This window comes from Brevibacillus borstelensis (assembly GCF_037834415.1).
Classification (GTDB): Bacteria; Bacillota; Bacilli; order Brevibacillales; family Brevibacillaceae; genus Brevibacillus; species Brevibacillus borstelensis_A.
On sequence record NZ_JAUMSJ010000005.1, the window covers coordinates 1 to 230,686 of the forward strand.

At 50.5% G+C, this 230,686-nt stretch carries 192 protein-coding genes, 4 pseudogenes and 1 other annotated feature (2 of these 197 running past the window's edge); of the genes and pseudogenes, 49 read left to right on the forward strand and 147 right to left on the reverse strand.

Features of this window, described 5'->3' with window-relative positions; all coding sequences use genetic code 11:
- Positions 1 to 295 precede the first annotated feature (295 nt).
- From Q3F21_RS06695 to Q3F21_RS06770, 16 genes are all read right to left on the reverse strand, one after another.
- Positions 296 to 691 carry a hypothetical protein gene (locus tag Q3F21_RS06695; RefSeq protein ID WP_340250722.1) on the reverse strand — a complete coding sequence of 132 codons (396 nt, stop codon included), beginning with the start codon at positions 689 to 691 and terminating at the stop codon, positions 296 to 298.
- A gap of 171 nt (positions 692 to 862) precedes the next feature.
- On the reverse strand, positions 863 to 1,390 hold the full coding sequence (locus tag Q3F21_RS06700) for a hypothetical protein (protein ID WP_340250723.1): 528 nt from the start codon (positions 1,388 to 1,390) through the stop codon (positions 863 to 865).
- A 667-nt stretch (positions 1,391 to 2,057) separates the two neighbouring features.
- On the reverse strand, positions 2,058 to 3,692 hold the full coding sequence (locus Q3F21_RS06705; protein ID WP_340250725.1) for an ABC transporter substrate-binding protein: 1,635 nt from the start codon (positions 3,690 to 3,692) through the stop codon (positions 2,058 to 2,060).
- A 60-nt stretch (positions 3,693 to 3,752) separates the two neighbouring features.
- Positions 3,753 to 6,104, reverse strand: a complete 2,352-nt coding sequence (locus Q3F21_RS06710; RefSeq protein ID WP_340250727.1) for a S9 family peptidase — start codon at positions 6,102 to 6,104, stop codon at positions 3,753 to 3,755.
- A 161-nt stretch (positions 6,105 to 6,265) separates the two neighbouring features.
- Positions 6,266 to 7,477, reverse strand: coding sequence for a metal-dependent hydrolase family protein (locus Q3F21_RS06715; RefSeq protein WP_340250729.1), 1,212 nt, complete (start codon positions 7,475 to 7,477; stop codon positions 6,266 to 6,268).
- Positions 7,478 to 7,553: 76 nt separating this feature from the next.
- Positions 7,554 to 8,546, reverse strand: a complete 993-nt coding sequence (locus Q3F21_RS06720) for a MerR family transcriptional regulator (RefSeq protein WP_340250730.1) — start codon at positions 8,544 to 8,546, stop codon at positions 7,554 to 7,556.
- A 24-nt stretch (positions 8,547 to 8,570) separates the two neighbouring features.
- Positions 8,571 to 8,843, reverse strand: a complete 273-nt coding sequence (locus Q3F21_RS06725; protein WP_340250983.1) for a M55 family metallopeptidase — start codon at positions 8,841 to 8,843, stop codon at positions 8,571 to 8,573.
- A gap of 201 nt (positions 8,844 to 9,044) precedes the next feature.
- On the reverse strand, positions 9,045 to 9,911 hold the full coding sequence (locus Q3F21_RS06730) for a MurR/RpiR family transcriptional regulator (RefSeq protein ID WP_340250731.1): 867 nt from the start codon (positions 9,909 to 9,911) through the stop codon (positions 9,045 to 9,047).
- A gap of 373 nt (positions 9,912 to 10,284) precedes the next feature.
- Positions 10,285 to 12,477, reverse strand: a complete 2,193-nt coding sequence (locus tag Q3F21_RS06735; RefSeq protein ID WP_340250732.1) for a CocE/NonD family hydrolase — start codon at positions 12,475 to 12,477, stop codon at positions 10,285 to 10,287.
- Between the two features lie 38 nt (positions 12,478 to 12,515).
- Positions 12,516 to 13,517 carry a dipeptidase gene (locus Q3F21_RS06740; protein WP_340250733.1) on the reverse strand — a complete coding sequence of 334 codons (1,002 nt, stop codon included), beginning with the start codon at positions 13,515 to 13,517 and terminating at the stop codon, positions 12,516 to 12,518.
- Between the two features lie 120 nt (positions 13,518 to 13,637).
- Positions 13,638 to 15,668 (reverse strand): S9 family peptidase, encoded by a 2,031-nt coding sequence (locus Q3F21_RS06745; protein ID WP_340250734.1) that lies wholly within the window; start codon positions 15,666 to 15,668, stop codon positions 13,638 to 13,640.
- A 50-nt stretch (positions 15,669 to 15,718) separates the two neighbouring features.
- Entirely contained in the window at positions 15,719 to 16,678 is a 960-nt protein-coding gene (locus Q3F21_RS06750) for a dipeptide ABC transporter ATP-binding protein (RefSeq protein ID WP_340250736.1), read from the reverse strand.
- Positions 16,675 to 17,667 carry an oligopeptide/dipeptide ABC transporter ATP-binding protein gene (locus tag Q3F21_RS06755; RefSeq protein ID WP_340250737.1) on the reverse strand — a complete coding sequence of 331 codons (993 nt, stop codon included), beginning with the start codon at positions 17,665 to 17,667 and terminating at the stop codon, positions 16,675 to 16,677. The genes Q3F21_RS06750 and Q3F21_RS06755 overlap by 4 nt, the downstream gene beginning before the upstream one ends.
- A 29-nt stretch (positions 17,668 to 17,696) precedes the next feature.
- On the reverse strand, positions 17,697 to 18,521 hold the full coding sequence (locus Q3F21_RS06760) for an ABC transporter permease (protein ID WP_425341226.1): 825 nt from the start codon (positions 18,519 to 18,521) through the stop codon (positions 17,697 to 17,699).
- 73 nt (positions 18,522 to 18,594) lie between these two features.
- Positions 18,595 to 19,533: a nickel ABC transporter permease gene (gene nikB, locus Q3F21_RS06765; protein ID WP_340250738.1), complete on the reverse strand. Its 939-nt coding sequence runs from the start codon at positions 19,531 to 19,533 to the stop codon at positions 18,595 to 18,597.
- Positions 19,530 to 21,185: an ABC transporter substrate-binding protein gene (locus tag Q3F21_RS06770; RefSeq protein WP_340250739.1), complete on the reverse strand. Its 1,656-nt coding sequence runs from the start codon at positions 21,183 to 21,185 to the stop codon at positions 19,530 to 19,532. The genes nikB and Q3F21_RS06770 overlap by 4 nt, the downstream gene beginning before the upstream one ends.
- Positions 21,186 to 21,464: 279 nt before the next feature.
- On the opposite strand from Q3F21_RS06770, the gene Q3F21_RS27405 reads away from it, so the two are divergent.
- Positions 21,465 to 21,863: a hypothetical protein gene (locus Q3F21_RS27405; protein WP_425341220.1), complete on the forward strand. Its 399-nt coding sequence runs from the start codon at positions 21,465 to 21,467 to the stop codon at positions 21,861 to 21,863.
- 82 nt (positions 21,864 to 21,945) lie between these two features.
- Here the strand turns inward: Q3F21_RS27405 and Q3F21_RS06775 are convergent, their stop codons facing one another.
- From Q3F21_RS06775 to Q3F21_RS06785, 3 genes are read right to left on the reverse strand one after another with little or no spacing between them, the layout of a single operon-like run.
- Entirely contained in the window at positions 21,946 to 22,227 is a 282-nt protein-coding gene (locus Q3F21_RS06775; protein ID WP_340250740.1) for a hypothetical protein, read from the reverse strand.
- Positions 22,208 to 22,417 carry a hypothetical protein gene (locus Q3F21_RS06780; RefSeq protein ID WP_340250741.1) on the reverse strand — a complete coding sequence of 70 codons (210 nt, stop codon included), beginning with the start codon at positions 22,415 to 22,417 and terminating at the stop codon, positions 22,208 to 22,210. Before Q3F21_RS06780 ends, Q3F21_RS06775 begins: the two co-directional genes overlap by 20 nt.
- 53 nt (positions 22,418 to 22,470) lie before the next feature.
- Complete coding sequence (locus Q3F21_RS06785; RefSeq protein WP_340250742.1) at positions 22,471 to 22,896, reverse strand: hypothetical protein; 426 nt, start codon at positions 22,894 to 22,896, stop codon at positions 22,471 to 22,473.
- Positions 22,897 to 23,847: 951 nt separating this feature from the next.
- Here Q3F21_RS06785 and Q3F21_RS06790 point away from each other — a divergent pair.
- Positions 23,848 to 24,420 (forward strand): YkoP family protein, encoded by a 573-nt coding sequence (locus tag Q3F21_RS06790; RefSeq protein ID WP_340250743.1) that lies wholly within the window; start codon positions 23,848 to 23,850, stop codon positions 24,418 to 24,420.
- A 450-nt stretch (positions 24,421 to 24,870) separates the two neighbouring features.
- On the opposite strand, the gene Q3F21_RS06795 is transcribed toward Q3F21_RS06790, so the two are convergent.
- The gene (locus tag Q3F21_RS06795) at positions 24,871 to 25,050 is read right to left on the reverse strand and encodes a hypothetical protein (RefSeq protein WP_340250744.1); all 180 of its coding nucleotides are present in this window, start codon (positions 25,048 to 25,050) and stop codon (positions 24,871 to 24,873) included.
- Between the two features lie 214 nt (positions 25,051 to 25,264).
- Here Q3F21_RS06795 and Q3F21_RS06800 point away from each other — a divergent pair, with 214 nt between their 5' ends.
- From Q3F21_RS06800 to Q3F21_RS06810, 3 genes are all read left to right on the forward strand, one after another.
- Positions 25,265 to 26,152: a diacylglycerol/lipid kinase family protein gene (locus tag Q3F21_RS06800; protein ID WP_340250745.1), complete on the forward strand. Its 888-nt coding sequence runs from the start codon at positions 25,265 to 25,267 to the stop codon at positions 26,150 to 26,152.
- Positions 26,153 to 26,172: 20 nt separating this feature from the next.
- Entirely contained in the window at positions 26,173 to 27,288 is a 1,116-nt protein-coding gene (locus Q3F21_RS06805) for an MGDG synthase family glycosyltransferase (protein WP_340250746.1), read from the forward strand.
- Positions 27,289 to 27,384: 96 nt separating this feature from the next.
- Positions 27,385 to 28,224: an alpha/beta hydrolase gene (locus Q3F21_RS06810; RefSeq protein ID WP_340250747.1), complete on the forward strand. Its 840-nt coding sequence runs from the start codon at positions 27,385 to 27,387 to the stop codon at positions 28,222 to 28,224.
- A 48-nt stretch (positions 28,225 to 28,272) separates the two neighbouring features.
- Here the strand turns inward: Q3F21_RS06810 and Q3F21_RS06815 are convergent, their stop codons facing one another.
- From Q3F21_RS06815 to Q3F21_RS06830, 4 genes are all read right to left on the reverse strand, one after another.
- Entirely contained in the window at positions 28,273 to 29,358 is a 1,086-nt protein-coding gene (locus Q3F21_RS06815; RefSeq protein ID WP_340250748.1) for a class II aldolase/adducin family protein, read from the reverse strand.
- A 41-nt stretch (positions 29,359 to 29,399) separates the two neighbouring features.
- A complete protein-coding gene (locus tag Q3F21_RS06820; RefSeq protein ID WP_340250987.1) occupies positions 29,400 to 30,623 on the reverse strand; it encodes a zinc-dependent alcohol dehydrogenase in 1,224 nt (407 codons plus the stop codon).
- A 551-nt stretch (positions 30,624 to 31,174) separates the two neighbouring features.
- Positions 31,175 to 32,623, reverse strand: a complete 1,449-nt coding sequence (locus tag Q3F21_RS06825; RefSeq protein WP_340250749.1) for a DUF6179 domain-containing protein — start codon at positions 32,621 to 32,623, stop codon at positions 31,175 to 31,177.
- Positions 32,623 to 33,090, reverse strand: coding sequence for a DUF6323 family protein (locus Q3F21_RS06830; RefSeq protein WP_340250750.1), 468 nt, complete (start codon positions 33,088 to 33,090; stop codon positions 32,623 to 32,625). Before Q3F21_RS06830 ends, Q3F21_RS06825 begins: the two co-directional genes overlap by 1 nt.
- A 681-nt stretch (positions 33,091 to 33,771) precedes the next feature.
- Here Q3F21_RS06830 and Q3F21_RS06835 point away from each other — a divergent pair.
- Positions 33,772 to 34,422 (forward strand): annotated as a pseudogene (locus Q3F21_RS06835) (phosphotransferase); the annotation flags it as partial.
- Between the two features lie 53 nt (positions 34,423 to 34,475).
- On the opposite strand, the gene Q3F21_RS06840 reads toward Q3F21_RS06835, so the two are convergent.
- The 21 genes from Q3F21_RS06840 to Q3F21_RS06940 form a co-directional block, all read right to left on the reverse strand.
- Complete coding sequence (locus Q3F21_RS06840; protein WP_340250751.1) at positions 34,476 to 35,174, reverse strand: YqeB family protein; 699 nt, start codon at positions 35,172 to 35,174, stop codon at positions 34,476 to 34,478.
- 48 nt (positions 35,175 to 35,222) lie between these two features.
- On the reverse strand, positions 35,223 to 35,810 hold the full coding sequence (locus Q3F21_RS06845) for a TetR family transcriptional regulator (protein ID WP_340250752.1): 588 nt from the start codon (positions 35,808 to 35,810) through the stop codon (positions 35,223 to 35,225).
- A gap of 400 nt (positions 35,811 to 36,210) precedes the next feature.
- A complete protein-coding gene (locus Q3F21_RS06850; RefSeq protein WP_340250753.1) occupies positions 36,211 to 36,936 on the reverse strand; it encodes a thioesterase II family protein in 726 nt (241 codons plus the stop codon).
- A 15-nt stretch (positions 36,937 to 36,951) separates the two neighbouring features.
- Positions 36,952 to 38,736 (reverse strand): ABC transporter ATP-binding protein, encoded by a 1,785-nt coding sequence (locus Q3F21_RS06855; protein ID WP_340250754.1) that lies wholly within the window; start codon positions 38,734 to 38,736, stop codon positions 36,952 to 36,954.
- Positions 38,736 to 40,523 (reverse strand): ABC transporter ATP-binding protein, encoded by a 1,788-nt coding sequence (locus Q3F21_RS06860; RefSeq protein WP_340250755.1) that lies wholly within the window; start codon positions 40,521 to 40,523, stop codon positions 38,736 to 38,738. Before Q3F21_RS06860 ends, Q3F21_RS06855 begins: the two co-directional genes overlap by 1 nt.
- Positions 40,524 to 40,601: 78 nt before the next feature.
- Positions 40,602 to 56,984: a non-ribosomal peptide synthase/polyketide synthase gene (locus Q3F21_RS06865; protein ID WP_340250756.1), complete on the reverse strand. Its 16,383-nt coding sequence runs from the start codon at positions 56,982 to 56,984 to the stop codon at positions 40,602 to 40,604.
- Positions 56,985 to 57,081: 97 nt separating this feature from the next.
- On the reverse strand, positions 57,082 to 67,851 hold the full coding sequence (locus Q3F21_RS06870; protein ID WP_340250757.1) for an amino acid adenylation domain-containing protein: 10,770 nt from the start codon (positions 67,849 to 67,851) through the stop codon (positions 57,082 to 57,084).
- Between the two features lie 90 nt (positions 67,852 to 67,941).
- Positions 67,942 to 71,208, reverse strand: a complete 3,267-nt coding sequence (locus Q3F21_RS06875) for an amino acid adenylation domain-containing protein (protein WP_425341227.1) — start codon at positions 71,206 to 71,208, stop codon at positions 67,942 to 67,944.
- 669 nt (positions 71,209 to 71,877) lie between these two features.
- Positions 71,878 to 72,123: a hypothetical protein gene (locus tag Q3F21_RS06880; protein ID WP_340250759.1), complete on the reverse strand. Its 246-nt coding sequence runs from the start codon at positions 72,121 to 72,123 to the stop codon at positions 71,878 to 71,880.
- A 370-nt stretch (positions 72,124 to 72,493) separates the two neighbouring features.
- Positions 72,494 to 73,471 (reverse strand): hypothetical protein, encoded by a 978-nt coding sequence (locus Q3F21_RS06885; protein ID WP_340250760.1) that lies wholly within the window; start codon positions 73,469 to 73,471, stop codon positions 72,494 to 72,496.
- A 173-nt stretch (positions 73,472 to 73,644) separates the two neighbouring features.
- Positions 73,645 to 74,907: a hypothetical protein gene (locus Q3F21_RS06890; RefSeq protein WP_340250761.1), complete on the reverse strand. Its 1,263-nt coding sequence runs from the start codon at positions 74,905 to 74,907 to the stop codon at positions 73,645 to 73,647.
- Positions 74,908 to 74,912: 5 nt separating this feature from the next.
- Positions 74,913 to 75,788, reverse strand: a complete 876-nt coding sequence (locus Q3F21_RS06895) for an ABC transporter ATP-binding protein (protein ID WP_340250762.1) — start codon at positions 75,786 to 75,788, stop codon at positions 74,913 to 74,915.
- Between the two features lie 2 nt (positions 75,789 to 75,790).
- Complete coding sequence (locus Q3F21_RS06900; RefSeq protein ID WP_340250763.1) at positions 75,791 to 76,552, reverse strand: hypothetical protein; 762 nt, start codon at positions 76,550 to 76,552, stop codon at positions 75,791 to 75,793.
- Entirely contained in the window at positions 76,545 to 77,096 is a 552-nt protein-coding gene (locus Q3F21_RS06905) for an RNA polymerase sigma factor (RefSeq protein WP_340250764.1), read from the reverse strand. The genes Q3F21_RS06900 and Q3F21_RS06905 overlap by 8 nt, the downstream gene beginning before the upstream one ends.
- 300 nt (positions 77,097 to 77,396) lie before the next feature.
- Positions 77,397 to 77,711: a DMT family transporter gene (locus Q3F21_RS06910; RefSeq protein ID WP_340250765.1), complete on the reverse strand. Its 315-nt coding sequence runs from the start codon at positions 77,709 to 77,711 to the stop codon at positions 77,397 to 77,399.
- Positions 77,711 to 78,034 carry a DMT family transporter gene (locus Q3F21_RS06915; RefSeq protein WP_340250989.1) on the reverse strand — a complete coding sequence of 108 codons (324 nt, stop codon included), beginning with the start codon at positions 78,032 to 78,034 and terminating at the stop codon, positions 77,711 to 77,713. The genes Q3F21_RS06910 and Q3F21_RS06915 overlap by 1 nt, the downstream gene beginning before the upstream one ends.
- A 73-nt stretch (positions 78,035 to 78,107) precedes the next feature.
- On the reverse strand, positions 78,108 to 78,677 hold the full coding sequence (locus Q3F21_RS06920) for a TetR family transcriptional regulator (protein WP_340250766.1): 570 nt from the start codon (positions 78,675 to 78,677) through the stop codon (positions 78,108 to 78,110).
- 335 nt (positions 78,678 to 79,012) lie between these two features.
- A complete protein-coding gene (locus Q3F21_RS06925) occupies positions 79,013 to 80,422 on the reverse strand; it encodes an MBL fold metallo-hydrolase (RefSeq protein ID WP_340250767.1) in 1,410 nt (469 codons plus the stop codon).
- A 55-nt stretch (positions 80,423 to 80,477) separates the two neighbouring features.
- The gene (locus tag Q3F21_RS06930) at positions 80,478 to 81,677 is read right to left on the reverse strand and encodes an NAD(P)/FAD-dependent oxidoreductase (protein WP_340250769.1); all 1,200 of its coding nucleotides are present in this window, start codon (positions 81,675 to 81,677) and stop codon (positions 80,478 to 80,480) included.
- 190 nt (positions 81,678 to 81,867) lie between these two features.
- Positions 81,868 to 82,512: a response regulator gene (locus Q3F21_RS06935; RefSeq protein WP_340250771.1), complete on the reverse strand. Its 645-nt coding sequence runs from the start codon at positions 82,510 to 82,512 to the stop codon at positions 81,868 to 81,870.
- Positions 82,490 to 83,581 (reverse strand): ATP-binding protein, encoded by a 1,092-nt coding sequence (locus Q3F21_RS06940; RefSeq protein ID WP_340250772.1) that lies wholly within the window; start codon positions 83,579 to 83,581, stop codon positions 82,490 to 82,492. The genes Q3F21_RS06935 and Q3F21_RS06940 overlap by 23 nt, the downstream gene beginning before the upstream one ends.
- A gap of 251 nt (positions 83,582 to 83,832) precedes the next feature.
- On the opposite strand from Q3F21_RS06940, the pseudogene Q3F21_RS06945 reads away from it, so the two are divergent.
- Together Q3F21_RS06945 and Q3F21_RS06950 are read left to right on the forward strand one after the other, a co-directional pair.
- Positions 83,833 to 84,119 (forward strand): annotated as a pseudogene (locus Q3F21_RS06945) (SulP family inorganic anion transporter); the annotation flags it as partial.
- Between the two features lie 124 nt (positions 84,120 to 84,243).
- Positions 84,244 to 84,564 carry a metalloregulator ArsR/SmtB family transcription factor gene (locus tag Q3F21_RS06950; protein ID WP_340250773.1) on the forward strand — a complete coding sequence of 107 codons (321 nt, stop codon included), beginning with the start codon at positions 84,244 to 84,246 and terminating at the stop codon, positions 84,562 to 84,564.
- A gap of 199 nt (positions 84,565 to 84,763) precedes the next feature.
- On the opposite strand, the gene ileS is transcribed toward Q3F21_RS06950, so the two are convergent.
- Both ileS and Q3F21_RS06960 read right to left on the reverse strand, forming a co-directional pair.
- A complete protein-coding gene (gene ileS, locus Q3F21_RS06955; RefSeq protein WP_340250775.1) occupies positions 84,764 to 87,844 on the reverse strand; it encodes an isoleucine--tRNA ligase in 3,081 nt (1,026 codons plus the stop codon).
- Positions 87,845 to 87,912: 68 nt separating this feature from the next.
- Positions 87,913 to 88,170: a binding site (T-box leader), on the reverse strand.
- A 51-nt stretch (positions 88,171 to 88,221) separates the two neighbouring features.
- Positions 88,222 to 89,814 (reverse strand): serine hydrolase domain-containing protein, encoded by a 1,593-nt coding sequence (locus Q3F21_RS06960; RefSeq protein ID WP_340250776.1) that lies wholly within the window; start codon positions 89,812 to 89,814, stop codon positions 88,222 to 88,224.
- Positions 89,815 to 90,149: 335 nt separating this feature from the next.
- On the opposite strand from Q3F21_RS06960, the gene Q3F21_RS06965 reads away from it, so the two are divergent.
- The gene (locus tag Q3F21_RS06965; protein WP_340250777.1) at positions 90,150 to 90,920 is read left to right on the forward strand and encodes an ANT(4')-I family aminoglycoside nucleotidyltransferase; all 771 of its coding nucleotides are present in this window, start codon (positions 90,150 to 90,152) and stop codon (positions 90,918 to 90,920) included.
- Positions 90,921 to 91,185: 265 nt separating this feature from the next.
- Here Q3F21_RS06965 and Q3F21_RS06970 read toward each other — a convergent pair whose 3' ends face one another.
- Positions 91,186 to 92,784, reverse strand: a complete 1,599-nt coding sequence (locus Q3F21_RS06970) for a M4 family metallopeptidase (protein ID WP_340250778.1) — start codon at positions 92,782 to 92,784, stop codon at positions 91,186 to 91,188.
- Positions 92,785 to 92,937: 153 nt separating this feature from the next.
- Here Q3F21_RS06970 and Q3F21_RS06975 point away from each other — a divergent pair, with 153 nt between their 5' ends.
- Positions 92,938 to 93,240, forward strand: coding sequence for a hypothetical protein (locus Q3F21_RS06975; protein ID WP_340250779.1), 303 nt, complete (start codon positions 92,938 to 92,940; stop codon positions 93,238 to 93,240).
- A gap of 141 nt (positions 93,241 to 93,381) precedes the next feature.
- Here the strand turns inward: Q3F21_RS06975 and Q3F21_RS06980 are convergent, their stop codons facing one another.
- The 12 genes from Q3F21_RS06980 to Q3F21_RS07035 all read right to left on the reverse strand — a co-directional run bounded on the left by Q3F21_RS06980 (position 93,382) and on the right by Q3F21_RS07035 (position 108,184).
- Complete coding sequence (locus Q3F21_RS06980) at positions 93,382 to 95,220, reverse strand: polysaccharide deacetylase family protein (RefSeq protein WP_340250780.1); 1,839 nt, start codon at positions 95,218 to 95,220, stop codon at positions 93,382 to 93,384.
- A 273-nt stretch (positions 95,221 to 95,493) separates the two neighbouring features.
- Complete coding sequence (locus Q3F21_RS06985) at positions 95,494 to 96,741, reverse strand: DUF4179 domain-containing protein (RefSeq protein WP_340250781.1); 1,248 nt, start codon at positions 96,739 to 96,741, stop codon at positions 95,494 to 95,496.
- A complete protein-coding gene (locus Q3F21_RS06990) occupies positions 96,716 to 97,258 on the reverse strand; it encodes an RNA polymerase sigma factor (RefSeq protein WP_340250991.1) in 543 nt (180 codons plus the stop codon). Before Q3F21_RS06990 ends, Q3F21_RS06985 begins: the two co-directional genes overlap by 26 nt.
- Before the next feature lie 445 nt (positions 97,259 to 97,703).
- Positions 97,704 to 98,897 carry an MFS transporter gene (locus Q3F21_RS06995; protein WP_340250782.1) on the reverse strand — a complete coding sequence of 398 codons (1,194 nt, stop codon included), beginning with the start codon at positions 98,895 to 98,897 and terminating at the stop codon, positions 97,704 to 97,706.
- A gap of 80 nt (positions 98,898 to 98,977) precedes the next feature.
- On the reverse strand, positions 98,978 to 99,808 hold the full coding sequence (locus Q3F21_RS07000; protein WP_340250783.1) for a DUF4037 domain-containing protein: 831 nt from the start codon (positions 99,806 to 99,808) through the stop codon (positions 98,978 to 98,980).
- Between the two features lie 190 nt (positions 99,809 to 99,998).
- On the reverse strand, positions 99,999 to 100,517 hold the full coding sequence (locus Q3F21_RS07005) for a MarR family winged helix-turn-helix transcriptional regulator (protein ID WP_340250784.1): 519 nt from the start codon (positions 100,515 to 100,517) through the stop codon (positions 99,999 to 100,001).
- A 95-nt stretch (positions 100,518 to 100,612) separates the two neighbouring features.
- The gene (locus Q3F21_RS07010; protein WP_340250785.1) at positions 100,613 to 100,804 is read right to left on the reverse strand and encodes a hypothetical protein; all 192 of its coding nucleotides are present in this window, start codon (positions 100,802 to 100,804) and stop codon (positions 100,613 to 100,615) included.
- 61 nt (positions 100,805 to 100,865) lie between these two features.
- Entirely contained in the window at positions 100,866 to 102,503 is a 1,638-nt protein-coding gene (locus Q3F21_RS07015) for a 2-hydroxyglutaryl-CoA dehydratase (protein ID WP_340250786.1), read from the reverse strand.
- A gap of 35 nt (positions 102,504 to 102,538) precedes the next feature.
- Positions 102,539 to 106,036, reverse strand: coding sequence for a BadF/BadG/BcrA/BcrD ATPase family protein (locus Q3F21_RS07020; RefSeq protein ID WP_340250787.1), 3,498 nt, complete (start codon positions 106,034 to 106,036; stop codon positions 102,539 to 102,541).
- Between the two features lie 316 nt (positions 106,037 to 106,352).
- The gene (locus Q3F21_RS07025) at positions 106,353 to 106,520 is read right to left on the reverse strand and encodes a hypothetical protein (RefSeq protein WP_340250788.1); all 168 of its coding nucleotides are present in this window, start codon (positions 106,518 to 106,520) and stop codon (positions 106,353 to 106,355) included.
- 340 nt (positions 106,521 to 106,860) lie between these two features.
- Entirely contained in the window at positions 106,861 to 107,946 is a 1,086-nt protein-coding gene (locus tag Q3F21_RS07030; RefSeq protein WP_340250789.1) for a M42 family metallopeptidase, read from the reverse strand.
- Between the two features lie 76 nt (positions 107,947 to 108,022).
- Positions 108,023 to 108,184 carry a hypothetical protein gene (locus tag Q3F21_RS07035; RefSeq protein WP_340250790.1) on the reverse strand — a complete coding sequence of 54 codons (162 nt, stop codon included), beginning with the start codon at positions 108,182 to 108,184 and terminating at the stop codon, positions 108,023 to 108,025.
- A gap of 193 nt (positions 108,185 to 108,377) precedes the next feature.
- On the opposite strand from Q3F21_RS07035, the gene Q3F21_RS27410 reads away from it, so the two are divergent.
- The 3 genes and pseudogenes from Q3F21_RS27410 to Q3F21_RS07050 all read left to right on the forward strand — a co-directional run bounded on the left by Q3F21_RS27410 (position 108,378) and on the right by Q3F21_RS07050 (position 110,544).
- Complete coding sequence (locus tag Q3F21_RS27410; RefSeq protein ID WP_425341221.1) at positions 108,378 to 108,629, forward strand: YozQ family protein; 252 nt, start codon at positions 108,378 to 108,380, stop codon at positions 108,627 to 108,629.
- A 78-nt stretch (positions 108,630 to 108,707) separates the two neighbouring features.
- On the forward strand, positions 108,708 to 108,854 hold the full coding sequence (locus tag Q3F21_RS07045) for a hypothetical protein (protein ID WP_340250791.1): 147 nt from the start codon (positions 108,708 to 108,710) through the stop codon (positions 108,852 to 108,854).
- A 232-nt stretch (positions 108,855 to 109,086) separates the two neighbouring features.
- Positions 109,087 to 110,544: pseudogene (locus tag Q3F21_RS07050) on the forward strand (flavin monoamine oxidase family protein).
- Between the two features lie 75 nt (positions 110,545 to 110,619).
- On the opposite strand, the gene Q3F21_RS07055 reads toward Q3F21_RS07050, so the two are convergent.
- The 9 genes from Q3F21_RS07055 to Q3F21_RS07095 all read right to left on the reverse strand — a co-directional run bounded on the left by Q3F21_RS07055 (position 110,620) and on the right by Q3F21_RS07095 (position 116,830).
- Positions 110,620 to 110,775: a hypothetical protein gene (locus tag Q3F21_RS07055; protein ID WP_340250792.1), complete on the reverse strand. Its 156-nt coding sequence runs from the start codon at positions 110,773 to 110,775 to the stop codon at positions 110,620 to 110,622.
- A 195-nt stretch (positions 110,776 to 110,970) separates the two neighbouring features.
- The gene (locus Q3F21_RS07060) at positions 110,971 to 111,387 is read right to left on the reverse strand and encodes a hypothetical protein (protein WP_340250793.1); all 417 of its coding nucleotides are present in this window, start codon (positions 111,385 to 111,387) and stop codon (positions 110,971 to 110,973) included.
- A gap of 33 nt (positions 111,388 to 111,420) precedes the next feature.
- Complete coding sequence (locus Q3F21_RS07065; RefSeq protein ID WP_340250794.1) at positions 111,421 to 111,978, reverse strand: spore coat protein; 558 nt, start codon at positions 111,976 to 111,978, stop codon at positions 111,421 to 111,423.
- A 141-nt stretch (positions 111,979 to 112,119) separates the two neighbouring features.
- Entirely contained in the window at positions 112,120 to 113,544 is a 1,425-nt protein-coding gene (locus Q3F21_RS07070; RefSeq protein WP_340250795.1) for an FMN-binding glutamate synthase family protein, read from the reverse strand.
- A complete protein-coding gene (locus Q3F21_RS07075) occupies positions 113,528 to 113,821 on the reverse strand; it encodes a hypothetical protein (protein ID WP_340250796.1) in 294 nt (97 codons plus the stop codon). The genes Q3F21_RS07070 and Q3F21_RS07075 overlap by 17 nt, the downstream gene beginning before the upstream one ends.
- 200 nt (positions 113,822 to 114,021) lie before the next feature.
- The gene (locus tag Q3F21_RS07080) at positions 114,022 to 114,741 is read right to left on the reverse strand and encodes a YebC/PmpR family DNA-binding transcriptional regulator (RefSeq protein WP_340250797.1); all 720 of its coding nucleotides are present in this window, start codon (positions 114,739 to 114,741) and stop codon (positions 114,022 to 114,024) included.
- 683 nt (positions 114,742 to 115,424) lie between these two features.
- Positions 115,425 to 115,910 (reverse strand): nuclear transport factor 2 family protein, encoded by a 486-nt coding sequence (locus Q3F21_RS07085; protein WP_340250798.1) that lies wholly within the window; start codon positions 115,908 to 115,910, stop codon positions 115,425 to 115,427.
- A gap of 144 nt (positions 115,911 to 116,054) precedes the next feature.
- Positions 116,055 to 116,336 carry a helix-turn-helix domain-containing protein gene (locus Q3F21_RS07090; protein ID WP_340250799.1) on the reverse strand — a complete coding sequence of 94 codons (282 nt, stop codon included), beginning with the start codon at positions 116,334 to 116,336 and terminating at the stop codon, positions 116,055 to 116,057.
- Positions 116,337 to 116,416: 80 nt separating this feature from the next.
- Complete coding sequence (locus Q3F21_RS07095) at positions 116,417 to 116,830, reverse strand: hypothetical protein (RefSeq protein ID WP_340250800.1); 414 nt, start codon at positions 116,828 to 116,830, stop codon at positions 116,417 to 116,419.
- 86 nt (positions 116,831 to 116,916) lie between these two features.
- On the opposite strand from Q3F21_RS07095, the gene Q3F21_RS07100 reads away from it, so the two are divergent.
- The 6 genes from Q3F21_RS07100 to Q3F21_RS07125 all read left to right on the forward strand — a co-directional run bounded on the left by Q3F21_RS07100 (position 116,917) and on the right by Q3F21_RS07125 (position 121,752).
- Positions 116,917 to 117,693: an NUDIX hydrolase gene (locus Q3F21_RS07100; RefSeq protein WP_340250801.1), complete on the forward strand. Its 777-nt coding sequence runs from the start codon at positions 116,917 to 116,919 to the stop codon at positions 117,691 to 117,693.
- Between the two features lie 68 nt (positions 117,694 to 117,761).
- Positions 117,762 to 118,316 (forward strand): cysteine hydrolase family protein, encoded by a 555-nt coding sequence (locus Q3F21_RS07105; protein WP_340250802.1) that lies wholly within the window; start codon positions 117,762 to 117,764, stop codon positions 118,314 to 118,316.
- Positions 118,317 to 118,383: 67 nt separating this feature from the next.
- On the forward strand, positions 118,384 to 120,018 hold the full coding sequence (locus Q3F21_RS07110; RefSeq protein ID WP_340250803.1) for a nicotinate phosphoribosyltransferase: 1,635 nt from the start codon (positions 118,384 to 118,386) through the stop codon (positions 120,016 to 120,018).
- A 15-nt stretch (positions 120,019 to 120,033) separates the two neighbouring features.
- Positions 120,034 to 120,678, forward strand: a complete 645-nt coding sequence (nadD, locus tag Q3F21_RS07115; RefSeq protein WP_340250804.1) for a nicotinate (nicotinamide) nucleotide adenylyltransferase — start codon at positions 120,034 to 120,036, stop codon at positions 120,676 to 120,678.
- Positions 120,678 to 121,511, forward strand: a complete 834-nt coding sequence (nadE, locus tag Q3F21_RS07120; RefSeq protein WP_340250805.1) for an ammonia-dependent NAD(+) synthetase — start codon at positions 120,678 to 120,680, stop codon at positions 121,509 to 121,511. Before nadD ends, nadE begins: the two co-directional genes overlap by 1 nt.
- A gap of 73 nt (positions 121,512 to 121,584) precedes the next feature.
- Positions 121,585 to 121,752: a hypothetical protein gene (locus Q3F21_RS07125; protein ID WP_340250807.1), complete on the forward strand. Its 168-nt coding sequence runs from the start codon at positions 121,585 to 121,587 to the stop codon at positions 121,750 to 121,752.
- A 208-nt stretch (positions 121,753 to 121,960) separates the two neighbouring features.
- On the opposite strand, the gene Q3F21_RS07130 is transcribed toward Q3F21_RS07125, so the two are convergent.
- The 6 genes from Q3F21_RS07130 to Q3F21_RS07155 form a co-directional block, all read right to left on the reverse strand.
- Positions 121,961 to 122,221 carry a DUF2573 family protein gene (locus Q3F21_RS07130; protein WP_340250808.1) on the reverse strand — a complete coding sequence of 87 codons (261 nt, stop codon included), beginning with the start codon at positions 122,219 to 122,221 and terminating at the stop codon, positions 121,961 to 121,963.
- 138 nt (positions 122,222 to 122,359) lie between these two features.
- Positions 122,360 to 123,181, reverse strand: a complete 822-nt coding sequence (locus Q3F21_RS07135; protein ID WP_340250810.1) for an SPL family radical SAM protein — start codon at positions 123,179 to 123,181, stop codon at positions 122,360 to 122,362.
- Between the two features lie 57 nt (positions 123,182 to 123,238).
- A complete protein-coding gene (locus Q3F21_RS07140) occupies positions 123,239 to 123,952 on the reverse strand; it encodes a 2OG-Fe(II) oxygenase (RefSeq protein WP_340250811.1) in 714 nt (237 codons plus the stop codon).
- Entirely contained in the window at positions 123,945 to 124,481 is a 537-nt protein-coding gene (locus Q3F21_RS07145; RefSeq protein ID WP_340250812.1) for a methylated-DNA--[protein]-cysteine S-methyltransferase, read from the reverse strand. Before Q3F21_RS07145 ends, Q3F21_RS07140 begins: the two co-directional genes overlap by 8 nt.
- Positions 124,478 to 125,107 (reverse strand): bifunctional transcriptional activator/DNA repair enzyme AdaA, encoded by a 630-nt coding sequence (locus Q3F21_RS07150; protein WP_340250993.1) that lies wholly within the window; start codon positions 125,105 to 125,107, stop codon positions 124,478 to 124,480. The genes Q3F21_RS07145 and Q3F21_RS07150 overlap by 4 nt, the downstream gene beginning before the upstream one ends.
- Positions 125,108 to 125,312: 205 nt before the next feature.
- The gene (locus tag Q3F21_RS07155; protein ID WP_340250813.1) at positions 125,313 to 125,789 is read right to left on the reverse strand and encodes a hypothetical protein; all 477 of its coding nucleotides are present in this window, start codon (positions 125,787 to 125,789) and stop codon (positions 125,313 to 125,315) included.
- 121 nt (positions 125,790 to 125,910) lie between these two features.
- Here Q3F21_RS07155 and Q3F21_RS07160 point away from each other — a divergent pair, with 121 nt between their 5' ends.
- Entirely contained in the window at positions 125,911 to 127,047 is a 1,137-nt protein-coding gene (locus tag Q3F21_RS07160) for a zinc-dependent alcohol dehydrogenase (RefSeq protein WP_340250815.1), read from the forward strand.
- Between the two features lie 168 nt (positions 127,048 to 127,215).
- Here the strand turns inward: Q3F21_RS07160 and Q3F21_RS07165 are convergent, their stop codons facing one another.
- The 3 genes from Q3F21_RS07165 to Q3F21_RS07175 all read right to left on the reverse strand — a co-directional run bounded on the left by Q3F21_RS07165 (position 127,216) and on the right by Q3F21_RS07175 (position 130,570).
- Positions 127,216 to 128,010: a helix-turn-helix transcriptional regulator gene (locus Q3F21_RS07165; protein WP_340250816.1), complete on the reverse strand. Its 795-nt coding sequence runs from the start codon at positions 128,008 to 128,010 to the stop codon at positions 127,216 to 127,218.
- Positions 128,011 to 128,212: 202 nt separating this feature from the next.
- Positions 128,213 to 129,124 carry an NADP-dependent oxidoreductase gene (locus tag Q3F21_RS07170; protein WP_340250817.1) on the reverse strand — a complete coding sequence of 304 codons (912 nt, stop codon included), beginning with the start codon at positions 129,122 to 129,124 and terminating at the stop codon, positions 128,213 to 128,215.
- 18 nt (positions 129,125 to 129,142) lie between these two features.
- Entirely contained in the window at positions 129,143 to 130,570 is a 1,428-nt protein-coding gene (locus Q3F21_RS07175; protein WP_425341228.1) for an MFS transporter, read from the reverse strand.
- Positions 130,571 to 130,768: 198 nt separating this feature from the next.
- On the opposite strand from Q3F21_RS07175, the gene Q3F21_RS07180 reads away from it, so the two are divergent.
- On the forward strand, positions 130,769 to 131,719 hold the full coding sequence (locus tag Q3F21_RS07180; protein ID WP_340250818.1) for a LysR family transcriptional regulator: 951 nt from the start codon (positions 130,769 to 130,771) through the stop codon (positions 131,717 to 131,719).
- A gap of 166 nt (positions 131,720 to 131,885) precedes the next feature.
- On the opposite strand, the gene Q3F21_RS07185 is transcribed toward Q3F21_RS07180, so the two are convergent.
- From Q3F21_RS07185 to Q3F21_RS07210, 6 genes are all read right to left on the reverse strand, one after another.
- Positions 131,886 to 132,245 (reverse strand): Lin0512 family protein, encoded by a 360-nt coding sequence (locus Q3F21_RS07185; RefSeq protein WP_340250819.1) that lies wholly within the window; start codon positions 132,243 to 132,245, stop codon positions 131,886 to 131,888.
- A 74-nt stretch (positions 132,246 to 132,319) separates the two neighbouring features.
- Positions 132,320 to 133,699: an MATE family efflux transporter gene (locus Q3F21_RS07190; RefSeq protein ID WP_340250821.1), complete on the reverse strand. Its 1,380-nt coding sequence runs from the start codon at positions 133,697 to 133,699 to the stop codon at positions 132,320 to 132,322.
- 357 nt (positions 133,700 to 134,056) lie between these two features.
- Positions 134,057 to 134,893: a nucleotidyltransferase domain-containing protein gene (locus tag Q3F21_RS07195; RefSeq protein WP_340250823.1), complete on the reverse strand. Its 837-nt coding sequence runs from the start codon at positions 134,891 to 134,893 to the stop codon at positions 134,057 to 134,059.
- Between the two features lie 120 nt (positions 134,894 to 135,013).
- Positions 135,014 to 135,214, reverse strand: coding sequence for a hypothetical protein (locus Q3F21_RS07200; RefSeq protein ID WP_340250825.1), 201 nt, complete (start codon positions 135,212 to 135,214; stop codon positions 135,014 to 135,016).
- Positions 135,215 to 135,271: 57 nt separating this feature from the next.
- Positions 135,272 to 136,192, reverse strand: a complete 921-nt coding sequence (locus tag Q3F21_RS07205) for an aldo/keto reductase (RefSeq protein WP_340250827.1) — start codon at positions 136,190 to 136,192, stop codon at positions 135,272 to 135,274.
- 32 nt (positions 136,193 to 136,224) lie between these two features.
- Positions 136,225 to 136,497, reverse strand: a complete 273-nt coding sequence (locus Q3F21_RS07210) for a GerAB/ArcD/ProY family transporter (protein ID WP_340250829.1) — start codon at positions 136,495 to 136,497, stop codon at positions 136,225 to 136,227.
- A 354-nt stretch (positions 136,498 to 136,851) separates the two neighbouring features.
- On the opposite strand from Q3F21_RS07210, the gene Q3F21_RS07215 reads away from it, so the two are divergent.
- The 3 genes from Q3F21_RS07215 (at position 136,852) to Q3F21_RS07225 (ending at position 138,883) form a co-directional block, all read left to right on the forward strand.
- Complete coding sequence (locus Q3F21_RS07215) at positions 136,852 to 137,793, forward strand: MBL fold metallo-hydrolase (RefSeq protein WP_340250830.1); 942 nt, start codon at positions 136,852 to 136,854, stop codon at positions 137,791 to 137,793.
- A 120-nt stretch (positions 137,794 to 137,913) separates the two neighbouring features.
- Complete coding sequence (locus Q3F21_RS07220) at positions 137,914 to 138,537, forward strand: TetR/AcrR family transcriptional regulator (protein ID WP_425341222.1); 624 nt, start codon at positions 137,914 to 137,916, stop codon at positions 138,535 to 138,537.
- A gap of 4 nt (positions 138,538 to 138,541) precedes the next feature.
- Positions 138,542 to 138,883 carry a DoxX family protein gene (locus Q3F21_RS07225; RefSeq protein ID WP_340250831.1) on the forward strand — a complete coding sequence of 114 codons (342 nt, stop codon included), beginning with the start codon at positions 138,542 to 138,544 and terminating at the stop codon, positions 138,881 to 138,883.
- A 184-nt stretch (positions 138,884 to 139,067) separates the two neighbouring features.
- On the opposite strand, the gene Q3F21_RS07230 is transcribed toward Q3F21_RS07225, so the two are convergent.
- Together Q3F21_RS07230 and infC are read right to left on the reverse strand one after the other, a co-directional pair.
- The gene (locus tag Q3F21_RS07230; protein WP_340250833.1) at positions 139,068 to 141,368 is read right to left on the reverse strand and encodes an S-layer homology domain-containing protein; all 2,301 of its coding nucleotides are present in this window, start codon (positions 141,366 to 141,368) and stop codon (positions 139,068 to 139,070) included.
- Between the two features lie 287 nt (positions 141,369 to 141,655).
- Positions 141,656 to 142,153: a translation initiation factor IF-3 gene (gene infC / locus Q3F21_RS07235; protein WP_340250999.1), complete on the reverse strand. Its 498-nt coding sequence runs from the start codon at positions 142,151 to 142,153 to the stop codon at positions 141,656 to 141,658.
- 177 nt (positions 142,154 to 142,330) lie between these two features.
- On the opposite strand from infC, the gene Q3F21_RS07240 reads away from it, so the two are divergent.
- Genes Q3F21_RS07240 through Q3F21_RS07250 form a run of 3 tightly spaced genes read left to right on the forward strand, consistent with a single transcriptional unit; the run spans position 142,331 to position 147,100 of the window.
- Positions 142,331 to 143,932, forward strand: coding sequence for an SWIM zinc finger family protein (locus Q3F21_RS07240; RefSeq protein ID WP_340250835.1), 1,602 nt, complete (start codon positions 142,331 to 142,333; stop codon positions 143,930 to 143,932).
- The gene (locus tag Q3F21_RS07245; protein ID WP_340250837.1) at positions 143,929 to 146,835 is read left to right on the forward strand and encodes a DEAD/DEAH box helicase; all 2,907 of its coding nucleotides are present in this window, start codon (positions 143,929 to 143,931) and stop codon (positions 146,833 to 146,835) included. The genes Q3F21_RS07240 and Q3F21_RS07245 overlap by 4 nt, the downstream gene beginning before the upstream one ends.
- Positions 146,836 to 146,842: 7 nt before the next feature.
- Positions 146,843 to 147,100, forward strand: coding sequence for a hypothetical protein (locus Q3F21_RS07250; RefSeq protein WP_340250839.1), 258 nt, complete (start codon positions 146,843 to 146,845; stop codon positions 147,098 to 147,100).
- A gap of 641 nt (positions 147,101 to 147,741) precedes the next feature.
- On the opposite strand, the gene glyA is transcribed toward Q3F21_RS07250, so the two are convergent.
- The 3 genes from glyA to Q3F21_RS07265 all read right to left on the reverse strand — a co-directional run bounded on the left by glyA (position 147,742) and on the right by Q3F21_RS07265 (position 150,884).
- Positions 147,742 to 149,088: a serine hydroxymethyltransferase gene (gene glyA, locus Q3F21_RS07255; protein WP_340250841.1), complete on the reverse strand. Its 1,347-nt coding sequence runs from the start codon at positions 149,086 to 149,088 to the stop codon at positions 147,742 to 147,744.
- 171 nt (positions 149,089 to 149,259) lie between these two features.
- Positions 149,260 to 149,910: a GntR family transcriptional regulator gene (locus Q3F21_RS07260; protein WP_340251001.1), complete on the reverse strand. Its 651-nt coding sequence runs from the start codon at positions 149,908 to 149,910 to the stop codon at positions 149,260 to 149,262.
- A gap of 92 nt (positions 149,911 to 150,002) precedes the next feature.
- Positions 150,003 to 150,884: a YitT family protein gene (locus Q3F21_RS07265; RefSeq protein ID WP_340250843.1), complete on the reverse strand. Its 882-nt coding sequence runs from the start codon at positions 150,882 to 150,884 to the stop codon at positions 150,003 to 150,005.
- A gap of 315 nt (positions 150,885 to 151,199) precedes the next feature.
- On the opposite strand from Q3F21_RS07265, the gene mqnC reads away from it, so the two are divergent.
- From mqnC to Q3F21_RS07280, 3 genes are all read left to right on the forward strand, one after another.
- Complete coding sequence (mqnC, locus tag Q3F21_RS07270; protein WP_340250845.1) at positions 151,200 to 152,333, forward strand: cyclic dehypoxanthinyl futalosine synthase; 1,134 nt, start codon at positions 151,200 to 151,202, stop codon at positions 152,331 to 152,333.
- Positions 152,334 to 152,347: 14 nt separating this feature from the next.
- Positions 152,348 to 152,647, forward strand: coding sequence for a hypothetical protein (locus tag Q3F21_RS07275; RefSeq protein ID WP_340250847.1), 300 nt, complete (start codon positions 152,348 to 152,350; stop codon positions 152,645 to 152,647).
- A 205-nt stretch (positions 152,648 to 152,852) separates the two neighbouring features.
- Positions 152,853 to 153,935, forward strand: a complete 1,083-nt coding sequence (locus tag Q3F21_RS07280) for a nitric oxide synthase oxygenase (protein ID WP_340251002.1) — start codon at positions 152,853 to 152,855, stop codon at positions 153,933 to 153,935.
- A gap of 191 nt (positions 153,936 to 154,126) precedes the next feature.
- Here the strand turns inward: Q3F21_RS07280 and Q3F21_RS07285 are convergent, their stop codons facing one another.
- The 3 genes from Q3F21_RS07285 to Q3F21_RS07295 all read right to left on the reverse strand — a co-directional run bounded on the left by Q3F21_RS07285 (position 154,127) and on the right by Q3F21_RS07295 (position 158,010).
- Complete coding sequence (locus Q3F21_RS07285) at positions 154,127 to 155,632, reverse strand: aldehyde dehydrogenase family protein (protein ID WP_340250849.1); 1,506 nt, start codon at positions 155,630 to 155,632, stop codon at positions 154,127 to 154,129.
- 742 nt (positions 155,633 to 156,374) lie between these two features.
- A complete protein-coding gene (locus Q3F21_RS07290) occupies positions 156,375 to 157,445 on the reverse strand; it encodes a hypothetical protein (protein WP_340250851.1) in 1,071 nt (356 codons plus the stop codon).
- Positions 157,435 to 158,010 (reverse strand): sigma-70 family RNA polymerase sigma factor, encoded by a 576-nt coding sequence (locus Q3F21_RS07295; protein ID WP_340250853.1) that lies wholly within the window; start codon positions 158,008 to 158,010, stop codon positions 157,435 to 157,437. The genes Q3F21_RS07290 and Q3F21_RS07295 overlap by 11 nt, the downstream gene beginning before the upstream one ends.
- A gap of 282 nt (positions 158,011 to 158,292) precedes the next feature.
- Here Q3F21_RS07295 and Q3F21_RS07300 point away from each other — a divergent pair.
- A pseudogene (locus Q3F21_RS07300) lies at positions 158,293 to 158,550 on the forward strand (Tn3 family transposase); the annotation flags it as partial.
- A gap of 124 nt (positions 158,551 to 158,674) precedes the next feature.
- On the opposite strand, the gene Q3F21_RS07305 reads toward Q3F21_RS07300, so the two are convergent.
- The 11 genes from Q3F21_RS07305 to Q3F21_RS07350 all read right to left on the reverse strand — a co-directional run bounded on the left by Q3F21_RS07305 (position 158,675) and on the right by Q3F21_RS07350 (position 167,852).
- Positions 158,675 to 159,166 (reverse strand): DinB family protein, encoded by a 492-nt coding sequence (locus tag Q3F21_RS07305; protein WP_340250855.1) that lies wholly within the window; start codon positions 159,164 to 159,166, stop codon positions 158,675 to 158,677.
- A gap of 229 nt (positions 159,167 to 159,395) precedes the next feature.
- On the reverse strand, positions 159,396 to 160,772 hold the full coding sequence (locus tag Q3F21_RS07310; protein WP_340250857.1) for an NtaA/DmoA family FMN-dependent monooxygenase: 1,377 nt from the start codon (positions 160,770 to 160,772) through the stop codon (positions 159,396 to 159,398).
- 159 nt (positions 160,773 to 160,931) lie between these two features.
- Positions 160,932 to 162,164 (reverse strand): amidohydrolase, encoded by a 1,233-nt coding sequence (locus Q3F21_RS07315; RefSeq protein WP_425341223.1) that lies wholly within the window; start codon positions 162,162 to 162,164, stop codon positions 160,932 to 160,934.
- A complete protein-coding gene (locus Q3F21_RS27415) occupies positions 162,161 to 162,298 on the reverse strand; it encodes a hypothetical protein (RefSeq protein ID WP_425341224.1) in 138 nt (45 codons plus the stop codon). The genes Q3F21_RS07315 and Q3F21_RS27415 overlap by 4 nt, the downstream gene beginning before the upstream one ends.
- Positions 162,291 to 162,665 carry a GNAT family N-acetyltransferase gene (locus tag Q3F21_RS07320; protein ID WP_425341225.1) on the reverse strand — a complete coding sequence of 125 codons (375 nt, stop codon included), beginning with the start codon at positions 162,663 to 162,665 and terminating at the stop codon, positions 162,291 to 162,293. The genes Q3F21_RS27415 and Q3F21_RS07320 overlap by 8 nt, the downstream gene beginning before the upstream one ends.
- Positions 162,666 to 162,685: 20 nt before the next feature.
- Positions 162,686 to 163,438: an amino acid ABC transporter ATP-binding protein gene (locus tag Q3F21_RS07325; RefSeq protein WP_340250859.1), complete on the reverse strand. Its 753-nt coding sequence runs from the start codon at positions 163,436 to 163,438 to the stop codon at positions 162,686 to 162,688.
- Entirely contained in the window at positions 163,435 to 164,145 is a 711-nt protein-coding gene (locus Q3F21_RS07330; protein WP_340250861.1) for an ABC transporter permease subunit, read from the reverse strand. Before Q3F21_RS07330 ends, Q3F21_RS07325 begins: the two co-directional genes overlap by 4 nt.
- 26 nt (positions 164,146 to 164,171) lie before the next feature.
- Positions 164,172 to 164,873 carry an ABC transporter permease subunit gene (locus tag Q3F21_RS07335; protein ID WP_340250863.1) on the reverse strand — a complete coding sequence of 234 codons (702 nt, stop codon included), beginning with the start codon at positions 164,871 to 164,873 and terminating at the stop codon, positions 164,172 to 164,174.
- A 32-nt stretch (positions 164,874 to 164,905) separates the two neighbouring features.
- Positions 164,906 to 165,727, reverse strand: coding sequence for an amino acid ABC transporter substrate-binding protein (locus Q3F21_RS07340; RefSeq protein WP_340250865.1), 822 nt, complete (start codon positions 165,725 to 165,727; stop codon positions 164,906 to 164,908).
- Positions 165,728 to 165,772: 45 nt separating this feature from the next.
- Positions 165,773 to 166,801, reverse strand: a complete 1,029-nt coding sequence (locus Q3F21_RS07345; RefSeq protein ID WP_340250866.1) for an LLM class flavin-dependent oxidoreductase — start codon at positions 166,799 to 166,801, stop codon at positions 165,773 to 165,775.
- A gap of 157 nt (positions 166,802 to 166,958) precedes the next feature.
- Positions 166,959 to 167,852, reverse strand: coding sequence for a LysR family transcriptional regulator (locus tag Q3F21_RS07350; protein ID WP_340250867.1), 894 nt, complete (start codon positions 167,850 to 167,852; stop codon positions 166,959 to 166,961).
- A gap of 380 nt (positions 167,853 to 168,232) precedes the next feature.
- Here Q3F21_RS07350 and Q3F21_RS07355 point away from each other — a divergent pair, with 380 nt between their 5' ends.
- The 3 genes from Q3F21_RS07355 to Q3F21_RS07365 all read left to right on the forward strand — a co-directional run bounded on the left by Q3F21_RS07355 (position 168,233) and on the right by Q3F21_RS07365 (position 171,294).
- Positions 168,233 to 168,712, forward strand: a complete 480-nt coding sequence (locus tag Q3F21_RS07355) for a MarR family winged helix-turn-helix transcriptional regulator (RefSeq protein WP_340250868.1) — start codon at positions 168,233 to 168,235, stop codon at positions 168,710 to 168,712.
- Between the two features lie 17 nt (positions 168,713 to 168,729).
- Positions 168,730 to 169,953 (forward strand): Bcr/CflA family efflux MFS transporter, encoded by a 1,224-nt coding sequence (locus Q3F21_RS07360; protein ID WP_340251006.1) that lies wholly within the window; start codon positions 168,730 to 168,732, stop codon positions 169,951 to 169,953.
- A 111-nt stretch (positions 169,954 to 170,064) separates the two neighbouring features.
- A complete protein-coding gene (locus Q3F21_RS07365; protein ID WP_340250869.1) occupies positions 170,065 to 171,294 on the forward strand; it encodes a chromate efflux transporter in 1,230 nt (409 codons plus the stop codon).
- Between the two features lie 44 nt (positions 171,295 to 171,338).
- Here Q3F21_RS07365 and Q3F21_RS07370 read toward each other — a convergent pair whose 3' ends face one another.
- Both Q3F21_RS07370 and Q3F21_RS07375 read right to left on the reverse strand, forming a co-directional pair.
- Positions 171,339 to 172,181, reverse strand: a complete 843-nt coding sequence (locus tag Q3F21_RS07370; protein WP_340250871.1) for an aldo/keto reductase — start codon at positions 172,179 to 172,181, stop codon at positions 171,339 to 171,341.
- Positions 172,182 to 172,203: 22 nt separating this feature from the next.
- Positions 172,204 to 173,412, reverse strand: a complete 1,209-nt coding sequence (locus Q3F21_RS07375; RefSeq protein ID WP_340250873.1) for an MFS transporter — start codon at positions 173,410 to 173,412, stop codon at positions 172,204 to 172,206.
- A gap of 202 nt (positions 173,413 to 173,614) precedes the next feature.
- On the opposite strand from Q3F21_RS07375, the gene Q3F21_RS07380 reads away from it, so the two are divergent.
- Positions 173,615 to 173,986 (forward strand): winged helix-turn-helix transcriptional regulator, encoded by a 372-nt coding sequence (locus Q3F21_RS07380; protein WP_340250875.1) that lies wholly within the window; start codon positions 173,615 to 173,617, stop codon positions 173,984 to 173,986.
- A gap of 261 nt (positions 173,987 to 174,247) precedes the next feature.
- Here Q3F21_RS07380 and Q3F21_RS07385 read toward each other — a convergent pair whose 3' ends face one another.
- From Q3F21_RS07385 to Q3F21_RS07395, 3 genes are read right to left on the reverse strand one after another with little or no spacing between them, the layout of a single operon-like run.
- The gene (locus tag Q3F21_RS07385; RefSeq protein ID WP_340250877.1) at positions 174,248 to 175,483 is read right to left on the reverse strand and encodes an efflux RND transporter periplasmic adaptor subunit; all 1,236 of its coding nucleotides are present in this window, start codon (positions 175,481 to 175,483) and stop codon (positions 174,248 to 174,250) included.
- 27 nt (positions 175,484 to 175,510) lie between these two features.
- Complete coding sequence (locus Q3F21_RS07390) at positions 175,511 to 178,645, reverse strand: efflux RND transporter permease subunit (RefSeq protein ID WP_340250879.1); 3,135 nt, start codon at positions 178,643 to 178,645, stop codon at positions 175,511 to 175,513.
- Between the two features lie 20 nt (positions 178,646 to 178,665).
- Positions 178,666 to 179,082: a MarR family winged helix-turn-helix transcriptional regulator gene (locus Q3F21_RS07395; protein WP_340250881.1), complete on the reverse strand. Its 417-nt coding sequence runs from the start codon at positions 179,080 to 179,082 to the stop codon at positions 178,666 to 178,668.
- A gap of 208 nt (positions 179,083 to 179,290) precedes the next feature.
- Here Q3F21_RS07395 and Q3F21_RS07400 point away from each other — a divergent pair, with 208 nt between their 5' ends.
- The 3 genes from Q3F21_RS07400 to Q3F21_RS07410 all read left to right on the forward strand — a co-directional run bounded on the left by Q3F21_RS07400 (position 179,291) and on the right by Q3F21_RS07410 (position 182,822).
- On the forward strand, positions 179,291 to 180,472 hold the full coding sequence (locus Q3F21_RS07400) for a sensor histidine kinase (RefSeq protein WP_340250883.1): 1,182 nt from the start codon (positions 179,291 to 179,293) through the stop codon (positions 180,470 to 180,472).
- A 12-nt stretch (positions 180,473 to 180,484) separates the two neighbouring features.
- Positions 180,485 to 181,177, forward strand: coding sequence for a response regulator (locus tag Q3F21_RS07405; protein WP_340250885.1), 693 nt, complete (start codon positions 180,485 to 180,487; stop codon positions 181,175 to 181,177).
- A 418-nt stretch (positions 181,178 to 181,595) separates the two neighbouring features.
- Positions 181,596 to 182,822, forward strand: a complete 1,227-nt coding sequence (locus Q3F21_RS07410) for an MFS transporter (RefSeq protein WP_340250887.1) — start codon at positions 181,596 to 181,598, stop codon at positions 182,820 to 182,822.
- A 149-nt stretch (positions 182,823 to 182,971) separates the two neighbouring features.
- Here Q3F21_RS07410 and Q3F21_RS07415 read toward each other — a convergent pair whose 3' ends face one another.
- On the reverse strand, positions 182,972 to 184,708 hold the full coding sequence (locus Q3F21_RS07415) for an amidohydrolase (RefSeq protein WP_340250889.1): 1,737 nt from the start codon (positions 184,706 to 184,708) through the stop codon (positions 182,972 to 182,974).
- 311 nt (positions 184,709 to 185,019) lie between these two features.
- Positions 185,020 to 186,390, reverse strand: a complete 1,371-nt coding sequence (locus Q3F21_RS07420; RefSeq protein WP_340250891.1) for a sugar phosphate nucleotidyltransferase — start codon at positions 186,388 to 186,390, stop codon at positions 185,020 to 185,022.
- Between the two features lie 254 nt (positions 186,391 to 186,644).
- On the opposite strand from Q3F21_RS07420, the gene Q3F21_RS07425 reads away from it, so the two are divergent.
- Both Q3F21_RS07425 and Q3F21_RS07430 read left to right on the forward strand, forming a co-directional pair.
- The gene (locus Q3F21_RS07425; RefSeq protein ID WP_340251008.1) at positions 186,645 to 188,390 is read left to right on the forward strand and encodes a phospho-sugar mutase; all 1,746 of its coding nucleotides are present in this window, start codon (positions 186,645 to 186,647) and stop codon (positions 188,388 to 188,390) included.
- A 44-nt stretch (positions 188,391 to 188,434) separates the two neighbouring features.
- Positions 188,435 to 189,646, forward strand: a complete 1,212-nt coding sequence (locus Q3F21_RS07430) for a glycosyltransferase family 4 protein (protein ID WP_340250893.1) — start codon at positions 188,435 to 188,437, stop codon at positions 189,644 to 189,646.
- Between the two features lie 55 nt (positions 189,647 to 189,701).
- Here the strand turns inward: Q3F21_RS07430 and Q3F21_RS07435 are convergent, their stop codons facing one another.
- The 11 genes from Q3F21_RS07435 to Q3F21_RS07485 all read right to left on the reverse strand — a co-directional run bounded on the left by Q3F21_RS07435 (position 189,702) and on the right by Q3F21_RS07485 (position 198,192).
- Positions 189,702 to 190,490 (reverse strand): carboxypeptidase-like regulatory domain-containing protein, encoded by a 789-nt coding sequence (locus Q3F21_RS07435; RefSeq protein WP_340250895.1) that lies wholly within the window; start codon positions 190,488 to 190,490, stop codon positions 189,702 to 189,704.
- Between the two features lie 11 nt (positions 190,491 to 190,501).
- Complete coding sequence (locus Q3F21_RS07440) at positions 190,502 to 191,116, reverse strand: class I SAM-dependent methyltransferase (protein ID WP_340250897.1); 615 nt, start codon at positions 191,114 to 191,116, stop codon at positions 190,502 to 190,504.
- On the reverse strand, positions 191,109 to 191,900 hold the full coding sequence (locus Q3F21_RS07445) for a sulfotransferase (RefSeq protein WP_340250899.1): 792 nt from the start codon (positions 191,898 to 191,900) through the stop codon (positions 191,109 to 191,111). Before Q3F21_RS07445 ends, Q3F21_RS07440 begins: the two co-directional genes overlap by 8 nt.
- Before the next feature lie 43 nt (positions 191,901 to 191,943).
- The gene (gene cysC, locus Q3F21_RS07450; RefSeq protein ID WP_340250901.1) at positions 191,944 to 192,477 is read right to left on the reverse strand and encodes an adenylyl-sulfate kinase; all 534 of its coding nucleotides are present in this window, start codon (positions 192,475 to 192,477) and stop codon (positions 191,944 to 191,946) included.
- A 41-nt stretch (positions 192,478 to 192,518) separates the two neighbouring features.
- Positions 192,519 to 193,565, reverse strand: coding sequence for a glycosyltransferase family 4 protein (locus Q3F21_RS07455; RefSeq protein WP_340250903.1), 1,047 nt, complete (start codon positions 193,563 to 193,565; stop codon positions 192,519 to 192,521).
- 15 nt (positions 193,566 to 193,580) lie between these two features.
- Positions 193,581 to 194,420 (reverse strand): dTDP-4-dehydrorhamnose reductase, encoded by an 840-nt coding sequence (rfbD, locus tag Q3F21_RS07460; RefSeq protein WP_340250905.1) that lies wholly within the window; start codon positions 194,418 to 194,420, stop codon positions 193,581 to 193,583.
- A gap of 63 nt (positions 194,421 to 194,483) precedes the next feature.
- A complete protein-coding gene (gene rfbB, locus Q3F21_RS07465) occupies positions 194,484 to 195,491 on the reverse strand; it encodes a dTDP-glucose 4,6-dehydratase (protein ID WP_340250907.1) in 1,008 nt (335 codons plus the stop codon).
- Between the two features lie 12 nt (positions 195,492 to 195,503).
- A complete protein-coding gene (locus Q3F21_RS07470) occupies positions 195,504 to 195,959 on the reverse strand; it encodes a dTDP-4-dehydrorhamnose 3,5-epimerase family protein (protein WP_340250909.1) in 456 nt (151 codons plus the stop codon).
- Between the two features lie 64 nt (positions 195,960 to 196,023).
- Entirely contained in the window at positions 196,024 to 196,641 is a 618-nt protein-coding gene (locus Q3F21_RS07475) for a class I SAM-dependent methyltransferase (protein WP_340250911.1), read from the reverse strand.
- Positions 196,642 to 196,643: 2 nt separating this feature from the next.
- Positions 196,644 to 197,561: a glycosyltransferase family 2 protein gene (locus Q3F21_RS07480; protein WP_340250913.1), complete on the reverse strand. Its 918-nt coding sequence runs from the start codon at positions 197,559 to 197,561 to the stop codon at positions 196,644 to 196,646.
- A 31-nt stretch (positions 197,562 to 197,592) separates the two neighbouring features.
- Positions 197,593 to 198,192 (reverse strand): class I SAM-dependent methyltransferase, encoded by a 600-nt coding sequence (locus tag Q3F21_RS07485; RefSeq protein WP_340250914.1) that lies wholly within the window; start codon positions 198,190 to 198,192, stop codon positions 197,593 to 197,595.
- Between the two features lie 236 nt (positions 198,193 to 198,428).
- Here Q3F21_RS07485 and Q3F21_RS07490 point away from each other — a divergent pair, with 236 nt between their 5' ends.
- The 6 genes from Q3F21_RS07490 to Q3F21_RS07515 are packed head-to-tail and all read left to right on the forward strand — an operon-like array spanning position 198,429 to position 203,464.
- The gene (locus Q3F21_RS07490) at positions 198,429 to 199,031 is read left to right on the forward strand and encodes a class I SAM-dependent methyltransferase (RefSeq protein ID WP_340250915.1); all 603 of its coding nucleotides are present in this window, start codon (positions 198,429 to 198,431) and stop codon (positions 199,029 to 199,031) included.
- 21 nt (positions 199,032 to 199,052) lie between these two features.
- The gene (locus Q3F21_RS07495) at positions 199,053 to 200,096 is read left to right on the forward strand and encodes a glycosyltransferase family 4 protein (protein ID WP_340250917.1); all 1,044 of its coding nucleotides are present in this window, start codon (positions 199,053 to 199,055) and stop codon (positions 200,094 to 200,096) included.
- A complete protein-coding gene (locus Q3F21_RS07500; RefSeq protein ID WP_340250918.1) occupies positions 200,093 to 201,337 on the forward strand; it encodes a glycosyltransferase in 1,245 nt (414 codons plus the stop codon). Before Q3F21_RS07495 ends, Q3F21_RS07500 begins: the two co-directional genes overlap by 4 nt.
- Positions 201,334 to 201,753 (forward strand): methyltransferase domain-containing protein, encoded by a 420-nt coding sequence (locus Q3F21_RS07505; RefSeq protein ID WP_340250919.1) that lies wholly within the window; start codon positions 201,334 to 201,336, stop codon positions 201,751 to 201,753. Before Q3F21_RS07500 ends, Q3F21_RS07505 begins: the two co-directional genes overlap by 4 nt.
- Positions 201,750 to 202,766: a hypothetical protein gene (locus Q3F21_RS07510; RefSeq protein WP_340250920.1), complete on the forward strand. Its 1,017-nt coding sequence runs from the start codon at positions 201,750 to 201,752 to the stop codon at positions 202,764 to 202,766. The genes Q3F21_RS07505 and Q3F21_RS07510 overlap by 4 nt, the downstream gene beginning before the upstream one ends.
- A 5-nt stretch (positions 202,767 to 202,771) precedes the next feature.
- Complete coding sequence (locus tag Q3F21_RS07515) at positions 202,772 to 203,464, forward strand: glycosyltransferase family 2 protein (RefSeq protein WP_340250921.1); 693 nt, start codon at positions 202,772 to 202,774, stop codon at positions 203,462 to 203,464.
- A gap of 40 nt (positions 203,465 to 203,504) precedes the next feature.
- Here Q3F21_RS07515 and Q3F21_RS07520 read toward each other — a convergent pair whose 3' ends face one another.
- The 12 genes from Q3F21_RS07520 to Q3F21_RS07575 all read right to left on the reverse strand — a co-directional run bounded on the left by Q3F21_RS07520 (position 203,505) and on the right by Q3F21_RS07575 (position 215,988).
- Entirely contained in the window at positions 203,505 to 204,515 is a 1,011-nt protein-coding gene (locus Q3F21_RS07520) for a GDP-mannose 4,6-dehydratase (RefSeq protein WP_340250922.1), read from the reverse strand.
- On the reverse strand, positions 204,515 to 205,609 hold the full coding sequence (gene rfbG / locus Q3F21_RS07525; RefSeq protein WP_340251010.1) for a CDP-glucose 4,6-dehydratase: 1,095 nt from the start codon (positions 205,607 to 205,609) through the stop codon (positions 204,515 to 204,517). The genes Q3F21_RS07520 and rfbG overlap by 1 nt, the downstream gene beginning before the upstream one ends.
- A gap of 5 nt (positions 205,610 to 205,614) precedes the next feature.
- Positions 205,615 to 206,388 (reverse strand): glucose-1-phosphate cytidylyltransferase, encoded by a 774-nt coding sequence (rfbF, locus tag Q3F21_RS07530; protein WP_340250923.1) that lies wholly within the window; start codon positions 206,386 to 206,388, stop codon positions 205,615 to 205,617.
- Complete coding sequence (locus tag Q3F21_RS07535) at positions 206,385 to 206,954, reverse strand: acyltransferase (protein WP_340250924.1); 570 nt, start codon at positions 206,952 to 206,954, stop codon at positions 206,385 to 206,387. The genes rfbF and Q3F21_RS07535 overlap by 4 nt, the downstream gene beginning before the upstream one ends.
- The gene (locus Q3F21_RS07540) at positions 206,951 to 207,925 is read right to left on the reverse strand and encodes a Gfo/Idh/MocA family oxidoreductase (protein WP_340250925.1); all 975 of its coding nucleotides are present in this window, start codon (positions 207,923 to 207,925) and stop codon (positions 206,951 to 206,953) included. The genes Q3F21_RS07535 and Q3F21_RS07540 overlap by 4 nt, the downstream gene beginning before the upstream one ends.
- Entirely contained in the window at positions 207,922 to 209,049 is a 1,128-nt protein-coding gene (locus Q3F21_RS07545) for a DegT/DnrJ/EryC1/StrS family aminotransferase (RefSeq protein WP_340250926.1), read from the reverse strand. The genes Q3F21_RS07540 and Q3F21_RS07545 overlap by 4 nt, the downstream gene beginning before the upstream one ends.
- A gap of 7 nt (positions 209,050 to 209,056) precedes the next feature.
- Positions 209,057 to 210,253: a glycosyltransferase family 4 protein gene (locus tag Q3F21_RS07550; protein ID WP_340250927.1), complete on the reverse strand. Its 1,197-nt coding sequence runs from the start codon at positions 210,251 to 210,253 to the stop codon at positions 209,057 to 209,059.
- A gap of 3 nt (positions 210,254 to 210,256) precedes the next feature.
- Positions 210,257 to 211,216: a GDP-mannose 4,6-dehydratase gene (locus Q3F21_RS07555; protein WP_340250928.1), complete on the reverse strand. Its 960-nt coding sequence runs from the start codon at positions 211,214 to 211,216 to the stop codon at positions 210,257 to 210,259.
- Positions 211,213 to 212,280 carry a glycosyltransferase gene (locus Q3F21_RS07560; protein ID WP_340250929.1) on the reverse strand — a complete coding sequence of 356 codons (1,068 nt, stop codon included), beginning with the start codon at positions 212,278 to 212,280 and terminating at the stop codon, positions 211,213 to 211,215. The genes Q3F21_RS07555 and Q3F21_RS07560 overlap by 4 nt, the downstream gene beginning before the upstream one ends.
- On the reverse strand, positions 212,277 to 213,404 hold the full coding sequence (locus Q3F21_RS07565; RefSeq protein ID WP_340250930.1) for a glycosyltransferase family 4 protein: 1,128 nt from the start codon (positions 213,402 to 213,404) through the stop codon (positions 212,277 to 212,279). Before Q3F21_RS07565 ends, Q3F21_RS07560 begins: the two co-directional genes overlap by 4 nt.
- The gene (locus tag Q3F21_RS07570) at positions 213,401 to 214,759 is read right to left on the reverse strand and encodes a glycosyltransferase (protein ID WP_340250931.1); all 1,359 of its coding nucleotides are present in this window, start codon (positions 214,757 to 214,759) and stop codon (positions 213,401 to 213,403) included. The genes Q3F21_RS07565 and Q3F21_RS07570 overlap by 4 nt, the downstream gene beginning before the upstream one ends.
- A gap of 95 nt (positions 214,760 to 214,854) precedes the next feature.
- A complete protein-coding gene (locus Q3F21_RS07575) occupies positions 214,855 to 215,988 on the reverse strand; it encodes a glycosyltransferase family 2 protein (protein ID WP_340250932.1) in 1,134 nt (377 codons plus the stop codon).
- Positions 215,989 to 216,075: 87 nt separating this feature from the next.
- Here Q3F21_RS07575 and Q3F21_RS07580 point away from each other — a divergent pair, with 87 nt between their 5' ends.
- Positions 216,076 to 217,110 (forward strand): glycosyltransferase family 4 protein, encoded by a 1,035-nt coding sequence (locus Q3F21_RS07580; protein ID WP_340250933.1) that lies wholly within the window; start codon positions 216,076 to 216,078, stop codon positions 217,108 to 217,110.
- Here Q3F21_RS07580 and Q3F21_RS07585 read toward each other — a convergent pair.
- Both Q3F21_RS07585 and Q3F21_RS07590 read right to left on the reverse strand, forming a co-directional pair.
- Positions 217,056 to 217,799 (reverse strand): sugar phosphate nucleotidyltransferase, encoded by a 744-nt coding sequence (locus tag Q3F21_RS07585; RefSeq protein ID WP_340250934.1) that lies wholly within the window; start codon positions 217,797 to 217,799, stop codon positions 217,056 to 217,058. The genes Q3F21_RS07580 and Q3F21_RS07585 overlap by 55 nt on opposite strands.
- A gap of 261 nt (positions 217,800 to 218,060) precedes the next feature.
- The gene (locus Q3F21_RS07590; RefSeq protein WP_340250936.1) at positions 218,061 to 219,161 is read right to left on the reverse strand and encodes an inositol-3-phosphate synthase; all 1,101 of its coding nucleotides are present in this window, start codon (positions 219,159 to 219,161) and stop codon (positions 218,061 to 218,063) included.
- Between the two features lie 239 nt (positions 219,162 to 219,400).
- Between Q3F21_RS07590 and Q3F21_RS07595 the strand changes: the two genes are divergently transcribed.
- A complete protein-coding gene (locus Q3F21_RS07595; protein WP_340250937.1) occupies positions 219,401 to 219,595 on the forward strand; it encodes a cold-shock protein in 195 nt (64 codons plus the stop codon).
- Between the two features lie 127 nt (positions 219,596 to 219,722).
- Here the strand turns inward: Q3F21_RS07595 and Q3F21_RS07600 are convergent, their stop codons facing one another.
- From Q3F21_RS07600 to Q3F21_RS07650, 11 genes are all read right to left on the reverse strand, one after another.
- Positions 219,723 to 220,502 (reverse strand): ABC transporter ATP-binding protein, encoded by a 780-nt coding sequence (locus tag Q3F21_RS07600; RefSeq protein ID WP_340250938.1) that lies wholly within the window; start codon positions 220,500 to 220,502, stop codon positions 219,723 to 219,725.
- Positions 220,499 to 221,545 carry a FecCD family ABC transporter permease gene (locus Q3F21_RS07605; RefSeq protein ID WP_340250939.1) on the reverse strand — a complete coding sequence of 349 codons (1,047 nt, stop codon included), beginning with the start codon at positions 221,543 to 221,545 and terminating at the stop codon, positions 220,499 to 220,501. The genes Q3F21_RS07600 and Q3F21_RS07605 overlap by 4 nt, the downstream gene beginning before the upstream one ends.
- 1 nt (position 221,546) lies before the next feature.
- On the reverse strand, positions 221,547 to 222,536 hold the full coding sequence (locus Q3F21_RS07610; protein WP_340250940.1) for a helical backbone metal receptor: 990 nt from the start codon (positions 222,534 to 222,536) through the stop codon (positions 221,547 to 221,549).
- Positions 222,537 to 222,760: 224 nt separating this feature from the next.
- Positions 222,761 to 223,636 (reverse strand): ethanolamine ammonia-lyase subunit EutC, encoded by an 876-nt coding sequence (gene eutC, locus Q3F21_RS07615; RefSeq protein WP_340250941.1) that lies wholly within the window; start codon positions 223,634 to 223,636, stop codon positions 222,761 to 222,763.
- A 21-nt stretch (positions 223,637 to 223,657) separates the two neighbouring features.
- Entirely contained in the window at positions 223,658 to 225,019 is a 1,362-nt protein-coding gene (locus Q3F21_RS07620) for an ethanolamine ammonia-lyase subunit EutB (protein ID WP_340250942.1), read from the reverse strand.
- Positions 225,020 to 225,152: 133 nt separating this feature from the next.
- A complete protein-coding gene (locus Q3F21_RS07625; RefSeq protein ID WP_340250943.1) occupies positions 225,153 to 225,560 on the reverse strand; it encodes a response regulator in 408 nt (135 codons plus the stop codon).
- A gap of 531 nt (positions 225,561 to 226,091) precedes the next feature.
- Positions 226,092 to 226,475, reverse strand: a complete 384-nt coding sequence (locus tag Q3F21_RS07630; RefSeq protein ID WP_340250944.1) for a MaoC/PaaZ C-terminal domain-containing protein — start codon at positions 226,473 to 226,475, stop codon at positions 226,092 to 226,094.
- Positions 226,476 to 226,490: 15 nt separating this feature from the next.
- Positions 226,491 to 226,889, reverse strand: a complete 399-nt coding sequence (locus tag Q3F21_RS07635) for an FAS1-like dehydratase domain-containing protein (protein ID WP_340250945.1) — start codon at positions 226,887 to 226,889, stop codon at positions 226,491 to 226,493.
- Between the two features lie 89 nt (positions 226,890 to 226,978).
- Positions 226,979 to 227,434 (reverse strand): response regulator transcription factor, encoded by a 456-nt coding sequence (locus Q3F21_RS07640; protein WP_340250946.1) that lies wholly within the window; start codon positions 227,432 to 227,434, stop codon positions 226,979 to 226,981.
- Between the two features lie 64 nt (positions 227,435 to 227,498).
- On the reverse strand, positions 227,499 to 229,061 hold the full coding sequence (locus Q3F21_RS07645; protein ID WP_340250947.1) for a multicopper oxidase family protein: 1,563 nt from the start codon (positions 229,059 to 229,061) through the stop codon (positions 227,499 to 227,501).
- Positions 229,062 to 229,119: 58 nt separating this feature from the next.
- On the reverse strand, positions 229,120 to 229,698 hold the full coding sequence (locus Q3F21_RS07650) for a TVP38/TMEM64 family protein (protein WP_340250949.1): 579 nt from the start codon (positions 229,696 to 229,698) through the stop codon (positions 229,120 to 229,122).
- Positions 229,699 to 229,892: 194 nt separating this feature from the next.
- On the opposite strand from Q3F21_RS07650, the gene Q3F21_RS07655 reads away from it, so the two are divergent.
- Positions 229,893 to 230,686: the 5' portion of an acyl-CoA thioester hydrolase/BAAT C-terminal domain-containing protein gene (locus tag Q3F21_RS07655; RefSeq protein ID WP_340250951.1), read on the forward strand. 28 nt of this gene lie beyond the right edge of the window; 794 of the gene's 822 nt are visible here — the first part of the coding sequence; the start codon lies at positions 229,893 to 229,895; the stop codon falls past the right edge of the window.
- Positions 230,642 to 230,686, reverse strand: the final stretch of a protein-coding gene (locus tag Q3F21_RS07660) for a DUF2294 domain-containing protein (RefSeq protein WP_340250953.1). The gene runs 351 nt beyond the window's last position; only the last 45 of its 396 coding nucleotides appear in the window; the start codon falls outside the window, past its right edge — the gene reads right to left on this strand; its stop codon occupies positions 230,642 to 230,644. The genes Q3F21_RS07655 and Q3F21_RS07660 overlap by 73 nt on opposite strands.

A 230,686-nucleotide genomic window follows, 5' to 3' on the forward strand; every position in this document is an offset into this window, starting at 1 on the left:
GACTGACAATTAGCACTCCTCCTCAAAATGGATATTTCTTTAGGTGTGTGTCGTCATGCTTATTCCACTATAGAGGGCAGATGTCGCTAAAATTTGATCAAGATGTAAACAAAATGTCACAACGGACGAATGCGCCTAGTCTATGATCAAACAATAACAACCTTACTCCAGTCCGATGACCGAAATAAGGTTGTACGCAAGAGGAACGTTATTGATTTGTGCTAGTAGTACCTTTATCGCTGGCATGGATCGGAGAGTTGTTTAATTCGGAAACTTGATCGCTCCTCACATCCATTTATATTAGTTGTAACAGTCGCTCTTTTGATAATTTTGTGTATTTTTGTACGAATGAAAGGTCTAATCCATCTCGAATCATTTCTTCTGCAATTTCAATTCTAGCAGATAACTTACCACTCCATCTTCCGTTATAATAACCTTCATTTTGTCCCTTTTGTCTCTCAGGTGATATTTCTTGATGCGAATCGTTCACGATTTCAATAAACCATTGTTTATCTATCCTCTGTAAAGGGTCAAATCTAACAATCCCTCTCCATTCGTCTTCATCTTGATAAACAATTACGTTTTCACCGACGGTTAAGTCAAATATTTCAACAACAACGGGTGATATTGCGGGCTCACCATTCGTATCATTGCAAAAGTTCGTATCGATGAGAATAGATTTTAGATTCATGTCATTACTCTCCTTACATAAGTTTACTCTCCATTTATTCGGAACTCTTGTTACTGCTCTTTCAATCTTGTATATCAAAAGGTTAGTTCGATCGATCGATAGCCGCCCAATTCATTCAGTACTGGGTAGGAAAAGTAAGACCTCAAAGGAAGCCCCCTCAAGGTCAATGATTTAAGAGTGTAATACATCAATTTTTGCAGAAATATTACTTCTTAGTATTGGCAATGTTTTGGATAGAAAGTCGTCTTTTTTTTCAGTGAAACCAATACAATAATCGTACTCCTCTGTCTCATCAACAGTTACATAATATTCTTCTTGAAAGAGAACGTTGGAATATTGTTCAAAACGATTACCCTTTTTTACTGTTACACATCTAAAGAGAAAATCAATTCCAATTGCTTTTTTTATGTCTTGTTTCTCATTGGCCCAAAACCATATTAATTTTGGGGGGGTGTTATTTGGAGCATCCCAATGGGGAATAGATTCTTCCCAAGGCAATACCCAATTGGAATTGGTGAATACTTGCCTTTTAAGAATGAATTCCTTATCAGGCTTATTAATTAAATCAATATTTCTTTCATAGAAGCAAAACAATAATTGTTCATCTTCGCAAAGAAAGCATCTTAAAATATCAGCTATTCCATCGATAGATTCGTTATGCGCTATTAATCCATAGCCTGGTTTAAATTGTACCTGCATTTTTTTATCCCCTAATCAACATCAAAATAACAGTGTCTCCCGTCATTTTTCCAGTTTTAGGATCAATGTACTGGAAATGAGGTGGCGTATATTTAGTTGGGTCTTTAACATCTTTCTGAAAGTACTGGACTTCTCCGATTTTGTTACCATTAGCATCGGTTACATCAGCTTTCAATATATCCGTCCTATACTGTCCGCCCTCCGTAAAATCTTTATCTTTTAGCCAACTATCCTTCCCACCAACATGCGTCCATTTTTTATACTTGCTGATATCAGCGAACCAACCACAACTATTATGTGTCCAGATCCTAAGATTGGAAACAAAGTACGTATGGAAGTCCTTTACCTTAAAGTTGTAGACAGTCTTATGTTCCTTTTTAACCTCAATCTTGCAGTACGTTCACCACGCTGTTCAATTCACGGCTCTAAACAGTGTAAATTTACCAAAATATAAAGAAGTAGAAATATTACTCCATTAAGAAGACAAAAACCAGCAAATGCAAAGCATTTGGGAGAATTTTTGGGATGGGATAAGGTCGGGTAGACGGTTGTGCTTTCAACAAATGAAAACAATCCATGGACGATTTGCAGTCGACGGATTGTTTCGTTTTATAAGGTTGGGAATGGTGCCGTATTGATTGATTACCTACCTTTTCTGCGATCCGTCTTACTGATCAACCCAAGCGTCGTTAAAAAGCAGGCGATCTTGACTTACCTTGATTCCCTTCACGCGCTTGTTCACCACAAAAAACTGCTTATCGATGTAGATCGGAATGATGTACGCTTGCTCGATCATATATCGCTGCGCTTCCGAGTAAACCTGCTTTCTCGCCTCCGGATCTACCGTTCGGCGGCCGAGCTCAGCCAATTCATCCAGTTTAGCGTCTTTGATCGACGAGAAATTGAATCCGCCGATTTGGCTCGAGTGGAAGAACATGTAGAATATATCTGGATCAATATGGTCATAAGCCATAACTGTGAGATCGAAATCCCCTTTGATCGCAGTATCCAGCATGGCCCCGGGTTCCATACTGTTGATCTTGACTTTGATCCCGAGTTCTCCAAGCATCGATTGCACGAGCTGCGATTCTTTGGCTTGTCTTTCTCTGGAGAGCAACGTTAGGCTAAGCGTTTGCCCGTTCTTTTCTCGTATTCCTTCTGCATTCACTTTCCAACCTGCTTTATCCAGCAGCTTTTTCGCTTCCTCCTGGTTGAACTTGTAATCCAGCTCTTCAACCGCTTTGTCGAAGCCAAAGAAAGTTGGAGGCAACAAGCTGTGTGCGACTTCTCCCTCCCCCTGCAGAGCAGCCTGGATGATCGCTTGCTTGTTGATGGCCATATTCAGCGCTTTGCGTACCTGGACATCCCGGAGTGCTTCCGTCTTCATATTCATCTCCAGAAACAGACCGATCCCGCTTCTCATTTTCTCCAGAACCTCAAATTTGTCGCTATTTCGATATTTTTTCGCGTCTTTTGCTTGAACGTTTAACGCGACATCGATCGTACCACTGTCCAGTGCTGCCATCGTCGTTTGATAATCGATAATGAATTTGGCAACAAGCTTGTCCGGTCGAACCGGGCCTTGATTTTCATAAAACGGCTCAGGCCATTTGAATTTGTCATTGCGTGCAAAAGTAATGGACTGACCAGGCTGCCAGCTTTCCAATTTCCACGGTCCTACCCCCAGTGGATGCCTGCCGTAGTCGGGACCCGCTTCCTCGATTGCTTTTACAGAAAGTGGCTGTAACCAGCCCGGTACGGAAAGGTTGAGAAGCAATGGGGCAAACGGTTCCTTCAATTCCAAAATGAGCGTCTGATCATCGGGTGCTTTTACTTCCTTCAGCGATTCCAGCATTGCCTGCGTAGCTTTTGCCTGGGTTTTCGGATCGAGAATACGATCGAATGTCTCCTTGAACGTTTTAGCGGTCAGTGGCGTCCCGTCGCTAAACGTAATGCCGGAGCGTATGGTAAAGGTCCACATTTTTCCATCCGGAGAAATTTTGTAGCTTTCGGCCAGATAAGGCTTGATTTCCCGCGTGACCGGGTCCACATAGACAAGTGTTCCGCCCATAAGGCCTGCAAGCTCGTCTGTCACACTCGCCCCGTTTGACTTGTGAACGTCAAAGGTATCCGGCTCTTGCTTGTAGGCGATCGTGATCGTGCCGCCCTGCTTTGGAGGACCGGATTTTTCAGGCGCCGGAATTTCTGTGCTCCCCTCGGTGCCGCCTCCGCTGCACCCACTCATGACCAGCATCATCCCCATTACCGTCCATAAGGCCCTCCGAAAAAATTGGTTTCTCATGATTATCCCCCTTACTGCGAATCGATTTTGATTTTTCTGTTTGTCTATATGCGCCTACTGCTAATTGGCTTCTCCGATCATGTAGCCCTTTGGTGGCTCTGCGCCGAGCAAATGCTTGACGAAATAGTCCCATTTCCTCCGGATAAAATAGCAATCGGTGTAGAAGCGATGATCTTTGTTCGGCATGATCAGCAGATCGAAATCTTTGTTCGCTTTGATGAGAGCATCGACCAATCTCAAGGTGTGAGCCGGATGCACGTTGTCATCGAGATCGCCGTGGGCGAGCAGCAAATGACCGCACAGATTTTTGGCGAGAGAGGCATTGTCCTGCTCCCGATACAAATCTGCATCGTAGGCTCCATGGTATCTTTCACCCCAGGCGTGTACATACAGGCGCTGATCGTGGTTACCGCAACCCGCTACCGCAACTTTATAAACATCCGGATAAGTGAGTATAGCCCTAACAGAACCGTATCCGCCGCCCGATACGCCCCAAATACCGACCCGATCCAAGTCTAAAAATGAATAGTGCTCCGCCAGTTGCTTCATTCCAGCCACATGGTCAATCAAACCGGCCGCACCCTGGAGGTTACCGTAGGAAACGTCGTGGAACGCTTTGGAGCGAAAAGGGGTGCCCATCCCGTCCATTATGACGGTTGCGAAACCCAACTGGGCAAATGGTTGAGCGTCGCCAAGCAGGTCCAAGCCCCCTGCATACGCCTCTGCGCAAAAAAACTTCGGCGTATTGATCCGCTGGACGCCTCCGTAAAAATAGTCGATCACCGGGTATTTCCGCGCAGGATCAAAATCGGCCGGCCGGACCAAAACACCATAAAGATCGGTTATGCCATCGTGTGCCTTGACGGTGATTCTCTGCGGCATCTGATACCCTTGGGCCAGAAGGAGCTCAATATCTGCCTTTTCCAGCTCGCGGATCAGTCGGCCGTCTGCAGCTCGCAGAACAGACACCGGCGGCAAGTCGACCCGCGAAAAGACATCGACGAAATAGTCGAGGCCAGGCGAGAAGGAGACCATGTGCATGGCATCTTCTGGTGTAAGCAAAGTCAATTCAGACCCGTCTAAGCGAACGCGGTAGAGATGCAGGTAATAAGGGTCACGCCCTTCCTCACGCCCTCCAGCGGTAAAATATAGCCAGCCTCTTTCCTCGTCGATCGCTTTAATGTTGCGAACTGCCCATGGACCTTGTGTCAAGCGGTTTTTGAGTTCACCTGACTGTGCGTCATAGAGATAAAGATGGGCCCAACCATCTCGCTCCGATTGCCAGATGAATGACGTACCATCCTTTATCAGACGAATGTTTGGCTCATAGACAACCGAGCGATCAGCCACTTCGCTGAGATGACCAATATCGGTGTTCAGGAAAGTTTCAGAATGTTCTTCCAAAAGCGTGCAGTGCTTCCCCGTTTGTGGGTCTGCAATGACGAATTGAGCAGTTTTGCAATCGCGCGACATGCGCACAAAGTAGGCTTTCTTACTATCGCTCGACCAACCGGCCAGTCGAAAGCCCTCACTCAACAAGGTAAAGAGAAAAGGGACGGGCTGGGGCTTTGCATCCAGCGGCACAATGGTTCCTTGTTCGATATCGATACAGAGCAGTTCCATCTGTGCGATGTGCTCATCGCCCGGAAAAGGATACCGGTAGGAATGCAGGACAGGACGCACATCTTCTCCTGATGGTACAGACTGGACCAGATGCAGGTCACGGACGAATCGTTGATCCAGCCGATAGGTCATCAGTTTTTTTGAGTCTGGAGACCAGAGCGCGGTCGGCGGATGCTTGACCCCATGCAATCGCTCGGTAACCGCCGTTGTCCTGGACTCGGGCTGGGTTGCGTAATCGTAATAAGGTTGTCCATCATACGTAAGCTGGACAATTTCACCAGTCTCAAGAGAACGAACGTACAGATTGTGTTCTGTGACAAATGCAGCCCAACGACCGTCTGGAGAAGGAAGCTCGTCCTTTCTTACTGATTGGTGGGACCCTGCGGTTTTTGCATCTTTTGTTGCAAGAGGTGCACATGTGTAGTCGTCCAGCTTGGAAATCCATGGCTCTCCTTCAACGTGAAATACAATCGCTTGCTCATCGTGTTCGAACGCAAACTGCTCGAACGGCAAATTGTCGGGATCACACGCTTTCCCCAAGACATGTGATAGGGTTTCCGCCAATTTTTGATGATCAAATGCCAACCGACTCGTATTTTGTCGTGAATCAACCCGAATGAACTGCTTGCCGCGGCCGCTTGCGATTCGCAGCTCTCTTTTGTACCAAAAACTCTCTGTCTGCCCTAGCCAGTGTGCCTTGATCAGACTGTTAAAGACGTATTTGCCTGTATTCGTCGCCATAAGTTTCTCTGCCCGTTGATACTGTTCACGGCTTATTGCTTGTTTCATGGCTACACCACCCCCAAATTTTATCCGCACCCAAAATCACAGTTCATTTGTGTTCCATTGGAGAAAGCGGTCTCAAAAACGCCATACAATTTCGACAATTCATCGGCTCTTCATACAAAAGAACCTTCTACAACAGGTGAAACTCACGTTTTGAACGGAGATTATGTTTTTGAAAATACAGAGACCCCTTCCAGAAAAACTTCCTGCACCTGCGATAACGCTGTACAATCAGCCGAAGGATCGCCCTTCACCACCAACAAGTCTGCGAGATAGCCCGTTTTGACTATTCCGAATTTATCGCCTTGGTCGAGTACTTCAGCGGCATTTTGTGTAGCTGCCTGTATCGCTTTAAGTGGGTGCATGCCTAATTCGACCATCAACCGGATTTCTTCTGCCACTGGTGTAATTGGATAGCCATCCAGCACAATATCTGTGCCTGTAGCGATCTTTATCCCTGTTTCCATCAATTTGGCGAAATTTTCGCGGTACGCTTTTTGCGATTCGAGAAAAAACTCAGCCTGCTTCATGAATTGTTCATTTACAAGTCCTTTGACGACTGCTTGTTCTTCAGCGGCTTTTTTGAAATGATCGGCTATTTGAAAGAACGTGACCATAGTCGGCACCCATACTTGTCCTTTTTCCGTCATTTGTCTTGCTTGTTCCACCGTCAGGAATGTCGCGTGCTCGATGGTATCGAATCCTGCATCAATCGCCATCTGGATTGCAGGCTGCAGCGAGGCGTGTACACAACATTTTCGGCCCAGCCGATGCGCTTCGTCCACGGCGGCATCCAGTTCTTCCTGCGTGAACTCCGGAGTCGGTGTCCGATCGCTGGTCATCAGCTTGATCCAGTCAGCGCCTGCCTTCACCTGTTCACGTACGGCAGTACGAACCTCCCATGGCCCATTTGCCTCCCGCAAGCCTCCTTTCAGCGGCCAGCCATGCCCGCCTGTCATGATAATGCCCTGGTTTACCTCAAAAAGACGGGGTGAGACGATCATTTTCTTATTTACCGCACGCTTCAATGTGCCGCAAAGTCCATCCGGCGCCGCTACATCCCTTATGGTGGTCACACCAAGTGAAAGCGCCTCTCGCAAGTTGCTTGCCGCCAAGAGAGCGATCATTCCGTCTGTGTATTGTGCGGCATCTGGCTTGCTCCACCAGTAACCGATATGTACATGCAAATCGATCAAGCCCGGCAAAATGGTACATCCGCTGTAGCGATTCACATCTGCTTGCGAATATTTCTTCAGCGCTTCCTCTTCCGTGTCCACTGCCACAATGCGGCCAGATTCGTCGATAGTGACCGCAGCCTCTTCAATAACCTGTTCGCCATCTCCGATAATCACGCGATCTGCAAGTAAAAGTTTCATCGTATCGATCTCCTTTTTAATATCGAAATTGCCTGTTTTCTTTATGAAATAGATAACTGTAACAGATTTGCATCAACTACTTCTCGATTTGGACTGCTTCCAACTGCGCGATCTTCCACATGATTCCTTGATAGAGCAGCTTTTTGGCTTTTAACACGCATTCCATGTCAGGGTTCAGAATCGACCGCAATTCCCAGAATCGCAGGACGCGATCAGTGCCCGATATTCTAGCCACTTTCATAAAGTAGCGAAGCAGATCGGGTGTGATGGGAACCTGCAGCAATTGCGCAAACTTCGATGCATAATACTCAACAATTTCTTGTACGGCAGGACTTTCCGGGGACTGCTGTGCCTTTAATGCGTCGATCACCCGATTATAGATTTCGACTGTCTTTCTGTCCCACAATTCCTGATTTACGGAATACTGATGTACCGCATTCATGCAGTCCTCCATACTCTGGCGAAACTCCGTGTGAAACTGAGGGTCCTTCAACAGCTCTTCCATTTCATTCCATGCGGCAGATTGCAGTGAGGTTATTTTTTTGTTTTTTGGAAAAATTTCTTCGATGCTTTGAATCAGGGGCTCCTTCCAATCGTAAGGAAACTGATCGATGATCATCGACTCTTTGATTTTCTCAAAAATAAATTGCTTTCGTTCTTCCGTATTCGCACTGACAGACTCTACCAAATCGTGGATATGACGCAGCGAATCTTCGCCAATGCCGCTCTCCTTGGCCCTTTGCAAAATCGTGATCATATTGCCCAACGTGCGCTGTTGTGCGCTCAATGCCTCGATTTGCCAATCAAGCGCCATGGAAACGGAGATTTCCCCCGAGATAATCTTGCGAATTTCATCAATGCCAAAGTTCAGGTAGCGAAGGGTCAGAATCAGCTCGAGCCGCCATATTTCCTCCGTCGTATAGAGCCGATGCCCTCCTTCGGTATGCATGGTCGGTTTGAGCAGGCCAATTTCATCATAGTAACGGACGGTTTTGACCGTTGTTCCCGTACTTTTTGCCACTTCCCCGATCGAAAACCTTCCCTCTCCCGCTTTTGCATGTGAATCCAACGTTTCAGCACCTCCTTGTCCCGATTATAAAACCTCCAGTAAGAGGAGATTCAATCGATAGTTTGTGACAATATGCCACTTCAAAAGAAGCTTTCGGATGAAGCTGATCGACCAGGACGGGCCATTCGATTCATTGACGACAATTTCACTTGCGCCAGCCTGAATTGCACCTTCAATCGCAGCGTTGACATCCTTTGTCAACAGCGTCCGTGCAAATTGGTACGAGCTGCCTTCAGGAAGAGTATCGTCCCAGTCATGGATTCCCGAAATTCCTTCCATGTCCACTGAAATGAACAGTTTTCAGCATCCAATATACGATGTCTGGATCAGGCGCTGATTGCCTAAACATGACAAAAACCCCTTCTCTGTCCAAAACCGAATGGGTTCGTAGATAGGGGTTTTTCGGCTTTCGCAAGGCGTTTTCTTTCATCGGCTGGTAGAGAGCAAACAGAGCCAGGGGAAGGTCATTTTGCAAGCAAGCGAGTGAAGAAAGCGCATTTATTCGATAAAGACATCCTGACTGCTGTAGATCTGTTCCAAACGCTCCTGCCGTGCTTGCATCGTCTCCCGGTTCTTAACCAGAAGCCCCAGGCTAAGCAAATGCAAAATGCTGTGGACGGCCGCCATGGAGCTGTTTCCCGTATTGATGTCTACATTTACTTCTGATAAAAACGTAATGTCGCTGATGCGACCGACCGGCGACAGCACGCGATCGGTGATGGCGATCAGCTTGCTGCCCAGCATTTTGGCCGCCTCTGCAATTTTGTAGGACTCTTTGGAGTAACGCGGAAAAGAGATGACGATGACGGCTGATTTTTCATTCATACTAAACAGCTTCTCGTAGGAATTGCCTCCTGTCGGGCACAAATGCACATTTTCTCGCATCATGCCGAGCATGAAGGAAATCCAGTACGCCGCAGCGTGAGATCCGCGATGACCGATGACGAGAATATGGTCGGCCTGCTCCAAAACATCGACGGCCTTCCACATTTCCGCTTCATTCAGCTGGGCCAGATTATGCTGCATGATCGCGATTTCATTTTCCATCGTCCGTCTGAACAGATTCTCCTCGCCCGATTCAATCGGGTTTTGCAGACGATTGGTTGGTTGTGCGTGGGCGTTCCCAAGCACGATTTGCTGCTGAATTTTCCCTTGCATCTCGGTAAAGCCGCTAAACCCGAGCGCATAGGACAAACGAATCACGGTTGTCTCACTTACCTCCGCTTCGCGCGCGATCTGGACTACCGTGTTGAATGCGGCTTGATCCAGATGCTGCAGCAGATGAGCGGCTACTTTTCTCTGGGCGGCGGATAGCCCGTTAAATTTTTCTTTTACCAGATTTTCGAATGATGAATGTTCCTGCATATATGTCCCCCGTCGATTCATAAATTACGGTTGCTTGCGATTGGTTTTGCCCCGCCATCGTTTTCAGCTTCCTATCCAGTATGCTTCTACTATTGGGTTTGCGCTCCGATCGTGTCAAGCTGCTTTTTTTCAAGTCTCTTTCATCTTCTCCTAGAATAGTGCCGCTTATCGGGTGAGCCACTCGGAACATGGGACGTAACGCATTGACTGTCGAGGCCAAAATATGAGAACGCCGGTTGCCCAAAGCTCCTTTGTGGCAAGCTGCCCTCCCTGCATGATAAGAGAGTCGAATCGTATGAACGGTCAATCTATGAAAAAAAGAAACAGGAGCAGCTGTGGTCTGATCCCGTTTCCCCGACTCACCGCACATTACTTACCGGCCTGGTCCGCACGAGCCGTTTTGCTTGGACGGCAATACGGGAAGCTTCACATGGCTGGGATGCTGTGCATCATGATAAACCTGCTGTATTGCGACGATAAACGCTGTATCGGTTGCCGGATCATTGCCAGTATTATGGTTGGGAAAGACCAGATTTTTTGCTCCCGAGGTGACCGATACACGGATACGGTGTCCCTTTTTGAACAGGTTGGCTATTTTGCTCATTTTGATTTCGTAGCGCTCTATCTTGCCTGGCTCGAGCAAATCCGGGTGCTTGGTGGAATGGCGGTAGCGGGCGCGAATTAACCCGTCCGAGAGGCGGATGGAATTCCCCTCTTCATCCACATCGGTGAGCCGGACCAGCCAATCTGTATCCCGCGCCGAGCTGGATGCGTAGAGCACCGCATACACATCCCCGGCGATCGCAAGTTCCTCCTCGAGCGGCGGGGACGTGTAGACCAGCACATCTTCGCGCAGCTCCACATCGCGGTAATTCTCCGGAACGCTGCACTCGTTTTCCGACATGTCGATGAGGAAGGGGGCAGCGTCCTGCGGGTCAAACCGGTAGCTGTCGTGCTGCTGATCCTCAGTCACTTGTGTCGAAAGCGTACCATCGCCGCTGCTTGTCTTGGCGTGTCCGCCGCTTTGCAAATAATAAGGTGTATACACAACCTCTTGCGGTGGCCAGTTCTGGCTTGTTTTCCATTCATCCTCGCCCACCATGTAATACTGGACGCGCTCCCCTGCTTCAACACCGTTGTCGATTCCCTTCAAAAACCGGTCAAACCAGCGCTGCTGCAAAACATCCAGATCATAGCGGATGGCATTGTTGCCAAACTGCACATTGTGAATCGAACGGGTCGTATTCGCCTGATGGTACCAGGGTCCGAGGATCATCTTCAGGTTTTCACGCCCCTGCCGTTCACACATTTCCCACGCCTCCGTCGTTCCTGCTCCGTTGTCATCGTACCAGCCGGAGACAAGCAGCGCGGGTACGTTCACCTTATCACCGTACTGAGCCCAATCGGCTCTCGCCCAGAATTCATCGTTGTCCGGATGGCTCATCCACTCATTCCAGAAATGGACGTCTTTGCCCAATGCTTTTGCCGGAATATCGGTTAGCGGACGGATCGCAAGCACCTCGTCCCAGTCGTCGCGGACTGCTGCTTCCAAATTTTTCTGTCGATCTGCCATGGCGAAAGCCCAGGCCAAGGTACCGGAGAGAATGGTCCCACCTTTTCGCGGCAGATCGCCAAACGGCGTTCCGGCGGTCACGTAGCTGACGATTGCTTTCAAATGCGGGTTACCCGATGCGGCAGCCGCCCATTGAACGTAGCCGCCGTACGAACCACCGATCATCCCCACTTTGCCATCGGACCATGATTGGGCGGCGATCCAGTTCAGCGTGTCGTCGCCATCCTCCATTTCATTTGCGCATGGCAGCCATTCGCCCTCGGAATCCTCACGCCCGCGCGTATCCTGCGAAACAAGGGCATAGCCTTTTCTCACAAACCGCAGCCAGTGAGAACCGCCGAAATGTTCGGCTACTCTGCCATACGGCGTCCGAATCAGAATGGTCGGAACACGGCTTCCCTCCGGCAGTCCGCTCGGCAGCCAGACTTCTGTCGCAAGCTTGATTCCGTCGCGCATGACAACATCGTGTCTGCCTAGTTGGGTGACGCCATATGCTGCCTTGGAAAGGAGCGGATCATTCCAGTCTGACATCGGCGTGAACGCTTCATATCCAGACTGAACCAGTATCGTACTCTCTCCTCTTCCGCTGAGCAAAAAAGCGACGATTTGCCGATCCAGTACAACCAGGTCGATCGGCATCTTCTCGTTACGCAGAGCCCATACCCAAGCCGTTTTTCGTTCGCCGTCGACATTTCCCGCCACTTGAAAATACCGCTGATAATGTCCGCCCCAGCTCGTCACCACATCATCGGCCGCTTCCCAATCTGTCTCATTCCACTCACGCAGCCGCTCTGCGATCACCTGCAGCGGCAGACCATACCCGTGATTGTCCGCTGGCAGCGCTGCAAGCTCGGTCCAACCGTCACACTCCAGCGTTCTTCTCCGGTGAAGCCATCCCTCGTCTGACACATACAAATCGGCGAGATGAATGCCCGATTCATAAAGCTTGAATTTCTGTCCGTTCAGATCAATCGATTCCATCGCTTTTCCCATCTCCTATCCCATCTCCTTTCCTATTCCATAGGCCGCGCTTATCGCCAAACCTCCCGATACACATTGAGGAAATTGTGCCCCATGATCAGCTCGATCGCCTTGTGCGTATAGCCTCTTTTTTCGAGTGCGCGGATGATCTCGGGGATGCTGGCATGCCGCTTCACGACATCAAACGGCTTGCGGGGCATCGCTGCAATGCTGTCGGGAGAGACATACTTCATGAACTCGTCCGTAATATCTAGCCCTATACCCACATGCTCCACGCCGGCCAGCTTGACGATATGGTCCACATGGTCGATCAGATGCTCCACATCGGCCTCCTCGTCTCGTTCAGAGACAAAGAAATTGACCGCATTCATGCCAATGACACCGCCTGTGCAGGCGATCGCCTTGATTTGTTCATCCGTGAGATTACGCATGGAGGATGCTAGTGCACGGCAATTGGAATGGGAGGCGATAACTGGCTTTTTGGCGAACGAAATCACATCCCAAAAGCCTTCATCGTTTATATGGCTGACGTCGATAATGATGCCCATTACTTCCGCCGCTTCGATCAGACGAACGCCGAATTCTGTAATCCCGCCCGGACGCCCCTCGCGCATCAGCGAGAAATGGCTCCCATCAGCGACGAAATTGCGCCGGCTCCAGGTAAATCCGAGAAAACGGACCCCGAGCTCATAAAAAATGGGTAGCATGCTGAGATCGTCATACAGCGGCTCGGCGCCCTCCAGGGAGAGCACAAACCCAACCTTTCCCGCCTGCTGCGCTGCTAGCAGATCATCGACGTTTTTGCAAATCATGATTTTGTCAGGAGATTCGGCAGCTTCCATATGAAGCGCGCTGATTTGCTGGAGTGCTTTGCGCAGTCCCATTTCCGGTAAAAAACTGTTGTCGACAAAGATGGCGGAAACGACGGCCCCCACTCCGCCCTCGTGAAAACCGGGCAAATAATCGGTTTCGATCACTTTTTGCTTTCCGCGTTCACGTTGAATGGCAACGTCCATCAAGAGGTCAAAGTGACCATCGATAATCAATGACATCTCAATTGCACTCCTCTCACCGAAAACTTGGCTTTGCCGGGCCTTCTGGATCATGGCAAAGCCGAAGCTGCCCTTTTCTCAAGCATTCTGCCTCTCAATGTTTATGCAAACATATTTCAGTCAGCCCTGCGGAAGCCGTGCCGTGACGAATTCAACCATTGCCTGCAACCGTGCCTTGCGCAGGGACGGCTTGCCGATTTGCAGCAGCCCATGGCTAGAATCCGGCATCTGCAGCAGTTCCACCTCGTTACCCTGTCGCTTCAGATGGGCAAAAAACTGCTCCGCTTGCTCCATCGGGCAGCGCAGGTCTTGCTCCGCATGCATGAGCAAAAGCGGCGTTTTCACCTTGTCAACATAGGCGAGCGGCGAGTGTCTCCAGAGAGTCTCAAGATCCGTCTTACCCAAAAACTCGCGATCGACAAAGGTCGGGCAAATATCGCTTGTGCCGTACATGGAAATCCAGTTGGAGATGCAGCCTTCCGAAATCGCCGCAAAGAACCGATCAGTTTTGGTCAAAAGCCAGTTGACCATGAAGCCGCCATAGCTGATGCCATTGACCGCTACGCGGCTTTCGTCAAGAAAATCGTAGCGACGCAGCGCCTCTGCCAAGCCATTCAAAAGGTCCAGATGGTCCTTTCCGCCGTAATCGCCATGCACCGCCTCGGAAAATTCCTTGCCAAATCCTGAGCTGCCGCGCGGATTGAGGTACAGAACCGCAAAGCCTTGGGCTGCAAACAACTGCATCTGATGAAAATAGGCAAAGCTGAACATGGAGTGCGGGCCACCGTGAATATCGAGCAAAACCGGATATTTTTTGCCCAACGTGAACTGGGCCGGCTTCAGCAAAAAGCCCTGGATCTGCCAATCATCGACAGACGTATAGGTGAACTCCTCCGGCCAGGAGACGATCAGCTCTTGCATCAGCTCGTCACTGCAATCATCCAACCTCAGCTCCTCGCCTGTTTGGTCGATGAACGCAATTTGGCCCGGATGGTTGGGAGTGGAGCAGGCAATGACAAGCGAGTCCTGCCCATCATAAGAGAAATGAAAGATCGTCCTTTGACCGCCCGCCACAACCTCAGGAGATGCGGCGTTTTGTTCCCGAGAGAAACGGATAATCTCGTTCTTCCCTTCCCGCGTGCTTAGCGCATAGACCCATTCACCGTCACGCGACCAATGCGGACGAAGTGGATAGCGCAGATGGTACATATCTGTAAAGGAATAATCCTCCAGCGAAAAAGGATACTCGTCTGAAAGGAGGCGCACATTGCCGCCAGCACAATCCATTACAAACAACTGGCAGTGCTCCTCATTTCCCAGAAAGGCAATCTGGTTGCCATCCGGAGAATAGGCCGGAACACGCGCATCTTGATTGGAGTAGAGCGTTTCCACTTCACCGCCTGCTGTCGGTACGTGTAAAATCTGTCCGCCAAAGATGAGTGGCTCATCACGATTGGCGGTAAAGGCGATGGATGTTCCATCCGGAGAAATGGTCGGATCGCTGATGTCGTATGGTTCTTTCGTCAACTGCTTCCACTCGCCTGTCTCCACATGAATCGCGACCAGCTGCCGCGTCAGGTCCTGATGCATCCCGGCGCCATCCAGCTTGTAATAAGGCTGATCATATCGCTTCGGACCCGCCATCCACGCCTTGTTCTCCCGAGCGATCTGTTCATCAATCTCGCCTGTCGTTTTATCCCAAGCGAATACCTCGACGTTCTTCGTCTTGGTATGCACGGGTACGAGCCCATAGATGTACTGCCTATCCGGCGACCAGAAGAGCGAGCTGATCCCATGCCGAAACCGTGTGAGCCGCACAGCCTCGCCGCCGTCAAGCGGCAGCAGCCATGCCTGCACTCCGTTTTCGCGATTGGACAAAAAGGCGATCGCTCTGCTGTCGGGCGACCAGGCCGGTGCCAGATTACGGCTCCCCGCATTCGTCAGGACGCGACTCTTTGTGCCGCGAATGTCTGTCAAATACAATTGTGTGTCATAATCGTCTTCCTTCTCGCGAACCACTGTTTTTTCGTAGACAACCAGTTTGCCATCGGGTGAAATTGTCGGATTGCTCGGCCATTGGAACTTGACAATGTCTTCTGCTGTAACCAGCCTTTGATTCACATTCATCACGCCCGCCTCCAATTTGATCATTTTCACATGCCTTCTGTTGCCGGCCAGTTGTCAAACGTTATGGTTCCTACTTACTCATAGAGATGACATGCAACAAGCCTGCCCTCTACCTCGCGAGGACGCGGTGCCTTCGTTTTGCAAATGTCCATGCAAGCATGACAGCGCGGATGGAACTTGCAACCAGTCGGTGGATTGGACGGCGATGGAAGGTCCCCCTTCAAAATGATCCGCTCACGGCGATCATCGGGATCCTGTACCGGCACGGCCGACAAAAGCGCTTGCGAATACGGGTGCAGCGCCCGCTGGAACAACGCTTCCTTCGTTGCCAGCTCAACGATCTCACCGAGATACATAACGGCGACCCTGTCTGCAATGTGCTCGACTACACCGAGATCGTGCGAGATGAACACATAGGTGAGCGCGAACTGTTCCTGCAAATCCTGCATCAGATTGAGGATCTGCGACTGAATGGAAACATCGAGCGCCGAAACCGGTTCATCGGCGATGATCAGCTTTGGGCGCAGCATCAGTGCGCGCGCGATGCCAATGCGCTGCCGCTGGCCGCCGGAAAACTCATGTGGATAGCGGAGCAGATAGCGTTTGCTGAGGCCCACGATCTCTATGGTCTCCTCGATCAAGCGTTCCCGCTCTTCATGTGGTACCCGATGGGCAATCAGCGGCTCCATGAGGATTTGCTTGATCGTCAGTTTCGGATTCAGCGTATCGAACGGGTTTTGGAAAACCATCTGCATGTTCCGTCTGGCCGCCTTCATTTCCTTTTTGCCAAAGCGATGCAGCGGTTCACCCTGAAATACGATTTCTCCGCCTGAAGGCTCCACTAGCCTGAGAATGCAGCGGCCAAGGGTCGATTTGCCACAGCCGGATTCGCCTACGATCCCCAGCGTTTCTCCCTCGTGGATAGTCAGATCAATGCCGTTGACTGCATGCACATAGCTCGCCTCTTTGAACAGGCCTTTTTTCACAGGAAAGCGTTTTTGCAGTCCTTTTATTTCCAAAAGTACCGGATTCATAGGATCACCGCCGATGGTTCTGCCTTCTCCTCATACAGCCAGCAGCGGCAGGAGGCTTCTTGATCCAGCTCAAGCAGCGGGGGACGCTGTGTCGAACAGATCGGCATCGCCTTGTCACAGCGCGGGGCAAAGCGGCAGCCCACCGGATATTCATCGGGGGACGGCACGCTCCCCGCGATGCTGTTGAGCCGCCTTGCACCTTTTGACTTGTGAGGCGTGGAATTGATCAGGCCGATTGTATAAGGATGCTTGGGAGTGCGGAGCAAGGTGCGGACATCAGCCTGCTCGATCACCTGTCCGGCATACATCACCATCACCCTGTCGCATGTTTCGGCCACAACGCCCAGATCGTGCGTGATCATGATCATCGCCATCCCCAGCTCCTTGCGAATTTTTGTGATCAGATCGAGAATTTGCGCCTGAATCGTCACATCCAGCGCTGTCGTCGGCTCGTCTGCGATCAAGAGTGCCGGGTTGCACGAGATCGCCATGGCGATCATCACCCGCTGGCGCATTCCGCCGGACAGTCGATGGGGATACTCGGCAAAAATTTCACTCGCGCGTGGTATTCCGACGAGTGTGAGAAGCTCAATCACCCGCTCCCGGGCTTGTTGCTTGCTATATCCCTCATGCTTCTCCAACACTTCGCTCATCTGCTTTCCGATTGTGAGCACCGGGTTTAGGGAGGTCATCGGCTCTTGAAAGATCATCGCCATCTCCTTGCCCCGGATACGTTGCATTTCCTTTTGCGTAAGGGCGAGTAGGTCACGACCGTTTAGCCGGACGCTTCCCTGCCGGATTTTGCCATTTGCCCCCAAAAGCTGCATGATGGAGAGCGAGGCTACGCTTTTGCCGCAGCCCGATTCGCCGACGATTCCCAGCGCCTCCCCTTTTTTCACATGAAGGCTCAGCTCGTCGACGACCGTGAAAGCCGCACCTTTTTTGGTAAACTGTGTTGTCAGCCCTGTGACATCCAGCACATTTGTCATCAGAAGCTCCCTCCTTTCATTCACGCCGTCTACTTCCCTTGTGATTTGGGATCAAATATGTCGCGCAGGGCATCGCCCAAAATATTAACCGTAAACACGATGATCGTAATCGCGAGCCCCGGGAAGGTCGCCAGCCACCATGCGTCCGACAGGTAATCCTTGCCTTCGTTGAGCATGGTGCCCCACTCCGGCGTAGGCGGCTGGGCACCCAACCCGATGAAGCCCAGGGCGGAAGTCTCCAAAATGGCGCCACCGACGAACAAAGTGGTGTAGACGATCAGAACGTTGAAAATATTTGGAATCACCTGGTTTGTAATAATCCACCAGTTGGAGCTGCCGATCGATCTGCTGGCCTCGACATAGCCGGACGACTTGATCGTCAGGGCTGCACCCCTGATCAGAATCGCAAAAGCGGGAATCGAGGCGATGCCGATCGCAATCATTGCATTCGTCTGGCTCGGCCCAAGCACCGCCACGATCGCGAGCGCCAGGATGATGCCCGGCAAGGCGAGCAGCACCTCCATGATCCGCATCAAAATGTTGTCGACAATTCCGCCCAAGTACGCGCTGACGACGCCGATCAAGGTCCCCAGCACAAACGTGATGCCGACTGCCATGACCGCTACCATCAAGGTCACCCGCGTGCCATACAGCATGCGGGAGAGTAAATCCCTGCCGATCGCATCCGTTCCGAGCAGATGGTCTTTGGACGGTCCCTCCAAAAAGGCATCGTAATAGGTTTCTGTTGGATCGTATGGGGCGATCCACGGCCCGATGATGCCCAGAATGACGATCGCAAGCAGAACCATCAGACTATATCGGGCCGTTCGCTTTTGCCATAGCTTCCGGAGCAGTTGAAAGCGCGGCGCTTGCCACTCCTGTTGCTGCAAGGCTTGAAGTTGTGCATTACGGCTGAGCCCGCTCACTCTACATGCCCCCTTTCGATGTACTGTAGTCGATGCGCGGATCCAAAACGGCATACAGCAGATCGACACAGATGTTGACAATCACATAGATCGCGCCCATGAACAGGACAATCCCCTGAATCATCGGAAAGTCCCTTGAGCTGATCGCCTCGATCGCAAGTGTGCCGATTCCCGGCCAGTTAAAAACCTGCTCCACGATGACTGCGCCGCCGAGCAATGCGGCGATCTGCAAGCCAACCACGGCGACCACTGGGATCATCACATTGCGAAAGGCGTGGCGGAACAGCACGATCCCCTCGCTCATCCCCTTGGCCCGCGCCGTACGGATATAATCGTTGGACAGCACCTCGACCATGCCGGATCTCGTCAGGCGGCTGATCGTCGTCGACAACAGCACCCCAAGGGTAAGGGCTGGCATGACAAGATCGATAAAGCCTGTGCCGCCCGCGACTGGAAACCACCCCAGCTTAACTGCGAACACCATAATCACAAGGAGGCCCAGCCAAAAGCTCGGCAGAGACATACCCAGCGTAGCCATGCTCATGATGGCATAATCAATGAACGTATCTTTGTATTTTGCCGCCAAAATGCCCATGATGACCCCCGATACGATCGCGACGACAATGCCGGATACCGCCATTTTCAACGTCGCCGGAAAACGCTGGGCGATTTCCATGCTGACAGGTCGGCTCGTTTTCAGCGATGTACCCAGGTCGCCTTTTAATACGCCAGTCGCATAATTGACATATTGAACCACGAGAGGCTTGTTTAGCCCCATCTGCTCCCGCAATTGCTCGACCCGCTCTTTCGTCGCCTTTTCACCCAGCATAATCCGCACCGGATCGCCGGGAATCAAGTGAATCAATGCGAACGAGAAGAGGGAAACCCCGACCAGAACGATGAGTCCGGACATCAATCGCTTCAAGAGGTATTGCTTCATTGTTGGCTCACCCAGCTATCGTTTAGTTGCAAACGGTCGATACTGTATTTCACGCCTTTTACTCGCTTGTTCACAACCGTAAATTGTTTGTCCACGTAGATTGGTACGAGATACGCCTGATCGATCATCCGCTTTTGTGCTTCTGCGTAAATCTTTTTGCGCTCTTCCGGATCAATGATGGTGCGTCCGGATACAACCAGTTGGTCAAGTGTCTCATCTTTGATGGATGCAAAATTGAAGCTGCCGATCTGGCTGGAGTGGAAAAACAGGTACAAAATGTCCGGATCAAAGTAAGAATAACCGCCTACTGCCAGATCGAAATCGCCTTTCAGCTCTGCTTCCATCATCGCGCCCTGCTCCATCGTGTTGATCTTCACCTTGATGCCGAGCTCACCCAGCATCGCCTGCACGAGCTGCGATTCCTTTGATCGGGCTTCCACCGACAGCATCATGAACTGCATCTCTTTGCCGTTCTTTTCCCTCACTCCCGATGCGTTCGGCAAATAGCCTGCCGCATCGAGCAGCTTTTTCGCTTCGTCCATGTTGTACTTGTAGCCATAGGATTCGACGGCTTTGTCATAACCCATAATGGTTGGCGGCAGCGGACCATAAGCGGGCACGCCTTCTCCCTGAAGCGCCGACTGGATGATCGCGTCCTTGTTGATCGCCATGTTGAGCGCCCTGCGAACTTGCAGGTCATGCAGCATTTCATTATTCTGATTCATGTGCAAATACATGCCCATGCCGGACTTCATCTGTTCCAGCACTTCGAAATTTTCCTTGTCTTTATACTTTTTCGCATCCTTGGCGGGTACGAGCGTCGCTACATCGATGGAACCGCTATCAAGCGCAGCCATCATCGTCTGTCGGTTTTTGATGAACTTGGCAACCAGCTTGTCCGGGTAGACCGCCCCTTTGTTCGTATAGAATGGTTCTGGCCATTTGAACTGATCGTTGCGCGTAAACGTGATCGATTCGCCCGGCTGCCAGCTCTCGAACTTCCACGGGCCGAGCCCAACCGGATTGCGGCCGTAATTTGCGCCGCCCTTTTCAATTGCCTGCATGGACAAAGGCTGCAGCCAACCATTAACCGTCAAGTTGCCCAAAAGCGGCGCGAACGGCTCTTTCAATTCCAGAATCAGCGTATTGTCATTCGGCGCCTTCACTTCTTTGATGGTATCGACCAAAGCGAGCGTGCCCTTTGCTTCAGTTTTCGGATCTAGAATGCGGTCGAGCGTCGCCTTGTAGGCGCCTGCCGTAAACGGCGTCCCATCCTGAAACGTAATCCCGGAACGAATGGTAAACGTCCATGTTTTGCCATCTTTGGAAATGTTGTAGCTCTCCGCCAAATACGGCTTAACCTCATGGGAAACCGGGTCCGTATAAAGAAGCGCGCCACCCATGAACTGGGCAATCTCATCCACTACACTTGCCCCTGTTGACTTGTGCAAATCAAGTGTATCCGGCTCCCGGTCGAATGCCACGGTGATGGTGCCACCCGTGACTGGCTGGCCGCTTGCCTGATTTTCGGCGGAATCCCCCTTGTTTTGCTGAGGCGCATCACCGCCGCTTGAACATGCACTCACCATCAGCGTGGTAGCCAAAGCGAGTGAGCCCGCTTTGAGAAATCGCGTTCGATGATTTTTTTTCAATCCAAAGCCCTCCTTCTTTATCCGTAAAACATGGCAGCATTTGTACGAACCCAAGCCAGAAGCGGTTCTCTCTTTTTTTGTGAAAGAAACTCCTCCTGAACATGAAAGCCCTTACAGTTACATTGAATAAAAATTGCGAAGAACTAAATACTTCATAATTTTAAAACGAAGAATCATTCGCTTCGATTTCTTTATACCATAAACACATCAGTAAAGGAATACTCTTTCCCGAATTTTCTGAATGTCCGAAAAACAACGAAAAGATGTCCTCTGTTCGCGATGCTCCGACAGGAAACGTTTTGGTCGCTGCTGAATTTTGGAAGACCGACAATCGAAAGAAGACAATCCCGCATCCTCAACAATACCCGATACTCCCCGTTTGATGGCATCGATATGAACCGCCTCTTTCCCGGGAGTACAGAGGGCAGCCCGACACTGCAACTGGCCCGTGCGCTCTGGGAGGAGACCCGGGATGACGAGTATCTGATTGATTTGCATATCTGTGGTGTAGGTGGCTCGACATACACACTTGAAGCTCCACAAGGAATATCCCGACCTGCGCGAGCTTGCCAATGCGCTCGCGCTGCCGATCGTCATTCGGACAAAAGGCTGCCATGGCGGCTTTTTTCATGTACAAAAGAAACCTCGCCGCCTCAAGCTTCTGGCGGCATCTATTGATTTTTCCAACCTTCTATCTCAGCCGCATGTCCCGAAAACACAAAAAAACCTTGATTTCTCAAGGTTTAATTGTCTCTTAGGATTACTCCTGGTTGGCTGCCAGAACATAGCCATCCACAGGGGAAATATAGTAGGCCGTCCCATCACAGTTGATTTCGTAAAATTGACCGTAGACAGATGAGCTTTCCAGCGTTTTCGTCCCGACGAACGTGACGGTCGACACCGGTCTGCCGTAATTGGGGTAGCTTTTCATATAAATGGTCGCTTCCTCAGGCGTCAGTTGAAAACCGAGCTCAGGGATATCCTCGGATTTTTTTCCTCCACTATCCATCGATCGCCGTTTTTTACAGTGTGCTGATCTCATAATAACCGCTGCTCAATTCGTTGGCGAACAACATGGTCTTGACCGACAATCCGCTGGGGGGTTGCTCGAGAATCGTGGTTCTGGCATCATATGCGCCCTTTTCATAATGAAAGAGAAGTGACTCCGTAAATCCATTACCCGCTGTATAATACTCCTGCAAATTCTCCTGATCGATAAAGGAATCAGTCATTAAACGGATTCACTGAAACATCAAGTTTGTGTCATTTATTCGCGACACAAACTTTATCCTTTAGCAAGTATCTCTTTTCCAACTAGAAAATCACCTAATCGCATATGCTTTTGAATCAGTTGTATTGAAATTTCAATTGGGTAATTTGCTTTCTCGTTTTGATCAACTCTCAAAACTTGTAGCAATTTATCATGGAATTCTTCTAAGCTAGGCACTTTACCTTCTTGCAAATATTCCCCTGCGGTTTTGATGAGAAAAAATCCAATTTCATGTCTCTCTAGTCCACTTAAATCTTTCTTCAAAACAATGTAATTAATATCAAAAAGCAGTTCTGAAGATATACTTTGGTCACCAACAATTTTCATCAAAAGATTTTCTAAAAGTTCAATCTTAGAACCCATGTTGAAAACTGCTTCATCCAAGCGTTTTATTTGATTATTTAATTTATGTAGCACTTCTTCTGTGTTTTCAATTTCCATGTTTACCGCCTCCAATATATATTTGCTTAAACTTGGCTGAAAAATTCGATTATCTTATTGCTTTAGAACCTGCTTTTGCCATGAACTCCCCAAACGGTTCTTTCATAGCCTCATATACAACCTTTTCCAGTTTATCATATCTAGACATCTAGACGGTTCTTTCCTTGCTTTTTTGTCTAACCGCTGAAAGATAATTGTGCAAATGCCTAATGGACCGTTCTCTATGGGTACATATACTGTATGGTACCCCTTTTGTTACCTTACGTTCACAATGAAGGAGAGGTCGACCGTGGCAACCGGACAATTAACCAGGGCTAGTCTACCTTACCCATCGCAATGGGAGATTAGCGCGAGTATCAGTGGTAGACCGACATCTTTAGGAACACTGCTGATTCATGATGTAACCAATAACATTGTCAGTGGATCAGTCAATTTTCGTGGTTCCGTTATACCCATTCAAGGAAATTGGGAGGAGAGCACCAGGCAAATCACGTTTGAATCGCCTTATGCATTTTTCAGTGGCAACTTGACGTATTTTGATGAGCCCCAAATTAACATGCGGCATTATATGTTAAGAGGAAATGTTAGGATGAAACCAGGCTCTATACGAGCAGGTGAGTCTGGAACCTGGATGGCTACAACGCATATGCGTTTGAACTAACACGCTGGCATCCAATAAAGTAGACGTTGAACAATCCCCCTAGGGTTAGTCGATTAACCTAATAGGGGGATTTGCTATGGCGAAGGCTTGCTTTATTCGGTTCCATGGTGCCCTCTCCCTAGACGGCAAATATTTTCATGCGCAGAACAAAAATGAATGCTGCTCCCCTACCTTTTGTTATGGTTTCCCTCTCTTTTCCATCCCATGAGAAGAATATCTTTTTTCTCATCCGCTGAACCTATATTTCATCTGGGAGTATTCCATACATTTTCACATGGAGATAAAAGATGATGAAAACCTTCATTCACACATGGTCACTTGTAGATAAGCTCTATTTTTGTTTAACTCGTCTAGAGTATGTAAATCAATCCGAGAAAAATATTTTTCGCGTAAAACCTCTATACTTTCGAGGCGATACCCTTTCACTGTCAGACGGATTCGCATTTCACCATAATGATCTGCTACTCAAGATCCACTTGCATAACTGCCAGCTTTTAAAGGAAATGATGACGATACAAAATGACGTAAAGCGGGCACTGTATGTGTACGATCGGGTAGAAAAATCTCTTCCTGGTTTGGCTCAATACGTCGCCAGCCACCCGAAAGAAAAGCAAATCAAGGGAATCCTTGGGGTTACCCTTTTAACGAGAGGAGTAAGAAAGCTTGGATTTGAGGTTAGAGAAATACGCAATCCATTTTACCTCCACCTAAAACAAGCCTATTTAAAACCAATGTTTCTTTTATGTCATCCGAATTGGAGAAACATGGCAAAAGATAAAGACATGGTTCCAAAATTCTTGGTCATGTCGAAAGAAAAATTGTTGGAGCATTATTTGCCAAGTGATGATAAAGTGATTACTTGAATTAACTTTCAAAGTGTAATTCCTTGCCATCACCGGTATCAACTGTCAACGAATAGTCAATATCTCTCACAGCAGCCTAAAAAATGTTCTTCAATTTTGTATATCTTATAGTTCTAGCTGCCGTTGCAGCCAGTACTCATCTTTATGATCAAGCGAAGGAAAACAGGATATATATCCATACATTTCCCCAATTTTCCAGACCTATTCTTTTCATTCTGCCCTTTGCCGAATGGAAGGATCCAATCTACAAAGATGAAAAAAGTCCCTTTTCATTAAAAAAGAGACTTTTTTCTATGATGATAAGAGACAACTATATTTCCTCTCTCGCATAACGCCATAAAAGCGATCCGGAAAGGTAATTGTTGCAGATCCATCAAGGGAATTTTGAAGTGGAAATAGCGATTCGGTGAAAAGCACATTCCCTTAATGGCTGAAAGAAGTTTTCATCAGCTAACGTTCTTGATTTTCAGTCGCATTATTTAAAGTTTCAGTTGTTGCCTCAACAGTGGCTTTCGTAGCATCACCGGCAGTTTCTACAGCACTCTGTACGGCATCCGTTGCATTTTCAATGCCTCTTTTAACCATATCAGAGGTTTCCCCTACAACTGATTGATCTTGATTTTCAGGCATGTTTGTTACCTCCCTAATGAGATTGTTTGTTTTTGTCACAGGGGTATGTTTGCCATTTGAAAGACAAATGATTCGCTGCACGGCCACTTTTTTTAGAAATGAAGCTCATTCCATCTTTTGCTGTAGATGAAAGGCAAACCAAACGAGCCCTAATCGTTTAGAGAACGGGAAGATGGGAGAAAATAAATGATAAAAACGCAAAGAGGGAAATGCTATGATCTGGTTTATCGTTAATCGGGTTGCAGGTAATGGAAAGGGATGTAGGGTATGGAAGCATGTAGAGCGCATTCTTTTGGAAAAACAAATTCATTACAATGTCGTATTTACGGAACATCCAAGACATGCCACCCAGATTGCAAGGGAACTGGCGAAGCAAGAAGAAACGAGTGTTGTGATCGCCATTGGCGGAGACGGCACCCTTCACGAAGTAGCCAATGGATTAGCAGGTTCAGAAATCCCGCTGGGCTCTATTCCGGCTGGATCAGGGAACGATTTTGCTAGAGGATTGCGAATCCCCAAACAAAGTAGACAAGCGCTGGAGAAAGTGTTGTCTGGCCAAAAACGAAAAATTGACATCGTCCGTATTCACGATGAAGTGTTCATTAATGCCGCGGGAGTTGGCTTTGACGGTCAGGTAGCAAAAGTGACCAACAACGCGAAGTATAAAAAATGGTTAAACAATTTGGGGCTGGGTCATTTATGTTACGTCCTCAGTTTTTTTAAGGTGCTGGTTCGCTATCAACCTGCGGAAGTACAACTGGTCGTCGATGAGCAAAGCCATATCTTTTCCAACGTGTGGTTAGTTGCCGTCGCCAATATTCCGTTCTATGGCGGAGGCATGATGATCTGCCCATACGCTCAATCCGACGACGGCCTGCTTGACGTCTGCATCGTTCACGGTATTTCCCGTTGGAAGCTGGTTACCTTATTGCCTCGTGTCTTCCGTGGAACGCATATTTACGACCCGGCTGTTACCACCTTAACTGGACGATGGATGAAGATTGTATCGTCGAAGCCATTGACCGCTCATGGAGACGGCGAGGTTCTGGGTCAAACTCCACTTGAACTGACCATCAAACAAGAGGGTCTTTACATTGTTTAATCTAGCGAGGGAGTACCATGATGAACAAGAAGGTCCTCATTCTCTCGGAAGCGTTCGGGAATGGTCATACAGCAGCTGCACAAGCATTGGCACAGGGTCTTGCTCGATTGGCACCTACTGTGCGAACACAGATTGTCGAAGCAGGGCGGGAATTACACCCGACAACAACGGCTCTCCTGTTTCAATTTTACGTCCAACTCATCAAGGCATTCCCTTCAGCCTGGCGAAAACTGTATTTGAATAAACATAGCCAGCCCGTTTCCAAGTTGCTGCAATTTTTTATTTACCACCTGTTTCACCGTAATGTGAACAATCTGCTTGATCGGGAAAAACCAAACCTGGTGATCTGTACCCACCCCTTTACCGGCTCATCCATGGCCAGATTAAAAAGGTTGGGGTATCCAATAAGCTTGTGTACAGTGATTACCGATTTTCACGCTCATGGAGTATATGCTCATCCGGAGGTAGACCTCTACTTGGTTTCAAGCGAGGCTGTTCAGCATGAATTAGTCAATCTGGGGGTGGACCGCAGCAGGATTCGGATCACCGGCATCCCAACAAAATCGATTTTTTGGTCAAAACACGACAAACAGGAAGTCCGGCGGAATTTACTACTAAAGGACATGCCTACCGTGATGCTCATGGGCGGGGGATTTGGATTGGGCGGTATTGAGCGGCTTGCCCACGCACTTGCAAAATGGAAAGAATCATTACAGTTGGTCATATGTGCTGGACACAATGAGTCGCTGAAACAAACGTTATCCAAGCACACAAACTTTCGCCACCCTCATATTCGTGTTTTAGGATTTGTCGACATTATTGACAAATGGATGGATGCAACCGATTTACTGATTACCAAGCCAGGTGGTTTAACGTGTTTCGAAGCATTGTGTAAAGGCATTCCGATACTGTTATACCAACCGATTCCTGGGCATGAAGAGAAAAATTGCGATTATCTGATAAAAAATAATCTAGCTGAACGAATTGAGAGTGAAGACGAGGCGGACGAATGGGTACATAAATTGCTTTTTCATCCGCAGGAAATTCAATTGTTTCAGGATAGAATCGGACAGTATGTCCAACGAATCGATCCGTTAGCCAGTATCGAATCGATTATGAAAATACTGCAGTTGTAAATCCACTGATTTACCCACTCTCTCCGACCTTTCAGTTGCGTTCATACATGGGATGATGGGTACATATCTAAAAGCCGAACATTGTTGGGAGGGCCAATGAATACGCAGTGCTATAAGAGCGGGTATTATGCAGGTACACACGGAGATAATCTGTACTATCAAGAGTGGCTTCCAAAAGAACCCCTCGCACTGATGATATTGCTTCATGGAGCCGGAGAACATTCAGGTTTTTATACCGATATCGGCGAGGAATGTCTGCATCGTCAGATCGGTCTCGTTGCACCAGACATGCGAGGGTTTGGTAAATCCGATGGAACTCGTGGTCATATTAATCATTTTCGAGAATACCTGGATGATTTGGCAACGTTGAACAGCCGATTGCTGAAACAGTTTCCCGCCGTGCCGCTTTTCTTGCTCGGTCACAGTTTTGGCGGTTTGATCGCGATACGTTATGTACAAGAATACCCTCTTCTGGTAAAGGGAGTGATTTTGTCTTCGCCGGCACTTGGAATCCGTATTCCCCTCCCCTACCCTTTGAAAAAATTAGCCAAGCTACTTTCCTGGGTAACCCCGACCCTGACAGTCGATCCGTTTAAATGGAACTGGTTAAAAACAATCTTGTTGTCCAATCCCTCTGACGATAAACGCGACCCTTTGTTTACAACCCAATATACTCCGCGCTGGTTCAACGAATTTCTGCACAATGGCGCCCATGCCATATCGGAAGCTGCAAAATGCGCTTCACCAACCTTGTGCCTTTGCGGTCAAAATGACCCCTTGACTCATCTGGGAATGGTTGAGAATTTCTTTCAATCGATTGCTAACAACGACAAAACGTACATTGTCTTTCCAGAGGGGCGTCACAGACCTTTGTACGAATCATGTAGGGACGAAGCTGTAAACAATATTTTTCAATGGATAGCAGCCCGCCTGTAAATCTGCAGAACATCAACCCGTGAGAACATACTCCCATGGGTTTACTTCTCACGACATCGGTACTTGTCGCATGATGCGTCCGTCGATGCGCTGAAAAATATCTTCCAGACTATGCCCTGTAATCGTTAAACCATGGTTCTTCAGCCCAATGATCGCCCTGGAAGGATCGTTTGATCGGCTGATTAGATCGGATACGGCTTTCGCCAATTCCCAGGTTCCGCATGGATAGTTACACTCCGTAGAAGGAACTCCGTCTATCCAGGCGTGAATATGCACGATCGCCTTCACGTCAGGATGCCGGGTGTAAATCATCCAATGTTCGATCGCATCGACCGACACCCGTCTTGGTTCCACGTTTGGAGGCACATTGAGCAGTATTGCATTCCGTTCTGCACTGTAATCCATTACGAGCAGGATGTCCCGTCCGATCACCCGCATATCTCCCTTATTCACTCCGCTTGCGCTCATCCAGAACTGCTGTTGGTCCTTTCGTACGCTAAGATTGCCGTAACTTAATCCCCCAACTCCGAACAGACGCTTTACGTGTCGTATATCTTGCGGCGTAAGCAGCTCTTCTAAGGGAAAGGGAGTCGGTAAAAGATTAAGTGCGTCCAGTTTTCTCCCAGACTCCCTCAGCTCTGCGGTTAGCTCATCTCCGTTCCACAGTGTTTCTGGCAAATCGTAGTGAAATTCATTGTTGATCACTAAGCGAGAAGAGATTATGGGAATCAGCCTCTTCGTCACGCTGCAAATAAAAGCCTGCTCGTTTTCCGGCTCGCACGTAACAGAATAACATCCGCGCTCCAGGGTAATGAAATAGAGATCGACCGTTTCTTCGCCATGTACAATGTATAACAAAAGGTTTGAGAGTGTTCGGATTAATATCGGGTAGCTTTCCTTCAGGATGTCCGGAGGGGCTGTATGAGTTTCCGCAATTGCCACACAAAAAGTAGCTTGCGCTTTTCTACGGTAAGGTTTCCTATCGTCTGTTTGGAGAAAATTAAAAACAACTCGAATGTTATCAACGGGTTGTTCGCAAAAAACAAATCCGTTGGAGACTAATTCCGTTTTGATTCCATTGGAAAACCATTTCAAAAAGGGACTGGATAACTCATTGATAAAAGTAAAATTCATCCCCATTCCTTCTCTCATTCATTAGTTGACGGAAAAAACGCTTACGGCTCAAAAATAACTTTCATCGCTCTGCTCTTTCGTTTTCCGGCAGCGGTGGCAATCGCTGCGCGGTATTGATCCAACGTGAACCGGTGGGTTACCAAGGAAGCGAGGTCCGCTTTTCCCGACTTCAGTAAGTCTATGGCTACGGCATAGGTGCGGTGCCGCTCTCCCTTGTATTCTTCCGTACTAACGGAAAAGCTCCCCTTTACTTCTAGTTCATTTAACCAAATCGGAGTCCAATCTACTTTCCGAGGGATACTGGCTACGCCCAGCAAATTTACTTTTCCTTTGCTTTTTGTGAAGCGTAATGCATCGTTTATACTTTGGTCTTTGCCGACGCACTCGTAAACGACGTCAGCTCCCCCTTGAATTACCGGACTTCCGAAGAGCGGCTTGAGTACTTTTGCTCCAAGAATACCAGCCAACTGTTGATCGTAGTCCACTGTGGAACGAAGAAGAACAACTTCATCTGCACCGTATCGACGTACCAATTCCGCCTGAAACGGGTGCTTGGCTAGAACAACTACACGCGCATCGATATCAAGTGAGCGAATTGCTGTCAATACGCAAATGCCAATTACTCCTGCGCCGACAATCAGTACCGTTTCGCCTTTTCGTGGTGGATCGCGCATGACACTATGCAAGGCTGTAGCAAAGGGATCGATCATAACTGCATTCACATCACTTACTTCTGCAGGCAGCTTGAGAATTTGACTATGATGAGCAACCAAGCGTGAACTCCAACCTCCCCCCGTATCCCGGCAGGAGCCAATCAGTAAACCCGGTGAGACGTCACCTGCGGTCATCCGCTCACAGAGGCTAAAATCTCCCCGCTGACAAGACACACAAGGCTCGCGAAAGCCTCGTGATTGGCATGACAGAATCGGATCGACGACAATCCGATCCCCTACGGATAAATGTGCTACATCTCTTCCTACTTCCTCGATAATACCCACTATTTCATGGCCGATCGTAAAGGGGAAAGAAGCGAAGGGTGAAGTAGAAGGGCTGTCGTGAAGAAAAATCAAGTTGAGATCACTTCCGCAAATACCGCAATACTTCACGCGGATCTTTACCCATTCTTGCGTGGGTAAAGCTGGCTCTTCTACATCCCGCCACGAAAGACATGACATCGGTCCGAAAAACGCAGATGGAAAAAAACGTCCGATCGCTTTACTAAAGAGATAATGCGGGATGTTGGCTTCGAATTGAATCGCTTTCAAAATCTCCATGTCCCTCCCTTCAGAATACAGTCTATGGTTATGGGTATTTTAAAATTGGACGAATTATGTTATCACTCGGTACAAAAATCGGTTTAACCCCTTAATAGTGGAACCAATCTCCCTTATTCTCGATTTGCCGCAATGTTTCTTTCTTTTCTTCTGACAGTGGAGAGTGCAGGATGAGAAAAGCTTTACCCTAATGGTCTTGCCACTTTACACTTTCACAACCATCCATTTTATCCGTTGCGGTGTTAAATCCTTCATGAATTCTGCTGGTGAAAGGCCATACAGACTTCCGTTGTAAAAGAGCAGATCATTCGTAACCGTTTCATAGGCATCCCGGTAATTCTCAAACTCATGCCACCCCCAGACACTCTTTCTCCAGAATGCTTTGAAATGATTCGATGTGTGCGTTCTTGTTATTTACAAGATAAGGGGTTATGACTTAAATCCAATTATGGGGCTTTAGGGAAAATACAATAATTCAAAATCAGTAATGTTTTAATTGACAATACCCTGCTGCTCAAGCAGCGCGATAGATTTATCCAGATTCAATAAAACTTGATTTCTTCATAATCAATATTGTCGATCAGCTTCTCAATCTCGCGTATCCGTAAAGCGCTCAAGCCTTTCATGAACCCGATCAAGCGCATCTGCCATGCCGGTTCCGCATCTCCCTTCTCCGAAACGATGGTGTGAAGATTCATGTCACCGCCCCGCAATTCTTGGTAAAATACGATCTTCGCCAGGATCGCAAGCTCCATGTCGCCGAAGGAGGCGTACAGAGCTTCATATTCATCTCCATACAGGCATTCGCTTTCTAACATATCCAAATAATCGTGCAGGGAGAAAAAGTTGGATTTGATGAGCCGGGCCTTCTCCTCTTTCGTTTGGCCGCGAATGATTTCCTCAAGCAAAGTTCTAAGCCGGACATCGCTCATCTTGTCTCCTGTATTCAATGAAATGACAACGGGTTTTATTTTCTCTTCAACGTCCGTAATAATGACCGAGTGAAGGTTGTTGTGTTCTGCGGCGTTGATTATGCGCCATACAAGTTCTTTGCTGCATTGATTCATGTAGTTCGCCGTTTTGTCGTCGATCTGCAAATCCCCCTTCAACAGGTGCATCGCTTTCCGTATCATTGTGCCGATCCCAGAAGCGTCCGAATGGGTGAACATCCGTTCCAACCGCTCGAATTGATAAGCTGAAATTCTTACCTGGTCTGTATCGCCTCCTGATAAAATTGAAAATAAAGAATGATTTAGGACAAGCATAAAAATGTTGAATAACTCAATACGATAATCGAATCTGCACATTCTTCCGAAGTTTTTCAGCAAATTGAGCAGATCTTCGTTTTTGAATTTGAAACAGAACTCGTTTTCGAGTTTCAGACGTTCCATATACTGCTTCATGTAGAAGACGCCCTGCAGACGCATGTCGTCGATCGCCAAGGGATAGTCAATGCTGGCCATCGTATTGTGTGCATCGAATATGATTCCGTATTTTTTCATAAAGACGGGCAGTGATTCCTCAATTGTCAGGTTGTAGGCATCGACCGGAACGTCCAATTTATGCTGTTTGATCTCCTGGTAGAGCAGTTTCGCTTCTTCGAAGGTTTGACTTACCCGTTCAAGCCCTTTTTCATACAGTTTTGCCATATCAACTGTTTTCAAATAGGCGATCGCTTTGTCGTGATGCTCGACGTTTAATAAATACGCGTCCAAGGCATACAATACCGAGGTCATGATGCCTTCCGCCGTTTCGGTGGTAACGGAAGAGCTTTCTCCTTGGGTATACCGCTTGATCAAATCCTGGAGGATAACCAGGATTTGATTCTGGATGCTGTAGATTTCCTGATTGTTGAAGATGCCTGCACGATGTCCTTCGCTCAATAGAGACAGCGTATACCGGCTTTTATTCAAAAAAGATGGATTGATGCCGCTTTCGGAAACCAGCGACTGGTTATCGCTTGCGGCATTGCGGGCGTTGTCAGTATCCACTAGTCATCATCTCCTTCGAAACCATTACGCATTGCTTCGATTCTGAAAGTAACAGCGAACTCTTCAAGTTTGCTTCTTAGCAGTTCCAAGGAACCCCCGCATTCATTGTCGAAGTGATCTTTCATGATCCCGATCAGCTTGAAATCGCCGATCCTGTCTTCGGTTTCGTTCTTTGCGTAATAGAAGATCTCGTGAAGTTCAATTAGCGTAGAAGCGTAATGATCTTGGCTGATGTAGGGGGACGCGGAAAAAACCTCAATGAGCTCCTTCGTCACTTCTATTCCCAACTCTAGCCGCCCGCAATTCTGCAGCAATTGGTTTCTTGCGGTCATCATGCAATTGATTTCTTCAGGAGCCAGCATCAGGCCGCTTGCTTTCGTCTTCTCATTCAGTTCAAGCAGTTCGAGGATAGTGCGCTGCTCTTGAGCAGCAACGCTTACGGATTTGAAGATTCGGGATAGTATCATGCGGCTTCCCCCACGGGAGTTGATTTTTGCCTAAAGCAAAAAGTTTTAAAAAAAAGATTGACTTCATTCTTCTTTTGTGATATTGTTAAATTGGATATTAATGAAATTTAACAACCGATATTGTATCAACGTTCTCTTCCATTGTCAATTCCATGGAAAGGAAAATTTTTTGTGTTCTCTTTAGCTTGAACGCCGCCCGTCCTCTGCACAATCAGGGACCGGCGGCGTTCGTTGTATTTTCGCGGGTTGCTGATGTAAATGTATGCTTGGAAATGAAAGAAGATTTGCCTACAGTATTGTATCGTTGTTATGTGTTGCGCAACAAAAAATCTGTAATCTCCTCGTTTAGTTCATGCTGGAAACTCTCGCGATTAAAACCAAGTGGATCTTGTGAGGGAGGAAATGACGCATTAGTCATGGCTTCCGGAAATGGGCTCAGAAAAGAAAAATACCCGGCATTCTCAACAATTCTGTGTTGAACCTTCTCATGGTCAGGGATCCCCATTCAAAATAATGTGTGCATGAAAATAGGGTCATTGCCAGTGGAAATTTATTGATGAGCGAACGCGTACTATCCATCCTGCAACAAGCTCAATTGCCAGTGCTTATGCCCCTGCATACGGACAAAGGAAAACCGTATTGGAGATACCGCGGGCTTAAGGTGCAAGCCTATCCTTTTATCATGCTCATACATTTACTCTCGATTCTAAGCAAGTACATGAAAGTGCAGTTATGTTGAGGAGATTTCACGAAGCAACGAAACATGCCACTTTCGTTCCGACGTCCTCTCCCCTGTTTGATGCTTCCATCTCGTCTCTCGAAAGCAACATAAATCAATTAAAAAGCTTATTCCCCACTTCTTCGCCTCATATTCACCAACTCCAGCAATTGTTTGATCTGGTAATTGGTAAATGGAAAACGGTGCAGGATGGGTTGCCGCACACGGTCATTCATAACGATTGGCATTTTTGGAATCAGCTTTTCAAGGAAAACGGTGAAATCGCTTGTATCATGGACTTTGATTATCTTCAATACGGCCCTCGCGTTCATGACGTTGCCTATGCGTTGTGGGTTATCTATATATTGTTGGCCGATCACGCCTCCAAATCGTTTGACAGAATATTTCTTAACGGTTACGGAGAACTGACAGAAGAAGAGAAGCATGCTCTTCCTGCAGCCCTCGCCAGGGTCAGCTTGTTTTTCACCTGTTCCGCCATACACTCGATTGATCCAGTAAATAAATTAATAGCTCAACTGAACCAGCATGGTCCGTTTATCCTTCGGGTTTTAGCGGAGGAGTTCAGCACCCATCTAAGGAACATTCACGGGTAACGTTTACTTATATTAGATACGGGTTGACTCGGCAATAGTTTTATAATGATCGCTCATTTTGCGCACCTGTCGGTTCCCTGACTCAACCTCACGTATTGACCATTCCTATCGTCCCGAATAACGACTCCTAGCTGGGCCAAATCTTCTCGTAAATACTTTGCGGTCTTCTTATCCTCTTCTTTCAAGGCGCGCTCCCGAACACCTAGCAGTGCATTTATACCCGAAGGAAAATCAGGGTGGCCATCCGCCCATCTTTGATATTCAGAAATGAAGGGATCTCCTTCGTGCCAAGGGTATCCATGCTTATGAAAGGCTCCCCGCACGGCATCCGATTTTATTTCAAACACTTCCCTGTACAACTCTTGACTGCTTTGTCCAAGAACTACAAGATTCTTATTGTCCATATACACGGCATAAATGTCTTTTTTCTCAATGATTTTTTCCGAATCTCCCAGCACTAACTTCAATTGATGATCCGATACCGTTGCCGTCAGGCTCTCGCTAAAGACAATTAGCGAAAGAATGAAACCAGCGATAACGCCGACGATTGAAGCGACGACTGAAACCCAAAAATGATGAAAGGAAGCGATGAATATGAACAATTTCTCAAAGGGGACAACCGGCAGCTTTAACACCCAATCTGCAATGATTGGCAGAAACCATCCAATTGCCGCTCCGAGTATGATGCAAACCACAATGATAAGTGATTTTTCAGACTTGCTCATACCTAAAACCGTTGTGTTTTTTTCCATCAGTCGACTCCTCCACCCCGACGCGTCATAAACGCTGATTCCTTCCCGTCATTTCACCATGGTCAAGATCATGTGAATGAGTTCTTCGCTATATTCCTCCAAATTTATGTGAGAAGATAACAGCGATTCTGAAATGGCTCCTTTTATGACAGTTGCAGCCACCCGAGGATGAAAATCACGGAATTCTTTTGATTCCTGTCCTTTGTGAAGTATTTCTTGCAATAGGTTAGATACGAAATCTTCTTCATGGTCTTCCAACTTGTAATAAGGGACATGATCCGGCGTCCGGGCATTAAACACAATCTCAATTAAAGCAATGTTGTTTACTTGGTTTGTAGCTTGATACGCTAAACTTGCTTCAATAAAAGCGATTAACTTTTCTGTGGGAGTCTGCTTTGATTCTACTTTTCCACGAATGTAAAACCATTCTTGTTGAGACAAATACATTAACGTATTGTTAATCAAGTCTTCTTTGCCGGAAAAATGATAAGAGATCAGCCCAGTGCTAATGTTTGCTTTCTTTGCTATTTGGGACAAACTTACATTCGCATATCCTACCTCACCAAGAGCTTCGATCGCGGCTTTCATAATTTGTTCCCTTCTCGCTTCTGCTATAAATGAATGCTTGCCATCCATACAGATCACCCCAAAAACTGATTTTCCATCCAGTTAATTCATTGAACGATCAATCAAATTATATCATGCTTTTCCCTTCTGTCAAATGTGATCGTTCATTAGACTCCATCTTACCTATCGCGCTTTCTCGCTGTGTACATGCCCGGGCAAACAAAACAGCCGGCGCCACATTCGCGCCAGCTGTTCATTATGGTCATGCGGTCCTCTTGTAATCCCTTTGTTCTCATTCCCTCATAGTCTACCTCTTGCCTGCCGGGATGTTCGGCTGTCCTTTGTCTTTAAAAATGGAAATAGCGGCAAGGATGTCTACCAGTATGGGTTCATCGGGAAAACTGTTTTCATTCGTAGTGTAGAGGGACAGTTTATATTGTGGACCGATCGTGTATTGCTGGTAGTCATGTTACACGGAATAGTCCGGCTCTTTTAGGAGAGCGACCACATGGTGATTGATGATCTGGACAATTTGTTCCGTAAAGTCATGCAGAAAAAAATGTCCGCCCTCAAAAGAATAAAAGGTGCACTCCTCGCTGGTATACTCTTTCCATTCGGCGACCTCTTTGGTCATTTGATCCCCGCTTCCGCTTAGCACAACCAGATTCTTGCCCAGCGGTGTCTTTTTCGGCGTATAGTCATAACGTTCGAGCATGGCAAAATCCGAACGGATAATCGGCAAAACGATATCGAGCAGCTCCCGGTTTTGCAGGATCTCCTCCGGTGTCCCGCCCAACTCCTTCAGTTCCAGGATCAGCTCCTCGTCTGACAACGTATGCCTGTTTTTGATCATGTCTTTGTGAGGAGGGTTTTTCCCGGAAACAAACAAGACCTCCGGAGTCGTTTCCCCTTGCGCAAGAAACGTGTAATAGAGCTCATAGGCTAAGAGTCCCCCCATGCTATGGCCGAAAAAAACAAACGGAGAGCCGTCCCGTTTGCTGGCGATCAGCGAGGAAATATCAGCTATCGCCTCATCCCAATCTTGATAGAGGCGATCCTTGAACCGTCTTCCCCTGCCGGCCAGCTCAATCGGCACATACTCGATGGATGGATGCAGAAAGGATGCCCATTTATCGTAAACGATCCCGGAACCGCCGGCATAGGGGATGCAAAACAATTGAATTTTTCCCATCATGAGACACCCTCTCCCTTACATTTTCACGGACACTTCGTATTCTTGTTCTCGTTCGTGTTCTTGACTTTTTTGCCCTTCATACAAACGGGCGTATGCGCCATGCAGGGACAGCAGTTCCTGGTGCCTGCCTTGTTCCACGACTTTCCCCCGATCCATGACGTAGATGATATCCGCTTGCTGGATGGTTGACAGACGGTGTGCGATAACCAAGGTGGTCCGGTTTTTCATCAGTACGTTCAAGGCTTGCTGCACCCAGTATTCCGATTCCGCATCCAAGGCCGAAGTTGCCTCATCCAACAGGAGGATGGGCGCATTTTTCAGGATCGCCCGGGCAATGGCGATGCGCTGCCGCTGACCGCCCGACAGCATCGCTCCGCGCTCCCCTACCCGAGTCTGATAGCCTTCGGGCAGCTCTGTGATGAAGTCGTGGGCATAGGCCGCCTTGCAAGCTTCGATTAATTCCTGCTCGGACGCGTTCCGGCACCCGTAGCGAATATTTTCTTCGATGGTTCCCGCGAACAGATAGGCGTCTTGCGGCACATAAGCGATCATCTGCCTTGTTTCCGCGAGTGTATACGCCCCAAGCGGCTTGCCCAGCAGGTGAATCCCGCCGTCCTGCGGAGGATAATATCCCAGGAGTAGTTTGAAGACTGTACTTTTCCCGCTTCCGCTCGCTCCGACCAAAGCGGCCGTTTGCCCCTGGTCGACCGTGAGCGAAATGCCGTCAAGCACCTTGGGGCCGTCCTCATAGCCAAAGACGACATGCTGCAGATTCAGCGCGCTGCCATTTGACTGTTGTTCGCCAGTGAGCGTGTCATAGCGTTCCGGCTCCGGCGGCTGCTCCAAAAACTGTTGGATGCGAAAGGCGCCCGCCAATGAGCCTTGCAGGGCTGTGATCACCTGGCCCAATTGAAGAAATGACATCGTCACCAGCAACTGCTGCTGGACAATCGCGACCAGCGACCCCATTTGGACGAATCCTTTGGCGGCCATGATGATTCCGCATACCAGCGTTCCTCCAAAACTGAGAAAGTGAATCAGAAAGTTCATACTCTCCAAAAGTGCGCTCTTGTGTCCCTGTTTGACGGCAGAGACTGTGATTTCTTCGTTCACTTCGGTATAGCGCTGCGTGACCACCTTATGTAACTGGAACATCTTTATGACGGGCAATCCGGACAACAGGTCGGTCAACCGCTCCGTCTGAACCCCCATTTGCTGCTGCATCTGATCCGCGATGGCTCTGACAGAGCGGGCGACGCGGGAATTCAGATAAAGGGTAGCCGTACTGAAGAAGACCAGAACGGATGCAAACCGCCAGTCCAATAAAAACATGCCTGCCAGTGAGCCGATAAGCGTCACGACGATGACGCTCATCGATTTGAGATGTTCAAAGTAGGCCTGTTCCATGACTTGAACATCGTTCCCGAGTCGCGACATGATTTCTCCGCTGTGCTGCCGTTCGTAGAAACCGGACGGAAGATGGACCATGCGACGGAAGATGGCGAGCCGGACGTTCTTGATGACCTCCCTGACCGTACGCCGATAGAAATAGCAAAAAGTCGGAGACAAGATGCTAAGCACAAGAAACGTCACGCTCATCAGCACAATCGCTCTCGACAGCAGTGCCGGATCTTTCGAGATGGCAAAATCGGTCAAATCCTTAAACACAAACGGCAGACAGACGAGTGTGCCGGCTTGGCCTGCCGCATCCCCGAACAAGCCCAAAAAATACGTTCGCTTCTTTCCCTGGAAAAAAGAGAAAAGCTGAAGAATTTCGCTTCCCACTGTACGGAAAAACATCATGATGCCCCCTCGACAACCAGTTCAGCGCTTTCTTCCGTGGCAAATTGCTGTTTGTACAGCTTGGTGTAGAGTCCATTTTGGGCCAGCAATTCATCATGGGTTCCGCTCTCCACAATTCGTCCCTGCTCCAGAACCAGCACCTCATCCGCCTCCTTGATCGTGGACAGCCGGTGGGCAATGACCAATACCGTCCGGTTTCGCATCACATAATCCAGCGCTTCCTGAACAAGCGCCTCGGACTGCGTATCCAGGGCGGATGTCGGTTCATCCAGCAAGAGAATCGGCGCGTCTTTCAGGATCGCTCTCGCAATCGCAATACGCTGCTTTTGTCCGCCGGAGATGCGCGAGCCGCGTTCCCCCAAAACCGTTTCATACCCGTTGGGGAGGTCCATGATGAAATCGTGGGCATTGGCCGCCTTTGCCGCCGTGATGATTTCCTCCCGCGTCGCATCCAGCCGGCCATACGAGATGTTTTCGGCGATGGTAACGGGAAACAGAGTGGTTTCCTGCGAGACGAGCGAGATATGGTTTCTCATTTCTGCCAGATTCCACTCCTGCAGCGGGTGTCCGAACACGTTTATGCGCCCGTTTTGGGGAGGAATCTGATAGAAGCCGCACAACAGCTTCATGATGGTGCTTTTTCCGCTTCCGCTGGCTCCCACCAGCGCGATAGTCTTGTTTTTTTCCAAGGTGAAGGATACGCCATTCAGTATTCTAGATTTACCGTCGTATGCAAACGTCACCTCATCAAAGACAACGGGAACGGCGTCAGGATCAATGGCAAAGGGTGGGTTGCCGTCTTGTTCGACACTTTGCACATAGATGTCGAACAGGCGTTTCGATGCGCCGGTTGTCTCTTGCACCTGGGCAAACAGCATCGGCGTCAGCGACAACGGTTGGATGATGAACGGGAGCAAGTAGCTAAAGATGACCAGGCTGCCCAGACTTAATTCCCCGGTTTGAAGCTGGTACCCGCCGTATGCGGTAAAAACCAAGATAGGGGAAGAAAACAGCAAAATACCCGGAGCAGTCATCCATGCACGCCTTTTTTCCGCTTTGATTCCGCTTCTCAAGACGTTTGTCATCGCCGTTTCATATTTGTGCAGGAGTACGTCATGGAGCTGGAATGCTTTGACCATATGGATTCCGGAGATGGTATCCTGCGCGACGGCATTGGCGGCTCCGAGATTCTCCTGCAATTCCTCGATGTTTTTCTTGAGCGGCTTGCTTATTTTTTCCATCAGCCATATGGCGGCTGGCAGGATGGCAATGCTGATCAGAATCAGCTTCCAGTTGATTACCAGCAGCACCGTCAATGCCCCGACAAATACGACGGGCAGATAAAAAAGCTGGTAAAAATGTTGGTGAAAAAAGTTTTGGATCAGCATAGCGTCGTTCGTTAAACGTGAAACGACGTCACCCGAATGGTATTTCTCCATTGTGGAAATCGGCAATTTTTCAATGTGAACGGTAATGCCGGTTTTCAGGTCCCGAATCGCATTTGAACTAAATCTCGCAGCAGAATATTTCATCAAATACTTGGAGAAAAAGCCCACGATCGTCAAACCGAAGATCAGAGAAGCGATACCGAGCAGTTTCCCGTATACGCTGAGGTTTTCCACCATGCGTTGGATCAATAGGCCCATCCAGATTTCTGTGACGGCTACCAGCAAGGCGGTCACGATGCTCAGCAGGACCCAGCGGCGATACGGCTTGATGTAGGAGATGATCCATCTGAAAATGGACTTGTTTCCGGGGGGACGCTCTTTCGTGGTTACATCCATGCGTTTCTCCTCTCCCGCGATGATTTGTTGATTCCCCCTGCATCAGGAGAACCCTGGCAGGGGGAATCATCGACAAGCTTATACTTCTTTGGAAACGAAAATTTCCTGGAGAATCTCCCGGAGAAGAGCAGCGTTTCTGCCTGCATGCTCGCCTCCGAGCATTCTCGAATGGATGCCGTATCCGTGGTGTTTGATGAGTTGCCGGGACGCCTTCTCCCATGCGGATACATTCATGTTCGCCGACTGGATCGCCTCGTCATCTGTGGACCCGTTCTCTTCCTGGATGAGGTGAACGGCTGCGTTTGTTTTATCTGTGTTGATCATTTGATTGAAGAACAGGAGATAGTTGACCGTTTTGCGTGTGTAGCTTTCTCTGACGAATTCATTTGCTTCGTATTCGGTCAGCTCTTCTTTGGTGACGTTAAAAAACTCCGTGTTTTCTTCCATTTGTGCAAAAAGCTTCCGGACATCTTTTTCAGCATCCGCCCGTGTTTGTTCGATCACGGTGTCCTTCCAATAGGAGTCGAACAAAATGATGTCAGACACGGCGTACCCCTGTTTTTCCAGCTCTTTCGCGACTTCAAACGCGAGATTGCCTCCGGAGGAATAACCGAGAAGCGTATACGGGCCGGCTGGGTCTGTTTTCACGATGGCCTCCACGTATTGCTGCAAGCGGTTCTCTTCCTCAATGAAATCAAAGCTGTACAAAGAGAAGTCCTTCAATTCATCGGCCAGCTTCTTGTAGAAGACGCCTTGGGCGCCGATAGGCGTAAAACCGAACACGCGTCTCGGTGTTTCGTCGTTTAACAGCAGCAGCTGTCCGGCGTGCTGTTCGAACGGTCGATGCATGACAAATTCGGCCAGTTTTTCGATCGTCGGATGCATGAAGACGAGCTTCAACGGCAGTTCGACCTGCATCGATTCATACAGCTTGGCAACCAGCAGCGTCGCTTTTAACGAGTGTCCTCCGAGTTCGAAGAAATCATCGGTGACCCCAATCGTTTCGACTCCCAGCACATCCTGCCAAATAGTTGCGAGCTGCGCTTCTGTCTCATTTCTCGGAGCCACATATTCTCTTGCTGCCAGATCGAATCGCTGCGGCTGGGGCAATGCTGCCCGGTCCACTTTTCCATTTGGCGTCAAGGGAAGCTTTTCCATGCGCACATAATAGGTCGGAACCATATAGGACGGAAGCTCTATTGCGGCGTACTCCCGTACCTCGGCTTGGGTGACGTCCTCTTCAGCGACGTAGTAGGCGTTCAGGACTTTTTCTCCATCTGTGCCTTCCCCTACTGTGACGATCGCTTCCTTCACCATCTTGAGATTGCCTATTGCCGCTTCAATTTCCCCGAGCTCGATGCGGAACCCTCTGATTTTTACCTGCTGGTCGATGCGGCCGAGGTATTCAATGCTGCCGTCTTCCCGCCATCTCGCCAAGTCTCCGGTCCGGTACATCATTTCACCCGGAACGAACGGATTGGGCACAAATTTCTCAGCGGTCAGCTCCGGCTTGTTCAGGTACCCTCTGGCCACCCCGTCGCCGCCCACGCACAGCTCTCCCGGCACACCGACGGGCTGAAGCTGATTGTGCCGATCCAGGATATAGGCGGTGGAGTTGCTGATCGGTTTGCCGATCGGGATATGGTCCTCGTACTCCTGCTCGATCAAGTGGCAGGTGGAGAAGGTCGTGTTTTCCGTCGGGCCGTAGCCGTTCCAAATCGCCAGTTGCGGATTGGCCCGTTTTACCTGATTGATATGCTTTGGCGACAGGACATCGCCGCCGACGATCAGGTGGCGCAGGGTGGCAAACATGGACTCGTTTTGCTGCGACAGCTGGTTAAACAGCGGCGAAGTCAGCCACATGACGGTAATCACGTGTTTCCGCAGGAAATGGCCCAGTTTCCTGCCGTCCAAGAGCGTATCCTTGTTCACCAGATAGAGGCTGGCCCCGTTCAGCAGCGCCCCAAAGATTTCAAACGTCATTGCATCGAATCCGATGGCTCCTGTCTGGATCATCCGGTCGTTTTCGACCACCTGGATGTAACTGGCGTTTTTTACCAATCGAATCACATTGCGATGCTCCACCATCACCCCTTTTGGTTTGCCGGTTGAGCCGGAGGTGTACATCACATAGGCGAGATCATGCGGCCTGCTGTTGTTTGGCACCACGGGCGCTTCCCCGTGGTACAAGCTTTCGGCGTCCAGGTAGACGGGATCATACGTTTCGGTGATCAGGTGGCCAAATTCGCGTTTGGACAGGATGACCTTTACCGCGCCGTCTTCCAGCATATAGGAGATGCGGTCCGCCGGATGCTCGGGATCGATCCCGAGATAGGCTCCTCCCGCTTTGAGGATACCCATGATGCCGACGATCATCTCAAGCGAACGATCCGCCAGCAGCCCGACGATGCGGCCCTCTCCGATTCCTTTCCCGCGCAGAACCTGTGCCACGTGATTGGCTCTGTCATCCAGCTCCCGGTACGTCAGCGTTTTGCCATCCGCCACTACCGCAACGCGATTCGGCGTCCGCACGACCTGCTCGGCAAACAATTCGGTAATGCTCGCAGCCCTTGGATAGACCAATTGCGAATCATTGAACTCGCTCACGATCTGATGCTTTTCTTCGTCGGACAGCATTTGGATGTCGGAAAGTCTGACGTCGGGATTCTCCACAATTGCTTGCATAATCCGCATAAAATGCCGGGTTAACCGGGCGATGGTCTCTTTCCGGAACAATCTCGTACTGTACTCGACACCGAACAGAAGCTCTCCTTTTTCTTCCGTTGACATGAAGGACAGGTCGAATTTGGCTTGCTTGGCCGCGCTTTCCGACTCGAGTGGGGCAAAGGTTAGCGTAGACTGATCAGTTGTCTGATCGCCGCTCTCTTCACCCCAGTTCTGGACGGCAAACAGGGTGTCGAACAAAGGATTTCGGCTCAAGTCCCGGGGAATCGCCAGCTTCTCCACAAGCTCTTCAAACGGATAATCCTGGTGATCGTAAGCTTGCAGGGCGTTCTCTTTTACCTCCAGAAGGAACTCCTTGAACGATTTTGCTCCTTCCGGCTTGTTTCTCATCGCCAGGGTATTGACAAACATTCCGACGATATTGCCGAGGTCGACATGCGACCTGCCGGTAATCGGCGTTCCCACGATGATGTCTTCCTGGCCCGAGTATTTGGACAAGAGTACGTTGTACGCTGCGAGCAGCACCATGTAGAGAGTGGTTCCTGTTTCCGCCGCTACGCGGTTCAAACCGTCGCACAGCTCTTTTCCTGTCCCGAATGCGAACAGATCGCCTTCAAAGCTTTTTGCCGTCGGCCGCGCGTAATCGGTTGGCAGCTGCAGCACCGGGATTTCGCCAGCAAAGGCTTGGAGCCAGTACGCTTCCTGCTTTTTGAACGCGTCGGAGCGGAAAAACTCCTGCTGCCACACGGAGAAATCCTTGTACTGGATGCGAAGCTCCGGTAAAGCCTCGCCGTGGTACAGCTTGATCAATTCTCCAAGCAAAATGCCGGAAGAGACGCCGTCGGAAATAATATGGTGCATATCGATCAGCAAAGCATGGCGATGTTCCGCCATTTTCACAAGCTGCACGCGCATCAGCGGAGCGACGCTCAAATCAAACGGCTGAACAAAGTCGGCAGCTATCTGCGGAACCTGCTCTTCGGCCACTGTTTGATCCGGCATGGAAAACGGCACGTCCTGGTGAATCCGCTGCACTGGCTCGCCATTTACGAGCTCGAAAGCAGTCCGCAGGCTTTCATGGCGGTCGATCAATTTTTTGAACGCGGCTTCGAGTCGCTCCGGTTCCAGCTTTCCGTCGATCAGGAGTGCGGATGGCATGTTGTACGTGGTGCCCACGCCTTCAAACTGGCTGAGAATGTACATTCTTCTTTGCGCAGACGAGACCGGATAATGCTCCTGGCTCGGTACGGGCTGGATCGACTTGAAGCGTTCCCCGGCTGCTTGCTCGATGTGGGCGGCCATCAGATGAATGGTCGGTTTCTCAAACAGTACGCGAAGGGGCACGTCGATCTGATGTTTTTGATGCAGCTGCGTGATGACCATCATCGCACGCAGGGAATGTCCGCCGATGGCAAAGAAATCGTCATGGATGCCGATCCGCTCAAGGCCCAGCACGTTTTCCCAAACGGCAGCCAAACGAGACTCCAGCATCGTGCAGGGCGGGGTGTATTCGGCTCCTGTCCGCAATGTTGGATCAGGCGCTGGCAAAGAGCGCTTGTCGATTTTCCCGTTCGAGGTGAGCGGCAAGTCCTCAAGCGTGACGAAATACGACGGGATCATCGCGGCAGGCAAATGCGCCGCCAGTTCGGTGCGCAATCCGGCCGCAGTAACTTCCCGGTCCGCGACGAGATAGGCGCACAGCTGTTTTTCCTGCAAGTGGTCTTCTCTCGCGATGACGACTGCTTCCCTGATACCGTCGCACTGCCGCAGCCTGGCTTCGATTTCCCCCAGCTCAATCCGTATTCCCCGAATTTTTACCTGGTGATCGTTGCGTCCGAGAAACTCAATATTTCCATCCGGCAGCCATTTCGCCAGATCGCCTGTTCGATACAACTTCTCGCCGGGCGCAAACGGATTATCCACAAACTTCTCGGCGTTCAGCTCCGGTCTGTTTAAATAGCCGCGGGCCACTCCGCTTCCGCCGATGCACAATTCCCCGACCACACCCACTGGTTGCGGCTCTAGATGCCGATCGAGAATGTACATCTTCGTATTGGGCAGCGGTTTCCCGATCGGGACCGTTCCGACCTGGTGCAAAGCGGAAAGCGGCTGCTCGTAATAGCTGGAGTCAATGCATGCTTCAGTGACGCCATAGCTGTTGATGATTCGCATCGACGAGCCGAATCGGGCCAGCAAGGTTTTGAAATCTTCCATGGAGCAGCTGTCCGATCCTAGGATCAGCAGCCGCAGCTGGCTGATATCCAGGTTCTGCTCGAAAATATACTGCATCAGCGGCACGGCCAAAGCGGGTGTGGATTCAAAGATGGTAATCTCGTGTTTGTGGATGATGTCGTACAAGGAAGCAGGGTCCACTCTCACATCGCTCGGGCAGATCACCAATTGCCCGCCGGAAAGCAAAGCTCTGGCAAAATCTCCGGCCGATACGTCAAAGGCAAAGCTGGCCATCTGCAGTAGACGAACCGGGAAGGAATCCAGGTGATACTCTTCTTTCCAGGCAAAGGCGATATTGACATAGCTGCGATGCTCAATGACGACCCCTTTCGGCTTTCCGGTCGTCCCCGACGTGTAAATGATATAAGCCGCATGCTCCGGCCGGGTTACGCTCGCCAAATTCGCGTCATCCCCCTGATACAGCTCCTCTTGGTCGAGGTACAGGATTTCGCCGTCGAACCGGACTTGGTTCTCCATCTTTTTCAGGGTCAATAGAAGCTTTGCATCGCTGTCCGCCAGCATGAACTCCTTGCGCTCCTGCGGATAGTCGGCATCAATCGGCACATAGGCTCCGCCGGCCTTGAACACCGCCAGCATGCCCACTACCATGTACAGCGAACGGTCAACCAGGATGCCCACGGTGCTTTCCGGCTGCACGCCCTTCTCCCGCAGAATCCGCGCTAACTGGTTTGCTCTCCTATTCAACTCCCGATAGGTGATCTGTTCAGCTGCATCGATGACCGCCACCTGATCCGGCGTTTTTTCTACCTGCTGCTCGAACAGCTGGTGGAACATCCGGTCTGTCGGATAGTTGGCTTCGTTGGAAGTGAAGTCTTGCAACTGGCGCTTTTCTTCTGCTGTCAGCATGCTGATGGCAGACAGCTTCCTGTCAGGATCGGCGACAATCGTTTGCAGGATCTGTAGGTAATGGGCAGTCCAGGACTCCATCGTGCTTCTGGCAAACAGCATCGTGCTGTAGCCAAATTGGAAGACAATCTCATCCTGCAGCTCTACTGCGTCAAGGGTAATGTCAAACTTCGCCACTTTCCCTTCAACCTCGTAAGGGACAAGGCGCAGCCCGTCGATTGCGATTCCTTCCGTATTCCCGTTCCCTAAGCTGAACATCGTATCAAACAGTGGATTTCGGCTCAGATCGCGCTGGACTTGCAGTTTCTCCACCAGGTTCTCAAAGGGATAGTCCTGATTCTGGAAGGCTGCCAGCGCATTTTGCTTCACGTCCCCTAAAAACTCGCGGAATGACAGCTGACCCACAGGCTTGTTTTTCAGCGCAAGCGTATTGACAAACATCCCGACAATCGGCTGCAAATCCGCATGCGATCGACCTGCAACTGGCGTACCGACCACGATCTCTTCCTGCCCGGAATACTTGGACAGCAGCACGTTGTAGGCGGCAAGCAGCACCATATAGAGCGTGGTTCCCGTTTCGGCGGCCAGGCGGCGCAAATCTTCCGTGAGCTGTTTTCCGGAACCGAGCTGGATGTTGTCGCCCGCAAAGCTTTGGACGGTAGGTCTGGGGAAATCCGTCGGCACGTTCAAGAGCGGAATTTCCCCGGCAAAGGCATCGAGCCAGTAAGCCTCCTGTTTCCGGAAAGCTTCGGTTTGATACACTCCGGCTTGCCATGCAGCGTAGTCTTTATACTGGATGCGCAGCGGGGAAAGCTCTTTCTCCTCATACAAGGCGGCAAATTCTTCGATCAGGATTTCCAGCGAAACCCCGTCCATAATGATGTGATGCATATCCAGCAGCAGCAGATGCTTTTCCGGTCCCAGCTTCACCAGTCCTGCCCGGAACAGCGGGGCCGTCTCCAGATCGAACGGACCGATGAAAGATTTTATCGTGTTCTCGATCTGATCTTCCGTTGTTTCGTCATAGACGATCTCCAGCTCCACATGCTCATGCACCTTTTGGACCGGCTCACCGTTGATGGAGTGGAAAGAAGTCCTGAGAGACTCATGCCGGTCAACCAGACTTCTGAGGGCATGCGCGAAGCGGCGGTCGTCAAGCTTTCCTTCCAGCAGCATGACCCCCGGGACGTTATAGCTGATGCCGCTTCCTTCGAATTGATGAAGGATATACATTCTCTTTTGCGCTGAGGATACCGGATAGAATTCCTGCGGCGCGGCGGGCCGAATCGATTCGTACTCCGCTTTCTCTCCGGCGTCAATGTAAGCAGCCATCTCCCGGATCGTGGGGCATTCAAAGAGGACCCTCAGCGGCAGCTCCACATGAAACGCTTTATGCACCAGATGGATGACGGTCATAGCCTTCAACGAATGTCCACCCAGCTCGAAGAAGCTGTCTGTCGCCCCCACCCGCTCGATTCCCAAAACCTCCTGCCAAATGTCCGCCAATTGCCTTTCTACCTCGTTCTCCGGCGCCACATATCCGGCTCCTCCGGCCAGTTGGCCATCGGGTTTGGGCAACGCCTTGCGATCCACCTTTCCGTTTTGTGTCAGCGGCAGTTTATCCAGGTGTACATAGTAGGCGGGCAGCATGTAGGAAGGCAGTTCTTTGGAAAGGCCTTCTCTTACGTCGGTCAAGGCTGTACCTGCTTCCGCGACATAGTAGGCGCAGAGGACATCTTGCCCTTGCGGCTCCTTGATCACAGTGACAACTGCCTCTTTGACCCCTTTCTGACTGGCGAGCACGGCTTCAATTTCTCCCAGCTCGATGCGGAACCCTCTGATTTTTACCTGCTGGTCGATCCGGCCCAGGTACTCAATGCTGCCGTCCTCCCGCCATCTTGCCAAATCACCGGTGCGATACATCATTTCTCCGGGAACGAACGGATTGGGCACAAACTTCTCGGCGGTCAGCTCCTGCTTGTTCAAGTACCCTCTGGCTACCCCGTCACCGCCCACGCACAGCTCTCCAGGCACACCCACCGGCTGAAGCTGATTGTGCCGATCCAGGATGTAGGCGGTGGAGTTGCTGATCGGTTTGCCGATCGGAATATTTTCCTCATACTCCTGCTCGATCAGGTGGCACGTGGAGAAGGTCGTGTTTTCCGTCGGGCCGTAGCCGTTCCAGATCGCCAGGTCCGGATTTGCCTGCTTTACCTGGTTGATATGCTTCGGCGACAAGACGTCCCCGCCGACGATGAGATGGCGCAGGGTGGCAAACATGGCCTCGTTTTGCTGCGACAGCTGGTTAAACAGCGGCGAGGTCAGCCACATGACGGTAATCTCGTTTTCTCGCAGGAAATGGCCTAGTTTCCTGCCGTCCACGAGCGTATCCTTGTTCGCGAGATAGAGGCTGGCCCCGTTCAGCAATGCGCCAAAGATCTCGAACGTCATCGCATCGAAGCCGATGGCTCCTGTCTGGATCATCCGGTCGTCTTCGCCCACCCGGATGTAATTGGTGTTTTTTACCAGGCGAATCACGTTGCGATGCTCCACCATCACCCCTTTGGGTTTGCCGGTTGAGCCGGAGGTGTACATCACATAGGCGAGATCATTCGGATTGCTGTTGTTGGGCAGCTCGGGTGCATTTCCTTGGTACAGGTTTTCATCGTCCAGGTAGACGGGATCATACGCTTCGGTGATCAGATGACCGAACTTGTGTTTGGACAGGATGACCTTCACACCGCCGTCTTCCAGCATGTAGGAGATTCGGTCAGCAGGATGCTCGGGATCGATGCCGAGATAGGCTCCACCCGCTTTGAGGATGCCCATGATGCCGACGATCATCGCCAGCGAGCGATCCGCCAGCAGCCCGACGATGCGGCCCTCTCCGATTCCTTTCCCGCGCAGAACCTGTGCCACGTGATTGGCTCTGTCATTCAGTTCCCGGTACGTCAGCGTTCGTCCGTCCGCCACCACCGCAACGCGATTCGGCGTCCGCTCGACCTGCTCGGCAAAAATCTCGTCGATCGCCTTCTCTCGTGGATAGAGCGAGCGGGTGTCATTAAATTGAACGCTGACCAGTTGCCGTTCTTCTTCAGACAAGATTCCGATTTCGGACAGCAAGGCTGACGGTTTTGCGGCGACGGCACGAACGACTTCCAGGAAGTGACGGGCCATTCGCTCTGCTGTCTCTTGTGTGAACAAGCGGGTAGCGTAAACCAGACAAAATTGGATTCCCGAAGCGGTTTCATCCGCTTCCAGCATGAGATCAAACTTGGCGAAGCCTTTTCCCGGAAGGTACGGCTCAAACGTCAGCCCGTCGATCGCATACGCTGTTTTATCCATGTTCTGCAGGAGGAAAATCGTGTCGAAAAGCGGATTTCTGCTCATGTCGCGTTGGATCTCCAGCTTCTCGACCAACGCTTCAAAGGGATAGTCCTGGTTCTCATAGGCTTGGAGCGTGTTTTGCTTGACTTCATCGAGAAACTCCAGGAAGGATTTCGTTCCGGCTGGCCGGTTTCTGAGCGCCAGCGTATTGACGAACATCCCCATCACTTTCTCCACATCGGCATGGGATCTGCCGGCAATGGTGGTTCCCACGACAATATCTTCCTGCCCGCTGTACTTTGCGAGGAACAGATTGTACGCCGCAAGCAGCACCATGAAAAGCGTCGTCCCCGATTGAGCGGCCAGCGCGCGCAAGTCGTCCATCAGCTGCTTGTCGGTGTCAAACAGCACCCGGTCGCCCGCGAAGCTTTGCACAGTCGGCCGGACAAAATCCGTCGGCAGGTTCAATACCGGGATTTCTTCCGCAAAGGTATTTACCCAGTGGGCTTCCTGCTTGGCAAAAAGCTCCGTCTGGAACAACTCGTTTTGCCAGACGGCGAAGTCCTTGTACTGAATGCGCAGTTCGGGAAGCTGTTCGCCGCGATACAGGCGGGCAAACTCTTCGGCTACGATTCCGGCGGAAACGCCATCGGAAATAATGTGGTGCATATCCATCAAAAACAGGTGACGTTCCGCTTCCAGCTTGACGAGTCCCACCCGAAACAGCGGAGCCGCCTCCAGGTCAAAGGGCCGGACAAACTCTTCCACGATCTTGCCCGCCTGGTCCTCTGTCGCTTCTTTATACATCACTTCCAGCTCGACGTCCTGATGGATGCGCTGTACAGGCTCTCCGTTTACGGTGTGGAAGGATGTTCTCAGCGCTTCATGCCGTTTGACCAAGCCTTGAACGGCGAAGTCAAAGCGCTCCACATCCAGCTTGCCCTCTATATACATCGCGCTTGGCATGTTATAGATGGTGTCAGCTCCGGCCAATTGGCGAAGGATGAACATCCTCTTTTGCGCCGAAGAAACCGGATAGTACTCCTGCGGCTCGACAGGTTGAATGGAAAGGAAATCGCCTTTTTCGCCGGCGTCAATGCAGACGGCCAGCTCCCGGATGGCAGGCGATGCAAACAGAACCTTCAACGGCAGCTCCACCTGGAATTCCCTGTGCACCTGGGCGATGACGTTCATGGCTCGCAGCGAATGGCCGCCCAATTCAAAGAAGTTATCCAAGACGCCGACATTGGATATTCCCAGCACGTTTTCCCAGATCTTGGCGAGTTTTTTCTCGGTATCGCTGTGCGGCGGGATATATTGCGCTCCTGTCACGGGCTTGCCTTCCGGTTTCGGCAGGGCTTTCCGGTCAATCTTGCCATTGGGCGTAAGCGGGAATCGCTCCAGCTGGACAAAATAGGTTGGGACCATGTAGAGAGGAAGCCGTTTGGACATATGCGCCCACAGCTCTGACACGACGATCTCGGTCTTGGCGGTAAAATAGCCGATCAGGTGCTGATGACCGCTCTCATCCTCTGGGACAGCCACTACGGCTTCCCGGATAGAAGCGAAGTCTGCCAGTACAGATTCGATCTCGCCGATTTCGATCCGGTACCCTCTTACTTTGACCTGCTCATCGATCCGCCCGATGAACTCAATCGTTCCGTCCGGATGCCACTTGGCCAGGTCGCCCGTTTTGTACATGCGCTCACCAGGCGCGAACGGATTGGGAACAAATTTTTCTTTTGTCAGCTCAGGCTGGTTCAAATACCCTCTTGCCACTCCCAGGCCGCCGATGGACAGCTCGCCCACGACACCAACCGGCTGCAGCTGATCGTAGGGATTCACGATGTAAATGGCGGTGTTCGCGATCGGACGGCCGATGGTGATGAAGGAATCCGGCTTCTGGTTGCGGACAAAAGTAGCGGCTACGCTGCACTCCGTCGGTCCGTATTCGTTGATGATATCCACCTGCGGATATTTTTGTTTGCTTTTTTCGACAAGCTGTCCGCTAATCTTCTCTCCTCCGAGCGTCACCGTCTGAAGCTGACTCATTTCCCCGGAAGAGCTGCACTCAAGAATGGCTTGGTATAAGCTTGGCACAGTCGCTACATGGTTGATGCCTGAAGAAAGTATCACTTTTTTCAGGGCGACCGGATCTTTGGCCGCCTCGTCAGGCGCGATCACCACCGTTGCTCCCGATCCAAGCGGTGCAAAGAAACTGAGAACAAAGGCATCAAAGGCAAAGGACAGCAACACAAGCGATTTATCCTGGACGCCATAGCCCATTTCCGCTTGTTTCCACTGAATCGTATTGGCGATGGAACGATGCTCCACGATGACGCCCTTTGGCTTTCCTGTCGAACCTGAGGTGTAGATGACATAAGCCATATCAGAGGTCTGATTCACAGGCTTCGGATTTTCCAGGTCAGGTGCATCGCAGGCTGCCTCTTCCAAATGGATGCATTCCACGACTCCCGTGGCCTTTCCAACGTATCTCGCTTGGGTCAGAATCAAGCGGGCTCCGCTGTCTTCAAGCATGTACGAGATCCGTTCTTGCGGATAGTCAGGATCGATCGGCAGGTAGGCTCCCCCGGCTTTCAGCACAGCCAATATCCCGACCAGCTTCTCCAGCGAGCGGTTAGCCATGATGGCGACGATTTGATTCGGGACGACTCCTTTTTGCCGCAACAGATGCGCGAGTTGATTGGCTCTCTCATTAAACTCGCGGTAGGTGAGACTGCGCTCGCCGCATTCAACGGCGATTTGCTCTGGTGTCCGGGCCGCTTGTTCTTCAAACATGGCTTGCAGCGTCTTCTCCCGGCAGAAGTCTTGCCGGGTATCGTTGAACTCCACCAACAGCTGGTGGCGCTCATCCTCACCGAGCATCGGGATTTCCGCTAAGCGAATCTCCGGACTTTTCGCTACGACGCGCAGGATTTGCAGGAAATGGTTCGCCATTTTTTCGATCGTTTCCCGCTTGAACAGCTTGCTGCCGTATTCCAGGTAGAACACGAGCTCCCCGTTTTCCTCGCTCGCCTCCAGGGAAAGGTCAACTTTTGCCTGTTTGACATCCAAAAGCCGCGAGGTAAAGGTCAGCTGATCGACTTGGAAGGATTTGATATCCAGATTCAAATCCATGTTTTGCAAAATAAAGACTGTGTCAAATAACGGATTTCGGCTGGCGTCCCGATGGGCATTGGTCTTTTCGACCAGCTCTTCGAACGGATAATCCTGATTCTCAAAGGCTTGCAGCGTATTTTGCTTGACCTCCGCCACATATCCCCGGAAGGACTTGGCTCCACTCGGATAGTTCCGCAAGGCGAGCGTGTTGACGAACATCCCGATGATCTTTTCCACATCGGCATGCGGTCTGCCGGCGATCGGGGTCCCCACGACAATATCTTCCTGGCCGGAGTACTTTGACAACAGAACTGTATAAGCTGCCAAAAGAACCATATAGAGCGTGCTGCCTGTTTCATTTGCCACCTTGTTCAAATCGGCCAGGAGCTGCTTGTCGGTGCGCAGGATCAGTTGATCTCCCTCGAAGCTTTGCGTGAGCGGACGCGGGTAATCCGTCGGAAGGGTCAAAACGGGAACGTCGCCGCTAAAAGCGTTCAACCAGTAAGCCTCTTGCTTGGAAAACAGCTCCGATTGAAACCGCTCATTTTGCCAGACGGAGAAATCCTTGTACTGGATGCGCAATTCGGGCAGATGTTCACCGCGATACAATTGAATCAATTCGTTGAATAAGATCCCGATGGAGGTTCCGTCTGCGATAATATGATGCATATCCACCAGGAAAAGATGCCGTTCCGGAGCCAATTTCACCAATCCGGCCCGAATCAGCGGGGCGGTTTCCAGATCAAATGGCCGGATGAACCGTTTGATGATCTCCTCCGCCTGATTTTCTTCCGCTTCCGCATAGCTGATGTCCAGCTCGACATCCTCATGCACGCGCTGAACGATTTCTCCCTTAACGGTGTGAAACGATGTCCGCAGCGATTCGTGCCGGCGAACGAGTGTTTTCATTACTTGCTTCAGGCGGGAAACATCCAGGTTGCCGTCGATCTGCATAACGCCGGGCATATTGTAGCTGAGCTCCACGCCCTCATGCTGGCGGAGGAAGTACATCCTTTTTTGCGCCGATGAAACCGGATAGTATTCCTGCAAAGAGACCGGCTCGATAGCCGCGTAGCTGCCCTTTTCCGCCTCAGCGATATACGCTGCAAGGTCAGCGATGGTCGGCTTCTCAAACAGGATCTTCAGGGGGATGCTGACTTCAAATTGCTTTTCCAGTTTGGAAACGACGATCATCGCCTTGAGCGAATGTCCGCCTATTTCAAAGAAATGGTCCATGACCCCGATCTTGTCGACAGGCAGCACTTCACGCCAAATCTCTGCCAGCTTTGCTTCCGTCTCATTGCGAGGGGCCAGATACTCTTTCCCTGTCACCATAGCGCCATCCGGCTTCGGCAACGCGCCGCGGTCAATCTTTCCGTTCGCAGTCAGCGGGATTCTTTCCACGCGTATAAAATAAGCCGGAATCATATAGGCTGGCAACGTTTTGGACAAATGGCTCCGCAATTCCGCTACCGTCAGCTCCTCTTCGGAAACATAGTAGGCTGACAACTGCTGGGTCTCTTCATCCTGAATGGCAATCACCACTGCCTCTTTGATCTGCGCATGCTCGGCCAGCTGCTTTTCAATCTCGCCCGGTTCGATCCGGTAGCCCATGATTTTGACTTGCTGATCCACCCGGCCCAAAAACTCGATATTGCCGTCGGGAAGACATCTGGCCATATCGCCTGTACGGTACATGCGGGTACCCGGTACAAACGGATTGGGGATGAACTTCTCTTCGGTCAACTCGGGCCGATTCAGATAGCCGTTGGTCAGGCCGTCGCCGCTAATGCACAGTTCACCGGCTGCGCCAATCGGCAGCAGCTGCTGATTGCCGTCCAGTACGTACACCTGGGTATTGGCGATCGGTTTTCCAATGAAGGGACGATGGGCAAAATCATCCATGCTGTTCGCGTCGAAAAGATGGGTAATGCAGCCAATGGTTGTCTCCGTTGGACCGTAGTGGTTCATGATCTGCGCACGCGGATAGCGGGCGAAAAACTTGCGGACATCCGCCGTTCTGATCGGTTCTCCTCCAAGCACAATCAACCGCAGCGAGCTGTCGTGATCGGACTTGAGGAAGGAATCCTGCTGAACGATGACGCTGAACAGCGACGGCGTCATTTTTGCATACGTGATTTGATGTTTGTTTACATAAGCTAAAAGCTGATCAATACGGGTATACTCCTCTTTTGTCAGCAGATGCAGCTGGCATCCCGCGAGCAACGCGGAAAACAAGGCGGTATAGCCTAAATCAAAAGCATAGGAGGAGACGAGCATCGTCTTATCATCCGGGGTGATCGCCGCTTGATCGACAAAGGACGTGACGTAGTTGAGCACATTCCTGTTGGTCACTTGCACACCTTTCGGCAAACCGGTCGTACCGGACGTATAAATGACGTAGGCCAGATCCTCCGAGCTGCGGTTGTCTCCCTCTGGCAGATTCGAAGCTTGAACCGGCGGGAGGTTATCCAGTTCCAGCGTTTCTACAATAGACGGAATCTGGTCGGAAATGGCGGAAACAGCAAGCACCTGGCCAACGCCGCTGTTTTCCAGCATATAGCGGATGCGTTCTTCTGGCGCTTCCGGATCGATTGGCAAATAGGCGCCGCCTGCTCCCCAGATACCGATCATTCCGATGACCATTTCCAGTGACGGCGGGGTCATGATCCCGACGATGCGATTTGCGCCAACGCCTCTTTCCCGCAACACAGCAGTCACATGCCGTGCCCGGTCAAGCAGCTCGCGGTACGTAATTTGCTTTTTGCCAGCCACGACTGCCACTTGTTCCGGGTACTTTGCAGCAACCGATTCGAGAAGGGCGTAAATCGTTTGATCGCGGGGATAGTCCATTTGCCTGCCCGCCGCAGCCGCCAGAAGCTGCTGTTTCTCTTCTTCCGTGACAACGCCGATATCCTTTAAAAGTATGTCAGGATTGTGGATGACTTGATTGACAACCTGTCTGAGATGACCTTCGATCCCCTCGATAAAAGCGGAATCGTACACGCCGGCGTTGTAGCTTATTTTGATCAGCATGTCGTTTCCGGGGACGACGGCCACGACCACGTTCAAATCATAGGTCGTCTGCTCCTCCCCTTCGTCGATGCTGATGCGGAAGCCCAACGCTTCCTGCAGCTCTTCCCGCTCGGAATCGGGATAGTTTTCAAATGTGACGAGATGGTCGATCAGCTCCTGTTTTCGTGAAGTTTGACCCTGCACTTCATATAGAGGAGCGAAATCGTATCTGGCCGACATCAGGGAGCGGCGCTGAACATCTTTCAGCAATGCGCTGAACGATTGCTGTCCGCTGCTTTGGATGCGGGTGGGAATCGTGTTGATAAACAGCCCTACCATGCTCTCGACGCCCTCGATTTCCGGCGGCCGCCCGGAGACGACGGAGCCGAATATGACGTCATCGGTGTTTTTGTACTTGCTCACGAGCACGCCCCAAATCGACTGGAATACATTGTTCAGGGTGGCCTGATTGCGGGTGGCGATTCGCATCAACGCATGGGTAATGTTCGCGTCCAGCGAGAACATTTTCTCGACCTGGCGGTAGTGCGTCTCCCCGGAACGCACCCTCGTTTTCGGGAAATGCGCTGGCTGTTCATAGCCGGAAAGATAGTCCTTCCAGTAAGACAGGGCCTCTTCCTTGTCCTGTTTTTCCAGCCATTTGATATATTCGCTAAAGGGCTTGACCGGTTCAGCCGGTATGGACCCGTGCTTTTTTAATGCCGCATAATAGGTTAATAGTTTGTCAATGAGTACGCCCAATCCCCATCCGTCTACGATAATATGGTGGAACGCCCAGACGAATTGATAGGTCTGTTCGCCCGTCCTGAAAACGGCAGCACGCATGAGGATATCCTTCGACAAATCAAACCCCTGCTGCTGTTGTTGCAGGGAGTAAGCTTTCACGATCTCTTTTTGCCGGTCGGCAGCAAGATGCGATATGTCTTCAAAATGAACCTTTGTTGTCCGCTGCTTAAAGACGATCTGTCTGGGACGCTGCAGGTTCTGATAGACGAAAACCGTCCGTAAAACGTCATAGTGCTCGATCAGCTTGATGATGCTTTGCTCCAACAGGGAAAGCTGAAAGTCGCCCTCAATCGTGGCGAAAATCTGGAGGTAGTAGGCGTTGGAGTTCTCATCCTTGACGGAATGAAACAACATCCCTTCTTGCAATGGCGTTAACGGATAAATTTTCGCGATATTTTCCTGCTTTTTCATTTGTACCCTCCGCTTCGTCAAAACTAGGATGTTCCTCCAACAAAAGCGTTTGTCCGCGCTGCTTTTATTGGAGGAACGAAAGCCGCCGTACGCGTGGTTAGATCAGTTCAAGTATGTTCGCCAATTCTTCCATGGAAAGATCGTCGTCTGCCAGGTCGCTCGGAGTAAGCTCTCCTTCCTTTATGGACATGCAGTGTTCCATGAGAACTAGCAGGTGCTTGCGATAGCTTTCCGCAAGGGCCACAATGGTATCTTCCACATACTGCTCGCTGTTGTAATGGAAGCTGATATGCAGCTGCCCCTCTTCCACAACGGCCGAGATGTCGAGAACAAATGGACGTTGTGATTGCGGGCTAAAGAAGTGTCCCGGCTGGATGGGGGAAAGGCCAAATGCCCCCTGCTTCTGATCGGAATCAAATTGTCCCAAATAGTTGAAATTGATTTCCGGTCGCAGGCTGAACTGCAGGGCAGGGCGGAATTCTCTTGCTGTCAAATAGCGAAGGATGTCGTAGCCAATCCCTTTTTTCGGGATACGCCGCAGGTTTTCTTTCACCAGTTTGATCTGCAGCGGCATGTCATCCGATTTTTCCATATCCAGAACCACCGGATATTGGGACGTAAACCAGCCGACCGTTCTGGAGATGTTTATGCGGGGCAGGATGTCTTCGCGCCCATGTCCCTCCAGGTTGACGACGATCTGCTTTGCTTGCAGCCATTCCTTGATGGAGAGGCCCAGCGCTGTCAGCAAGATGTCATGCGTCTCGGTACGGTACGCGTGATTGACGTGACGCAGCAGGTTTTCGGTCTGTTCGAGTGTCAATGACGTTTTCACCGTACGGGAATGCTTTTGCAGATTTTCCGTACTGGACATATCTGTAGACAGCGGCTTGCATTTCGCTGTGCGTTCCAGCTGTTCCCAATACGCCGTTTCTCTCAGCAGCTCATCGCTGAACGCGTATTCCTGAAGCTGCGCAGACCAGTCTTTGAAAGAATCCGTCTTTTCCGGCAAGACGATGTCCTCGTTGTGCAGGGCTTGCGTGTAGGCAGTCGCAAAATCCTCAAACAAAATGCGCCAAGACACGCCGTCTATCACCAGGTGATGGATCGCAATCAGCAAGTGGTCGCCATCGTTTGTTTGAAACAGAGCCAGCTTGACCAAAGGTCCCTCGGCCAGATCGATGCTTGCCTGCACTTCGGTGGCCAGGGCCGGGATGGTTTCGCTGATGTTCCGGTCCCTGGTCAAATCAAAGCAGTGGAAGTGGAACAAATCGCCCGCAAGTCCACGATTCACCTGCCTGATTTTTCCATTCTTCTGCCGATAGACCATCCGAAGTCCGTCGTGGTGTTCCACAATTTTCCGGAACGCTTGCTGAATCAGCTCTTCATCGAAGCCATCTGCCCGATAGAGCATGACCGCCTGATTCCAGTGATGCATGTCGGCATAGTTCTGTTCAAAGAACCAGTGCTGGATTGGCGTCAGCTCCACTTCTCCCTCAACAAGCCCCTGATCGATTTTTCTTCGGTTAGGGGTGACATAAGGAGCTACCTGCTCAATCGTCGGATACTGGAACAAATCTCTCATGTCCAGCTTCCAGCCGGCTGTGTGCAGACGAGTGGAAGCCTGAATCGCTTTAATCGAATCTCCCCCGCACTCAAAGAAATTGTCCTTGATGCCGATCCGCTCAAGCCCCAATACTTCCTGCCAGATCGCGGCCAGCAGCTGTTCCCGCTCGTCTCTTGGCGGCTCATACTCTCTTCCCGTGCTTTGCTCGCGCTCCGGCTCCGGCAAGGCTTTGCGGTCGATCTTGTCGTTCGGGGTCAGCGGCATTTTTTCCAGTGCGACAAAGTAAGACGGAATCATGTAGGCGGGCAGTTCTTTTGCCGCATATTCCCTGAGCTGTGCCGGGGTGACATCCCCTTCCGGTACGTAGTAGGCGCATAAATATGCTTGCCCATGGTGATCTTCGCGGGCGATGACGGCGGTCTCCCTAACCGCTGGATGCCGCAGCAGCAGGCTCTCGATTTCGCCCGGCTCCACGCGGTGGCCGCGAATTTTTACTTGATGGTCGATCCGGCCTAGGTACTCGATCTGGCCGTTCGGCAGCCATCTGGCCAGGTCCCCTGTCCGGTACATCTTCTCTCCCGGAATCAGCGGGTTGTCGACGAATTTTTCCGCCGTCAGCTCCGGCCTGTTCCAATACCCTCTCGCCAGCCCGGCGCCGCTGACGCACAACTCGCCCACCTGCCCAATCGGCACCAGGTGAAGGTGTTCATCCACAATAAAAGCGCGGGTGTTGAGGATCGGGCCGCCGATCGGCACAGAGGCGCTGCCCGAATCTGCGGGATCGGCATTGGCTGTCCAGATCGTCGCGCAAATGGTGGTCTCCGTCGGTCCATAGGCATTGATGTAGGTCACCTTGTCTTTCCATTTGTCGACCAGTGCGCGGGTGGTGGCGGAACCGGCCGTGACCAGCTTTTGGACGGAGGAAAGCCGCTCCGGTGCCAGGTGGATCAGGTACGTCGGCGGCAGCGTCAGGATGGTGATTCCCTGCCGGTTTACGTATTCTTCAAATTTCACGAAGTCGTTGATCGTCTCTTTCGGGATGATATGCAGGCTGGCGCCTACCGTCAGCGCCATGCACATTTCCCACATCGAGGCGTCAAACGAGGGGCTGGCAAACTGCCCGACCCGATCAGCCGGGGTGACTTTCAGCTGCTTTTCAAAAAATGCTTTCAGGTTGGCGATCCCTTTGTGTTCCAGCATGACTCCTTTTGGCTGGCCGGTCGTACCCGAGGTGTAGATGATATAAGCCAGATCGGAAGGCTGGTTGACGGAGACGGGATTTTCGCCGTCACCGGTATAGTTCCGTTCGTCTCCGAGATCAATCAACTGGACGTCCCCGCCGACTTTTGCAAACAGCTGCGATTGAGTCAGCACCAGCTTTGCGCCGCTATCTTGCAGCATGTAGCGGATGCGCTCTTCCGGATATTCCGGGTCGATCGGCAAGAAGGCTCCGCCTGCCTTGAGAATGGCGAGCGTACCGACTACCATCTCGAGCGAGCGCTCCACCATGATCGCCACGATCTGTTCCGGCTTGACTCCTTGTTCCCGCAGCCGGACGGCGAGGCGATTCGCTTTTTCGTTCAGCTCCCGATACGTGAGGCGCTCTTCGCCATAGACCGCTGCGATCTGTCCGGGACTTTTCTGTGCCTGCTCTTCAAACAGCTGCGGGATGGTCCGTTCCTTGAGGTACTCGCCTTCCGTATCGTTGAAGGCAACGAGCAGCTCCTGCTTCTCCGCTTCCGTGAGCATCTCGATCTCATGCAGCGCCTGCTCCGGATTCTTGGTCACGGCGTGCAGGATTTGCAGGAAATGACGGGACATTCTCTCGATGGTAGAGCGGGTAAACAGCTTCGTAGCATATTCGATGCGGAACAGGAGATCAGCCGGACTTTCCGTCATATGGAAGGCCAAGTCAAATTTCGCTACTGGCAAATCGTCCGCCGGTTCATACGGGTTGAATCGCAACTGATCGGTCTCTTCCGTTACGGTTTCGTCGTTCTCCAGAATAAACATCGTGTCAAACAGGGGATTCCTGCTCGGGTCCCTGGCGATGCCCAGTTTTTCGACGAGCGTTTCAAACGGATACTCCTGGTTCTCGTACGCTTGCAGGGCATGTTCTTTAACTTCCGATAGGAATTCCGTAAATGTTTTCGTTTTTGCCGGTCTGTTGCGCATAGCCAGCGTGTTGACAAACATCCCGACGACATGGGCCAGGTCAGGGTGCGACCTTCCCGAGATCGGCGTTCCCACCACAATCTCTTCCTGGCCGGAATACTTGGAGAGCAGAACATTGTAGGCGGCAAGCAGAACCATATAGAGCGTCGTTCCGGTTTGGTTGGCAATCCGGTAGAGGTCATCCATTAGCTGCTTTCCGGTTGCGGCGGTGACTTGATCTCCTTCAAAGCTCTGCACGGATGGCCGGGCGAAGTCTGTCGGCAGGTTGACAACCGGGAGCTCTCCCGCAAAGGCATTCAGCCAGTACGTTTCCTGCTTCTTGAACGCATCGCTGCGAAGCCAATCCTTTTGCCAAACGGCGTAATCTTTATACTGGATGCTTGGTTCCGGGAGGCTTAGTCCCTGATAGCACTCGATAAACTCTCTGGTAAACATCGCCATAGACTCACCGTCTACCGCGATATGATGGAAGTCATAAAGGAAATAATGGCGATTTTCGGCAACCTTTACCAGTCCAGCGCGTAGAAGAGGCGGCACGGCCAGATCGAATGGGCGCACAAACGACCGGAAAACCTGATCAATCTCCTCTTCCCGGGCTTCCATGTATTCGATGGGGACCCCCACCCGTTCATGGATTTTCTGAATCAATTCTTCCCCGATCATCTCATAGGAGGTTCTCAATATTTCGTGCCGTTCGATCAGTTTTTGCAGAGCCGCTTCGAACCTTTCCCGTTCCAGCACTCCATCCAATATCATCATGCCGGGCATGTTGTAGCTGATGCCTGCACCTTCAAGCTGATAGAGCAGATACATCCGCTTTTGCGCAGAGGAAACCGGGTAGTGATCCCGCTGTTCGGCCGGTTGAATAGAGGCATAGGACGTTTTGCCGGCAGCGGCGATGTAGCTGGCCATCTCAGCGATGGTCGGCGATTCAAACAGCGCTTTTAATGGAATCTCCACATCAAGCTCTTTATGCACACGGGTAATTACGGCCATCGCCTTCAGCGAATGTCCGCCGCATTCAAAGAAATTGTCCTTGATGCCGATCCGATCAAGCCCCAATACTTCCTGCCAGATCGCCGCCAGCAGCTGCTCCCTCTCGTCTCTTGGCGGCTCATACTCTCTTCCCGTGCTTTGCTCGCGCTCCGGTTCCGGCAGGGCTTTGCGGTCGATCTTGTCGTTCGGGGTCAGCGGCATTTTTTCCAGTGCGACAAAGTAAGTCGGAATCATGTAGGCGGGCAGTTCTTTTGCCGCATATTCCCTGAGCTGTGCCGGGGTGACATCCCCTTCCGGTACGTAGTAGGCGCATAAATATGCTTGCCCATGGTGATCTTCGCGGGCGATGACGGCGGTCTCCCTAACCGCTGGATGCCGCAGCAGCAGGCTCTCGATTTCGCCCGGCTCCACGCGGTGGCCGCGAATTTTTACTTGATGGTCGATCCGGCCTAGGTACTCGATCTGGCCGTTCGGCAGCCATCTGGCCAGGTCCCCTGTCATGTACATCTTCTCTCCCGGAATCAGCGGGTTGTCGACGAATTTTTCCGCCGTCAGCTCCGGCCTGTTCCAATACCCTCTCGCCAGCCCGGCGCCGCTGACGCACAACTCGCCCACCTGCCCAATCGGCACCAGGTGAAGGTGTTCATCCACAATAAAAGCGCGGGTGTTGAGGATCGGGCCGCCGATCGGCACAGAGGCGCTGCCTGAAACTGTGGAATCGGCATTGGCTGTCCAGATCGTGGCGCAAATGGTCGTTTCTGTCGGTCCGTAGGCATTGATGTAGGTGACCTTGTCTTTCCATTTGTCGACCAGTGCGCGGGTGGTGGCGGAACCGGCCGTGACCAGCTTTTGGACGGAGGAAAGCCGCTCCGGTGCCAGGTGGATCAGGTACGTCGGCGGCAGCGTCAGGATGGTGATTCCCTGCCGGTTTACGTATTCTTCAAATTTCACGAAGTCGTTGATCGTCTCTTTCGGGATGATATACAGGCTGGCGCCTACCGTCAGCGCCATGCACATTTCCCACATCGAGGCGTCAAACGAGGGGCTGGCAAACTGCCCGACCCGATCAGCCGGGGTGACTTTCAGCTGCTTTTCAAAAAATGCTTTCAGGTTGGCGATCCCTTTGTGTTCCAGCATGACTCCTTTTGGCTGGCCGGTCGTACCCGAGGTGTAGATGATATAAGCCAGTTCGGAAGGCTGGTTGACGGAGACGGGATTTTCGCCGTCACCGGTATAGTTCCGTTCGTCTCCGAGATCAATCAACTGGACGTCCCCGCCGACTTTTGCAAACAGCTGCGATTGAGTCAGCACCAGCTTTGCGCCGCTATCTTGCAGCATGTAGCGGATGCGTTCTTCCGGATATTCCGGGTCGATCGGCAAGAAGGCTCCGCCTGCCTTGAGAATGGCGAGTGTACCGACTACCATCTCGAGCGAGCGCTCCACCATGATCGCCACGATCTGTTCCGGCTTGACTCCTTGTTCCCGCAGCCGGACGGCGAGGCGATTCGCTTTTTCGTTCAGCTCCCGATACGTGAGGCGCTCTTCGCCATAGACCGCTGCGATCTGTCCGGGACTTTTCTGTGCCTGCTCTTCAAACAGCTGCGGGATGGTCCGCTCCTTGAGGTACTCGCCTTCCGTATCGTTGAAGGCAACGAGCAGCTCCTGCTTTTCCGCTTCCGTGAGCATCTCGATCTCATGCAGCGCCTGCTCCGGATTCTTGGTCACGGCGTGCAAAATTTGCAGGAAATGCCCGGACAGCCTTTCGATGGTCTTTCGCTTGAACAATTTTGTGCAATACTCCACTGTAAATTCGATTTCTGTCGGCCTCTCGTTTGCCTCCAGGGTGAGATCAAACTTGGCATGCTTCCCATTTGGCACATAAGGCGTAAACGTCGTCTGTCCGATCCGGAAAGGACGGGTATCCGTGTTTTGCAGGATAAACATCGTATCAAACAGCGGATTTCGGCTGACATCCCTTGGGATCCCCAGCTTATCGACAAGCGCTTCAAACGGGTAATCCGCATGTTCGAAGGCTTGCAGCGCCTGCTGTTTCACCTCTTGCAGGAATGCTTTGAATGTTTTGTTTCTGACCGGCTTGTTGCGCATAGCCAGCGTATTGACAAACATCCCCAGCATGGATTCCGTGTCTGCATGCGTTCTTCCCGCAATCGGCGTCCCGACAACGATGTTTTCTTGCCCGGAATACCTGGAGAGAAGCACATTGTAAGCGGCCAAGAGAACCATATAGAGCGTTGCGCCCGACTCCGCCCCAACCCTGTAGAGGGCCTCCAGAAGCTGCTTTTCTGCACGGAAGGCAAACCGCGCTCCTTCATAGCTTTGCACGGCTGGCCTTGGGTAATCGGTCGGAATTCCTTCACCCGGAATTTCGGTCGAGAACGTGCTGATCCAGTAGGCTTCCTGCTTCCTCGCTGCTTCCGTCTGGAAAAATTCGTTCTGCCAGATAGCAAAGTCCTTGTAGTGGATGCGGGGCTGAGGAAGAGCCTTTCCTTGATACAATTCAGCCCATTCCTTCATGAAGAGGTTGGTAGATACGCCGTCGGAGATCGCATGGTGCATATCGATCATCAAAAGCTGCCGCTGCTCGCCCAGCCGGACGAGTCCTGCCCGTATCAGCGGGGCCACTTCGAGATCAAAAGGACGGATAAACTGTTCAATGATCTGCTCCATCTGATCTTCGGCCGATTCAAAATAGTCGACGGGCACTTTTACCTTTTCGTGGATGCGCTGTACTGCTTCTCCATCAACCGTATGGAACGACGTCCGCAGGGATTCATGCCGATCGACCAGCTCGGCTATGGCCCGCTCCAATCGTTCCTGATCCAGTTCCCCATCGATCAGCATCATGGCAGGAAGATTGTAGACTGTGCCAGCATGATCCAGCTGATTTAAGATCATCATTCTTTTTTGTGCGGACGAAACCGGATAAAACGCCTGCTTGGAGGCAGCCGGAATGGCTGCAAAGCTCTCTTTGCTTGCCCCCTGGATATAACGGGCAACGGCTTGAATCGTCGGCGTCTGAAACAGCAAAGGCAGCGGAACCTCAACGCTGAACTCTTTTTTGATGCGGGAGACAAGCAGAATGGCTTTCAGCGAGTGTCCTCCCAGGGAAAAGAAGCTATCCTGGATCCCGATGGGCGCTGCCCCGAGAATCTCTTCCCAGATGCGGGCCATTTTTTTCTCCAGATCGTTCGTCGGGGCGACAAAAGCATTGCCGGTGCCTCTGCTCCCCTCCGGCTTTGGAAAGGCCCTTCTGTCGGTTTTTCCATTCGGCGTGACCGGAATTCGCTCCAACATCATGAAAAAGGATGGAATCATGTAGTCGGGCAGGAGTCGAGCCAGATAATCCCGCAGAATCTCATTATCCACGTCTGTTTGCGGAACCACGTAGGCGCACAAATACTTCCCGCCCGCTTCATCCGCACGATCGATGACCACCGCATCTTTGACACCGGGATGGTTGAGCAAATGCGACTCGATTTCACCCAGTTCAATGCGATGCCCTCTGATTTTCACCTGGTGATCGATTCGCCCCAGGTATTCGATATTCCCGTCAGGCAGCCAGCGGGCCAGATCGCCTGTTCGATACATTCGTTCCTGCGGCTCATACGGGTTTGCGAGAAACCTGGATGCCGTCAATTCCGGATTATGCAAATAGCCTCTCCCAACGTTCGCACCGGAAATATACAATTCCCCGACGATCCCCTCCGGCAGTAGTTGCTGTGCTTGATCCAATATGTAAATGCCGGTATTGGAAATGGGTTTGCCGATGGGAGGCAGCTCCGGAATCTCCGCTTGCGGGTCAATCGTGTACGTCGTGACGACATGGGTCTCAGATGGTCCGTAATGATTGTGCAAATAGACGCCATGCGTACGTAAAAAGCGTTGGAATTCCTTGGATACGACCAGTTGTTCCCCTGCTGTGACGATGTGTTTCACGCAGGACGGGAAACGATCGACAAACTCCTTTTCGTTGAAGACAAGCTTCAAAAAAGCGACCGGCAGAAACAAGATGCTGATCTCTTCGCGCTTGATGAGCGCAAACAGTTCTTCCACGTTTTGTCTCGTTTCAGCGCTGATCAGGTGCAATTCTCCTCCGGCGAGCAGGGTGGAGAATATTTCCTGATAGCACACGTCAAAGCTGCAGCTGGTGTATTGCAGTACTCTCTCATGAAAACTGATGCTGGTATGACGGAATGAATCATGCATCAGGTTCGCCATATTCCGGTGCTCAAGCATGACACCCTTTGGCTTGCCTGTAGTTCCTGAAGTATAAATGATATAAAACAAGTCGTCGGGTTGATTGATATTCTCTACAGGCTGCGAGCTTTCACCGAGGATAGCCTGGTCCAAAACATCTACCTTCTCGATGGCGGCGACAACCTTATGAAACAGATGAGGCTGCGTCAGCAAAAGCTGTGCGCCGCTGTCCTCCAGCAAAACAGCGATCCTTTCAGCAGGGAACTCAGGGTTAATCGGGACAAACGCTCCGCCTGCTTTTAACACACCCAGAATGCCTGCAATCATTTCGATCGAACGATCCATCAATACGCCGATCAGACGATCCGCTGAGATGCCTTTTTTGCGCAAAAATCTGGCAATCTGATTGGAGCGCTCATCCAATTCCCGGTAGGTCATCCGCCGATTTCCGAAGACGACTGCTGTTTTCTCCGGTGTTTTCTCTGCCTGTTCCACAAACAACTGATGAATCGTTTTCTCCGGAACGGCTTCCGTCTGTCCGCGCAATCCGGTTGTAAGCTTTTCCTTCTCCGCCGGTGAAAGCAGTGTGATGCTGCCCAACGGAATCTGCGGATTGGTAGCGACACACGCACTTGCTTCCTTGATGTGGCCTTCGATTCGTTTGATGAACGCTTCATCGTACGCGACCGCATTGTAATCGAGGCGAACATGGATCTCGTCCCTCGGATAAACCATGATCGTCATGTCATAGTTCGTCGGTTCAAAAAGAGCAACTTCACGAATGGTGAAACCTACCTGCTGCATCCGTATATTTTTCTGTAGGCCCTCCAGCAGCGGATAATTTTCGACCACCATAATATGATCGAACAAGTCCTGCTTCAGTTCGGTCTCATTTTGGATGTCATACAGAGGCAAATGCTCATATGGTTGCGAGTGAAGCGTTCTCTGATGGGTCTCTTGCACCAGTTGTGCGAACGTTTGTTCTTTATTCGACTTGATTCTGCAAGGAACGGTGTTGATAAACAAGCCAACCATTTTCTCGATCCCGATGATTTCAGGGGGACGTCCCGCTATGACGGAACCAAACACGACGTCACTGCAAGCGTTGTATGATTGGAGGACAATGCCCCAGATCGTTTGAAAAACAGTGGTGAGCGTAACCTGATGCTGATGAGCGATCTGTTGCAGCTGCCGGGTAAGATTGCGATCGATCGAAAAATGATATTGAACGGGACGGAAGGCTTCCGCATCGAAAGCGCTCCTTTTCGGCAGCGCCGCCTTTTGCTCGTAATCCTGGAGATACCCTCTCCAAAAGCGACGGGCTGCTTGTTTGTCTTGCTTCTCCAGCCAATTGATATAGCTGCTGTAGGGCAGGGCAGGCTCCAATTGCACAGGCTTTCCGCTCTTGAGAGCAAGGTAGATGGCAAGCAGATCGTCAAAAATGATCTGAAAGCACCAACCATCCATGACGATATGATGAAAACTCCAGAGAACCAAATAGTCGTCCTTCGCCAATTGCAGAATGGCAATTCGCATCAACGGATCTTTTGTCAGGTCGAAAACGATAGCTTGATCCTGTCGTTTATGCTGGGCGACCAGCTTCTCCTTTTCCTGTTCATCCAGAGACGACAGATCGTGATAATGGATGGGAACAGGCCGTTCTTTTAACACGATTTGAAGCGGCTGTTTTACTTTGTCGAACAGAAACGTCGTCCGAAATACATCGTATCTCTCTACCAGCATGTTCAAGCTTTTGATGAACAGGTCCATGTCCACATCTCCCTGCAGAGAGATCGACATTTGTACCAGATGCGTGTTTTTCTCCTTGTCAAGCAGGGCGTGAAATAACATGCCCTGCTGCATGGGGGACAGCAAATACATATCTTGAACCTGTTCTCTTGTAAATGCGTTCATTATGGCACCTCGCGTAAGGATGTTATAACCATAAATGTATGATTATGGATATGAAAACCAAAGCTTCGCCCTCTGGAAGCGATCCTCCCGTTACTTTCGCACGAGTGAATCAGCCAGCTGTGAAAAAATATCGTCGACCTCTTCCATGTCCAGTCCCTTGAAACTGAAATCGCTCGGTGTGCGTTCGGTCTCTTTTTTATTCAGACAATGATCAATAATGGCGATTAGATGCTTTTGGTAAAGCTCACTCAATTTTCTTACGGTTTCTTCCCTGTATTGCCGGTCGCTGTACGAGAATGTTGTCACCAGCTTTGCGTCTTCGATCAACCCGGTTATGTTTAGCGTTACATAGCTCTCGTTATCGGGACTGATGTTGTTTTTTCCATCCGGTCCCAATGTATTTCCCCCGCTGTAGGGAGAGCGGGTAAAGACTTCACTTTTCAGATCGGAGTCAAACTGCCCCAAATAGTTGAAGTTGATCTCCGGCTTGGGCAGGCATGAAAGGGACGAACGCGGCATCTCCGCCGTCAGGTACTTGAGAATCTCATAGCCGATGCCCTTATACGGGATTTTCCGCAAATGCTCCTTTGTCCTTTTGATGAAAAGGGACAAATCTTCCGTTTCGGTAATGGGAAGCACAACGGGATACTGCGCCGTAAACCAACCCACCGTCCGCGACACATTCGCCTGTTCGACGATATCCTCTCTCCCGTGGCCCTCCAGATTGATGACGATTTTCTCCATCCCGGCCCATTTCCTGACGGCAAGACCCAAGGCCGACAGCAAGATATCGTTGATTTCCGTGCTATATGCCTGATTGACGCGCTTTAACAGCTGCTCCGTCGCTTCGACGGACAACTCCATCCGAGCATTTCGAATGCTGCTTTGCCTGCAGTCGATGCTGTCAAAATCTTTGGGGAGCGCGACATGTGCCGCCTCGGAAACGACCGCCTGCCAATACGGAAGCTCCCTGACAGCCTCGCCCTGATTGGCATACTCCTGCAACCGGATTGACCAGTCTTTGAAGGAGTCCGTTTTTTCCGGCAGGACGATGTCTTCCTGTTCCAGCGCCTGGGTATAAGCCGAAGCCAGATCCTCCAGCAGGATTCTCCACGAAACTCCATCCGCCACCAGATGATGGATCACAATGAACAGATGGTCGCCGCGAGATGTTTGAAACAGCGCTGCTTTTACCAAGGGGCCTTCGTCCAGGCGGATGCAGCTGTGCAATCGTTTCGTCTCTTTCTCGATTGCCTGCTCTTCGTTGTCGTGCGTTCGGAAATCATAGGTCAAAAAGTCGTACCATTCTCCTTCCAGGCCGCGATTAACCTGAAGAATCTTGCCGTTCTCAGAGCGGTATACCATTCGCAGCGCATCGTGGTGTTCGACAAGCTTGGCGATTGCCTTCCGCAGTGCCGCTTCATCAAAACCGTGTGCGCGATACAGCATATAGGATTGGTTCCAATGATGCATACTCGCAAAATTCCGTTCAAAGAACCAATGCTGAATCGGTGTAAACGGAACGTGTCCGCTAACGATGCCTTGCTCGGATTTTCTGCCGATATGTGTCACGTAGGGAGCGACCTGTTCGATCGTCGGGTATTTCAGCAAGAATCGGGTCTCCACTTTTAACTGGTGGGCGTGCAGGCGGGCAGCCACTTGTATCGCCTTGATGGAATCTCCCCCAAGTGCGAAAAAACTGTCCCGGATTCCCACTCTTTTGACGCCTAAAACATCCTGCCAAATCGTTGCAAGGATTTCTTGTGTTGGGTTTTGAGGGGCTTCATATTCGTGTTCGGTTTGCGTAGGATCGGGTTCCGGCAAAGCTTTTCGATCCACTTTGTCGTTGGGGGTAAGGGGCATTTTGTCCAGCTTCACGAAATGGGCGGGGATCATGTACACAGGCAATTCTCTCGTCGCAAACTCCCGCAGTTCGGCTGAAGTGACTGGCGCTGTCGGCACAAAGTACGCGCATAGGCATTGCTGCCCAAGATGATCTTCACGCGCGACGACAGCTGCTTCTTTGATCCGTTCATGCTTGACGAGGACTTTTTCGATTTCCCCCAATTCGATCCGATGGCCTCTGATCTTCACCTGGTCATCGCTTCTGCCCAAAAATTGAATGTTCCCATCGGGCAGCCATCTCGCCAAATCGCCGGTTCGATACATTTTTTTACCTGGTTCGAACGGATTATCGACAAATTTCTCCGCGGTCAAATCCGGTCGATTCCAATACCCTCTGGCCAAGCCTACACCGCTGATGCACAGCTCGCCAGCCTCGCCAATCGGTTGAGGCGCAAGCTGTTCATCGACAATGTAAATTTTGGTGTTCTGAATCGGCTTGCCAATCGGAACCAAGCGGTAGTGGGGCTCATCGGAGGTGGCCACCCAGGCAGTCGCGCATATGCTGGCCTCGGTAGGACCATAGGCGTTGATATATGTTACCCGATCCTTCCAGCGATCGATCAGGGGAACGGAAGTGGCGGAACCTGCGGTGATCAGCTTGCGCAGCGTGGTGATCCGCTCTGGCGCCAGGTGAACCAGATACGTCGGCGGCAAGGTAATGATCGTGATTGCATGTTGATTCATGTATTCCTCAAATCTCGGCAGATCGTTAATCGTATCCTTCGGAATGATGTGCAGGCTGGCACCTGTAAATAAGGCCATAAAAAATTCGGACACTGACGCATCAAACGAGATGCTGGCAAATTGCCCAATCCTGTCTTCGCTTGTAATCTCCAGTATTTTTTGATAGAAAGGGATCACATTGGCGATACCCTTATGTTCCAGCAGCGTTCCTTTCGGCTTGCCGGTTGTGCCGGAAGTATAGATGACATAGGCCAGATCGTCTGGTTTGCTATCCACATCCAGATTGGTTTTTGGCTGGGAGGAAGAGGTCTGCTCATCCAATAACACGAGGCTGTCCTTGAACCCCGCTCCGAGGACGAGATCGACCAGGTGTTTTTGCGTAAGGACCACTTTTGTTTGACTGTCCTGTAAAATATATTCAATGCGGTCCAGCGGATACTCGACGTCAATGGGAAGATACGCTCCTCCCGCTTTTAGCACAGCCAAAATGCCGATCACCATTTCGCTGGATCGCTCGACCATAATGCCGACGACTTGGTCGCGGTGGACGCCTTTTTCCTGTAGAATTCTCGCCAGTTGATTTGCTTTGACATTCAACTGGCGGTAGGTAAGCCGCACATTTTCAAAAACGAGCGCGACACGGTCCGGAGTCCGTTCTACCTGCTCCTCAAATAGTTGATGAATGGTCTTATCGCGTGGATAGTCCGTTTCGGTACAGATAAAAGCAAGCAGTGATGCTTCCAGTTCGACATGGTCCGGAGTCTTCAGTCCGCTTAACAAGAATTTCCCTCCCTAATGCCCTTTCGAAGATAGAAAGTTGCTGCGCTACTTTTTTCGTCATGCCATTTTTCAAACTTTTTTCATGTTTGTGCGCGACAAGGAAGCATGGTCCAGAGTTGATCATTCTGACTGGAAGGTTGCTACCCATGCATAGAGGTGTATTCACGAATGTCGCCAAAGAGGGTCATGAAGCATGGTAAAAGCCATGAATCCGAATGATTCACATCCCCTCCTTTCGTAAGTCAGCACTTAACTCCAACTTACAATGTTGGGTTAAATTTACAACGAATCCCATTATATTACAACATGGCGATAAAAAGTCTTTATTTTCAAAATGTTCTTTTTGATTAAATTCTGGCCCTGCCAGTAAGTTTCTGTCAAATCTGATGTGTTAGCTGCAAGGATAGAATGATTCGTTAGATTACTAGCTCCTGCCGATTTACCTATATGAAATTATGCATGGGCCAAATCTACTGTCCATGACCTACCTTTTATTTCTCCTCTATCGTTTTTACGCTTGCGGAGGGTTGACCCTTATGTATAATATTGAGATATACAATTTCTTCCAATAGAAAGTGGTGTGTTGCAGCCGTGTCTTTTTGGAAACACAAGGTGGTAGTGCTTACAGGGGGCACAAGCGGTTTGGGGCTGTTTTTACTAGAACAACTGACAAGAGCGCAAGCAAAAATGGTTGTGATAGGGAAACGTCCGTATGATCGCGTGGAGAATCGCGAAGAATTGGATCACCACTGCGTAAGAGCAGATTGCGTACACAATACTCGGGACGCCGGTATCGAGCATCGCGCCCAGCACGGCCAGCATCGCATATTGAATCGTGTAGAAAAGATAAATCCCCAAATGTACATACATAATGTGTACGGCGATTTCGTAGACAATATACAAAATATACCATTTATTTATTGTAAATAAATTTCCCTTTGAAACTTTTAGTCAAAATCTGACAGCGGTCGCTAGTAATAGGGCCCCTTTCATTCTTAGATTTATCCCAGACCTGCAAGCAAGGAAGGGTTCCTGCTCGTAAATATGAAAAAACCACCCGGTTGTTCTAGGTGGTATGGGGGACAGATATAGCTGGCATTCGCACGCCAAAAACAGACTGGATTTGATCGTTTCCACAAACTGCTGTGCACAATTAGTCGTAAAACCGAACAATTGCCCCGAACAGATCGGTTGCGGCTTGGAGCAGAACGAATAAATGCATTGTCGACCGTATAGGGTATAAGTTGCCGCTCCGAATCTGTGCTGTTCTTCGTTAGATAACGATATCCCTCTTCTCCTCTCGCTTCCACATGAGAATAAGAAAGAGGACGCTGATTGCACCCATCGCAAAGTACGAGGTGGGAACTACCCATTTAGGTACCCATATACTTATGATGCGTACGATCAAATAAGACAGCCCGTAGGCGATCATGGCAATAAAAAACGGAATTTGTATGGCAATCAAGGAAACAAAATTCGGCATGATGCTTGAAAAGGACATAGCCAGCAGAGCGAAAACGAACCCGAGAATGTAGACTCCAACGGCTGACAATATCATATACTGGAAAAACGTCGGATCGTACCAGGAGTAATTTTCAATAAACATATGGAGCGGAACTTTGAAAAACATGGATGTACGGTTTAACGAGTAAAGACCGAAATAAATAAGCAGCAAGGTTGTCATCACGATAAAGGCGGAAATCATTCCTGCGGCAGCTTTGGTTTTATATACATTCCGTCCCTTTTTCGTTGCATACTGCAATTCCAGCACCCGATTCGAACGATCTTTCAAAAAAACCGGTGAAATGACCAGTACCACGCTCAAAATAACAGCAATCGCGACACGCGAAATATAGCTTTTGAAGTTCTCGATTGCCACTTCTGGATAGACTGGATAGTGCTCTGCTTCCTTCAATGCAAGGAACCGTTCCTTTTGCTGTGAAGATGCCTTATTTAGATAACCATCCAGGCTCTTTTCCCGGGTTTCGTAAAACTCTATCAATCTCCCTCTCTCTGTAAGCTCCCAAAACAAATCGACTTTATCTTTGAACATGACTTTCGTAAACAGTGCGTCTTGCTCTTTGTTGTCCAGATCAATCTTCAAAAAGTCTGCATAAGATTGAATGCCTGCATCCGTAAATTCTTTTCTGGATTGCACATACTGATCCGCTTGCTTTACTCGCTCATCATAGATTTTTTTGAAATCCGCGAATTCTTGTTCATCCATCTGAGTTCCGTACTTTTCAATCATCTCGACCCCTATCCGATACGAGTCAAGAGACGGTCTTCCATTAGGGAAATAAGCAAGATAAAAGTCTATGAAAAGGAAATACACAAGAGAATTCGCGATGAAAAGCAAGAGCAGTATTTTCCACGTAAGTATTTTCTTTATTTCATGGAATAAAATGGGCATGACTTTTCTCCTTACTGTATATCTTGTTTCTTGCATGTCTTCACGCTGATGCAGCAGAAAGCGCTGGCGATCATCGTCCAAACACCGACCGTAATCGTTTCATAATGCTTAAACATCGTAAGACCGCTGTTGCCCATAAAGAACATATGCGGGTTCATCACCAGCACGGCTGGATTGAATCCAGTGATTAGCATCAAACTCGCAAAAGAAGGCATAAAGCCCGGGAGCAAAAGAGCAATCGCAAAGCCGGCGGCACAGAGGAAGAATGTGAAATAATTGTTCTTCACAAAAAGCGAGATGGCAAACGCAATGGCAGAAAATAAAAGCATGCACGCATAGACGAGCAGAATGCTACAAAAAAGAAACGTTGCAAATGACATATTCCACCAGGACACATAAGGGAGATTATACTCCCAGTTAAACGCGCTGCTTATCGAACTTCCCCAAAGACTGGAGTAATCGAACACCGAGAAAAAAGCACCGAGGGTCCCGAATAACAAAATAGCGGTAATTGCGGTTGCCGTTAATAAAGAAGCGGCCAGTTTATCTGGCATCAAGCCACGCCCTCTTTTTGTTGAGTAGGTGACAAGATGCGTTCCGTTTTCAAACTCGAAATTACTGATCAAAGCCGTCGCCAGGACAATCAATATCAGCGCTTCAAAGATCAGATGCCCGAACATGGTTCGAAACAAAAAGCTGTGCATCCTATACGGCTTGCCTGCCAAAAACCACTGTTTATGCTCGCCATTTTCTTTCATTTGTTCAAACCGCTGCGAAAGTTGATCGTATCCATCTAACAATGCCATTGCCGCGCTTCCGCTCAATTGGTACTTCTCCACTTCCAACTCGGCAATCTTTCTCCAATCAAGCTGGCTGTATTGGCTGTCGATACTGTTTGCCAGAGCGAAATACATCTCCTTTACCTGTAATCGAGTAAAGAAAGTCCATTCTTGTCGGCTGTAAAGATCACGGTCTTTACTATGCAAGCTGTCTAAAAATTCATGAACGCTATGAAAATCGCGCCCGGATTTTTTTCGGGTGATTTCATTCAGCTTGACAAGATCCGCTTGCAAATCCTGTTTGAACCGGTGCCAGGACTCGGGAGTAATCTTCCCTCCATAGGTTTCTGTCAATTCATTGGCGACCTGCAATTCTTCCTTCAGATCAGAATGACTGAAAATCAAAAATATGTTGAAGCTCGCAAATAAAAGGAGCAGTGCAACCAGAATCGGCGACGAAAACGCTTTTTTGCATTCGTGAAAAATGATTCTCATTGCGATCACACTTTCGCGGGTAATTCATCGCCGTATTCGTAAAGGAAAACATCTTCCAGGCTAGGCGCTGCCGGCCTCCACTCTGCTTCTGCCCTGCCTTTATGGATAAACCGGATGATCATTTTTCCGCGTTCCTGTTTCTCAGACAGTACGACATACAGCTTTCTGAACTCGTCTAACCGCTCGAAATCGATGGATGTCTCATAAACATGCCCGTCAAGTGTCTCGCAAATGTTTGCCACCGAGTCTTTATAACGAATTTGCCGATTTTTAATCATAATCACTTCGTTGGCGATCGATTCAATGTCCGATACGATGTGAGTCGAGATGATTACGAGCCGATCTCTTGCAAGCCCCGTGAGCAGGTTCCGGAATCTGGCCCGCTCTTTTGGGTCCAGTCCTGCGGTAGGCTCGTCCAAGATAAGGATTTTCGGGTTATTTAAGAGAGCCTGCGCGATTCCGACACGCTGAATCATCCCCCCTGAAAATTTTCTCATTTTTTTATTGACTACATCGCTTAATGCCACTTTCTCCAACAGTTCCGCTATCATCCGATCCGCCTCTTTTTTCCCAATTCCCTTTAATGCGGCCAAGTACAGTAAGTATTGTTTTGGCGAATAGTTTTTGTAGTAGCCGAACTGCTGCGGCAGGTACCCGAGCAATGCGCGGTACTCTTCATCCAAATCAAAGATGTTTTTCCCGTCATAAAGAATTTCCCCTTCGCTTGGCGAAATCAGGGTCGCCAGCATCTTGATTAACGTCGTTTTCCCGGCGCCATTTGGAGCCAACAGCCCATATACTCCGTTTTTCAACTCCAACTGAATATGCTGCAGGGCACAGAAGTTCCCATAGTGTTTGCTCACGTTTTTCACGATGATCATGTTCAGAAAGCCTCCTCCATATGCTTGCGATGAACGAATGTATTCAAATACTTCCCATAAATCAAAATGCTTCCGATGATGACAAGCGCATAGACAAACAGCGGCAAGTTAAGGAGAACCTCGCTGTACAGCTTGTGGTCCACATATTGCAGGAGCAGATTGCCGAAGGTCCACACGAGAATCGTCGCGGCCAGGACAGCCGTCGAACGCCGCTGCATCATGGCGTACAGGAACAGGATGGAAAAGATGAACAGTCCTGTAATGGAAACCATAAATGCTCGGAAAAATGAAATGTCATACACCATGGCCATGAAAGAAATCATCACCGTATTGACCAAAATGGATACTACGCTGAAAAACAGCATCCGGAAGGCGATGACTTGGTACACATGATATCTGCACGACATTTCAACTTCGTAGGTGCCATTCCTGATTTTCGTTGCATACGTATAGAGCGAAAGGCTCAGAAACAAGACAGGCGAGACCAAAAAGATAAAAGCGTACATATCATGCACCCTTGCACGGACTGGTTCAAGGCCAATGAAAGCAGTACTTGCACTTAATAAGGCGATAGCCGCAACCAGGATGACAACGAGTTCTGTACGGTCCCAAAACAAGTGTCTGATCCCGACTCGCCCGTACATTTCTCTCAGATAAGAGAAAAACGTTTCCTTTGGTTTGACGCCTCCCATCACAATTTGCTCGATTTGAGCTTGTATCGTCCGTTCATCCGGCATGGGAATATGAAATTTTTCCTTATCCATGGTGTTCCTCCATCCCCTTTCTAATCTGCTTCAAGGCGCCATAGTACTTCGTTTTTACCGTCGACTGCGGGATTTTCTCGATGGCAGCGATTTCCTGAAACGTGTATTCCCCGAACAGCTTAAGCCGGACGATATGCTGCGAGGCTGCATCCAGCTCATTGACAAGCGCTGTGATTTTCGCAAAATCCTCTTTGTACTCAAGCGAAACGGCCATATCCTGGTCATCTTCAAACTCGTAATCTTCGATCGGTTGGACGAGTTTCGCATCTTTGTAGCTGCGCGACCTGTAAAAATCGATCAGCCGGTTGGATGCCAGCTTGTAGAGCCAAGTTCGGAATGAGGCCTTCTCACTGTCGTAATTCTTGATTGACTTCAGGACGCTAATAAAAATTTCCTGAGTGAGATCAAGGGACAACTCACCATCTAGTGTTTGTTTATAAATAAACGCGTACATTTCTTTGTAATATTTCGAAACGAGTTTGTTCGCCGCAGACCGGCTGGCGTCATTCTTAATTCTTTCAATCCAGCGCATTTCACTATCCATACTTCACCTCATGCTTCTTTCGTTGATTCATGGCCTCCTGAAAGTATATCCGTAAAAAGTCCAGGAATAGTTTGACGCCAGTCAAAGAAAGTTTTAAATAAGTCGAAGTTTTTTCAAAATGTTGCACAGATATCGACTTCTGATACTCATCGGCTGAGTATGCTACGATGTTTCTATCAAATATAAAATGAGCAAGACGCTGCAACAAAAAAGAAACAACCCTTGAATTTCAAAGGGTTGAATGTTGGAATGCTCATGTCAATTACAGCAGTATTGGTGCAAAATTTCTTGTTTGTTCTTTTAAGAAACAAGCTTCAAACCTGTAACGCCAATAATGATGAGCAGCAAGCTGACAATGCGCGTCGCGCTTCTGGATTCGCCGAAAAAGATCATATTGATCAGGACGGCACCTGCTGTTCCGATACCAATCCAGACAGCATAAGCGATACTCAATTGCAAGTAACCAAATGCCTGATACAGGAAGGCAAATGACAAGGCAAACCCGCCGACGAATAGTCCCCCATTGCGGAGGTTCTTTCTCTGGCTGAACAGCTTCAAGCCGACGACACCGACGATTTCACTGATTGCAGCAATCGTAACAAACAACCACCCCATTATGCATGCATCCTTTCTTCCCCTTTATTATCCGCCAGCTTTAAACCAACAACTCCAGTCACAAGCAGCCCGATAAAAATCAATGTGAGCACATTCAAACTTCCGCCAAAGAAGAAGGAATCCATCAATACAGTCCCGATAGATCCTACCCCAGCGAATACCGCATAGACGGTTCCGGTCGGCAACTGTTCACAGGATTTTGAAAGAAAATAAAAATCGATGAAAATCACACCTACCACAAGTGCCCATTGCCATGAAGATTCCGCTGTACGAAATCCAAAAACCCAAACCATCTCGAGCAAACACGTAATGACGACATACATCCAGTATTTATTCAATTCCAAGCACCTCCAAATGAATGATATTCAGTCATTTTTGTTTAAGATTCGGCACACTTTATGGGCGCAAAGCATGCTCTAAAAATGTCAGTAATTCAGCCTTTTGATTGGCTTCGTTTTGAGGGTCGTACGCATCATACAAAAACACTTGCTCCGCGGCTGATTCAATCAGCCCAAGCACTAGTCTGGCCGTACGGGCTGCATCTACCGTTTCGCGAACCAGACGGCGTTCTTTGCTTGTTTCGATCAGGGAAGCTACCAAATCGTACAGCGACGTGTATATTGTCTCCCACTCGCTTATATGTTCTGTTGTTGACAGACCTGCATAGACAAGAACGGTCACATCGCGAAATTCACCCGTCACCTGAAAGATGGCATCCACCAATTGGCTCAGTTGTTCTTTTAAAGGATCTTCAACGGAAACGGCAGCTTCAATTTTTTTCATAAATTGCAAAACGATTTTCTCCGCAATTGCAGGCATCACAGATAACTTAGAGGGAAAATAGAGATAAAACGTCCCCTGGGCAATCTCCGCTTTTTTTACAATGTCTGCTATTTTGGTTTTTTCAATGCCTTTCTCTTTAAAAACCTCGATGGACGCTTGAACGATCTTTTCCTTTTTGTCCATATTGCTGAACCTCCAACAAAAATGACTGAACATCATTCATTTTATCGTGTGGATTCGCAAAAGTCAATCACCCATGAACAAGGACGAGGCCCGCCCATTAAAGATTTTGGCCAAAAACAGGTATGCCTTTTTTTCGCACGTTGGAAGAAGCATAAGTCGGTTTCCCCCCAAAGGGTTCCACCGACTCTTTCTGAACGTGAGCGTCCCCCTGCGACGTTGGGGGTGCTGCATGGCAGTGGTCGAAGCACATGCGGCCAAGAAGGGTCTGGAGCTGCAGATACCTGCTTCTTGCTTATCCAATGATCCCCAGTCAAGTTTACCCGGCTGGACACCGGTTACACATGAACCAAACCGTCTCTTTGCCATTGCAAGAAGCCACCGCCCAAGTTCAACACTTGCTTGAATCCGTTTGCCTGCAGGATGCTTGCGGCGATGGCGGAACGAGCGCCTGAACGGCATTGCATGAGAATGGGCTTATCCTTGGGGATTTCATCCAGACGTCTTGGCAGCGTTCCGAGCATGATATGCTGCGCATTTGGAATGTGGCCTTCCTTCCATTCGCTCAGACTTCGTACATCGATGACGTGTACGTTTCCTGACTCCACGTCTTTTGCGATCTCCAGGGGGGTAACCTCGGCGTACGATTCGTGCGAAAAGGCACCGCTGGAGAGAACTTTCCCAAATTCGATATATCCTGCTACATTGTCAATCCCCACTGAACGCAGCGCTCTCAGGATTTGATCGAGTTGGTCCGGACTGGTCAGCAGGTACAACGGACGGTCATAATCGATAATCCACCCAGCCCAATTGGCAAAGCTCTTGTTCCAAGGAATGTTTAGTGTTCCTTCAACATGCCCCTGTGCAAATTCCTGCGCGTTGCGCGTATCTACAATTTGTTCGGCTCCGAGCAGCTTTTTTATCTCTTCCAGCGATGCAATTTCCGTCACAGAAAAAAGATCTTCAAGCAACGCAGGGCCTTCTTTATTGACGCGCTTCATCACGGCAAAATATTTGGGAGGCTCCGGTTGTCCATCAAGCAGCGCTTGTACGAATTCCTCCTCGTCCGTGTAAGACATCGCCCAGTTAAACAGCTTTTCGTAACCCACGGTCGAAGACGGGACGGCCCCCAACGCTTTGCCGCAAGCGCTGCCTGCGCCATGAGCCGGCCAAACCTGCAGATAATCCGGCAGCTGCTTAAACTTCGACAAGGATTTGAACATTGCTCTGGCCCCCGAGTCGGAGGCTCCCTTGACGCCCGCCGCTTTCTCGAGCAAGTCGGGTCTTCCGATATCTCCTGCAAAGACGAAGTCCCCGGTAAAAATGCCAATGGGACGATCGGCATTTCCTCCGCGGTCCGTCAACAGGAATGAAATGCTTTCCGGTGTGTGGCCCGGCGTGTGCATGACCTCGAAAAGGAGATTGCCGACCGTGAAACGATCCCCATCCCGCAGGAACTGGTGGTTGAGGCTATCGGCATATTGATATTTCCAGTCCGCTCCGCCTTCATCGGAAAGATACAGCTTCGCTTTGTGAGCAACGCCAAGCTCGCGGACACCTGAGACAAAGTCGGCGTGAATATGCGTTTCTGTGGCTGCTACGATCGTCACTCCTTCCGCTTTGGCTGCTTGAACGTATGGTTCCAAATGGCGGCTCGGGTCGATCACAATCGCTTCTCCAGTTTTTTGACAGCCCACCAAATAGGATGCATGGGCCAGTTTGTCGTCGTAAAAGTAACGCAACAGCATGGTGTATTTCCCTTCTTTCTTCGTCTTATTTTCCGCAAGAATGGAAAACTGTCTCTTACATCAGCCCTTTCAACATGCCATTCCAGTACATAATGGGAAGCACATTTCTTTTCAGCAGGTACATGCTGAACCGCTCCTTGGACTGATCAAACGGAAACGTTTCTCGCGGCTCCTGATTGTAGTCAAATTCGGCCAGCACCAATTTGTTGTACCCCGTGACCAGCGGACAAGAGGTATACCCGTCGTACTTCGCGTGCAAAGGTGCGCCGTTCATCAAAGAAAGAATGTTTTGGACAACAACCGGAGCTTGTTTGCGAATCGCCGCCCCTGTTTTGGAGGTCGGGAGATTGGCACAGTCGCCAATACCGAATACATTGGCAAATGTTTTGTGCTGCAGCGTGTACGGATCGACGTCGACCCAGCCTCCCGCATCCGCCAATGGGCTGTCCTCTATGAAATCGGGCGCTTTCATCGGCGGGGTCGCATGGAGCATGTCGTACTTCACTACTTCCTGTTCCTTGGTATCCAGGTTCTCAAACACGGCTTCTCTTGTTCCCGGACGCACTTCGATCAGGTTTCTTTTGTACATTGTGCGTATGTTCTTGCGCTGGACGACCTTGTCAAGTGTATTTGCGTATTTCGCGACATCGAAAATGGTTGACTTCGCCGAGGCAAAAATAATTTGCGACTGATTGCGGACATTCGTCCTGCGGAAAAAGTCATCGGCCAAGTACATAATTTTCTGCGGCGCTCCCCCGCACTTCACGGGAGAATTCGGATGCGTAAAAATGGCGGTGCCGCCTTTGAAGTTCCTGATGCTTTCCCATGTGCTGTCGACCGTTTGGTACGAGTAGTTGCTGCAAACGCCGTTTTTCCCGACAGCGTCCCTTAATCCTTTGACCCCGTCCCAATTGATTTGGAGCCCGGCGGACACGACGAGATAATCGTAGGAGTAAACCGTTCCCTGTTTCGTAAGCAGCGTATTCTGCTGTGGTTGAAACTCTGTGACCGCATCGCGAATCCAATCGACGCCACGGGGGATCAGGGAGGCTAGTTCGCGCTCCGACTCCTCCTTCTTCGCGGCTCCTCCCCCGACCAATGTCCACAAGGGCTGATAATAGTGCTTTGTTTCTGGATCAATGACGGCGATGCGTCCTTTGAGCTTCCTGGCGCCCCTGATAAAACGGGCAGCCACGGAGATGCCAGCGGTCCCGGCCCCTACAACGACAACAGAATAATGCATTTGGCTTGTCATGTTTCCCTCCCTTGGCACGCTTTTTTTGATTTGTGTCTATGCTTGGATGATGAGATGTACATCTCTTTCTCCAGTTTATTTTCGGGTTTGTCAGTTCCATATAGGGGAACTCCCCTACATTCACGCACGTCCTGTCGGCAAAAAGAAAAGCCCTCTTATTTGCCGTGGCAAACGGAGAGGGGCAATACGACTATAGAGCAAGTTCCAGATATTTGTTTTTGAGCGCGTACAGGATCAGTTCATGTTTCGAATCCACCTGCAATTTCTGCTTGATGTTTGACTTGTGATTTTCCACGGTTTTGACGCTGATCGCCAGTTTTTCGGCAATCTCTTTGTTGCTGTAGCCCAATGCGATCAGCCTGACGATTTCCTTTTCCCGAATGGTCAATACGGAAGACGGCTCTTTGGACTGTGACCGGAACCACTGCCTGATGATCTCTTGCGAAATGGATGTTTTGTAAAAGTGCTTTCCCTGGTACACTCCAACAATCGCTTGAAAAAGCAGCTCGCCATGGCTGTTCTTGAGTATGTACCCGTGAGCGCCAACCTTGACAGCTTGCTGGACGAAAATTTCTTCGTCATGCATGGTTAACATGACAATTTTTACGGATGGATGCTGATTCCGGATCTGTTTGCTGGCTGTAAATCCATCCAATCCATTCGGCATCGACAAATCCATCAAGACGACATCCGGTTGCAGCTGGCTGGTTTTTAGGATGGCGTCGCTGCCATTGTGGCTTTCTCCGACAATTTTAATTTCGGGGTATCCCTCCAGCAGGACGCGCAATCCCTTCCGAATCATCGTGTGGTCATCAACCAGCAGTACCCGTATCACTGTCCGCTCCCTCCTTGCAAGCAACTTTTACTTGAATCGCCGTGCCTCTCTGCAGTACGGACTGAATCTCGAGGCAGCCCTCCATCTGATCCACTCTCTCTTCCATATGCTTGAGTCCGAGGCCGGCCTGCACTTGGTCGCGGGCAAACCCGATGCCGTTGTCCCGAATGATCAGGATCAGGTCGGCCTCTTCTTTGGAGAGGATGACTTCAATCAGAGTCGCTTTTGAATATTTCAAGGCATTATGCAGCGCCTCCTGAATGACCCGGTACAAATTGATTTCCAAAATCGGCTGCAAGCGATCGCAGACATTACTGCAAGAAAACGTAATAGAAACATTTTTATGCGTTTTGTTCAGGCTGGAGACAAGGTGCTTGACGGTCGGGATCAGACCGAGCTGATCGAGGCTATGCGGGCGAAGCTGGAGAGAATAGAGCTTGACGTCTCGTATCGCTTTTTCCAGTTCATCCACGATCTCCTGCATATACTCGTTGAATTTTCCTTCCTGCTTGATGCGCGATTGAATCGCTTGTATGCCCACAGAAACAGAATAAAGCGATTGTCCCAAACCATCATGCAGTTCCTGAGCCAGTCGCTTATGTTCGTTTTCCTGGGCTTCCAACGTTTTTTGCAGAACCAGCTTGGAGATCCTGGCTTCCTCTTCTTTTTTCTTTACTGTTAAATCTTTTAGAACCAAAAGGACTTCCTGCTTCATTTGTTGACGGTTTTCATAAATGACGGCCGTACTCATTTCCATGTCGACGAATCGCCCCTCATAGGTCGGCATCGACGAAAGAAAGTAAGGCACCTCCCGTTTTGCCATTAGGTAACAGCGATCTTCGCCTGCCTCCAGCTTCCGCGTCTGACAGAAAGAACAGTACGGAACCTGCTCTCCTACTTTCCATCCCGTCATTTTTTCTGAAGACGGATTCATCACCAGAATCCTCCTTTCCTGATCCATGAGGATGATCCCGTCCTGCAGGTGGTCGAAGATTTGCTTCAAATAACCGCTTTCCAGCTCCTTTCCTTCTTTTGCATACTGTTCAAGCAAAGTCGGACTTCGATGCATGGCGGACCTCCATGTTCATTGGCTTTTGGGGAAACCAGTTTTTTACAGTCATTTTATGCCAAGCTGCGGACATTTTCACCAATCCCCAGCCGCCCGACAATGGCGATCGGGACCGGGACGGACAACATCTATCGTAATCTCCGCAAACTCTTTCCTGTATAGGTGGGTTCCCTTATCTTGCAGTCGGAATTGACAGTCATTGCATACGAAGCGTAATATTTATGTATATTCAAATAATCAAATATTCTAAATTTGCTATTGCGTCTGGGGTGAAACCGGAGTATGCATCTACACTACGATCGTCGCAGGAATTTTGATTTCCATGCTGGGGGGCTCGAGATTCCAGATCGGGGGACCCACTGGCGCATTTATCCCTATTTTGTTTGGCACTGTCATGCAGTACGGCTATGAAAACTTGTTGATTGCCGGGATATTGGCCGGAATTATGCTTGTTTTGATGGGGATTTTCAAGCTGGGGGCTTTGATCAAATTTATCCCTCGACCCGTAACCATCGGGTTCACCGCCGGGATTGCCGTGAGCCGCTGGAAGTGGTTCGGCGCACTGGACTTTATGAATACATCGGGGAAGAACATTTCTTTGAGCAAACGGGAGAAGCCATTGACTTTGCGCTTGCGAACTTGGGTCATAACAAGTGTGTAGGGTGCCGGCATTTTGCCTTCCGGGATTGCGCTCTGATGTCGGCCCCCGCTCCTTGCGGATTCGTATCCTGGAACTGCTCTGTGACGGTGACAAAAACGTCAATGCGCTGCAAGAGCTATTGAGGACGGAGGGCTCCGCGGTTTCACAGCAGCTGGCGGTTTTGCGCAGCAAGAACATCGTGTACGGAACGAAAGACGGCAACAAAGTGATGTACTCGCTTCGCGATCCGATGATCATTGAACTTTTGGCTGTCGCCCGTCGAATCTTTAACAATCATTTGATCGATACGATTTCGATGTTTGATCAGATCAATCAAAAGTAAAGAGCGCCAGCCATCAACGGGAGGCTTGGCTCTCTGACCGCGGGAGCGTATCTGTGGTCGATATTGTTTGCAAGCGGCTGTCATATAAAAGAAGTATTTGAGAAAACCAGTCCACACCATGAAAAGAAAGTGTTGGACTGGTTTGCCGCAGTGGTTTCAAAGTCAGTTGCAAAACAGAGGCGTAGTCTTTTATACTCTCTCAGCTTATCAGCAACCGGAAGTTTTTGGAGCCGATCGACACTGTCTCCATCTCCGTTTCTTTCGCAAATCTCACATCCGAAAGCAACACGTTCTCCCGCAATACATGATCAAAACGCTCCAATGCCTCTTTCAGCTCGGCATCGACATCAAGCGTAAGGATCACTCGTTTATCAATCGGCAAATCCATTTTTTTGCGATAATCTTGAATTGCCCGGACTACTTCCCGAACAATCCCCTCTTGTTTCAGTTCTTCCGTGATTGTCGTATTCAACGCGACATGCAATTGGTATCCCGAAGCGGAAGCAAAGCCATGCTTGCCCTGCTTTTCTACAAGCAGTTCATCTAGTGCAACACGTACGGCTTCGTCAGATAAAGCGATATCCAAGAAGCCGCTGTCCACGACATGTTTTGCTTCAGCTTCAGACAGCTGTTTCAGATGATGCTGAATCGGTCCCGCGAGTTTCCCGTATTTTTTACCGGCAACCCTTGCATTCAGTTTAAGCTGGTAGGCAGTAAAGCTGCTGTCGCTTTGCTCGACCCGGATTTCTTTTACGTTTAGTTCATCTTTGACGATGCTTTCGAACCTGCTCATATGGAACGGACGGTCAATGGAAACGATCAGCTCTGCCAGAGGCTGGCGCGTCTTGATTCCGGTTTCGTTTCGTATATTTCGGGCAAGCTCCACAATGCGTCGCGCCGTTTCCATGTCGCTTTCAAGCGTTTTGTCGATCGCTTGCGCGTCCACCCTTGGATAGTCGGTGAGATGAACGCTTCCCTCCCCGGCGAGATTGCCATAGATGTCATCTGCGATAAGCGGGGCATACGGTGCGATCATCCGGGACAGCGTTGTTAACACTTTGTGCAGCGTTTGATATGCGGACACCTTGTCTTCCGTCATTCCGCTGCTCCAGAAACGGTCGCGTGAGCGCCGGATGTACCAGTTGCTCAACTCGTCGACGAATGTTTCTATATTCTTTGCCGGATTCAAAAAGTCGTATGCTTCCAGACCGCTTACGACATTTTGCAAGGTCGAATGGAGCCTCGAAAGCACCCAGCGATCTAATTCGTTTTTTACCCTTCGCTCCGGGTAGTCCGCCGGATTGTAATCATCGATGGTCGCGTACAGCGAGTAGAAAGCGTGCGCATTATGAATCGTATCGATCACTTTGTGCTTCGCTTCGGCCACGATCCGTTTCGAAAAACGCTTGCTGCTCCACGGCGCACTGTCGGACAGGAAAGCCCAGCGGAACGCATCCGCACCGAATTCATCGATCACCTCCCACGGGTTAATGCCATTCCCTTTGCTCTTGGACATCTTTTGACCGTTCTCATCCAGTACGTGCCCCGTTGAAATCACGGCTTTGTATGGCGATTTGCCGTTGTAGAGGGTGGAAACTGTCAGCAGGCTGAAAAACCAGCCTCTCGTCTGGTCGATCCCTTCGGAGATCATATCGGCAGGGTATTGCTCCTGAAACAGCTTCTCGTCGCCGAATGGGTGATGATACTGGGCAAACGGCATCGATCCGCTGTCAAACCAAACATCGATCACCTCGGGCGTTCTTTCCATGATTCCACCACATGAGCAGCGCAATTTGACTTCATCCACAAAAGGTTTATGCAGCTCCAGGTTTTCCTCTACTGTCCTGACTGACTTTTCGCGCAGATCTTTCACGCTGCCGGGAGCATACTCGGTCCCGCAATCCTGACACATCCAGATGTTAAGCGGCGTTCCCCAGTATCGGTTCCTGCTGATATTCCAATCGACGAGCTCCTCCAGAAATTTGCCAAAACGCCCTTCGCGCAAATGGGAAGGATACCAATCAATCTTGTTGTTGTTTTCGATAAGCTGTTCTTTGATCGCGGTCGTTTTGATGAACCAGCTTTCCGTAGCGTAGTAAAGAAGAGGCGATTTGCAGCGCCAGCAAAAAGGATAGCTATGCTCGTAGCGTTCCTTGGCGTACAGCAAATTTCTACGCGCCAAGTCTTTCACAATATCGACGTCGCAATCTTTGACGAAGCGGCCAGCATAATCTGTGACCTGACCGACATATCGTCCAGCGTGGTCTACAACGTTTGCAAAATCCAGCCCGTGCTGACGGCTTGCACGATAATCTTCTTCTCCGTGCGCCGGTGCAATATGGACGATACCCGTACCGCTTGTATCGCTGACATATCCGGCATCGACGACGATATGTCCTTTGTCTACCCTGATATATCCAAACGGTGGCTCGTAAGCTGTTCCTACGAATTCCGAACCTTTGTGAGTAGACAAGATTTCGTAGTTCTCTTTCAGGACTTTTTCCACAAGGTTTTTAGCTACCACGTAAACCTCATCGTTTTGTCTAACCCGCACATAGTCGATCTCTTTGTTGATTGCCAAAGCCACGTTGGCTGGAAGCGTCCATGGCGTTGTCGTCCACGCAAGAAAGATTTCCTTCCCGTTTTTGCTTTTGAATTTCACTGTGGCACTCAAATCTTTCACGTCTTCATAGCCTTGCGCCACTTCATGGGAGCTTAGCGTCGTTTGGCAGTCAGGACAATATGGGCTGACCCGATGCCCTTTGTACAATAGTCCCTTTTGATGGATGGTGGACAAAATCTGCCAGACAGTTTCGATGTAGTCATTGGTCAGCGTGACATAAGGATCGTCCATGTCAGTCCAATACGCGATCCCTTCCGTAAGCTCGCGCCACTGCTTTTCATATTCGAACACACTGCTTTTGCACTGTTCCACAAACTTGGCGACTCCGTAGTTTTCAATCGCCTGTTTCCCGGAAATGCCCAGCTGCTTTTCAACGCCGAGCTCTACGGGAAGGCCGTGCGTGTCCCATCCGGCTTTGCGCACGACTCTGTACCCGGACATCGTTTTATAACGCCCGATAAAATCCTTGATGACGCGTCCCAGTACGTGGCCGATATGCGGCTGTCCATTGGCTGTGGGCGGCCCTTCGTAAAACACAAAGTTTGGATTGCCCACGCGATTGTCAATCGATTTTCGAAAAGTCCCGTCTTGTTTCCATTGATTCAGGATCCGCTGGTCGCGAGCCCTGGCTTTTTCTTTGCCATCCACTTTTCTCATCTCTCTCATCCTTTCTCAAATCCAAATCGATACTTCAGAAAGCCGAGAAAAACAAAAAATCCCGCCCCATAAGGGACGAGATTTCATCTCGCGATACCACCCTTGTTCCGAGATGATCATAGACATACAATCTCTCGGCACCTCATACTACGTACCATCATACGCGTCCCTTTTAACGGCGGGATCCCGGGTCAGCTTACTAGATCATCTTCAGCCTTCCTTCTCGGAGAGGATTTTCGGCTAAGTCTTGAACGTTGGCTTTCAGCACGAGGCCAACTCTCTGGGGAACAAGGAAGTAGCTTACTCTTTCTCGTCAATGAATTTTGTCAAGTTATTCAGTTACATCCTTTCTACACGAGTTTTCACAAAATGTCAAATCACAAAGCTTTGGAGAAACGCCACGTGTTCTGAATGGTCAGGAGCATGGCGCCGTTTTCTTCCGTAAACTCCAAAAGCCCAAATCCGTCCGCGAAGAACAGGTTGTCCTTGAGTGGTACACAGACGATCTCCGTATCTTCATCGATGAAGACGGGTGTGTTGTCCCTGAGACGGAACGAAAAATGGAGCACGTCGTTTGTGTAGCTCCCTTCAAACGCATGCCATACGGACGGATCGAACTGAAACAGCTCCTCTGTCGTTCTCTGGCACGGAGACCCGTTGATCATGATGAACGGGGCGGCTTCTCCTTCGCCGGTAATAAAGCCGACATTGTCAAGCGGGTTGTTATCGTCATCGCAGGTGACGAAGAAATGTTCCCTGACGTAATTCAGCGGCCTTTCTTCCCCGTTCAATGTCAAGAACAGCTGGGCGTCGGACATGGAGACAAGGGCCGCGCCCCGGAGAAAACCGATATATGCCCCCTCATAGCTTTGCCAACGCGATTGATCCACAGACGGCCTTCGGAAGCTCGCTGCCGCGAATACCTGCGGTGTCTCTTCAGGCAGTTCGAGCAGCAGGCTGAGAATCTCATGCGCCTCATCCCAGCCGTAATCTTGGGACGAGAGCGTTACGATACCGATTTTATGCTCCGGCTGAAGCAGAAGCGCGCTGTTGTACGTACTGATGGCTCCTGCGTGCTTGATAATGGAAACGCCCTTGTAGGTGTCCTTGAAAAACGTCAGCCCGCTCGCGAGTCCGGACAGCGTGAAGCGATCCGCCTGGAACGAATGCATCTCCTCGATGGACTGGGGAGACAAAAATTGGACATCGCCGACGCGCCCCATGTTCAGCTGCATCATGGCGAATGCAGCCATGTCGCGAACCGTGGACATTCCAAAATAGGACGGGTAGTTCGCTGCGTTTTCCGGGAAGTGATGCTGAACGCGCAAAGTTCCGTCCGGATGGCGATCATGGGGAAGCGCCAAAGGATATGTCATCGCAACCAGAGGATCGTACATGGTCCGGGTCATGTGGAGCGGGTCGAAGAGCCATTCTTTCATGAACGCGGGAAAAAGCTGACCTGTCACACGTTCGGCTACATATCCGGCCAGATTCAGATGGTGGTTGCTGTACGAGTGCAAAAATCCGGGCGGAGCAATCATAGATAGCTGAGGAATGACTTCCCGCACGTACTCCTCCAGCGCTTCCGGGTCTCTCTTGCCGACCATGTCGCCCCCGTCCGGCAACCCGGCCGTGTGGTTCAGCAGCATCCGCAAGGTGACTTTCCCGGCCGCTTCCGGATCGCTTAGGCGGAATTCGGGTATGTAGCTCACGATCGGCTGATCCAGGTCCACCTTCCCTGCTTCGACCAGCCGCATGATCGCGCTTCCCGTGAGCGGCTTGCTTACAGAGCCGATGCGGAAAATCGTATCGGGAGTGACAGGTGTGCCGCCTTCCTCCACATTGGTGCTGCCGAAGCCTTTGGCGTAGACGATTTCCTCGCCCTTGACAACGGCTATGGCAAAGCCCGGGACCTTTTTTTGGTCAAACGTCCTTTGAATGACTGACTCAATGCTGTCAATGGATATCATGTCGACATCAACCCCACATTTTAAATTGGATTCAAAATAAAGAACTTCTCAATCAAGGGGAATAGTTCCTGTTTTTCCTAATTTTGATTATGGGTAAAGTTTTTATGCTAGTCAATAAATTATTGAGGCAAAGACTGAATCACCTGGGACTCGTTCTATGGAGTGGACACTTTCCTTGCTTTTGTCGCATTGATTGGTTACAATCCCCATTAGACAAAATGATCCGCAGGAGGAATTCTCATGCATCCAAAGAAAGTCCCCCGTTAAGCCCGTGGTCCTCCATTCATGCCGTTAGAGTCAGCTCGCCAAAAAATACAAAAGGGAGATGTACGCTAATGAACATGAATGGTCCTGTTAAAATTTCTCGAACGGCAAGGCTTCTAACGTGCCAGGAAATTGCCGCGAGAATGCACGAGGTATACGGAGAACAGCTTCTGGCCATCGGGGTCTACGGATCGGTCTCCAGAGGTACGGACGGCCCTTTCTCAGACATTGAGATGTTTTGCGTATTGCGCGAATCAAATGAACCTGTTGAATTTACCCATGAATGGTCGACCGGACCATGGAAAGCCGAAGTGAATGTCTGCAGCGCGGACGTTATTTTGAAAATGGCCGCAACTGTTGAAGAGCAATGGCCGCTGACGCATGGCCCATTCTTTTCCCAGCTCAGTTTATACGATCCGGAAGGCTTTTTTCCGGCGCTAAGAAAAGCGGCAGAATCGCCGTCAAAGGATGACTTCGACTATACAATCAAGGAAGTCCTCGTAGGTGAAATGTGCGAATTCATTGGAAAGCTTAGAAATGCAAGTCTAAACGGCCCACACACCTACTTGCCCTTTTTGGCCATGCAGTTTGCCCAGTCCGGAGCCATGCTGATCGGACTTCACAATCGAAAGCTATTCTCCACTGGCTCAATGGTTCTCCCCGAGTCAGTGCAGCTACCGGATCGTCCGGCAGGATTTGATAACGTAGCCGGGCTGGTTATGTCCGGCGAATTGGCAGAGCCGTCGAAAATCGTAACCGTCTGCGAGGATTTCTGGAATGGCCTCGTGGATTGGGCAGCAAAATACGGTTACGTAATGACTTCGGAACGAATTCCTTTTTGACAAGGCCAATTGTCAGGGCAAGCACGGGCAGAATCCGGGAATGACTTGAGGGCAAAAGAGTTTGTTCTTGTTGATGGCCCATTGTGGCGATAGAAAAGTTCCCGGTGACTTTAACATCGTAGGAAATGTGTTTTTCACCCATGATTGAATCTTCTGTGCAGATGGCGGTGAGGTGTCCGCCTTTTACACGAATCGATCATGGGCTTTTTTGTCTATAAGAAAGACAGGCAGCCAAATGCCGCCTGTCTTTTCTAGTGTTTCAGCTTTATTTTACGCCTACGGCATCGTAAGCCGCTTGTACCGACCGCACCTGCTCCGAGTTCGCCCCGAACAGATCGGTTGCGGCTTGGATCGCTGCACGGCGCATAGCGGAGAAGTTGGAGTACGGAGTCAGGTAGTGCGTCAGTGCGTGGTAGTAAATTTTTGCCGTATCTTCGCGCCCGATGCCCCGTACGGTTACACCGTAATGCGTACCGCCTTCCGCCAGCAGGTAGGCGGCCTTGTTGTTGATTCCGCTGTTGGTGTGTACGCCGCCGTTGTCCTGAGAGCCTGTGTAGCGCTTGCTGTAGTGGTCGGGGTCGCCGTATGCCGTCGGATCTTCCAGGGAGCGGAGCGCGTCGCCTGGGGTTCCGGGCGTGTAAACGTCTTCTCCCATCAGCCAATCATCGTCATCGACCATGGCTCCAAAAATATCCGACATCGATTCATTCAGGGCTCCCGACTCATTTTGATAAATCAAACCGGCAGTCCGTTCTGTGACGGCATGGGTCAGCTCATGCGCAACGACATCGAGAGCGCCCGACAGAGGGAGGAAGGTTCTTCCGTCGCCGTCGCCATACACCATTTGCGAACCGTTCCAGAAGGCGTTGTTGTAGCTGCGGGAGTAATGGACAGTTGAGCGAATTTTCGCACCATTGCCATCGAAGCTGTTGCGTCCATGGGTATTTTTATAGTAATCATACGTTTGCTGGGCGTAAGCGTGGGCATCGACGGCTGCTCCATCTGTCCAGTAGTTGTCGCTGTCAGACATCAGAGTGCCTGGCAGGCGGGTAGAGTTGGCCGTTGTGTATGTTTCGATGCCGCTGCCCCTCGTCGTATCTCTCATGACATAGCTGGTGCTGCTTTGTTTTGTCGTCTCAAAGCTCTTCTCGTCTCCCAGTACGCCTTTACCTGTGCCCGTCACCGTATCAATCATGTTGTACTTGTTGATGATGTCGCCCGTGTTAGCGTCCACAAAGTACATCCAGCGGCCCGGCACCGGATCCAGGAAGTTCAGCTCGATCGCGTACGCCAGATAAGCTTCTCCTTCATGTACATAAATATACTGCTCCGGCTGCGGCTCGACTTCGAATTCCTCCACTTCTCCCACTTCGTCTTCCAGATCGGCCAGCGCTTGCTTCAACGCTTTTTCTTCGCTCAGCTTTGCCTTCCTGCTCATTTTTTTGTCGCTGCTTAGATTCGGGACGAACTGTCCGAGAAACGAGGTGACATTGCCGTCCTCATCGACGTGAATGGTTTGCTGGTATCCGAAGACCGGGATGCCGTTGTACATTTCCTGCAGACGGTAGTGCTTCGTATTGGTCTCGTCATTCTCCACTTCTTCCAGCAGCTTGAAGTGCTCCTTGACATCTCCTTCGATCTGGAAGTCATCCTGGTACGTCTCCAGGTATGACCAGATGAGATCTTCGCCGTCCAAGCCATCTGCTTCGAACGGCTCTCCGATAAACTCGGGTGTGTCGAATTCCTTGCTGAATTGAACCTCGTCGGACTTAGCCATTGCTGACATAGGCTGGGCCAGTGGGACAAAAGCGGTGGTAGTCAGGGCGACAGTCAACGCAAAACCTTTTTTCCATGATTTTTTCATGCCAACATCAATCCTCCAATTTTGTATAATTTGGTAAAATTACACTATTTTGTATATTTTGTTTTCTCTTCAAAGATTCCTGCTTACAAACAAAATTTTTTAATCGACAATTTTCGCCTTATCCGCAAAAGGAAATCTCGATGGAGACAACCGATGACAGGCAGCATTTTCGAGGCCGTTTATTCTCTTGCCGGGCCGGTTTGCGAGGTTGCAAGCATGGAAGCCAGCTGTTTTCAGACAAGAGAGCCTCGGCTGTCTCCGCTTCATCGTTACTATGAACCCTTCGACTCCCTTCTTGCCATCCACCACTTCCTTTTTGGTATAGGCTTCCGCTTTACTTCCGGGGAGGCTCTCCCCAGTTCCGTTAACTCCTTTCTCAGCATTGGGCACGCTGAACGCAAAAAAGACGCCGGACTTAAAACCGGCGTCGATAATCACAATGCTTATGCCCGATGATCTGAAAAACTCCGATTGTACGCATCCGTCTATCAGAAAAATTCAGTGGCGCTTCGCGGCAAGCTTTGCACGCGCTTTACACCAAAAATCAGTGTGGTTAGACGAATTTGACTCTTTGACACGGGATGCAATGTACTCTCCCTATTTCCCCAGCATTTCAATCAAGTCTTCGCTGGCTATATTAGGGTCGGCGTTGATACGCTTCATGGCGAATAGAGTCTGGGGCTGTCCTTTTTTGATTGTATTGACTCCATGCTTGGTCGTTAAGGTCACCTTATAACCCAATTCCGCCAAAATTTGTTCGGAAAGAAAGCTGTACTCACCCATTGGATATGTCAAGGCAAGCACTTGATTGCCCACATGCTTTTCAATGAGACTCTGGATTTTGCGGACATCCTGTGCCAAGGCTATGTAGTAAGATCCACTCAGCTCATCTTTGTTCTGCAAAACTCCCCGTCGGAATGGAAACTCCGCTTCATTCGTATTGTGCATATCATAGGTGTGGCTTTGAATATCGATCAGGCCTGATTCGTACATGTCCCTAGCTTGCTGCCATGTAAAATGGGGAATGATATCTTTATCCGTTTTTCGATATTTCGTTTGTCCAACAGACCAACCAATCACGGAAATTGTGGCTTTCATTCCAAGTTCTTTCAAAACGGGGTAAGCATATTGATAATTGCTCAAATACCCGTCATCCAAGGTTACAACAACCGGTCTCTCAGGCAGCTCTTTCCCTGTTTCAACGTAATCTATCAGATCTTTTAAGAATACCGTTTGATAACCAGCCTGCTTTAGTGCAAGCATATCCTCTTTGAATTTGTCCAACGATGTGATGCTCGCACTTAACATGTTTTTATCGGTCACAATATGATGGTACGTAATAATAGGTACCTTCTTTTCTTCAGTGGCTGATACCGCTAAATTTTGCGGTTTCTTGAAGACTTTCTCGATATGCTCGTCAACATTCCTACGAGTCGTATAGTGACAGAAATTTTTCGGTACGTACACATCATTGTCTCCAAACATACATGCCATCATCATTTGACCAACGCTATCGCGGTAATGGGTAGGATCATAGAAATGCCGCGGATCCTGACTGATGGTATTGTATCCCGAGAAATCCCAAAAGTCCGTTACGGCCGCCAATTTCCTCCAGTAAGTCTTCAAGTCCTGAGTGTTGTATCGATCGACTTCCGTATAATAGGCAGCTCCGGTAACAACGGTAAAATAAATGCCCCTTTTCTCGCAATATTCCTTCATTCGTTTAACAGAGGCAATATTTTGATCCATCCTTGCAGCCGACATTTTCTCCTTGGGTTTCGTAAATTCTGGATGGCGTGCCAAGTAATATTCTAGGTCATTCAGTTTCTCGGAGTCCCGTCCAGCTTTATGGTATACTCCGGCCCCCAGATCGGTGTCGGCAAACTCCATTGGCTCGTTCATACTTTTAACCCATTCTTTTAACTTTGCCAAACCGTATTTCGGGTTAAGCGTAAGAAACCTTGTATAAAATAACCCAAGGGAATCGCCTGAAACTTTGGCATGCAGATACTCTTTCACGTTGGAAGAATCGTACCGGTGTTGGGCTAAATCATTCAGGCTCACATGAAGGATCATATGTTTTACATGATAGTTCTCCACCAGATAATAAAGAGTCTTTTCGTAATCGGAAAAATCCCTTTCATTCATAAGCATGCTGTAAAATTTCGCATCGCTGTAATATTTATTCAGCAATTCGGGAGACAAGGAGCTTGATGGTGAACCTCCGATTATATAGGAATCGTAATGATCATGAAATTGATCTAGATATGAAATTTTAGCAATATTCTGATTATTTATCATATTGTACGAATACCATTTCAAAAATTTATCCCCAAAAACCCCAAACGGATCTATAACATAGTTAAACAGACACAAGATTAATACAAAAACTTTCAGAGAGATGAAAAGCTTTACGATCCACTTACCAAATTTCATAACACACCTCAAGAACTGTAAATGTAGAAAATCTGAGACGGCCATCTGCTTGTAAAACGATGCGGGCATTCTCCAAACACCTATTTGAATAGTTGGCAGGTTCTACCCGAGCAAGCGTGGTACTGTCATCTCTCACGCCTGCTCTGTAGAACAGTATACTTAACTTGTGGCAAGTCCTTTTTAGTGAAAGGAAAAACACCGATCAATATGATCTCTGAAATGCGTTGTCCTGCCATCCTTCAATCTTTCCTGTTATCACAAAAAAAGCTTTTGCTATTTTGTAACAGGAATAGTCATTTCCAATTCTTTCATATACACTTTAACCGGCTCTCCGTTGCTGTCATACAGATACTCGCCGCTAATTTTGCTTTGATCCTTTAATACATAAAAATACGGCTTCAAAGTAAAAAATTTCGGTGTCTGCTTAAATGGCTCATATACCAAATCATAGAAAGCAAGACCCTTGCGCTTTTCATCGTGGCCAAAACCACTTACTTCGCTCACAATGTTTCCTTGATCATCGAATAGATCGTAATTCAATCCCAGTAATTTTGTTTGAGTAAACTGATTGGAAGGCAAACCAGCGTTTTCAGCACTGATTCCTTTGTCTGCTCTATATTTTTTGGGAATTTTCTCAGATGTTCCGTCTACCACAATCGCCAATCTCGTTGTGATCGGTGTAAGCTCGGCTTTTTCCAAGGTGATACGGATATGATCGAACTCCCTGGTCACATCCGGTGACAAGACGATATTGTTTTTCGTGTTTTTCTTGACTGGAATCTCCATGTTAAACGGTTCTTGAACTCCATCAAGTGTCAGTTTAACTGTTAAATCGAATTCATCCGGAAGAGCCGGATCTCCAAGCCCATTGTTGGACAGGTCAGAAAACATGATGATCGCGGAATTTTTATCGGCACCCGGACTGACAACAGGGATGACCTGGTGCGCCAATGAGTCGGTTTTCACATTCAGCGGCTTTCCGTTTACGAACAGGTCGACCTGTTTTATGGCTCCTTTTGTGCTCTCAGGCTGGTATGCCGCTGTACCGTCTGCATTCGTTTTTACACCGTTTAGATAGCTCGTCAAGCCCGGCGCCTCGCGGTGAACACCAATGGCGAAGCGGGTCCCGTCATTGATCACCTCCGGAACGCTAAGAGTAATGCCTTCATGTGTATTGCTTTGGAGTACTTTTATTGACAGTCCTTTTTCATCAGCAGTGCGCAGTCCCCAATCGCCCGCCAGTTCGAAAACGCTGTTTACCATTGGGATGCGTTTCAGGGATTCGGCCATGGCTGGAGAAACAAAGCCGCTGCCTATGATAAAAACTCCCAGTGCTGCTGCGGTAGAAGCAGCAGCCAAAGCTTTTTTCATCAGGTTCCTTTTATGGTTCTTTTGATGTTTCTCTCCCAAGCGCTTCATAATGTTGTCGCTATAACTGCTCACAGGCATATCGATCTGTAGGATTGCCTGCCGGATGTCCTCCAAATCCCGTGTTTCAGTTTGGACTGGCAACTTTTTCATGGACAATACCCCCTTTTTGATTCTTTTGCTCAATCAGTTTTTTTCGGAGTCGTTCAAACTTCTTGCGTAGTGTTGCTGGCTTGCAATCCATGATCTGGCCCATTTCTTCGAACGTGTATTGTTCGACTACTTTGAGGAGCAAAATCGTTCTCTCTTCCCGGTTTAAGGAAGAGAGAAGCCCTTCAACAACATGCTGATCGTGCTTGTAAAAAGCGAGAGACTGCAGTTCCTGGTAAAGGGATACGACCTTCTTCCAGCGACTCTGCTTTCTAATCTGATCCAAGCAGTGATGGTAAGCGATTTTGTAGAGCCACGCTGAAAAGGACACCCTACTTTCATAACGATCTAACTCCTGATAAACCTTGATGAATATTTCCTGCACAGCGTCTTCAGCTTCTTCACGACTTTTCAGGATACAGTAGCAATAGGTATAGATTTTCTTTTCGAATTGCTGAATAACAATTGTGTATGCTTGATTGTCACCCGATTTCACTTGAGCGACAATAGATTCAATCATCTTCTGGCCGTTGTCTATGCCTTTTTCCCCGGGGCTTGGCTGTTTCAAATGATTACCTCCTTGTGTGCCGGCTACATAACTATAACGATTGGAGAAGCACAATTCGTGACATTGGACAAAATTAGCAGTAAATTTTTTAAGATTGATTAAATATTTACTTTGCCTTCGTTGTAAAATTTGTTGTTAATTTCAAATGACGGGTGGCGGTACTATCCGATCTGGCACAAGCATCTCTCGACGAGTATCAGCTATATTGGAGTCGAGCGGCCAGCCTTCTCTATGTCGGTTTTCTCCTGTTATGTAGTTCACGCGAAAAAGCCACTCCTGCTAGTAGGAGCGGCTTTTTCAATTTCTTATAGAGCAGCCCTGTTTCCGGGAGACAATCGCTCCATTAGACAATGTGTCCGATGAAGCCGTCCTCTTCACTGTGGCAAATCAGAAACGTTTAATTCACAGCATTTTGCTTCAAAAAACGCCTCTGCCATACTCTGGTTGTAACTAACGTCAAAACCAGGAGGACAAGACCTAACATAAAAGGATAAGTGATTCGAATATCATACAACGTACCTGCCAGCGTAGGCCCGAGCACATTCCCGATGCTCATATAGGCATTGTTCATCCCCATGGCAAAGCCTTGCTCATCCCCGGCCAGCTTGGATATGAGCGTGTTCAAAACAGGGCGGAGGATGGATGTTGCCAGGAAGATCAAGAGCGTAATGCCGAAAAACAACGAATAGCTGGAAGCCAATAACGAAAGGAGGAAGCCGGTGGCGGCTACTCCCAAAAAGATATTTAGAACAGTTCCTTCTCCGTAGCGACGAACGAGCCGATCGACGATGAAGAGTTGTACAATGACGCTGACAATACCGGTTGTCGTAACCATTAACGCAATTTCCTGCGGTGTTGCGCCGTATTGCTTGTCGACAAAAAGACCGAGAACGGATTCATATGACATCAAACCGAAGCTCATCACGAGGGTAATCACCAATGGGATAAAAAATGGCATTTTTACCGAACGGACTATTTTTCTGGCCATTGATTCGTTGTCGCGTGCTGCGCCTGTGTCTCCGAAAGCCAGTTTGGCAGCACTTTCCTTCAGCACAACAACGGAAAAAATGACGGCAACAAGGGAAACGATTGCAGAGATTAAAAATGGAGTTTTCAGACCGTAATCCGCCAAAAAACCTCCGATACCGGGTCCAATCACGATTCCTAGCGACATGGCTGCAGATACCAGACTGTTTCCTTTTGCTCGTTGCTCCAGGGTTGTAATATCGGCGATATAGGCGAAGATGGCCGGGATCAGCAGCGCCGCGCCAATGCCTCCAATGACTCGCGAAGCGTAGAGCCACCAGATAGAATCAAAAGCGTAAAAGACGAACATGGAAAGCGTCAAGCCGGTCAGTCCGTATATAATCATTTTTCGGCGGCCGTATTGATCGGCCCATTTTCCCGCGATCGGCGAAAAGATGAACTGCGAGCCTGCAAAAATGGCGATCATCAGTCCGGCGGCGGTCCCTCCCTGGTGAATCGACTCCAAATAAGCAGGCAAAATGGGAATGATAATGCCAAAACTTCCAATCGCGATAAACATATTGATCATCAGGATGACCATCTTTTTGCGTTGCTCTGCTGACATCATGAATCCTCGCTTTCTTATGTTGACTGATTTTTTCCAAAGTTAGGCAAATGATTCTCCAGGTTTGATCGTCTCCTCCTCTATATACGTAAAACCGTTTCATCCAACAAGCTGCGGAGAATATCCAGAGCGGCTTCTGTTTGTTTGTGATTCGCGTTCAACAGTCGAAAGGCCTCGTTTACTCTGCCAATGTAATTGGCGGGGGCTATCTTCAAAGACCCTGCCAGATCCGCCGTGTCCATCTCATCTGGCCAGTACGATTCATTTAAGGCAAACAGCACTTGATGCAGGCAGGAAACGACTCGGTAGCAGATGCCCGCCGTATAGGAAAGGTCTTTTTTCGATGCGCTTTTGGATGCTGCTCTGAGTGAATAGGACGCCTCCCACAAAAATCTCTCGATCATAGTTTGCTTTAATGCCGCAGGATACGCTTTTGTCCTTTCCTTCAATTCAGCAAGTTTCCCGTTGCGGTCCCATAGTATGTCGCCAAGGGAGATTTCCCCCATATACATGACGGGACTAAAACAATGCGCATAGCCGATTTGATAGTCAATTTTGACTATTCCCTGACTGCATTCGTCGATCGTTTCCGAAAGCTTGCAGACATCCCTCAGCAAAAGTTTTGCTGTGCGTTGTTGAACGGTTATCGCGACACCGTCGCTGACCCATGGACTCCACTCGCCTACCGAAGAAAGCGATAACTTCCCCTGCATCGTATCCACGGTTGTTGCGGTTTTGAGGATGTCATGAACATCCATTCCGGAGTGGCTATCGTAATAAATGATCATAGTCGTGCCGGAATCCGGGACATGGCTTTCTCTCATTCCTGCATTTCTCAACACAATTCCTTCCAATCCAGCGACACTCCGAAGCCGATTGACCACGTCTTCAAGGAATTTTTGTTCAGTCATATTGAACTCCTTTTTCAGACGATTCACTTTCAACTATCCTTTGCTTTGGCGAATGGAAAAAGGAGTTGCAGTGGCAACTCCTTCAAGCAACCTTTACAAATGGATTCGGGCGTATGAAAAAGCTCTCAGGTTACAGAATCAAACAAACGTCATGCGTCTTTTGGAGCTACCGGCACGAACAAGAGCTGATTCAAACTCGTTCATGGTGTGTATCCGTAGTATCCGTAGTATCCGTATCCAATTCAGCCGTATCCGCTGGCAGGGGTGTGTCATGTTCGAGGCTTTTGCTCACTTGTCGCAGCACCTCGACGGCTGCCCGCAAGCATTCCAACGAATGTTCTCGTCCAATCCGGTTTGCCCACACCGCATGCTGTTCTTGCGTGTAATCAAGAGATTTTCGTCCAACTGAAGTCAATGTCATCAGCTTGGAACGACGGTGAAGAGGATTGTCGAGAAACTCGATAAGACCATCTTTTTCCATGGAATTGGCGGTTTGCTGCACGCTTTGACGGGTTAATCCCATTACTCGGGCGACTTGTGAAACGGTGATCGGACCATGCTCCACAACGCCAAGTATTTGCCAGCGGGCGCTGCTAAGTCCAACAGGCTGTGTCAGTCGATCCCCTGCCTCAAGCAAGCGTCCATTCAGGCGAAAAATTTCAAGTACAAGTTCAGTGAATATTTTTCCATTGGGATTTAATTTGTCCATGACAATATTATTCCATTTTGACAGGTTCTTGTCAATATTGCTCGAAGCAAAAGATGAAAGAAGACTGCCTCTGGAGCGTTGAGGCAGTCACCGCATTACTCGATTTCAAATTGCTCTTCCTGCGCAGCTGGTTGGGACGAAGGGTCGCTGTTTTCTACAGATTCACCAAAACGCAGCGGCTCCCTGATTTCCACGAAAGGAGCATCATTCGTCTCCCGGATTGGACTCATTTCACTCGGGACCCCGATACCACGCATGGTCTCCGGGTAATTTCTTTCTGGTGCCATAGACATCTACACCTCCCATGGATCATTATTTGGTCCTCCATGAGTAGGATGCCCAAAATGATCAATGAGAAACTTCTTCTATCACCTTATTGCTTCTCCGAAAGAAAAATCCGTTGTATTTTTTCAGGCTGTAGACTGCATTTGCCGCCGTACATGCAACGACGTGCGGGCTGATTTGCAATGGACGCGCAAATGGTGTACGAAGCATGAACTTTTGAAGCTGCTTCGCTGTTACCCCTTTTTTGGCCAAGGCTTCATCAAACTCCTTCTGAGCAGCCTGTTTGGCCTTGAACAGCATCATCTGAACGCGGCTGTAAACGTTGATCGCTCCATCTCCGGTCGTTTCGATCGGGAGGAAAATGGCGTCGGGATATTTTTCCGTGATCAACGATTGCACCCCGTCGGAAACGCCGGAAGAAGGCATGCAGCCAAACGGTTTGACGGAAATGGTCATGTTTACTTTCCGTTTTTTCACATTGAGAATCAGCTTGCCTACTTCCATATGTCCCTCGCCGCCGCGCAGATGATTGTTGTAATGGTCATGGGCGACACGGGCAACCTCGTCCATGTCAGGCAGGTGATAGCCATGAAGACCGATTGCCTTGGCATAGGTCTGGAACATGACGCGCAGAACACGGTCTGCAACCCAGAGCAAACGCAGGCGTTTGACAGGGTTCTTGCCTTCCAGCCCGTAACGCCCGGCGTCTTCTCCCCGGAGCTTCATACGCTTCAGAGTATCGTAGCGGCCTTCCCAAATCAGGTAGAGGACCCAGGCTGTCAGCGATTGCACATCCACTTCAGCTCCTTCCTTTTCCAGAAAACGCTGGAGCTGATAATTTCCGTCTCCTTCGGTGGTCATCGCCCAAAATTCACCGATGATGCTCACTTTCGGCTTGACACGCGTACGGTCTACTTGAATGCTCTCCAGTTCTTTTCGGCATTTGATCAACGCGGGAATCAGCCATTTCCGATCGCGCAATGCATCGTACAATATCTTTTTGCAGCGCTCCATAGCAGCATCAGTCGCACCTGCCTCCACTTCGTACGGGCGGATACGGTAAGCCAGCGCGTTCAGTATATCTCCCAAGAGAAACGCTTTGACGAAGCTGATAAAGAACGAGGAATCCAATTTCAGCGCGGACTCCCCGCCAGTTGCCTGTTTTAACCCGCTTTGCTGCTGGAACAAAAGCACGCGGAATCCGTCAAAACCGGCATCGCGGAGCGCTTTGCGGTATTCGGTGACATACGTGCCGAAGCGGCATGGCCCGCAGGAACCGCTCGTCACGAACAAATAATTGCGAACGATCTCCTCTTTGGTTTTGCCTTCTACATCACGCAAATGAGTAAGGTATTTGATCAGATTCCCCACTGTGAAATACGTCGGATTGCATTGGCCCCGGTTGCCGAACTCTTTGCCGAAGCGAAGCGACTCGTTATCTGGACAATCCATGTGCTGAACCGTGTAACCGAGTCCCCCCAAAGCTCCCTCCACCAGGTAGTCATGCGCCATGGTCAATCCGCCGAACAGGATGGTCGTGCTCGCCTTATCCTTTGCCAAAAATTGGCGGGGAACCGGATCAAACCACTGTGCTTTCTGTTCCGGCTGCAGCCCGAGTGCCAGAGCCTGCTCTTCCTGATAACGCAGCAATTCATTTTCAAAGGAGTCGCTCGCAACGGGTGTTTCTTTCGTCGTGGACATCGAATGTTCGCCTTCTTTCTGTAGAAGTTGTGTTTTTAATTGCCTGTTTGAGGAAGGTTGATCTCTTCACGGGAAGTGTCTGTTGATTGCAGACCGAGCAGTTCCAGCCGTTTTTGCTCCAACCGCTGCTGCAGTTCCGCTTTTTTCCGGGCCAAATCCTCCAGACGTTCTTCATGCAGGCTCAGGCTGTGGGCATACGTTTTCACGCGTATCTTGATCGATCCGCTCGGTTTGTTCGCATCGATGTCGTGCAGGGCGGAGTAAGGAGTTCCCGCCGCCGAGATGATCGAGTCAATCAAGCCATAGGTTGGCGCATCGTGTCCGCATTTGAAGCTGGACAGGTCCAATACGGCAACATTCGGATGACGCGCAGCAAATTTGGCCGCCCACACCTTTTGTACGCTGTTGGAACTAAAGTTTTCGGGCCATACATCGCTCACTTCCAACGCGTGCTGCACGCGGCCGCTTTCGAGATCGGACTTGAAAAAGCGACGCAGCCACTCTTCGTCTTTGGGAATAGAGCGCATCGAGAGAATGGGATAGCCCAGGACCTGGAACTCCTCCAATACAGAGTGATTGAGACCGGGATCGGAATGGTAGGGACGGCCGATCATCAAGATGGCAAGGCGGTTTTCCTGTTCCACCTGTTCCAGGATCATTTTTCCCCGCTCCTGCATCTCGGCGTCGAAAATATTCATTGCGCGCCAACCCTGTTCCACGGCAAAATCGTTTTCGTCCTCCGTTATTTCTAGATTGTCCCGTAATGCCTCAAACAACTGCTTCTTCATCATGTGCCGTTCCGTAAATGTAACGGCCGGATCGAGATAAGCAACCCCTTTTGTCTCAAAGAAGTTCACTTCTTTTGTAAAGGCGGCCTTGATCACGTTTGGCGCTCCCGCCACGATCGGACAGCTGGAAGAATCCATCACGTTTTGCAGATGTGTCGGGATATGGGTAATGCATGGGAAAAAGATGTAGTCAAGCGGCTTTTTCTCATGGTGCTTAAACAATAAATTGTGGATATGCGCCTGAGCCACCTTTGACGGATAACAGGGGTCGATCGAGCCGTACTTGCCTCCCTCCTGCCACATTTCCTCGCTCGTAAAATCGCTGAAAACAATGTTGCTTTTATCGATGCCGAGCGCTTCGAAATAGGTTCGCCAGAAAGGGGCCGTCGACCAGATATTAAGGACACGGGGAATCCCGACGCGAATCTGTCTTCGCCGCTCCGCGGTTTCCACCGGAGAGCGCTGGAAAGTGCGCTGGTATGTTGTTTTGCGTATCCCGCCCAGACCGAGCCATGTTCGCTTCAATTGAACATCTTCGACGATTGCATCCGTATCGGGGAGAGGCTCTGGATCGTAGAAGTGCTGGTACATCCGCTGCGCTTCGTATTCCACCAGATTCGGATAGTGTTTTTTCAGTTCTTGCCGTTTCCGGGTCAGTTGGATGACGGCTTCCTTGTCTTCCACCGTTCCCTTTTCGCAGCTGAATCCGGAAATATAGCGGGCTGTCTGTCCATCTGGCGTTTGCGAGTCGATGAAGGTTCGGCTACAGTGATTGGGACAGAAATTGCAGCGGGTGGATTCGTCGTTTCGGGAGATGTAGCGCAAGTTGATCGCCGCATCCAGACCCAAAAACGTGGAGTACCCCCGCCGCTTCACTACGCGCAAGGTTTCCATGGCCACGCCGATCGCTCCCGCCTCTCCCGGATGCGGGTTTACGTACACTTCCGCGTCGGGAACGCGCTGCTTGATATAATCGACCTGGGCCTTGACGGCCGCGAGATTGTATTGAGTACCGCCTTGGAGGACGAACTTGCGTCCCAACTCGGCCATCCGCGGTATTTGAACGACGTACTGCCAGACGTTTTTCGGCAACACGAGAGCGAGACCGGCCAACAATTCTTCTTTTGAATAGCCTTCCTTTTGAAAATTGACGCGGTCGGCATCCAGAAACACCGCGCATCCATACGAATACTTGGGCGAGAGGTCGGCTTTGAACGCCGTTTCCGCATACTCTTGAACCGGTATGCCGAACTGGTCTGCCATCGCTTGCAGCAGCATTCCGTTTCCTGCCGAGCATTGGTTGGACAATCGGAAGTTCCGGATGTCACCGTTTTTCAAAAAGAGGACTTTAATATCCTGACCGCCGATATCGCAGATCACATCGATATCGCCAAACTCATGAACAGCGCTCATCATATGGGCGACGGTTTCCACGATGTTGACGTCTGCTTTGAGCGTTTTTTCCAGAACATCTGCTGCGTATCCTGTGGCGCCGAAGCCGATGATCTCAAGCTCGGCGCCCTGCGACCTCACTATTTCGTCGATACGCTTCAGCATTTCTTTGGTGTCTTCCAGCGGATTGCCCTTGGACAGCTGATACTCCTTGAGCAAAATCGTGCCACCCTCATCGACGAGCACCGCTTTGGAGGAAGTGGAACCACCGTCCAATCCGATGACTGCTCGCACCTTTTGACCTGCTTCAATCGAAGCTGGCGTAAAGCGCGGAATGCTGTACAACCGGCGGAACTCTTCCAATTCGGCTTCGCTGCTTACCAGCGGCGGGCCCGCATTTTCGCCCAATTTTGCCTTGCGTCCATGCGCAATAAATTCCTTCAGCCTCTCCAGCCCGGTATATGTCCCGACGTCTGCCGGTTCGTGCATACCGTACATGACGGCTCCGAAAGCGGCATAGTACTGCGAATTGTCCGGTACGAAGATCAGCTCTTCGATCGGTATGTCCTTGGGATAATCGTAGCCTCGTTCGTCCCATGTGGCAGGAATCCGCTTTCGCCAGCACTCTTGCAGGAACGGCAGGTATGTATTGGGACCTCCGAGTAAGAGCACGCGGTGCCGCAGTGTATTGCCGCGGGTAAGAACAGACAGATTTTGCATCACGATGGCATCCGCGAGTGAACACATGATCTCCGAAGATGGAATGCCGCTTTTCACCAGATTGACAATGTCAGTTTCCGCAAAGACCCCGCACTTGGCGGCCACATGGTGCAATTTGCTGTCGTCAAAGTGCAGCTTGCCAACGTCCTCCATCGGCATGCCCACTTTAATCATGCACTTGTCAATGGTCGCACCGGTCCCGGATGCGCACTTGTCGTTCATCGAGGTAAGCGCCTGCTTGTCCCCTGTTTCCTCATTCGCTTTGAAAATAATGATTTTCGCATCTTGACCGCCCAGTTCGATGACACTGCCTACGTCGGGGTGGAGATGTTCCACCGCCATCGTGACGGCATTCACTTCCTGGACAAACTTGGCCCCAATATGCTCGACAATAGGGCCACCCCCCGATCCTGTCACAAATATGCGAATGTCTTTCCGGTCCACGTGGGAAAATTCATTCCCGATCGTGATCAAAAACTCAAGGACCTTCTCAGCTTGCTTTGTATGATGACGCTGGTAGTCTGACCATAGGATTTCTTTGTTTTTCGGGTTTACAACGGTCGCCTTGACCGTGGTTGACCCAACGTCAATCCCGATGATTAAGGAGTCCAAGTCTTCACTTTGTTGTTCCATGGCATTACACCTCGCTCCACTTTATACATTAGGTATCTTTGGAATAAAGATAGCAATATATACACAGTGAAAAAGGTAAATTTCAATTTTCGCTTGATTCTAGATCTCAGATGATTTGGGTCCGTAAAGAAATGGAGAAAAATGGTCTCTCCAAGGCAGAACGCTGATCCTTAAAATAGAAAAAATGACCCGCTTGGGTCATTTGTGCTTGAATGAACTATTTGAAAAGTGCAAGGAAAGAATGTATGGGAAAAACGAGGGGCATTTTACGCATCTTGAGATGAAGCTGGAGCCATAAAACATAACTGCAGTTCGTTTATCGTTTTTGATCAAGTTCTTTTTTGAACGCATCATTTTTTGCCGGCGATTGTATCGGGTCAACGACATCAGGCTTACGGCCATAAGCTTTGTTCGTGACCCAGATGGTGACCCAAATAATCAAGATGGACACAATCACCAGAACACCAAGAAAACCGGTTGACATAAGCGAGTTCCCCCTTGGTATTTTTCTTTCTCTTTCATTATAAATGCTTTTGGCACCTTGAAACATGCATGGTTCTGTCAAACTGGTGAACGATCAGTGAACCCTGACATGCAACGAACTGCTGGCAACAACCATGTTTGAAAGGTCCGACAACCAGAATCGTCAATCTATCGGTAGAAATTATACAACGTCGCTCAGCAGCGCAATTCTTGGGGGGATTGTTCTCTCTCGCGATAAAAAAGGGCCAACAATAAACACGATGTCCATCGTTAGCCCTTGGGGGAAAATCTTTGTCATGGCGAGTTACTGCGGTTACGTTTTGAGAGTAAAGGAACGCATCCTATAGACCCCGCGCATCCATTCCTTTCATCTTCCCGACCGTTTCCTCATCAAGCTTCTTGATCAGACTGACCAGCAGCTTGATGGCATTATCCAAATCATCGCGGTGCACAATGGACACATGACTGTGAATGTAGCGGGCTGGAACGCTGATCACCATGGACGGCACTCCATTGTGTGCCATATGTATTTTTCCGGCGTCTGTACCTCCACCGGGCATGATATCCGTCTGATAAGGAATCTTGTTTTCTTTGGCAGTGTCTATGACAAAGTCCCGAAGGTTTAAATGAGGAATCATGCTGCTGTCATAAAAACCGAGAAGCGGACCGGCTCCCAATCTGGAATGCCCTTCCTTGTGGCTCATTCCGGGCGTATCGCCGGCAACGCCGACATCCAGGGCAAACGCGATATCCGGAGAAACTTTGTGAGACAAGGTGACTGCGCCCCGCAGCCCTACCTCCTCCTGTACCGTAGCCCCGCAAAATACCGTATTGGGGTGCGTTTCTCGGCAAATTTGTTCCAATACCTGCAGAGTCACGAAGCAGCCGGCTCGATTATCCCAGGCTTTTGCCATGAGCATTTTTGGATTCGGCAAAACTTCGAACGGACAAATCGGAATAATCGGGTCGCCTACCTCGACTCCGAATTCTTCTGCTTCCTCCTTGCTCGACGCACCAATGTCGACAAAGATACTGCTGATTTCCAAGACGTTTTTTCTTTCTTCAATCGACAAAATATGTGGCGCTTTTGAGCCGATCACGCCTGTCAGATCGCCATTGCGCGAAAGCACCTTCACCCGCTGAGCCAGCATGACGTGCCCCCACCATCCTCCGAGAGGCTGCATGCGGAGAAACCCGTCTTTCGTGATATGCGTTACCATAAACGCCACTTCGTCCATATGTGCAGCCAGGAGGATTTTCGGACCTGAATCCCCGTGCTTCCCTACGATGCTTCCCAAATTGTCTGTAATCAATTCCTGGGTAAATTCAGATAGCTTGCGCTTCATCAAGCGATGTACCCTGACTTCGAAGCCAGGCGGTCCTGCCGTCTCAGTCAGGTCCCTCATGAGTTCAAGGTCCTTGTCCATGGATTCTCACCCCTTTGCAAAAAAATAGTCACGAATCCGTCCACTGGTCGGTACAAACCACCCAAGCCACGTACGGTTACAATCTGTCATCTTCCCACTGCTTTGCGTACTCTTCGCCCTTCTCGTCAGTGTCTTCTCTCAAAAAAAGCTCTTTGCCCGTATAGGTCTTGGCTTCGATCGTTTCGCCGGTTGCCGGAATGTGAATGGTTTGAATATCCTGCTTTATTTCCTCTGCCATTGCTCCACGCCTCTTTCCTGTAAAAATCGTCATTATAATGTGCTCCAACCGAAGCTGTTATATGCCAAGCGCGGGATTTTCACCAATCTGATGACCAAGTACATACCACTATCCGGCCCCACAGCTGATCACGGGTGCATAATTTCGTTCATTTTCACCCAATTTAAGCGTATCTGCGTAAGGAGGAATACCCATGGATAACAACAACGACGGATTGCACAACGACGGATTGCAAAACACCGCCAGCGATATTGCCGATAAAATGTATGAGCCATCTGATTACAAAAGCAATTCCTTCACCGAAAAAGGCTTGGCATTGACACATGAACAGGTTAGCGATGACTACATGGAAGGGACAAATGACGGAAAGATTGACGCTAATGCCGGTGAAGAGAGTGTTGACCTTCCTCGTACCGGTTACGAAAATATGTTCAGGGAAACATGAATGAAGGCATCCTCGTTCATGATAGATAGCGAGGAGGAAATCGCTTTCCCCTACACCGCTTAGTAAGGGAGTGAAATGATGAATAACAAGGAACATGTAGTCGAGAGGCTAAAGGCGGAGGGATTTTCCAAAAGCGCGGAAAAAGTAGCACACGAACCGGAAGAAAAAAACGCGGAGATGAAAAAGACGACATCTGGTACCTACAGCACCCAGGAAAACCGATAGAGTCCCTGATATTCGCCTCCCACTGATTTGCACCGGAGCGCTCGGTTTGAGCGCTCTTTTTTCAGTCGGTTCGAAGCTTGACTGCGTCAGCGCCCCTGCTTGCCGCCTGGGACGTTCTTTCTGCATGGTTGCCGGAAAAAAGCGGCGTTTCGGAATGTTTCAGAATAAATGCTGCAGTACGGGTCATAAACATATAAGGGCAATTTTATTGTGATAAAAGAGGGGAAATGTCATGCCTGTTCCAAATGGACTTTCTCTTGACCAGATGATCCACATCATTCACCATGGACTTGGCTATTCCGAAAATCCTCAGAGGGTAGTAATCGTTGGAGCAGGCATGGCAGGATTGGTCGCCGCTTCCTTAGTGAAGGAAGCGGGTCATGACGTACTCGTTTTGGAAGCATCTCAGCGAGTAGGAGGACGTATTTTTACGGTCCGATCTCCTTTTTCCGAAGGTCGCTACATGGAGGCAGGGGCGATGCGAATCCCACACTTCCACCCGCTTACTTTGGCCTATATACGAAAATACAGGCTTCCGATGAACAGGTTTGTGAATCAAACCCCTCAAGATGTGATCTATGTAAACGGCGTCAAGACACGTCGAAAAGTTTATGAAAGAAACCCGGACATTTTGCGCTTTCCTGTCACCCAAACGGAACGCGGAAAGACCGCAGAGGATTTGACGCGTCTCGTTATCCAGCCCGTTATCGATTACATCAGGCAAAATCCTGAAAAAAATTGGCCCCGTGTGATAAACGCGTTTGACAGGTATTCCATGGAGACATTTCTGCGCTACAATCCCCTCGGACCTTCCCTTTCTCCCGGTGCTGTAGATATGATCAAGGTCCTCCTTGCTTTCGAGGGCTTCCCCGAGCTAAGCTTCCTAGAACTGTTGCGCGACATCATCGTGTTTGATCCGAGGACAGCGTTTTATGAAATTACTGGCGGGAACGATCAGCTTCCCAATGCTTTTCTGAGCCAATTGCGCGAACATATTATCTTTTCAACGAAAATGACCGGCATTTCGCTTCGCGGCAATCGCCTCGTGTTGAGCACAATCGATACGAAAACGATGAAAAAGCTGGAGTTCTCCGCTGATCGTCTCATACTGACAATCCCCTTTTCGCTCATGAACTTCATCGAGGTGCAGCCCTACGACCTTTTTTCCTATTAAAAATGGAAGGCCATTCACCAGCTTCACTATGTGTCCTCCACCAAAATCGGGATCGAATTTTCGCATCGTTTCTGGGAAGAGGAAGGAATTTTTGGAGGACAAACCATTACAGACTTGCCGATCCGCTTTGCATACTACCCCAGTCACCATTCAAGGGACTCAAAGGGTGTTGTGCTTGCAAGCTACACGTGGGAGGATGACGCGTTGCCCTGGATCAGCATGAGCAAGGAAGAACAAGTGAAAGAAGCGCTGGGTGACCTGGCGGCAATTTACGGACAACGGATCAAGCGGGATTATGTAGCCGGATATGTTCAGAACTGGGCCATGGATCCTTATGCCGCAGGGGCTTTCTCCATGTTTAAACCAAATCAGGAAAAGGAGCTTTCCCCCTATATCGGAGCAGCAGAGGGGAAGATACACTTTGCCGGGGAACATACTTCTCATTATCGCAGTTGGATACAAGGAGCGATCGAATCAGGAATCCGCGCGGCCTACGAGGTCAGCCAAGCAGACTGAAGCATCGATAAGGCGGTCTGCTTGCACGACAAAACCAGGCCGTACAAGACCTGGTTGTCTTACTGCTTTTCGTATTTATCCGGTACCCGCTCCACCCGGGTGTTCAGGCGGCTGTACTTCACTGTTTTTTTGCGTTTTACTGGTTTGGAAAAGATCGGTTGCTCCCGCAGCATGCGTGCCGAGTACGCTTAGTTCTTCATTTCCGTTCTGTTTCTTGTCTGTTTTTTTCAATGAAATCCTCCTTTCCGGTGATAGATAACGCTCTTTATTCTTGATTTTGTTCTGCAAAGCGGAACGAATTCCGAAAGTGATCGTAAAACACATCCGTTCTGCTCTCACCTGTAAATGGAGAAACCAGTGTGTTCGATAAAAATCTCTGCACACTGGCTGGTACTGGCTTTATTCAAATCTGGCTCAACACATTGGTTACACCAGGAAACCGCCTTCACGGGCGATGTCTTGTCTGACTTGCTGCGGGTTGGTGCCGGCAAAACCTTGCTGGAACACCGCTTGCGCTCCGCCGAATGCTGCCGGGGAAGCTTGTTGCTGGGTGAAACCGCCGGTGAAGCCAGCTTGTCCGAATCCGCCTTCACGGGCGATGTCTTGTCTGACTTGCTGCGGGTTGGTGCCGGCAAAGCCAGGCTGGAACACCGCTTGCGCTCCGCCGAATGCTGCCGGGGAAGCTTGTTGCTGGGTGAAACCGCCAGAGAAGCCAGCTTGTTGACCAAATCCGCCTTCACGGGCGATGTCTTGCCTTACTTGCTGCGGGTTGGTTCCTGCAAAACCTTGCTGGAACACCGCTTGCGCTCCACCTGCATTGGAAAATGGTTGATTTGTAAACATGAGCTATTCCTCCTTTTTCTTGTTGTCCATGATTTAAACCATCGCTGGCTGCTGCTGGTAAGCGTTGATCATCGTGTTCATGGTATGGTCTGCCAGTTGCGGCGCTTGGTAGAACCCTTTGGCGTTCATATACTGCCATGTTTCATAAGCCATTTGCTGGCACAGATTGGCTCCGTTGACATGATATTGCCTGATTTGCGGGTCTACGCATTCGCTGGCCCAAAGCATGCCAATGGCAGAACCCGCTTTGTGCCAGTTGAGCATGATTGTCGAGATGGTCATATCGGAAAGACGGGTTGGATGCGGATTCGGCGCCATCATTTGTGGCTGATTCAGTCCGACAGTTGGTTGCCCTGCTGCCCGGATCTGAGTCATTGGGGGTGTTGCCGTGATGTTTACACCCTTCCCCATCAGCAGATTTATCCCTTGCTGATAGGCATTCATGATCAAGCGTTGATGGTTTTGAATCATGTTCTTCAGTTGCGGGTCTTGTGCCATCTCTGCAAATAAGCCATGCATTTCGATCCCAGCATGTTTGGAGCGAAGAGCTTCTTGTGTCTCCAAAAATTCATGTGCGGCAAACCGTTGCATATATGCACCTCCTCAATGTTTTTTGGTGTACATCGTACATCCCACCATAGACTGCCCGGAGAAATTTACCTTTATGTATCTGCATGTAAGGAAATTCCGCCATTTTCGCATGCTCTTTTGGTAAAAAGGTGATTTGCTGTTCTAGTGCAGCGTCGAAGGCTGCGTCTCTGCCAATTGCTCTGCCGCTTGAACGAATACAGGCTTGGTCTCTTCGAAAAAACGCTCTTGCTTCTCCGGAGCTACGTACCCCAGCTGGATTCCGGTTGCTTTTGCGATAAATGGGTCAAGCGTGCAAAGGTCGGCTTTCGTGATGTCGGATAAAGCAGTTTTTCCCGCTGAGACCGCTACCATTTCCATCTCTGTGACACATGCGTTCAAATACCGGAACAAGTTGGTTGCAGCCTGTTCGATATCCAGCTGATCCGTCATTTTTCCCGTGTAAACCAGCAAACTGGTAGGCGGTTCAAACGGAACGGACTTGACCATCTGTTCACTGACAAGCGCCATCAGAGCCGCTGTACCGATATACACAGCATCTGCCCCCAAGGCGATGGCTTTGAGCATGTGTCCGGGGGTTACAAGTCCGCCTGTTGCCAGTAAACTGACATCTTGGGTAACGCCTTTGCGGGCAAAAAATTCCGTTGCCCGTGTGATGGCGAAGAGAGTTGGCAAGCCCACATCATCCTGCAGCGTTGGAGCTCCTCCATGTGTTCCTCCCTCAGCGCCGTCCAAGGTGACGAAATCCACCCCGGCATCTATCGCGATCTGCAGTTCTTTTTCAAGGTGATGGGTGGCCGCGATTTTTAGGCCGACCGGTACGCCAGTCTCGTCCCGAAGCCGCCTGACCAGTTGGATAAACTCGTCCTTCGTGTTTACCCCGGGAAGACGCGAATGAATCAGCGCATCCTCTCCTTCGCGAAGTTCAAAAGCCTTCCGGTAATCCTCACCGATGTTTTTCGCCGCTGTCCGCTGATAAGTTGAGCCTTGCGCGCCTTGACCCAATTGAATCTCGATCGCGTCCAATCGCTTGTACTTGTCAGGCGAATTCATCCAGCCGCCGCGATTGTATTGGCCGATCAGCAATCGCGCAGCTTCCCGTTCTTCTTCAAGCAGTCCCGCCTCCCCCGTATTCGTGGCGGTTCCCGCAGCCGTTGCCGCTTTTGCCAAGGCGATTTTTGTACTTTTGCTAAGGGCCCCCCCAAATGACATGGCCGCAATCATAATGGGGATGGAGAGGGTTAACGGCTTGCGGGCGCGGTGCCCGATCGTGACGGAGGTGCGGATGCCCACGTTTTCAGGTGTGGGAAAACGAAACAAATGTACGGGATTAAACAAGATTTTCTCCCACGGGGAAAGGTGGAGATGACTGCCGAGCGGGCGGGAAACGGGCGTTCCCTGCGCAGCCCGCATGGCGATTTCCATAAGATTGATAGGACCAACCTTTTTGGTGGCCGGCACCATCTCAAACAGGTTTTCAATATATTGATCCCTGATCATTCTTGTTACCGCTTTATCAACCGATTCGTTAATAGCCGAACGGATGAAGTTCTCAATGAGTCTCAGCACGCTGCCCACTCTCCCCCGACTCACCACCGTCAATCGCGCTCATGATCCCTTCTATTTTTTGCGCCATTGCCAAACACATGTGCTTCATGGTTCCAAGCTGGCGGGCAGCATTCTGTTCCTCCACGGCGATATCGATTAACCCGCGGTCGTCGTAATTGGTCAGCTTTTTGTAATGGTCATGTTCAATAGTCGACAGCGATCCGGCCATCGTTTCGATTCGATTCAGCTCCGAGTTGATATAGGATAGTGCATTTTTCAAGTCCTGGTAATTTTGCAATGCTTGACACCTGCCCTTTCCATTTTGTTTATACAGTAACCAATGTTTGCAAGTTCTATTCTTTATGCCAGGTATAATGAAAAAAACGTCCCTTCTTCCATCCAGGGACGTTTTTTCAAAGACCGATTCATTGCAAGGAATATGGAGTTCATCCGACTGACTTGGCAGCCGGCTCTTTTGCCAGCACCACAGCCGAGGAGTTATTCAGCCAAATCGACGTTGTGGTACACTTGCTGAACATCTTCCAGATCTTCCAGAGCATCGACCAGTTTTTCAAACTGCGCTTGCGCATCTTCGGGAAGTGTTACTTCATTTTGCGCAAGCATGGTCAGTTCTGCAACAGTAAACTCGGTAACGCCGACATTTTTGAAGGCTTCCTGTACAGCGTGGAACTGATCAGGCTCAGCGTAAACGATAACCGACCCGTCTTCTTCCAAAATGTCCCGGACGTCCACATCCGCTTCCATCAGCAGCTCCAGAACTTCTTCCGCTGTTTTGCCTTCGACGCCGATAACGGCAGTTGCGTCGAACATGTAGGCTACCGAACCGCTCACTCCCATGTTGCCGCCGTTTTTGTTAAAGGCAGCACGTACTTCTGAAGCGGTACGGTTTACATTGTTCGTCAGGGCATCGACAATGATCATCGATCCATTTGGTCCAAAGCCTTCGTAACGAAGATCGTCGTAGTTTTCTTCGGAACCGCCTTTCGCTTTTTCGATGGCACGGTCGATAATCGCTTTCGGCACGCTGTACGTTTTTGCACGCTCAAGCACTACCTTCAAGGCCCGGTTGGATTCCGGATCAGGCTCGCCTTGCTTGGCGGCAACGTAAATTTCTTTGCCGAACTTGGCATATATCCGACTGGTATTTGCATCCTTTGACGCTTTCTTTTCCTTGATATTGTTCCACTTACGACCCATAATGTCCCACTCTCTTTCGACTGTTTCAAAATGAAAGCTGCTTTTCCTCAACATGAGGTTCCATTGCAACGAAATGGTTGCTGACAAAAAAATACTAAATGAAAGAGAACCCGTTCACAAGAGGAAATTATGCAACAACGCCGTCATTGATGTGTTTGGCCATCAAACCGGACAGCTGTGCATGCCCAGTCGAGCTAGGCGCTCTTTATTATACCATAAATAAGATGGCACACTCTATCAGCAATGCGAAAGCTCTTAATTTCTTGTTGATAGACCACAAAAAAACGCCTCCTTGTTGTAAAGGACGGCGCTTTTTTGTGCCAGGCAAAAGATCTGTGTCATCCCCGGTTTCCCATGATGATGAGATCGCTGTTGCTTTCTTCGGCAAAGCGCAACAGGACAGGGGCTGCTGATCACAGCCTTCCTTTTGCGTTTACTAGTATTCATTCTATCCTATCGCAACTGTTTATCCGCATCTGCTCAGTCAATATCATCCAAGGAAGCAATTGGAACGCTTGCTGTTTCTTCCAGATAGGCTTTCCAGGGGGGGGGGGGTTTTTACGGATAGCCTCTCCGGGCGCAAGCTCCGCTCCCATTTCCAAGGCTGCTTCCTCCGCTGCTTTTTGCCATGCGGTAGTTTGTTCCCGTAGCACTGTAATAGAGAATGGTCACTTTTGCTCCGCTTATCGTTTATCTCCTCCGGAATGCTCCAAAAACCCAAGCGCTTCTTGCAATGGAATCGGATTGAAATATTCACGCCAAAAGCTGACATATCCGTCGGTAACCTGGAACAAACTGATGTAGGACTGCCGGTATTGATAGCCGTTTTGGGCAACGACTCCGAGAGCGTCCATTTCGGCAAAAAACAGCCCAGGTTCACCGCCTGAATAAATCCGTACATTGTAAATCGCCCATGTAATGTAAATCCCGTGATTCTTGCCAATAAACTGTTCCAGCATGTCGGTAAATGCCGCTTTCCCCTCGACCCGAGCTGGTGCCCCCGGCAATGCAAACGGTGTTTCATAGACAAAGTCGTCTGCCAATAATGCGGCCATAAGTGAAATATCCCGGGTTGCTTCTCCCTCGAGTAATTTCGCAACAATATCTTTTCCATTCGTTCCGAATACATCGTTCTGAACGACCGCACCACATTGTACAATATCGGCCATGATCATCCACTCCTTTTTCAAAATCTATGGCAAGTGTAACTTGACGAGAATGGAGAAGGATTGGACAAAATGAGCTGATACTTGTCAAAAATGCGCAGGCTGAATGGAAAAGAAAACGCCGACGACCATGTACTTCGTGTCGCGTCAGCGTTTGGAGTATTGCATCGGTGTCTCCCCGGTCATTCGTTTAAACTTCTTCGTAAAATGCGCTTGATCGGCAAACCCCAGTCGATGGGCGATCTCTTTTAGGCTCATGCTGCCACAGTGAATCAGCATTTTTGCACGTTCGACACGCAGTCGCAACAGGTATTGGTGCGGGGGCAATCCCGTTTGCTGTTTCCATTGACGCACGAGATGAGAAATGCTCGCGTTTGCAACTGCTGCCAAATCCTCCAACGACAAGTCCTGCTCAAGGTGAGCGTGCATGAATTCAACAACATGTGAGAGTTGCGAATTTGTCAGCTTGCCGGACCCGATGGTCTCTAGTGAGCTTGTCGTGTGCTGATTCAGCAATGGATGGCGAGCAGATTGGCCAATGAATCGCGATAGAGCTTCCCGCTTGCTCCGCCACTCTGCAATTCTGCCAGCATCCATTCGCCGAGCTGCAGCAGCTTCCTGTCTCGCACAAGAAAAGTACTCGTCAATCTCAGATTGGCACGATTGGCGGCCCCTGGTTCCTCCGCAACTTTATCCAAAAAGTCCGGAGCAATTTCCAGTTTCAAAAAACTGATCGGCTGTTTCCACTGGCAAAACATGTTCTCATGCGGGGGCAATTTGTATGTCTCCCTCTCTAGCCATAACGCCCTGATGCTCTGCATGCCGAAAAATTCGCAAATCGACTGGCTGGGATGAGGTGTGGATGACAACCAGATGCATCGCAGAAAGTGCAGCATCAAAAGCGACTGATCGCCGAAATTCATATAGTTAATTTCACCATATCATATTGACAAGGTAATTTTCACCCTGTAAAATAAAGCCAAGATGATGCAGAAAGGAGGAAGCGGAATTGAACTTCTCATCCGTTTCAAAGCCGGTCTATCGTTCACCGGATGGTCTGCCTACCGATATATGCATATTTACAATCACATCAGAACCGAGAAAAGATACAAAGAACAAGTCGCTTCCGGAGCGAAAGCTGAAAATCCTGCTCATTCAACGCGACCCGAGCAGCGATCGGTTCCCTGGCTACTGGGCTTTTCCCGGCGGCTTTTCCACAGAACACGAGACGCTCGATGCCTGTGCGGAGCGGGAGCTCAGAGAAGAAACCCACATCCTGAACGAAAATGTTCATATTGAACAGCTGAAAGCCTACTATACACCCGGAAGAGACCCCGGAGGCTGGATACCCACCGTTGCCTACTACGCTCTGGTGAATGAGAAAAGCCTTTCCGGTTTGAAGGCGGATGACGATGCGGTAGATGCTCGGTTGTTTACAGTGGAAGAAGCCTTGTCGATGAAGCTTGCCTTTGACCATAACCGGATTTTGGAGGATGCTCTCAAGCGAATCCAGGAAAAAATGCTGCAAACCAACATCGCCAAGGAATTCCTGCCGGAAGAATTCACGTTATCCGAGCTGCTTCAGGTCATCGAAACCGTCGTGCCGACATATACAGTGGATAGATCAAACTTCGAGAAAAAATTGGTGGGCACAAAGACGAGAAAGGGAATCATTGAAGTAGCCCGGGACTCGCAAGACCGGATCAAATACTCCAATGAATACTCGCAAAACAAGGCGAAGCTGTACCGCTTCACCGACTACGTTCCCTTTTTGACGATTTACTAGCGCATCTTTTTTTAAGGTTTGATAAGGTGATTTTGACAATATCAAAAATACTTTTTGGAGGTCCTATCATGAGCAAAAAAGCGTTGATTGTTATCGACTATACGAATGATTTCGTCGCCGCGGACGGGGCCCTGACTTGCGGAGAGCCCGGACAAAACATCGAGAAGCGAATTTGCGAGCTGACAAATGAGTTTCTGCAAAATGGCGATTACGTCGTCATGGCCGTAGATGCCCACAAGGAAAACGATCCCTACCATCCGGAAGCCGCCCTCTACCCCCCGCACAATATCATGGGCACGAAAGGGCGTCATCTTTATGGGGCTCTGCACGGGCTCTATCTGGAAAATGAAGCGGCGATCTACTGGATGGACAAAACCCGATACAGCTCCTTCGAAGGGACGGATCTGGCCCTCCAGCTTCAGGCGAGAGGCATTCGCGAAATCCACCTGGTCGGCGTCTGCACGGACATTTGCGTTCTCCACACCGCCGTATCCGCCTGGTACCTGGGTTTTGAGGTCATCATTCACGAGGATGCAGTGGCGAGCTTCAATCCTGCCGGCCATGAGTGGGCATTGGGGCACTTCAAACACCAGATGGGCATGAAGGTCGTATCGCAAGCATAACCCAGGGAGTCTCCACTCCCTTCTCTTACACTCTCCCTTTGCGAGGAGCAGAAAGGATTGGGAATCGATGAAAAAGACCATTTTTGACGCAATCGATCCGAAGGTATATCGTTTTGTTCATATCTGCAATTCCTGCAAGCAGCCAAATTTTCGCAACTCGGATCAGGTGAACCCTTGCTTCTCATGCGGCCAGACAGAAGACTTCGAGATTCTGCCCTTCTTCGATCCTTCCAGGGACTACGGCCTCGACGTGGACGAATACGCGATCAACATGATGTACGCCCTCTACAAGCAGGGCTTGCACCGAACGCCTGTCGTTTTCGACGACTTTTATCGCAAAGCTCCCTTTGTAAAACCCGTTGGCGACCATACGGGAGAACTTGGCGGGTACGTTGCCTTTTGCGGACTGCACCAGCTGATCGACATTGTGGAAAACCTCTACTTCAATGAAAGCGACATCGAATACCTTCGCGAGAAAAACCTGTATGACGAAGAATTTCTAAATGAACTGCGCACGCTGCGATTCACCGGCCAGCTGTACGCCATGGAAGAAGGCCAGATCGTCTTTCCGAACACGCCGTATATCCGCATCATCGCCCCGATCATGGAATGCGTCTGGATCGAGGCCCAGCTCTTGAATACCGTAAACAGCGAATCGCTTCTGATGACCAAGGCCTCCCGGATTATGACTGCGGCCGAAGGACAAACGGTTATCGAAATGGGCAAAAGAAGAGCCCAAGGACGGGATGCCTCCATACAAGGAGCACGTGCTGCCTATATAGCCGGATTCGATTTTTCCTCCAACATGAAGGCGGGAAAAAAATACGGCGTCCCGACAACCGGAACCCATGCACACCTGTTCGTGCAATTTTTCCCGAACGAACTGGAAGCTTTCCTCGCTTTCGCCGAGGTGTTTCCGGCGAAAAGCATATTGCTGGTCGATACCTTCGATGTGCTCGGATCGGGAATACCAAACGCGATCCGGGTCGGCAAAATTATGGAAGAACGCGGCCACAAGCTGACTGGCATTCGCCTCGACAGCGGGGACCTGGCCTTCTTTTCCAAACGGGCGCGGAAAATGCTCGATAACGCCGGCCTGCACGATGTCAAGATTGCCGCATCCAGCGATCTCGACGAGCACACGATCACTTCGCTCAAGTACCAAGGAGCCAAAATCGACATCTGGGGCATCGGCACCAAGTACATTACGGCCTATGACAGCCCGGCGCTCGGCGGCGTTCACAAAATAGTCGCTCGCAAAACCGAAACGGAATGGATGGCGTTGATCAAAATCTCCGAAAATATCGACAAAATCCTTAATCCGGGTATTAAGAAGGTCTATCGTCTCTACGATCAGGACGGGATGGCAAAAGGCGACTACATTTGCCTGGAACATGAAAATATCGAGCATGTCAAAGAGATTGTGCTGAAGCATCCGACCAACCCGTTAAAGAGCAAGCGCGTAGTCAACTTTCAGGCTGTCCCGCTGCTTGTCCCGATCTTTGAACAAGGAAAACGGGTTTACACAACTCCGACGCTCGAACAATCCCGCCGTTTCCATCTGGCCCAGAAGAATACGTTTTGGGAAGAGTATTTGCGTCTCGACAACCCGGAGGTGTACCCTGTATCGTTGTCTGACCAATTGAAAGCGTTGAAAGAAAAGCTGATTCACGAAAAAAGGCAATTTGCGCTTACGGAATAAGGGAGGAACCGAAGGATGAAACGAATCGGTATATACGGCAGCAGCTTTGACCCCATTACGTATTCTCACATGTTTACGGCAGCAGCGGTAGCGAGCCGCAAGCGCCTCGATAAGGTGTTCTTTACCCCCTGCTCCTCCAAGCGCAGAGACAAGATTCTGCAAACGAACGACCGGCATCGCGTAAAAATGCTTGAGCTTGCTTTGGAAACCTGCAAAAACAAAACCAACCGATTCGGAGAGCCATTGTTCGAAATCTCTTTGGTCGAGTTGAACGCGCTGCCGGGCGAGACGTATACGTACGATACAATGGAGTACTTTCGCAAGCAGTTTCCGGAGGATGAGATTTTCTTTATCATGGGAGCCGACCTGCTCGAAGGGCTGTCCCGGTGGGGGAACGCCGAAAAATTGGTCAAAAACCACAAGTTCATTGTGATGGCGCGGGAAGGCTATCATATGGATGACTTGATCGCCAAGGACCCGCTGCTCAGAAACAACGACGAAAATTTCCTCACGATGTCAAAAGGCATCAGCATGGGCATCAGCTCCAGCTATATCCGCGGGGAAATACGCAATGGCGGGGACCCCAGCTTCCTGCTTCCCGATCAAGTGCTGGACTACATTTATAAAAATGAGCTGTACACGAAAGAGGTTGGTCGCTGATGAATACCAACATGACGAAGCAAGAGAAGATCATCGAGAGCTTGCATGTCCGGGCAAGCATTGATGTGGCGGAAGAACTGCGCTTCCGGGTGGATTTTCTCAAAAATTATCTCCTGAACACGGGTGCGAACGGGTATGTATTGGGGATCAGCGGCGGGGTCGATTCCACGCTGACCGGCTATATGGCCCGGATCGCTTGCGATGAAGCAGCCCAAGAAACCGGTAAGGAATTCCGTTTTTTTGCGGTTCGCCTCCCCTACGGCAAACAGCTGGATGAGGATGTTGCGCAAGAAGCCGTAAAGCTCATCCGTCCACATAATATGATTACGGTAAACATAAAAGCCGCTGTAGACGCATCCGTTGAGCAATTCCAGCTGGCGACCGGCGCCGCTCTCTCCGATTTTCACAAGGGGAATACAAAAGCGCGTGAACGCATGAAGGTCCAATACGATATTGCCGCTCATTTCGGTCTTCTCGTCCTGGGAACGGATCAGGCACCGGAAGCCGCTACGGGCTTTTTCACGAAATTCGGAGACGGCGCGGCTGATGTCGCCCCAATCACCGGACTGACGAAAGGACAGGTGCGCCAAATCCTTCAACAACTCGGAGCAACGGAAGAGCTGTACAAGAAGACCCCTACTGCCGATCTGGAAGACAACAGGCCGCAGCTTCCTGATGAGGAGGCCCTTGGATTCTCTTACGACGATCTCGATAAATATTTGACGAATCAAGCTGTTTCGAGCGAAGTAAGAGACAAGATTGAACGGCAATATGACGCAACCAGGCACAAACGCCACTTGCCTGTTACACCTTTTGACAGCTGGTGGAAATGAGAAAGCAGCCTCCCATAGGCCAGCCGAAGAATTGCCAAGTCCGCAATCGATAAGAAATGCTGGAATAGGCGATATGACGGTTGATACGATTGTCGTTGGAAGAAACTCTTATTCCTCGTTGGCGCAGCATTGGCAGCAGGCGGAGCATTCGTCCGATTCGTTGGAGCGGGCTATCGCCAAACGCATGAATGATATTCCGAAAGTCATGATTTCCCGATCCGATATGGAACCGAACCCGTGATTGTTCCTTTTTGAACCAAGACCCTTAGCCTCACCCGTCTCATCGCTTCGGTATCTTGCTCGTCAGCTAATGGCCTTTACTCGGTCTGGAGCTTTCCTTTCATCGGACGGCATCGCTGAGGAAGCAGGTGATCGAAGCGTTCGCCTACATACAGCAAAAGGCTTGGCAGCTTGCACCAAGCCTTTTTCCGTTGCCATTTCCCATGCTCCTAATGCTTCTGGTTTTTTGTCTGGTTCCACTGCTTGATTTGTTCAATGATTCCCCGAATCTGGTCACGCGCTTCGAAGTGTTCCGGCTCGCTTGCCCAATGCTGAACCAGAGGCGGCATCGCTTTTGACATATGTGTATAGAGGCACCAGATCTTGACCATTTCCACTCGTTCTGGAGTGGCTTCTCCCGTCAGCAGTTCCGTGAACTTGTAGAGGAGCTCCTCAAGCTCTGGAACGAGCGGCGTTTGTTTATCCTCCATGTGGGTACCCTCGCTTTCAGCTTCTTCGATTCCTTTCACACTCTATTTTACGAAATATCGCTTCCTGCGAAAAGGCTGATCAAGACGGACTGACCCAAAGCTGTTCCTCATACAATGCCGTACGGATAGGCATGCTGTTCAAAATGGGGCAAAACCACTCTGGCTTACCAAAACCTGATCTTCGGGAAAAACGCGTTTCAATCGATCATAGACGATTCGATATGCCGCAGGATCGTACCATTCTTCCAGACCAAGCACTTTGTACAAAGCGTGGATTCGCAATCGTTCTGTACGCCTCCCGCCGCTTCCGTCTCCCATAAAGTAATCATCGACACAGACGCGGCTGACTAACGACTTTAACGTTTCGGGGAAATCTTCGCTGCTCGGAAGGACCGGCGCAATGGTCGCCTGTGTGGGCACACCGGCATTGGCTAAATCCTGCAGCGCTTTTAACCTGGCTTTGATCGGCGGAGCGTTTGGTGTAAAGTGCTTGCGTATTTCCTCCAGGTCTGTTTCAACCGTCATGCTTACCCGGACTTTATCCTTTAGCTGCAAGAACAGATCGACATCTCTTGCAACGAGTGGGCTGCGGGTTTGCACGAAAAGAAAATCGGGCGGGTCCTCTGTCATGACCTCCAGCAAGGATCTCGTCACCTTTTCGCGATACTCGACAGGCTGGTACGGATCAGTGCTCGACGACATGAAAATCGTTACCTTGCCTCTCGCCTTTGCTCTTCGAAGCTCCTTGCTCAACATCGCGGCAGCGTCCTTTTTGATGTCAACCCAGGTTCCCCATTCTGCGCCGCGGAATGTCGAGACCGGCATCTGGCGCACATAGCAGTACGAGCATCCAAAAGCGCAGCCTGTATATGGATTGAGGGAATGACTGTAATCGGAAAGAAAACCTGTCCCTTTGTTTAAAAGCGACTTGGGATACTTGTAGAATAGCTCGTTTTTCATAAAGACTCTCCTCTATTCCGGATACACCTCCCCCTTATCATACACGACAACGCAAGATTACTTGGCATCGTGGAAAATCATTCCGAGACTATACCTCGTTCCCGAGGTTATCGTGCTGACGCCGTGGCGAAGCGTCGTCTTGCAGTAACCGCGCGCTCCCAGGACCGGTCGATGATTCGTCGGGAAAATAAGCCCTGCCCCCTGTTCCAATGCAATCACATGGCCTCTGCTTTGCGCTCTTGGCCGCTGCTCGACCAACAGGAATTCTCCTCCTGTGTAATCCAGCTCTTTTTGATTTAAGGCGAACACGACCTGAAACGGAAAGAACACGTCCCCGTACAAATCCTGATGCAGACAGTTGTAGCCGCCGGCTTCGTATTTGAGGATCAGCGGCGTGGGACGTACTTGCCCGTGTTGATGGCAGTAGTCAAGAAACTCGGGCAGGGTGCCCGGATACGTAATGTTTTGGCCAAGCTGCTGGCACCAGCGATTTGCTGTTTTCGCCAGTTCGGGATAAAATCCGTGGCGAAGTGTTTGCAGCAAATCCGGAAGCGGCGCCCGATAATACTTGTACTCACCGATCCCAAAGCGGAATCTGGCCATATTGATCGTACTTCGGAAATGGGCGTCTACTTCATATGTTTCCATGATTTCATCGCATTGTTCCTTTGTTAGAATGCCGGGCACCACAGCATACCCCTGCTCGTCCAGCGTCTGTTGCAGCTTGGTCCAATCGAGGGCGGAAATGCGCCGGTTTAGGCGATCAGGCATTTGCCGCACTCCCCTCGGCATTTTCCAGCTGGAGCAGCTTCGTCTTCACATCAAATCCGCCCCGGTAACCGGTGAGCGACCCGTTTTTTCCGATTACCCGATGGCACGGAACAGTGATTAACACCGGGTTTGCCCCTATAGCTGCTCCGACCGCCCGGACCGCAGCCGGTTTCTCGATTTGCTGAGCAATGGCCGAATAGGTGCTCGTTTGTCCGTAGGGTATCTGGCAGAGGACATTCCACACAGCGAGCTGAAACGGCGTCCCATAAAGATCAAACGGAATGGAAAAGCGTTTTCGGGTTCCTTGAAGATACTCCACCAGCTCGATGGCATACGGTTGTACTTTTTCATCGCCCTGAACCAGCGAGCTGGCGGGGAAACGCTTTTCTGTCCAATCGCGCAATTCTTCCCATGGTTTGTTCGGTGTTCCCACATAGCAAAGCCCCTTTGCAGTGGCGGCCAAGTATATCCTCCAGTTTTCGTGATCCAGCATGGTCCAGTAAATCGTCGGGCTCGTGTTTCCTTTCATCGTGAAATTCCCCCTTGGTCGATACCTGTTTGACGTCGTTGCCGATACTCAGTAGGTGTCTGTCCGGTTGCTTTCCTGAACAGCGTCACAAAATAGGAGGTGCTGGACATACCTACAGCAAATGCAATATCTGTAACCGTTTTATCCGTTTCAGCCAGCAGCTTCTTCGCCTTGTCCATTCGCAGCTGCTGAACGTAATCGCCTGGCGTAATCCCTTTGATCCGCTTGAAAGTGCGGTGCAAATGATACGGGCTGCCGTGGCACATTTCCGCCAATGTTTCCAGCGTCATTTGTTCACTGAAGTGATTGTCGATGACATTCGTGATTTGAGCTACCCACTCGCTGTCCGGCAAACGCTGTCCCGTCGGCTTGCATCGCTTGCATGGGCGAAAATTGGCTTTGAGCGCTTGCTGCGCATTTTGAAAGATGCGGACATTCTGTTTATTCGGAGGTCTGGACTTGCATGACGGCCTGCAAAAAATGCTGGTCGTCTTGACGGCGTAAAAAAACTGGTTATCGTAAGACGCATCATTGTGGATAATGGCCTGCCATTTCTCGTCCGTTAACAGTTGCTGGCTCGAATCTATTATCCCATCATGTGACATTGTGTCAGAAGGTTCCGCCATTCCCTGCCTGATAACGTTTGTCATTTGAATCACCTCCACCATCAGTATACCCTTGCTCATGGTCATCTGTACGCAATTTACGAATGGAAGAGCAAGATATTGAAATGGTTCCGATATACTGCTTTGAACGAACGTTTGAAGTGCACAACGAAAAAACGCTCTTTCCCATGAGGAAAAAGCGTTTGCGATGAAATGCGTTATGCGGTTATTGCAGTTTGAACCCTTCTTCCAGCAAATAGCGGTTCGCTTCTTTATACGACTCAAAGGCTTCTTCCAGATTTGCGCCTGCGTAAACGTTCCATAGTTCATCCTCTTGTACGAGCAGCAATGTTTGGCCATTTGGCCCCACCCAGGTTTCACGCGTCTGCTCCGCGGCTGACTCTTTATCTGCTTTTGGCTCCGGCTTGCACGACAGATAGTCGATTGATGCCCTGATAATAGCCCGAAGTTCATCCGCAGAATAATCGCGAATGTTAACCATTCCTTTTGGGTCTGTCGCCTTTTTCGGCAGATGTCCGGCATATACGAAGCCATTGCCGTTTGGATGGAGGTTTTGCACGACTATTTTCTTGTCATGAAGGCTCTGCTCATAATGAAAATTGAAACGGCCAAGCGAGACTTTTTTCTTATGTAATTCCGGGAACGATTCGATAATCGCGAGTTTTTCTTCAAAGGTAAGCATGAATTCCTCCGTGATTCTAATGTCTTTCCATATTGCTCGATTATAGCACAAGCGGCTGCAGGATAGCCAATCGGGAATAACGCCATACCGTCCGGGGATAATACTCTCGGGAGGCGAATCTATGAAAGCTGTTACGTACCAAGGCATCAAGGATGTGAAAGTGAAAGAAGTTCACGACCCGAAGATTGAAAAACCGGACGACATCATCGTCAGGCTGACCACGACTGCGATCTGCGGCTCAGACTTGCATTTGATTCACGGCATGGTTCCCAACATGCCCGAAGACTTTATCATCGGCCACGAACCGATGGGAGTCGTGGTGGAAACAGGGCCGGACGTTGCCAAAGTAAAAAAGGGCGACCGTGTGATCATCCCGTTTAACATCAGCTGCGGGGAATGCTTCTATTGCAAAAACCAATTGGAAAGCCAATGCGACAACTCCAACCCGCACGGCGAAACCGGAGCTTTTTTTGGCTATTCCGAAACTTCCGGCGGGTATGCGGGCGGGCAGGCCGAACTGTTGCGTGTTCCCTACGCCAATTTCGTCCCCTTTCGCATTCCCGATGACTGCGAGATTGAGGATGAAAAACTGGTATTGCTTTCCGATGCCATGTCAACGGCTTACTGGAGCGTAGACAATGCAGGCGTGAAAAAAGGAGATACGGTCATCGTCCTCGGCTGCGGGCCTGTCGGTCTGCTTACGCAAAAATTTGCCTGGCTGAAAGGTGCAAAAAGGGTGATCGCCGTTGACTATATCGATTATCGATTGGAGCATGCCAAACGAACCAACCACGTGGAAATTGTCAACTTCGAGGCGGAGGAAAACATCGGAAACCACTTGAAGGAGGTTACCCAGGGCGGGGCGGATGTCGTGATCGACTGTGTTGGCATGGACGGAAAAATGACGCCTCTGGAATTGATTGCGACAGGCCTCAAGCTCCAAGGCGGTGCAATGGGCGCCATCGTCATCGCTACCCAGGCAGTCCGAAAAGGCGGCACCATCCAAATTACGGGCGTGTACGGGATGAGATACAACGCCTTCCCTCTCGGCGACATTTTTCAAAGGAACGTGAATATCAGAACCGGACAGGCGCCTGTCATCCATTACATGCCGCATCTGTACAATTTGATAGCGGAAGGAAAGGTCGATCCCGGAGACATTGTGACGCACGTTCTGCCATTGGATAGGGCAGAGCACGGATATGAAATCTTTGATACGAAGTCGGATGGTTGCATCAAAGTCGTATTGAAACCGTAAGCGGATTACCGTAACCTCCTTTGCTCAGCGGTTTGGCTCGTCGTATTCGAAGGAGAGATTTCGTGCCGCAGGTGAAGCTGCCGGACGGCTTCTTCGTACGTATCCGGCAGCATCTCTTCTCTCCGGTTGACGATCATCCTCCGAATCGTGTATAAACTGTTGATGTTCTTATCCCCTGCTGTCTTGCATAACCCGCGCGAGGAAATGATTCATCAGCAGCGGCAGGGAAATCAGGATGGGCGGATCGTCAAGCCGCGGCGCGTGGAGCATCACCTGCTGATGCGGGACTGTGGTGTGGGGTCCGACAATGATCGGCTTCTTTGATCGAGTGCGCAGCGTTGTTTGCGGAAGCAGAAAATCCATCGCCTGCATCCCCCAGGACACCGATGTGGCCATTAGGTAGTATACGCCCGGCTTGACGTTGGTAAAGCAAAAATCTCCCAAAGATGAAAGCAGTGTTCCATACAGGGGAAGTCCTTCGGGAATCGGCTTGGCGAAGAGGCCGATCAGGACGACTCCTTCAAATGGAATCTCCGCCTCGACTGTCCCCGCCACGGTAAAATACTGCTGTGAGGCCGGATGCCACGAAGGCCAGTCGTTCAGCTGCTGCAGAGAACGGAAGTGGTCGTCTGCTTGAACGGTCGAGTTCCGAAAGTCGGACGGAGTCACCCCTACCCGCTCGGTAAACCGGGTCGTGAAGGTCCCCAGGCTCTGCTGCCCAATCTCCAGAGCGATATCGCGTACGCTTAGATTTGTGCGCAGCAGCAAATCCTTTGCCTTTTGGAGCCGGTGGGAGGAAACATAGTATAAGGGAGAAAGGCCGACTCTTTCTTTAAAAATACGGGAGAAATGGTACGGGCTGTACCCTGCATATTGCGCCAGTTTGGACAGCGGGAGCGGGTCGTAAATATTTTCGTGAATATATGCGATCACGCCGTCAATTTCGGGATACCGGTCCGTCACCTGAGCCACACTTCCTTTCTGCCCTCTATATATGTACAAGGATTATAAGAGACTGAAAATTTGCAACTCGAATCAAACAAGAACAATTGTTCGCTCTTATTCTACCATATGTTTCTTGGGCATGGAAGAACTAGTTGAGGAGACGAGAGCGTTGGCAAAGTATTCCACCTATTAAAGGTCGAGTCTTGCACAGTACGCCGTCCTACTCGATGCGGATGACTACCTTCCCGCGGACGTGTCCCGTTTCCGCTTCGCGATGAGCGTCTGCCGCATGATCCAGCGAAAACGACTTCCATATATGGATGGACAGCAACCCTTGGGTATACAGACCCACCAGCTCCTGAAGCCGCGCTCTTGACCGCTGGCTGCGAATGCTTCGGACACCGAGCTCTTCGGCCCTGTCGAAGTCGACGAGAGTCCCTATCCTCGCTTTGTTTTCAACCAGTTTTACCGAAACGGGAAGGGCCTCGCCTCCGACAGCATCGAGCGCAGCGTCTACGCCTCCTGGGGCGAGGGCTTTTACCCGTTCGAGAAGGCCGTCACCGTAAGCTACCGGAATCGCTCCGAGAGAACGGAGATACTCGTGATTGATCTGGCTGGCGGTGCCGATCACGGTGGCTCCCCAAGCCCGGGCCAGCTGCACCGAGAATGTTCCGACACCCCCCGCAGCCGCATGGATCAGAACGGTATCGCCTTCTCCCACGCCCAATTCCTCTAGAGCAGTGTGGGCCGTTTGCCCGGAAGCGGACATGACACCCGCAGTCTCCCACGGCATTTCCTTTGGCTTTGCGACGATCTGGTCGGCACTGACGACCACAAGCTCGGCATAGCAGGACAACAGGGACCAGCCGAGCACTTCGTCACCGACGGAATAGCCTGTGACGTTTTCTCCGACCTGATCGATGACTCCTGCAAACTCGTTGCCGAGAATCTGCGGAAACTTGACCGGATAATAAGGAGGACTCCAACCGCTGCGCACTGCCCAATCAAAAGGCTGGACACCGGCTGCCTTTACGCGCACCCTGACTTGATCCGCGCCGACCTGGGGATCGGCAAATTCCACCACCTGCAATACCTCCGGCGGCCCAAACGTCGAAAATGCTGCTGCTTTCATCATGTTCATCCTTTCTCATCATTTTTCACTAGTGCTACTTTCTCTGGCTTGTGGACTCCTCTGTTCCGGGCCGTCCTTGTACATTCCATCCCGAGCCTTTTGCTTCGTCAATGTGTAGGAAATCGAAACCATGGCGATGTAAAGGCAAGCCAAGACAAAATAGATACTGCTGTAAATACCGGCCTCTCCAGCTGAAGTTGCCGCGTTCACGTTCCCGCCGGCTTCTCCCAAGTCGACCACTTTGCTGTACACACTTGCAAATACTGCTACAGCGATGAAATTGAGCAGCGACATCATCCCCATTCCGACTCCGACCTGCTCCTTTGGCAGCAGCCTGGAGGTCGTGTTGGACAGCGCAATCAGCATGAACGTCTGCCCTACGTTGCCGAAGATCAGGAAAACGGCGATCAAGGCGGGAGAGAAACCTGCAAAAGTCGACAACAAGACAAAACAAGTAAAGAGCAAAGCCGATGCAGTAAAGAACAAAAAGGCATTTCCTTTCGAATCCGCGAGCTTTCCGCCAGTCCTCCCCAGAATGGCTGATCCGATGGCTGCCGGCACCATGACAAAGCCGACGCCCCCCGGAGCGAGCTGATTGAGATGAGACAGCATTTGCGGGCTCAAAAACGGAAGGGAGTAACCGATTCCGCTTGCGAAAAAAGCGAGTACAAGCATGAGGGTGTAGCTTTTGTTTTGAAATAGCTTCGGCTGCACAAAAGGCTCGGCAGTATGATGGATGCGGACTAAAAACAAGGCCAGCACGATCATGCCTCCCGCGGCAAGCAACCAGTTCCCGTTCGTTACAGCCAAAAGCAAAAGGCCTACTGTTCCCGCCAACAGCCCGCCGCCGAGCCAGTCGAGCCTGCTTTCCTGTCCGCGTTCATCATCCAGGTATTTTCGATAATAAGGGAGCGTCATGAGAGTAAGGAGAGGAATGCAAAACAACCACCGCCAATGCACAAAGCTGACAACGAAGGCGGCGACAATCGGAGCGAGCGCGCCTCCCAGCGCAAGTCCCGTAGCCGAGATGCCGAGAGCGCGTCCTCTGCTCTCCGGCGGGAAATAGCGGATCGGGATGATCATGCCTGTGGCCGGAATCACGGAAGCTCCCACAGCCTGTAAAATCCGACCTGCCAGAACCATCCAAAACGCCTGGGCCAAAAGGCCGATCATCGATCCAAGCGCAAAGGCCGCCAGTCCGAAGGTGAGCAAGCTTTTGAGCCTGTACGTGTCTGCCAGCTTTCCGTAGGTGACGCTTCCGATCGCATAAATCAGCATATACGAGACTGATACCCAGCTCACCTGCGCGAAGGAAAGGTGAAACTCGTATCGGATCTCGGGCAGCACGATGTTGAACATGGTCGCGCTCATCACCGAGATGACGAGTGTGACGGCCAAAAGGCGAATCAACTTTTCTCCTGCTTGTTGTGGTGTTGCTGTATTGATGTCTGTTCTCCCCTTTCTGTCTGCTTCCATCCGCTGGAACGGAACATGTGTTGTGTCGTTGGATCGCGTGGAACGCTTGCATTCGTCTTCGCTGTTGTCGGCCGGCACGTTTTATTCTACAATCGATACTATAAAAACAAAAATATTTATTAATATATCTCCTTATATACTGGGGTATATGAATCCGGGGTGATACATATGGAATTGCTGCAGCTGCATTACTTCAGAACCGTAGCGAGATTGGAGCATATGACGAAAGCGGCCCAAGAGCTGCGCATCGCACAACCGGCTCTCAGCAAAACGATTTCGCGGCTTGAGGAGAATGTCGGCGTGCCGTTATTCGACCGTCAGGGAAGGCAAATACGGCTCAATATGTACGGCGCGGCATTTTTGAAAAAGGTGGAGACAGCGCTGACCGCACTGGAAGAAGGCTGCAGAGAGGTGGCCGATATGGCCGGCTTGGAGCGCGGAAGCATATTTATCGCGACGCCTACGCTGCACCGCTTGTCCGAGCCATTGAGCGCCTTCCTGGCGCTGCACCCTACAGTTAATTTCCGCATCACGCAAGCTTCGCTGGAGGAAATGTCCCGGCTGATGGAAAACGGCGATGTCGATTTCTGTTTCACCGCCGTTCCCATCGACGTCCCATGTATTCAGCGGCTGCCTGTACTCAAAGAGGACGTTTTTTTGGCTGTTCCACCCGGTCACCGTTTCGCCGCCAAACGCAGCATACCTTTGCGTGAAGTGGCTCACGATCCTTTTGTCGGGTACAAGGAGGGCTACCCTTTTCGCAAAATGAATGACGAGTTCTGTCTTCAGGCAGGCTTTAAACCGAATGTTGTATGCGAGGTCGATGAACCTTCCGCCATCAGCAGCCTCGTGCAGGCAGGGCTCGGCGTCGCCTTTGTGGGAGCCTGCAAAAGCGACAAGAAATCTCCGCTGATCAAGCTGGAAATCGAGACTCCTGTTTGCCAGCGTACGTATCAGCTTGCATGGCATCAAAAGCGCTACCTCTCCAAGGCCGCACAGCTGTTCCGGGATTTTGTCGTGCAATATTTTGCCGATCTCCAGAAAGAATCAGGTACATCGTCGACTTTGTCGGACGACGGTTTTTCTCCCGCGAAAAATAAAAGAAACCCGGCGGTATAAAACGCTCGCCGGGTTCGTTCCTTCCCCACTTTCAAAGGAGAGGGGTTTATGCAGAATTTCGATTGGATACGGTGTAGTCGCGATTCAGCCTGCTTCTGGATCCCTCCTGCCCATTTTGAGAAAATCCCGGGACATGAGACCACCAGATGAATAGGGCTAGAACCGATCAATATCCGACCTCGACCGATGCGATGACCACATAAGCGAGATCATTTTGATCGTCCTTGTCAGCCAGAACAACTCCGCTACTCGTAAGCATCCCTCCGTCAACCACCTCAAAGGTCACTTCGCCGTATGGCAGTTTTGCACGAACAGCTTCCAAATCCAGCTTGTCCTTGTCAGCGGGGACAGCTAGCCGCACATTTACCTTCATGTTGTGAATATCGTGGTTGGGCAAAACAGACCGCAGACCCGGCATCGAGTTGTGGTGAATCGCATTTTGCACCGCTCTTATCGCTGCCTTCGTCACGTTTTGGCCATGCAAATCGATTCCCATGCCGATCTCGATAAACATTACGTTTTCCATATCTGTTTCCTCCTCTTGCGGACTTGAACGCTCTTTCATTTTACCATTCTTTTCTGGCCATTCGCTTCCAGACATTACGTCGATGGATGCACCAACGATTTATGTTCCCACGCTCTGCTCCTCCAGCGGAAAAACATCAGGATTCCCCTCGTCCACTCATCCGCCGCGATCGCCAGCCAGATTCCCGCTAAGCCCAAATCGAGCGAGAACGCGAGAAAATAGCCGAGCGGCAAGCTCATGCAGACCATCGAGAGCAGCCCCATGTACACCGGAAACTTGGCGTCCCCTGCCGCCCGCAAGGAATTGATCAGGATCAGGTTGAACGTCCGCCCGGATTCGAGCAAAATACTGAGCAAAAGGATTTGTGTCGCCAGCGCGATAATTTCCCGATCTTCAGTGAACAGCTCAATGATCGGCTCTCGGAACAAGATGACCACGATGTTGACGGCGATGGTCAAAAACAGCCCCCAACGCAAGCTTTTCCAAACCCGCCGGTACGCTTCCTCCGTCCGCCCTGCTCCCACCATGCGGCCGGTAACGATCGCTGTCCCCATCCCAATCGCCAAACTGAACAGATAGATGAAGGTAGAGATGTTCATGACATACTGCCGGGACGCCATTTCCACAGCCCCGAGAATCGTCGCGTAGTAGAGAAATACCGTTTGACACGTATTGTAGGTTACTTGCTCAAACGCGGAGGGAATGCCGATCCGCAAGATTTTTTTGATGTACTCCACCGAAAAGCTGAAGTAGTCCCTGACAGCTATTCTTACTTCTATCAGGCGGTACAGCAGCCAGAAAAAGATGAAGAGGGAAATGAGACGGCTTGCTACTGTCGAAATGGCTGCACCTTCCACTCCCAGCTGGGGGAAGCCGAGGTGGCCAAAAATCAGCAAGTAGTTCCCTGCGACGTGGATCACATTCATTCCCAGGGAAACGAGCATCGATTCTTTTGTATATCCGTACGTCCGGATAATGCTGGCCAGGGTATTAATGACCGCTTGCAGAAAGAGCCCTCCGCCGACAATTGTGATATAGGTTTGCGCGTAATGCAGAATATCACCTTGCAGATTGACGGATTGGAGCAGGGTTTTTCCGAAAAGGATAAAACAGGCACTGATCACGACCCCGATCATGAGGTTTAACGTGACGGCGATTGCCGATATTTTGGCCGCATCTTCCAGCTTTTTCGAGCCAATGTACTGCGCGATGACGATGGAGGCTCCGTTTCCGATGACCTCCATAATCAAAATCGCAATAAATATGTACTGATTGGCCGCGCCAACTGCCGAGACGGCGTTGTCCGAAACCGCGCTTAGCATGAACGTATCGGCGCTGCCCATGAGCATGAACAAAAACAGTTCCAAAAAGATGGGCCAGGTAAGTAAAAACAGATTGAAGTCTTTCGTGGTCGTCGTCTGCTTGCTTGCTGCCTTGGATGCGATTGATTTCATGATCGTACCTTTCCAAACCTTTGCCGCTGGCGACACCGCGTGCAGCGGGTGTTGCCCATCGGGATTCAATTTGTTTTACAGTGACAGAGAAAAACACGATACGTCGAAAGATGCATCGAAAACCGCTTTATCTTTTCGAAAACCATCTCCTCGCTCGAGGTATACAAATTTTAACAGCACTAACTTTTTTGCAAGACTTATTGTAAGCCAGTCCATGAAATGAATAAACAGTTGAAAGATTAAGATTGCGTAATTTGTAGTCCTTTGTTTGAAAAGTCCACGAAGAAAGCTGGCCTCTCGGAGACACGTCACAAGAAAAAGGCGCATGAAGCAATCGCCTTCATACGCCTTTGGCATCTAGTCCGCAAGCAGCGCTTCCGTCTCTGCTACAAGCTCGCGAAGCAAGTGCACTGCTCTTCTTGTGCTGGCCGTCTCTACAGACAAAAGGGTGATGACCTGATCGATCCTGACCTTGTAATCATTCGGCTTGACAGGAAAACGGTCGATCATCGCCGCAGCCTTTTTTTCATTGATGCAGTACTCTTCGTTCCTGGCAAATAAGACTTGGTTCAAGCAAGCGATCGTCCGATAGCAGCACCCTGCAACATACGTGATATCGTCATTCTCGACATTCTTGTCCGCGAACATTAAGGAGAACGAAGCTTCAAACATGAAATACCCGATCAACGCTTCCTGCAATGCCTTCGGATAGGGTCTCGTCTTCGCTTGCAGAGCGGCCAGTCTTTTAGCCGGGTCGTGCAAAATCCGGCAAATCGACAGTTCGCCCATGTACATGACATTCAAATAGGCATGGGGATGTCCGCTGTGATAATTCGTTGTGACAGAACCTGCCGTGCATTCATCAATCACCTGCGCGACCCTGTTCACATCGCGAAAAATAAAGTCAACATGGTACCCGTGGACAACGAGCCATCCTCCGCCATTGACCCACGGTCCCCAGCCCCCCAAAGGCGTAATAATATTCTGCCGATGTTCGTCATCCAGCTTCGTGGCGATCCTGCCGATCTCGTTTACGTCAAAGCCGGCCGCCTCATCGTAGTAAATGCCAATGTCGATGTCGGAAGAAGGTCTGTGCGTTCCTCTCGCTCTAGATCCGCCCAATACGATTCCTACAATGCCAGGTAAGTCTTGCAAACTGCTCGCAACTTCTTCAATGATTTTTTGCGCTGTCATCCTACTCATCTCCACATGGTCTTTATCTGATCGCTTACAGCTGCTGATCCATTTTCTCACCCTCCGCCGATACGGCAACCTGGCAATGCCGTACCCTGTTATTGATCGCAAAAGATGCTGCTATAAATGATGCGTAAATAAATAGGACAAGAAGAAATAGGCGCTAATGGCGGCTCCGCCCATGAACAGAACGCCGCTTTTCGTCTTCTTTTGAAACAGATGAAGAAAGCCGAAGCAAAAAAGAACCCCTGTCACACTAAAATACGCGATGCCCATCCAAAACACGTTCCACGGCAATAAGGCCAAATCTACGGTACCCAAAGAAACACCCCCTTGTTTCGACGATTCTCTCTCTTGAAAGGAACGGATTGCACCGATTCATTCCTTCCACGACTGCGGATGTTCCACATCTGCCAGCTCGGCTGCCTTTGCATTCGCTTCCACCTGGGATGGACTCTTGCACCCGGGAATCACCGTCGTCACGGCGGGATGCTTCAAACACCAGGCCAAAGCCCACTGCGCCATGTCCACTCCCGCAGGCACTTCGTTTCGCTTGATCTCCTCCACCTGCTGCAAAAGCGAGAGCACGCGCTCCTGATCGTGATTATGGCGGACATCGTTTTCCACAAAGACGGAACCGGGCTTATACTTGCCGCTCAAATAGCCGCTTGCCAGCGGTACGCGAGCCAGCACACCGAGATCATGTTCCCGGCAGGCGGGGAACACCTGCTCCTCAGGCGTTCGATCCAATCGGTTGTATACGACCTGTATGGTCTTGGCGCTTACTTTCGGTGCCGAGTCTGTCTGATGGATGTTGTCATTCTTGGCGATCGAAAGGCCGAGATGGCGAATTTTCCCTGCTTGCACCTGTTTATCCAGCGCGGTCCACAGCTCGTCGTTGTCAAAGGCTTCGTTCGGGCCGGAGTGGAACTGATACAAATCGATATAATCAGTCTGCAGCGCCAGAAGCGATGCGTCCAGCTGCTTCAGCACATCGGCTGCACTGTAGTCGTTCGTACGCGTAAACTTGCCGTGGAAGTGATGGCCGAACTTGGTCGCCACCACCCAATCTTCCCGCCGATCCTTTTTCAGGAAGCCGCCAATCAGCTTCTCCGACAAATGATCGCCGTAGCATTCAGCCGTATCGATCAGATTGATGCCCAATTCCTTGGCTTTATGCAAAATTTGGTCTGCGTCCTCCTGGGAAAAATCCATGCCCCATTCGCCGCCAAATTGCCATGTCCCGATCCCGACTACTGACACCTTCAAATTCGTTTTTCCCAATCTGCGGTATTTCACGGGAGATCCCCCTTCTGCTTGCCATGATACGGTCAGAATACATGGAAACCGGGCTTCTCGTCAATTTGTACAATGCAAGTACTGTCTGAGCCTGATTTTCGTATGTATCCCGTGAGAGGGATGGCAGGATACTGCCTGTACAGGTACAAGTATACCTGAAAAATCAGCAGTCCCGCCATCAGACTTAGCAATATGGCGATCCATGCGTCTTGCTCCGAATGAGTCCCCAATGGAATCATAAGCGAACTCCCCAATTCAAAAAATACAAGCAAGCCGAACAGTTGTAAAAAAAGACTAAGCAGCATACGCTTAGTCTGGCTTGCGTACGGCTTAGCCTTTTTTCACGTTTGTTATTTCATCTGATTCGCTACGGACAGCAAATCCGCTTTGGCAACATTCATAGATGTCGAAGTAATCGTGTAGAGTACAGCGGTTCCGTCTTTTTGCTCGATCCAATTGAGTTCATGCGCCTCTTTTGCTTCAATAAGGAAATTATTCGCAATGCTTCTGTAGTAGCCATCCTAGCCGGCAATCTTAACTTTTTACACTGCTGGTTGCAGACATATAACGCAGTTGCTGAAAATGCACATCGGTCCCTTTACTTCAAAGTTGCGTCGTTGCTATAGTGAAAGCGGAGCCTACGCAAAAGGAGTTTTGACATGCTGCTTACATTTTTGTCATGGCTGGGCGGGGTACTCGCTGTGCTCTTCGCGATCCTGCTGGGATATGTGGCTTACCGCTATTGGTATCACATGGGGCGGCTTCCGAAAGCCACTCCCCGGTCTCTCAAGAGTAAACCGGTGCCCTCGACCTGGAGAGATGATGAAGTGACCTTTACTTGGGTCGGGCACTCAACTATCTTGATCAACCTTTTTGGCACAAAGATTTTAACGGACCCCGTCCTGGGGGAAAAATTGGGCCTTCGGATAGCGGGGGTTCATTTTGGGCCGAACCGTTATACGCCACCCGCTCTGGAGTTTGCGGAAATCGGCGATGTGGACATCATTTTGATTTCCCACGCCCACATGGATCACGTCGATCTGCCCAGCTTGCGGCAGCTCGCGCGAACATCCATTCACGTCATCACCGCCAAAAACACGAGCAAACTGATTGCCAGGATGCCCTTTGGATCGTATGAAGAAATCGCTCCGCATGAAAGCGTTCGCACTGCCAACGGGGTGAAAGTTACCGCCATCCCTGTTCGTCATTGGGGCAACCGCTTTCCGTGGAATACAGACTATGGATATAACGGTTACGTCATTGAAAAAAACGGTGTTCGCATCCTGTATCCGGGGGACACAGCTTATATTTCTTTTGAAGCATTGCCGCAGGCTTTTGGAAGCATCGATATTGCCTTCATGCCGATCGGAGCCTATAAACCGGATGCGTATCAGGCTGCGCACTGTACGCCGGAGCAAGCCTGGGAAATGTTCAAGCAAAGCGGTGCCAAGTGGCTCGTGCCCATTCATTGGAACACATTCGTTCTCTCCGAGGAGCCTGTCCATGAACCGATCCAGCGTTTGCTCGCGGCAGCCGGTGAGGAGAAAAACCGCATCGTCATCGAGGAACAAGGAGAAACATTTGTCCTTCCAGTCACGTAATCTGGAAGGGCTTTTTCTTTTTTTCGTCTGCCCTCTTGACTGGAAGAACACCCCTTTGAAATAATACTATTAAGTAACATTACTTTTTAGTATCTTTTAGTCTATCGAAGGGGATGAACGATGTTGGTTCGCGAAAAGGGTTGGAAAGGCAAAGAAAGCCGGAAGCGACTGCTGGATGCAGCTGCCGAAGAGTTTGCTTTGCGAGGATTCCATGACACAAAGGTCAGCACGATTGTGAAACAGGCCGGTTTCACCCAGCCGTCCTTTTATCTCTACTTTCCCAGCAAAGAAGCAGTCTTTGAAGAAATTGTCCAGGAATTTCAGTCCGATCTTGGCGAGCTTACGGCGTCTCTCCGTCTGGAACCAGGGATCGAGCCGGAGGAATTGCTAAAGCGGGTCATGCAGGCGCTGGAGAAAATTTTCCGTTTCCTTGTCCGCAATCCGCATAAGACGCGAATCGGCCTCTTTCTCGCGCCGCAAGCGGAACAAATCAAAGAAGCGCTGACTGCTCATCTGCTGGAAAACCTGCGGGCTGAACAGGCAGCAGGCTATTTTCGGTCCGATGTGGAGATGGCGACGGTTGCGGAATGCCTCATCGGAATGATAGAGCGGTTGACGGCGACATACCTGCTGCCAGGCAAAAAAACGCCTGCTGAATTGGCGAAGCAGGTCGTCGATGTGCTTATGTACGGAATGCTTCCGCGTGAAAAACAGGCTGGACAATCTAACAAATGGGAGGAATAAACGGATGGGATTGAATATCATTCAAGCCGTATTGGCGCTGTTTCTTTTGTCGGGGGGAATCATCAAGCTCGCACGTGTCCCGTTTCAGGTCGAGCATTGGAACCATTATCACTATCCTCTGTGGTTCATGTCCGCAGTCGGCATTTTAGAAGCAGTCGGAGCGCTCGCTTTGATCGGAGGGATCTGGAACCGAGCTTTGGCCATTGGCTCTGGAGCCCTCTTTGTCGTTCTGATGGCGGGGGCTATTCATGCCCATCTGTTTCGAGCTGAGCAGCCGATTGTCACGATCCTGCCAGCGGCGATCTGCCTGATTCTTTCTATCATCATTATCTACTCGAAGCTATGATCATTAAGTTCAATCATCAAAGACGCGAAAATAAGAAACCTTGACGGTACCGTTGCTTTTTTCTTCCCGGCTGGATTCTCCGCTCATAAAAAAGATTCAGGACAGGCCCCGCAAAAGGAGCCGACTCCTGAATCTTTTTGACTTCCCGTTATGCCGACGACATGCTGGTCGAAGCGGTTATGCCTTAGCGTTTGTTGACAACGATCAGATAAACCTCACCGTCTGCATTCGTCCACAAATCGACTTTATCTGTAGACTTGACTTTATTTTCATCCATGTCAGAACCATCGTAGTATTTCACTTTTGCGTCCTTGGCCAGCTTGATGCTCGTGGAGACGTTGGAGAAGAAGACGTATTTGTCTCCGTTCACACGGGATTCGATCCCGATAAACTTCTCTTCTTCCTTGGCCAGCTTGCCCCCAGCAACGGCCTTCGTCACCTCGCCATCGCGGTTCAGTGTCAGGGTCACCAGTTCAAACTGGTCTACATCTTTGACCGTATCCGCATTCAGGACCGTGTATGTCTTGCCGTTCACTTCAATCTCGGCCGATTTCGTCGAACCGTTTTCGTTCACCACTTCGACAGAGTCGACGACACCGCTGAGTGTTTTAGGAGCGCCTGTCACTGCCTTCACCTTGCCGTCATTGTTCAGAACGAGCGTGTACTCTTTGTCATTGGTATCGGCATTGGAATCGATCGATACGCCGGACAGAAGCTCGTATTTCTTTCCGTTCACTGTGATGGTTTTGCCCGACTTATCCGTTACATACCCGACAACAGTCTGCTTTTCTGCTGTCAGCTCGACAATGTCGGTTGTTCCCAGATTGTATTTCCAGCTGACGATCCGGTAGTCATTCAACTGGTCAGCCTTGATTGTTGTAGCGGAAACAGAAGTTCCGTCAATGGTCAGCTTGGCGTTCGCCAAAATGTTGTACGTTTTGCCGTCGACCTTGATCGTCGCCAGCTTTGCCGGGCTGCCCGCTTCATACGCTGTCGTTTTCGCAACCAGCTTGCCTGCCGAAGCGGCTACTCCCTGCTCCACTTTAATCAGATTTCCATCCTGGTCGAAAGTAAGGATGGCTACGCTGTTATTTTTCAGATCGTCCAATTCCGATACCTTGTCCTCGTCCACGTACAGCTTCGTATCCTGGAGGACTTCGTATTTATAGCCGTCAAAGCTGATCAGGTTGTCATTCGAATCGACTTTGATCGTTTGCGTGGTGCTCAGTTTCGTATAGGTGACAGCAGACGCTTTTCCGTCTACATCGAGCGTCAGCTCTACCAGGTCCCCTTTGTCAATGTCAGCGAAGGATCCGCTTGTTTGCTTGGCCAGCGGATGGGCTTTCCCCTTGATGACGGCATTGGAGGTCAATTCATACGTTTGATCGTCCAGTTGAATTTCTTTCTTGGCCTTTGTGCCGCTTACGGTCGACGTCTTTTTCACGATGCCCTTCGTCGCGTTATCCGAAATGGTGATGGAAACGACCTTTCCGTCTTCGTCGATGACGGCGACGAATTTTTTGCCGATGTGAGAGCGGGAAACGGTTACCCCGTCCTCAACGTCCATCACGATCTCTTTTCCGTTGACAATCGCCTTGAATTGTTTCTCGTCACCTACGGCGCTGCTGAAATTCAAGCCCGTTTTTACGATGCCCTCTACGATATTCGTGTCGGCTGTCACCACGATCAGGAAGGCAATCTTTCCGTTTTTCTCGATGTACTCGACTTTTGCGCCTTTGACGATGTTGCCAAATACTTGTGCGTTGTCAGCGATCGTCGCTTCTGTCTTTTGTCCGGAAAGCTTCAGCTTTTTCGAAGACTTGTCGTACGAATCCACCGTTCCCTTCACGACCGGGAGCTTTTGAATGGTTCCCTTTGCATTTCCGTTCTTGTCGTAATAGGCGCCGTTGGCATAAACGGGCGTCTCCATGAAGAAGTCCGTAAACTTGGCTACGACATCGCGCTTCGCTGCGGCAGTCGGATTTTCTTTTGAATCGTAAATACCAGCCTTGTTGGCTTCAAGCATATACGGATGGTACCATTGACCGGTCGTCGAAGCCGGTACACTGACTTTCAAGCCTTGCACATATACGGTCAAAGCCTCTGCCACTTTTACGGTGTTGTTTGGCTTGAATGTGCCGTCCGGGTAGCCTTTGATAATTCCTTGGGAAACGGCAAGATTTATGTAGCCTGTAGCCCAGTGGTCTGCCGGCAAATCCTTGAACGCTGTCTTCCCTTTCATCAGATTCGCCTGCTCGTCTGTGTAGCCCATAGCCAATACGGCGATTTTGGCAAACTCGGCCCGCGTCACTTCTTTGTCCGGTTTAAAGGTGCCGTCCGTATAGCCCTTGAGCACGCCGGCATAATTCAGCTTCAGGATGGCTCCTTTATAGGCGTTCTTTGCGATATCGGACAAGGGAAGAGCACTTGCGGCCATTCCGGTATTCGACACCGCCAGCAATCCGGCCAAAATTGCGCCTGCCATTCCTTTTTTTGCTGCTTTTGTTGTTAACACTTTGAAGTGATACAAAGTAACTCCCCCATTACTCAATTTAATGTTTTGCTTTCATGCGTTTTGTTCACGAATGTATTTTCCTTCTCTTAATCTGTCATTGCGCAAATTTTGTCATTTTCGCTTCTTTTAGAAAAAGTATATACGCTTCATGAACTGGTGATTACTTGACGCTCGTTGCAATAGAAATGTTGCAAGGGAATAGATGGAAACGAAAAAAGTCCTTTAGCGCAAGCTATCGGACATTATACGACAATAATCTATACAATTTCTGAAATGGGCAGAAGCAGGGCAGTCACTTGCTTTCCGCTCACCTGGATGCCCTTTTCCTGCTTCCCGCAGTGGCCGAGCTCCTTGATGAGCCGCTCGATCAGCTCTTTCGCCGCCTGTGTTTCCTTTTTCTCCAGACGAACGCACAGCTGTACGGCATCTCCGGCTTGCAAGATTCGCTCCGCCTGCCTTTTCTTCGTATCGTAATCGTGCTCCTCAATATATGCTCCCAAACGGATTTCCTTCGTCTTGCGTCCTTGTGCGGCTTTGCGCTCTTTTTTCTTTTCCTGGACACGCTGCTGCTGATAATCGGCTCGACTGACAAGCTTGCAAGGCGGCGGACTGGACGCCAGTGAAAGGCAAACCAGGTCGACATTGAGTTCCTTCGCCATTCGCAACGCCTCTCTGGCAGATACGATCCCCAAGTCCTCTCCTGCAAGTCCTGTCAGCTCTACTTCGGCGGCTTTGATTTTTTCATTGATCAGCATATACTCCACGCTCTCTTCCTGTATCGTTCCTTCCTATTTTCTTATACCCGCCGAAATAGTCAAGGCGTGCTGCAATTTTCATCTTGTCCTGTACGGCATGTGCGGCGCTCGATTTTTGTTCTCCCGCTGTTTTCGGTATAATGAAGGGATGACACTTCGCACGGAGGCAATGATTCCATGTTGCAAAGAGAGCTGACGCGGGAACAAATCAAGCAGCTGGGTGAACAAGTCCTCGTTAACATGGAGGAACATATCGTCGAGCGCGGATACCAGTATTTTACCGATGGGATGGTGTTTAACGTACAAGCGGCTGATGGCATTCACCTTTGCAGCGATGTTCAGGGATCCGCCGTTTATCACGTCGAAATCGACCTCGCTGCGTTTGCCAGCAGCACCTGCACCTGTCCGTATGCCCGCTTATGCAAACATATCGCCGCCACATTCTTTCAAGCTTACAGCGTGTTTGAAAATCCGCGAGTTTTTATGAACGGACTGCACAAGCCGCGGAGTCCCGCCTTTTCTTCCGCCATGCTGGCACCCGCCTATAAAAGAGTGACCAAATCCGGGACACATTCACCGAACCCATCTCCGCTCAGCGCTTCCCTGCCGCTAGAAAGCAAGGTGAGCGACTGGTGGATCTTCTTTGAAAAATGGACACGAAACCTTCCGCTGGCCATGGAGACCTCGCGTCCGTCCGCAGAGCTGTTTTCCAGCTACGAAAACGTTCTCGGGATTACAAGCACTTGGCCGGAAGAGCTGGCACAGCTATTTTCCGCTCACGCCAGCCTGTTTCATTTGCGCAAGCTCCAATCGTTTGTAAAAGAAGCACGCTCTTCCCACTGGACATTTGACTTGACCCAAACGGCAGAAAGACTCGTCGAGCAGCTGGAGGCTACCCTCTATTATCTCGACAAGGATAGCTTGCGGCGACAATTTCCCTCGTATTTGGAAGAGACTCGCGAGATGACCAAGGAATGGAAGCGCTGCGATTCCGCCGGGCTTCGCTGGATACAGGCGTATCTCCTGCTGTGGACGTATGTATTGAATGATCCGGAGTGGATGCAGGAGGAAATGGACGAGCTTGATCGCCTGATCCGGAACCTGTCCGACAGCGAGCGGGAACGGTTCTCGATCATGCAAGCCCATTTTTTCCTTATGAACGGAGAGGACGAGAAATCGCTCCGTATTTGGCTAGGAGCGAAGCCGCTTCCCTTGTCCTTCTACCTGCCGTACATGAAGGCCTTCGCGCGGCATCAGGAATGGGAGCGTTTCTTGTACTGGATCGACAGGCTGGAGAGCTTGATCGGAGCGGCGAATGGTCCCGAATATCGGCTGATTGTCGCCATCTGGCGGGAAGCGCTGGTGCAGCAGGGCAGAGCGGCCCAGGCCGGACCCCTGCTGAAACGGTTCCTGCCGGCAAGTCTCCCCGACTACTGCACATACCTGTTTGAAAACCGGCAGTACAGACAATTCCTGGATGTGCTGATGACCTACCACGACTCGTCTGAACAGATCAATCAGCAGCAGGCCAATATCATTGAGGAGCTGGAACCGCTACTGCTTCTGCCGATGCTGATCCGCGAGATCAATCAACAGATCGGGACGCGAAATCGAGCGGGCTATCGGCAAGCGGCGAAATTGCTGAAAAAAGTGCGGGCCTGCTACCAAAAAACCGACAAGCCTGACGTTTGGGAGCAATTCATCGATCGGCTGGCTTCCAAGCACAGTCGGCTGCGGGCGTTTCAAGAGGAGTTAAAGAGAGGAAATTTGATTTCATGAATGTCACCTTGCATATGTTTCTTACGGGAGGACTCCTGTCAGACGGCCGGTTTTTCCTCAAGGCGGAGGACCGCATGGGCAACCTCGTTCATCCGGACAGGGCGGCAGCCAGTCTGTTCGCATGGGATGAGCGTTCTTTTTACGGAACGTTTCTGGAAAAAACAGACGAGGGCATCCTGCTGGAGACAATGGAGACCCTGTTTTTCCTGGTCTCGCCGAAATGGCTTGAGCACGTCTCCTTCGCGCTGAGCGAAGACTTGCTTCGCTGGCAAAAAGTCGCCCGGCAAATCGTCAAGGCTTTGGCAACGGGCAACTTTCTGCCGAACTTCTCCGAATGGAACAGGGGGAACTACGGGTGGAGACTGGATGACCCGCAGGAACCGCTGTCGGCCGAGGGAGAACGCCTGCTCACTCTTGTTTTAAACGACCTTCTCTCGCAACGAGGCGGCGTACGAACGGCCTGGCACGGGCTGCGCAGACAGTTCCCCGCTCTGGACGTGCTGGGAGATGACTTGTCACCGCATATGGGAGAGTCGGAATGGCTGCAAACGATCGGCTTGCGCCCCGACGATACCCCTTTCCGCACATGCCTGCAGCTGACGGAACCAGAGGGTGAAGCGGCAGACTGGTCTCTCAAGCTGCTTTTACAGGATCGGGAAATGCCTGACCGCGTTTTCGAGATCTTCTCAGGTAACAGCGGCGACAATCAAGCGGTCCCTCTACGGATCGAAAATCAAAACGAGATCATCCAGGCTGATCCCGAATCCGAGACGACGATGCCGGACGCGTGGCGGGCGTATCGCCATCGTCTCATGAGCGATATCCGGAAGTGCAAGGAAATCCTCCCTTGGATGCAAAATGAAGCAACAGGTCTCCCCCTTCCGGCCAGCTTGACCAATGAGCAGGCCTGGACATTTCTGACAGAAAGCAGTTTGCAGCTCGTCCAGGCGGGCATTCACGTCTTTTTGCCTGTGTGGTGGGAACAGGTGAAACGGACCAAGCCTCGAGTAAAGATCAGGGTGTCCGGGCATTCATCAGGCAAAAGTCCTGCCTATTTCGGCATCAGCCAAGTGATGGATTTTGAATGGAGGCTCGCGATCGGTTCGATCGAGCTCGGCGAAGCAGAGTTTCAGCAATTGCTTGACCAAAAGCAGCGTTTGCTCAAGGTTCAGGGACAATGGGTGCAATTAACCCCGGCGCTGTTTGCGCAGATGCAGGAAACGCTGAAGCGGACGACCGGAAAACATCCGCTCACGCTGCGCGAGGTGATGAAGCTCCATCTGGCCGGCCCGGAGGAGTCGCCCGATACGACATGGGAGGACTGGGACAGACCAACTGTCCTGCCAGTCGAGGTGGATCTGAACCGGCATCTTTTTCAGCTCATGGCGAAGCTTCAGGATACGAAACGCATTCCGCTTGTCGAACAGCCAGCCGGGTTTCAAGGTAAGCTGCGCAGCTATCAACGGGAAGGCAGCTCGTGGCTGCTCTTTTTGCGGCAGTTTGGCCTGGGAGCATGTCTTGCGGACGACATGGGGCTGGGAAAAACGATTCAGTTTATCACCTATCTGCTCTCTCTCAAGGAAACCGGATTACAGCAAAGCTCCTCCCTTTTGATCTGCCCGACTTCCGTGATCGGCAACTGGCAAAAGGAGCTCCAACGATTCGCTCCGTCCCTGTCCGTCTACGTCCACTACGGAACGGCCCGCCATAAGGAAGAGGCTTTTATACAAGCGGCAAAGAAAGCTGACCTCGTGATCACCTCCTACTCTCTTTCCTATCTGGATGAGCGGGAGCTTGCTTCTCTTGCCTGGAGCTCGATCTGCCTGGACGAGGCGCAGCATATCAAAAACGCCCAGACCAGACAGGCGACAGCCATTCGCGGCCTGCGGGCCGGGCATCGCATCGCCTTGACCGGCACACCGATCGAAAACCGATTGACAGAGCTGTGGTCGATTTTCGACTTTTTGAATCCCGGCTACCTGGGGAGTTTGCGCGAGTTCTCGCGGCGCTTTGTCCATCCCATCGAGCGCGATCAGGATCGGCGGCTGGTTCAGCAGGTGCAGCGGCTCATCCAGCCCTTTTTGCTGCGGCGGGTGAAAACAGATCCGCAAATCCAGCTGGATCTGCCTGCATTAAATGAAGGAAAGGAATACGTGTCGCTGACGCCCGAGCAAGGGGCGCTGTACGAGAGTACGATTCAGTCGATGTTTGATCGGCTGGACCAGGCTTCCCCGATGCAGCGGCGCGGGCTGATTCTCACGACGCTCACCCGGCTAAAGCAGCTTTGCGATCATCCCGGGCTGATCGACAACGTACTGGGTGCGCCGGATGAAAAGAGCCGCTCGCCGAAAATGGAACGCCTGCTGGAGCTGATCGGGGACATCAGGCAGAAAGGCGAACGCAGCCTGATCTTTACCCAGTACATCGAGATGGGCAAGCTTTTGCAGCGTGTCCTGGAAAAAGAAGGCTACGGGCCGGTCCTGTTTTTAAACGGCTCCACGCCAAAGGATATGCGTGACTGGATGATCTCCCGCTTTCAAGATACCGCCTTGCCCGACGATCAACGTGCCTCGATCTTTATCCTGTCCCTCAAGGCGGGTGGTACCGGTCTGAATTTGACGGAGGCCAACCACGTCTTTCACATCGACCGCTGGTGGAATCCCGCTGTCGAAAAGCAGGCGACAGACCGGGCGTACCGGATCGGACAGCAGCGCAATGTACAGGTGTACAAATTTATCTCTCTCGGGACGATCGAAGAGAGGATCGACGAAATGATGGAAAGAAAGCTGAGCCTCAGCGAGCAGATTGTCGGCAACGGCGAAAGCTGGATAACCGAGCTGTCTACGCAAGAGCTGCGGGAGCTGTTTCTGCTCCGCAGCGAGTGGCTTGATCTAAAAGGATAGGTGAAGCATGGACAAAGCATCCGGAAAACCAAGCAAGACTAAAACCGAATCGGGAGGGTTCCCTGCCGAGGAAACAGGCGCAACGTTTTCAAGCGAATCTGGACGCAAAGACATCCCGTCCCAACCAGCTCCAGACCGTGCACAGCCAGTTACAGGCCGCAATGAAATCCACTCTGGAAGCCAGAACCAGCATCAAACCGAGCTGCCGGAAGCGTGGCGCCGGTTTTACGAGGAGGTCGGGAAAGTATTTTCAAACAAAGGCTAGCCCTGTTTCCCCCTTCGCCGAGTTGTGGTTTCCATGCGACTGCAAGACCTGGCTCGGCCTCGCTGGAAACGGCGATGGTACCCGCATTTACGAAACCAGCAAAAGGAAAAAAGCCAATTTCCCAGCGGAACTTGGCTTTTTCCGTTACTGCTTGCGGTTCAGGACAATGTCTGACGGTCGTTGAATCCGAAGCAAATTCCCGTGTTGAAGCGATGATACTGCAGCGCGATATTGGCATAACAGAAGGAATCGTAATTGGCCCTTTCCGCCTCGCGCCGCTCGCCCCAACAAACGTCTCTTCTTCGGGTCAGTGCCCTTTGTCAAAGTCATTCTGTGCGTAATACTCGTGCCCCGTTTGATTCTCCTCGCCGATCCTGTCGTCAAAGTGCCGCGATTTGTTGTCTCTTTGAACGTGAACCATTTTCGTCCACACAGGCTGCCGAGTAAATGGCGCATTGTTCGATCATGAGAAACAGCGGTTCGCGATCAGCCGTTTGTCCCGATAATACACGCGCCTTTCTGCAATTTTTGTCGGTTTGTGGATGCTTCCAGCAGGTGCGGGTTGAAACGAATGAAGCCTTCCGTCGTCAATGACGGAAAGCTTCATCGCTAGATGCCGATCAAAGCAACGGTTGCGCCCGCTATGCATCGAAGCAGTAGTGGATTTTTTGATAGGCGGAACGCATTTCGATCACTCGCTTTCGGGTTGCTTCGCGCGGCTCTCTGTTTTCCAGTACGGTTGCAATCAGCTCTGCAATCGACTCCATTTCGGCTTCCTTCATGCCCAGTCTGGTCACCTCGGTCGTCCCGATCCGCAAGCCGCTCGGATAGTCCCAATCCGACGGTTTATCGCAAGGGATCAAATTTTTGTTGGTAATGATATTGGCTTTGGCCAATTCCTGCGCGACCCCAATACCGCCTCCAAAAGCCCGCACATCGAGGATGATTTGATGTGTCCGGGTAAATCCTTTATGCTCGCCGAGCACGGTGATGCCCCTCTCGCTCAACGCTTTTCCCAAGGCTTGGGCGTTGGCAACGATTTGAGCCATGTACTCCTTGCCAAAGGCCAAAAATTCCGCCGCCGCAGCAGCCAAGGCAGCGACGCGATTGACCTGATGCGTGGCTGCAAGCGCCGGGAACACGGCATCTGTGATTGGCTTTGTGAGTTCGGGATCGTCCCAGATGACGATGCCGCTCTGCGGCCCGCTGAACGTTTTGCCCGCAGAACCTGTAACAACACAAGCGCCCTCTTTCAACGGGTCCTGGAACTGCCCGCCGGCGATCAGCCCAAGCTGATGGGCGCCGTCAAAAAAGATCTTTCCGCCCCATTCCGAAACGATATTCGCCATCTCCCGCAGCGGAAAAGGGAACAGCGTCATCGAGGCGCCTAAAGCAACAAGGCGCGGCCGTACTTCTCGGGCGGCTTGCGCGAACGCCTCCAGATCGACTTCCAGCTCCACAGGGTCCATCGGAACATCGTGAATCCGCAGACCGCGAATACCCGCAGGACCGTCGACGCGGTTGCTCGAATGTCCGCCAAACGGCTGCGCAATGGTCATGATCGAATCTCCCGGCTGCGTCAGAGCAGTGTATACCGTCATATTGCCGAGCATACTCGCGACAAGCCGGTGATCTGCGTACCTGCATTGGAAGACCTCTTTCAAAAGCTCTACGCATAACGCCTCGATCTCATCGATGTACTTCGTGCCGGCAAACCAACGCTCGGTCGGGCCAATATGTCCTTCGGCCGCGCGGGTCCCCACTTCTGAGGCCAAAAGCTTGCGAACAGTCGGACTCGTCGGCGCTTCCGGCGCCAGCAAATTCAGGCATTCCTCTCCCCTCCAGACAGCGTTTCTTTCCACTGCTTGGATCACTTCCGTCTGCATCACTCGCGGCGAAGAACAGCGATCCAGAACATCGCGCGCCCACTTCAGCACGCTCGCATCATGGACTTCAAAAGCTTTCGCAGGAGTTTTGTTGGCTGCCATCCGCAATCCCTCTTTTCGTGATCGGGAACCGATCGAAATTTGAGTTTTACAGTATTAGGCTTCTGTCTAAAACCAATATATCGGATATTGGTTTTTAATTCAAGGTATTTTTCAGAAATAACTGAAAATAACTCCCACAAAAAAAGCTCCCCTCCATATGGCGGGAGCTGTTTACGCTTCATGTGTCAGTATTCTGCCTAAGCTAAGCCAATTTTCCTCCATCAAATGAGCAGCTGCGCTGACGTCTCGGGACTCGCATGCTCGGATGATCGCCGCGTGTTGATCTACCGAGTTCAGCCCTTCCAGCGAGCCGAACTTCGCAAATTCCAGCCGTCTGATTTTCGGAATGATCCGCTCCAAAGCCAGTTCGATTTCGCGATTTCCCGAACCGTCGAGAACGATTTGGTGAAAGGCGTCATCCGCCTCAACCGCCTGAACCATATCCCGTTCATCGAGCGCCTGCCGAAGCTTGCGATTTTCCCCTTCCATCGCTGCATAATCGCTGTCGGTCAAAACCGGCACGGCCAAGCGGGCAGCCAATGCGTGCAGCGTGGCGACGACGGTAAAAGCGTGGTTCGCCTCCTTTATATCGATCGGAGTAATCCGGGTCAGCGAACCCGGCGCCGATTCGACGAGTCCCTCGTCTTCCAATCTTTTCAGCGCTTCCCGAACAGGTGTCCGGCTGACGCCAAACGTGACGGCCAAATCGCTGTCCTTGATTCGCTGGCCAGGCTCCAGTTCCAAAGTAATGATGGCTTTCTTCAGATTTTCGTAAATTTGGTCGCGCAGTACAGGTCGCTCCAACGGTTTAATCGTTTTCATGCAACCAATATATCGGAGTGCCAGATGAGTGTCAACTGCCTGCTTCGTTCCCTTGCGGTGAAAGCCGGAGCGCCCGAGCTGCCGTATTCGCATTAATGGATGTTCTTCTTCTTGAACCTTCCTCCCCGTACATCGTGAATATTTCCGATAGCGAGAAAGGCGGAGGAATCAATCTCTTCCACGATCGACTTCAGTTTGGCCTCCTCCAGTCTGGTAATCACGCAAAAAATGATTTTCTTGTACTCGCCTGAATACCCGCCCTCGCCTTCCAGGTATGTGACTCCCCTGCCCAAACGCGCTGTCAACGCGTCTCCAATTTCGGCATATTCCTCGCTGATAATCCAGACTGACCGCGATTGATCCAACCCTTCAATGGTAATGTCGATCATTTTGAATGCAATGTAGTATGCGATCAGCGAATACATCGCTTTGTCCCACCCGAAAATAAAGCCGGCGCTGCCCAGGATAAAAATGTTGAAGACCATTACGACCTCGCCCACAGAAAACGGCGACTGTTTGGTGATCAAAATCGCCACAATCTCTGTCCCATCCAGGGAGCCGCCAGCCCGTATGACCATTCCGATGCCGATCCCCAGGATGATTCCGCCAAAAACAGCCGACAGCAACAGATCGTGGGTAATTACAGGGACCGGAATGAGAAAAGCCGTCCCAATCGACATCACCAGCACGCCGATCAAGGTGGATATCGCAAATGTCATCCCGATCTGCTTGTACCCGATAAACAGGAAGGGAAGATTGAGCAGGAACAGAAATACCCCCAGCTTCATGCCTGTCAGATGCGAAAGCATGATCGAGATGCCGGTAATTCCGCCATCAATGATGTTGTTCGGCACCAAAAATATCTCCAACGCCACGGAGACGAGGATGGCTCCCAAACAGATGAAAAAAGCCCGAATCAGTATATCTTTTGTGCGCCTTCGTTTATGGATGACTTTGGTTCCGGTAGCTCCCATCTTCAACCTCCTCCTCCATCAAAGTATGCCCTCCAGGACCGTTTCCAAGTGAAAAAAGAGGGCCGTTTTGCTGTATTTGTTTGCGAGCCGTGAAAGCAAAATGGAAGAACATCGACTGGATGTCTACATATCTACAATTTTTTCATCTCGATGAAAAGGCAGAGGCGTTATAATGGAGTTTGAGGAAGCGCGAGCAGTACCTTGACATCCGGCCGTCAAATACGGGATGACGAATTTCGAGTTGTATGGTAGGATAAGTCGATTTAGAAAATCGGCAGGATTCAAATTTGAAAGGAAATAAAGGAGGCCAGCGAAATGCAGACAGTGGACCGCGTTCTGGACAAAGCGCTGCGTGGCGATCGCATTGGGCTTGAGGAATGTATCACACTTTTGGAATCAGACGAAATCGAAAAAATGGGGCATGTTGCCAATGAGCTGAAAAAGCGCCGCCATCCCGACCCGATCGTGACCTTCAACATTGGGCGAAACATCAACTACACCAACATTTGTGACGTATACTGCCGCTTTTGCGCCTTTTACAGGCCACCGGGCTCGAAGGAAGGCTACGTACTCCCGGACGAGACGGTTCTGACGAAAATTCAGGAGACCGTAGACGTGGGCGGAGACGAAATTTTGATGCAGGGTGGCGTGAACCCCGATCTTCCGTTCCAGTACTACCTGGACTTGCTGCGTAAAATCAAACAACGCTTCCCGCAAATCATCATGCACTCCTTCTCGCCTGCGGAAATTCAAAAAATGAAAGAGCTTTCCGGGCTGCCTCTGGAGGAAGTGCTGCGCCAGCTCCATGAAGCGGGACTTGATTCCTTGCCGGGCGGCGGCGGCGAAATCCTCGACGACCGCACAAGAAAGAAAATCAGCCGACTCAAGGGCTCCTGGACAGACTGGATGGATGTCATGAAAGCGGCCCACAAGATCGGCATGAATACGACCGCAACGATGGTCTACGGCTTCGGCGAATCGATGGAAGAGCGGGCACTGCATCTGCTGCGCGTCCGCGATGCCCAGGACGAGTGCAAGGCCAACGGGTATTCCTCCAAAGGCTTTACTGCTTTCATCGTCTGGCCGTTCCAACCGGAAAACACCAATCTCCAGCGGGAGAAATCCAAACCAGAAGAGTACTTGAAAATGGTGGCGATCAGCCGGATCATGCTGGACAATATCGACAACCTGCAAGCCTCCTGGGTCACGATGGGCCCTGAAATCGGCAAACAGTCACTGTCCTGCGGTGTTAACGATTTCGGCAGTACGATGATCGAGGAAAACGTCGTGTCCGCCGCCGGGACAACTCACAAGGTCAATATTGACTTGATCCTCCGTCTGATCCGCGAAACCGGGAATATTCCGGCACAGCGCAACACACGCTACGAAATACTGCGTGTTTTCCACGAGAATGAAAAAGCGGACCGCGATTTTGTGATGCAAAACTAAAAGGATGACGCTGCATGGCATTTGGGATTTCCAGGGATGAATTAAACAAGTGGAAACAGTCGGTGTCCCGGGGCGAAATTGCCTTTTTGACGCATTACTGGCATGATCCCCGCTTTCCCGGCATCAGGACGGTGACCAAGGTCGGCTGTGCGGACAAGGAGCTGTTGACCAAGTGGTGCCTGGCCAACGGTCTGAACCCTGTCCATATCCACGACCGTCCCCCTTTCCCCCACTTCGACCTGATGGGACCGAAGCAAAAAGAAATACTGGAAAAGGAAAACCTGCGAGAGCAGATCACCCGTTTTCGATTGTAAGCAAAATATCGGTAACGGAAAAAGCAGACCCTTCGCTGACATTTCAAGCGGGAGTCTGCTTTTCCTTTTACAAGTGTCAAAAAAAGTTCGGACAACGTTCATGGTCTCTTCATTTGTGGTCGGCACGCTCCCGTGCTAACCTATAGCTTGATTGAAAACGCTTTGAATGCTTGAAACTGTTTTTTCAACATAAGGGGTGAGTACCATCACACATCAACTGACAGCAGAAGCGCGCGCGTTTATCCAGGAATGCTACGCGTTTTTGGGGAAAACGGACACAGAGCTGGACGCGCGCATAGCGGAGATTGCCCGAGAAATTGAAGAGACCGGCTCTTATGAACATACAGGTGAAGAGCTTCACTATGGTGTAAAAGCCGCCTGGAGAAACAGCAATCGCTGCATTGGAAGGCTGTTTTGGAACACCATCCACCTGTTTGATGCCCGAAGCGCATCTACGGAAGCGGAAATCCGCGATGCTCTTTTCCGGCATATCGAGTACGCCACCAACAACGGGAAGATCAGGCCTGTGATCACTGTGTTCCGGCCCGCAAAAAACGAGTCGGAGCAAATACGGATATGGAACCACCAGTTGATCCGGTATGCAGGCTTTGAGACCGATGACGGCGTGATCGGGGACCCGCATTCCGTTCGGTTCACAAAAGCTTGTCTGGAATTAGGCTGGGAAGCAAAACGAGAGCCTTTCGAAATTCTCCCGCTCGTGATTCAGATCGGGAATCGGCCTCCCGTATGGTATGAGATCCCGAAGCACCTGATTTTGGAGGTTCCGATCAAGCATCCGGAGTTTACCTGGTTTGAGGAGCTCTCCTTGAAATGGTACGCGGTACCGATCATCTCGGAAATGCGCCTGGAGGTGGGCGGCATTCATTACTCCGCTGCCCCTTTTAACGGCTGGTATATGGAGGCCGAGATTGGTGCCCGCAATTTTGCTGACGAGGGTCGGTTCAACCTTCTGCCGACAGTCGCTTCCTATATGAATCTGGACATGACGACAAACGCGTCCTTATGGAAAGACAAAGCATTAATCGAGTTAAATGTGGCTGTCCATCATTCCTATAAGGAAGCAGGCGTGAGCATCGTCGATCACCATACCGCCGCCCAGCAGTTCAAGCTTTTCGAGCAGCAGGAGCAGGCGTGCGGACGACCGGTCACAGGAGATTGGACATGGCTCATTCCGCCCGTTTCTCCGGCAACGACCCATATTTTTCACAAGCTGTACGACAATACATGGCATACGCCAAACTTCTTCTATCAGGAAAAACCGTACTAGCTCTTTCTAGCAAGGGCCGATCGTTCCAATAGAAGTACGAATAATTATAGCGGTTGGCAAGTCATCGTCCGGATTTCGTATCGGTTGGCTCCAACCGCCCATATTTTGAAGCTTATCCCGCAAAGCTTGTTCATTGACGATAGATCAGCCTTGTCGCCAAGCCCGATTTGTGGACAATGCTTCTTAACTTGTTACCTCTTCTGAAACCATCCGCTCGGTTCGACTTGCAAATTCACGTTAATCTGTTTGATTTCCAAATACTCCTCATAGCCGTATGTGCCCAGTTCGCGCCCGATCCCGCTCTGTTTGTATCCTCCCCATGGAGCTTCGTTGTACGTCGGATGGTATGTGTTGATCCACGTAATCCCGGAGCGGAGTTTGCGAATCACCCGGTGCGCTTTGGCGACATCGGAGGTAAATACGGCCCCTGCCAGTCCGTAGCGGGTGCCGTTCGCCAGCTCGATCGCTTCCTCTTCTGTCCTAAAGGTCTGGATGACTAATACGGGGCCGAAAATCTCTTCCTGCACAATCCGCATATCGGGTGTCGTGTCCGTGAAGATCGTCGGTTCGACAAAGAAGCCGCGGTCCATTCCGTTCTCCATCAGGCGACGGCCCCCGCAAAGCAGAGTGGCTCCTTCTTGCTTGCCAATCTCAATGTAGGAAAGGACGCGGTTCATGTGCTCCTCGGTGATCAGCGGTCCCATTTCCGTCTCTTCGTCTGTCCCCGGGCCAACCTTGATTTTTTCGGCGCGTGCGACCAACTCTTCGACAAAGCGGTCGTAGATGCTCGCTTCCAGGAGCAGTCGCGAACCGGCTGAGCAAACCTCGCCCTGATTGGCGAAGATGGCGTAGAGTGCGTAGTCTACAGCCGTTTCAAAGTCGGCGTCGGCAAACACGATATTGGGGGACTTGCCGCCCAGCTCCAGCCCCACCTTTTTAATCGTATCCGCCGCGGCCTTCATGATTTTGATGCCCGTATCCGTTCCGCCCGTAAAGGCCACTTTATCGACGAGCGGATTTTCTGCCAGCTCCGCTCCAACGGTTTCTCCAGCTCCCAGCACTAGATTGATGACGCCTGGCGGAAAACCGACCTGGTCGATGATTTCGAACAGGCGGATCAAGGAAAGCGGGGTTTGCTCGGCGGGTTTGATCACGATGGCGCAGCCCGCGGCAATCGCAGGGGCGATTTTTTGGGTCGCCATGACCAGCGGGTAATTCCACGGGATAATCTGCCCGACAACACCGACCGGCTCCCGGACGACCATCGCCTGCATCGCGTCCGGCACATCGTAAGTAATCCCGTGCGGCTTCGTGCAAAGTCCGGCGTAGTAGCGGAATTGATTCACCGCATCGCTTACATCATAGCGGGACTCGCGCAGCGGCTTGCCATTGTTCAGCGTATCCAGAGAGGCGAACTCTTCCACCCGCTGCTCCAACAGATCGGCGATCTTATGCAAAAGGACTGCCCTGTCGCGCGCTTTGCTCTCTTGCCAGCCATCCTTGTCAAAAGCCCGCCGCGCCGCCAGTACCGCTGTTTTCGCGTCCTCCCTTCTGCCTTCGGCGACCAGACCGATCACCTCCCCGTTCGCTGGGTTGATCACCTCCCGCGTCTGATTGTCCGAACCGAATACCCACCTTCCATCGATGTACATCTTCTGAATGGTTTGCGGGTCCGTTAAAAACGATGCTGCACCCATTTGTCACACACCTCACTCTTCTTTTTTGATCAGCCTTGCCAGACGTTTGATCATGCCGGTTGTATCTTGTATTTCCTGAGGGCTTGGCTTTCGGGCATATTTGACAGGCGGGAGCAAAATCCAGATGAAGTCGCCGTAATTCGGGGCGCATCTCTACCTTCCAGCGCTGCTCCCGGCTGCTGTATCGAAGCTCAAGCAGCTCGTAATCGATCGTTTGCACAGCTGCTTGATGAGCTTGTCCTGATTGGGTCGCTCAACCATGAGGATTTTGAAACGAAGCGGACTTTCCTCTCCGTACCCATTTTACCAGAAAATTCGCATTTTATAACCAAATCTTCTGCATGGCGGCTGTCGGCAACAGTCCGTGTCCATGTGACCGCCCCATCCACTAGTTGATGATCTTGTACGAAGCGCTCAAATCAAATTCGCCTTTATTTAAAACACAAATGACCCGCAGGAGGGCATTTTTTTAAAATGTCCATCTTACGGGTCACCGTTCAGAGTTGAGGTTATTGTACTCCTATTCCCCGACCACTCCAACACCGATTGTATTGCCTTGAACAAATCCCTGGTAGAACAGTTTAGTTGATGTCCTTGTCCTTTTTGGTGTAATTCAACATGATCGTTTTTGGTTCTGGATTATCCATTGGTTCTTTAGCGCACTCGTACTCTTCGATGTTTCCATACATTTTACCAAGCAGCTTCTCAAGCGATGTTTTGCCAACCTCATGCCCTTGGCTTGTTATTTATTCCATGGTGTTTCAGTTTTGTGTTCAATAACTTGTAATACTTTTGGTTCAACAGCTTTTAACAGTTCCTCCATTTGTTTCTTTGAAACAACAGCACCTTCAACTTCTCTTTCAGCCTGTGTTTTTGCAATGACATCAATCACTTGTTGTTTAGAGATATTTTTAGATGCCGCCACCTCCACAACAGATTTACCTTTTGCTAATTCTTGTTTTAATTCTGTTGGGCTCATTTTTAGTAAAGAAAACAGTTTTTCATCGTTTAAAAAGTTATCAGCAGTTTGATCAGGCTTGCCATCTGTAGAGAAAAAACCTTCTACTTTAATAAGGTTTGAATGTGTAGGCTCACTTCCGTGCAGAGTAACATCGATTCGATTGTCCTTAACAAATACCTGGTAGAACGGTTTTTTTGATCCCTTTTCAGTGTAATCCAACATAAACGTTTTTTGATTCGGATCCCCCATTGGCTCCATAAAAACCTCGTACTTTTCGATGTTGCCATACATTTTATCAATGAGATAATCTACTTTCGCCTTGATTTCCTGATCGGTTAAAGAACTGACTGGCTTCTCCTTTGGTTCCCAATTCTCTTGGATCACGTTGTCAATCTTACCCGTAGTACCAATATTAAGGCTAATCTTTTTGCCGGTTCCTCCTTTTTCCTGCAGTACGATGCTTGTTTGGATCGCTTGTTTTTTGGTTGAATCAGTGGGGTCTCCTCCAAGGTGGCTTGCATCGATAATTTCAAACGATTTTGTTTCGGGAAATGCGCTATACAGCTTTTCAAGTGTTGCTTTGCCAACCTCATCCGCCTCGACTTGTTCAGCAGTCATTGGTGTTCTAGTAAGCATTTCAATCAGGGTAGGGGCCGCAAATGCTGCGGTTGGAATCAAAATCGCAGCAGCTACTATTCCACCAATTAATCGTTTTTTCATGGTTATTTCGCTCCTTTTTCGTTGCAAATATTGAGAATAGGATTGTTCTATTCGTTTGGAAATGGCCAGGGGGCACTCAATAGTTTCTGCCTCTTTGTGCAGATGTTCACGGATTTTGTGTTCAATAGTCATTGATCTTTTCCATCCTTTCTGGGGGGAGATTCCATAAGTTTTTTCGAAGCGCCTGGAGGCCAGCGTGATATCTGGACTTGACTGTACCCAGCGGAATATCGAGCAATGTTGCGATTTCCTCAAGAGTATAGTCGTGAAAAAAGCGGAGGATAATCACCGTTCGCTGTTTGTCGGTCAGTTTTTGGATTGCCTGCGATATCATTTGGTTCGTCCCATCCATCAACACAGTAGGTTGATCCCAATGAGGCTCTTCCCGAGAGAAGGCACGGATGCGTTCAAAAATTCGGAATCTCCGCCAGCTCTTGACCCGAAATCTCTGCACTTGACGGATTACCAAGCCGTGTAGCCAGAAGTGGAAAGGTCGGTTCGTATCGTAGTTAGCAAGTGAGGTCCACATTTGCATATAGATCTCATTCATGACATCTTCCCGATCCTGCTGATGATCCACCAGAAAGGAGACTGTCCGGTAAACGTCCTGATAGGTGGCATCATACAACGTATGAAACGCCTGTTTATCACCATCTTTCATTTTTGTGAGCAATTGGTACATATATTCACTTTGCATTCAGAGGGCCCTCCTGAGTAAGCAGCTTACACACTATATTGTCACTCTATCAAAAAAAGGTTCGGTTCTTTATTTTTTTGCAAACGGTTGAGTGTCGGCGCCCATCGATCAGGAAGACAACCAGGAGTGCAACGAACCGTATGGCAGCCGTGGCCTGTCTAGTGCTTTATTTTTCAGTCTAGGTCATAGCATGGAGAATTATTTCATTTTAATTTCCCGTTTCTTCTTAATTTCCCGTTTCTTCTTGCTGGTTACTTCGGCTTCCGATTTGCTCCACGTCTTATTCTGGACTACAGCTCCAGCGAAACATTGAGACGTAAAATGAATCGAGGTTTAAACAAAGGAGAAGCAATGAATGCTCTAGCACGAGCTATCTTCTTTGGGAAACATGGCGAGTTTCGTGAACGTGCCATTCAGGATCAATTACAACGTCCGGGTGCTCTAAATATCATTAACGCGATTAGCATTTGGAACGGCGAATATACATTTAACGCAAAACAGACCACTACACTACAATCATTACGTCCACTACGAGCATAAAGCAAAAGCCGGATTCCTTAGAGTAGGAAAACCCGGCTTTTTAACAATTGAACAGTCCTTAGCGTATATTTTCGTTAAAATGTTGGCGGGACCCCTTAAACCAAAGTTCCATCTACCAGATAGCCTACTCCACCGGCTCTTCATGCAACTCTTGAAATGCCTGCTTGATCCGGTCAATTTGCGCCAGGTGCACTTGAACATGGTTGATAAACGCCTCGACCACATCTGCCAATCTGACAGCTTTGCCGTTAAATTGAATTCCGCTTTTCTGCCAATCTTCCGCGGAGAGCCTGCGGAAAAGCTCGCTGTTATATGCGAGCAATGCTTGATACACGGTGAGAATATCCGTTACCGTCCCCGCATTCGCCTTCGTTTCGCTCACCCACGCGTCTTGTGAAAAACGAGGCAGCTGCGCTGTCGAGCCGGAGAGAATCTCCCTGATTCGGAAAGAAACGACCAGATTGTGGTCTGTCAGGTGCGACAACACTTCGGTGATGCTCCATTTTTCCGGTGACTCCTTCCACGCAAGCGCTTCTTCGGTCAACCCATCAACCGCCTGAGTTAATTGGTCATATAAATTGAGGTATTGCTGTGTATCAATTGCTGTGCGACTCACATTGCCTCCTCCTCTAAATAAGCATGAAATCCTTCCGGAAAACGTTATCCGTCGTCTTCATACAAAAATCTGAAAGCGGTCGGGGAGCTGTCGGCGGTTATGCCCTTCAGGACCCGTATCCCGTATATCCTTTGCCGTACCTCCACTGCCCGAGTTTGCTGGCTGTTTTGAAACACTTTGCAAAAAGAACCTTCCGCAGCCTCCGTCCAAAACTGGTTTTGATCGAGCTTTACGAGTGCTTGCCTGCCTGCAGTACCGTCTCCCGGCCGGTTTCGGAAGCCGTTCCCGCTTCGGCACGGTATCGGTTGCGCGGTACGGGTATTCCGAGATTTCCCCGCAATGTATCATGCTCGTACTCGGTCCGGAACAAGCCTCGCTCCTGCAGGATGGGCAAGACCAGATCGACAAAGTCATCGAGCCCGACTGGCACGACCGCGCTGCCGATCATGAAGCCGTCTGCGGCTCCTGCCTCGAACCATTCCTGGATCTCATCGGCTACCTGCACAGGCGTTCCGATGAAGCCCATCCGCGGGGTGGTCACGCGAAGCGCAAGCTGGCGAAGCGTAAGATTTTCCTCTCTGGCCAGTCGCTTGATCCAGTCCGTCGTGCTTTTAAAGCCTTCGCTGCCCAAATCGCCCAGATCGGGAAGCGGCTCGTCGAGCGGAAACTGTGAAAAATCGAAGTGGTCGAAAAATCTGCCCAAATAGTTGAGAGCATCTTCAATCCTGACCAGGCTGGCAATCTGCTCGTATTTTCGTTCCGCCTCCTCTTTTGTTTGCCCGATAATCGGAGCGATCCCGGGAAAGATGAGAATGTCTTCGGGGGCTCTGCCGTACCGAGCAGCTCTCGCCTTTACGTCCCGATAAAAGCTTTTGGCCGCCTCAATCGTGTCGTGATTGGTAAAAACGGCGTCGGCTTCCTTCGCGGCCAGCTCCTTGCCCGCTTCGGACGAGCCTGCCTGGAAAATGACGGGCTGCCCCTGCCTGGACCTGCCGATATTGAGCGGTCCCTGAACGGAGAAAAACTCTCCCTTGTGATTGAGCCGATGCATTTTTTCCGGGTGGAAAAACAGACCCGTTTCCTTGTCCCGCGCAAACGCGTCGTCCTCCCACGAATCCCACAGTCCCTTCGTCACTTGCAAAAACTCCTGGGCGATCCGGTAGCGAAGCTCATGCGGCGGGTGCTCTGACTTGCTGTAGTTCAGGGCGGAGCCTTCCAGGGGAGAAGTGACCGCATTCCATCCTGCCCGCCCGTCGCTGATCAGGTCGATGGAGGCAAACTGTCTGGCCACGGTAAAGGGCTCGCTGTAAGAGGTGGAAAGCGTTCCGACCAGGCCGATATGGGTGCTGAATCCTGCCAGCGCGGCGAGCAGGGTAATCGGCTCGAATCGGTTCAAAAAATGGGGATGGGACTTTTCTGTGATGTACAATCCATCCGCTACGAAGACGAGGTCGAATTTGCCATCCTCGGCTTTTTTCACCAGCCGTTTGTAAAAACCGAGGTTTACGCTGGCATCCGCGACCGCATCCGGATGCCTCCACGCCGCCACATGCCCGCCCGGTCCGTGCAGCATGGTGCCGAGCTTCAACTGTCTTTTCTGAGCCATTGTCTGTTCCTCCCTCTTTTTGATCAAGCTTTGGGAAATTCGCTTTTTCATTAATCGCATAGGAATAATCGGTTTTAATCGTCCGCTTGTATCATCGACACACTCCCGAATTCAGTCAGCAACTGCTAACGCAATGACTGCTTGCCGCTGACAAGCTCCCTACACGCCAGTCAAATGTGGGGGTATTCCCTTTCCCCCTGCCAATCCGATCTCCTGCTCTCTCTCCGCTCCCCACTTTTCCAGCGCGTAGATGGCTGCCAGCGCAAACAATGCCGCACTCGGCACAAGGGCGTCTTCGTCAACAGTAAACTTAGGATGATGCCATTCTTCCGTCCCGCCTGTTCCTATCCAGGCGAAGCTGCCTGGCACGACCTGCTGGTAATGGGCAAAGTCCTCGCCGCCTGCGGAAGGCTTCGCCTCCACAATGCTCAGCTGCAACGCCTCCGCGGCGTTCCGCAACACCTCTGTCGCCGCCGGGTGATTATCCACGCACGGAATGCCAGCAAACCATTCCAGCTTTGCCAGGGCTCCATGGCCAGCAGCGATCCCGCTAGCGATCCGCTCTAATAGCTCTGGTGTTTTTTTCCTTACTTGCGGATGAAAGGTGCGAACCGTCCCGTCCAAAGTCGCTGTGTCGGGGATGACGTTCCACGACGTGCCCGCGTGAAATTGGCAGACGCTGACAACCGCGCTGTCGAATGGACTGATGCTGCGGCTTACCGCCGTCTGCAGGCCTCCGACGATCGCGCTCGCTGCCACGATCGGATCGATCGCCGCATCGGGCACTGCGGCGTGGCCTCCTTTTCCGGACACGGTGATCTTGAAGCCGTCCACGCTCGCCATCAAAGGTCCGGCTTTCAGTCCGACCGTGCCGACCGGCAAGTCCGGTTTATTGTGCATCCCGAAAATCGCTTTTACGTCCTTCAGCGCTCCCGCTTTCATCATTGCACTTGCGCCTGTTCCCTTCTCCTCTGCCGGTTGGAACAGCAGGCGAACGCGTCCCCGCAGCAGGGCGGTGTGTTTTTGCAGCAGCAGGGCGGCTCCCAGAATCGCCGAGGCGTGAAAATCGTGGCCGCATGCGTGCATCCTTCCCTCGATCACGGAAGCGTAAGAAAGACCAGTCTCCTCCCGAATCGGCAGGGCGTCAATATCCGCCCGCAGCGCGATGGCGGGTCCCGGCTCCGCGCCCACTACCTCGGCCAGCACGCCTACCGGAAGCTCCAGCGGCAATATGCCGATCCCGGCCTCCGCGAGAAAGTCTCGAATCTTCCTCGTCGTCCGGTGCTCTTCCCATGAAAGCTCCGGGTAGCTGTGCAGCTCTCTCCTGATCTCTACGAGCTTGCTTTGCATTTCTTCTGCTTCCCGAAGCAAAGCTTTTGCTGAAATGGTCAAAGGGAAACCTCCTCACTGTTTTGCTTGCTTGCGACAGCCGTACGACGGATGAGCTGCTTTTGCAAAAACACAAGCTTGTCGTCATGGCCCAGATCGCGTTCATAGAAGGGAATGTAGCCGTTCCGTTCATACATCGAAAGGAGCCACGGGTGCTTTCTCGATGTCGCCAGCGTTGCGCAAGGGGCATGCAGGGTATCTCTTACAACCGTCTCTTCTGCCGATGCCCTGGTTTTGGTAATCAGGGTCAACTGCAAACCAATACAAAAAAGGGTATTCCGTCACCTCTACCAAGGAACGAAGGGAAATCGCCGCAAGCAGTTTCCCCTCCCGCTCATGTACAAAGCACGTATGCTCGGACAAGTTTTCCAGGATCATCGGCAAATCGGCATGGACAGCGGTAAACTCGATCTCCAAATCCCTGATCGTCTGATACGCTCTGCTGATCAGCTCAAGCAGCGCTTCCGCATCTTTTTTTGTCGCCAGACGGAACAAATCGCTCATGGCCACACCTCCCATACGTTTCAGATCACGTAGCTCCACTCCGGCGTGATCCGCTTTACAAACTGCTTGGTTCGCTCTTCCTGCGGATTTGTGAAAATTTCGTCGGGCGGGCCTTCCTCGACGATGACTCCGCCGTCCATGAACACGATATGGTTGGCCACCTCTCTGGCAAATCCCATCTCATGGGTGACGACGATCATGGTCACTCCTTCCCGCGCGATTTTTTTGATGACCGACAAAACCTCGCCCACCAGCTCGGGGTCCAGCGCCGACGTCGGCTCGTCTAACAGGATCACCTCCGGATTCAAGGCCAGGGCCCGGGCGATTCCTACGCGCTGCTGCTGCCCGCCGGAGAGCTGGCTTGGGTAGTGGTGGATCTTGTCGGACAGGCCCACCTTTTCCAGGACGTCGAGGCTTTTTTGCTTTGCTTGCTCTCGCGGAAGCTTTTGCGCGACGACGAGGCCCTCCATCACATTTTCCAAGGCCGTCTTGTGCCTGAACAGGTTGTAATGCTGAAACACCATCGCCGTTTTTCTGCGAAGCTTCAGGATGCTCTGCTTCATCGGCTGCTTGCAATCGACGGTAAAGTCGTTGATCGTCACCTGACCATCCGACGGTCTTTCCAAAAAATTGACGCAGCGCAAAAGCGTTGTCTTCCCCGAACCGCTGGGGCCGAGGATGACGACGACGTCTCCCTTGTTCACCGTCAGATCGATGCCCTTCAGCACCTCGTGGCTTCCGAACGACTTGCGGATATTTTTCAGCTGAATCATGCGATACCTCCCCGATTGTAGGCGGTGATGCGCTTTTCCAGAAAAGCGGTAATCCTCTCGGCGATAATGGTCATAGCCCAGTAAATCAGCGCTGCCGCGATGAATGCCTCCAGAAACTTCAGATTGACCGAAGCGACGACGTTCGCCTTGCCGAGCAGCTCCATTTGCGAAACCGTAAAGGCAAATGTGGACGTGTGCAAAAACCCGATAAACAGATTGCACAGATTCGGCAAAATCACCCCGATCGCTTGCGGCAAGACGATTCTCCAGAGCGCCTGGGGAGTGCTCATGCCGACCGCGTAAGCCGCTTCCAGCTGGCCTTGGTTGACCGACAAAATACCGGAGCGGATGATTTCCGACATATAGGCGCCTGCCGTCAGCGAAAAGGCGGCCAGGACAAAAACCAGGATCGGAATCGATGCGGTGTCGATGCCCCACCCGAAACGCTCGGACAGCCTGGCGATCAAGAGCGGCAGCGCAAAGTAGATGATCAGCACGTGCAGCACAACAGGCGTGCCCCGCAGAAAGGAGACGTAAAAATCGGCAAGCCGATGGAGTATCCGCACCTTGTAGAGGCGAATCAGCGCGGTGACCGCGCCGATCCAAAATCCGATGATCAGCGGAATGACCGTTATGACCATCGTGAGCGGCAAGGCCGCGAGAATTTCGAAGAAGCAGGTAACGATAAAGGAAATGTCTATGGTCATCCGTTCCGTCCTTTCCGCAAGCCGACTCAAGCGCTCGCCCATGTTCGTTCATGCCTCTGGAGCCTTTTTTCCGCCAGGGCAAACCCTTTTTCCAGTACGATCACGACGAGATAATAAATGATCGCCAGACCGATATACACTTCCAGCGCATGCGCTGTCGCCGAGACGAGCGTCTGTCCCCGCCCCATCATATCCATGACGCCAACGCTGAATGCCAGCGACGTGTCCTTGAGAAATCCGATCACCGAATTCGCTGCGTTCGGAAAGGCGATCACCGCTGCTTGCGGCAGTACGATTCGCACGAACGCCTGCCTCCCCGTCAATCCCGCCGCATACGCCGCTTCCAGCTGTCCCCGGTCCACGCTGCCTACTGCAGCCCGGATCGTCTCCGAGAAAAAGGCCGCGCTGCTCAAGGAATACGTCGCGATGACGAAAAACAAGGGATGGGCCCGCGAGACATCCAGGTGAAACAGCTGCAGAAAGGCAGGCAGTCCGTAAAAGACGAGAAACAGCTGGATCAACACCGGCGTACCTCTGATAAAGGAAACGTAAACGGCGGCAAGCTGGCTAAGTATCGGCACATGGTACAACCGGGGCAACGCGATCAAAAGCGCCAGCCATCCGCCAAAGAAGAGGGATGCGGCCAAAATGAACATCGTCACCGGCAAATACGCCAGCAGTTTGGGGAGAAACTCAACGATCAATGCCGCATCAAACACTTTGCCCATCTGCTCCTGCCCCCCTCGCAACGTAATTCCTTTTACTGTTCAACCGTGTAGTCACCGCCAAGCCATTCTGTACTCAGCATTGCCAGCGTGCCGTCTGCCTTGATTTCCCGCAAGGCCTCGTCGATTCGCTGTTTCAGCTCTGTCTCGTCTTTTCTCAGGATGTAGTAGACCTTTGAGTTCGACAGCGGCTCCCCTACCGTTTTCAGCTGGGCATCGACAGATTTGTTGAGAAAATCGATCGCAAATTGAGTACTGATGGTCGCATCGGCTCGCCCCGACTTGATCTGGCTGGTGGCATCCTCGCCAGCTCCGGTGTAGACGATGTCGATCGGGTTGCCGTGTTCTTTGTTCCACTTCTCGGCTAGCACCGCGGCGTTGCTCGTCGCCGTGACGATCAGCTTTTTGCCGTTCAAATCCTCGATGGAGCGTATCTGGTCGTTGTCCTGGCGCACGACGACCTTGCTTGGAAAAATGTTGTACGCCTCATCGTTGAACAAAAACTTGGCCTGCCTCTCTTCGTTTACTTCCATTTGGTGAGCGATCAGGTCGATCTTGTTCGTCTCCAGGCTGAGCAGGAGATTTTTGAATTCAAACGTCTTCAGTTCAAATTGGTAGTCCGGCAGCCGTTTGTCGATCTCTTTGATCAGTTCGACGTCATAGCCGGTCAGCTTTCCGTTTTCATCAATAAAGCAGATGTTGGGAAATGAGGTGCCCGTGCCGACCACAACCGTTTTGACGCCGGAAGCCGCGCTCGCCAGACTGCCGCCCGCCCCTTGGGTAACCGTGCCGGCAGAGCATCCTGATACGAGCAATAACGTACTGATCCATGCAGATAGCAGCGCTGATTTTTTCATCACGCAACCCTCCATCCAAATTTCTGAAAAAAAATGGTGTCTCCCCTAACGGCTCGGTACCGACTCGTCCGCGAACGCTTCCTTTACCTGGACAAATGTGCCGAGACGCCTTTGGAAGTCCTTCAGCGGGACGGTGATGATGAGTTCATCGACAAGATAGGCTCGCTGAAGCTCCAGCAGCTTTTGGCGTACGGTATCTCTTGATCCGGCTATGATGTTTGCCTCTTTTACCTCGATCGTGTACTTTTCCCTGGATTGTTCGCCAAATGCTTCCGCTGCCTCGATACTGTTCACAGTCAAAACTCTGCCGCTTTCGAGGCGGATTTTGACGTTCTTGTACTCGGCCGCCCATTCCCTGGCCTCCTGATCGGTCGCGGCCACGATCACAGCCAGCGCGAGAATGGCCTCGCTTTTCACCGAATCATCGGCGTACCTTGCCCTGAAGCGATTCCGGTATAGCGCAAAGGCATCTCGGGCAGCCGGCTCATCGCCGTTGATAAACTGGGCAAACACATAAGGCAAGCCTGCCTGTGCGGCCAGTTCGGCACTGGAGACGCTCGTTCCGAGCAGGTAGATCGCAGCCGGTTCTCGCGGGAGCGGTGTTGCACGCAAGCCATCCAGTGGATGCCCCTTTTCAATCCTGTTGGAAAGGTAAGCGTCCAATTCCGCGAGCTTTTGCTCCAGCGGCTTGGGTGTCCCGTCCTCTTGCTGCAAGGCCCTCGTGGATAAAGGGAGCCCTCCCGGCGCCCGCCCGATGCCCAGATCGATTCTCCCCGGAGCCAGCGAGGCCAGCACCTGAAAGTTTTCAGCCACCTTGTAGGGGCTGTAATGCTGAAGCATGACTCCGCCGGAACCGAGCCGGATGCGCCTTGTCTTGGCGGCCAAATAGGCCAGGAGAACCTCGGGCGAAGAGCCGACGACTTCGTCCGAATTGTGGTGCTCCGACACCCAGAAGCGGTGGTAGCCGAGTTCGTCCGCTGTCTGGGCCAATGCGATCGTATGGCGAAACGCATCCTCCGCAGATTCCCCCTTGCCGATCGGGCTTTGATCCAAAATACTTACTCGAATGCTCATGGTTGCTCCCTCCCTGTGGGCAAGCTTTAATCAATATTCACTATTCCGATTTGTTTAATCGGTATTTGTTGTAAAAAAATGTACCATCGCCTCTTGATGCAGTCAATCGGCTGGGTAATCAGCTTTTTCTATCCATCAATAGAGAAGTTTCATGTAATCAATCGACTGCGCTTTTCCAATCGATCTCTTTTCTGAGCGTCAGAAGCGTATTCCAAATCTCGTTGCCCTCTCCTTTGCGGGCGATCAGATTGGTTCGCAGGGTCAGCGATGCAAGTGCCGGTATCTCGATCGGATAAAGACGCTTCTCCCGCACCTCCCTCCTCGCGCATAGCTCAGGCAAAAATCCAATTCCCAGCCCCTTGCAGATGCACTTTTTGGCTGACTCTATATTGTCGATGTACAGGTCAATGGCAGGAAGCCGGGACAAGGCTTCAAACAAGCGATGCAGCTTGATCCAATCAAGCGAGCCGCACTCGAAAAAGACCAGCGAGTGATTGCCTGCTTCTTCCATCGAGACAGAATCCTTCTCCCATAACGGATGGCCCGGGTGAACAAAAAGGCGGATCGGATCCTCATAAAACGGCACCGAGTCGACGCGTGGATGAGTAAGGTTTCGTACCAGCCCCAGATCGATTTCGTTTTCCGTCACCTTTTGCAGGATCGCTTCAGAGGGACCTGTCACCAGCTTGATCTTGAGCTCGGGGTATTTTTTTCTCAAGACAGGAAAAATTTCCGGGATCATATAATGGGATACGGACGCGGTGCAACCGATGCGAATTTCCTTCATCTCGGAATTGTTAGACTGGAGCTGTTGTTTGCCTTTTTGAAAGGATTGCAAAATCTGCTGGGCGTACGGAAGAAACTGCCTCCCCTTTTCCGTAAGGGTGAAATTCCTCCCCTCCCGATGAAACAGCCTGGTATCCAGTTCCCGCTCCAGCGATTGAATCCGGGCCGTGATGGATGGCTGCGACAAAAACAAGGCATCGGCTGCTTTGTTAAAGCTGTTGAAGTGGATCACGTAAACAAAAGCTTCCAGATTCTCGATGTTCATCGGCACCTCTCCTCACGCGATTGTTTCCTGCAGGCTTTGTTCTGCCTTGATGGTTCCCCTGGCTCCAAACAGAAAGAGACAGAAATGCCCTGTCAGGATTCCTGTCTCTAGTGGTCTAGTCGACAAATTAGTTATATTCACTTATCTTATCGGAATAATTTGTATTATTTTACGAAGTTCCTGTGTGTTTGTCAATGCCGCCAAATAACATCTTCCGCTGTACATGTTCAGTTCCGCATCTCGTTCCCGCACTTCCTGCGCGGCAACCCTGCATTTGCCGGGAGAGTCATGCGCTCGCCGCAGCCTGTTTAGCCATTGACAAAAAAATGGCGAAGCCTTACACTCAATTTCATTAGTCGGCTAAACGAAGGGAGATCTTCATGGGTTTTGACTACTCCTCTGCCCTCACCCACTTGATGGGTCATGTGATGAAGCTCTACCGCCACAATGTGGACCTTTTGATTCAAGCCTACGACGTCTACCCTGGCCAGCCGCCGCTATTGATCCGACTGGCTGAGTCGGACGGCCAGATTCAGCAGGAGCTGGCCCGCAAGCTGACTATCAAGCCGGCCACGATGACGGTCATGATCAACCGGATGGTGAAAACAGGACTGGTCGAGAGAAGAAATGACCCGCAGGATCAACGGGTGTCCAGAGTTTTTCTCACAGAAAAAGGACGCCGCGCCGAGAAGGCTGTCAGGGAAGCGCTGCGCGAGATTGAAGAAACATGCTTCGCCCATTTTACTCCGGAAGAAAAGGTACTGTTCCGGCGACTGCTGCTGCAAATGCACACAGATTTGGAGGAACTGCAGTCGTCGCGTCATGCTTCGGCTGAAATTTGCAAAGAAAGGTTTGAATAATACTTGTGAATGATCCAATGATTTCGTACAACCGTTCAACAGGGGAGACGGTCCGCTCCCGCCGACTGATGATGGTTCTCGTGCTCGGCTCTTTGACGGCATTCGGACCGTTGTCTCTCGATATGTACCTGCCTTCGCTGCCAAAAATCGGCGAAGAGCTGCAAACGAGCACCTCCTCGGTCCAATTAAGCTTGACATCCTGTCTGCTCGGCCTCTCTGCCGGACAACTTTTGGCCGGACCGCTCAGCGATGTCCAGGGAAGACGCAAACCGCTTTTGATCGGACTCATCGTCTATATCCTGACCTCGCTGCTGTGTGCTCTCATGCCATCGATCTGGGGATTCGTGGCTCTGCGGTTCATTCAGGGAGTCGCCGGTGCCGCCGGAATCGTCATCGCCCGTGCGATGGTTCGCGACATGTACTCGGGTACAGAAATGACGAAATTCTCCTCGCTGCTGATGCTCGTGAACGGTGCCGCCCCGATTCTGGCCCCGATTTTCGGCGGCCAGCTCCTGGAGGTCACCTCATGGCGAGGGGTATTCATCGTGCTCGCGCTAATCGGGGTCCTGATGCTGATCGCGGTCCTGATGAAGCTTCCCGAGACGCTCCCGGCAGACCGCCGCGCACCAGGCGGCTTTGCACAGACGCTCTCCACCTTTCGCGGCCTGCTGACAGACCGGATTTTTATGGGATACGCGCTGTCTTCCGGACTGGTTTCCGCGGCCATGTTTGCCTACATTTCCGGCTCGCCCTTTGTGATCCAAAACATTTACGGCGCTTCGCCTCAAATGTTCAGCTTGTTTTTTGCCATCAACGGTCTCGGGATCATTATCGCGGGCCAAATTACCGGCAAGCTCGCCGGACGCGTCAGTGAAAGGAAGCTTTTGATCGTCGGTCTTGGCATCGCCGCGTTCGGTGGAATCTCGCTGCTTGCAATGATCCTCATCGGTGCGGGACTTGCGGCTGTTCTGCTGCCTTTGTTCCTCGTCGTGTCCAGCGTAGGGATCGTCAGTACGACTTCGTTTTCGCTGGCCATGCAAAATCAGGCGAAAGCCGCGGGCAGCGCTTCTGCACTGATCGGACTGCTCTCCTTTGTTTCCGGTGGCATCGTCGCCCCTCTCGTCGGGATTGGCGGCAGCGATACAGCCGTTCCAATGGGTGTCGTCATCGCCCTTGCAGAGATCGGCGCGATCCTGTGCTACCTTTTGATGATCAGACGCAAAGAGACGGCTGCGGGTTGAATTTCAAAAGGGACCTTTCCTCATGCTTGACTGATTCAGGTAGAGGCAAGGTCCCTTTTGGCTGTTATAATAAAGACGAAATGGTCAATCGAAATCATTGGTCGTCATGTCATGAAAGGCGGGAACCGTTTGAGGCCTACGCTTCCAAAAGAGCGACAAACAGCTCAAAATCAGTGGAGATCTGTGAAAGAAATTTTTCTGGTCGCCGCCAAGCTGGGCCTTACCGCTTTTGGTGGCCCTGTCGCACACCTCGGTTATTTTCAGGACGAATACGTCCGCCGGCGCAAATGGCTCGATGATCGCGTTTATGCGGACTTGGTCGCCCTTTGCCAGTTTCTTCCCGGACCCGCTAGCAGTCAGGTAGGGATCGGGATCGGAGTGCTGCGGGGCGGCATTTGGGGAGGAGTGGCAGCCTGGCTTGGGTTTACACTGCCCTCTGTGCTCTTCCTCTCGCTTTTTGCTGCATTTCTGGGCGCCACCACTGCCCTCGATGCGGGCTGGATTCACGGGTTAAAGCTCGTGGCTGTCGCCGTTGTTGCGCAAGCCGTTCTTTCGATGGGACAAAAGCTCGCTCCCGACCGGATTCGCGCGACAATCGCGGTAATATCCATGGCGCTTTGTCTGGTGTGGCCAACTGCCGCGAGCCAGGTGCTCGTTATCCTTCTGGCGGGAACGCTTGGTTTTTCCATGTGGAAGAGCAGCGACCCCTCCCCTGAATCCGAGCTGCGCGTACCGATCAGCCGAACAGTAGGACTCGTCTGTTTGACGCTGTTTTTCGCTCTGCTTGTGTTCATGCCGATCCTCGGCCGGATCGACGGGCTTTCGTGGATCAGCCTGTTTGACCATTTTTACCGGGCGGGTTCGTTAGTGTTTGGAGGCGGCCATGTCGTCTTGCCACTGCTGGATGGAGAACTGGTGCGTGCAGGCTATCTGTCCAAGGAACAGTTTCTTGCCGGATACGGTGCCGCGCAAGCAGTGCCCGGCCCGCTTTTCACATTTGCCGCCTACCTGGGGACCATCATCGGAGGATGGACAGGAGCCATCGGCGCCACCGTCGCTATCTTTCTCCCGGCATTTTTGCTCGTCATCGGTACTTTGCCGTTTTGGCATACGCTGCGCAACAATCCGCGCGTACAAGGAGCTTTGCGGGCAATCAATGCGGCAGTAGTGGGAATCCTGATTGCCGCTCTCTATCATCCGATCTGGACGAGCTCGATTCTATCCCCCGCTGATTTTGCACTGGCAGGAATCTTGTTCTGCCTGCTCGTCTTCTGGAAGACCCCTCCGTGGATTGTGGTGATTGCTGGCGCCATGGGCGGATGGATGCTCGCTCTCCCCTAAATCGAGGAGCCCTCTTGCGATATACAACAAGAGGGCTTCCGCTATTAAAAGTCAAAGTGATCCGGATCCGGACCTACTCTGAGATTCTCATTCATGCTGTCGATTCGTTCCGTCTCTTCTTTTGTCAGTTCAAAATCAAATACCTCGGCGTTTTCGGCGATTCGCTGCTCTTTTGTCGATTTCGGGATGGTGACCACGCCGTTTTGCAGGTCCCAGCGTAAAACGACCTGGGCGACGGATTTGCCGTGTTTGGCTGCGATCTCCTTTAGGACCTGATCGTCTAATAGCTGCCCCTGCATGAGCGGAGACCATGCTTCTAGCTGAATGCCGTGCTTGACACAGAACGCCTGGAGATCTTTTTGCGTCAAGCGCGGATGGTACTCGACCTGATTTACCATCGGTATAATCTCCGCGTCCTTCATCAAGTCTTCGAGGTGGTGAATGTGAAAATTGCTGACGCCGATCGCTCTGACGCGCCCTTTTTTATAGAGCGTCTCCAGGGCTCTCCAAGCCTCTTTGTATTTCCCGGCCACCGGCCAGTGAATCAGGTATAAATCGAGATATTCCAAACCAAGCTTGCCTAGGCTTGCCTCATAGGCGGCGATCGTCGATTCATATCCCAGATCGGCATTCCATACCTTTGAGGTGACAAACAACTCCTCTCTTGCAATGCCCGCTTTTGTCAATCCTTCGCGGATACCTTGTCCTACGCCTGCTTCATTATCATAAATAGCTGCTGTATCTACGCTCCGGTATCCTTGCGCGAGCGCAGCTTTTACCGCGTTCACCAGTTCAGGCCCTTCCTGTACCTTAAACACGCCCAGTCCCAGCCAGGGCATTTTTACTCCATTATGGAAAATAGTTGTATCCTGCAAATGTTTTGCCATGATTAATGTCCTCCTTGAATGTTTATCCGATTGACGATTGCCGCTGCGTTTTTTGATCCATTGCTTCCAATGCCCGACTCCAGCCTGACAGGATGACGGCACCCAGCACCATCAAGCCGCCGATCCACGAAGTGTGAATCAGACCGATCGAATCGGTGATCAAACCTCCCAAGTAAGAGCCGATGGCGATACCCGCATTAAAGGCTGCGATATTGATAGCGGAGGCGACATCCACCGCACTGGGGACGAAACGCTCAGCGAGCATGACGACATATACTTGCAAGCCAGGCACATTCATAAAGGCGAACAATCCCATGAGAATAATCGTGATTAAGCCAGCGGTCTTTGACGGGGCTGTGAATGCCAATAGAAACAGCACCGCCGCTTGCACGATAAACATGTAGAACAATGCCACAATAGGCTTTCGATTCGCTGCCTTGCCGCCAATTACGTTGCCGATGGCTATGGCGATCCCGTACACAAGCAATATGGCAGCGACCGTTTCTTTTTGAAAGCCTGTAATATCTTGAAGCAACGGAGACAAATAAGTGAAGACAACGAACGTCCCTCCGTAGCCCAAGGCGGTTATCGCGAAAACGAGCAGCAACCGTCCGTTAGTAACCAGTTTGAGCTGATCACGGAAACTGGTGCGCCTTCCTTTTGGCAAATGGGATGGTACCAGGATACTGTTGGCAATAAGAGCGGCGACACCGACGGCAATAATCGCTGCAAACGCGAATCTCCATCCGAGCTGCTGCCCGATAAACGTACCGATGGGCACCCCCGTTACGGTCGCTACTGTGAGGCCCGTAAACATCATCGAGATCGCGCTTGCTCTGCGATCCTCGGACACCAAATTGGCGGCGATCGTTGAACCAATTGACATGAATACGCCGTGCGAAAAAGCCGACAACACCCGGGCAACGAGCAGAACGCCAACGTTTGTCGCACTGGCCGCGATGATGTTGCCCACAATGAAAAGGATCATAATCCAAAGCAATAGCGTTTTGCGTCTCATGCTGGATGCAAGCGACGTCAGGATGGGGGCCCCGATCGTGACTCCCAGCGCATAGAGCGAGACCGTGAGTCCAGCAGTCGTGACCGAAATGTGCAAATCCTCTGCGATCAGCGGCAGCAATCCAACGCTGATAAATTCTGTTGTTCCGATAGCGAATGCGCTTACTGCCAAGGCCAGCAGCGCCAGCGTAGTTCGCTTTTTATCTACAGGCATGGCCTCTCCCCTCCTATCCCAGTTTTTTCTAGGGCCCTATTTGATACATAACAATTGAAATGAAAAAGTATAGTGATATTCCGCCGGCAAATGCTATTATGTGTGATAGGCGTTAAGAAGGAAAGAACGCACTTTTTTGTACCATAGGCACTTAAAAGTATGATAGGCACTTTTAGGTGCCTGTTTTCCCAGGAGGAAGAACATGCAGAAGAAGAAGTACAACATTGCCGTCGAAGCGACACTCGAAGTCATCGGAGGAAAATGGAAATGCGTAATCCTCTGCCATTTGACTTACGGCAGAAAGCGGACGAGCGAGTTGAAACGTCTCATGCCCTCGATTACCCAAAAGATGTTGACGCAGCAATTGCGCGAGCTGGAGGAGGACGGCGTCATCAACCGGATTGTTTACAATCAAGTTCCGCCCAAGGTAGAATACGAGCTTAGCGAGTATGGGTGGAGCTTGAAAGGGATACTGGACTCGCTCTGTGCATGGGGGGAAAAGCATATTACAAAGGTGTACGGCGATAAATTTGCCGTCTTGGAGGAGAGCGTATTAAACGATAAACGGAAGTGATCGTCGCAGCCACTTCTTCTCTGTCAAGCCGGTTGAACCGGTCGAGCGCCTTTCTTTCGCAGAGCATAGCTTAAACCAACGATGTTCCGGGCCAATTCCATTCGGTCGCCCCCGATTCGAGTTTTCTGCAATTCCCCAAGGTTCAAATGACCCATAAAAAAAGAGCTGTGCCGCAGTTTTTGGCTGCGATGCACAACTCTTTCCCGTCTTGCCCATCCATTCGGGGTGTTCGACCGAGTCTTCTTACCCCGAAATGTTCTACTACTTAATAATCGAGACTTTTTTTCCGTCTTGTAAAAGCGTTTGTCCTTTGACAACTACCTGATCTCCGTCGGCCAAACCGGACAAGATCACGATCTCGTCGCTCGTTTCTTCACCCGATGTGACTTCCACCTGCTTCGCGACGCTATCCTCAATGCGGTATACGAATTTCTTGCCTTCTCGTTCAAACACTGCTTTGCGCGGAATGACAAGCTGCTCCTCCTGCCCCGTTGTTTGACCGGCAAAGGTGACGTTCACGACCATGTCCGCCTTCAGCTCGTTGGAAGGGTTCGGAATGGAAATTTCGATCGGGTATGCCTTCAGCTGCGAATCCATCACCGGACTGACAGCCGTTACTTTTGCATCCACCTCTTTCGAGAGGATCGGGATGTGAATCTTCACTGCTGTCCCCACTTTTATTTTCGTAACGTCTTGTTCAGAAAGGTTCGCTTTGACTAACAGCGGGTTTGTGTTGACAATGACGACAACGGGAGCCGAAGGCGATGCCAACTGGCCGACTGCTCCGTTCACGCTGGAGACGAATCCGCTGATCGGCGCGGTCACGACCGCGTTGGCCAGTTGCTCTCGCGCGCTTTGCAGAGCCACCGCTGCTTGATTCACAGATGCTTCCGATACTTGCACTGTGGTTTTTTCTTTGGCCGATTCCAGCGATTTCTTGGCAGTTGCATAGCCAGTCTGGGCGTTTGTCAGCTCTGTGTTTGCTTGCTCAAGCATTTGTGAAGAGACGGCACCTTGATCAAACAGCTGCTTCATGCGCTGCTGGTTCAACTGGGCATCTGCCAGTGCTTGCTCCGCTTTTTTCAAAGTGTTTTGCGCCTCAACCAAGCTTTGATCGGTGCTGTTTCCCGACTGCTTGAGATTGGCCAGCGCCAACTTGTAGGCAGCTTCTTGTTGGGCGACTGTATCAGCCAGATCCGACTGGTCCAGTTTGAACAAAACCTCTCCCTGTTTCACGGATTGGCCTAGCTTGACCGGCAGGGATGTAATTTTCCCGGTGACTTTGGGACTGATCTGTACTTCCTGGCTTGGAGCCAATTTGGCGGAAATCCCTGCCTCGCTGCTCACAAATCCTTTCTTGACCAGGTCAATCTGTACGGGAGTCGCCGCTTCTTCCGCTGGTGTATCCGTCGGAGCAGCCGCATCTGGTTGGGAGCAGCCCGCTACGAACAATACTGCTGATAGCGCTAAAATAATCGGTTGTTTTCTCACGTTCATCATTTCCCCTCCTTATCCCGCATGCACTTACGATTCTATCACTGGAACGCTTTGTTTTTGTTTCAGTTTTCGCTTTTCTCTTCTCCGGTTGCGTCTGTCGCGAAGCTTTTTCCCGAAGTCGTCGAACAATGTCGTAACAACAGGCACCAGCACCAATGTAATCAACGTCGAGAAGCTCAGACCAAAAATAACGGTAATGGCCATCGGCGCTTGAGATTCACTACCGGAGCCTGATGCGAAAGCAAGCGGTCCAATAGCAAGAATGGTGGTCATGGATGTCATCAGGATCGGGCGAAGACGAATCGGCCCTGCTTCCAGAATCGCGTCGTGCAGGGAATGTCCTTTCGCACGCAGTTGGTTCACGTAGTCGATCAAAACGATCGCGTTGTTCACGACAAGACCAATCAAGAGAATGTAGCCAATCAGAACGGTTACGCTGAGCGGCGTCGCTGTCACCAGCAATCCGATGAGCACACCGGTAATCGTCGGCGGTACCGAGAACATGATGATAAACGGCGTGTAGAACGATTCAAACTGCCCCGCCATAACCATGTACACGAGTACGACCGACAGGATGATTGCCAGTCCAAGGCTGGAAAAAGACTCCACCATATCCTCCGATTGACCGCCAAAATTGACTTTATACCCATCCGGAAGCGTGAGCTTCGACAGCTTCGCTTCAATATCTCTCATTACCGAATTCAAATCGCGTCCGGCGAGATCGCTTGTAATCTTGAGCTCACGGGAGAGGTTGGCGCGATTGATCGACACCGGCACCTCTACCTTGGAAATCGTCGCTACCGATGTAAGAGCGACTTGCGCTCCACCCGGCGCCGAAATCCGCAGGTTTTTCAAGTAGTTGATATCTTCTTGATAAGATTCGGGAAGTTTGATATTCACATCAATCTCATCGTCGCCTGTACGGTACTTGGTCACCGTTTGTCCCTGGAAGGACGTACGGACGCTGGACAGGATCTGTCCCGTTGTAAGTCCATACAGACTGGCTTTCTCGGCATCCACCAGCACTTCGAACTCTTGCAGCGTTTCTTCCATGGTTGTCGCTACATTGGCAGTGCCTGGAACACTTTTGACTTCCTCTTTGATGATTCCGCCGATATCCTGCAGGACGTTCAGATCATCGCCGCGGAGTTTAAGCTCGATCGGCGAACCAGTCGCGAAACCTTGTGAGGAGCTTATTGTGATCTCAGCCCCCGGTATGGAAGCCACCTGTTTTTGCAAATCGATGGCGATGTCGCTCGCCGAACGGGTCCGTTCGGTCACTTCGACCAAAAGCAAGGTTACGGAAGCCCGGTTTGAGGAAGCGCTGGCCGCAATTGGCGAACCGTTGCTGCCGATAGAGGTGGACAAGGTTTTCAGCTCAGGCACTTTCGTTGCGATATCTTCAACCTGTTTGGCCACCTTTTCCGTTTCTTGCACGACCGTTCCGTTCGGCATTTTAATGGAAATGGATACTTGACCTTCATCCATGGCCGGCATAAAATCCGCACCGATCATTGGTATCAACATCAGAGAGCCGATCATGCTTCCGATGGTTACGAAAAGGACCGTTTTTCGGTGGCCGAGCGACCACTTCAAAAGCCCGCGATAGCCGTTTTCCACTTTCTTGAACCCGATGTTAAACCACTTGACGGGATTGACGCCTCTGTACCCTTTCATATCACCATGATGCGGCACTTTTTTCAAGATGCGCGAGCTCATCATCGGTACCAGCATGAGCGAGAATACCAATGCGGCGATATGGGAGTACACGACTGTCAGCGCCAGTGGGCCGAACAATTCTGAAGCGATTCCTTCCGTCATGGCAATCGGCAAAAATACGCAAATTTGCGCCAAAGCGGACGCCATTACGGCGTTTCCGACTTCTTTGGAGCCGGAAAGTGCCGCTTCCATCATGCTCTTTCCTTGTTCCCGCTGACGGAAAATATTTTCCAAAATAACAACCGCAAAGTCAATCAGCGATCCTAACCCAAGTGTCAAGCCGGACAGGGAGATCAGGTTGATTGTCTGTCCAGTCATATACATCAGAAGGAAGGTCGCAACAATGGAAACAGGAAGAACAATCGTTGCAATCAGCATGGAGTGGAAACTTCCCAGGAAGAAGAACAGCAGGATAATCCCGATACCGCCACCCAGGAGCGCGTGCTCTGCAGTGGTGTAAATGGAGTCTTTAATATAGGTCGAAGTATCCATCGTGTTGGTGATGACGATGTGCTCCGGAAGGTCCTTCTTCAGCTTCTCCATTTCTTTTTTTGCGGAATCCGCCACTTCAATCGTGTTGCCGCCTGAGGCTTTAGTAACGGACAAGCCGATGCTTGGCTGGCCATTCACGTAGTTCAACTGCGTAATGGATTCCAGTGTATCTTCCACAGTCGCAATGTCTTTCAAACGAATCGAGCCGGCGCCTACCGGGATCGGCGTCAGGGCGATTTGATCGACGCTTGCGAACTCGCCTTGTACCCGGATGTTCATTTTGCCGTCGCCCTCACGGACAGAACCGGCAGTACCCGACATATTGTTGCTTCCGATCGCTTGCTGGATCTGCTCCAGCGTCAATCCGTAGGCAGACAGCTTCGCCGGATCAAGCGTCACATCGACGACCCGGCCTTGCCCGCCGCTAATCGCTACGGAAGCGACGCCATCAATCCGCTCCAGACGGGATTGGATGACATCCTCGGCGATTTTCTTCAACTGGTTTACATCTTGATCGCCGGTCAGCGCATAGGTCAGGATCGGCTGACTGTTCGGATCAATTCTAAGTACGCGGGGTGCATGCGCCGAATCCGGCAATGCGCCCCGTACCTGGTCCACCTTGTCACGCATGTTCAGGGTCGCCTGGTCCAGATCTGTTCCCCATTTGAAGAACAAAACGACCTGCGAAGCCCCTTGCATGGAAACCGATGAAATGCTGTCCAGGTCGGCAACCGTACCCAGCGCGTTTTCAATCGGCTTGGTCACCAGCTTTTCCACTTCGCTTGGCGAACCTCCGTCAACAGAGGTCACGACCACGGCTACCGGAAAGTTCAGCTCCGGCATCAGGTCAATGGCCAAACGAGGCAGTGACACGAATCCAAAAATAATCATCGCGACCGTCAGCATGATCATCGTGACGGGCCGCTTAATCGAAAGTGCAGATAGGTTCACATCCACTCACCTCTTCCAAGTCAACTAGTAGCTCTTTTTTTATGGGTATACATCTCATGAAGGACATGGAGTGATGAGATAATCTGAGCAGTTTTTCCTTCGAGTGCCCCCGCGTATGCGTCGTCAGATTCCACCTCTTCCCCCCTGGTTATTCGCAAAGTCGGCGAGACCCAGACAATCCGTCGGTCGTTTCCGTCCCTGATCCGTTTTACCAAGCTTTCCCGCTCCAATCGGTTTACCAGCCCTGACGTGGTGCTGTACGGAAGTTCGACCGCCTTGCTGATCTCGCCGATTGTTTTCGCTCCATCCTTGATTTGTTCCAGAATGAGAACCTGTTGCCACGTCAGGTCATGCATATCCAGTTCTTTTCCTGAAATGGAAGAAAATACGGCATTTGCTTCTCGCAGCAGCTTTGCCAACTGAATCAGTTCCTTCATTCCTAGCCTCCCTTAATCAAACGAGCAACGTACAACATCCTTTCTTTGGATGTAATTGTCACAACGTATATTGTAAACATAGGACTTCCGTATGTGATCTATCGACGGATTGATTGTCGCTCAGATCGGGTCTATCTGCAGATAGATGACATCGCATGGTAGAATGAAAGTAAGAGTGTGAAAACGTGTGGGAAAGAAGGGTGTCGCTTTGTTTAAACGAATTCTGGAAGCCTTGCAAAAGCGATACTTCACCGTTTGGTTTCTTGCTTTGATTGTCCTGATTTTGGTTCCGAATTCATATATGCATGAAACCCCGACGCAATTCGCTTTTTCATTCGCTATCCTGGTCTGTCATTTCTGGCTGTTCTGGACGCCGAAAAACCTGTGGACTCCCCTGCGCACCGAATGCGTGACCGTTTTGATCGGGTTGGTTACCATCGTCAAGGCGCTTGTCGGAGGGTCGGAAACGATCGGGCTGCTGTTCCCGCTTGTCATTTTCGTCGGCATCAGAATGGAAGAGAAACGCGCTCTGATCTACGCGACCGTCCTTGGACTGATTGGGCTTTTGCTTCTGATCCAAGACCACTCGTTCCTTTCGCCGCATCTGGTCCCGTTCGGGCTCACCTTCATCGGCTGCTATGTGGGAGCAAAAGGGTACCGCATCCAGTTCGATGCCTACGAACAAAACCAGCTGCATCTGGAGCAGCTGCAAAAGGCCCATGCCCAGCTGAAGGAAGCCCATAACGAGCTGCAGGAGGCCGCCGTGCATACGATGCAGGTAGCCGTCCTGGAAGAACGCACGAGAATTGCCCGCGATCTCCACGATCAGCTGGGCCATTCCCTCACTTCTTTGATCGTCCAGCTTCACGCTTTGCAGTTCATGCTGAAAAATGGCCCCAGCGACGCACAGGAAGCGGTACGGAACATGCTTTACGTAGCCAAGCATAGTCTGGAAGACATACGCGGCTCGGTACACACGCTGGCGAGTGACCAGTCTTCCCTTGGCCTTGCCCCGCTGCGAGCGTTCCTTTCTCAAACAGAGAAAAATACGGGACTCCGCTGTACTTTGGATGCGGCCGATCCCGAACTGGGATTGACCCAAACCATATCTATCGCGTTTTATCGGATCTTGCAGGAAGCGGTTACAAATACACTGCGCCACTCCGGAGCAAGCCAATTGGATGTCATCGTCACCCAGGATGATTCCCATTGCTACATGTACATCCGCGACGACGGAAAGCTGACGCCGGATGAAACCATTGAACCGGGATTTGGATTATCGAGCATGAAAGAACGCGTGACGGAGCTGAACGGCTCCCTCTCCTGCACCGCGATTGATCCACATGGGTTTGAAATAAAAGTGGTGATTCCGTACCAGGATATCGCATAGGAAGGGATAAAAATGGTGCAAAATGCAAACAAAGCCGCCAAAAAAATCAAAGTGCTGCTTGTCGACGACCAGACCATGATCCGGCAAGGATTAGGCTATGTCATTCAAATGCAGCCGGATATGGAAGTCGTCGGGGAGGCGGCAGATGGCGAGGAAGCGATCGAAAAAGCGGCAGCTTGCCAGCCCGACGTCATTTTGATGGATGTGCAGATGCCGAAGTGTTCCGGAATCGAAGCAACCCGCCAAATCCTAAAGCAATCCCCCCGCATCAAAGTGTTGATTCTCACTACCTTCGATATCCAAAATTACGTAGTGGATGGGATACGGGCCGGGGCAGTCGGGTATATGCTGAAGGATGCCGATTCTCAAGAAATGCTTGAACTGATTCGCAGCGCCTATCAGGGAGCTGTCCTCTTTCATACAGGGACCGCTGCCAAAGCGTTGGCGGAGCTGCTGCGCAGCCAACAGCCCGAGGCGGCGGAGCCAACCGAAAAAGGGTACGTATTGCTCGAAGATTTGACCGATAGGGAATTGGACGTGCTTCAGCAGCTTGCCTACGGATTCCGAAACGACCAGATCGCACAAAACCTGTTCATTTCGGAAGGAACCGTAAAGACCCATGTTCATCGCATCTTACAGAAAATGGGCGTTGAAGACCGAACCCAAGCCGTCGCGCTAGCACTCCGCCACAAGCTTGTAAAATAATTCTCTCCATTTCTTTCCCCCTCTTGCCTTAGTCGTACAGTCGCGATGGAGATGAGAAAGCCGGCAATCCTGTTTCGGGTTCCGGCTTTTTTGCTTTTTTTCGCTTCATCCATTATGGAATACGATCAACTTGCAAAAAGATTTCACTCTATCGAAAGTTTTCCGCCGCGAAGTGCACGTTTCAAAAATTTTCCTGTATGCGAAGCGGAGTCCGATACCTTGCCGTAAATGACTCTCCCCCATGTAAAAGGACAGGGTCAGACGCCTAAGTTTGATTACCATCAACCCGGCAGAGAATCAGTTATTAAGCTTTTGCAATAGGACTATGTATTTTCTTGATAACTCTCCTCGATAAAGGAATGTTAAAATGAACATATTGTGAACATTGTTCTTTCTATTGAAAAGGTTGTGTTGCAGCATGTCATTCTCGTGGAAACGAAATCTGGTTGTCTTGTGGATCGGCGTCTTCTTTTGCAGCGCTGCCTATTCCATCTCCATCCCTTTTTTGCCGATCTTTCTCCACACTTCCTTAGGGGTTAACGAGCATTTGGAGGCATGGTCGGGCATTTCATTTGGAATTACGTTCCTTGCCAGTGCATTAATATCTCCCTATTGGGGGTCTCTCTCTGACAAGTACGGGAGAAAACCCATGTTGATTCGGTCGGGTTACAGCTTGGCCGTTTTGTATTTTCTCAACTATTTGGTGACCGATCCGTACTCGTTTCTGGCACTTCGTGTCCTTCAGGGCCTTCTGGCCGGGTTTGTCCCCGCCTCGATTGCCCTTGTCGCGACGAATACGCCAGACAAGCATGTCGGCTATGCCCTCGGCGTAATGGCGACTTCCGGGGCTACCGGGGGCATCATCGGGCCTTTGATTGGGGGCTTTGTCAGCCATCTGTGGGGAAATCGGGAGGCGTTCCTCTTCTCGGCTGTAGTCGTCTTGATTGCGGCATTTATCGCCACGTTTTTCGTAAAAGAGACGAATTTCAATCGTTCAGGCGAACGTTCGCATGTTGCAGACGATATTCGTTTGGCAATGTCAAACCGTTCCTTTGTCACCATCCTTGGACTGGCCATGGTTGTCACGATTTCGGTCATGCTTTTGGAGCCGCTGCTTACTGTCTACGTCCTGCAGCTCGGCGCTTCCCAGCAGGATGCTTCGCTCAGCTCGGGCATCATCTTTTCCGCGGTCGGAATTGCCACAGTGCTGGCCGCGCCACAGTGGGGAAAGATCGGGGGCAAGATCGGCTACTCGAAAATTCTCTTTATCGGCTTAGTCGGCGGCGGGATCGGAAACCTGCTGCAGTACTTTTTCACCAACCTGTACGGCTTTGGCATCCTGCGGTTTGTCTACGGATTATTTTTTGCCGCTGTTTACCCGTCTTTGAATGCCTTGATCGTGAAAGTGACGGACCCCGAATTCCGCGGCAGAGCGTTTAGCCTCAATCAATCCTCTACCCAGCTCGCCAACATGATCGGTCCTGTATTGGGAGGGTTTTTGGGAGGCTGGATTCCCATCCGAACGGTGTTTATTATCAACGGGTTGGCTTTGTTGATTATTGCCGCGCTAATGAAAACGAAATTCGCGATCCAGGCGCCTGCGAAAGAAAGCAGGGACTTGAAGGCGGATCACTCGACGGCTTGATCATTTCCCCTTGCAAAAAAGACAGTCGCCCGATCCGGCAAACGTACTTCGCTGCGCTTGTTCGAAACACAAAAAAGCTGCCCATTCCAGCAGATTCGTCTACTGGAAGAGCAGCTTTTTTACTGATGCCGTTTCGTTCCCTCTTCCCTTTATTTGAACGCCTCGCTGCGGTACACTTCTTTTCCTTCAAACAGCGTCCAGAGAATATTCGTTTTCTTGATCTCCGTGGCCGGGATCGTGAACAGGTTTTTATCCAGAACGACCAGGTCCGCCTTCTTGCCGACTTCGATAGAGCCGGTAATATCCTCTACAAAATTGGCGTAAGCTCCGTCAATCGTAAAGCTGGCAATCATATCGGCAAGGGTGGCGCGTTCATCCGGGTTGGCAATATCCTTAGGATCGGTTTTGCCTTCTTCGATCCGGGTGATGCCTTGTTGAATGCCGTGCAGCGGATGAAACTCCTGGGTCACAATGTAGTCGCTGCCGGAAGCCATCACGATGCCTGCGTTGATCATGCTCTTCATCGGATATTCCTGCTCGGCCCGCTCGCGTCCCAGGTACGGAACCTCGATTTCTTCGAAGAATCCCGGCTCTTTCAAGAACCAGTATGGCTGCGGAATTCCGATGACGCCCAGCCGTTTAAAGCGCTCCAAATCTTTGGAATCGAATAATTGCAAATGAACGATAGAAGGACGCGCATCCCGCTTTCCATTCTTTTTCTCTGCATACTCGAATCCGTCGAGGGTGATTCTGGTCGCCGCGTCTCCGATCGAGTGGACGTGCAGTTGGAAGCCGGCTTTATCGGCGGCGGCTGCTGTCTCGTTGTACACTTTCGGGTCCCAGATCAGTTGGCCGTTCGTATGCTTGTGCTTGTAAGGCTCTTCCAGGTAGCCGGTAGCTCCCTCTACCACGCCGTCCATGAAAATTTTCACCGCGTTGATCTGAAAATGAGGACCCTTGTTCTCTTCGCGCAGCTTGATGAATTCTTTCACCTGCTCCGGCCCCTTCGCCGGGTCTGCTGTAATGGCATTGCGGAAGCGGACGGTCAGCTTGTCTTCCTCGGAGAGCTGCTTGTACGCCTCAAGAACGTTGGGATAGCGCAGCATGTCGGGATCGCGAGCTGTCGTCACCCCTCGTTCGGCTGCCAGTTTCTGATACTCCAGGATTCCATTCATATACTGCTCGACAGAAAGCCCCGGAATTTTTTTCAACACGAGGTCCATCGCCTTTTCGCGCAGCGTTCCCGAAGCTTCCCCCGTAGACGGATCGCGCTCAATCAGGCCTCCGTCCGGATTGGGAGTTCTTTTTGTAATTCCCGCCACTTCCAGCGCTTTGGAGTTTACCCAGAGGGAGTGCCCATCATCCGACGTGAGGGCGATCGGTATGTCTCTGGATACCTCATCGAGCGCCTCCTTACGCGGTCCAATTCCGGTCGCAGCCGAGTTCGTCCAGCCCCGTCCCTGGATCGCTGTTTCCTTTGGATACTTCTTCACAAATTCCTTGACAGCTTTCACATACTCTTCGATGGACCCCAGATCAAACAGGTCGACTGTGTAAATCATGCCGGTCGTCTTGCTTGCATGGGTATGGCTGTCGATAAAGCCCGGCAGAACCATCTTCCCCTTCAAATCCACTACTTTCGTCTGTGTCCCGGCATACGCTTTGGCTCCTTCACTGGAACCGACATATACGATGGTGTCACCCTTTACTGCGACTGCCTCCGCCCAGTTGCGGTTGCGGTCTACCGTATAGACGGCTCCGTTTTGCAGGATCATGTCGGCCGGCTGGACAGATGATTGCGCCTTGCTTCCTGTCTGGGCAGAAACGGCTGTCGGCAAAAGCATGGAAGCCGCAAGCAACACGCTCGCCGCTTTTTTTGTAAACACTTGCATCCCCCTTTTCATCGCACAGTGCCTCTCGTTTTTTGCGTTTTCGGCAAGGCAGCTTGCATCTTCTTCACCCGTTGGAAATGCTTTCTTCCGGACTGCTATTAATAATAAGGAGAATTGTATACCAATGCAATTCTTTTTCGACAAATAACAACAAAAAACAGCACCGCATACGGGGCTGCTCTGATTAACGTTTGGCTATTTTTAGAACGTGATTGTCGTCATGCCTTGTTCAAGTACAAAGAGGCCTTTCCAATCCGTTGTTCTAAATCTGGACCTCTCATGGCACGCGGTGTTCCGACCTGCTATCACCCGAGTGCTCTCCTCAAATCGTCCCACTCCGTGTACAGGCGGACGATATCCTCCTCGATGAGCCTTGTGCCCATTTGCACCTCAATGATCTCCAGCTCGGTGATGGCCTTGATCCCGTGCTTTGCTCCTGTCGGTATTTTGAACACATCCCCTGCGCTCACCAGCACCATCTGGTCTTCCAGAACAAATTCACCTGTTCCTGAAACAATCGTCCATACTTCGCTTCGCATAAGATGATATTGATAGCTAAGGTTTTTTCCCGCTGTTATGCACAGACGTTTCGTCATTATTTCCGTCCCGTCTTCACTTGTTTGGTAATCCAGTACGCGATACCATCCCCACCGCCGTTCCTCAAACATAGGCCTCTGTTCGAGTGGTTTCACAAAATCTTTCACACGATGGCTTGCCGATTTGTCTGATACCAATACGCCGTCAGGACTTGCCGCAACTACAATATTCGACACGCCCAGAATTGCTATCGGTATATCCAGCTCGTTGATGAGATGGGTATTGCTGCTGTCTTCGCTAATAACGCCTTTCCCGATCACTTTCGTCTGAAAATCGGAGGTTAATGTGTCCCATGTGCCCAAGTCTCGCCATGTCCCCTGAAAAGGGATGGCGACGACCCGTTCGGCTTTCTCCACTACTTCATAGTCAAAGCTTATCTTTGGAAGCTTGTCGTACTGCTCGATCAGTTGGTCATAGCGAAGCGGAATCTTCTTCGTTTCCAGAAGCTTTATGAGATAGCCGAGCCGAAATGAAAAAACGCCGCAATTCCACAGGGCTCTCCGCCGGATGAATTGAATGGCTTCGTCTTCAGATGGCTTTTCTTTAAAGGAATGAACCGCTATATACGGATTGTGCATGCTTGCTGCATCGCGGTCGGGGATGATATAGCCATGCTTCTCGGAAGGGTAGGCAGGATGGACTCCGATCAACGCGATATCGGCATTTGTACGTCGGATTGCATCCTCCAGCTCTTTTACTTTATCAAAGAAATGATGGTCTGTATAAGGATCAACCGGCATCACTGTAATCACTTCATTCAGGTCTACCCCTAGCTCGGAATAGAAATAGGCGGCAGCCAAAACGATTGCCGGATACGTATCCCGCCGCTCCGGTTCAATGATGAGCGGTATATCGTTTCCCAACTGACAAGTAATCATGTCCACATGTGCTATGCTCGTCGAAATATAGGCTGCATCCACCATCTTTTTTCTTCCCAGCTGTCTCCAAACCCTTTGCAGCATCGATTCCATCTCGTCATTCTCGGTCTTGATCGTTTTCAAAAATTGTTTCGACCTGGATTCATTGGAAAGCGGCCACAGTCGTTTCCCTGATCCTCCTGAAAGCAAGACGAGCTTCAATGGGAAGCACCTCATTTCTGTCTGATCCTTTCTGCTCACATGTAATATCCATATGTGCGCTCACCTCAGGAGGTATGTGTGTATCGACGTGTCCAAGAGTGGAAACTTCTTGCGGAGTACGTGTATTCCCATGTACAAAAAATTGTACAACCGTCGGGAAAATAGATAGATGTCCGTTGCCGTTTATGCTGCGCTTCATACTATGTCCTATAGATCGTCATCTGCCGACAGATTTGTGGAGGGTTCGTCTGATGATAACGTGGAAAGAAAATTACCGCCGTTGGCTGCATTGCGACAAGTTAGACGGTGAACTGCGCAATGAGCTTGATCGTTTGAAAGGCAACCAGTCTGTCCTCGAAGACTGTTTTCAGACAAATCTCGAATTTGGCACAGGGGGGATACGAGGCATATTGGGACCTGGTCCCAATCGGATGAACTTGTACACAGTACGCAAAGTCACCGAAGGGTTGGCGCTGTACATTGCCGAGCACGGGAACGAAGCGATGCGCCGCGGTATTGTCATCGCCTATGATTCACGGTACAAATCGGCTGACTTTGCTTTGGAAGCGGCAAAAGTGATGGGAATACACGGAATTCACAGTTACCTCTTTGACCGTCTCTGCCCCACCCCCCTTCTCTCGTTTGCGATCCGCCATCTGCATGCGTTTGCAGGAATCGTGATTACCGCCAGCCACAACCCTCGCGAATACAACGGGTACAAAGTGTATGGGCCAGACGGCGGTCAGCTTACGCCCGTCGTCACGGATCGAGTGCTTGCCAAGATGAATGAAGTGAAAGATGAACTGTCGGTAGCCACGCTCGATGAGCAAGCCTTGCGAAATCGGGGCTTATTGACATTTGTTTTTGAAGACATTCTGGATGCTTATTTTTCCTGTCTCGAAGCCATTCGGATAACACCTCCCGGCTCAGTCGCTTCTTCTTCCCAAGTAAAAGTGGTTTTTACCCCTCTTCACGGAACATCCGGAGAACCCATCATGCGAGCCATGAGCCGGTTCGGCTATGATCAGGTGACCATCGTCCAGGAGCAGGCATACCCAGATCCCGATTTTAGCAATGCTGTATCCTTGAATCCCGAGGAGCCCCAGGCGTTCGAGCGGGCTATCGAGTACGCGGAGAGGCTGGATGCCGATCTGATCTTTGCCACTGATCCTGACGCTGACCGGTTGGGCGTTGCCGTCAAGAACGAACAAAACAAGTACGTTGTCCTTACAGGAAATCAGGTCGGTGTTCTTCTGCTGGAGTACCTTTTATCGGCCAGAAAAGAGGCAGCGCTGCTTCCCGCTAACGGTGTCGTACTAAAAACAATCGTGTCTTCCGAAATGGCGAGAACCATCGCGAGAAATTACGGCCTGGAAACGATCGATACGCTCACCGGTTTCAAGTACATCGGAGAAAAGATGAGTGAATTTGAGCATACGAAGGAATATGCTGTCCAATTTGGCTTCGAGGAAAGCAACGGCTATGTGACCGGCGATTTCGTTCGGGATAAAGACAGCATCCAGGCAGCTGTGCTGTTTACAGACATGTGCGCTTTCCATAAATCCAGGGGAAAAACGGTGTACCAAGCGTTGCTTCAGCTCTTTTCGAAATACGGCTACTACCGTGAAGATTTATTTTCCATGCAAGTAGAAGGAAAGAAAGGCTTGGACCAAATAAGGAAAATATTACGCTTCTTACGGGAAACCGATGTGGCCGACATTGATGGAAGCAAAGTGACCAAAACCGAGGATTATCTGAACGGTGAAGCCAGGAATGTGAACCAATCGGCGGTAACGCGGATTTCTTTGCCGAGATCGGATGTGCTGAAATATTACCTGGAAGACGGCTCATGGTTTTGTCTTCGCCCATCGGGAACCGAACCGAAACTGAAGCTGTATTGTGGAGTAAAGGGGGCCTCACTGGAGGATTCCAGGCAGAAGCTTGCTCGCTTGAAACAATCCGTCGTAGATCTCATCGGGAAGGTTCACCTCGCGGAATAAGCAGTGTTGTTCAATGCGCGAAAGAAACCGTGGAGGCGTGTAAAATGAAAATACTACTTGCCACGTTTTGGTTTTTGCCCCATGTAGGAGGGGTAGACACATATCTGCGGGTGCTAAAGCAAGGGCTGGAAAAACACGGACACCAGGTGGATGTACTGGGGCATCACCCGGAAATGAGTCACGTTTATCTGGTGGAGCAAAACCGGCTTATCGAGAAGAAGCCCATACTGTTTCCTCTTTACGACATGATGATGGATTTTTTTAATCAGGAGCTGCCTGACTTCGAAGACTGGGGACGTTTTCGCGAAATTGAAAGCTATGCGTTTGAAATGGCTTCTGTTTTGATCGGCTTGAACGATTATGATCTGATTCACACGCATGACGTAATATCCACGAGAGCTCTTTCACGCGTTATCCCCTCCTCAACCCCTCATGTTGCAACGATCCACGGGCTGCTCATGGAAGAGTTTTTTGTCACGGGAGAAATTGAAAAGGAAGGGTCCATGCGATGGAAGTACAGCTTTGTCGAAGAACATCTGGGTGCGTCCACGGCTGATATTACGATCCTGCCAAGCGAGTGGCTCCGCCGTGAATACATCAACCGTTTTTTTGTCCCTCCTGAAAATTTGACCGTCATCCCATACGGTCTGAACGCGGAAAACATCATCAAAACGGCGGGTAAAATGAAGCGAGTTCCCCGGCCAGACGGCAAACTGGTCATCATCTGTCCCGCCCGAATTGTCCCGTACAAAGGGCAGCGTTATTTATTGGAGGCGCTGGCCAAGCTGGCAACGGTCAGAGACGACTTCGTCTGCCAGTTTGCCGGGGATGGGTTGCAAAAAGCGGAGCTGGAGACATTGGCCCGGCAATTGAATATCCAGGAGCATGTTCAGTTTCTGGGAAGCCGGAAAGATATGTACAACTTGTTGAAGCAAGCCGATATTTTCGTGCTTCCGACACTTGTTGAAAACCATTCGCTCGCTGTAATGGAAGCGCAGGTGATCGGTCTCCCCGTTATTACGACAAAAGTCGGAGGCAATCCGGAGTTGTTGACTCACCAGCACACAGGAATGCTGGTCGAACCGCGAAACAGCGAAGAGTTGTTTCAAGCGATTTTGACACTGATGCGCGAGCCTGAGCTAAGAGCGAAATTGTCCGAAAACAGCCGAAAATGGGGAAGGAAATACTGGAGCCCCGACAACATGGTAAAGCGGACGCTGGAGGTATACGAGCAGGCGCGAAACAAATGCAAATGAGGTGCTGCCTTATGACAGCACCTCTTTTTTCGTGATAGAATGCCGGTTCGCATTTTCAGACTAGCGGAAGCATGGGCATATGAACAATTTTTCCAAACTCGCCGATTCCAACGTTTATTTCCTGCAGACCGTATCGATCTGCTTGGGCCTTCACGACAAATCTTCCTGGTTTTAGTTTCGAAAAATGAAAGGCTCCCTGTCGATCCGTAACCGTCTTCAGGATTTGGTTCTTTTTTTCATCCACGACATGGACGACTGCTTTTGGCAGAGGGACTCCGGAAAACTTGTCATAGACTCTTCCGCTGATAAACAAAACCGGCTCAGGCCGGATTTTTTCCCACCACTCTCGATCCTTCAAAGGGCCTGCCATTTTCTTATTTGGGACCTTGTAATGGGACGGGAGCAAAAAAGACAGCTGATCCCATACCTCGTCGTCGAGAAAATAGACCTTTCGGGAAGGCTTGAAGTCAAGCAAATGGATGTAGGGCTCCATCAGATCGGGCAATCCCGGAACAATCAACTCGTCCACGAGAAATGATAGTTTCCTTACATCGTCATTGATTTTTTTTTCTTTCGGGACGAAAACATCGCTGGCGATGATCTCCAGGTTTCCTCTTAGCATGGCCGGGATCGAGGTTGAAATCGTAAATTTCCCGCCCGGATTTTTCTCTTCATGTATCAATTTCCCGTTTACATAAATGGAAATCGTCAATTTCTCCGGATAAGGCAACCGGCGACAGTGAAGAATGAGGGGCGATTCTCGTTTCACATGCCGAAGCGGCAGCGTAAACCGCTTGGAAAGCCATGCATCATGATAGCGGCCGGTAAATTCTTCCGTGTTCATGGATGACCTCCTCAGTGAATTTTCCGGATCAGCCTCAAGCTATCATAGTCACAAACATATTCAAAATCCGGATGGTCACAAATCTCGTCAACGGCAAGCTTGACACCGGGAAATACAGCGTGCCCGTAATCGTGACAGGCAATGATTCCTCCGCGGACAACCTTTGGCGAATAGAACTGGAGATCATGTTGAACCCCTTCATACCTGTGATCCCCATCAATAAACAAAGCTGCTATCTGATTGGGACAATCAACGTACGCTTCCGTACTTAGTTTCCTTATTGAATGTACAATGTCGCCGACTCCCGAGCTCTTTACATTTTCCAGGAATATATGAAAATACGGATCTTTTGTATAATACAAATCTGGATAATCGGGATCGACGTGCGGCCCGAACGGATCAATCGCAAACACCTTTCGTTTCGTGGCGCTTAAAAAAAAGCAGCCGAGTCCCAATGCCACTGTGCTTTTTCCTTTAAAGGAGCCGATCTCCACAATGTCTCCAGGCAGGCCATCAACCCGTGCAGGCAAATGCAAGAGTGCGATCTGCTCGAGCTCTGTCAGCCAGCCTTCGATGCCACGTATTGTTTCTAAAAGCTCTTGTACTTTGACGGATCTTTCAGCCAAAGGGATTTCTCCTTTTTCCATTTTTCGCGAAATCATCGATTTTTTTCATAACATCCCCGCACGATTGCATGATGTAAGAAACCTCATCCTCCGGTATCCTCGTTTTTGAACTGCCGATTGGATGGTCCAACACGCGAAAGACGTCCGCGGGCTTGAGACGCCCCAGCTTGCAAATCGTCTTGACAGTCTCCCGGTTTTTGTTGACCAGGTCTTCGTACTGAATCAGATAAGCCTTGGGGTCCTCCCGGCTTAGCTTCAGATAAGCAGACGAGATTTTATTCCAATCGTGTACATACTGCTCGATTGTCCATTGATAATGGGCCCGAAAGTGGGTTCCGGAAATGCTTTGCCAAGTATTTACCGGATTTCGGACGAGAAGAATGATTGTACAATCAGGATAGGCTTTTCGAAACAGCTGCAATTCCTCATATCCGTACTGCGACTCTTTAAAACCGATCAAATCATGGCTTTCCCGATATTCTGCATAAAAGTTGTCAAAAAAGGAGCGGACAGAAGCAATCATGGCTTGTTCAAGGAATGAACGCTGGGGAATCAGGTTGGCGATCCAATGATTGGGATCCTCGTTGCCGTCAAAATAAAGACTCCGTTGATCGGCTACTGCCTCACTCTGCGTCCATTCTTTCAACGATGCAAAAATGTTCTGAAAGGCCCGGAGACATTTGTGATGCTCTCCCCAAATCAATGTCAGCTTCCGAGAATTAAAAATTCTCTGCAGCAGCGTCGAGCCTGATCGTCCGTGTACCGAGGAGATGATCAGATTCACCAGGCTCCCCCCTCTCGCATATTCATTCCATTGACTGAACTGTTTATGCAGGCGGTATATATCGCATGCTCTGCAAGTAGCCAATCACCTTTCCAGTGCTTTCCTCCGCCGTTTCGCGGTCTGTATAAACAGTGACCTCGGGAGACTCAGGGGCCTCGTAAGGATCGGAAATTCCGGTAAAATGCTCGATTTGGCCCGCGATCGCCTTTTTATAAAGTCCCTTTACATCCCTCTGCACGCAAACCTCCAAGGGACAGTTGACAAAGACTTCTACAAAGGAACCGATTTCCTTCCTGCAATACTCTCTCATTTCCCGAAATGGGGAAATAAAGGAGGCTAAAACAAGGACATCGTTTCGGGTAAGCAGCTTCGCCACGAATGCAGCCCTCTCGATATTCTTTCGGCGGTCCTCCTTTGAAAATCCGAGATCAGCTGCCAACCATTTTCGGATATCGTCGCCATCCAACACTTCAACCCGTATTCCGGTTTTCCGAAGCTGCGTCTCGACCAGCCTGTTAATCGTCGTTTTACCCGATCCGGAAAGCCCTGTGAACCAGACAGTTACCCCTTTTTGCAATTGTCAGTCCTCGCTTTTTGTTGCTTTGCAAGGCCAATGGTTCAGTTCGTGATCAGCGTTTGAATCACATGGTCCCAGTCCATGTCATAACGCTCTAATTGGCGTTTTCCGTCCATCCCCATCGACTTCGCCGCCTGTTTATTTTCGTAAAGCCAATCCATTTTTTCCGCAATGGCCTCAGGTTGCATGTCGACCACAAAACCGTTGTTGCCATCTGCTACAAATTCAAGCGGACAGCCGGAATCAAAATGCGTGATCACCGGCTTGCCTGAATAAATGGCTTCCAATGTCACATATCCGTAATCTTCCTGGAACGGTCCGTAATACACAGCTAACGCGTTGGCGTAGTAGCTGATCTTTTCCTGATCGTTGATCCATCCGAGGAAGCGGACTTTATCCTGTAAAGAGTAAGCTTCAGCGAGGGCGCGAAGACGCTTTGCATACGTTTCATCGCCTTTGCCTGCCAGCAGCACTCTAACCGGTGTTTTCGTATAGCGAAGTGCCTCGACCAATAAATCCTGCCTCTTTAACGGGTCCAATCTCCCGATGCAAAAGATGTAGTCGTCCACGGATTCAAAATGCAGTTGTTCATAAAACGCCGGCGGATGATAAAGCGGCGTGGAATCAATTCCGTTGTATTTTTTTAAACGCTCTGAAATCGTCGAGGAAATGGTCAGCAGCTTTTTATGCTCCGGGATGTACTTGTTGTCGTACTTCATGATGAGATCGCGAAGCTGTTGGCCATACTCCATTTGATGCACGTCGCTGTACGGGGTCCCCCACAAATCGTAGACCTCGCGTTGCTGGTGCAACAGCCACAGCACTTTGTTATCATGCTGTACATAGTACATCGGAAATTTAAGACAGATCAGCATGTCGATCTTGGAGCCAATCGTTTCTGTCAAGTTGACATAGCGCGTCATTTTGATACTGTTGAATAAACTTCTGGGCGGTTTACGCTTAACCGGGATGGTTACGATCTCAGCCTCATATCCTCTTTTCCATAATTGCTGCTTTAGATTCTCTGCCAAAAATTCTGCTCCGCCACGCACAAACGGGACCTGGACGGTGGCTATGGCAATTTTCATTTCCTTCGCTCCCTTTCAGAGACTTGCGCTCATATAGGTATGCAACGCATCTGTCCAGTGTCTCATCTCCGGGAAGCCGTTAAGACGGATTGCCATATGATCCAAGACAGAATATGCCGGTCTGCGAGCGGGCCGCGGGAGATCCTTCGTTTCAATCGGGGCAACCTTGCATGTCAAACCAGCCTCGGCTATGATGGCTTTTGCAAATTCGTACCATGTGCAGGCCCCGGCATTCGAAGCGTGGTAGACTCCGTATTTTTCGGTTTCGATCAGTTCCTTTAGAAATGCCGCGAGGTCGATCGTATAGGTAGGCGATCCGGTTTGATCGTTTACGACCTGTAATTCCGTCCGCATTGCGGTCAGTTTCAGCATGGTTTTCACAAAGTTGTTGCCATGCCTCCCGAATACCCAGGAAGTTCTTACGATGAAGTATCTGTCTGAAAAGCTCTTCACCATTTCTTCTCCGGCAAGCTTTGACTTGCCATAAACGCATAGAGGATTGACAAGGTCGAATTCGTTATACGCTGTCCCTTTATTTCCGTCAAACACGTAATCGGTGCTGATATAAACCATCTTGGCCGCCACTTGGCGAGCAGCGACAGCCACGTTTCGCGTCCCATAGGCATTTACCAAATAAGCCGTATCCTCGTCTGACTCCGCTTGATCGACGTTCGTATAGGCCGCCGCATGGACAATCGCGTCGGGCCGGAGGAAATGAATGATTTCCGAGACAGAGGCAGAGTTGGTAATATCCAGCTCCGAACGACTCAGACTGAAGACTTCATGATGAGCGGAAAAAACTGCCTTCAGGTCCTGAGCAAGCTGTCCATTGGCCCCTGTGATGACGACCTTCATAATTTCGTTACACCCTGTTTCTTGTTATTTGAACTGAAAATGACTCGCGTAGCAGCGAACCCTTTATATTTCCGATGCCCGCATCCGCCCCCACCAGTCTTGGTTATCCCTGTACCAATTGATCGTCTCCCATATCCCCGTTTCAAAGGAATGTCTCGGTACCCAGCCGAGCTGTCTTCGAATCTTCCTCGCATCGATGGCATAGCGACGGTCATGACCGGGACGATCCGGTACAAAACGGATCAAACGCTCAGGTTTGTTCAACAAGGATAAAATGTTCCTGACGATCTCGATGTTGGCCCATTCGTTGTTTCCGCCCACATTGTAAATCTCCCCAGGCAAGCCTTTATGGATCACCAGATCGATAGCGGCACAATGGTCCTCCACATGAAGCCAGTCGCGGACGTTCTGTCCGTCGCCATACAACGGAAGCTCCTCGTCTCTCATCGCCTTGGTTATCGTCATTGGAATCAGTTTCTCCGGGAACTGATAAGGTCCGTAATTATTGCTGCAGCGAGTGATATTCACGGCTAACCCGTATGTTTCATAGTATGCTTGCACGAGCAAATCCGCTCCCGCTTTGCTGGAAGAATAAGGGCTGTTTGGATGAAGAGGCGTTTCTTCCGTAAAATAGCCAGTTTCGCCAAGTGTGCCGTACACTTCGTCCGTGGAGATTTGAAGGTACTTTTTCACACGGAATTTTCGGGCTGCTTCCAACAAAACATGCGTGCCCAGCACATTGGTCTGAACAAACATGTCTGGTTCCGCGATACTTCGGTCCACATGGGATTCTGCCGCAAAATTTACGATCACATCGACCAGTTTCGCCGGCTCGTCATCGAACCTCGGCCACCCCCCGGATACGATGCTTTCTACCAGATTTCGGTCGCATATATTCCCTTGAATAAAACGGTAGGAAGGATGCGTCTCCATATCCCTCAGATTCTTGAGGTTTGCCGCATATGTGAGGAGATCAAGGTTGAGAATTTGATAGTGAGGATATTTCTTCCGTATATAGCGGATAAAGTTGCTGCCGATAAATCCTGCTCCACCCGTTACAAGCAGTTTCATGGCTCATCCCCTTTATCTAAACCGCGTAGACCAGTCGAAACCTATATCCGGGTCGTCATATGCGATTCGGTATTCGTCCGGATGCTGCGGCTGGTAGGATTGGTTGGTCACATACGTAATAATCGCGGGCTCATCTCCTAAAACCCTGTACCCATGGGCTACCCCGCGGGGAATGAGCAAAGCGATCGGGTTGTGCTCGCCCATGTAATAGACATCTGTCTGTTTATAGGTAGCGGAATGCTCACGAAGGTCGTGCAGGACGACTTGGGCATTGCCTTTCGGAAAAAACCATAGATCGTCCTGTTTTTTATGGTAATGAAATGCTTTGATGACACCCGGATAGCTGAGCGAACATGACAACTGACCGAATTGCTCCAGCATCTCATCATCGTCCCGAAGAACCTCCATAAAGGTCCCCCGGTCGTCAACGTGCTTTACCAATTTTTTTATTTTTACGTCCTGTATCATCTCAAGCCTTCCTCCCGTTTCAATCCATCCTTTCCTCTCATCCATTCTTTTCTCTACTGCCGCACTAGAAGACTTTACGTACGAGCAGCAGGGAGTTTTCATACAGAGTCACATATTCAAAACCGGCGTTCCCCGCGCACAGCTCATCAACTGCTCGAGTAACCCCTTCTGCATGCATGTAGTCATGGAAAGCAATGATACCGTTTTTTGCAACTTTGGGCGTGTACAGCAGAATGTCTTGCTTGACCCCTTCGTATCGATGGTCACCGTCAATAAAAAGAGCTGCAATGGGGTCTGGACACTCCGTATAAGCCTCATTGCTGAACTTTGGAATGACTTTTACATGGTTTTGCAGGCCCGCATTGGTAATGTTGTTCCAAAAGCTATCAAAATACGGCTGTTTGAAAGCATGAAAGTCGTTAAACTGTTCCCCGTCATAGTGCGGCTGAAAAGGATCAATCGCATGAACAGGCCGCTTTTGTTTGCTGAGAAGCATACTTCCCAATCCCAATGCGACTGCGCTTTTCCCTTTGTACGATCCGATCTCGACGATCGCCCCGGGAACATGGTCCACCAGCAGCGGCAGATGAAGCAAAGCCACTGCTTCCGGGGTTGTTAACCAACCGTCTGTTGTTTCTACAGAGTAGAGTAAATTTTTCATATGCAGGATTTTCGGATTCAATGTCATTCCTCCGGTTTTTCATTATTCGTTAAAAAAGGGAGCAAGGGCCTGTATTCAGCGCGAAGCTGCGGCAAATTGTCTTTGTTTATCAGACCTTGCGCCAGCTTTTCAGTTATGCTGTTGCCAACATTGCCCCATTTCATGGAGAACCGATCCGCCGAACGAATTAATTGAGGCATTCCGAACAAGGAGCTGGTTACACTGCCGTGGTGATGGACGTAGCTCCCCGGGTAAACCATCATTTCTGAAAGAGTTTCGTGCAACAGAGCCCGCTGAACAAAATCGACATCTTCCCAAAAGGCAATTCCCAGCCCTTCCTCGAACAGTCCGATTTCCTCAATCAGTGTCTTGCGAATAATCACGAGTGAAAAGCTGACATGAAAATACGATTCGGATTTGTGCTTTTCCGCAAATGACTCCGCGAATTTTTCAAAGCCGTCGTAAAACCGATCGATCGACTCCAGGGTCGGTTCAAAAGGAAAACGCGCTCGTAAAAATGTATCCTCTTCCGGGAAACGGTGAGGATAGCTCATGATATACACGTTGTCGACAGGACTGACCATTCCCAGATTCGGATTGCTGCGCATTTTTTCGATCAACGGGGGAAGCCAATTTTTCGAAACGACAATGTCATTGTTGCAAAGACAGAAAAACTCCCCTTCCGCTGACTTGATCCCTTGATTCCAGGCTTTCGCCACACCCAGGTTTTCGGGATTGGAGATGATTTTGACATCCTTCACCCAGCGGTAAGGGCTGACATCCACATGCATGATCTTCTCTTTCGTCGCGTCAGTCGATCCGTTGTCGATCAAGATCAATTCATAGGGGAGGTCCGTGTTCTTGAAAATGCTGTCCAAGCATTGCTCGGTGACGTGATACTGGTTGTACAGCGGAACGATAATACTGACCAGGTTATTCATATCCCCCACTTCTTTCCGTTAAATAACCTTCCTAGGGATGAAAGGGAACATCGTTTCTTTGCGCCATAAAAAAGCCGTAGTCTGTCGGCAGGAACACTTTGTTCGTCCAAAGGTCTGACGGCATAATCAACTCATCGATCACCCTTTTGACATCCGGCCAGATTCCATTGATATCGTGGAACGCGATCCATCCGCCTTGCGCAATGAACGGCGCCCACAGCTCGTAATCCCTTCGCACCGATTCGTAATGATGGTCGCCATCAATAAAGAGAAGACCGATTTCACCGCTCCACTCCTTCACAACCTCATGGGAATAGCCAACGATCGAGGTGATCAGCGGTTCCAGGCCGAATTTGCCGACGTTTTGCCAAAATTCCTGATGATAGGTTTTCCCGATTTCCCCGTAAATCAATTCCCACGGATCCATCGCATAAACGTGAGCACCGTTTCCAAGCATGCTGCCCATTGCTGTAAAACACGTTGACTTTCCTTTTAAACTGCCAATCTCCACGATCTTCTGTTCCTTTGGTACCACACTTGCGCAATACGCCAGGTAACGCCCTTCATCGAGTGCAAGTATCCCTTCGACATTATTTAACTCATTCTCGTTCGGTAGAATCAATTTTTTCACAGTGAACCCCTCCCTTTCTCGCTTCTAGCATGTGTATGTCAATCACAAACGGCCTGCAACGGTACATTCCCACCCGTCCTTCACCTATATTTGCGGAGACTTCTTTCACAGCCCGTGAAAATGTACGCGTATATGATATGGATGTCCCGTTACCCTACCATGCACGACTACATAAGAATGAATAGAATTGCCTGTTACCATCAGCAATCAAGAACTGACCAGAAAGGGGAACTCACATGCCGATCAAGCCTCTTATTCTGCCAAATGAGCCTGAGTTGGAAGCGATCGATAGCTGGAGCGCAGTAAAAAATGATGAAGGACGGTATCTGGCTTATCTTGCCAGCATAGTTCCGAGTCACCTTTCTATCGTCGAGATTGGCAGCTTTCAAGGCCGGTCAACCTGCTATTTGGCATCCGGAAGCAGATACGGCCATCAAGCCCCCGTCTATGCCGTAGATCCCTGGGATTTGAATTTTCCAGATGGAATTACGGGAGATCAGCTATACGCGAACTTCCAGAAAAATATTCAAACGATTGGAGTCACCGCTCTTGTTCATCCGCTGCGGGGGGAATCTGCAAGAATCGTGAAGGGCTGGAACAAGCCAATCGGACTTTTGCATATCGATGATGGACATGAATACGACATGGTTTTGGAGGAATACCACGATTGGTTCCCCCACATCGCAGAAAACGGATGGATCGTGTTTCACGATTGCACCTGGCCGGATGTCAACCGGGTGATAGACGAATGCGTACGGAATACGGATAAATGGAGAGTGGAACCGATGCCTCCCACCAGTCACGGATTGTTCGTGGCCCAGCGGACGAATGTTACCTAATGGGTAAAGGAGAAAAAATCTATGAAGATCGGTTTTTATTTTGGCAAGACCTGGGGTTGGGCAGATGGGGATTACGAAGGCAGAGGGATGGGCGGGACTGAAGGCACCCTCGTCTGCATGGCAAGAGAGCTGGCCAAGCAAAATGAGGTCTATGTGTATACCCCTACCTCTAAGCCGGGTAAGTTCCATGGCGTCATGTATATGCATGATTCCTTGCTGAATACTGTAGAATATTTCGATGTATTCGTTTCACTTTCGCGCACTCCCCTGCTGCCTGATATCAACAGCAAGGTCAAAGTACATTGGTCAAATGAGGATAGCGAAACCTGGGTCGAGAGCTGGGCGTGGACATTGCCTCACGTCCAGGCTGTTTTCACGATCAGCCCATTTCATACGGAACACCTGGTACAGAACTATAAAATTCCAAGAGAGCTTATTTTTGAAACGAGTTGCGGGATCGACGCTGGCAAATATAAAGAGAAAATCACCAAAGTGAAAAATCAGCTCATTTACTGCTCCGTTCCGAACAGAGGCTTATCGCTGCTGGAACATATTTTCTTTATCATCTCTTCCGAAATTCCCGATGTCAGTCTGGTAGTGACAAGCGATTTCACTTTATGGGGACATGACGATCCCGGCAACGCCCCCTACAGAGAACTATTTGTCAACAATCCGCGGGTCCATTTTCTCGGCAAAGTGCCACGGGATGAGTTGGTTTATTATCAAAAAACAAGCGTCCTGCATGTCTATCCATGCATTGTCAATGAATTATGCTGCATCGCTTCACTGGAGTGTCAGGCTAGCGGCACCCCTACTATAGCGACCAGGAGAGGTGCTCTCTCGTCTACTGTCGCACATGGCTACTCAGGCTATCTGATCGACTCCAATCCATTTGAGAATCCAAATTTCAGCCAAGAGTTTGCTGATATTGTTATTTCCCTTCTGAAAAATCCGGAGAAATTGAATCAGTTGTCCAATCAGGCGAGGGAACGAGCGTTGACGGAGTTTGATTATGCGAAATTGGCAAATGATTGGATGAGCAAATGGAAGGAGTTGTCAGGATGATTAAAGGATTAACCTCAATTGTCGTCACCGCGTTTAACAACTTGTCCTACACCCGTTTATGTGTAGAATCCGTCTTGCGGCATACCAAGAACGATTATGAGTTGATCCTGGTCGACAACGGCTCCACGGACGGGACCAAAGAATATTTTGCGGGGCTTGTCGAGCAGCACGCGAATATCAAGGCTGTTTATAAAGAAACCAATCACGGGTCTTGCGCCAGAAATTTCGGATTTGAGCTGGCGCAGGGCGAATTTGTCGCCATCTTGGACAACGATGTGGAGGTAGGCGAAGACTGGCTCTCTCCCCTCCTGGAACCATTGAAGGATGAAACAGTCGGGGGCGTCGGCCACGAGGGTGTGCTTCTTGACGAGAACTTTGACCACCGGCTTCATACGATGAACCTTCCGCTGCACCAGGTCAATCGGATCAAAGTTGATCTGTTGACCGGCTATTGCTGTGTCTACCGAAATTTGTTCAAGAGAATCGGATACTTTGACTGGGGATATACGCCTTTTTGGAATGAAGAAGCGGATTATTGCCTTCGCATCAAGAGCTTGGGGTACTCCCTGATCGCGCAAGCCACGAGAGTTTTCCACTATGCCCACAAAACCGGTTTCGTCAATACGGACGGCGTGATCCCTCAAATCACGAGAAATACGCTTTATTTTCATGAGAAATGGATGCCGTATAAACAAGACATTCTGGAGCTGTACCGGCCGGATACCTACGATGCGATGGCCAAAATCAAATCGACACCGTTCAGGCTGGAGATTGGTTGCGGAGACCATCCTTTGCCGGGTTACCTGCATTTGGACATTCGTCCCTTGCGCCACGTCGAATTCGTGGCTGACGCAGGCAACCTCCCCTTCGATAGCGACTCTGTAGATGAAATGGCCGCCTACAATATTTTGGAGCACATCGCCAGAAAAGAAGTCGTTCCCGTGCTGAAGGAATGGCTGCGCGTACTCAGGCCGGGCGGGTTCATCGAAATTTTTGGCCCCAATCTGCACGGGTATGTAAAAGCTTTTGTCGAGCAGAAAGAGGGATGGGATTTTGACCACTTCGAGACATGGGTGTACGGTCACGAGGATTACGAAGAGAATTTTCACAAGGTTGGCTTCTCTGTCGACAGTTTGACGCGAATCCTATACGAATCCGAATTTTCAAGGGTCAATTCCATTAACGGGCCGGATGATCAAGCGATTTGCATCCACGCTTTCAAGGGAGGCTCATCTCAATGAATGCCTATCAAATATTGCCCACAGACAATCAGCTTTCGCTTCCGCTTCCTGATGGATCCGTTTCGACACTATCTTCCTTCTTCTTTCTTCATCGCCTGGCCCGGCAAAAGGTGCCGGAAATTCTGGCAGAGTACAGTCGGGTGTTAGCACCAGGAGGCAGCCTCATTATACGCGTTCCCAATCTGGAGTGGATTGCCAGAAAGTATATGGAAGGGTCCATTTCTTTTACGGATCTGGATTTTCTCGTTTATGGAAAACAGGAAAACGAAGCCGATTTTATCGAAACCGGTTTTCATACCCGGCGTTTAATCGCTGTTCTCGAACTTTCAGGATTTGAGAATGCACAGGTACGTGCGCTCGATGAGTTGAACATGGAAGTCGTCGCAACCAAAAAACTGGCGGATGAACATCCATGAATATCGGAATTCTCAGCTCATATGCGATGAAATGCGGAATCGCGGAATACAGCGTCAAGCTGTATCGGGCATTCGAAAAAATGGGCCACTCTGTTACATTGTTTGGGAGTTTCGGGGGAGAAGCCATACGAAATGACCGAAAATGGCTGACCTCCTCGCCTCCGGCTCAAGTCAGCGCGGTTGAATGCTTTTACGCACCTGCCTGGAGCATTTCCCACACCTTTGATTTTGGGATTTTGCTTGCGGAAATGGACCATCGAAACATCGAGGTTATGATTGTTCAATACCAGAATGGCATCATCAATGATCATCAGCTAAAGGAGTTTCTGGAGCTGGCTGAACAAAAGCAGGTAAAAGTAATCGTCGCCTTTCACGACTCATGTATAGGACCAGCTTTTCCGTTCCACCTGGTCAAACATAAAGCAGCCTTGTCCAAGAGGCTGCAGGAGTTGATAGGAGGATCGATTTTCATTCCGGAGGGCGTACCCGATCCTCCCACAGAATCAAAGGAACAGCTGCGGCATAGATACGGGCTGTCTGGAACAATCGTGTCCACCTTCGGCCTTGGACGGACGGATTATGGGTTGATTTCCGATGTGACGCAGGACCTTGGATTTACGTTCCTCGTATTTGATTCAACGGGGAGCTGCCTGATCAATCCCCCTCACCTGATACGCAAGACTAAGTGGTTTCCGCTTCCCGAGCTCATCAGTCATTTGGCTGTCTCTGATGCGATCGTCCTTTGGTATCACGAGATTGATGCCTATGTCTCATCGGGAGCTGTCCGCCATGCGATCGCCACCGGTCGGCCGGTGATCGTCAACGATGTTTCGTGGTTCGCTGACATTCCCGCGTCTGTAGTCACGAAAGTGAAAACCAAAGAACAATTGTTGGCAGCGCTGAGGCAGGTGCTGACTCAGGAAGAGAATTCCGGCCAGAAAAGGTACATCGGCGATTATTCCTGGACCGCGATCGGCAAAATGTACCTGGACATGATTACCCCGCAGGAGTGATGAGAATGGTAGGACTCATGCTAACCACCTACAATCAGCTTGAAGATACAAAGCATACCTTGCAGAGCTTGCGGCAAAACACATCGCATCCATACCGGTTAGTCATCGTCGACAACGCATCAACAGACGGAACAGTCGCCTATCTCAAGGAAAACGGTTATAGGCTGGTTGAAAACGAACAACCCGTTTCCTTGACAGAAGCCTTGAACCAGGGAATCACTTATTTCCTTGCCGATCCCGAGATCACGCATATCGGCTGGATCCACAATGATATGGAGTTTTATCCGAAATGGCTGGAACGGTTGATTGACTTTTTGCAAGACAAAAAAGACATTGGCAAGCTCGCTCCCGTCAGCCTCCATTTATTCGGCCCTAATGATCCCCAGTTTGCCGAAGAATTTATGGCAAGCAACAGCGGCGTTTCGTACCCGGGCAATACATGCCCCTGGATCATGCCCAGAGAAGTGATCGAAAAAGTCGGCTTGTTCGATGAACGATTCGTAAAATGCGGCGGCTATGAGGATTGGGATTACAATAATCGGATATTGGAGGCCGGATACAATGTACTCATTACGCAGGGGAGTACAGTGTGGCACCCTGCGATGGGAACGCGAAAAAACCATGACGAATCCGAGTCTTCAGGAAAAAACGCCGAGCTTTATTTCCGAAAATGGGGAATCCACTCTCCTAAAGTGTAAAGGGACACATCGAAAAAAGGATAGTCCATGGGAATCTGGACTATCCTTTTTCCTTTTCGGGAGCTTTTGAATACCACGCAATGGTTTTGATCAAACCTTGTTCCAAGGTATGTTTCGGTCTCCACCCCAAAAGGGTACGAGCTTTCCTCGCAGTCAGGGCCATTTTTTTAATTTCGTTCGATGCCTCGTTTAAAATGACAGGTTCCAGCTGGCATCTCATCAAATCGAGAATTTGTTTCACCAACTGGCGGACAGAAATCGGCGAATCCGTACAGAAATTGAAGGTTTCCCCGAACAGCTTCTGCTGCTCCATTTTTTCCGCGAGGCAAAGATACGCGTCAACTGCGTCTTCCATATAGAGATAATCTCTGCAGGCCGAACCGTCGCTGCGAATCACAGGGGAGCGACCGCCCATAACGGATCGTATCGTCCCCGGTATCAAACGGCTGCCGTTCCAATCCCCTCCCCCATATAAATTGCTGCAGCGGGTAACGGCCACAGGAAGCTGAAAGGAGTGAAAGTAGCAGGCACAAAGATGCTCTGCGCAGGTTTTGGATACTTCATAAGGAAAGACTCCCAGGAGCGGGGCTGACTCATCATAAGGCAATTCAGTGCTCCTGCCGTACACCCGGTCGCTGGAAGCCACAATTACCCTCTTTACACTGGCTGTCTGCCTCGACGATTCCAACACGTTCCAGGTTCCCTTGATATTTGTCTCAAACGTCGTCAGTGGATATTGAAAGGCACCTCCGACGGTAGCTCTCGCTGCCAGGTGGAAAACCGTGTCCACTTCATGTTCATTCATGATACCCAGCACTGTTTCAAAGTCTTCCACGTTTCCCTGGATTCGCTTTACTTGCCGACGAGAGCCGGATTCCAGCAATGGCATTTTGGCCGCAACCTTGTTTCTCACCAGACCGATTACATTCGCGCCCGCTTCGCACAACGCTTGCGACAGCCATGAGCCAAGAAAGCCGTCGCAGCCTGTGATGAATACATTCCGGTCATACCAAAACGATGCCGTCGTCTGCCCCTCCCTTCTGTCCAGCATCAAGAGCCTCTCTTGCTGTCAAGGTATTCTTCCACCTGCTTGATGCTGATGCTCTTCACATCTTTACGCTCTCGATAGGCATGCGTCCACTCCACGATTTTTTCGATCGCCTGGCTTATATCCCATTTGGGCTGCCAGCCCAGCGACCACCTTGCTTTTGAACAATCCAGCTGCAAGTAGCAAGCTTCATGAGGTTGTATCCCTTGGACCACCTCGTATGCCGCTTGCCCTCCCCATTTTCGGCACAATGTCTCGACAATCCATTCCACCGTCTTCACATCATCCGGATTTGGACCAAAATTCCATCCTTCCGAGTAGAGCGGCCCGTTCTCATGCAGCTTCCGGGCCAGCAGCAAGTACCCGCCAATGGGCTCCAGCACATGCTGCCAGGGCCTGATCGACTTCGGGCTTCTGATTTTGATTGTTTGCCCTTGCAATAGGGCACGGATGCAATCCGGAAATAGGCGGTCTTTGGCCCAGTCACCCCCGCCGATCACATTTCCCGCTCTCGCTGTCGCCAGACCGACACCGTGCTTTGAATACGCATCCGGGTGGAAAAAAGAATGGCGATAGGAAGAAGCGATCAGCTCCGCGCAGGCCTTGCTGCTCGAATACGGGTCGTATCCTCCCAATGGATCGTTTTCCCGGTATCCCCATGGCCACTCTTTGTTTTCATAGCATTTGTCTGTCGTTACAATAATGACAGACCTGATCCGCTTGCCTTTGGTGGACAAGCTTCTCACAGCCTCCAAAAGGTACACGGTTCCCAAGGCATTCATTTCATAGGTTTCTGCCGGGCTTTGATAGGATTCCCTGACGAGTGGCTGCGCTGCCATGTGAATCACGATATCGGGGTCGGCTTTCTCCAATGATTCTCTCAAACGCTCACGGTCCCTGATATCCGCCTGGATGTTCGTGACCATCTGGTCGATCCCGCATAACGTAAACATGTTGGGATTCGTAGGCGGCACGAGCGAGTATCCGGTCACTTTTGCCCCCAAAGTCGACAAAAACAGGCAAAGCCAGGAGCCTTTAAAGCCGGTATGTCCAGTAACAAACACGCGCATATCCGACCAAAAACGCTCATTTGGCATCGAGATCACCATTTCTTCCAGGGAGCTTTTCCCGTTTTCCACAGTTCTTCCAAATAGTTTTTGTCGCGCAGCGTATCCATCGGATGCCAAAATCCCGTATGCTTATACGCCATAAGCTGGTTATCCGCGGCCAGGTTTTGCAATGGCTCCTTCTCCAAAACGGTTTGGTCTCCCTCAATATAATCAAAAACCTCTGGTTCCATCACGAAAAAACCCGCATTCACCCACCCGCCATCTCCTTTTGGTTTTTCTTGAAATCCTTCAACCCGGTTGTTTTCATCCAAATGAAGGGCACCGAACCGGCCAGTCGGTTGGGTTGCCGAAACCGTTGCCAGTTTACCGTGAGCCTTGTGAAAAGCAATTAATTCGTGAATATCGATGTCGGACACCCCATCACCATACGTCAACAAAAAGGGCTGATCGCCGATGAATGGCCGGATTCGCTTTACCCTCCCTCCCGTCATCGTCTCCTTCCCCGTATCCACAAGCGTAACTTGCCAAGGTTCAATGGTATCCTTGTGAATCAGTCTTTGATTGCGATCGCGAAAATTGAAGGTGACGTCGGATTCATGCAGAAGATAATCGCCAAAATACTCCTTGATCCTATATCCCTTGTACCCCAGACAAATGACGAAATCGTGGAATCCGTAACGGGAATAAATTTTCATAATATGCCAGAGAATCGGTTTGTCGCCGATTTCCACCATGGGCTTCGGCTTCAAATGCGACTCTTCGCTGATTCGTGTGCCAAATCCCCCCGCAAGAATGACGACCTTCATGTTTGGCTTCTCACCTCACGAATCTTCCCATGCCATTCGTATGAAGTGTTGCATACCGTACAGACCAATGCATCGGTCAGTCTTTCGCCACAACGGCAAACCCATCCAATCCTTCTCCCCGGATTCCCCACGACTAAAGCGTATGGTTCCACATCCTTCACTACAACCGTTCCAGCGCCGACCATCGCAAACTCACCGATGGTGACACCGCACACAATCGTGGCATTTGCGCCGATCGAAGCCCCTCTTCTGACTCTCGTAGGAACAATTGTCCAATGATGATTCCCAGCCCTCGGGACTAGATCGTTTGTAAAGGTCATATGCGGCCCCAAAAAAACATTTTCCTCGATTTCAACGCCGTGGTAGATGGACACGCCATTTTGGATTTTGCAACAATCTCCGACGGTTACTCCTCGGTCGATATAGACGTCTTTGCCGATTACGCATCCGCGGCCTATCCGTGCCCCTTCGCGAATTTGAGCCTGGTTCCAAATCACTGTATTATCGCCGATTACCGCTTCGGCCGACACCTCAGCGCTTTTGTGAATGCGGACTCCTGTATTCATGAGGGTTCACCCGCTTCTTTCAACCTGATCATACTCCGCTTTACCTTATCCGCCATCAGCAGCGTGTTCAAGCCATCTTCTGCCGTAACCATCGGCTCGTGGTCAAAGCGAATACAATCAAGAAAATGTACCAGTTGCTCTCGCAGCGGCTCTTGGAAGGGAACGATAACCTTTTCCATAATATTTTGCTGCTTGTAATCGGCGTTACGGTTGGACATAAAAAAGTTGGTCGAGCGTGAAATGACAATTTTCCGATCCATTAAATCCGCGCGGATGTACGCGTTTCTGGTCACGACATCGATTGTCCTGACCTTCTCCTCCGTCACGATGCTGGCCGTCAGTGTAGCGATTACCGCGTTCTCGTATTGAAAAGTGGCAACTACGTGGTTCAGATGCTGGTGCAAGGCCCTCCCGTAGGCCGTGCATTTCGCCGGCTGATCCCCGGCAAGATACGAAAGGATGTAGAGATCGTGTATCATCGTATCCATGACCACGTCAATATCCTTCACTCGTTCATCGAATGGACTTAACCGATGGATATCGATCGCGATCACTTCTTCATGCTGCATGATATCTTTCAGGACGCGAATCGTCGGGTTAAACATTTCGATATGGCCTACCTGCAGCTTTACCTTTTTTGTCCGTGCCAGCCCGATTAATTCTCTTCCTTGTTCTATGGTTGCTGTCAGCGGCTTCTCGACAAAAACGTGAATCCCCCGCTCCATACATTTTTTGGCAACGTCGTAATGCCCAAACACAGGAACCGCCACGACGGCGGCATCGACTGACTCCAACAGCGAGTCAAGCTCTGCAAACGATCGTGTGTCAAAGTCACGGGCGATGGATGCCCCTCTTTCCGGTTCCAGATCGTAAACACCTGTCAGCTGGCATCGATCCGATAACCCGTCGAGCACGCGCACATGGTTCTTCCCCATGGCTCCGACGCCGATAACACCTATCTTTAGATTCATGGCATTCGCCTTCCTTGATAGAAAGCACTGACAACCCGGGCTACATGGTTCAACGATTCTTCCGTCATTTCTGGATAAAGCGGCAAGGAGCATATTGCCTCTGAGACTCGCTCGGCAATAGGACAGTCGCCTGCTTGATACCCCAAATCCAGATAGCTTGGATGCAAATAAATCGGCACCGGATAGTGGACCGCTGTCTGAACGCCATTGCGGTGCAAATACGCTATCAATTCGTCTCTTTCCGGTTTTCCGGATGTTTTTACCGTAAATAAGTGATAAATATGAGAGGAATGCGTTTCGCGTACGGGAAGTTGCAGCGGAAGTTCCTGCAAGAGAGCCGCATACTTTGCCGCCATTTCGTTTCTTCTGCGATTCCACTCATCGATGTAGCGGAGCTTTACCCGGAGAATAGCTGCCTGTATTTCATCCAGTCTGCTGTTTATGCCTCCCGCCACCTCGTGATGGTACCTGGTTTTGCTGCCATGCACCCGCAACATTCGAAGCTTCTCTGCCAAATCGCGGTCATCGGTTGCAAGCATTCCGCCATCTCCGCACCCTCCGAGATTTTTGGTCGGGAAAAAGGAAAAGCACCCAATATTCCCCATAGTGCCAGCCATCCTCCCTTTGTACACTGTCCCGAACGCCTGGCAAGCATCTTCGATAACGGTCAGCGAATGTTTTTTGGCAATGCGCATCACTTCTTCCATGTTCGCGCATTGGCCATAGAGATGTACGGGCAAGATCGCTCGTGTTCGCGGGGTAATTCGTTCTTCTATCAAGAATGGATCCATATTGTACGTTTTCTCGTCGATATCGACAAAGACCGGTTTTGCCCCGGTCCGCAATATCGCGTCGCTCGACGCAACAAATGAAAAGGGAGTGGTGAGCACTTCGCATCCGGGGCCAATATCGCATGCCTTCAGTGCAAGATACAGAGCATCGCTGCCGTTCCCGACTCCGACCGCGTGCGAGCTCCCGAGATAATCGGCAGCGGCTTGTTCAAACATCCGCACATTGTCCCCGAGAATGTACTGCCCTGAGTGAAAAACAGCCTGAACGGCCGCTTCGATCTCCCTCTGAATCGTCTTGTATTGCGCTTGGAGATCAACAAATGGGACATGCATGATTGGATCACTCCTTAGCCTGTCGCTTTGCAGGCATCAACTGGCTCAGCATTTCTCTGATCTGTCTGTAGAAGATTTCCTTCGTGTATGTTTTGCCCGCAGCTTCCCTCCCCTTCTTTCCCATTTGCATTCGCTTCACCGGATCCGGCAGAAGCTCGCGGATAAAGGCGCCTAGTGCCAAGCAATCTCCTTTCGGGGATAAGTACCCTGTCTCCCCTTGGATGACTAATTCTTTTAATCCACCTGATCGGTATGCTGCGATGCATTTTCCGCAGGCCATCGCTTCGAGTGCGATATTCGGAAACGCCTCTTCCACGAGGCTGGGGATCACCACGATATCCACAGCGGGAAGAATCTGCTCGATGTCGGAAAAAACGCCGAGGTATTGAAAGTCGATGCATCGGTTTTGTCTGGCTTCGTCCAAGCAGGTCTGAAAGTAAACCGGATCGACGACCGTGCCTGCTGCGGCCAAAACAACCTGTTGGTCGATTCGACTGACGCAAGACAGAGATTTTATCGCTTCCAGCAAGCCTTTTCCAGGATAAATCGCTCCGAACCAGCCCACGATTGCCGTTTCGTTTGTCCATCCGAATTTATGGCGAATGCTTTTTTGCGCTTGCAATAGGGCAGGATAGGGAGGAATCGCTGTGAAATAGGGCAGACGGACGACCTTTTGAGGGTTCTGATCTTTACGAGAGACGGATTTTTCCACATCTGCCGACGGAACGAGGATTCGATCGGAGCAGGAATGCAGCAAGGACAACAGCGGGCCCATCCCTTTACCGCCGGGAATTATCTCATGGATATACCACCAAAGCGGGATCTTTCGGGCCGAAGCCAGAAAAGCGGGCAATCCGTTAATCGCACTGTTGGCAACGATCAGGTCCGGCTGAAAATCGAGAATCACCTGATGAAGCGGACTTTGTTCAGCGAAGCTGTTCAACAACTGTATGGCTTCGGCGACTCGATGGGGCTCGTGAATAAGGCTCCATAGCAAAGGAAAGGGCTCCACCCGGACTTCGAAGCCCATCTCCGCTGCTCTTGAAGTAGCCAAGCCTGCTCTTGGACTGACCCATGCTGCAGACCATCCGTGATTTTGGCAAGCCTCCCCCAATTGGAGCAAGGCTTTTTCAGCTCCCGTTACCATTTGGGGATGAGCATCATGACTGAACAGCATCACTTTTCGAACGCTTGTGCATGCCATCTTTCACACTCTGGCACGCCAGTAGTCAAGCAAGTCCTGCAACGTTTGGTCAAAAGGAATTTCCGGTTTCCAGCCGGTCTGTTGATGGAATTTATCGTAATTTCCAAGCAGAATCTCTACATCGGACGGGCGCATTCTGCTCGGGTCTTGTTGAATTTCGATTTCTGCCGAGCTGAGCTTCAGCAGTTTGTTCAGCATTTCTTCAATGGTGTACGTGACTCCGGAAGCGATGTTGTACACTTCCCCCGGCACCCCTTTTTCCACAGCCAGCCAATACGCTTTCACCACGTCCCTGACATCGGTGAAATCTCTTTTCGCCTGCAAATTCCCGACGTACAGGACTGGTGGCTGCAATCCTTTCTCGATGGAGGCGATTTGCTTCGCGAAATTCGATGTGACAAACGACTCGCCACGGCGCGGCCCGGTGTGATTGAAGGTCCGCGTCCGAATGACCTTCAGTCCATAGCTCTGATGGTACTGATAGCCCAAATAGTCCTGTCCGACTTTGCTGACGGCGTAGGGACTGAGTGGGCGAAGCGGGTTGTCTTCCGTGATGGGAACCTCATGGGGATACACTTGCCCGTACTCCTCGCTGGAGCAGGCAATCTGAATGGTACAATCCGGGCAGTGCTTGAGTACCGCTTCGAACAGGTTTACCTGGCCGATTTGATTCACGATTAATGTTTCAGCAGGTGCATTCCATGAGGTGGGGACAAAGCTTTGCGCGGCGAGATGAAAAATGTAATCGGGTTTGATCGTCTTAATGATTTCATCAACGGAGCGTGGGTCCTTTAATTCGCACTCCACCAGATCGACCTGGCCCTGAATGTCCTTTATGTTTTCCATTCGGCTGCGGAGACGGTAAGAGCCGTAAACCTGCAGATCTTCTTTGTTTTTCAGCAGCCACTCCGCCAAATGGCTCCCGGCAAAGCCCGTTATCCCTGTAATCAACGCTTTTGTCATGCGTTCATCTCCTCGCTCTCGTGATCAGATAAAAATGTTTGATACAGCTCGCGGTACCTGGAACCAATTCGCTCCCAGCTGTTCTGCTTCAGAAATGCCTCCACATGAGAAATCAATTGTTCTTGAAGCGTACTGTTCAGGTATATTTGACAAATGGCGCGGGCGATCGTTTCGGGGTGTTCGTCCGGTATCTTGTAAACTTCTCGATTCAAATCGGAGAAATTCAAATAATCAGTGGTTATGATCGGTTTTTTGGCGGACATTAACAGCCTGACTGCCGAAGAGATGCCCTGATAGTGGTTATCCACATAAGGAAGCACACTCATATCCATTGTGTGAAGCAAATGGACGAGCGCCTTTTCCGGCAAGTACTCCTTTGCCCATATCAAATGGTCGTGCTCGTTGAATATTTCCTGAAGCTCCTGTTGAAAAGTGTAATAAGGATGATTTTTGTCGACAGAATCGGGATAATGAGAAAAAAAGTATGCCTTGATGTCGGGGAAATACACCTTCACCATATTGATGGCTTCTATCAAATTCATAATCCCCTTGTGCGGAAAGGGGAATCCAAAGAAACCGATACAAGGATTTCCAGTGATGTGAAACATCTTTTTTATTTGTTCCGCCGGCTGCAATTCGTAGGAATGGCAGCCAATCAGGTTGACGCTCACTTGCTCTTGGCAAAATCCATGCTGAACACACAGCTGCTTTACAGCTTCCGAATGTACAATAATCTTTGAGCTTTTGCTCGATATAAGCAAGTTGTGGGGAATCATGTCGCTGCTCCACGAATGGAGAGTCGTAATGATCGGAATTTGCAGCTGATTCAGCTTGCACATCGCATAATACAGCGATTTTAAGTCATAAATAGAGTATTCATGCTGAAGGTGTACAATATCGATCCGGTCTCTGCCGATCACAAACGGAAAATGCTCATCGATTTCGGTATATACCTTAAACTCAACTTCGCTGTTTTGTGTGGCCTCGATCAGTTGCTTGGTGTAGTCGGCGACGCCGCACTGCTTTCCCCAGGTTGAGATCACCATTCCCACTTTGATCTTCATGATAAGCCCTCCAACGCATGGAGTAAGTAAAGGATACGTGTGGTCATTTTGGCTGTACTCCATTTCCTGATGACATTCTCTCGCGCCAGCATCCCTTTCTGTTTGCACTCCTGGGGATGTTCATACACATGTCTCATCCACTTCCGTATGTCTGCAAATAAGGGAACCGCCCAGTTGGAACCGCGGTATATGTCGTCGTTGGAAATTCCGAATTCCGGGATGTTCTCCATTCGTTCAACCGCAATCAGATAGCTGTTCTCGTCGTTTACGAAGTCGAGATGGGCCGACCAATTTGTCGTGATTACGGGAATCCCCGATGACATTGCTTCAAGCGCGGGCAGATTCCAGCCTTCGCCTCTCGTGGGAATGATATAGCAGTTTCCTGCTGTGTAAAAAGACGGAATTTCTTCGTATTTCATTCCCCCCGTCAGAAATTTCAGCACTGGAGGATTGTTGACGCCTTCCCGCTCGATCATCCTCTGCCATGTCTTGCGCATGATGGTTCCGTTTGGATCAAAGCTGCTCCCGTCGTACGTTTTGATGACCAGCGCTACCGGGTCTTGCGATGTAAACTCTTCCAGGTATGCTTGCAGCAGCAGATCGTACCCTTTTCGCGGAACCCATTCAAAATTGGACAAAAACAGAAAGCGGTCATTCACCTCTGGCAAGCTCATGGGGGCGACACCGGGATGAAAGCGCGTATCTTCCACTCCAAGATGACAGACCCTGATTTTTTCCTGGTTTACCCCGCTTTTTGCAAACGTCTCCTGATTAAAGGTTGACGGTACCCAGATTTGATCCATCTGATTGCATTTTCGGGCCCAATGTTGCGGAATCCGGTCGCATTCCAGCATGGTCACGCCAATATTGACGCGGTCTGGAAATGGTTGGAAAAACTGTGCTGCGCATATTTGTACGATGGGGCCTTCCGGCAGGATGACCGAACCGCAAAGATCCACCAATTTCCTTTTTTGGTCAGAAGGCAGCCCGGCATCAAGCTGACTCCAGTCTTTCGGAATGATGCGTATGTTGTTTCCGTGTTCCAGAAGGCCGAAAATGATCGAACGGGCGGCTTCGGCATAGCCGGAGGCATCAAACGTAGGGCATAAAAACGTAAGATTCATTCCTCATTACCTGTCTTCAGCCTGCCGATATGCGGCAGAAAAATATCTTGGGGAATCGCTTGAGAAGATGAATGATGAATCGCTTTTCGCCCGCTTATTTGAACCATCCAGTTCTCGTAATATTCCAAGCCCACGTTTTCGAAGCCGGCCTTTTCCATCAAGCTGCACAGGGTAGCATTGTCGAGCATACAGCGATGTCTCTCCCAGCCGTCGCGATCGTCCCCGAAGAGCAACCGGTTGAAGCTCTCATTGCTGAGCTCGCCTTTTGCGTACGCGGTGGCGATTTGCAGTCCGTCGTAGATGCGAACCATCACCCTGCCCCCCTCCTTGGCGATTCGGAGGCACTCCCGCAGGGCCTTTCCTATATCCTGGTACGGCAGATGTTCCATCAAATATCCGGGAACGATGACTTCATCATACGAGTTGTCCGCTATCGGGATGTTTCGAATGTCGCCAACAATATCCACGTGGGGCAAGGGCCGTATATCCATATGCTCAAAACCCAAACTGATGCAGTTAGGCAAGCAGGCGATTTCCAGTGAGCGCGCTTTTTTTTCCGGCTCTTCCGTGACCGCGTTAGCCGCGGAGGCTGCACATTGATCCAGATGTATTTTGAGTTGGCTGCAATCAACAAGCGGCTTCTCTATCCCCGCGTGCCCCCCTTTTTGCGCAATATAATCCTTGATGACTTTGGGATGCTCGTATGGGAACGGTCTTCGCTCGGCCTGCTGCAGCATGTGCGATTCCGTTCTGCCCTCGTAAAAATACGGTTCTCCCATTCGTATTGCATATTGCTTCAACTTTTTCAAAATGAAAGACATCGGTTTTGCATATCCGTAATGAACATAGTGAAGTCCGGAATCGGCGATGACGGGACCGATCCCCACCAATGACTCGTGCAGCGGATTGATGAAGTGAACCTCGGGCCGGTTTCGAAAAAGAAAAATCCGTTGAAAACGGCTGTCATGCTCGTTAATATTTTGCATACGATCCCAGCTGAACATCAAATTGAAAAACCTGCAGGTGTACCCGTCAATCTTGTCGTACTGGATCAGGATTGGCAGAACCTGCTCTATGTCTTGATAAAAAACCTCGTCTCCTCCCAAATACAAAATCCAATCCCCTTTGCACTTGGAAAGAGCGAAGTTGCCCAGTTCCGAGAAATCTTCTGTTTTGTTTTCAAACCAGCGTACTTTTTCAAACACACTCAAACGTTCCCTGGTTTGATCCGTCGAGCCATTGTCGACCACGACAATTTCATCGACGACATTATAGATGGAAAGAATGGCAAATGGCGAAAACTCTTCCTCATTTTTTACATACAGCATGGCGCTGACTGTCGGACGATTTCCCAAATGACGGCCTCCCCCCGCAACTCTGACGAGCTTGATACACAACATCAGAATATGCCTTTCTGAAATCATCCGTTCTGCTCAGAAAATAAATTAGGTTATTTCAAGTACGGAGAAGCTGCATTGATCCAGAAATGAACATCCTGCGGAAACGGATAGCGGTACCAGTCTTTTGGGGCGCTTGGAACAAAGGGGATCGGCATGCAGTTGTATTTCGCAGCTTCGCTGAAAATCTCTTGATCATTTGTGACCAATACGCAATTCTCAGAAAGGTGAAGGTCATCCCTCAATGAAGGTAAAACCCCTTTGCTGTCGTCATCTACTTTTCTCAATACAATGCGGCACCCGTGCTCTTGCAATCCGGCTGTTAAACTGACCAGCTTTTGAACCGGCGGGATATAGAAGCGTTTGTTCAATAAAAATATGAAGGTGAGATTTTGCAGGGGATACGTGGTCATATCTTGTCTCCATCGCTGCCAAAAGGTAATATGCGACTGAAGCTCCTCCTCGTACCATTCGCTCGGTTTGTCCTCTCGATTTCTTCCCCTCGTCGAGCCTTCGTCGTGGATGGCAGCTGATTTTCCGCAATAAACCACTCGCCATCCCTTCTTTCTTGCACGCAGGCAGAAATCCAAATCTTCATAGGACAGGCGATAATCCTCTGACAAAAGTCCGATATCTGCAAAGACTTCCCTTTTCACAAGCATGAGTGCCCCTGTTACAGACGCGACATCGTAGATTAGACGGGCTTTTGGCAAGGCGCCGGGTTCACCCCGGTACAAATGATCGTAGCGCTCGTCCTGATACAGGATTCCACCGGCGTGCTGGATCGTACCGTCGGAATAGAGCAGCCGACATCCTACGATGCCGATGTTCCAAGCGCTCTTAGCCGTGTTGATGATTTTTCTCAACCAGCCGGGTTGATACAGCAGCACATCGTTGTTCAAAAGAAGCACGTATGTTCCGGACGAAGCCTCCACCCCTTTGTTTACCGCTTTTGCATAGCTCTGGCGAAAAGGCATTTCCAGCAGCTTGCAACCATAACCCAGGGCAAGAGCACGGATCTTCTCTTTTTCATCTGCGATGCTTCCGTCATCAACCACGATGATTTCATAACGAATGTTCTTCACGGTTTGGATGAAGCTGGAGATGCACTTCTCCAATAGTTCGGAACGGTTCAGCGTCGGAATAACGACACTCACCAACGGCTGCGGGTCAGCTTTCTTTTTCATACGTTTTATCTCCCGTACTAGAGTAAATACGTACTTGCTTCGTTACATATAGTGTTCCATAAGCCTAATTCAGAGGAATGTGGTACTGTGAACATCGCGTTTTATTACGACTCTTCATTTGACTGGAACGACAGCGATTTGGAAGCGAAGGGAGTTGGCGGGTCCCAACTGGCATTGATCCGAATTACTCGCGGGCTTGCAAAGCGCCATGATGTGACCGTGTACAACAGTACCACCAGGGAAGGCGTCTTCCACAACGTAAAATATCTACATTACGCTTCCTTGGACACCAGCCGGCGATGGGACGTCTTCATCGCGTTTCGCTGCGCGCTGCCTGCTCCCGGGATACGTGCAAAGTGCAGCATTCATTGGTGCATCGATTCCGGGGACAACACGGTAGAAAAGGATCTGCCGCTACTTGACAAGATCATCACCATTAGTCCATTTCATACGAAAATGATTCGCAACATATTTCATATCGACCCGGGCAAAATATACGAAGCCCGTCTGGGTATAGAAGCGGAAGAGTACCAACATACCCTACCAAAAATCAAGAACAAGCTCATCTTCTGTTCGGCCCCGGAACGAGGGCTTCAACATGTACCCGAGATCTTTTCCAGAATCAAAACAAAAATCCCCGACGCATCGCTAGTCATTACAATGGATTACAGCCTCTGGGGCTTCGAGCCGGGAATCGAAAAGTACCGAAGCTTATTCGATGGCTTGGACGGTGTCACTTACCTGGGGAAAATTACCCGCCAGCAGCTCATACAGGAGCAAAAATCAAGCATGGTCCATATTTACCCGTGCGACGGACCTTATGAAATGTTTTGTTTGGCTTCCATGGAATGTCAAGCAGCTGGGACGCCAACCGTTGCGACCGGTCAGGGAGCGCTCGTCTCGACAATCCAAAACGGCGTGACAGGACGTCTGATTTACTCTTTGCCCGATCACGATCCCTACTTTTACGATTCGTTCGCCAATGCTGTCAGCGAACTTCTGCAAAATCCCGCAGCCCTGGAAAAAATGAGCACGGAAGCGAGGAATCGGGCGCTCTCTCGGTTTTCTTACGATGGTTTGGTTACGGAGCTGGAGAGAAGGTTTGAAGAATGGTGCAATTGATTGACTTTGTGATAAGACCCGAGCGTTCCCGCATCTTCCCACCAACCGGTTAATATATCAAAGGAAACGTCACCAGTAGAAACGAAGTACTGATTGACATCGGATATTTCAAGCTCGCCCCTCAATGAAGGAGCCAATCCGGCAATCACATCAAACACTTCCGGTCTGTACATGTAGATTCCGGTGATTGCGAAATTCGATTTTGGTGAAACAGGCTTTTCTTCAATTTTGAGAATGTTTGGCCCTTCCAGGTGAGCAATTCCAAACCGGGAGGGATTATCCACCTCTTTCAGAAGGAGATGCGCTTTTTTTCTACCGGCCAAAAAACGTTGAACATAAGGCGATAGCTCCGCTTCGAACATGTTGTCTCCCAAGAGCGCGATACAAGAAGAGGTACCAACGAAATCACTGGCTAATGATAATGCTTCGGCGATCCCGCCCGCTCTCTCTTGCGGGCGATAGGTCAAGCTGACGCCGAAATCCTTGCCGCCGCCCAAGAGCCGAGCAAATTGGCCGATATCTTCCCTTCCGGTAACGATCAAGATATTTGTGATACCCGCTTGCCTTAGCTTTACGATTGGATAATAGATCATGGGAAAGGGACCGACCGGCAGAAGGTGTTTGTTGCAAACATCCGTCAGAGGATACAGTCTGGTACCTTTTCCGCCTGCCAGAATAACGCCTTTCATCGGTTTACTCCTCCTTGCTCGCGTCAAACGAAGATCGCTTCCTCGGCCTTCTGCATGATTAACCAACCGTCATTACGTGAAATTGTCGATACAAAAGAGTCACACTCTCACTCCCAACAAAAAAGAAAGCTTGCTTCTTGTTTGTTCCTCTGCATATTTTCTTTCAGCATATTAAACGTTGGCCCCATCGGAAACGGCTCTTGTCATTTTCCGGCATAAATAACAGACGCCCCTCCGCGCTTGCCGGAGAGGCTTCCTGCTTTATCGCTCCTGATTGCTTTCGATGAAGGCGTCCAAAAGCCTGCGAGCTTCCTCATCGGAATACTGGATGGGGGGATGTTTCATCGTATAGGCGGCGACAGATGTCAATGCCCCTGATATCCCTCTGTCAATCGCAAGCTTGCAGCAGCGAATAATATCGATGACTACACCTGCGCTGTTTGGAGAGTCCTCAACGGAGAGCTTGAGATCAAGGCTGATTTTGCTTTCGCCAAACTGGGTGCCCTCCATGCAGATATAGCAAACCTTATTGTCTTGCAGCCATGTTATATAGTCGCTTGGACCAATGTAAATATCCTCGTCATCAAGCGGGGTGTCCAATTGGGACTGGACAGCTTCCGTTTTTGACACTCTTTTCATTGCTACTCTATCCCGATTCAACATATTTAAAAAGTCAGTGTTTCCTGCAATATTTATTTGATACGTATGATCGATCCGGACACCCCTCTCCGTAAAGAGCCTCGTCAAAATGCGATGAATGATTGTAGCTCCTACCTGGGATTTGATATCGTCTCCAACGATTGGAAGGTCGGCTTTTTCAAATCTGTCCACCCAAACCGGGTCCGAGCCGATAAATACAGGAATACAGTTGATAAAGGCGACACCCGCTTCCAGTGCGGATTCCGCATAAAACGCAGTAGCCTCTGTACTCCCTACGGGCAGGAAGTTGATCAGCATCTCTGCGCCGCTCGTTCTGAGCTCCTCGGCTACATCGCATTCCGGTTCGCCTGCCGCAAGGAAGCGTTTTTCGCTCGGATGCGACTGCATATGCTGCGGTACCCCATCCAAGAGATGTCCCATCTTTACAAGCACAGGAGATGCTTCTATTTGATGAACAAACTTCTTCGTACAGTTTGGAGGTGCGAAAATGGCTTCATGCAGAGGTTTCCCGACCTTGCGGCTGTCGATGTCAAAAGCGGCTACAACCTCGATATCACTGGGGCGATATCCTCCAATAAGAGGATGGATCAACCCAACGCTGTCTTCACTTTTCCCGTCTTTGTAATACGCGATTCCCTGCAGCAGAGCGGAGGCACAGTTTCCAACCCCGACGATCGCTACTTTTATACGCGACACATACATTCCTCCCTTATTCCCACGCCGATCGGTTCTCCGTATACAAGCAGACTGATGACCAGTTACAGTTTATGCAATCCCCAATTATTGAGTGAAGCGCATCGGATTGCTCATCATACTTGAATAAAATGCCAGTGTTTTACATATAGTATGAGTGCCAGAACATCATCGAAGGACATACCTGCCAACCGGGAAATCATGGTTTCAATGCTCCATAGCCTCGAATAATCTGGAGGTGTTACCTTTTGTATTCAAAAAGAAATCAGGAGCCTGTGGTGGAAGAGGAAACGTCCATCTGGACATGCAGCAAGGATGGCTGTACCTGCTGGATGAGAGAAAATCTGACCTTTGAAAAAGAACCAACCTGCCCAATCTGCAGTTCCTCGATGTTGAGAGATACGAGGATGCTTCCTCCGCTTACGTGGAACGTTTTCAGATAGGTACAGAAAAAGGCCTGCCCTTCAAGGTAGGCCTTTTGCCAGTGAACATTTGCCTGTTCGTGCAATGGAGAAGTTACACAATCGTGAAGCCTCCTTGACCGTAAATGAAAGGGAAGTTGCCGGCCTCTTACTCCTTCGCGGAACGCAGCAGCATTTGCGGCAGATGATGGATGGGATGATCGAGAATAATGGGTCTGATCCCGTAAACTTCTTGGATCAAATCCTCGCGAAGCAGCTCGCTGGGCTTTCCCACCCCGATCTGCCTGCCGTTATCCAGCAGGAGAATCCGGTCGCAGTAGAGCGAGGCCAGATTCAGATCATGCAGAACAGCTATCACTGTCGCCTCCTCTGCCCTCTGCCATCGATGAACGGTATCCATCAGCTGGATTTGATAGCCGATATCCAGGAACGTGGTCGGTTCATCCAACAGCAGCAGCCTTGGCTCTTGAGCCATCACCTTCGCCAGCCCGACCCGCTGCTTTTCCCCACCGCTCAATTTTTCCAATGTCCGCTGCTGCAAATCTGTCAATCCGAGCGTCTGCAAAATGTCATCAATCAGCGAGGCTGAATCCCCCCGCTCGGTCCCGAGCCAGCTTTGGTAAGGAAACCTCCCCATTTCCACGACTTCTCTCACACTGAACCCGATTGAGGGCAAGGGCTCCTGCTGCAGGACAGCAAGCCACGTAGCCAATTCTTTGCGGTGATGCTTGTCGGCCAGCTTCCCCCTTAGCCAGATTTGCCCGCGATCCGCGGCTTCCGCTGCTGACAAAAGCTTGAGAAGGGTAGACTTCCCGCTGCCGTTCGGACCGATGATCCCGAAGAACTCGCCCTGCTTTACGTCAAAGCAGATGTCCTTTAGCACAAGCTGGCTGTTGTAAGACTTCCACACATCAAGGACGCGAATCATGCTTCTTGCCCCTTTCCGGCACGCTGTTTTTTTCGCAACAAATACGCAAAGAAAGGAGTGCCCAAAAACGCCGTCACTACGCCAAGCGGTATTTCTGTCGGGCTGAGCAGGGTGCGGGCAAGGGTATCCGCCCACAGCACGTAGATTCCCCCGTAGAGGGCTGACATCGGAAGCAGCAGGCGGTAGTCGGGCCCGGCCATCAGTCTCACGAGATGCGGGACGACCAGCCCGACAAATCCGATCACCCCCGATACGGATACAGCTACAGCCGTCAGCAAGGTGGACACCGAGAGAACGGCGAGCTTCGTCTGATCGACCTGTACACCGAGATGAACGGCCTGCCGCTCGCCCAAAGCAAACAGATTCAATGTCCGGCCATATCCCAGCAGAATCATGAGCCCGAGAAACAGACAGGGAAGCAGCACCAATGAGAAGGACCACCCGCGGAAAGCCAGACTGCCCATCAGCCAAAACACGATCTCATTGACCACCCGGTCAGACAGAGAGACGAGAAAAGAGACGATCGAACCGAGAAAGGCTTGGGCGACGACACCCGACAAGATCAACGTTTCAATATGTATTTTCCCCTGGGAATTGGCCAGCCTGATCACCAGCCACAAGCTGATCAGACCAGTCGCAAAAGCGGCAAGCGGAATCGACCACTGACCGAGCAAAGCGAACTGAAACCCAAACAGAATCAGCAAAGCCGCACCTACCGCCGAACCGGATGCGACCCCCAGCGTATACGGATCAGCCAACGGATTGCGCAAAATTCCTTGAAAGCCCGCCCCTGCCAAAGACAGACAAGCACCCACCAGTACAGCCAGCAGGACGCGGGGAAAGCGAACCTTCATGACGATTTGCTCGGCAGACTCCGGCCATTGCACAGGCACAACAGTCCCGATCCCTGGCAGCTTGTGCAGCAAAATACTCCAGACCTGTGCGAGCGGGAGTTCCGCCGAGCCCAGTGAAAGACTCATGCCGACAGACAGAAAGAGGAGCAGTACACCTGCTCCTCCAAACAACAGGAAGCGTGCTTTCATGTTACTTCAACCGCTCCGGATAAATCGCTTTGGCTATCTCGTACAATCCTTGTGTAATGCGCGGGCCTGGCCGGGACAGGATATTGTGATCCAAACCGATGACCTGGTTGTCCCGGATCGCTTTGATTTTGTCCCAGCCGCTTCTTTTCCGAATGATTTGGTCCAACGTCTCGCCTGTCTTTTCATCCGTGAATCCTTGCGCAAACAAGATCACGTCCGGATCTTCCTTCACGATTTTTTCTTCGCTGATCGGGTTCCAGCCCTTGGTGTCGGAGGCGATGTTGACGCCTCCCGCCATCGTGATCAGCTCGTCCAGAAACTCGCCCTTGCCGACTGTCCAGCCTGCCGAAAACTCCAAGTATACCTTTTTCTTTTCTTCCGGCTTCAGGTCCTTGACAGCTTCCGTTACCTTGCTGATGTCATTCTTCATTTGCGCGACCAGTTCCTCAGCCTGTGCTTGCCGGTCCGTAATTTGCCCGAGCAGCAAAATATTGTCCATGACATCCTGCACCATTTTGGGACGCATGGTAATCACCGTGAGGTCCAGGGCGCGCAATTTCGTGACGACATCCTCTTTCATGGAGATGCCGCCAACCACCAGATCGGGATTTTGCGCCAGGATCGCTTCTTCGTTCGGCGAGAGAACCCCGCCCACCTTTGGCTTCGCTTTCGCTTCCTCAGGGTAGTCGTCATAATCGGAAACGGCGACCACTTTATCGCCGAGACCAAGCGCGAACAGCATTTCCGTCTCGGCTGGCGAGGCGGAGACAATCCGCTCCGGCGCCTTGGCAAACGTCAGCACATGACCAGTTGAATCGGTTATCGTCAACGGATAGCTCGTCGCTTTTGCGCTCTTCGGCCCTGTACTAGGAGAAGGTGTTTGTTGCTCAGGTGCTTGTTCGGTTTGTTTCGCCGGTTGGCTGCCCTGCCCGCATCCGGCAAGGCTGATCGCCACAATCAGTGAGAACAGCAGAAACATGCAGCGTTTCATCAGAATCTTCCCTTCTTTCAAATCATGCGAGGGTCACTCGACTCTTGTTTGTATGACGAAGCCCGAATGCGGCGAAAAAACCTTTGCCGCCAATAAAAAATCGGACATTTCACATTCAGGCGCCTATCATTATATCACTGCAAACCGGAAAAAAGAAGCGCGCCCCTGCCCATCTGGCAGCCAAGGACACGCTTCCGGCTATTTAACCGAAACGGCGAGCATACTCATCTCGCTCTCAGCTTCGCATAGGTGACACCGCTGGCTTGATATCGCAGTATATCTTCGAGCAGCTCCGCCAAGTATGCGCCTGCCTCGATCGGCGGCGTCCCTCCCCGATGTATGTTGGAAATCACCGTCCGGTCGGATTCCACGGTGCGGGCATCCGGCTGGTAGATCATGTAGGCGCTGAGGCTTTCAGCGGTAGCAAGTCCCGGTCTTTCGCCAATCAGCGAAATGACTGCCTTGCACTTCACGATAGTGGCGATGTGATCCTGTACCCAGACACGTCCGCGTTTGACGAAGACGGGTTTTCCCACGGAAATATTGCGCAAGGCCAAGCCTTGCAGCAGGGCGGGAAGCAAATCCGGAATATTCGCCTCGATCGCCGAAGTGCTAAGGCCATCGGAGATGACGATTTGCACGTCCACTCCTTTATCGCCGTTTTGCTCCAGCCAGCGCGCCGATTCGTCGGACAGCCTGCGCCCCGAATCGAGGTTCATGAGGTAATCCTGCATATCCACGGATTTCGTCCGCAGGATAGGCAGCCCCAGCTCATTCAGAAACTCTTCGCTGATATCTTTCGTCACCGCATCCCGAGCTGCCGCCTGATCGATCCGGAACTGCAGGTAGCTTCGCGTTTTCATCCTCGTTCCTGAACGGCCGATCCCGATCCGCGCAGGCGTCCTGCCCATCGCTCTCTCCAGGGCTTCCCGGTTTTTCGGCTCCTCTACGCCGCATTCCTTTTCCTCTGGAAAGAAAACGGTGTCGCTCGCGTCCCCGCTCTGGTGCCGCGTATCTGTTTTCGCCGGGCGTAAAGGTGTCTGTTTCGCCAATTCAACCAGCACCCGCTCGACCAGCTCGTCAAAATTCACTTGCTTCACGTCTCTTCGCCTCCCGTCCATTTAGTCAAAGATGCTCAAATCACCGGCATATTCAGTCAACCTGCCGTCCTCCATGATGCCCATTTTCTCCAGCCACTGCTCAAATTCGCGCAAGGGACGCAGACCGAGCATTTCCCGCAGGCTCGCGTCGTCGTGATAGCTCGTATCCTGATAGCTCAGCATCACGTCGTCTCCCCCCGGCAGTCCCATGTAAAAATTGGCCCCGGCCAAAGCGGTCAGGATGCCGGCAATTTCCTGGTCATTCTGGTCCGCATGCATATGATTGGTATAGGTGGGCGCGATTCCCATCGGCAGGCCGTGCAGCTTGCCCATGAACAGGTCTTCGAGATCCGCCCGGATCATCTGCCTTCCGTCGTACAAGGTCTCGGGACCGATAAATCCGGAGACATTGTTGACCATAAACGGCTTCCAGTGTCTGCAAAAGCCGTACGTACGCGATTCCAGCGTCTGCATATCGACCCCTTCGTGAGAATCGAGCGAGACTTCCGAGCCCTGCCCTGTCTCGAAATACATCACATTGGGGCCGGTCGCCATGCCGTGCCGGAGCATCAGCTCCATGGCTTCGTCCAAAATTTCCCTGGAGACGCCAAATGCCTCATTTGCCTTTTGCGAACCTGCCAGGCTTTGAAACATCAGCGAGATTGGCGCTCCGTTGCGGAGTGCCTGCATCTGCGTGGTGATGTGGGCGAGCACGCAATTTTGCGTCGGGATTTGCCAGCGTTGAATGAATTCATGCGACATGACGAGCAGCTTGGCAACGCTTTCAACTGAATCGTTGTTCGGATTGATTCCGATGACAGCATCCCCCGAGCCGTAGGACAGTCCTTCTTTGATGGATGCGAGGATGCCTTCCGGGTCGTCGATCGGATGGTTGGGCTGACAGCGAAAGGCCAAGCGCCCGGGTTCCCCGATCAAGGTGTTGCAGTAGGCTTGGTGCCGCATTTTTTGCGAGGCGAGGACCAGGTCGATGCTGGACATCAGCTTGGCTACTGCCGATATCATCTCGCTTGTAAGGCCGCGGCTAAGCCGGGTCAGCTCTGGCATGCGCGCTTTTCGCGACAATATGTAGTCGCGCAGCTCCCCAACGGTCCAATGCTTGATTTCATTGTAAACAGACATGTTCAGGTCGTCGTAGATGACACGTGTGACCTCATCCTCTTCATAGGCGATGACGGGATGCTCGTAGATGTCGGACAGAGTCATTTCGCTAAGCACCACCTTGGCCGCCATTCTCTCCAGGGCCGACTCGGCGGCGATTTTGCTCATCTGATCACCAGACTTCTCCTCGCTTGCTTTCGCCAGGACCTCTTTTACAGATGAAAAGCGATAATGCTGTTTCCGGATCACGCAAGACAACTTCATTCCTCATTCCTCCCTTGCTTACTGCCAAGCGGTCTTGACCATTGGAATGGACAAAAGAAAAAACGCCTTGATTGCGGGACAACACGCAGCTGTCCCCGCTCAAAGCGCCGTCGCTTTTTCATGTATGCACTTTTTACGGCAAGGATGCGCCGTCTCTCGCCTCCGCCTTCCGGTGACGATCAATCACCATCTCTACTGCCGGCAACAGCTCCTCCTCGGATACAGGCTTGACCAGATAAGCGCAAACACCGGCTGTTTCTGCCTCTACGAGCATTTCTCTTTGGCTGTAGGCTGTTAGAAGCAGAACAGCCGAATTTGACGTGTCGCGAATGATTCTCGTCGCCTTCAGGCCGTCCATGATCGGCATTTTCACGTCCATAATGATGAGATTGGGCTTCCACTTTTGCGTCAATTCGATCGCTTCTTTCCCGTTTCTGCCTTCCGCCACAACGTCATAGCCTACTTCCTGAAGCATTTCCCGAATGTCCATCCGGGTAATCGGCTCATCGTCGACGACCAGTATTTTGTAGCGTTGACGCAATTCTCCTCCCCCTTTTCCTGAGATGGATGTGGCTGCCCATTGTCCGTCTGCTGAGCGTGGCCTGGACGCCATTGTCCGGCCGCGTTTTGCAAACAGAAGTTGCTCCCATTGCTTCCGTGATTCAATCGAGCAAGAAGTACCGATAAATATTTGGAATAATCATATTATACCGATTATTTTTGTCATCCGCCAGTCCCAATGTCCGCTTCGCAAAACATAGGGGCCGACGGCGTTATCCTTTCTTTTAGCACTTTGTACACATCGCTATACAGTACTTACTGCTCCATTCATTTCGGGAGAGATGCTCCTCGTTCTCATTAGTTTACAAAATATAATTATGGTAAACAAATTAAAATTAAACTATTCAGAATGAGGCGAGCATCTTTTGTCGTGGCGTACTTGCCCTTTTCTGCCCTGTAAAAAAAAGACAACGGAGGATTTCATGCTTTGCCCTTCCGCTGCCTGTCATTCTGATTAACCGCAATCGCTTGATTTTTGTATACTTACGTAAACAATAGCTCGCATGATTTTTTATCGTTTCCTGACCGCGAATTTGGCGCTTGCCTTCACCTCAGCCTGCTCGTTGGCCGCCTGGGCTTCGCATTGCCACGCGTCGGCAGTCTCACCCACTACCTTTCCGGTGATGACAATCCGCTCTCCTGGCCGTGTCATCGCCCGAAACCGAGTCGAGAAGCGGAGCAGGTTTTCGGCGCCGCACCAAATTCCGATCGCGTGACCGATAAATCCCTTGATCATCATTCCATGGGCGATTACCCCATCCAAGCCGACCTCTTCGGCATAGGGAACGACGGTATGGATCGGATTAAAGTCGCCGGAAGCCCCCGCGTACCGCACAAGCTGCGTATGAGTAATTTCTCCCTTTTCCAAAGGCGGAAATTCAAAGCCGATTTGCATACAGTTTCCCTCCGCTCACGATCTTTCAATAATGGTCGATCGGCTGATCAAAACCAGCTCTCCATGCTGATTTTCGTACTTGCTCTCAACGACGACAAAATTCATGCCGGCCTTGGCATAGACGTCGATGACTTCGCCGTAGCACGTGATCTGATCGCCTACGGCAATGGCTCCTACGTACTCGTACTCCTGTCCGGCGTGCAGCACCTTTGCCATGTTCAATTGCAGAGCTTCCTCCAGCGGGGTTTTGCTTCCCCAAAAATCAATAACTGTCGCAAATGTCGGCGGAACCCTCTTGCCTGACAAGCAATCGGGATCAGTTTCGCCCAATGCCTGTGCAAACTCCCGTATCTTTCCCGCTTCAATCGCGAAGCTGAACGGTTCCAGCCGCATCCCTTTCCGGGTTTCATTCATGTCCATACCCTCTCTTTACGCTCAAGTCGCTATGGCTGCAATGTTTCTGCCGGCCATTTATTTCTTAAAAAAGGATTCGACTCATTTTGTTATTCAACCTTCTCCCCCTTTTTCCAGACGCTTTTGTCGCCTTGGGAAACCGTCAACTCGCCCAATTCCACGCGATCAGAGAGCGATTGGTAATCTCCGGTCCTTCTCAGAATCGCCCGGATCCGGGCCACGAGCTCGCGAGGGCTGAAAGGCTTCACCAGGTAATCATCGGCCCCCAGCTCCAGACCGGCGATCCGGTCCGGCTCTCCGCTCTTAGCCGTAAGCATCAAAATTGGGACCCGCGATTCCCGGCGAATTCTCCCGCACACCTCCTCTCCGCTTATATCCGGCAGCATCAAATCCAAAACCACCAGATCGATTCCGGTGGAATGTGTCCACTCCAGCACCTCTGTTCCCGACGCCGCAGTGACGACATGATAGCCCTCCTTTTGCAAATAGGAAGAGAGAATTTCCACGATTTGCGGTTCATCATCCACGATCAGAATCGTTGACATGCAAGCTCAGCTCCGGTCCTTCAAAAATAGAAAAAGATCCCAGGACACACCTGGGACATATCATTTAATGCGCTTTATTGCCAACAGTCGGGTCCTGGACGAACTTCTGATGTCCCTCGTACAGGACGGAGTTGACCATACCGGCCGCGGCGTGATGCAGGTCATGGCAGTGGAACATCCATTCCCCCGGGTTATCCGCTTCAAACGCCACGACGTAGCTCTCGCCAGGCTTGAGGTTGAGCGTATCTTTCATCAGGGGAGCGCCGGCAAGCGCTTTTCCGTCTTTGCTCAACACCTGGAAGAAATGGCCATGCAGATGCATCGGGTGATCGGATGAGCCTTTGTTTACCATGGTGACTTTCACTTTGTCCCCTTTTTTGACGTGGAACGGCTTGATATCCGGGTATGTCTCCCCATTAATCGTAAAGACCGGGTCTATTCCGTCTTTCCCCATTTTTTCGCCCAGGTCCATCCGGTATTCCTGATCGTATTTCATGTCGAGGGTAAACGCCCCTTTGTCGACATTCCCATAGGCTGTCAAATCGATGGGTGCCGCCTCGCCTTTGGTGACGCTTTTTCCCTCTGTGCCAGCTCCTTGTACGTTTACGGGGATGAGCATTCCTTTGGCTGCCTCCGTCTTGCTATGGCACTCGATGACCCAGTCCGTATCTTCTTCAGCCGCAAACTCGATGTCATAGCGTTCGCCCGGGGCGATCGTAAACGGCTGATCCTGAATCAATGCCGGATTCTTGATCGGTTGACCGTCTGCACTGACAATTTTGTACGCCTGTCCATGCAAGTGAAGCGTGTGGCTTTGGAAACCCGCATTGACGAAGCGGAGGCGCACACGCTCTCCCTTCGCTGCCTCGATCGGTTCGATGGCATCCCCTGTTTTTCCGTTTACCGTAAACGTCGTGTACATCGCCTGCATCATCTGGTCGTGCATAGCTCCCGGCGGCATTTGCGCTGATCTGTGGTCCATGTCAGGCATGTTCATGCTTCCGTGGTTTCCGTGGTCCATTTCCCCCATATTCATGCCTTCATGCCCGGTTGAGCCGGTATTCCACTCATCGAGAACCAATGTGTAGTCCCGTTGAATGTCAGCCTGATCCGGCTCCTCTACGACAAGCGTTCCGTAAAGACCGAGATCCTCCTGCTTGGCGCTGTCCTGATGGGAGTGGTACCAATACGTTCCGGGAACGGTAGCTGGAAATTCATACGTAAACGTCTCCCCAGGCCGAACCGCATTTTGCGTCGTCCCCGGGATTCCGTCCATATTGTTCGGAACGGGATAGCCGTGCCAGTGAATCGTCGTTGGCGCCTTCAATTCGTTTTTCAGCTTGACGCGGATCACCTCGCCCACCTTCGCCCGGATTTGGCTGCCTGGAACAACGCCGTTATACGTCCATGCCGGTACTTTTTTATCGGCGGACAGCGCCCATTCCGCTTCCTTGGCTACCAGTTCAAATCTGCGGACGGTTTGTCCATTTTCCTGCAATATTTCAGGCTTTGCCATGTATTGCGCATGTGCTTTTGTATCGCCGGCCGCTCCGTAGAAAAAAGCGCCTACCGCAGCCATCGCCGCAATCCCGGCACTGGCTGCACCGATGAACACCTTCTTTTTCATGGACCTGCCTCCTCTGGTTTGTTCTACGGTGCCAGCGTATCAAAAACTCGTGAAGAAATTATGGAGACTGCTTTTTTTCTGTCCATCGAAACAGCAGAAAAACAGATGCTGCAAGTAGGACAGCGATGATCAAACGATATTTGTTTTCCGAGAAAAATACGAGATCGTGGCCGATAAAGGTTTCCATGACTAACGACGGCGTTTTTCCGATCACGGTGGCGAGAAAGAAATCGGCAAACGCGATCGGGGAGAACGCCGCCCCGACGTTGACCACCCCGGAGGGGAGCAAGGGATTGACTCTAAGCAGGATCAGCGCCAGCAATCTACGCCCCCGCGACATGTCCGAAATCCTTTTTAACCAGCGTGCTTCGCGAACCTTTTGCAGCTTGTCCGAACGGGAAATGCCCCAGCGGTACAAAACAAACGATACGGCCGCTCCAAGGATTTCTCCCGCAAGCGAGATCAAGAAACCTCCCCATAAGCCAAACACGACAGCATTTGCCGCCGACAGGAACAATGAGGGCAAAACACCGGCCACGCTGATCAGCACATTAATAAGCAAGCTGGCGATGACAGCGAATACTCCCCACGAACGAATCCAATCCGCCGTGGTTACGACCAAGTCCGACCAGTCCACGAATGCAGTCCTCCTCTTTTTAGCTTGGACAAATCATCAACGATCTATCTGGCAAATCCAAAATAACCCAATATCGTCACAATCTCTCCGTTCATCTTTCTCCTGATCTTTTATGCTGAAATCAGAGTACCAGAAACCGCTCGCGACAAGCTCCCAATTTGCCGCCCTATTCGCCTCTCACGGGTTCCAAGGCCTTGGCCCTGGCTTACTTTCAATGCGACGACCTCCCTGACGATATTCGCAATATCCCGTTGGAATACGGACAAAAAGCGGTTCGCTGGCTCAAACGGCACCCTTCTGTATCCGGGCAGCGGGTAGGCGTTTTCGGCCGTTCCAAGGGAGCGGAATTGGCATTGGTGCTCGGTTCTTCTTTCTCTGACATTTCGTTTGTCATCGCATCTAGCCCAAGCTCTGCCGTTGCGATCGGAACCTCGACTGTCTCCGCCGAATCGAAGCAGTTTGTCCCGCAGTCGTCTTGGTCGTATCGCTGCGTCCCCCTGCCTTTTGTTCCCTGGACGGAGGCCCAGTGCCGTGAAGCCGAAAAACGGCTGGAGAATCTTCAGCGAATCGACGACATTCACGCCGCCAGCTTGCAGAACAAAGCGGCAACAGCGAAAGCGACGACTCCCGTGGAAAACATCCGGGGCCCGATCCTGTTGATCGGCTCGGGCGACGATCACTGGTGGCCGTCTGATTTGCACTGCCGACGGATCAAGGAACGACTGGCAGGCCACAATTTTGCGCACGAATGCCTCCATCTTTCTTACGAAAAAAGCGGCCACGGGATTCGTTTTCCCTACATTCCCACGACCAGAACCAGATTGAATGGCGGGACCCCTGCCGGACATTGCAAAATTGTCAGCCTACATAATAAACCCTCCGCACGATTTCATGCGGAGGGCGACGATCGATTGCTGTCATCTCACCTGTCAAGGATGAAACGCTACATGCAATTGCGTTTTGATGCCTGCAGCCGATTTTGTTTAGC

Excerpts from the sequence above, each read along its gene's own strand:
- Q3F21_RS07490 (WP_340250915.1), top strand. The coding sequence starts at position 198,429 with ATGCCGATCAAGCCTCTTATTCTGCCAAATGAGCCTGAGTTGGAAGCG.
- rfbG (WP_340251010.1), bottom strand. The coding sequence starts at position 205,609 with ATGCCAAATGAGCGTTTTTGGTCGGATATGCGCGTGTTTGTTACTGGA.
- Q3F21_RS07330 (WP_340250861.1), bottom strand. The coding sequence starts at position 164,145 with ATGACCATAGACATTTCCTTTATCGTTACCTGCTTCTTCGAAATTCTC.
- Q3F21_RS07245 (WP_340250837.1), top strand. The coding sequence starts at position 143,929 with ATGAATGTCACCTTGCATATGTTTCTTACGGGAGGACTCCTGTCAGAC.
- Q3F21_RS07220 (WP_425341222.1), top strand. The coding sequence starts at position 137,914 with ATGTTGGTTCGCGAAAAGGGTTGGAAAGGCAAAGAAAGCCGGAAGCGA.
- Q3F21_RS06795 (WP_340250744.1), bottom strand. The coding sequence starts at position 25,050 with ATGCCTGAAAATCAAGATCAATCAGTTGTAGGGGAAACCTCTGATATG.
- Q3F21_RS06900 (WP_340250763.1), bottom strand. The coding sequence starts at position 76,552 with ATGGATAAGGAAAAATTTCATATTCCCATGCCGGATGAACGGACGATA.
- Q3F21_RS06895 (WP_340250762.1), bottom strand. The coding sequence starts at position 75,788 with ATGATCATCGTGAAAAACGTGAGCAAACACTATGGGAACTTCTGTGCC.
- Q3F21_RS06800 (WP_340250745.1), top strand. The coding sequence starts at position 25,265 with ATGATCTGGTTTATCGTTAATCGGGTTGCAGGTAATGGAAAGGGATGT.
- Q3F21_RS07365 (WP_340250869.1), top strand. The coding sequence starts at position 170,065 with ATGAAAGGCGGGAACCGTTTGAGGCCTACGCTTCCAAAAGAGCGACAA.
- Q3F21_RS07620 (WP_340250942.1), bottom strand. The coding sequence starts at position 225,019 with ATGAAGTTGTCTTGCGTGATCCGGAAACAGCATTATCGCTTTTCATCT.
- Q3F21_RS07170 (WP_340250817.1), bottom strand. The coding sequence starts at position 129,124 with ATGAAAGCAGCAGCATTTTCGACGTTTGGGCCGCCGGAGGTATTGCAG.
- Q3F21_RS07430 (WP_340250893.1), top strand. The coding sequence starts at position 188,435 with ATGAAAATACTACTTGCCACGTTTTGGTTTTTGCCCCATGTAGGAGGG.
- Q3F21_RS07320 (WP_425341225.1), bottom strand. The coding sequence starts at position 162,665 with ATGAGCGATTTGTTCCGTCTGGCGACAAAAAAAGATGCGGAAGCGCTG.
- Q3F21_RS07470 (WP_340250909.1), bottom strand. The coding sequence starts at position 195,959 with ATGATACAGGACGTAAAAATAAAAAAATTGGTAAAGCACGTTGACGAC.
- rfbB (WP_340250907.1), bottom strand. The coding sequence starts at position 195,491 with ATGAAACTGCTTGTAACGGGTGGAGCAGGATTTATCGGCAGCAACTTT.
- Q3F21_RS07290 (WP_340250851.1), bottom strand. The coding sequence starts at position 157,445 with ATGACTATTGAACACAAAATCCGTGAACATCTGCACAAAGAGGCAGAA.
- glyA (WP_340250841.1), bottom strand. The coding sequence starts at position 149,088 with ATGGCAGCCAACAAAACTCCTGCGAAAGCTTTTGAAGTCCATGATGCG.
- Q3F21_RS07375 (WP_340250873.1), bottom strand. The coding sequence starts at position 173,412 with ATGCCTGTAGATAAAAAGCGAACTACGCTGGCGCTGCTGGCCTTGGCA.
- Q3F21_RS07550 (WP_340250927.1), bottom strand. The coding sequence starts at position 210,253 with ATGGCATGCACAAGCGTTCGAAAAGTGATGCTGTTCAGTCATGATGCT.
- Q3F21_RS07385 (WP_340250877.1), bottom strand. The coding sequence starts at position 175,483 with ATGAACGTGAGAAAACAACCGATTATTTTAGCGCTATCAGCAGTATTG.
- Q3F21_RS07540 (WP_340250925.1), bottom strand. The coding sequence starts at position 207,925 with ATGAATCTAAAGATAGGTGTTATCGGCGTCGGAGCCATGGGGAAGAAC.
- Q3F21_RS07310 (WP_340250857.1), bottom strand. The coding sequence starts at position 160,772 with ATGGCTCAGAAAAGACAGTTGAAGCTCGGCACCATGCTGCACGGACCG.
- Q3F21_RS06805 (WP_340250746.1), top strand. The coding sequence starts at position 26,173 with ATGAACAAGAAGGTCCTCATTCTCTCGGAAGCGTTCGGGAATGGTCAT.
- Q3F21_RS07180 (WP_340250818.1), top strand. The coding sequence starts at position 130,769 with ATGGAATTGCTGCAGCTGCATTACTTCAGAACCGTAGCGAGATTGGAG.
- Q3F21_RS06940 (WP_340250772.1), bottom strand. The coding sequence starts at position 83,581 with ATGCATCGAAGTCCGACTTTGCTTGAACAGTATGCAAAAGAAGGAAAG.
- Q3F21_RS06830 (WP_340250750.1), bottom strand. The coding sequence starts at position 33,090 with ATGATACTATCCCGAATCTTCAAATCCGTAAGCGTTGCTGCTCAAGAG.
- Q3F21_RS06930 (WP_340250769.1), bottom strand. The coding sequence starts at position 81,677 with ATGACAAGCCAAATGCATTATTCTGTTGTCGTTGTAGGGGCCGGGACC.
- Q3F21_RS07410 (WP_340250887.1), top strand. The coding sequence starts at position 181,596 with ATGTCATTCTCGTGGAAACGAAATCTGGTTGTCTTGTGGATCGGCGTC.
- Q3F21_RS06715 (WP_340250729.1), bottom strand. The coding sequence starts at position 7,477 with ATGAAACTTTTACTTGCAGATCGCGTGATTATCGGAGATGGCGAACAG.
- nikB (WP_340250738.1), bottom strand. The coding sequence starts at position 19,533 with ATGAAGCAATACCTCTTGAAGCGATTGATGTCCGGACTCATCGTTCTG.
- Q3F21_RS06925 (WP_340250767.1), bottom strand. The coding sequence starts at position 80,422 with ATGCTGTTGCGTTACTTTTACGACGACAAACTGGCCCATGCATCCTAT.
- Q3F21_RS07480 (WP_340250913.1), bottom strand. The coding sequence starts at position 197,561 with ATGAATAACCTGGTCAGTATTATCGTTCCGCTGTACAACCAGTATCAC.
- Q3F21_RS07325 (WP_340250859.1), bottom strand. The coding sequence starts at position 163,438 with ATGATTCAGCTGAAAAATATCCGCAAGTCGTTCGGAAGCCACGAGGTG.
- Q3F21_RS06810 (WP_340250747.1), top strand. The coding sequence starts at position 27,385 with ATGAATACGCAGTGCTATAAGAGCGGGTATTATGCAGGTACACACGGA.
- Q3F21_RS06750 (WP_340250736.1), bottom strand. The coding sequence starts at position 16,678 with ATGAATCCGGTACTTTTGGAAATAAAAGGACTGCAAAAACGCTTTCCT.
- Q3F21_RS06910 (WP_340250765.1), bottom strand. The coding sequence starts at position 77,711 with ATGGGGTGGTTGTTTGTTACGATTGCTGCAATCAGTGAAATCGTCGGT.
- Q3F21_RS06780 (WP_340250741.1), bottom strand. The coding sequence starts at position 22,417 with ATGACTGATTCCTTTATCGATCAGGAGAATTTGCAGGAGTATTATACA.
- Q3F21_RS06845 (WP_340250752.1), bottom strand. The coding sequence starts at position 35,810 with ATGGATGGCAAGCATTCATTTATAGCAGAAGCGAGAAGGGAACAAATT.
- rfbD (WP_340250905.1), bottom strand. The coding sequence starts at position 194,420 with ATGAAGGTCGTCATCACAGGGGCCAATGGACAGCTTGCTCAGGACCTG.
- Q3F21_RS06970 (WP_340250778.1), bottom strand. The coding sequence starts at position 92,784 with ATGAAAAAATCATGGAAAAAAGGTTTTGCGTTGACTGTCGCCCTGACT.
- Q3F21_RS07015 (WP_340250786.1), bottom strand. The coding sequence starts at position 102,503 with ATGTCCACGACGAAAGAAACACCCGTTGCGAGCGACTCCTTTGAAAAT.
- Q3F21_RS07060 (WP_340250793.1), bottom strand. The coding sequence starts at position 111,387 with ATGTTTACAAATCAACCATTTTCCAATGCAGGTGGAGCGCAAGCGGTG.
- Q3F21_RS07155 (WP_340250813.1), bottom strand. The coding sequence starts at position 125,789 with ATGCTTACCTTTGAAGAAAAACTCGCGATTATCGAATCGTTCCCGGAA.
- Q3F21_RS07035 (WP_340250790.1), bottom strand. The coding sequence starts at position 108,184 with ATGGCAGAGGAAATAAAGCAGGATATTCAAACCATTCACATTCCGGCA.
- Q3F21_RS06975 (WP_340250779.1), top strand. The coding sequence starts at position 92,938 with ATGACAGGCAGCATTTTCGAGGCCGTTTATTCTCTTGCCGGGCCGGTT.
- Q3F21_RS07640 (WP_340250946.1), bottom strand. The coding sequence starts at position 227,434 with ATGTCAACGATTCTGATCGTGGATGATGAACCGCAAATCGTGGAAATT.
- Q3F21_RS07630 (WP_340250944.1), bottom strand. The coding sequence starts at position 226,475 with ATGCAAATCGGCTTTGAATTTCCGCCTTTGGAAAAGGGAGAAATTACT.
- Q3F21_RS07230 (WP_340250833.1), bottom strand. The coding sequence starts at position 141,368 with ATGGCAGGCGCAATTTTGGCCGGATTGCTGGCGGTGTCGAATACCGGA.
- Q3F21_RS06705 (WP_340250725.1), bottom strand. The coding sequence starts at position 3,692 with ATGAGAAACCAATTTTTTCGGAGGGCCTTATGGACGGTAATGGGGATG.
- Q3F21_RS07210 (WP_340250829.1), bottom strand. The coding sequence starts at position 136,497 with ATGCTGCTTAGTCTTTTTTTACAACTGTTCGGCTTGCTTGTATTTTTT.
- Q3F21_RS07380 (WP_340250875.1), top strand. The coding sequence starts at position 173,615 with ATGCAGAAGAAGAAGTACAACATTGCCGTCGAAGCGACACTCGAAGTC.
- Q3F21_RS07505 (WP_340250919.1), top strand. The coding sequence starts at position 201,334 with ATGAATGCCTATCAAATATTGCCCACAGACAATCAGCTTTCGCTTCCG.
- Q3F21_RS07135 (WP_340250810.1), bottom strand. The coding sequence starts at position 123,181 with ATGAAAAACGAGCTATTCTACAAGTATCCCAAGTCGCTTTTAAACAAA.
- Q3F21_RS07605 (WP_340250939.1), bottom strand. The coding sequence starts at position 221,545 with ATGAAAGCACGCTTCCTGTTGTTTGGAGGAGCAGGTGTACTGCTCCTC.
- Q3F21_RS07350 (WP_340250867.1), bottom strand. The coding sequence starts at position 167,852 with ATGAACATCGAGAATCTGGAAGCTTTTGTTTACGTGATCCACTTCAAC.
- Q3F21_RS07545 (WP_340250926.1), bottom strand. The coding sequence starts at position 209,049 with ATGCATGTCCCATTTGTTGATCTCCAAGCGCAATACAAGACGATTCAG.
- Q3F21_RS07500 (WP_340250918.1), top strand. The coding sequence starts at position 200,093 with ATGATTAAAGGATTAACCTCAATTGTCGTCACCGCGTTTAACAACTTG.
- Q3F21_RS06745 (WP_340250734.1), bottom strand. The coding sequence starts at position 15,668 with ATGATCAAATTGGAGGCGGGCGTGATGAATGTGAATCAAAGGCTGGTT.
- mqnC (WP_340250845.1), top strand. The coding sequence starts at position 151,200 with ATGCAGACAGTGGACCGCGTTCTGGACAAAGCGCTGCGTGGCGATCGC.
- Q3F21_RS07025 (WP_340250788.1), bottom strand. The coding sequence starts at position 106,520 with ATGTCAACCGGTTTTCTTGGTGTTCTGGTGATTGTGTCCATCTTGATT.
- Q3F21_RS06700 (WP_340250723.1), bottom strand. The coding sequence starts at position 1,390 with ATGCAGGTACAATTTAAACCAGGCTATGGATTAATAGCGCATAACGAA.
- Q3F21_RS07285 (WP_340250849.1), bottom strand. The coding sequence starts at position 155,632 with ATGGGTGCAGCATCGTTTTTAACGGACCCGCAAACCATTCAGAAGATG.
- Q3F21_RS07240 (WP_340250835.1), top strand. The coding sequence starts at position 142,331 with ATGTTGCAAAGAGAGCTGACGCGGGAACAAATCAAGCAGCTGGGTGAA.
- Q3F21_RS07590 (WP_340250936.1), bottom strand. The coding sequence starts at position 219,161 with ATGTATGTGTCGCGTATAAAAGTAGCGATCGTCGGGGTTGGAAACTGT.
- Q3F21_RS07190 (WP_340250821.1), bottom strand. The coding sequence starts at position 133,699 with ATGAAATCAATCGCATCCAAGGCAGCAAGCAAGCAGACGACGACCACG.
- Q3F21_RS06965 (WP_340250777.1), top strand. The coding sequence starts at position 90,150 with ATGAACATGAATGGTCCTGTTAAAATTTCTCGAACGGCAAGGCTTCTA.
- Q3F21_RS06995 (WP_340250782.1), bottom strand. The coding sequence starts at position 98,897 with ATGTCAGCAGAGCAACGCAAAAAGATGGTCATCCTGATGATCAATATG.
- Q3F21_RS07095 (WP_340250800.1), bottom strand. The coding sequence starts at position 116,830 with ATGAATTTCGGCGATCAGTCGCTTTTGATGCTGCACTTTCTGCGATGC.
- Q3F21_RS06860 (WP_340250755.1), bottom strand. The coding sequence starts at position 40,523 with ATGGATGTAACCACGAAAGAGCGTCCCCCCGGAAACAAGTCCATTTTC.
- Q3F21_RS06815 (WP_340250748.1), bottom strand. The coding sequence starts at position 29,358 with ATGAATTTTACTTTTATCAATGAGTTATCCAGTCCCTTTTTGAAATGG.
- Q3F21_RS07045 (WP_340250791.1), top strand. The coding sequence starts at position 108,708 with ATGAATAACAAGGAACATGTAGTCGAGAGGCTAAAGGCGGAGGGATTT.
- infC (WP_340250999.1), bottom strand. The coding sequence starts at position 142,153 with ATGCTGATCAATGAAAAAATCAAAGCCGCCGAAGTAGAGCTGACAGGA.
- Q3F21_RS27415 (WP_425341224.1), bottom strand. The coding sequence starts at position 162,298 with ATGTATGAACGGAACGGCTACATTCCCTTCTATGAACGCGATCTGGGC.
- ileS (WP_340250775.1), bottom strand. The coding sequence starts at position 87,844 with ATGAGAAAAGTGGATGGCAAAGAAAAAGCCAGGGCTCGCGACCAGCGG.
- Q3F21_RS07020 (WP_340250787.1), bottom strand. The coding sequence starts at position 106,036 with ATGGAACAACAAAGTGAAGACTTGGACTCCTTAATCATCGGGATTGAC.
- Q3F21_RS07105 (WP_340250802.1), top strand. The coding sequence starts at position 117,762 with ATGAGCAAAAAAGCGTTGATTGTTATCGACTATACGAATGATTTCGTC.
- Q3F21_RS07150 (WP_340250993.1), bottom strand. The coding sequence starts at position 125,107 with ATGGCGGAACCTTCTGACACAATGTCACATGATGGGATAATAGATTCG.
- Q3F21_RS06865 (WP_340250756.1), bottom strand. The coding sequence starts at position 56,984 with ATGAAAAAGCAGGAAAATATCGCGAAAATTTATCCGTTAACGCCATTG.
- Q3F21_RS06730 (WP_340250731.1), bottom strand. The coding sequence starts at position 9,911 with ATGCAGGAACATTCATCATTCGAAAATCTGGTAAAAGAAAAATTTAAC.
- Q3F21_RS07125 (WP_340250807.1), top strand. The coding sequence starts at position 121,585 with ATGACGGTTGATACGATTGTCGTTGGAAGAAACTCTTATTCCTCGTTG.
- Q3F21_RS06695 (WP_340250722.1), bottom strand. The coding sequence starts at position 691 with ATGAATCTAAAATCTATTCTCATCGATACGAACTTTTGCAATGATACG.
- Q3F21_RS07600 (WP_340250938.1), bottom strand. The coding sequence starts at position 220,502 with ATGATTCGCGTCCTTGATGTGTGGAAGTCTTACAACAGCCAGCTTGTG.
- Q3F21_RS07065 (WP_340250794.1), bottom strand. The coding sequence starts at position 111,978 with ATGCAACGGTTTGCCGCACATGAATTTTTGGAGACACAAGAAGCTCTT.
- Q3F21_RS06870 (WP_340250757.1), bottom strand. The coding sequence starts at position 67,851 with ATGAACGCATTTACAAGAGAACAGGTTCAAGATATGTATTTGCTGTCC.
- Q3F21_RS06740 (WP_340250733.1), bottom strand. The coding sequence starts at position 13,517 with ATGTCATTGATTATCGATGGTCACTTTGACCTCTTGATGGACGTTGCC.
- Q3F21_RS07010 (WP_340250785.1), bottom strand. The coding sequence starts at position 100,804 with ATGGCACCAGAAAGAAATTACCCGGAGACCATGCGTGGTATCGGGGTC.
- Q3F21_RS07110 (WP_340250803.1), top strand. The coding sequence starts at position 118,384 with ATGAAAAAGACCATTTTTGACGCAATCGATCCGAAGGTATATCGTTTT.
- Q3F21_RS07515 (WP_340250921.1), top strand. The coding sequence starts at position 202,772 with ATGGTAGGACTCATGCTAACCACCTACAATCAGCTTGAAGATACAAAG.
- Q3F21_RS07195 (WP_340250823.1), bottom strand. The coding sequence starts at position 134,893 with ATGACAGCGCAAAAAATCATTGAAGAAGTTGCGAGCAGTTTGCAAGAC.
- Q3F21_RS07645 (WP_340250947.1), bottom strand. The coding sequence starts at position 229,061 with ATGAAAAAGAAGGTGTTCATCGGTGCAGCCAGTGCCGGGATTGCGGCG.
- Q3F21_RS07275 (WP_340250847.1), top strand. The coding sequence starts at position 152,348 with ATGGCATTTGGGATTTCCAGGGATGAATTAAACAAGTGGAAACAGTCG.
- Q3F21_RS07405 (WP_340250885.1), top strand. The coding sequence starts at position 180,485 with ATGGTGCAAAATGCAAACAAAGCCGCCAAAAAAATCAAAGTGCTGCTT.
- Q3F21_RS07030 (WP_340250789.1), bottom strand. The coding sequence starts at position 107,946 with ATGGACAAGGACCTTGAACTCATGAGGGACCTGACTGAGACGGCAGGA.
- Q3F21_RS27410 (WP_425341221.1), top strand. The coding sequence starts at position 108,378 with ATGGATAACAACAACGACGGATTGCACAACGACGGATTGCAAAACACC.
- Q3F21_RS06855 (WP_340250754.1), bottom strand. The coding sequence starts at position 38,736 with ATGTTTTTCCGTACAGTGGGAAGCGAAATTCTTCAGCTTTTCTCTTTT.
- Q3F21_RS07395 (WP_340250881.1), bottom strand. The coding sequence starts at position 179,082 with ATGAAGGAACTGATTCAGTTGGCAAAGCTGCTGCGAGAAGCAAATGCC.
- Q3F21_RS07215 (WP_340250830.1), top strand. The coding sequence starts at position 136,852 with ATGCTGCTTACATTTTTGTCATGGCTGGGCGGGGTACTCGCTGTGCTC.
- Q3F21_RS06710 (WP_340250727.1), bottom strand. The coding sequence starts at position 6,104 with ATGAAACAAGCAATAAGCCGTGAACAGTATCAACGGGCAGAGAAACTT.
- Q3F21_RS06890 (WP_340250761.1), bottom strand. The coding sequence starts at position 74,907 with ATGAGAATCATTTTTCACGAATGCAAAAAAGCGTTTTCGTCGCCGATT.
- Q3F21_RS06990 (WP_340250991.1), bottom strand. The coding sequence starts at position 97,258 with ATGATTGAATCTATTGTCGCTCAAGTGAAATCGGGTGACAATCAAGCA.
- Q3F21_RS07560 (WP_340250929.1), bottom strand. The coding sequence starts at position 212,280 with ATGAAGATCAAAGTGGGAATGGTGATCTCAACCTGGGGAAAGCAGTGC.
- Q3F21_RS07090 (WP_340250799.1), bottom strand. The coding sequence starts at position 116,336 with ATGCACGCTCACCTTGAGCAGGACTTGTCGTTGGAGGATTTGGCAGCA.
- nadE (WP_340250805.1), top strand. The coding sequence starts at position 120,678 with ATGAATACCAACATGACGAAGCAAGAGAAGATCATCGAGAGCTTGCAT.
- Q3F21_RS07265 (WP_340250843.1), bottom strand. The coding sequence starts at position 150,884 with ATGGGAGCTACCGGAACCAAAGTCATCCATAAACGAAGGCGCACAAAA.
- Q3F21_RS06735 (WP_340250732.1), bottom strand. The coding sequence starts at position 12,477 with ATGGGAAAAGCGATGGAATCGATTGATCTGAACGGACAGAAATTCAAG.
- Q3F21_RS07085 (WP_340250798.1), bottom strand. The coding sequence starts at position 115,910 with ATGGCCGATATTGTACAATGTGGTGCGGTCGTTCAGAACGATGTATTC.
- Q3F21_RS07225 (WP_340250831.1), top strand. The coding sequence starts at position 138,542 with ATGGGATTGAATATCATTCAAGCCGTATTGGCGCTGTTTCTTTTGTCG.
- Q3F21_RS06790 (WP_340250743.1), top strand. The coding sequence starts at position 23,848 with ATGAAAACCTTCATTCACACATGGTCACTTGTAGATAAGCTCTATTTT.
- Q3F21_RS07565 (WP_340250930.1), bottom strand. The coding sequence starts at position 213,404 with ATGAATCTTACGTTTTTATGCCCTACGTTTGATGCCTCCGGCTATGCC.
- Q3F21_RS06755 (WP_340250737.1), bottom strand. The coding sequence starts at position 17,667 with ATGACAAATGTGCTGGATGTCACAGGGCTGACAACACAGTTTACCAAA.
- Q3F21_RS06985 (WP_340250781.1), bottom strand. The coding sequence starts at position 96,741 with ATGAAAAAGTTGCCAGTCCAAACTGAAACACGGGATTTGGAGGACATC.
- Q3F21_RS06960 (WP_340250776.1), bottom strand. The coding sequence starts at position 89,814 with ATGATATCCATTGACAGCATTGAGTCAGTCATTCAAAGGACGTTTGAC.
- Q3F21_RS07535 (WP_340250924.1), bottom strand. The coding sequence starts at position 206,954 with ATGAATACAGGAGTCCGCATTCACAAAAGCGCTGAGGTGTCGGCCGAA.
- Q3F21_RS06980 (WP_340250780.1), bottom strand. The coding sequence starts at position 95,220 with ATGAAATTTGGTAAGTGGATCGTAAAGCTTTTCATCTCTCTGAAAGTT.
- Q3F21_RS07140 (WP_340250811.1), bottom strand. The coding sequence starts at position 123,952 with ATGCCTGATCGCCTAAACCGGCGCATTTCCGCCCTCGATTGGACCAAG.
- Q3F21_RS07495 (WP_340250917.1), top strand. The coding sequence starts at position 199,053 with ATGAAGATCGGTTTTTATTTTGGCAAGACCTGGGGTTGGGCAGATGGG.
- Q3F21_RS07295 (WP_340250853.1), bottom strand. The coding sequence starts at position 158,010 with ATGCAAAGTGAATATATGTACCAATTGCTCACAAAAATGAAAGATGGT.
- Q3F21_RS07370 (WP_340250871.1), bottom strand. The coding sequence starts at position 172,181 with ATGGCAAAACATTTGCAGGATACAACTATTTTCCATAATGGAGTAAAA.
- Q3F21_RS07335 (WP_340250863.1), bottom strand. The coding sequence starts at position 164,873 with ATGGGCAAAGTGTTTGATGCGGCATTGATCGTTGAGTTTCTCCCCAAA.
- Q3F21_RS07575 (WP_340250932.1), bottom strand. The coding sequence starts at position 215,988 with ATGAAAAAGAAAGCTGACCCGCAGCCGTTGGTGAGTGTCGTTATTCCG.
- rfbF (WP_340250923.1), bottom strand. The coding sequence starts at position 206,388 with ATGAAGGTCGTCATTCTTGCGGGGGGATTTGGCACACGAATCAGCGAA.
- Q3F21_RS07080 (WP_340250797.1), bottom strand. The coding sequence starts at position 114,741 with ATGGGTCGTAAGTGGAACAATATCAAGGAAAAGAAAGCGTCAAAGGAT.
- Q3F21_RS07520 (WP_340250922.1), bottom strand. The coding sequence starts at position 204,515 with ATGCTGGACAGAAGGGAGGGGCAGACGACGGCATCGTTTTGGTATGAC.
- Q3F21_RS07250 (WP_340250839.1), top strand. The coding sequence starts at position 146,843 with ATGGACAAAGCATCCGGAAAACCAAGCAAGACTAAAACCGAATCGGGA.
- Q3F21_RS07160 (WP_340250815.1), top strand. The coding sequence starts at position 125,911 with ATGAAAGCTGTTACGTACCAAGGCATCAAGGATGTGAAAGTGAAAGAA.
- Q3F21_RS06915 (WP_340250989.1), bottom strand. The coding sequence starts at position 78,034 with ATGTATGTCGTCATTACGTGTTTGCTCGAGATGGTTTGGGTTTTTGGA.
- Q3F21_RS07510 (WP_340250920.1), top strand. The coding sequence starts at position 201,750 with ATGAATATCGGAATTCTCAGCTCATATGCGATGAAATGCGGAATCGCG.
- Q3F21_RS07145 (WP_340250812.1), bottom strand. The coding sequence starts at position 124,481 with ATGAAAGGAAACACGAGCCCGACGATTTACTGGACCATGCTGGATCAC.
- Q3F21_RS07435 (WP_340250895.1), bottom strand. The coding sequence starts at position 190,490 with ATGAACACGGAAGAATTTACCGGCCGCTATCATGATGCATGGCTTTCC.
- Q3F21_RS07355 (WP_340250868.1), top strand. The coding sequence starts at position 168,233 with ATGGGTTTTGACTACTCCTCTGCCCTCACCCACTTGATGGGTCATGTG.
- Q3F21_RS07455 (WP_340250903.1), bottom strand. The coding sequence starts at position 193,565 with ATGAAAATTGCCATAGCCACCGTCCAGGTCCCGTTTGTGCGTGGCGGA.
- Q3F21_RS06885 (WP_340250760.1), bottom strand. The coding sequence starts at position 73,471 with ATGATTGAAAAGTACGGAACTCAGATGGATGAACAAGAATTCGCGGAT.
- Q3F21_RS07260 (WP_340251001.1), bottom strand. The coding sequence starts at position 149,910 with ATGAAAACGATTAAACCGTTGGAGCGACCTGTACTGCGCGACCAAATT.
- Q3F21_RS06920 (WP_340250766.1), bottom strand. The coding sequence starts at position 78,677 with ATGGACAAAAAGGAAAAGATCGTTCAAGCGTCCATCGAGGTTTTTAAA.
- Q3F21_RS27405 (WP_425341220.1), top strand. The coding sequence starts at position 21,465 with ATGCTCCGACAGGAAACGTTTTGGTCGCTGCTGAATTTTGGAAGACCG.
- Q3F21_RS07005 (WP_340250784.1), bottom strand. The coding sequence starts at position 100,517 with ATGGACAAATTAAATCCCAATGGAAAAATATTCACTGAACTTGTACTT.
- Q3F21_RS07000 (WP_340250783.1), bottom strand. The coding sequence starts at position 99,808 with ATGACTGAACAAAAATTCCTTGAAGACGTGGTCAATCGGCTTCGGAGT.
- Q3F21_RS07360 (WP_340251006.1), top strand. The coding sequence starts at position 168,730 with ATGATTTCGTACAACCGTTCAACAGGGGAGACGGTCCGCTCCCGCCGA.
- Q3F21_RS07345 (WP_340250866.1), bottom strand. The coding sequence starts at position 166,801 with ATGAGCATTCGAGTAAGTATTTTGGATCAAAGCCCGATCGGCAAGGGG.
- Q3F21_RS06840 (WP_340250751.1), bottom strand. The coding sequence starts at position 35,174 with ATGGAAAAAAACACAACGGTTTTAGGTATGAGCAAGTCTGAAAAATCA.
- Q3F21_RS06850 (WP_340250753.1), bottom strand. The coding sequence starts at position 36,936 with ATGATGGGAAAAATTCAATTGTTTTGCATCCCCTATGCCGGCGGTTCC.
- Q3F21_RS07635 (WP_340250945.1), bottom strand. The coding sequence starts at position 226,889 with ATGAATGAAACCCGGAAAGGGATGCGGCTGGAACCGTTCAGCTTCGCG.
- Q3F21_RS07185 (WP_340250819.1), bottom strand. The coding sequence starts at position 132,245 with ATGGAAAACGTAATGTTTATCGAGATCGGCATGGGAATCGATTTGCAT.
- Q3F21_RS06785 (WP_340250742.1), bottom strand. The coding sequence starts at position 22,896 with ATGGAAATTGAAAACACAGAAGAAGTGCTACATAAATTAAATAATCAA.
- Q3F21_RS06775 (WP_340250740.1), bottom strand. The coding sequence starts at position 22,227 with ATGAGATCAGCACACTGTAAAAAACGGCGATCGATGGATAGTGGAGGA.
- nadD (WP_340250804.1), top strand. The coding sequence starts at position 120,034 with ATGAAACGAATCGGTATATACGGCAGCAGCTTTGACCCCATTACGTAT.
- Q3F21_RS07585 (WP_340250934.1), bottom strand. The coding sequence starts at position 217,799 with ATGAAAGGCGTTATTCTGGCAGGCGGAAAAGGTACCAGACTGTATCCT.
- Q3F21_RS07610 (WP_340250940.1), bottom strand. The coding sequence starts at position 222,536 with ATGAAACGCTGCATGTTTCTGCTGTTCTCACTGATTGTGGCGATCAGC.
- Q3F21_RS07340 (WP_340250865.1), bottom strand. The coding sequence starts at position 165,727 with ATGAAAAAATCAGCGCTGCTATCTGCATGGATCAGTACGTTATTGCTC.
- Q3F21_RS07555 (WP_340250928.1), bottom strand. The coding sequence starts at position 211,216 with ATGACAAAAGCGTTGATTACAGGGATAACGGGCTTTGCCGGGAGCCAT.
- Q3F21_RS07130 (WP_340250808.1), bottom strand. The coding sequence starts at position 122,221 with ATGGAGGATAAACAAACGCCGCTCGTTCCAGAGCTTGAGGAGCTCCTC.
- Q3F21_RS06905 (WP_340250764.1), bottom strand. The coding sequence starts at position 77,096 with ATGGATAGTGAAATGCGCTGGATTGAAAGAATTAAGAATGACGCCAGC.